The following is a 178642-nucleotide window of genomic DNA, read 5'->3' as shown; positions in this document are numbered from 1 at the left end:
CTATTTTCCTAAATAGCCTTTATTAAAAACGGATACTGTTAAATTATAGTCAATTGTGTGTTCTTCTACATTGATAGTTTAGAAGTTTTGAATTTGAATGAGTATTTTTGTGTTCAAATTATTATTTAAACATGAGAAAAAAGTATTTTACTGTTGGCTCTTTTTGTTATCACAAATTTAAGTGCACAACAACGTCCTAAATTAGTTGTAGGTATAGTAGTTGATCAAATGAAAATGGAATATTTATATCGTTTTTCAGATGATTTTTCCCCAAACGGTTTTAAGAAGTTAATGAATAATGGATATGTTTTTCAAAATATGCATTATAATTACATGCCAACATATACTGCGCCAGGACATGCTTCGATTTATACAGGAACTACCCCAGCTACACACGGAATTGTTGGTAACGAATGGTTCAGCAGAACTCTTGGTAAAGAAATGTATTGTACGGATGATGCTGGTGTGAAAACTATTGGAGATGGAACCGCAGAAGAAGGAGCAATGTCTCCTAAAAATCTTCAAAGTACTACAATTACTGATGAAGTCAGAATGGCGACAAATTTCGCTGGAAAAGTAATCGGAATGAGTCTTAAAGATCGTGGTGCAATTTTACCAGCGGGTCATTTTGCAAATTGGGCATTTTGGTACAGCAAAACAGGTTCATTCATTTCTAGTACTTTTTACGGAGAAAAATTACCAGGATGGGTATCTGAATTCAATAATGAGAAAAATTATCTAACATATATCAATAAAGGCTGGGATTTATACAAACCAGCTTCAGTATATAATGAAAGTCTTCCAGATAATAATCCTTATGAAGGCAAATTATACGGAAGTGCTCGCACCTGTTTTTCCATATGATTTAAAATCTATGTATGAGAAAAATGATGCAGGAATTATTCGTGCAACTCCTTATGGAAACGATCTTTTAGCAGACTTTGCAAAAAGAGCAATAGAAAAAGAAGAACTAGGAAAAGATAATATTACAGATTTCTTAACAGTTAGTTTTTCATCTACTGACTATGTTGGACACCTTCTTGGACCAAGATCAATGGAGCTTCAAGATACTTACTTAAGACTAGATCAAACTATTGCTGATTTCTTAGCGTACTTAGATAAAACTGTTGGTAAAGGTAATTATTTATTATTCTTAACTGCAGATCACGCAGGAGCAGAGAATGTAATTTACTTAAAAGACCGTAAATACAATGTAGACAACTATCCGTCAAAAGAAGTAAAGAAAAGCATGCAGGACTTCTCAGTAAAAACTTTTGGAGTAGATTTAGTTTTAAACTATTCAAACTTTAATGTTTTTCTTAATAAGCAAATCATTAAAGATAAAGGTTTAGAATTAGCAAAAGTTAAAAAAGCTTTTAAAGACTTTTTAATGACGCGACCACAAGTTAAAAAGGTTTATACAGAAGAAGAAATTTTGGCTAATGGTGGTAACGACTATTCACTTAATTTTGTAGCTAAAGGATATGATGTTACACAAAACGGTGATTTAGTTATCGTTGATAAACCGGGTGATATTGAATACAGTACTACTGGAACATCTCACGGAACAATTTATAGTTATGATACTCATGTACCGGCTATTTTTTATGGATGGCATATTAAAAAAGGAGAGTCTTATGATAAAAAAGCGATTACTGAAATTGCGCCAACAATAGCTCAGAAAATTAAAGTTACTTTCCCTAATGGAACTGAAGCAAAAGTATTGCAGGAAATTTTAGATGAAAAGAAATAGTCTCTAATATATCAGTTTTTAAAACCTGTCTTTTAAAGGCAGGTTTTTTTATGCCATAAAAAAAGGCTTTTCAATTAAGAAAAGCCTTTATAATAGTGACTTAGTAAGCACTTATTTAAGTAGTAGCACTATGCGTTTGCTAATACTATTTCTTCGTTAAAAGGAAGATTCCAAGCTTCAGCAACTCCTTTGTAAAGGATTTTTCCGTTAGCAACATTTAATCCTTTTTTCAATTCTTCATTTTCAGCACATGCTTTTTCCCATCCTTTGTTAGCTAATTGTACAGCATAAGGTAAAGTTGCATTTGTTAAAGCCAATGTAGATGTGTAAGGAACAGCACCTGGCATATTAGCTACACAATAGTGAACAATATCATCTATAATGAAAGTTGGGTTTTCGTGAGTTGTAGGAGTACAAGTTTCGATACATCCACCTTGGTCAACTGCAACGTCAACAACAACTGCTCCCGGACGCATTAATTTCAACATATCACGAGTAATTAAGTGTGGTGCTTTTGCTCCTGGAATTAAAACTGCTCCAACAACTAAGTCAGCATCTTTAATTGCTCTAGTGATGTTATAATGGTTAGACATTTCTGTGTTTACATTTGCTGGCATAATGTCATCTAACTGACGTAAACGAGGTAAGCTTAAATCCATGATAGTAACTTGAGCTCCTAAACCTGTCGCCATTTTTGTTGCTTAGGTTCCTACGATTCCTCCACCTAAAACTAAAACCTTTGCTGGTGGAACTCCTGGAACACCTCCTAAAAGAATTCCTCTTCCTTTTAATGGTTTTTCAAGATATTTTGCTCCTTGTTGAATTGCCATACGACCTGCAACTTCTGACATTGGAACTAATAAAGGTAAACTGCGGTCTGTTTTTTCAACAGTTTCGTAAGCTAAACAAACTGCACCCTTTTCGAGCATTGCATGAGTTAACTCTTCTGATGAAGCAAAGTGGAAGTAAGTAAATAATAATTGATCTTTCTTAATCAATGGATATTCAGAAGCAATTGGCTCTTTAACTTTAATAATCATTTCTGCAATTGCATAAACTTCTTCAATAGTTGGTAAAACTACTGCTCCAGCTTGTGCATATTCATCATCGCTAAAACCACTTCCTAAACCAGCATTAGATTGAACATATACTGTATGTCCGTGTTTTTTCATTTCTGAAACACCAGCAGGAGTCAAAGCAACTCTGTTTTCGTTATTTTTTATTTCTTTTGGAACACCTATTATCATGTTGTTATATTTTTTTGTTTTTATTGAAATTGTTTTACAAAGCTACAGAGAGCGAATAAATTATGGTTTAATGAATGTTAAATAAGAAAATATTATTTTATTTTTTACTTTTACAGAAAAATATTCTTTTTTTGATCTGATTTTATTCATCAAAAAGAAAAAAAGACTAAAAAGTATGAATCTAATAAAACGTTTTCGTTATGGCTTTAGATGAAATTGACAAAAAAATCTTACGTCTTCTGCAGGAAGATGCACATTACACTTTAAAAGACATCGCAAATAAAATAAACCTGTCTTTAACTCCAGTTCATGATAGAGTGAAACGTCTTGAGAAAGACGGGATTATAGAAAAATATGTGACTATTTTAGATAAGAAAAAACTCGGAAATAATCTCACGGTTTATTGTCAAGTAACATTGACAAAACAAACCTATGATACTTCTGAAGGGTTTAATCAATCGATTTTGAATTTACCAGAAGTTGTTGAGTGTAATTATGTATCTGGAAATTTCGATTACATGCTTAAAATTATAATTCCAGATATGGAAAGTTACCATCATTTTCATCAAAAAAAATTATCTGTTTTACCTGAAGTTTCTTTGATCAATACTGTTTTTGTGATTTCAGAAGTAAAAAGTACTACAGTTTTACCTATTTAATGAAATGAAAAAACCACCAAGAAATCTTGATGGTTTTAGCAAAATAGTTAGTTTGGTCGAATTAATAATAAGTATAACGTCTTACTTTGGCAATATATTTTGCTAAACGAATAACTTGATGACTATATCCGTATTCGTTATCATACCATATATATAAGACTATGTTTTTTCCATCTTTTGATACAATCGTTGCATTACTGTCATAAATGGAAGGAGCCGAAGTTCCAACAATGTCAGATGATACTAGTTCATTGTTTAAAGAATATTTAATTTGCTCTACCAATTCTCCTTCAAGAGCATATTTCTTCATGATTTTATTAATGCCGGCAATCGAAGTTGCCTTTTTAACTTCTAAATTCAAAACTACTAGAGAACCATTTGGAACTGGAACTCGAATTGCATTTGAAGTTAATTTTCCTTCTAATAATGGAAGTGCTTTTGCAACGGCATTTCCTGCGCCCGTCTCTGTAATCACCATGTTTAAAGCATTGCTTCTTCCACGACGGTATTTTTTGTGCATATTATCAACCAGATTTTGATCGTTTGTGTATGCGTGAATGGTTTCTAAATGGCCTTTTGTAACACCTAATGTATCTTCAATAACTTTCAAAATTGGTGTAATAGCATTTGTTGTGCATGAAGCAGCAGAAAATATGGCAATTTCATCGGGGTTGTATTCGTTTTGATTGACCCCGTAAACAATATTTGGAACCCCTTTTCCTGGAGCTGTTAATAGCACTTTTTCTATTCCATTAGATTTTAAATGCCTTTTTAAAGCTTCTTCTGTAGTAAAAGCTCCGGTATTGTCTATAAGTAATGCATCATTTATTTCGTAATGCGTATAATCGATTTCTTCGGGAGAATTTGCTGTTATGATATGAACAGTAGTTCCATTAATGATTAAAGCATTGTTTTTTGGATCGGCAATTACAGATCCGTGAAAATCTCCATGAATAGAATCATAGCGAAGTAAAGAAGCACGCTTTTCTAAACTAGACACATCATTTTTGTCTCGAGTTACAATTGCTCTTAAACGTAATTGATTTCCCTTTCCAGTTTTAGACATTAATTCTCTCGCTAATAAACGCCCAATTCTTCCAAAGCCATAAAGTACAACATCTTTAGGTTGAATCTCTTTAGATGATTTTGCTTTCTTCAATTTATCCATAACAAAATATCTTGCATCTGGATATTTTTCATCTTCTAAACGATATTCGTAAGTTAATTTTCCAAGATCTATTTTAGATGGCGGAAGATCTAACGACAAAACGACTTTTGCGATTTCTACAGAATCAAAGATTGTGATTGGTTTTCCAACAAATTCACCTGCATATTGATGAAGGTTGATAATGTCGCTGACATTTTTATCGAGCAGACTGGTTTTTAAATAAAACCATTTCTATCGATTTGTCATACCATAAATCACTTATGATTTTAATTAATTCGACACCAGCTCTTCTTCGGTCGACTTGTAATGATACCTCTTTTTGGTACAATGATTTGTTGTTCATAATTTACTTTAATTGAAATAATAAAACGCTCACTTATTTTATAATTTGGCGCAAAAGTATCTATTTCAATCGATTTCGTAAACTATTTAGGCATTTATTTTTGAAAATAAAAAAGCCATCTTAATTTTTTTAAGATGGCTTTTTTTAGTTCTCAGTCGCAATTCCAATTTTCAGTTTGAACTGAGACTGTCAATGAATACTGTGACTGAATACTGTGACTGAATACTGTGACTGAATACTGTGACTGAATAATTGGACTTAAATAATGATTCTAAAAATTTCTCCGTTTTTATTGATCATTTCAATTCGAACACTTTGTCCTTCATCTTTTTTACTTAAAAGTTTTGAAACGGTTTCAACGTTTGTTGCTTTTACATTATCAATGCTTAAGATAATATTTCCTTGCAATTCATTTTGGTATTGCATTAAATTTTCATTGGTAATATTTTTAATTTTTACACCATAATCAATTCTGAATTTTTTCTTGTCTGTCGCATCGATATTTTCTAACTCGATTCCTTTAAATTCAGCGCTGTAAAATTCATTTTTACTCAAAGTTACAGGAACCGTTTTAGTTTTTCCGTCTTTAACATAAGTTACTTTCACTACATCATTTGGACGTTTGGTATTAATATAACCTGATAAATCTGCATAAGTAGAAATATTTTGTTCATCCAATTTTATAATAATATCACCTTTACCCAAACCTGCTTTTTCTGCACCAGAATTTTTAGTAACTCTATTAATATAAAATCCTTGGGTTTCTGTAATTCCTAATTCTTTGGAAGCAGTGCTGTTCAATTCCCCTCCTTCAACTCCTAAAATTCCTCTTTGGACATTTCCAAATTCCATAATATCCTCGATAATTTTGCGAGCAATATTAGAAGGAACGGCAAAAGAATAACCCACATAAGAACCAGTCATGGATGAAATCATCGTATTAATACCAATTAATTCTCCTCTGGTATTGACTAACGCACCACCACTATTTCCTGGATTTACGGCAAGCATCGGTTTGAATAAATGACTGAATTCCGCTTTGATCTAAATTTCTGGCTTTCGCCGAAACAATTCCGGCTGTTACAGTAGAAGTTAAGTTATACGGATTTCCAACTGCCAATACCCATTCGCCAACTTTTACGCTGTCAGAATTTGCAAAAGCGGTGTAAGGAAGTTTTACATCTGCATCTATTTTTAAAAGCGCGATATCCATTTTAGAATCGGTACCAATTAACTTCGCTTTATACGATTTTTTATTGTTTAAAGTAATTTCAATTTCTGTAGCATCTTTAATTACGTGATTATTGGTAACAATATATCCGTCTTCAGAAATAATTACACCAGAACCAGTTCCTACTTGTTCTTGTTGCCGCTGTCCGCCATAACCATAGAAAAACTCAAGCATTGGGTTGCTTACAGTTCTTCTCGAAACATTTTTTACGTGAACAACGGTATGGATAGTTTTGTCTGCGACTTCGGTAAAATCGACTGTTTCAGCCGCTAAACCAACATTTTTTCCAAATGAATTGGGGGCAAGAGTAACAACAGAATTTCCTTTTCCAAAAAAAGAATTGTTGCTTTCAAATAATAACTTGTAAGCACCAAGAGTAATAGCGCCACTCAATAAAGACACTAAAAATAAGGCTGAAAATCTTTTCATATTAGAATTTGTAATTAAGTTATTAGAATTTATGTTCATGTTATTTAACGTAAAATTACTTCAAAAAATTATTTGTAAAAACGGTTTAACTCTCTTTAACAATGATTAACATTTCATTAATTAATAGTTCGTACTTTTGTACTTCTAATGACTAAAAAATGCAAATAGAATTTTATAAATATCAAGGAACTGGGAACGATTTTGTAATGATTGATAATCGTTCAAACTTCTTTCCAAAAGAAGATGTTAAACTTATTGAACGCTTGTGCGACAGACGTTTCGGAATTGGAGCAGACGGATTAATTCTGCTGGAAAATGACACTGAAACCGATTTTAGAATGGTCTACTATAATTCAGACGGAAATCAAAGTTCAATGTGTGGAAACGGCGTACCGCTGTCTGGTTGCTTTTGCCAATCAATTGGGAGTAATTGATGATAAAACTACATTTATTGCTACTGACGGATTACACCATGCTTCTGTTAATGATGATTCAATTATTTCCTTGCAAATGATTGATGTTAATGAAATACAGAAAAAAGATTCTTATACGTTCTTAAACACTGGATCGCCTCACCATGTTCAAATTGTAGATGATTTGGAACATTATAATGTAAAAGAAAATGGCGCCGCAATTCGTTATGGAGAATTGTATGGAGAAAAAGGCAGTAATATCAATTTTGTAAAAAAAGTAGATAATGATACTTTTTCTTTGAGAACGTATGAAAGAGGTGTTGAAGACGAAACATTAGCATGTGGAACTGGAGCGACTGCAGTCGCAATCGCCATGAATGCAATTGGTGAAACAGATAAATCAGCCATCAATTTGAATGTTGAAGGAGGAAAACTAGTTGTTTCTTTTGATAAAGAAAATGATCAGTTTACAAATGTTTTTTTAACTGGACCTGCAAAATTTGTTTTTAAAGGAACAATAGAAATTTAAGAGTTAAATCCCAAAATTTTGAATCCCAAATACCAATCGAGATTCTAAAATCTAAAATCTAAAATCTAAAATCTAAAATTGTAAATGATAACACTAAAAGGCGATTCGATTTATCTGCGTGCACTAGAACCTGAAGATTTAGAGTTTATCTATGCTGTAGAAAATGATCAGAATATATGGGAAGTGAGCAACACACAAACCCCTTATAGTCGTTTTTTAATTAAACAATATTTAGAAAATGCCCACCAAGATATTTATGAAGCAAAACAGCTTAGGTTGGTGATTTGTCAAGACGATGATTTTCCAGCCGTCGGATTAATTGATTTATTTGATTTTGATCCTAGAAATAATAGGGCGGGAATTGGTATTGTTATTCAAAAAAACGAAAATAAAGGACAGAATATTGGTTCTGAGGCTTTAGAGCTTTTGATAAAGTATGCTTTTTATAATTTAAATCTTCATCAATTATACGCAAATATAGGTGTAGAAAATGCGACAAGTATCGCACTTTTTACTAAATTTGGTTTTGAGAAAATTGGAATAAAGAAAGATTGGATTCTGCATCATAACCACTATCAAGATGAAGCAGTTTTTCAACTAATTAATAAACAAATTTAAATTTTAAGCTTTGACTCTAAAAAAAATTATCACAATAAGCGCCGTAGCCGTAATTTCAGTTTTAATGATTTATGGTTTTATTTTAATCAGTAAAATTTTTAGTTCTAATACTAAGTTTGAAGAAAAAGAATTATATGTTTATGTACCGACAGACGCTAGTTACGCCGATGTAAAAAAGATATTAACGCCTTACATCAAAAATTTCGACAATTTTGAAATGGTTGCCGAAAAAAGAGATTATCCGCAAAATGTAAAATCTGGACGCTTTCTTTTAAAGAAAGATATGAATAATATTGATTTAGTTAGAGCAATGCGTTCTAATATTCCAGTTAAATTGGTATTTAATAATCAAGAACGTTTAGAAAATTTTGCAGGAAGAATTGGTGCCGAAATAGAAGCAGACAGTTTATCATTATTAAAAGCGATAAAAGATTCTACTTTCATGGCGGCAAACGGTTTCAACGAAGAAAATGTTTTTGCTATGTTTATTCCGAACACCTATGAAATCTATTGGAATACTTCTGCAGAGAAGTTTCGTGACAAAATGATTAAGGAGTACAATAATTTCTGGACAGCAGAAAGAATTGAAAAAGCAAAAAAACAAGGATTAACTCCTGTTCAAGCGACTATTTTAGCTTCAATCGTACATAAAGAATCAGTTAAAAAGGATGAAAGACCGCGTATTGCTGGGGTTTATTTAAATCGTCTTCGTTTAGAAATGCCATTGCAGGCAGATCCAACTGTTATTTATTCTTTGAAGTTAAGAGACAATAATTTTGATCAAGTAATTAAAAGAGTTTTTTATAATGATTTGGTAATGAAATCGCCATATAATACTTATGTAAATAAAGGACTTCCGCCAGGGCCAATTGCGATGCCTGATATTACAGCTTTAGAGGCAGTTTTAAACCCGGAAAAGAACGATTATATCTATTTCTGTGCAAGTGTAGAGCGTTTTGGATACCATGAATTTGCAAGCAACATTGGCAGAACATAATGTAAATGCAAAAAAATATTCTGACTGGATCGCTAGTCAAGGAGTTACAAGATAATTTATTTTTAAAAAGAGAAAGAACCGAAGTCATTTGCTTCGGTTTTTTTTATGTCTAATTTTAATTGAAAATGAATTTCCTGTCGAAAAATTATTGAATTATTATTTTGAGTGTTTTTTGACTATTCTTAATGAAAAAATAAACATTTTTTAATGGTAAATTTTATAAAATTCAAAAAGTACTTTTCAAGATTTGCATAAAAATGAGTGATTTTTTGTAATCTATTTCTTTCTTTTTAGTGTATTTTCCTTAAAATTAATATAAAATTTGATTTTTTTTGCTCCTAAATTTCAATTTTTGAAGGTAAAAAAGGAGACTCAAAATCTTTTGGAATCCATTATTATAACTGGGATCAAAGCGATTTCTACTTTTCTAATAAAAATGGTAAAGCGTTGATTTTTAGCATATTTTTAAAATGTCTTATCTTTGCACCGTAGAAATTTCAAGAGGGTGACAGCGTTTTGAAGAAAAACAATTTATGATAAAGAAATGGTATTTTTATGCGAGTTTAGTCGTTATTATTACATTTTTAAGTTTGGGATTTATTCCCTCTAACAAAGAAACCAAACCTTGGTTTTTAATTGAAAAAACAGATGGATCAGAATATATTTTTCCATCAAAAGAAAAGGATGATTACCCGAATACCAACGTCCCATACACAGGGAATCATCTAATAGGTTTTAAAGAAGCAGTTGCTTTTAAAGAATCTCAAGGGAAATACAGACTAGTAAATTCTCTTGGTTATATGGGTAAATATCAATTTGGTTCTAAAGCTTTAAGAGCTATCGGAATTAATGATAACAAAGCCTTTTTAAAAGATCCTGCCTTACAAGAAAAAGCATTTATGGCTTTATTGGCCAAAAACAAATGGATTTTACGTCACGAAATCACAAAGTACGAAGGCAAAATCATCAGTGGTATTGAAATTACCGAATCTGGAATTTTAGTCGCGGCACATTTAGGTGGTGCAGGTTCTGTAAAGAATTTTTTCAAAAACAAAGGAAGCAGACATTTTAGAGATGCATTCGGAACGTCTTTGAAAAGCTATATGAGAGATTTTGCAGGTTACGATCTTTCTTTTATAGAAGCAGATAGTAACGCAACCGTTAACGACTAAATTAAAAGAGGTTGTTTCGCAATTGTGAAACAACCTCTTTTTCTATTTTTTATTTTCTTCAGAAAGTCTGAAAACCGAGACTGAGACTATAAAACTTAATCTATCAAGGCTTCTAGAATTTTTATAGCCGCTTCACTTATTTTAGTTCCTGGTCCAAAAACCGCATACTGCTCCGGCATCAAACAAAAATTGATAGTCCTGAGACGGAATAACGCCTCCTACAATTACCATAATATCATCACGGCCATGTTTTTTTAGTTCTTCTATAACTTGAGGAACCAATGTTTTATGACCCGCCGCAAGCGATGAAACGCCTAAAATATGTACATCATTTTCAACTGCTTGTTTTGTCGCTTCGGCGGGAGTTTGAAATAGGGGACCAATATCAACATCAAAACCTACATCTGCATAACCTGTAGCGACAACTTTTGCGCCGCGGTCATGACCATCTTGTCCCATTTTGGCAATCATAATTCTTGGGCGTCTTCCTTCTTGTTTTGCAAAAACATCTGCTAGTTGTTTTGCACGCTCAAAATTCTCGTCATTTTTAATTGCCGCACTATACACACCGCTAAAAGATTTGATTTGTGCTTTAAAACGACCAAAAACGGTTTCCAATGCAGTACTAATTTCGCCTAATGTTGCTCTGTTTCTGGCGACTTCAATTGCAATTTCTAATAAGTTTCCTTGTCCAGTTTTTGCACAAACGATTAATTTTTCTAGTGAATTATTTACTTGTTCTGTATTTCTTGTTCGGTTTATTTCTTCCAGACGTTCAATTTGCTGTTTACGCACCAATTGATTGTCAACATCTAAAATATCTAGAGGGTCTTCTTTTTCTAAACGGTATTTATTTACGCCGACAATAATATCCTGTCCGCTGTCTATGCGTGCTTGTTTTTCTTGCTGCGGCTTCTTCAATTCGGAGTTTCGGAATTCCGGCTTCGATTGCTTTTGTCATACCGCCTAATTCTTCGACCTCTTCAATTAATTTCCAAGTTTTTTCGACTAAATCATTTGTCAAACTTTCTACATAATAGCTTCCAGCCCACGGATCAACTGTTTTGGTGATCTTAGTTTCTTCCTGAAGAAAGATTTGTGTATTACGAGCTATTCTCGCCGAGAAATCTGTAGGAAGTGCAATTGCCTCATCAAGAGCATTGGTGTGAAGTGATTGCGTACCACCAAAAACGGTCGCAGAAGCTTCAATGCAAGTTCTGGCAACATTATTAAACGGATCTTGTTCTGTTAAACTCCATCCGCTGGTTTGGCAGTGTGTTCTTAAAGCTAGAGATTTATCACTCTTTGGGTTGAACTGTTGTAATAATTTTGCCCAGATCATACGACCGGCTCTCATTTTAGCAATTTCCATAAAATGATTCATGCCAATTGCCCAAAAGAAAGATAATCTTGGTGCAAATTCGTCAATTGTCATTCCTGTTGATAAGCCAGTTCTAATATATTCTAAACCATCGGCTAAAGTGTAGGCCAATTCAATATCCGCAGTCGCTCCAGCTTCCTGCATGTGATATCCAGAAATAGAGATAGAATTGAACTTTGGCATTTTTTTACTTGTAAATTCAAATATATCAGCGATTATTTTCATTGAAGGAGCTGGCGGATAGATATATGTATTTCGCACCATAAACTCTTTCAAAATGTCATTCTGAATCGTACCAGCAAGTTTTTCAGGACTAATGCCTTGTTCTTCTGCCGCAACAATATAAAAAGCCATAATAGGAAGTACGGCTCCATTCATAGTCATAGAAACGGACATTTCATCCAGAGGAATCTGATCGAAGAGCACTTTCATGTCTTCAACAGAGTCAATTGCAACTCCAGCTTTTCCGACATCGCCAACTACTCGTTCGTGATCTGAATCGTAACCGCGGTGTGTTGGTAAATCAAATGCAATTGAAAGTCCTTTTTGGCCTGCGACTAAATTTTTTCTATAAAAAGCATTACTTTCTTCTGCTGTAGAAAATCCCGCATATTGTCGAATGGTCCACGGACGTCTTACATACATTGTAGCGTACGGTCCGCGTAAATTTGGTGCAAAACCAGCTCCAAAATCAAGAAACTCTAAATCTTCGATATCTTTATCGGAATAGTTTTTTTTAATCTCAATTCCTTCAGCAGTTAAAAAGTTTTGAGTTACAGGTTCTGAGTTATGCGTCAGTTCGTCTAACTTATCACTTTTAAAATTAAGCTTAATATGTTTTAGGTCTTTTCTCAATGTAAAATATTGTTGTTTAGAATAACTATTTTATAATTCATCTTCAATTTCTTTTAAAAAATCATCAATGTCAATAACATTCGTAGGATTCTTTAAATAGTTCTCCGTCCTTTTTTTAATTTCATCAACTTGCCATTGTGGGATTTTAGATTCCAAATTTTGCAATGATAAAATAGTTGTAGAATCATTTTCGATTGATGTTTTTTTTCTAAATGTTTCCATACTAATTATTAATCTATTCCAATTCCAATCTTTCCTGCTCCATTTTTTCAGCCAGTCTTTTTTCGATTATGGGCGTAATTAATGTTTTTCTTGGTTTTATTTTTACAAAAGGAAACAATTCTAAATCATGTTTCATTCGGTCTTCTTTGTTTGGATATTTATTTGTGCCTAATAAAATTTCTTTTTTGGAGTCAAATAATTCCTGCTCTTTATTAGCACTTTCTTGAATTTTCTTTTTGATTGTTCCATCGTTCAAAAGTTTCAAGAAACCGCCATTAGCTTCAATATCTTTAAATAAGGCTAAACTTTTTTCAGCGAGCTGTATGGTTAGACTTTCGATATAGTAACTTCCGTCTGCGGGATTGTTTACTTTGTCAAAATAGCTTTCGTGTTTTAAAATCAAAAGCTGGTTTCTTGCAATACGATCTCCAAATTCATTGTCTTTATGATATAATGCGTCGTAGGGCAGATTGGCGATAGCATCTGCACCTCCTAAAATTGCCGACATACATTCGGTTGTTGTGCGGAGCATATTGACATTATAATCGTAAATAGTTTTGTTTCGTTTTGTTGGCATGACCAAAAAATGACATTTTATTTTTTGAATTATATTCTGCAGCGATTAAATCGAAAAGCATTCGTAACGCACGAAGTTTTGCAATTTCGAAGAAATAATTAGTTCCAACGGATATTTGAAAAACAATCGGTTTAGAAAAGTCAGAGAAACGATTGAAGTATTCGTTTGCATGTGCCAGGCTGTAAGCAATTTGCTGTGTTATATTGGCACCAGAATTTTGATACAAACCTAAATCTACACTTAGAAGATTCAAATTTGTTGTGTTTTTAAATAGTAAATCTAAAGTTTCAAAATTATTTTTTTCTGAAGTGCTAAACCAATTTCCATCTCGTGCCAACTGCCCAATTGGATCAAAATTACAGTAAAAAACAGCCTTTTTCTGAATAGAAATAGTATCTAATTTTTTAACGAAATCGATTGAGATAAAACTCAAATTAAAGTAAACGATTTTATTTTCTAAAGGAAGATTCTCTAGTAATTTTTGAATATCAATTTTATCATTTTCGATAGTAAAACGTATACTTTCTGCACCTCTTTCTAAGGTGTTCAAAGCTCTTTCTACAGATTTATCTAGATCGTAAACAAATATATTCTGGCAGATTTTAAAATCGGATGCTTGGGTATTTACGTTTGCTGTTTTAGAAAATTCATCACTATGATAAAAGGGTTTAACCTGAATATCTTCTGGAGAGTTCCAAATAACAGTTTGATTGTAATCGGCTCCATCTAATTCAAACTGAATTTTTTGTTTCCATTGTTTGGATGAAATCGGATTAAAATCGTCGAATAGGTTAGTAGCCATTTTATTTTTTTTGATTATTCTTTTTCTTGAATAGTGTCTCCCTCAAATTGAATGATGTAGATGTCTTCGCTGTCTTTTTTCATGAAATACTTTTCGCGGGCGTATTTCTCAATTTGTTCTGGATTTTTTAATTGTTTGATCTGTTCCTGATCTTTTTTTATTTCTTCCTGATAGTACTTTTTATTGTCATGAAGTTCATTTATTTGCTCATCTAGAAAGCGGTGATCAAAATAAGAGTAGTTATCTAAAAATAACATCCAAACAATAAAAAACAGCAAAACCCAAACGTATTTGTTGCCCAGGTATTTAAACCATTTTTTGCCTTTGTATGGATTTTTTAATTTCATTTTTAAACGAATATTTCTTTTGAATATGCTTGGTGTTTTTTAGCCCCGATGGAGCCGGTATCCTTTTTATGGTCTCGTTTCTTTAACGAGACCATAAAAAGATAAAGGCGAGAGCGGGAAACAGCTCCTAATTATTATGGTTTAAATTTACAATAAAAATTATGAAATTCGCTGATTAATTACGGCGCGAACTACATCAATCGCTACAGTATTGTATTTGTCATTTGGAATAATGATGTCTGCAAATGCCTTAGATGGTTCGATAAATTGCTCGTGCATAGGCTTTAAAGTCGTTTGATAACGGTTTAAAACTTCATCGATATCACGGCCGCGTTCTGAAATATCTCTTTTCAAACGACGAATTAATCTTTCGTCAGAATCGGCATGAACGAAGATTTTGATATCGAACATTTCACGTAATTCTGGATTTGTTAAAATTAGAATTCCTTCTACAATCATCACTTTTCTTGGATGAGTCGAAACCGTATCATCTGTTCTGTTATGCTGTACAAAAGAATAAACAGGCTGATCGATTGTCTCTCCCGCTTTTAAAGCTTTTAAATGTTTCTCTAACAATTCAAAATCAATCGCACGAGGATGATCAAAATTAATTAATGCTCTTTCATCAAAAGACAAATTGGTTGTTTCTTTATAGTACGAATCCTGAGAAATTACACCAACTTCTGTGTGTGGCAATTCATTCATAATCTGGTGTACTACTGTAGTTTTTCCACTTCCTGTTCCTCCTGCAATTCCAATAATGAGCATAAAATTTTTGTTTGATATTTGTTTGGCAAAAATAATAATTTAAGTGAATTTTTTAAGCATATTAATTATTTAAACCATATAAGTAATGTAAGTAAATTTAAGCAAACAGATGTTTAGATAAAGCTAGACATAATTGAACTTATATCACTTATATAGTAAAAATTATAAAAAAAATCCCGACAGCAGAGCCGTCGGGATTTCGTGCAATCAGTATAGTTTTAAAAAAATATTCTGAATTTAGTAAGCACTTGTAATTATTTATTCTTTTTTGCTTTTATCATCATTTCCAGCTGATCCCAAAGTTCTTCTGGAATTGCTTCTAATAAATTGAATTGTCCTGCGCCTTTCAGCCATTCTCCGCCATCGATGGTAATTACATCTCCATTGATGTACGATGAAAAATCGGAAACCAAATAAGTCGCTAAATTGGCTAATTCCTGATGATCACCAACTCTCTTTAACGGCACTTTTTTGGCCATGTCAAATTTCTCTGCCAAATCTCCTGGCAATAATCTGTCCCAAGCTCCTTTTGTTGGAAAAGGTCCCGGCGCGATTGCGTTAGAACGGATTCCGTATTTTGCCCATTCTACAGCAAGACTTCTTGTCATTGCCAAAACTCCCGCTTTTGCAGTTGCACTAGGAACAACATAAGCCGATCCTGTCCAAGCGTAAGTAGTTACTATATTTAAAATCGTTGCCGAAGTTTGTTTGGTATCGATCCAGTGTTTTCCAAAAGCTAACGTACAGTTTTTTGAACCTTTTAATACAATATCAATAACGGTATCAAAAGCATTTGCTGACAATCTTTCGGTTGGTGAAATAAAATTTCCCGCCGCATTATTTAAAAGAACATCGACTTTACCGAAAACTTTTAAAGTTTCCTGAAGCATGTTTTCTACTTCCTCATAATGACGAACATCGCATTGTAAAGGAAGGCATTTGCCTCCAGTCTGGCTTTCCAGTTCAGCAACTGTAGTTTTTAACTTTTCCAGATCTCTAGAAGTTATCGCTACTTGAGCTCCCAATTCGAGAAAATATTTGGTCATAGCTTTACCTAAACCACTTCCGCCGCCTGTAACGACAATGACTTTGCCTTGTAAAGCATCATCACGTAACATTTTGTCTGTATAGCTCATACTTTTTCTTTTTTTGCAATATTAGTTAAATAAAATAGGATGCACGCATAATAATGTTATAAAATTTCAAAAAACTTTATATTTTGCATAATTTTTTTGTCGCAGATTCTAACGTAAAGTCATCTTTGGCAAAGCAGAAACGGATTAACTTTTGGTCTTTATGATCAGAATAAAAAGTAGAAATTGGAATAGTCGCAACACCATGATTTATAATTAAGTTTTTGCAGAAAGTAACGTCATCTTCATTTGAAATATTGGCGTAAGAGGCAACTTGAAAATAAGTTCCTTCACAAGGTTTTAGTTCAAATTGGCTGTTTTGCATCAGTTGCCTAAAATAATCTCTTTTTTCCTGATAGAATTTTCCCAGCTGGTTGACATCAATAACATCTAAATATTCGCTGATAGCAAATTGCGAAATACTGTTTACACTGAAAACCAAAAATTGATGAACTTTTTTGATTTCTTTCATTAAATGTTCTGGCGCAATGGTGTAGCCAATTTTCCAGCCGGTGATGTGAAATGATTTCCCAAAAGAAGAAACCATTATACAGCGATCTAAAAGAAAGCTTTTGGTATGTGCTGAAATATGTTTTTCTTCAAAAGTGATGTATTCGTAAACTTCGTCAGATAAAACTATAATGTCAGGATATTTGGAAAGGATTTTTTCTAGTTGAATAAAGTCAGCCTCGGTTAATATTTTTCCCGTCGGATTATGCGGATTATTGATGATAATCATTTTGCTTTTGTCCGAACAAGCGCTTTCTATCGTTTCCCAATTTGGTTTATAATCGTCATTTAGCGGTACTCGAACTGGTTTTGCTTTGCAAAGTAAAACAGGAGATTCGTAAGAATCATAACTTGGATCGAGAATAATTACTTCATCATTTTCTTTTACCAAAGCTAAAATAGAAGTGAATATTCCTTGTGTTGCGCCCGCTGTAACTAACAATTCTAAATCCGGATTAATTATTCTATTATAAGAACTCTGAGTTAGTTTCGCAATTTGGTTCATCAATGGCGGATAACCTGCCATTGGTGTATACTGGTGAACATTTTCTTTTGCTAATTTTGCCACAATATCAGTTAATCTTTCATCAACAGGAAAATTTGGAAATCCCTGCGAAAGATTAATCGCATTGTATTCGGTTGCCATTTTTGACATTACCGTAAAAATGCTTGTGGTTATGTTTGGAAGTTTACTCATGATAAAGTTTGATTTGGGGAAAACTTGTGAGTGAATAAAATAAACTTAATTTATTAGCATTGGAATGGAGTAAAGGACTCTAATAGTTTTATTGTTTTGTTTTCCCGGGCTCCATTTTGGGAATAGTTTTAAAACTCTTATTGCTTCTGCGCCTGTTTCATATCCAATATCTCTTAAAATTTTAATATCGCTTAATGATCCATCTTTTTCAATAATAAAAGTGGCGTATATTTTTCCTTTTAAGTTTTCTTTTGGGCTTTTGAAGTTTTGTTTTATAAAGCCATTCATTGCTTCAACTCCTCCAGGGAATTCCGGTCTGACGTCTATTCCTGCTGTATTGTAAATTTGATTGTCTTCCTCAGTAACAGCTTGTGCATTTGACGAAACGTTTCCAACTGGAGCCTCTGTTTTATATTGCGTTGAATTGCCTTTTGGGATAGTTTGAGAAAAAATATTTTGAACGCAACAAATAGCAATAAGGATTATAAATTTTTTCATAGATAATATTTTTAAATTTTAGCTTACATTTTATGAATAATAAAAATTGTCGGTCGATTATGTAAATCTACTTTCAATTTTTTCCAATCAGCAATTTTCATTGTTTTAATGAATTCTGTCGGCGCTGTAATATCTGTTGCAATACACAAATGTGTGGACGGACTTACAATCTGTAAAATGTCTTCAACTAATTTATTGTTTCTATAAGGTGTTTCAATAAAAATCTGCGATTGATTTTTATCGTGAGATAATTTTTCAAAATGTCTCAAAGCTGATTTTTTCTCGTCCTTATCAATTGGTAAATAACCATTAAAGGTAAAACTTTGACCGTTCATTCCAGAAGCCATCATTGCCAAAAGGATAGAAGAAGGCCCAACTAAAGGAACAACTTGAATTCCTTTTTCATGCGCCAGTTTTACAATTACCGCCCCAGGATCTGCAACACCTGGACAACCGGCTTCGCTCATTAATCCCATGTTTTTTCCTTCCAATAAAGGTTTGATAAAGTCTAAATGTTCGCTTGGTTCTGTACGTTTGTTAAGGGTAAAAAGCACCAATTCGGACTGTTTTTTTTCGGGATAAACTGCTTTTATTGATTTTCTAGCCGTTTTGTCGTTTTCAACGATATAGTGATCTATAAGTTCGATACTTCTTTTTACTGTCTGTGGTAAAACGTCCATCGGATCGCTTTCGCCCATTGTAGTTGGAATTAAATATAGTTTTCCTAGAAGTTTCATGTGTATGTGTTTAAATTAAAAAATTCAATTATCTCATTTTTTGAAACAATTGAATTAAGTTAAGCGTGTTTTTTGATTAGTTTTTCAGCGATAAGATCTGTCACTTCGTCAAGCATTTGATAGACATTCTCAAATCCGTTGGAAGCTCCAAAATAAGGATCTGGCACATCTACATTTTCGTCTGGAAATAATTCATTTAGAATTAAATAAACTTTGCTTTTTTGCTCTGGACTTTTGGCAAGATTATTTACATCATTGAAATTGGAATTGTCCATTACAAAGATGTAATCAAATTCGTCAAAATCACTGGTTTTAATCTGTCTTCCTTTTTGTTCGCTGATATTAATTCCGTTTTTTCGGGCAACTTCTATCGAGCGTTTGTCTGGACAATGTCCTACATGCCAAGAACCTGTTCCTGCAGAATCAACAAAGAATTTATCTTTAGGTAATTTAGAAGCTAAAATTCCTTCTGCCAGGGGAGATCTACAGATATTCCCTAAACAAACCATTAGGATTTTTACAGGCATGATGCGTCTTAAAGCGTTAGTTTTTTATTGATGTCTTCAACAAACTTTTTAAATTGTTTGTCTGTAGAAACTAAGTTGTCAACTGTTTTGCAAGCGTGAAGAACAGTTGCATGATCACGATCTCCAATTTGTGAACCGATATTTGCCAAAGAAGCTTTGGTGAATTTTTTAGCAAAAAACATGGCTAATTGTCGTGCTTGCACAACATGCCTCTTTCTGGTTTTAGATTGAAGTGTTTCAATATCTAATTGGAAATAATCTGAAACGATTTTTTGTATATAATCGATCGAGATTTCTCTTTTTACATTTTTAACAAATTTCTCTACAACACTTTTTGCTAGTTCAATCGTAACTTCTTTTTTGTTGAAAGATGACTGCGCGATCAACGAAATAATAGCACCTTCAAGCTCTCTAACATTAGTTTTAATATTACGAGCTACATATTCTAAAATATCTTCCGGCATTTCTACACCATCACGATATAAAATATTTTTTAAGATCGATACACGGGTTTCGTAATCAGGCTGATGCAATTCTGCAGACAATCCCCATTTGAAACGAGACAATAATCTTTGTTCGATATCCTGCATATCAACAGGTGCTTTATCTGAAGTTAAGATTACTTGTTTTCCGTTTTGATGTAAATAATTGAAAATATGGAAGAATACATCTTGTGTTCCTGATTTTCCAGATAAAAACTGTACATCATCAATAATTAAAACATCGATCAATTGGTAAAAATGAATGAAATCATTACGATTATTCTTTTTTACAGAATCAATATATTGTTGTGTGAAAATCTCAGCAGAAATATATAAAACGGTTTTTTCCGGATACTTATCTTTTACTTCTACGCCTATAGCATGCGCTAAGTGTGTTTTTCCTAAACCAACCCCTCCAAAAATCAATAACGGATTAAATGAAGTTCCTCCAGGTTTATTGGCAACAGCCATACCTGCAGAACGAGCCAGACGGTTGGAATCTCCTTCTAAGAAATTGTCAAAACTGTAGTTCGGATTTAACTGAGACTCAATTTTTAAATTTCTAATTCCAGGAATTACAAACGGATTTTTTAGTTCAGGATTTAAGTTTTTAAACGGAGCATCAACCTCTTGCGGTTTCATTGGCACTCTGTTGGAACTTGGCGACTGTTCGGTAAACGGCTGTTTGTTTCCATAAGTGTTCTCCATTTTGATTTTATAGAGTAACTTTGCGTTTTTTCCTAGTTCTTTGGTAAGCGCAACTTTCAATAATTTTACATAGTGCTCTTCGAGCCATTCGTAGAAAAATTTACTTGGAACTTGAATGTATAATGCGTTATCGGTTAGCTCAACTGATTTGATTGGTTCAAACCAAGTTTTGTATGCTTGATCTTGAATATTATCCTTTATAAAGGACAAACAGTTTTCCCATACCGATTGAGCAGTTTTAGTCATAGATTCAGATAAATTTTTATTATTGTTGATAAAGATTCTCCTAATAAAATAGGAGCAATTTTATTCCGTATTTCGGGATAACAAATATGTGAACAAATTTCTGTAAAAAAAAATATTTTGTCATCTAATTTTATAAAAAAAAGTTGTAAGTAGGCTTTTTTAATTTGAATTTTTTTAATCTCTAAATAATGAAAAATCACCAGACTCAAGTAAGAGTTCGTTACTCAGAAACCGACCAGATGGGAGTCGTTTATCACGGAAATTATGTTCCTTATTTTGAAATCGGACGCGTGGAATGGCTTAGAAACAAAGGGGTTTCGTATAAAAGCATGGAAGAAAGCGGTATTGGTCTGCCAATTGTAAACATGAATATAAGTTACAAAAAATCGGCGAGATACGACGAGCTTTTAACAATTCATACGACTTTCAAAAGTCACTCTTCTGTGAAGATTGAATTTGACTGCGAGATCTATAATGAGTCAAATGAGTTATTAACAACTGCGACGTTTATTTTGGTATTTATTTCGTTAAAAACGGGTCGTCCGACAGCTCCTCCAGATTATATTTTAGAAATATTTAAATCGCTAGAATAATTGTTAAATCGTTTAAAGATTTTATACTAATTTAGATAATTTTAATATCGATTTCGAACATTAAGTCAAAAATGCTGAACACTGTTTCGGCATTTTTTTTTCGTGTTTTGATCGTAATTTTGCCAATTGGCAGTCCTGAAATTTCATCCATTTCCATTTCCTGAGATATTATTTCTAATTTTTTCTCTTTGATCACGCGCATTACTTTATTCATGTTTTTATAATCAAATGAAATTAAAAATGATTCGTCAATTGTTTTTTCGACAATTTCACAAATTTCCAAAGTCATTTGAGCTGTTGTTCGGTAAGCACTGATTAAGCCGCCTACGCCTAATTTTACTCCTCCAAAAATCCGAACAGCCACAACAAGAACGTTAGTTAATCCAAAAGATTGTATTTGCCCGTAAATTGGCGCTCCTGCAGTGTTGCTTGGTTCGCCGTCATCGTTTGCCCGGTATGAAATTTTATTTCCAACGCCTAATTGGTAAGCATAACAATAATGTACCGCGTGCGGATGTTGTTTTTTTAGATCTTCAATAATTGGTTTTACTTCGTCTTCATGATCTATCGGAAATGCGTAGCCAAAGAATTTACTGCCTTTTTCTTTAAACAGTATTTCTTCAGATGCAAAAGCTATAGTTTGATAAGTGTCGTTAATTTCCAAATGTTAAACTTTAAAATGGTTTTTAGCCAAAGATTAAAAGATTTAAAGGATTTTTTGTTTTGTGAAATCTGTGGAACTTATAATAATCCTTTTGTAAATAAATCTACCACATCTTCTTTTCCAACTTGAAGATTCCATACTTTAATTCCTAAAGTCGTCGCGCTGTCTGTGTTTTCTTTTTTATCGTCAACAAATAAAGTGTGCTCTGGAACTAAATTGTGTTTGTCGATTAAGAATTGATAAATTTTCGGATCTGGTTTTCTCAATCCCATATCAAATGAAAAATAAACTTTTTCAAAACAGTTGTAGAAATCTTTGTAAAAGCCCGCTCCGTTTTGTGTCTCAAATGTGTTGATATGGATAGAATCTGTATTGCTTAATAAAAACAAACGATATTTTTTGGATAATTCTTTAAGGAAATCTAAACGGTACAAAGGAAAATCTGCCAGTACAGCATTCCAGGATTTTAGAATATCTTCTTTAGAAGCATTGGGCAGTTGTTTTTGAAAACCTCCAATAAAATCTTCTGGTGAAATATCGCCAGTTTCAAACGAAAAATTCAGCTCGTTCAATTCTGCATTCCATTCTGTCATTCCTAATTTCTGTAAACCAGAAATTGTGGCAGGTTTATCTAAATTGATAAAAATATCTCCAAAGTCAAAAATTATAGTATCAATCATAATTTCTAATCTGTGTTAGTTCGTCGTTTATAATAGTGGTTTTAATGCTGTTTTTTCTAGAAATCATTGGAGCCTTTGTTCCGCTTCCAAAACTGGGTTTTCCAATAAAAACTCGGGCTTCATCCCAAATGTTTTCGTCTATAAAAGATTGGAGCGTTTGTCTTCCACCTTCAATTATTATAGATTGAATTTGATTTTGGTATAAAACATCTAAAATCTGTGGAATGGTATTTTTGGAGAAATCAATTACTTCAAATTGTGTGTTTTCGGTTGATGATTTTATTTTCTCATTAGAAAAAACAATAGTTTTTACAGAGTCGTCAAAAACAAAACTGTTTGTCTCTATTTTATTTTCGCGATCGATTATAACTCTAACGGGATTCGTACCGCTCCAATCTCTGGCATTCAATTTCGGATTGTCATCAACAACAGTTTGTGTCCCGACTAAAATAGCCTGTTCCTCAGTTCTCCATTTGTGAACCAATTGTCGGGAATATTGATTGGTAATCCAAATTGGTTTTCGATCTTGATCGGGTGTTTTTTCAGGCGCTAAATATCCATCCTGACTTTCTGCCCATTTTAGTATAATGTACGGTCTCTTCTTTTGGTGAAAAGTAAAAAAGCGTTTGTTTAATTCGTGGCATTCTTTTTCTAGAACTCCAACCGTAACATTTGCTCCGGCTTCAATTAATTTCAGAATTCCTCTCCCTGCTACTTTTTCATTAGGGTCAACCGTTCCAACAACTACATTCGGAATTTCATTAGCAATAATCAAATCACAGCAAGGAGGTGTTTTTCCAAAATGACTGCAGGGTTCTAGACTTACATATATTGTTGCTTTCTTTAACAGTGATTTATCCTTTACAGATTTCACTGCATTTACCTCTGCATGCGGTTCTCCAGCCTTTTTATGCCAGCCTTCGCCAATAATTTGATCTTCGTAAACAATTACACTTCCGACCATTGGGTTCGGATATGTAGTTCCGAGCCCATTTTGTGCCAGCTCGATACAGCGTTTTATGTATTTTTCTTGTATATTCACAGTGCAAAAGTAGTTAATTTTTGAGTTTATGACTAAGTTAAGAAACTATCAAAAAAGTATATTTACTTTTGTGTTTATAATGTTTTAGATTAAAAAAAATGGTAAATTGGCTAATACGAGCAATTGAAAAAGAAGACAATCAGGCAGTTGCCAATTTAATAAGGTCTGTTTTTGATGAATTGGAAATACCAAAAGTCGGAACTGCTTACGAAGATCCATATTTGGATTTAATGTTTGAAGAATATAGTAAAGCAAAATCTATGTATTTTGTTGTAGAAAATGAAGGAGAAATTGTGGGTCGCGCCGGAATTGCGCCTTTAGAAAATGGTGATCCAGAAATCTGTGAATTACAGAAAATGTATTTTTTGCCTAAAACCCGCGGATTAGGAATAGGGGCAAAAATGATGGAAAAATGTTTGGAACAAGCAAGGGACTTTGGTTTTGAGAAATGTTATATCGAAACTATGCCTTTTATGCATGCGACTCAAAAGTTGTATAAAAAATCTGGTTTTGAATATCTCGATGCGCCGTTAGGATCAACAGGACATTGTTCCTGTCCTGTATGGATGCTGAAAGTTTTGTAATTAGAAATTGTAACAAATTTGTTTTAGAGAGACTTATTGAATTGTAAAATCAGTTTTAAACTGATGCCATAATGTTCAAAAAATTGAAATGAAAATTAAACAATACCGCACTCAATTTATTAAAGAATTATCGCCTTTTTACGATGCGTATGAAGCGGAGAGTTTTTTTTATTTAATTCTGGAAGAGAAACATAAACTTCGTCAGATTGATTTAGCCTTAAATCATGAATTAACTTTTGAAGACAATGATTTTGTTATATGGGACGAGCTTGTAAGACAGTTAAAAAAAGAGGTTCCCATTCAATATTTACTTGGAAAAACAAATTTCTACGGTTTGGATTTTGAAGTAAATGAAAATGTTTTGATTCCAAGACCAGAAACAGAAGAATTGGTAGAATGGATAATTAATGAAAATTCAAATCCAGATAAATCAAAAAAAATAAAAATTTTAGATATCGGAACAGGAAGCGACTGTATTGCTGTTTCCCTGGCAAAAAACCTGCCTAATGCGGAAGTTTTTGGAATTGATGTTTCTAAAAAAGCTATTGAAACTGCAAAAAGAAATGCGGTCAAAAATAATGTCGATGTAACTTTTGTTCTCTTGGATATTTTGGAGACAGAGGAATTAAGATGCAATTTTGATATAATTGTTTCTAATCCGCCTTATGTTCGAAATTTAGAAAAAGAAGAAATTAAAAAAAATGTCTTGGATTACGAGCCTCATCTGGCACTTTTTGTAGAAGACAACGATGCTTTAATTTTTTATAGAAAAATTGCTTTACTGGCACAAAAACGTCTTTTTGAAAAAGGGAAATTATATTTTGAAATCAATCAATATCTAGGAAAAGAAATGATCGATTTACTTGAAAATATGAGTTTTAAAAATATTGAATTGCGAAAAGATATTTATGATAATGACAGGATGTTGAAAGGGAATATTTAAGCGTTCAGTCGCAGTCTCAGTTTTCAGTCTCAGTTAACTTTATGCTATAGACTCTTTGTCAAATTTAAAATTTGGCAAAGCTTAATGTTTAGTTCAGACGATGACCGCGACTGAAAACTGAGACTGAATACTAAAAAAAAACTACTCATAACGAAGCGCCTCAATAGGATCTAATTTCGATGCTTTAATAGCTGGATATAAACCAGAAACCAGTGCTACACAAAAACTTGTTGCAAAAGCGGCAAAAATCGCCATCCATGGAATCACAAATGCAAAATTCATTATCGCCGCAAAACCTGAACCTACCAAAATTCCCAATACAATTCCGACCAAACCGCCAATTTGTCCAATTAATAAAGTCTCTATAAAAAATTGAAATGCAACCGTTGATCTTTTGGCGCCCAAAGCTTTGCGGACACCAATTTCGCGAGTACGCTCTGTAACCGAAACAATCATAATATTCATTAATGCTATCGATGATCCTAAAATGGTAATAACACTAATGATCCAAGTGACCCATCCTAAATATTGAGTAATTCCAAGAATTCTGTTAATTAAATCGTCGCTTCTGCCAATTCCAAAATTGTTGTCACGAACGGGACTTAATTTACGCACTCTTCGCATTGTACTTGTGGCATTGTCTACAGCTTCATCTAATAGTTCTTTTTTCGAAACCATTACACTCATGGTATAATTAATATTTGGAGCAGTAAATAAAGAACGCGCGACTTGAATTGGAATAAGAACTCGTAAATCCTGACTGTTTCCAAATGTTGATCCTTTTTCTTTTAAAACACCTATAACTTTAAAACGCGCGCCGCGAATTGAAATAACTTTATCAATTGGATTCACATCTTTCAGTAAGCCTTTTTCAAAATCAGAACCAACGATACACGAATATGTATTGTTTTCAATATCAAATTGATTGAAAGAGCGTCCCGAAGTTGTTTCTAAACCGGAGTTCGAAATAAAATGTTCGTCGACTCCAACAATTTTAATTTCAGGATCTGTTTTTTTATCCAGATATTTTACTTCAGCCGTTGCAGTTGCGGTAAAAGATAATGAAGTTTCTGTAAAAGGATATTTGTATTTGTTTTTAAAAGCGACAGCTTCAGGATATGAGATAATTGGGTTCACAATTTCACGCTCATTTCCACCACGATTTTTAACATTGTTTTCGTATTGGTTGATGTTGAAAGTGTTAGAGCCCATCGATGCAAAATTAGTCGAAACCGTATTTTCAAGTGCCGTAACAACTGTTAATATTCCAACCAAAGCTGTAATACCAATAGCGATAATTAAAACGGTAAGAATAGTACGCAGTAATTGTGTTTTGATAGAACCAAAAGCAATTCGGATATTTTCTTTAAATAATTTTAGCATCATGACCAATTTGTCACGAAAATACGTTTTTTGTTACAAGTTTGTTTTCGAACTGCCAATATTTATTTTAAAAAATAAGATATTTGCACACGATTTTAAATTAAGTCGAAAGTTGGAAAGTCATAAAGTCGAAAGTCTAAAAAGCCAACAATCAAAAAAAACTAAAAATAAATTAATTTTAAAGGTCTTAGATTTTAGGTTTCAAAAAAATCTAAAATCTAAAATCAGAAATCTAAAATAAACAGCAAGATGGCTTCAAAACTAAGCATTCCACAAGGTACAAGAGATTTTTCGCCTGCAGAGGTGTCAAAACGTCAATATATTATTCAGACGATAAAAACTAATTTTGAGAAATTTGGTTTTCAGCCGATAGAAACCCCTTCGTTTGAAAATTCAGATACCTTGATGGGAAAATATGGAGAAGAAGGCGATCGTTTGATTTTTAAAATCCTGAATTCGGGTAATTTTTTCTTCAATAAAAATAAAATTGAATTACCAGAATCTATAGAGGCACTTCAATCAAATTCTGCCGAAACAATTGATTTGAGTCAAAGAATTGAACTGAACAAGTTTACAGGAAGAATTTCAGAAAAAGCATTGCGATACGACTTGACAGTTCCGTTTGCAAGATACGTGGTACAGCACCAAAACGAAATTGAATTTCCGTTTAAAAGATATCAGATTCAGCCGGTGTGGAGAGCTGACAGACCGCAGAGAGGACGCTATAGAGAATTCTACCAATGTGATGCCGACGTTGTTGGTTCAAAATCACTTTGGCAGGAAGTAGAATTGGTTCAGTTGTACGATACCGTTTTTACTTCTTTAGGATTAGAAGGTGTAACGATCAAGATTAACAACAGAAAAATATTGTCTGGAATCGCAGAGGTAATCGGCGCTTCAGATAAATTAATAGATTTTACGGTCGCTCTTGATAAATTAGATAAAATTGGAGAAGACGGCGTAAAAAAAGAAATGATTGAAAAAGGAATTGCAGAGGAAGCCTTAGTAAAAGTACAGCCGCTTTTCAGTTTTTCAGGAACTTTCTCAGATAAAATTAAGCAACTTTTCGGAATTATTATCTTCTTCAGAAGAAGGGATGAAAGGAGTTGAAGAATTGAAATTTATATGTGACAATGTTGCCGTTTTAGGTTTGGCAACTGCGTCTTTAGATTTGGATGTGACTTTGGCACGTGGTTTAAATTATTATACTGGAGCTATTTTTGAAGTAGCGCGCCAAAAACTGTTTCGATGGGTTCTATCGGCGGTGACGGAAGATACGACGATTTGACGGGTATTTTCGGTTTGAAAAATATGAGCGGTGTCGGTATTTCTTTCGGTTTGGATAGAATTTATTTGGTTTTGGAAGAACTACAATTGTTTCCGGAAACTGTTGCGCTGACTTCAAAAGCAATCTTTATCAATTATGGAGACAAAGAAGCGTTGTATGCCTCAAAAGCAATTCAACAATTAAGACAAGAAAATATAAAAGTTGAGTTATATCCTGATAATGTAAAAGTTGGGAAACAATTTCAATATGCAGACAAACGATTGATTCCGTTTGCGGTAATTGCTGGTGATCAGGAAATTGAGTCAAATTCTTATGCGCTTAAAAACTTAGTGACAGGAGAACAAATTTCAGTTGATCTTGAAGGATTGAAAAATGCTTTACTGGCATAATTTGATTCTAAAGTTTTCTACAACAGAGTAAAGCAGATTTAATTTGATTTTGTAAAAAGTAAATCTGCTTTAATCTGCCTAAATCTTTTTCAAATCTGCGTGAAATAAAAATTTAGTTCACAAGAACGGATTTCTGTAGAAATATTTAAAAACACTTTGATAGGTTAACTATTTGGAGTGTAGGTTTTTGTCGCAGATTGCTCGGATTTAAAGGAATTTCTTTTTAAATCTCTGCTTAAAATAGTTGCCGATAAAGAAAAAAAACTTTTAATTTGCCCACCTTAAGTTACGGGCGTAGTTCAAGGGTAGAATAGCGGTCTCCAAAACCGTTGATGGGGGTTCGAATCCCTCCGCCCGTGCAAAAAAAAATCTTTTACAGCAGGGAACGCAAAGTTTTTTGTTCTAGATATTAAAAAAATAAAGTTCGCAAAGCTGTATCAATATAAAGCTTTGCGTTTTTTTTTTTTACTGCAAAGACTTCAAAGTTATAATAATGCATAGCTTGTGTTTTTTTACCGCAAAGGGCGCAAAGATATTTATATCTACGAATACTTTTAGAATTATAAAGTTCGCAAAGCTATAGCAATACAAAGCTTTGCGAACTTTATTTTTATAAATCTTAAGAGTAAAAAAAAACCTTGCGTTAAAAACAAAAACAAACAAAAAAAAGCTTCGTCTAAATAAGGCGAAGCTTTTTTTAATATAAGGTAAATTTGAATTAATAATTATTTTTGAGGCCGAGGCCAACCCTTAAATTCAATTTTGATAGGTAATGATTTAGTTTTTACGTCTCAAAGATAAAATAAACTATAACGTAATAGTCTTAAAATTATACTAAATTTTAATTGCTGTATTTCGTTTTTTAAAAGTCTCATAATTAATAAAGTGACAATTTGACATTTTATAAGATTTGGCAGTACTTTTGCAATCCAACAGAAAGAAATAAAAATGAAGTTTAAAAATATTTTTAAAAATAAAAGTAATATGACTACGGAAAATACAGAATTCGATCAGGAATTAGACGACGTAACGTTAGAGAACAATGCCAACGGAGAACAGTTAATTGTTGAAGAATTAAGTGTTGAAGAGCAATTGGCTCAAGACTTGGCTAAAGAAAAAGATAAGTTTTTGAGATTATTTGCCGAATTTGAAAATTACAAAAAAAGAACTTCAAAAGAGCGTATCGATTTATTTAAAACCGCAAACCAAGAAGTTTTATTGGCAATGCTTCCAGTTTTAGATGATTTTGATAGAGCGATGGTAGAAATCAATAAATCTGAAGATGAGAATTTAACTAAAGGTGTTGAATTAATTCACGAAAAATTAAAAAGCACTTTAGTAACTAAAGGTTTAGAACAAGTTGAAGTAAGAGCAGGTGATGCTTTTAATGCTGATTTTGCTGAGGCAATTACCCAAATTCCAGCTCCGTCTGAAAAATTAAAAGGGAAAATTGTTGATGTTATTGAAAAAGGATACAAATTAGGAGACAAAATTATTCGTTTCCCTAAAGTGGTGATCGGAAACTAAAAATAAAAATAGAAGTTTCAAATGCCAATATAATATTGGATTTTGGAATTTTTAGATTTGGAATTTAATTCTAATTATGAAAAAAGATTTTTACGAAATACTAGGCATTTCAAAAAATGCCGACGCCGCTGAAATAAAAAAAGCATATAGAAAAAGTGCGCTAAAATACCACCCTGATAAAAACCCAGGCGACAAAGAGGCAGAAGAAAACTTCAAATTGGCAAGCAGAAGCTTATGAAGTTTTGAGCGACCCAAATAAAAAAGCGAAATACGATCAATACGGACATCAAGCATTTGATGGTTCAGGCGGATTTGGCGGCATACTACGGCGGCATGAATATGGATGACATTTTCAGCCAGTTTGGTGATATTTTTGAGCATGGATTTGGCGGTTTCGGAGGCGGAGGCGGTGGTCCTCGCCGTGCGAAAGGAAGCAATCTTCGAATTAAAGTGAAATTAACTTTAGAAGAAATTGCAAATGGAGTGGAGAAAAAAGTAAAAGTAAAACGTAAAGTTCAGGCAAAAGGCGTAACGTATAAAACTTGTACAACTTGTAACGGTCAAGGTCAGGTAATGCGTGTAACCAATACCATCTTAGGAAGAATGCAGTCTGCATCTACTTGTCCTGCTTGTGGTGGTTCTGGACAGATTTTAGATAAAAGACCTTCTGAGGCAGATGCACAAGGAATGGTTCAAGAAGACGAAACGGTATCAATCAAAATTCCTGCGGGAGTTGTTGACGGAATGCAGTTGAAAGTTTCTAATAAAGGTAACGATGCGCCAGGAAACAGTATTCCAGGTGATTTAATTGTTGCTATTGAGGAAATTGAGCACGAATTCCTAAAACGTGAAGGTGAAAACGTTCACTACGATTTATATATTAGTTTCCCAGAAGCTGTTTTAGGATCTTCAAAAGATATTGAAGCTATCAACGGAAAAGTTCGTATTAAACTTGAAGAAGGAATTCAATCTGGAAAAATCTTAAGATTAAAAGGAAAAGGAATCCCAAGCTTAAATGGGTACGGAAATGGAGATTTATTAGTTCACGTCAATGTTTGGACTCCTAAAACTTTAAATAAAGAACAAAAACAATTCTTTGAAAATGCTCTAAACGACGAACATTTTGTTCCAAGTCCAGAGAAATCAGAGAAATCATTTTTCGAAAAAGTAAAAGATATGTTTTCATAATTGAAAGTTTTTCTAAAATAATATACTATCAAAAACCCATTCTAGTGCAAATTAGAATGGGTTTTTTGCTTAATATAATGCAAGTTCGCTTCGAATTATTTACTTTTACAGTCGCTGAGCCATAATAGGTAAAGTGACGCAGAAAATCTAAAAAACAGCATGAGTAACTTACTTGAAGTACATAAAGTCGTAAAACAATATGGCGATTATGTAGCGCTTAACGAGGTTTCATTAAATGTACCAAAAGGCAGTATATACGGACTTTTAGGTCCAAATGGAGCTGGAAAAACTTCCCTTATTAGAATCATCAATCAAATTACTATGCCAGACAGCGGTGAAGTTATTTTGGATGGAGAAAGACTACAGCCCAAACATGTGCAGACAATTGGCTATCTTCCAGAAGAAAGAGGTTTGTATAGTTCTATGAAAGTAGGCGAGCAGTGTTTGTATCTGGCACAAATGAAAGGACTTTCTAAAGCCGAAGCCAAAAAACAATTGGATTATTGGTTTGATCGTTTAGGAATTCAAGGCTGGTGGAATAAGAAAATTCAAGAGCTTTCTAAAGGAATGGCGCAGAAAATTCAGTTTGTAGTTTGTGTTTTGCACAAGCCAAAATTATTAATTTTTGATGAGCCTTTTTCTGGTTTTGATCCTGTAAATGCAAATGTGATTAAAGATGAAATTTTGGCTTTAAAAGAACAAGGTTCTACTATTATTTTCTCTACACATAGAATGGAAAGCGTTGAAGAACTCTGCGATCATATTGCTTTAATTCACAAATCAAATAAACTGATTGAAGGAAAAGTGAGTGATGTAAAACGCCAGTTTAAAACCAATAGTTTTGAAGTTGGAATCCTGACCAGTAATGTAGAAGGTTTGATGTATGACATTACACAAAAATTCACCGTTTCGCCAGCTAGTTTTAAATCTTTAAATGACGATTTAAAATTAAACATTCAAATAGGAGATGTCGCGCCAAATGAATTATTGAATATTTTAACCCAACGCGGACAGGTAACGCATTTTGTAGAAAAAATTCCAAGTGTAAACGATATTTTTATTCAAACTGTTACTGAGAATAAATTTTAAAATTCCAAAAAATAAATTCCAAATTCCAATTTTACAGCGTTTTAAATTGGAATTTGGAATTTGAAAATTAAAATATTTATGAGCATCATTTCGTTGATTATAAAAAGAGAGTTTATTGCAAAAGTCCGCAATAAGTCTTTTGTTGTTATGACTTTTTTGAGTCCGCTTTTATTTGTGGCGATAGCTGTATTTATTGGCTATTTGAGTTCCATGAAAGCCGAAACAAAACGTATTGCTATTCACGACGAAACTGGACTTTTTTCGCCGATTTTTTAAAGGAGAATAAAAAAGGAGCCGAATTTAAATACATTAATTTATCTGAAATTGATGTAAAAGCTTTAAAAGACAGCATTACAAAAGAAAATTTCAGCGGATTAATTGTAATCCCAAAACAAATAACACAAAAGATTTAGAAAGTAAAATCGAATTTATTTCCAATAATAGTCCAAGTATTTCTTTTGTAGAAAGTACACAGGATATCATCGGAACAAAAATTACAAAACTAAATCTGGAAGAAGCAAATTTAGATACTCTTGCTATCCAAAAAGCACAGTCAAAAGTAAACATTCATTTGGTTAAAGCATCTGGAGAAGAGAGTTTAAAAGGTTTAAACGAAATAAAAATCGGAATTGGCGGTGCTTTTGGTTATTTGATTATGATGTTTATTATCATTTACGGCAATATGGTAATGCGAAGTGTAATCGAAGAAAAAACAAACCGTATTATCGAAATCATTATTTCATCGGTAAAACCATTTCAATTAATGATTGGAAAAATTGTGGGAACATCGCTTGCAGGAATTTTACAATTTATGATTTGGGCGATTATTGGTTTGGGATTAATGTTTGTCGCGTCGGCATTTTTTGGTGTCAACATTGGGCCAACTGCCAGGATTTCACCAGAATTAATGCAGTCGGCACAACATGAATTTGCAGGATCAGCGCAGATGTATATTGCTGAATTATGGAATCTTCCAATTGCAAGTATTATAATTGGATTTGTAGTCTATTTTATAGGAGGTTATTTTCTATACAGTTCATTTTATGCAAGCAATTGGAGCATGCGGTTGACAATCAAACCGATTCGCGACAATTTTTACTGCCCATTATAATGCCTCTAATTTTAAGTGTTTACATCGGATTTTTCACCGTAGTAAATGATCCTCACGGAACAGTTGCGGTTGTGTTTTCGATGATTCCGTTAACGTCGCCAATTGTAATGTTAATGCGTATTCCGTTTGGCGTGCCGTGGTGGCAAATCGCAATTTCGGTATCATTATTGTTTGCTACCTTTTTCTTCGTTGTTTGGTTCGTCGCAAAAATTTACCGCGTAGGTATTTTAATGTATGGTAAAAAGCCAACATGGAAGGAATTGTATAGATGGCTTAAATATTAATTTTTTTAAAGTTGCTAAGGTTCTGAGATTCTAAGATGCTAAGTTTTCTTAACTTCATCAATAAAAAAAAACTCAGAACCTTAGCACCTTAGAATCTCAGAACCTTTTAAAAAAATGAGTAAAATACTAATTGTCGAAGACGAAGCAGACAATCAGAAGAGTTTTGGTAAAAATTTTATCAGAAGAAAATGATTCATATCAGGTTGATGAAGCCGAGGATGGTGTGGCAGGTCTTGAAAAAATAAAAAACAACGATTACGATTTGGTTTTGTGTGATATCAAAATGCCAAAAATGGACGGTGTTGAGGTTTTGGAAGAAGTAAAAAAGATAAAACCAGAGATTCCGATGGTAATGATTTCGGGTCATGGAGATATGGAAACGGCAATTCATACGATGCGTTTAGGAGCTTTTGATTATATCTCAAAACCGCCGGATTTAAATCGTTTGTTGAATACCGTTCGTAATGCTTTGGACAAAAAACAATTAGTTGTTGAGAATAAAATCCTAAAGAAAAAAGTCAGTAAAAATTACGAAATGATAGGCGAGAGCGAATCAATTAATCATATAAAATTGATGATTGATAAAGTTGCTCAAACCGAAGCCAGAGTTTTAATTACTGGTCCAAACGGAACTGGAAAAGAATTGGTGGCGCATCAATTACATGAAAAAAGCGAACGTGCTAATTTCCCTTTGATTGAAGTAAACTGTGCCGCTATTCCGAGCGAGCTGATCGAGAGTGAATTATTCGGACACGTAAAAGGTGCTTTTACATCGGCTGTTAAAGATCGTGCTGGGAAATTTGAAGCAAGCAGATAAAGGGACTATTTTTCTGGATGAAATTGGAGATATGAGTCTTTCGGCGCAAGCTAAAGTTTTACGCGCGCTTCAGGAGAGTATGATTACGAGAGTTGGTGCCGATAAAGATATTAAAGTTGATGTTCGTGTAGTCGCGACAACAAACAAAGATTTAAAAACAGAAATTGCAGAAGGACGTTTCCGTGAAGATTTGTACCACCGTCTGGCTGTTATTTTGATAAAAGTACCGCCATTGAATGAAAGACGTGATGATATTCCGGCTTTGATTAGACATTTTGCAGAAAAAATTGCTTCTGAGCAAGGAAATGTTGTAAAGGTGTTTTCGGCACAAGCCGTAAAATTGTTACAAGAATACGATTGGACAGGAAATATTCGTGAACTTCGAAATGTAGTCGAAAGATTAATCATTTTGGGAGGAAACGAAATCTCTGAAACTGATGTGAAATTGTTCGCAAGCAAGTAGGTGCTTTGCGCAACGAGGCTTTAAGCAATAGGCTTTAGGCTTTTTAAATAGTACAAATTTTTGCTTAAGGCTTATAGCCTAAAGCTTAAAGCATAAAAAAAAATGAAACTAAAAAAAATAAACGAGAAATTACAAGACGGATTAATAGAGAATGGTTTGACAGAAGCTAATGCGCCGCAACTCGAAACGTTTTCGACCATAAAAAGTGGTGCCGATTGTATCATTATTTCTCCAACAGGAAGCGGAAAAACAACTACGATTGTTTTGAATGTGATTCAGCAATTGGCTGGAAAAACGGAGGAATCACCGCGTGCTTTAATTATTGTAGAAGACAAAGCGAAAGTTTTGGAAATGGTATCGCTTTTTGAAAAATATGGAAAATACACCAATTTAGAAGTTTATGGTGTAAATGAAAAGGGCGACATGGATTATGATAAAAATTATATTTCAACAGGAATCGACGTTTTAATTGGTACGCCGGTAAAGCTAAACGATATGTTTAGTACAGCAGGCTACAATGTTAACCGATTAAAAATGCTGATTCTTGACGATGCAGATCCTATTTTGAAATTGCGTAACGAAACAAAAATTATGCGTATTTCGGGTAGTATTGCAAAAACACAGCGTTTGATTTTTGCTGAAGCTTTGACAGAACGTATTGAAATTTTGGCTGACAAAATGTTAGTCGAACCTTTTTTGTTTGATATGGATGAAGAGGGAGAAGAGCTTGACGAAGAGGAAGACGATATTCAAGAAGAAGAATAAGTAAGCAGTCCCGGTTTTCAGTCATAGTGTTCTGAAAATCGGGATTTTTGATTTAAATCGGAAAATATTTAAACATTAAAAAAGGATAATAAAAGCTGAATAGAATAAATGGAGATATTTAAAACATTTAAATTTTTGATAATTGTGCTTTTATGCTTTTTCCTCGTTATCTATTTTTTAATAATTTCTTACGTTTATTTTAATCAAGTAGGATTGGTTTTTCATAGTTCGAAATTATCAAAAGACTACAAATTTGATTACGAAAATAAATTTGAAGAAATAAACATAAAATCATTTGATGGAACTATTCTAAATGGATTGTTATTTAAGGCCGAAAAATCAAAAGGTTTAATTTTCTATCTTCATGGAAATGCTGGAACATTAGAAACTTGGGGAAAGATTGCGAAAATATATACTTCATTAGGTTACGACATTTTTATTTTGGATTATCGAAGTTTTGGTAAAAGTGAAGGCAAAATTGAAAACGAGGAACAGTTGAGTAAAGATATTTCTATTGTTTATCAATCATTATCAAAGAAATATTCTGAAGATGAAATTGTAATTACGGGATATTCGATAGGGTCTGGTTTTGTCGCAAAATTGGCTTTAGAAAATAAACCTAAAGCATTGATTCTTCAAGCACCATATTATAATTTTTTAGAACTATCAAGTTCCAGAGTTCCATTATTTCCAGATTTTATGAAGAAGTTTAGTTTAGAAACGAACCTTTATCTTCCAAAAATCACAACTCCAATTTATATTTTTCACGGAACAGATGATCAGTTAATTCCTTGTGAAAATTCGGTTAGGTTGAAAAAGCTTTTGAAATCAAATGCCTATTTTTATCCTTTGAAAAATCAAGGACATCTTGGGGTAAATGAAAACGAAGATTTCCAAAATCAATTAAAAATAATATTAGAATAAAAATAAAGAGTATCATGGGATTAATGAAGGTGTTTTCGGGTAGTGAAGTATTAGCAATTGCTTTGCAGGAAAGATTAGAACAAGCGGGTGTAGAAACCGTGAAAAAAGATAATATTCAATCGGCTCGTTTAGGAGGCTTTGGGCAATCTGATTTGGCTGTTGAGGTTTTCATTCAGGAAACTGATTTCGCAAAAGCAAATCCAGTTATTGAAGATTTTAGAATGAGTATTTAAAAAAAGTTCTCAGTCGCAGTTTTCAGTTTACATTAGAAACTGAAAACTGCGACTGTGGCTGAAAACTAAAAAACATGCAATACAAAATGTTGGTGCTTGACATGGATGATACCTTGTTGACAGACGATCATAAAATTTCAGATTTAAACAAAAAAGTAATTTTAGAAGCGCAGGCTAAGGGTGTTTATGTAGTCTTGGCTTCGGGCAGGCCTACAATCGCGATGTTGTCTTATGCTAAAGAATTAGAATTAGATAGTAACGATTCTTATATCATTTCATTTAACGGTGCTATTATCAGCAGAGCTAAAGATGATTTGATTTTTTTGAACAAAAGCTTACCGTAGAACAAATTCATGAGTTATACGATTACAGTGTTAAAATGAAAACGGATATTATCACTTATTTAGATAATGAAATTATAAGCGAAACCGATTCTGAATACATTGAAGTAGAAAAAGAAATTACGGGAATGGTGCATCGTAAGGTTGCTAATTTCAAAGAGTATGTAGACAGACCAGCGGTAAAATGTATTTTATTACAAGATCCTGCTTACTTAAAAACTGTTGAAAATGATTTAATTGAAGCCATGCCCCATTTGAGTGTTTCTATGTCGAAACCTTTTTTCTTAGAAGCAGCGCAAGCAAGGGATTGATAAAGCAACTGAGTTTGAAACTTTTGGCAGATAAGTTAGGAATTCACCAAAGTGAAATTATCGCTGTAGGAAACGCTGGAAATGACTTAACAATGATTGAATATGCCGGTCTTGGAGTGTGGGTTGATAATGTAACGCCAGAATTGCGAGATAAAGCCGATTTAATTGTCGCTTCAAATAATAATGATGGTGTTGCCGAAGTGGTAATGCGATATATTTTAAATTAAATAAAGATGAAAAATCCAATTGAAACAGAACGTTTGATTTTACGAGAGCTTGCACTTTCTGATGCAGAAGGAATGTTCGAATTGGATTCGAATCCGAATGTGCATTTGTTTTTAGGAAATAATCCAGTAAAACATATTGAAGAAAGTATTGATATGATTCAGAATATTCAGAAACAATACAAAGATTTTGGAATAGGGCGCTGGGCTGTTGTTCTCAAAGAAACCAATGAATTTATTGGATGGTCAGGAATAAAATATATTACTAACGAAATCAATAATCATAAAAACTTTTACGAATTAGGATATCGTTTTATTGAAAAACATTGGGGAAAAGGATATGCGTCTGAATCAGGAAAAGCTTTTGTTGATTATGCTTTTAAGGATATGAAAGTGGAAGCGCTTTATGCATATGCCGATGCAGGAAACGAAAATTCTAGAAAGATTTTAGAAAAATTAGGTTTCCATTTTGTTAATTCTTTCGAATATGAAGGAGAAATTGAAGTTTGGTACGAACTCAAAAATCCAAACTCAAACTAAGAAATGCATTCCAAATCTTTACATACTTAAAAGTCAGTAAAGATTTGGAAACAATTCAGAGTTATACTATTATTTTTTGGCTACAGAAACAAAATATTTATTTCCGTCACCCATAGTTAATTTTACACGTTCGTCGCAAAGATCGATTGCAAAATTAGCACTTTCGTAGCAAATTGCAAGTTGTATTTTTGTCTTTAGACATTTCTGTTTTACAGTTGTTGTTTTTAAAAGTACTCAATTGTGGTGTATATAAACTAACTAAGTCAGTAGAAGCAGTTACTAATGAGATAATACTTGCTGAATTATTATTAGTAATTCTATACACAATTCTATCAGTATAATTTACTTCGTTAACCGTTACTTTACGAATATAAGTGTAAGCTGTAGATCCTTCACCTGGTTCTTTAACTTCAAACTTAAACCCAACTGCACGAATAGCAACATCAAATTGCTGTTGTGAATTTAAGCTCGCCCAAGTCGTTAATGTACTAATAGAAGGAAATGGATTTGCGTACTGGGGCATTAGTTTGCGCTTGCGAACTAAAAATGGTTAAGAACATCAAGCAGATTGTGGGTAAAAATGCTTTCATAAAGTGGTATTTGTTATTATATTTTGCCTACTCTCTTTGGTTTTCGGCTTTCCCATTTCATTTTGTAACACAAAACAACAACATAACGAGTAAAATTCAAAATTGTTATGCCCGAATTATTATTAAATTAATTAAAGCTTGTTAAAATTCTTAATTATGGATTATTTTAAGACGGAATTATAACAAAAGTAAATGTAAGAAATTTTCAATTTAAACCAATAAAAAATGTATTTAATCGATAAAAAGTGCATTTGATCGATTATTTTGTCATTTTATTCTTATTAGAACCTTAAAAAAGGTCTGTTTTCATGACTTTGTTTTTCAAAAGAAAAATAACCAAAATATGTTTTGAATGTTTCTAAATTAACATTCCATGCAAATTATTGATTCGAAGTAAATTAATCCCTTTCTTTTGATGAATATTGTTTGTAAATTTGCGACCTTTAAATTTTTTGACAACGATTTCATTAATTTAAGACAGATTATGGAAAATAGAAAGAAAGTTGCCTTTTATACGCTGGGTTGTAAACTGAATTTTTCAGAGACTTCTACAATTGCCAGAAATTTTAATGACGAAGGTTTTGACCGCGTCGATTTTGAAGAAATAGCAGATATTTATGTCATTAATACTTGCTCTGTAACAGAAAATGCAGATAAGCAGTTTAAGCAGGTAGTTAAAAAAGCAATGAAGCTGAATGAAAAAGCATTTGTTGCCGCTGTTGGCTGTTATGCACAATTAAAACCAGAAGAATTAGCGGCAGTAGACGGCGTTGATTTGGTTTTGGGAGCGACAGAAAAATTCAAAATCACGGACTATATTCATGATTTGAGTAAAAATGACATGGGAGAAGTGCATTCCTGTGAAATTGCCGAGGCTGATTTCTATGTTGGAAGTTATTCTATTGGTGATCGTACCAGAGCATTTTTAAAAGTGCAGGACGGTCGCGATTATAAATGTACGTATTGTACAATTCCATTGGCGAGAGGAATTTCGAGAAGTGATGCCTTGGAGAATGTACTTAAAAATGCCAAAGAAATTTCGGCTCAAAATATCCGTGAAATTGTTTTAACGGGTGTAAATATCGGTGATTACGGAAAAGGGGAGTTTGGAAATAAAAAACACGAACATACTTTTCTAGATTTAGTTAAGGCTTTAGACGAAGTAGAAGGTATTGAGCGTTTAAGAATTTCGTCAATCGAACCAAATTTGCTAAAAAATGAAACAATTGAATTCGTTTCTAAAAAGTCGCACTTTTGTACCGCATTTCCATATTCCGTTGCAATCTGGAAGCAACGATATTTTAAAATTAATGAAGCGTCGTTACCTACGTGAAGTGTATATTGATCGTGTCAATAAAATTCGCGAAGTAATGCCTCACGCTTGTATTGGTGTCGATGTAATTGTTGGTTTCCCTGGAGAGACTGATGAACACTTTTTAGAAACCTATCATTTCTTAAATGACTTGGATATTTCATACCTGCACGTATTTACGTATTCAGAAAGAGATAATACAGAAGCGACCGATATGGAAGGCGTTGTTCCCTCAAATGTAAGAGCAAAACGCAGTAAAATGCTTCGCGGTTTATCAGTTAAAAAACGCCGTGCTTTTTACGAAAGTCAATTGGGAACAAAAAGAACTGTTCTTTTTGAAAGTGAAAACAAAGAAGGATACATTCACGGATTTACAGAAAATTACGTAAAAGTAAAAACACCTTGGAATCCTGAATTGGTGAATACATTACAAGAAATCAACTTAACAAAAATTGACGAAGACGGAAGTGTTCGTTTGGAGTTTTTGAATAAGTTGGCGGAAGCTTAATTTGATGATTTTTTAACTTTGTCAAAGTTTCAAACTTTGACAAAGTTTTTACATAACTAGTGTGATTCTTCGTTCAGAATGACAAAAAAAGCCCTTTTTTGCAGAGGGCTTTGTTGCTTTAAAACATCTTATTTCTGTTCCTCTGCAACTATCAATTTCAAAGAATTAATATAATCTGTATCAAACTCAATAACACGAATTTTTTCTGGATTAAAACTCAATTCTCCTCCAAACTGGCCTTTGGTATCTAAAAAATTAATTGTCAATTCTTCCTCATTCAATTCTATTAATTTCCCTAAATAAGCAGATTTAGATGATTTTTTGGCAATCTGAAAAACGCCATATTTCTTGGAAACGTAATTGATAATTGAAGCTAAATCTTTAATCGGGATAATATCGTCAGAATTAATTTTTAGTCCTTTCATACGAATTACCTTTTCTGTAAAAGCCAGATCATAGTCTCGGTTTACTGCTTCAATATTTTTATTTCTCAAAATAACAAAACCGTCCAAGATAAAATCTACAGGATTATTTCGAAGTAAAATCCAATCATCAGAATAATCAATTAAAAATCCGCTGAAGATTTCTTTCTTATCCTGAAATTCTATTTCGACTAATTGTCTTAAATATTGTTCCATCATATTTATTTTAAATTCCAATATCTGAAATTCCAAATGCCGCTTGTTATAAGTTGGAATTTGGAATTTAATTTTTTGGATTTTCAATTTGTTAAGGATTAGTAGACCAGATACTACTGTTTTTAATAAATACTCTTCGGTTTAATTTTAACTGCGCAATAATCAAATCTGCCATATCTTCAGACTGCATTACTTTTTCTGGATTTCCGTCAGTCAGGTTTAAGTCTTTTGCCATATCAGTCGCAACAGTACTTGGTGTTAAAGCCGTAACACGAATATTGTGTTTTCTCATTTCCTGCATTAAAGAATCGGTTAAACCTAAAACAGCAAATTTTGAAGCGCTGTAGGCACTTGTTAAAGCATTTCCGTTTAATCCAGCAGTCGAAGAAATATTGATAATATCGCCGGTTTGTCTTTCGATCATATTTGGAATAATGGCGCGTGTTGTGTAATATGTTCCCATTAAATTCACCTGAATAATTCTTTCCCAAGCTTCTGGCTCCAATTCTAAGAATTTTCCAAAAGAAGCAATTCCGGCACTGTTGATTAAGATATCAATGCTTTTAAATTCTGAAATAGCTTTTTCAATAGCCGTATTTATAGAATGAATATCAGAAACGTCAGCAGACAAAGCCAAAGTTTTTACGCCAAATTTTGCAGTTTCTTCTGCCAATTGATCAATATCGCTTTTAGTTCTAGAAACTAAAATCAGGTTTACACCTTCTTTTGCCAAAGCAATTGCTACAGCTTTTCCAATTCCTTTTCCAGCACCTGTAATAAGTGCATTTTTATTTTTTAAGTCGGTCATGATTGTATTTTTAGAAATGCAGAAAGCATCATTTTAAGTACTACAAAAATAAGCTTTTGCAAACTAAAATGATGCTTTAAAATATATTCTTAATCTAAGTTTAACAACTTTTATTATTCCTTCAAAACCATATCGATACACATTACAGCTCCTAAGATTAATTGTCTCAACGGACTGTCGGCGACAACATTTTCTTCAATTTGAAGCACATAATTATCGGCGCTTGTGAAAAATTCTTTTCCTAGGCCCGCCCATTTTTTACTTACTTGAGCCAATTGTCTGTTTTCGTGTGAGAATTTAAAATCCCAGCCAGTCCATTTTCCTTGTAAAGTTGCAACGGGTCTTTCATTTTTGTCTAGAATATCAAATTTTCCTCCAATAGAAAAGAATTTTTGTTTGAAAGTTCCAAGCAGACGATCTTTTTCATCTAAGACTTCAACTGTCGATCTGAATATGGCAACACCTCTTCTTACGGTAATTAGCTTTTCGCCAGAAGCAGTTGTGATTTCAATATTAAACGGAGTTGCTCTTTTGTAATCTGTAAAACGAAGTATTTTAGTGAAAAAACCAAGATTATTTTCTCGGCAGTTCATAATTATCTGATTCGTTTCTGGATTGTATATGTCATAATTATTAGCGACTTTTAAACATTCCAACATGTTCTTTTACTAAAAATAGATTTTGGCTTAAAATAGGGTTCATACGAGTATAAAAAATTAATGTTTTAAAAAAGCCAAATGTAATACAATATTTATTAATTATACTGTTTTGAAGTTTCAACAAGTCGAATAAACTCAGCTTTATACCCTTCGCCATCATTTGAGTTTCCTCGTTTTGCCAGTTTTACAATTTCTTCAGAAGATTTGTCGGCGATTAGTTTTGAATCTCTTAATTTCAAACCAAACCAAGCTACGGCAAGCACTAAATTTCATGTCATCACTCGCTTTATCCATAGCGACCGATTTGTTCTCAATTACCTGAACCATTTCGATACTTTTTTCGCCGTCAGGTTTTTTGTAACGGAATTTTATCGTTGCCAATTCATTACTGTAATTCGTTGAACTGGTTTCTGTTTTGGTATATTTTAAATCATCAGGCTGTCCGTCTAAATAATTACTTTTTACACCTGCAGGAATAATTTCATATAAAGCCGTAACGGTATGATTGCTTCCTAATTCTCCAGCATCAATAGCATCATTTTTAAAATCTTCTGGGCGCAATTTTCTGTTTTCATAACCAATCAAACGATACGATTGAACTTGTTTTGGATTGAATTCAATCTGAATTTTTACATCTTTCGCGATAGCAAACATAGAACCTTTAAATTCTTTTCCTAAAAAACGATTCGCTTCTTGGATATTATCGATATAAGCGTAGTTTCCGTTTCCTTTATCGGCAAGAATTTCCATTTTACTGTCTTTGTAGTTTCCCATTCCGTAACCAAGGCAAGTCAGGAAAACGCCTGTTTTTCTTTTTTCTTCAATTAATTTTTCCATGTCAGAGTTAGAAGTGCTTCCCACGTTAAAGTCGCCGTCAGTTGCTAGAATGACACGATTGTTGCCGTCTTTAATAAAATTTTCTGCCGCAGTTTTATAAGCCAATTCAATTCCTGCTCCGCCTGCCGTACTGCCGCCAGATTGCAATTTATCCAAAGCATCAATAATTGTTTTTTTCTCATCGCCAGAAGTTGGAGGTAAAACCATTCCTCTTGCGCCTGCATAAACTACAATTGCCACTTTGTCTTTTGATCTTAATTCGTTTACCAATATTTTTAAAGATTGTTTTAGCAAAGGCAGTTTGTTCATATCGCTCATAGAACCCGAAACATCAATTAAGAAAACAAGATTCGAAGCTGGTAAATCATTTGTTGGAATGTTTTTTCCCTGTAAACCAATTTTCAAAATTTTATTATTGGGGTTCCAAGGCGAATCACTTACTTCTGTATTAATAGAAAACGGATTCTGATCTTTTGGCTGTGGATAAGTATATTTGAAAAAGTTCACCATTTCTTCTACACGCACTGCGTCTTTTGGAACCTGCTGTCCGTTATTTAAAAAACGTCTGATGTTGGTATAAGAAGCATTATCAACATCAATAGAAAATGTAGAAAGCGGTGCTGTTTTTGGACTTTCAAAAGCGTTTTCAACAAAAGTATCGTAATCTTCCTGAGTTGGTTCGGCAGGAATTGGCGTAATGATATTTAATTTTTTGTTTAATTCTTTTTCTGAAAGATTTTTATAAAGTTCATTTTTTGTTGAAATAACCACCACACCATTTGAAGCTTTACTTCCATAAACCGAAGTTGCGGCAATATCTTTTAAAAAAGAAACATTGTCAATGTCATTTGGGTTAATTTTAGCTATTTGATTTGATTTTGCAGGAACTCCGTCAATAATATACATAGGTTCGTCTTTTAGAGAAGGTGATGCTATTCCTCGTATTACAATAGTCGGACTTGGACTTGCAACATATCCCATATTGTTTTGAACTGGCATTCCTGTCGCTTTTCCTGCTAACACATATAACTCGTCTCTTTTTTCTTTTTTTCTTTCGGCGCGTGCATAACTGCGGTCTTCATATTCTGAATTACTGGTACCATAACCAACTACAACAACTTCATTTAAAGTCTGATTATCTGGAAGAAGCTTAATGTTCATAATATTAGAATTTTGAACCTTTTGGCTTTGTTTTTTGTATCCAAGGTAGGTAAAAACCAACATATCTCCTGTTTTGGCCTTAATGCTATATTGGCCATCAAAATTGGTTGCAGTATTTATTTTAGAAGTTTGATTGATGACGGTTACGCCGGGAATAGGCTGTTTGTTTTCATCTGAGACGATTCCTGTAATAATTCTTTCTTGCGCCGCGCTTACGAAACATATAAGCATAGCAATGGCTGATGAAATAAGTTTTAGACTTTTCATGATAATAAGTTTTTAGATTAATGTTCGGATGTTTTTCTGTGTCAAGGTTTTAAACTTTGACACAGATTTTTTTGTCTGGCTATTTTTTTAAAGCCGGTTTTCCTGTTTTAGTAGTAATAATAACAACGCCTTTTTTTCCTCTTTCGCCATATTTAGAAGTGGCTTCAAGATCTTGTAAAATCGTTATGGTTTTAATGTCTTGTTTGTCTAACGGTGCATAAGGACTTGTTGGATTATTGCCGAATAAATCATTTTCAGAATAATAAATACCGTCGATTATGTATAATGGTTCATCTAGAACTACGAGTGAATCAACATTTTCTGGATTTAGATTCGGAAGTTCGTTCTGCATCATTTTATCTTTTTTCACGGCATCGCTGTGTGCCATAGCGTTTCCGTTAAGAATTACTAAAGGCGCACTTTTCTTAGCTCTTTGGGCACTTTTATCTGCAAAGGCAACTTTAGCAGATTCTCTTTGCGGGTCGCTAGGATAACCCATGTCTGGAGTTACTTTTTTGGAAACAATATTGTTGTCTTCTTCTTCAAAAACATCTTCTTTTACAGATACGGGTGCAATAACTGCTTCAGCTGCAATTCTTGGCGCAGGCGCGGCTTGGACTAACTCTGTATTTGGTGCGATAGATTCCTGAATGGCAACGCGCTCTTTACTTTTAGTTTGATTTTCTAAAATTTTAACCCCTTCTTCGTTTGAAACAATTCCAGTAGAAGTGTTTTTTTCGTCTAAAACTGGTTTTGGAGAATTCTCTTTTTCAGTTTCCTGAATAACGACCTTTGGAGTTTCAGTTACGGTATTTTTATCGGTATGTAAAAACTGAGAACCTAAAGAAATCAGTAAAAGAAGAGAAGCAAGAATGGCAATTTTTTTCCATAAAGCAATTGTTTTTTTATCTTCCTTTTTGTCTAATTTGTCTTCCACACGCGACCAGACTTTTTCCATTCCGGGAAAGTCCTTAAACTCGGCATTTTGCGAAGCTTGTTTTATTTTATTGAATAATTTATCTTGATTGTCCATGACTATTTTGCTTTTTGATAATACAGTTTATTAACCAGTTCTTTCAATTTGGTCTTTGCGGCATTCAATTGTGATTTTGAGGTGCCTTCGGAGATCTTCAGCATTTCGGCTATTTCTTTGTGTCCGAAACCTTCAATAACAAAAAGGTTAAAGACTGTTTTACAGCCGTCTGGAATATGGTTTAATAAATTGAGTAAATCTTCTTCTTCCAATGTTGTCAATTCGTCTGTTGAAGGCTGAGAAATCAGCTTAACATCGTCAAGGTACATATTGAAGTTTGTTTCTTTTCGAATCCTCGCCAAACAATGGTTTACAGTAATTCTTCTGGCCCAGGCTTCAAAAGCGTATGCTTCTTTTAATTGATCCAGTTTGGTAAAAATGGTGAAGAAAGAATCGGCCAGCGCTTCTTCAATTTCTTCTTCCTTTTTTAAATATCGTTTACAGAGGCGGTACAATCTGGGCGCCATGTATTCGTACACCTCGCGCTGGGCATCGCGGTGCATTTTTTTACAGTTTGCTATTTGAGTCTCGTTTATCACAATTGTTGTCTTTCTTATATAGAGAGATAAAAAGATAAAAAGGTTGGGAGAGGTATGAAAAAAATATTAAAATATTTTTTTTAGGTTCAAAGTTACAAAGTTACAAAGCTACAAAGGTTCAAAGTTTTTACTGTAGAGACGCACTGCAGTGCGTCTAACGTCAGAGAATCGATGATGTTTTTTTATATATACTTTAGTAAACGTACCGCAGTGCGTCTTTCGTGATATGTTGACAGTTTGCAGTTTTTTATTCTCCTAAACAAATATCATTATAAAATTCCACAATTTCTTTAATGTCTTCGAAAACCCATTTATCGCCTTTTAATTTTTTAACGATGAAATCACAGTCAGCGAAAAATTTGGAAGTGTTTTTTCTCCACGCGTTTATAACACCGCAGTTTAAACAAGTTGGGTATTTATCTTTTGGCTTTTTGATATAATAGAATGTAGAAGGTTCGCTTACATTAGAATTTGACAATTGTTGTTGAGCCTGCGATCCTAATTGTGTTTTTAAAGTTGGGCTTAAGGTATTATCAGGGCGATCATCGTACGGATTATAAATCATGTCTGTAAGACTAAAATCGGATCCTATTTTTTTATATAAAGTCGCTTCACCTTGGGTAATTATTTCAACCAATTTTGGTTTGTCTAAAGAGTTTAACTTTACATATTCGAAAGTTCTAGTAACGCCAAAATCAAGGAATGTAATTTTTTTAACAAATTCTTCGTCCCAAGTATCTGGTTTATCCTCGGGCGTAACCTTAAATTTTATTTTATTGAATTTTAAAGAAGCAAAACCTTCAATAGAATCTCCGTCTTTAAAATGAATTATGGCTTCTCGTGTTTGAGAATAGCTTTTAAGGCTTACAAAAAACAGAATAATTGTAATGGTTTGTAGAGTTGCTTCATTAAAATGGATGTTCTTTAAATTTGGGTGAATATGACATTCTTTGCGAAGACGCATTGCAGGACTTCTCTACGTTTAATATGGTCATCGAAATACATTTTTGTTTCTCTGCGTTTATTCTTTGTGAATCTTTGAGGTAAAATTATTAGACAGAGATTCACAAAGAATTATACAAAGTAAAAGGTGAATTTAATTTATGCTAATTGCTTATTTCGCAATTTGAAATTTTGAATTTCCAACCTGCCACAATGCAAAAGCAAACATATCTGCACTATCATTATAAGTTACGTCTAGATCATTAGAAAAATGTCCGTTTGCGTAATTTACATGCAATAAGATTGGTCTTTCTGAACTATTGTAATTTTGTAAAATTGCGACAAACTTACCTGGAATCCAAGAATCTACTCTTGCATCGTTGATTCCAGTATGAACTAATACAGCAGGATATTTTTCTCCTTTTTTAACCTTGCTTTGCGCATCCATTTCTAGAAGATATTTAGTGTCTGTTTCGTTTTTTAAAGTACCAATTTCCGGTATTTGATTTGGACCATTCGGAGTAATTTCACTTCGTATAATATTGGTGTCGCCAACTTCAATAAGTGCCACTCTAAAAAGATCGGGGCGTTCTGTAATTGCTCTTCCAATTAATACACCTCCCATGCTGGCACCATTTCCAATAAGTTTAGCAGGTGAAGTATATTTTTCTTTTATCAAATATTCAGAACAAGCAATAAAATCTTTCCAAGTATTTGGTTTAGTTGCTTTTTGACCTCCTTTATGCCAATTTGCTCCTTTTTCCCCGCCGCCTCTAACGTGTGCGAAAGCAATTACAGTGTTTTGCTCCAGCAATGCCATAAAATCATCGCCAATATAATATGGCGTTCTGCTTGATCCGTATGCGCCATAACCACTAATATAACAAGGAGCAGAACCGTCTATTTTAATATTTTTAGGATAAATAATAGATAAAGGAACCATAACGCCGTCATGACTTGGTACTTCAATTTCTTTTACAACATATTGTTTTGAAAAGTCGGGATAATTTCCGCTCGAAATAAATTGTTTTGACTTTTCTAAGCTACCAGAACCACCATCAAAATAATAAGTCGTAGAAGGCGTGATCCAGCCATTGTTAAAAAACAATAAATTATCATTTTCACGAGAGTTTAAAGCATAACCTCCATTTGAACCTTTTGGAAGAGCTATTGTTTTACTTTCTAATGTTTTTGGGTTAATCTGATATTTGTCCTGAACGATTCCGTCACTTAAAGTATAATAAATGAAATTTTTAGTTTTCTGAATTCTGCGTAATATTTTATTGCCTTCCGGAATTACAATTTTAGCATTGTTAATAGTAGGATTTTTAATATCCGTTAATCCTATTTTATAATTTGGTGCGTTTTTGTGTGAAAGAAAAAAGAATTGATCTCCAATTATTTGATAGCTTGTAATTTCGTCTTCATATTTAATAAGCGGTTTCCAATTTATTTTAGGATTGCTAAGTTCTGAGTAAGGAGCATAAAAAGCCAATATTTCGCTTTTTGTAGATCCGATTTCTAAAATTATGTATGTATAATTGTCAGAGAAAGTGATGTCAGGAAACTGCTCCGACAGAAGGTTTAAATTTGGATTATTCTCTTTTGAAGCCAGAATTTTATCTGTTTCAGGATTCCTGCCAATAGTGTGAAGCAAAGATTTCATGTTTTTTAGAAAATTATCACTTTTACTATCATTAGTACTCATTTTTGTATAAGTAATCCCTTTACTGTCTGGGGTAAATGTGAAACTAAATTCGCTCCATACCGGCGTTAAATTATCCTCGAGAAAAGTTTTAGACTCAAGATCCATAATTCGCAGATCACAAACTTCTGCACCGTCTTGAGATAAGGTAACCGCTAATTTTTTCTGATCCGGGCTTATTGTAAAATTGGTAATCGTTGCATCTTTTTTATAAGTATTAGGATCTAAGATTAAAACTTCGGTTCCATTTAAGCCTTTACGAATGTAGAGTTTATCAATACTTTCTTCTTTTTTCTTTTTGGTGTAGTAATAATTCTCTCCGTATTGTCGCACATAACTATAAGTATCTCCCCCTAAAGTCTGCATTTCTTTCATTCTATTGAAAAGAGCATCACGGCCAGAGATTTTTTTAATAACAGAATTGGTATAATCGCCTTGATCTTTAAACCATTTTTGCACTTCTGGGTTTTTCATGTCTTCCATCCAGCGGTAAGAATCTGTGATTTTTGTTCCAAAATAATCATCTACAACTGGATGTTCAGGTGTTGAAGGATATTGAAATTGTGCGTGTGATATTTGACTTGTAATAAAAACTAAAAGAGCGAAAGTGGTTTTTCTGATCATTATTTTTTTATGGTTTATAATTATTACTTATGATATTCTGATATAGACAAAGACTGTCTAAATAAAAAAATGTCGCATTATTTTACAGGAATCGTCAATTTATAAATCTTAGTTTCTAAAAGATCCGTGTCATTATCTTCACAAAGTAAAAACTCGATTTTATTGTTTTCTTTTTTATAGAAAGTCAAACCTTCAAATTTATTGGTTGCCGTTATTTTTTGGGTAAAATCGATTTTCATGGTTTTAAGATCGATTCTTCCGATGAAACTTCCTAATATTTCGCCGTCGTCATAAGTTGATTTAGTGTCTTCTGCGGTTGAAAGGAAATAGATTTTATCATCGACTAAAACGGCGTCTGTAAAACTTGAACGAACGCCTTTTATTTTTGGAAGTTTGTAATTGACAGCAATCAACGCAAATTCATCTTCAAGACTTTTTGCATGAATGGTAAAAATGGTGTTTTTGTTTGAAATTCCGTTGCCTCGATTGAATAAATACCAGTTTTCGCCATCGAAAATGGCGCCTTCCAAATTGAAATCTTCCGGTTTTATTTCGCCAAAACTTTGCATTAAACCGTATATATCTGCCAAATTATTTTTCTTTAAAACGGTTTTGGACTTCAAATCGAATTCGATCATTTTGTTTCGGTTTTCGGTAGAACCAGAACCAAAAACATAAAGCGTGTCGTTATGATGTGTTAATGATTCGAAATCGGGTTTTAAATTTTTTGGGATATTTTGTGTCGGATTTTCAATTAAAGCGTGTTGATTTAATTGCTGTTTCTGCATATTGTACTCGTACAAGAATCCGCTGTTGTCGCCAATGATGTAAAGTGCATCGTTATTATAAAATAATCCTGATGCCGAACCGATTCCGATGATTTGAAATAGTATTTCTAATGTGAATTTTTCCATGAATTGTTGTTTTGAAAGACAAAATGTTTTTGTCTTATTTTATATTGATTAGTCTTAATGTATGTTGATTTACAGTATCTTTAATTTTTTCTAATGAGTTAGAGGTAATACAATCGGCAATAGCGATATAGACTAAATTGTTATCATCTGTCAAGCTTTTGTTTTCCATTATTTCCGTACCAGAACTGTTAATTCCGCTTAATAAATATATAGGAGTTTCTTGTTTATAGAGAAGAGTTGTTATTTCGACAGCTCTTTTTAAAATTGCTTCCTGAATATTTTTGTTGCCTTCTGTATATTCAATTCGCGATACACATTGATATAAAGAGTAAAATGAAACATCTTTTTTTGGTGGGAGTATATCTTTTGTTCCTTCAATTGGTTTTAAATCTTTAAAACATTTTCCATAAACTTCGATATAAGCTTTTTTTGAATTTTCGTGATTTATATCCTGACAAAAACTTTGGTATAGATTAAAGAGAAAAAGTATAATAAATATTTTTTTCATTACAAGTTAAAAGTTTATATGTAAAATGAATGTCTATTTTGAAAATAACTGCCTAGCCCTGATAGCAATGAAAATACTTTGAAAAGAAATTGAATTTTTTCTTGACAGAACAAAGCGACCAACGGAAGCTCTTGTTATGGCTTAGAAAAAAGCAATTTATTGAAAAGTATTGCAATGAATAGCAGGAATATGCTTCGTAAAATTAGTATATTTATGAGACAAAAAATTAAAAATATGAAATCAATAGACCCGAAAGATTTTAAAGTTGTAGATAAAATAAAATTAAAGAAGCTTCCGACTTTATTAAATGTTGATGCAGATGATGATGAAAAAGAAGAAAAACTAGATAAGGTTCAGTCAAAATTGAGTGATTTGCAGGATGTCATGTATGCGCATAATAAATATTCGGTTTTAATCTGCCTTCAAGGAATGGATACTTCTGGAAAAGACAGTTTGATTCGGGAAGTTTTTAAAGAATTTAATCCGCGTGGGGTTGTGGTTCATAGTTTTAAGACACCAAATTCGACTGAATTGGAACACGATTATTTATGGCGTCATTATATTGCTTTGCCGGAAAAAGGGAAATTTGCGATTTTTAATAGAACACATTATGAGAATGTTTTGGTGACAAGAGTGCATCCTGAGTATATTTTGGCAGAGAATCTACCAGATATTAAGTCGGTTGATGATATTAAACCAAAATTTTGGAAAAACAGAATTGAACAAATCAATAATTTTGAAAAGCACATTGCCGAAAACGGAACGATTGTGATGAAGTTTTTTCTGCATTTAAGCAAAGATGAACAGAAATCTCGTTTATTACGCCGTTTAGAAGAAGGAAAGCACAATTGGAAATTTTCGCCGGGAGATCTTAAGGAACGCGAACATTGGGATGAATATCAGGAATATTATGAAGAAGCAATAAATCAGACTTCTAAAGAGCATGCGCCTTGGTACGTGGTTCCTGCTGATGATAAAGATATGGCGCGCTATATTGTAGCTAAAATTATTTGGGAGGAAATGAAACAATATACGGATATTCAGGTTCCCGACTTAGCTAAGGAAATTAAAGACAATTTTGAAATGTATAAGAAAACTTTGGAAAAGAGTTAGTATTGGATAATTTGCGAATGTGTCAATAGATATTTTTTTTGACAAAGAAACCCGACAGGTTTAAAATCTGTCGGGTTTACTTTATACTATAAACTGGAAAATGTTAGAAATAAAAAACCCGACAGACTATGCGAGCTGTCGGGTTTTTACCAAAAACAAAATAATAAATTAAACCTATTTTTTAAAGTTTAAAACCATATGCAACACGAAGTGCTACTTGGTTGGTTTTAAAATCATGATAATCTTCGTAACGAACACTTAAATCGATGTATTTATTAGCGTATCCAATTCCTGGCGCCCATAAAAAAGTAGTGTTGTTGTAACCGTTTGTTACTGCAAAACCAGCACCTAGTTCTCCTAGAACATAAAATTGATCTTTTAAAACGAAGGCTTTAAAACCTGCTTTAGCGGGAATAAATCCAAGATCTTTAATGTCATTTCCTACGGCATCTTTTTTGCCATTAAATAAATTAGTAAAACCTGTTGTTAAGGTTAACGATGTTTTTTTAGAAAGATCGTATTGTAAACGAACGTCTCCACCAAGAGCCCAGTCATAATCGTTGTCGGTTGGAAGTCCTCCGTTAACTCCAAATCCTAATCTAAATCCTTGATCGTAATTTGTTGCTTCTGTTTCTTGAGCGAATGTTGTGTTAGAGAATAAAAAAGCAAAAGCGACTAGGCAAATAATCTGTAATTTTTTCATGGCTTATAATTTTGAATTATTAATGATGTAAAAGTAAAACGGAGGTATTTCGAGATTGTTATACAATTTTTAAAAATCGTTATATAATATTATTGTAAAATGATTTTAGTCTTAATATTGGCTTATATTTTTATTAATAGGATAGAATTCGCGACTTCTGATTATCTTTGCCGACTAAAATTGATTACAAGTGAATTCAAAGCAGTATACTAAGAGTTACTCTACATTCGCTTTTTATTACTAATTAGAAGAGCAATAACAAAATCGGTTTCAAATAACTAAATTTGAACAGAAAATAAGGCACAGATTATAAAGGTTTTTGAACTGTGACAAAATAATATAAACACTAAAAAAATAAATAAAAGATGGAATTACCTAAATTTTTACTTGGAGACAATACTGATTTTCCAGATGATATTTTTATCATTCACCTTGATTATCCAAGATTTATTATCAATCTAAAAGATGATGAGGTAGAATTTTTAGAAGAAGCAGAAGATCTTGACGAAGCAGAATTAAATGCAGAAATGGAAGGTTTGATTGAAAAAGCAAATGCTTTTTACGACCGCGAATTAAACCGTTACGAAGAATAAAGACCGCGCTCTGTGTGCGTCTTTATGACTGCACGGTAAAAACATTTACATTATCTAATGAAAAAATTAAGTTTTTTAAAACCTATATTTAATTTTATAGCAATCGGTTTATTGATAACTACTTTAAGCCGAATCTTTTTATTTTTCCTTTTTAAAGAAAGGGTAGCAGAAACACCTAATTTCTGGTATATTTTTCCAATTGGTCTAAGAATGGATTTGATATTACTTTGTTATTTATCTTTTCTTCCAGCTTTATTGATTACATTTTTACCCAATAAAAGGATAAAATTCACCAATAAATTTCTTGTAATCTATAGTTTTTTATTCCTGTTTTTTATTCTTTTTGTAGAATTGGCTTCGCCGGATTTTATAAAACAATACGATACAAGACCCAATAAGATTTTCTTGGATTATCTTATTTATCCAAAAGAAGTTGTTGGAATGCTTTTAAAAAGTTACCTGACTTCTATAATCATTACTTTTCTGATTTTAGGAATTGTACTTTATTTTGCATTTAAAAAAGGGCAGAAATATTTTTGCACCACAAATACCGACTATAAGTTCAAATTGATGGTATTTCCAATACTTGCTTTTCTATTATTTTTTGGTGCACGTTCGAGTCTAACTTCAAAACGTCCTATAAATGCTAGTAATGCTGTTTTTTCAACAGATCAATTAACCAATACGCTAGGGTTAAATTCATTTTATACAGTTGCTTTTGCAAGCATATTCTATAAAAAATGAAGGAAACACCAAAATGTACGGTAAAATGGATGAAGCCGAAGCGATTGCACGCGTAAAAAAATATATGATCGCGGGAGCAAGTGACTTTACAGATGCTGAAATTCCGTTTCTGCATGTACAGCGACCAGACTCTGTTTTGAAAAAACCTTATAATTTGGTGATTTTTTTACAAGAAAGTTTAGGTGCAGAATACGTGGGGATTCTTGGAGGGAAACCATTAACGCCAGAATTTGATAAATTATCTAAAGAAGGAACATTATTCACCAATTTGTATTGTACAGGAACCAGAAGTGTTCGTGGCATTGAAGCAGTTGTAACTGGTTTTTTACCTTCACCTTCAGAAAGTGTGGTTCGATTAGGAAACTCACAACAAGGATTTTTTACACTTGCTGATGCTTTAAAACACAAAGGTTACGATACAAGTTTTATTTATGGCGGCATGGCAAATTTTGATAATATGGCTTCGTTCTTTAACGGAAACGGCTTTAGTGATATTATCGATCAATCCGATTTTGAGTCTGATGGAAATAAATATGCTTTTAAAGGAACTTGGGGATATTCTGATGAAGATTTAGTAACCAAAGCCAACCAATATTTTAAATCAAAAGGCGATAAACCATTTTTCTCCCTGATGTTCTCAACTTCAAATCATGAACCATTTGAATATCCAGCGGGAAGAATTAAACCTTATGATAAAAAAGAAGCGACTGTAAACAACGCAATGAAATATGCCGATTTCTCTATTGGAAAATTCTTCGAATTGGCTAAAAAAGAGGATTACTTCAAGAATACTATTTTTATCGTAATAGCAGATCATAATACCAGAACATACGGAAAGAATTTAGTACCCATAAACAAATTCCATATTCCGGCATTTATAATAGGACCAGGAGTTTCACGAGGAGCCGTTTACGATAGATTGGCAAGTCAGATTGATATTCCGCCAACATTATTAAGCTATTTAGGAATTCCGTTTGAAACACCAATGGTGGGAAGAAATTTAAATAAATTAGATCCAAAGGTGCAGGGGAGATCGATTATGCAGTTTAACGACATTAATGCTTTCAGAGTTGAAAATCAGGTTGTGATTATGCGACCAAATTTAAAACCTTTGCAATTTGAAGTTAAAAATGATACGACTTTAATTCCTGTAAAATTAAATGAAGAATTAGCAAAAGATGCTTTGGCACATGTAATTACAGCGGGGAATTTGTATAAGGAGAGTAAGTATAAGCTTAGAGCTAAATAAAGGTTCAAAGGCTCAGAGTTACAAAGGAACAAAGGTTCAAAGAAACAGAGAAAAAACTTTGTTCCTTTGAACCTTTGCTACTTTGCACCTTTATTAAAATACAATTTTAATAATTCAGAAGCAACTGCAAAAGGTGAAATTTCATCATTTTGCACTGCTTTTTTATTTTCTTCTAAAAGTGAAATGATTTCTGGCTGATTGTAAAAGTTTTGTTTTAACTGCTCATTAATGGCTTCCATCATCCAGAACTGATTTTGTTCTTTTCTTTTTTCTTGAAAGACTCCAGTTTCTTGAGTCATTTCAAAGTAGTCAGAAATTGTATTCCATACTTCAGAAATACCTTCTTTTGTTACAGAACTGCAAGTCGTAACTTTTGGTCGCCAGTTTGATTTTTTTGGTGGAAATAAATGTAAAGCGCGATTAAATTCTACTTTCGCCTGATTGGCTTTTTTGATATTATCACCATCCGCTTTATTAATGACAATTGCGTCAGCCATTTCCATAATACCGCGTTTAATGCCTTGAAGTTCATCTCCGGCGCCTGATATTTTTAAAAGTAAAAAGAAATCGACCATACTGTGTACCGCAGTTTCGCTTTGACCAACACCAACAGTTTCAATAATTATAGTGTCAAATCCTGTCGCTTCACAAAGAATAATGGTTTCTCTGGTTTTGCGTGCCACACCGCCCAAAGTTTCTCCAGAAGCGCTGGGTCTTATAAAAGCATTTTGATCTTTAACCAATTCTTCCATTCGGGTTTTGTCGCCAAGAATGCTTCCGTGTGTAAGTGAACTGCTGGGATCAACTGCTAGAACTGCAATTTTTTTGCCTAATGCTGTAAGTTGTTTTCCAAAAGCTTCAATAAAAGTACTTTTTCCAACGCCGGGAACGCCCGTAATTCCTATACGAATTGACTTATTTGCATGAGACAAACAGCCCTGAACTACTTCGCCCGCTTTTTCAAAATGATCTGAATTAGTGCTTTCGATTAAAGTTATGGCACGGCTTAAAGAAGTTCTATTCCCTTCTAAAATACCATTAATTAATTCTTCTGACGAAGGCTGTTGTCTGCGTTTGTGCTTAATTTGATTAATAGCTGAAACATTGGTGATTTCAGGAGGTGAAATTCCAGCTTTTTCACTTAAGTCGCCAGCTTGTTTATTGAGATTTGACAAAACGCATTTTTTAGAAATGTAAAAGTACAGAAAACAAAAAGAGTTTCAAAAAGTTAGTTTGCCACGAATTATATGTATTTACACTAATTTGTTACATTTTTTTGTCATCTTGAGCGAAGTCGAAAGACACGCAAGTAACTCGACAAGGATTGTTTAACTACAAAGAGACCCGACAGGTTTTCGAAACCTGTCGGGTCTGAGTAGTATTGCAGAATTACTTTGTGTGTCCTTCGACTTCGCTCACGATGACACATCATTTTGTTTAAAAAATAATGCGCGAAAAATCGTGGCATGAAAAAAACTTAGCGACTTAGAATCTCAGAACCTTAGCATCTTTTTAGTAACCAGCTGTAAAGCGTACTTGATGATGTTTTGGAGTTTCTACTTCATCAGCAATTACAACCGCTAAATCTTCTACAGATAAAATACTTCTTTGCTCGTCATTGAAAACAGGATTTTCTAATCCTAAACGGTAATTTCCAGTTCTTCCTGTTTTAATTCCAGCGTGCATTTCGAACGCAGGGCTAAAAAATGCCCAGTCTAGATCTTTTTCTTCTTTGATGATGTTTAAATAATGTCTTGCAAGCATTTGCTCCTGGATAAATTTCTTTTGGGAAATCTGGCGTATCAACAGCTTGTAAATCTGGTGCAACAAATAAACTTCCAGCTCCTCCGATAGTGATAAAACGTTTTACACCCGATTTTTTAACTGCTTCCTGAATCGCTTTTGAACCTGCTAAAAAGTCATCGTAAATGTTTGGGTTTGTCCATCCTGGATTGTAAGCGTTGATAATAGTATCGTGTCCTTTTAAAATTTCTGCCAAAGCGTCAACATTAAAAATGTCTGCGACTGACCCAAGTTGCATTTGCATTATCTTTTGGAGTTCTTGCGATTGCAGTAATTTCATGTTTTCTGTCTGCTAATTCGTTTAAGATTGCTGAGCCAACAAATCCTGTAGCTCCAATAATTGCGATTTTCATAATATATAAATTTATTTAGTAATAAAAAATGTTACAGTTTTAGTCAAAAAAATAGTTTTTAAAATTGATTCGAAAAATCTTCTAAAGAAATGTTTTCAAGTCGCGCGCTAACTTTCTGATTCATTTCGCTGTATAAAGCTTCCAGATTCTGATTGATTTTCTTCCCAACGGGACAATCAGGATTTGGCTGATTTTTGGCGAAGCCCAGACCAATAGTTTCAAAAGTCATTTCGAATATTTCTTTTAAAGTCAATTTAGAAGCATTTACGGCTAATTTTGTTCCTCCATTTTTTCCTTCTTTACTTTCTACAATATGATGTGCTTTTAAATTGGCAATTTCTTTTCGAACCAAAACCGGATTTAAATTGATACTCCCCGCAATAAACTCCGAAGACAAATAATCGTTTGGAAATTTATTGAGTAAAGTAAGAATGTGAATCGTTATGGCAAATTTACCTGAAATCATACTGTAATAAAATATGTTACAAATTTACATCTTTTTGTAACACAAAATACTAATTTAACTTTTTTTTTATTCCTTAACGATTAGTAACTAGTCCTTAGTAATTAGTCTTGAGCTTTAATGCTTTGTAATTATTACTTTTGCATAGTAATTAGTAATAACTATTATTGTATAAAATGTTTAGTAAAAAAATGTGAGCTTTAATTCAGCCTAACAATTTGATCTTAAAAATAAGTACTAATAACTAATTGCTAAGGACTAGTTACTAATTACTAACAACCAATTAATGAACAACTTCCTTTTAATATTTCTCTTTCTTTCAATCGGTTTAATTTTACAGCGGGTAAAACAATTTCCTGTACACATTTATAAGACACTCAATAAAATTGTTATTTATTTTTGCCTTCCTGCGATTACTTTATATCACATTCCGAAAATAAAGTGGAGCACTGATTTGCTTTTTCCAATAGGTGCGGGCTGGATTACCTACATATTTGCTTTTATATTTTTTCATTTTTTGGGAAGAAGAAACGGCTGGTCCAATAAATTAATTGGCTGTCTGATTTTAACAGCAGGTTTGAGTAATAGTTCTTTTCTCGGTTATCCTATTATTGAAGCTTTATTTGGGAAGAAAGGATTAGAAACCGCTGTTTTGGTAGATCAGCCGGGGACTTTCGTAGTGGTGTCTACACTTGGTGTTTTTACTGCGGCTTTTTATTCCAAAGGAAGTCCAAATGCTTTAGGGATTTTAAAAAAGATAATCTTGTTTCCGCCTTTTATAATGTTTGTTTTGGCTTGTTTGATGAATATTTTTCAAGTTGATTTAAATGAAAACTTTCAATCTATATTATTAGCAATTGGAAGTTTGGTCACACCTTTGGCTTTACTATCAGTTGGATTGCAGTTAAGTTTTGATCGAAAAAGCCAGCATTGGAAATTCTTAAGATTGGGACTTTTCTTTAAACTGATTTTAGTTCCTTTCGTAATTTTTGTTCTTTATGTTTTTATTTTCAATCAACGTTCCGAAGTGATCAAAATTACTTTAATGGAAACTGCTATGGCACCCATGATTACTGGAGCAATTTTAGCTTCGACTTACGGATTAAAGCCAAAATTAAGCAGTATGATGATTGGTTACGGAATTCCAATTTCTTTTGTAACCCTTGCCTTCTGGTACTTTATCCTAAGTTTTATTTAGTTTAAAATAGTAATTATATCGATAAAGTAGAATTTTAACTTTTTTTTACGTTTTGAATGTTTTTCTAAATGCATTTTTTAGTTAATTTTAAAGGAACTAAAAAATTGAAATTATGTCAACATTAAGATTAGGCGATATAGCTCCAGATTTCCACGCAGAAACCACGCAGGGACCAATTGATTTTCATGAATGGTTGGGAGATTCATGGGGTGTGTTATTTTCGCATCCAGCAGATTTTACTCCTGTTTGTACTACTGAATTGGGAACTGTAGCTAACTATGTTCCTGAATTTACCAAAAGGAATACGAAAGTTATTGCTTTGAGTGTAGATGGTTTAGACTCACACAAAGAGTGGATTAAAGATATTAACGAAACTCAAAATACAGAAGTTACTTTTCCAATTATTGCAGATGAAAATAAAGAAGTAGCGAATTTATACGATATGCTTCATCCAAATGCGAGCGACAAATTTACAGTTCGTTCTGTTTTTGTGATCGGACCAGATAAAAAAATAAAATTGACTTTGACGTATCCAGCTTCGACAGGAAGAAATTTTGACGAATTACTTCGTGTTATTGACAGTTTGCAATTGACAGCAAATTACAGCGTTGCAACGCCCGCAAACTGGAAAGACGGTGAAGATGTTGTAATTGCACCTGCAATTCCAGACAGCGACATTCCAGCAAAATTCCCAAAAGGACATACGCCAATTAAACCTTATTTACGTTTGACACCACAGCCAAATAAGTAAGTTTTTTTTAGGTTCAAAGGCTCAAAGGGGCAGAGGTTCAAAGGCTCATAAAATAAAAAGCACTACAATTTTCATTTTGAAAATTGTAGTGCTTTTATATAAGAAAATGATATGCTCGCAGAAAAACCTTTGCATCTTTGAGCCTCTGTCCCTTTGAACCTAAAAAAACTTACTTAACCGCCAATAAAGCAGTCATTCTTTTTTTGTCGCCCACGACCCAAAGAATATCGTTTTTCTCTAAGATTAAACTAGATTCTGGATTTAGGATACGATTTCCGTTTCTTTCTATTCCAACAACCATTCCGTCTGTTTTCGCTCTAAATTGTCCGATACTTTTCTGAATAAATTCTTCCTGAGAAACTTCAAGCTGACGTAGTACAATATTAGTTTCTTCTACTTTTCCGGGAGCTTCAGTTTCATTTTGAGTTAAAAATTTAGTGAATTCAACAATCTGGGCATCGGTACCAATTACGCAGATTTCATCTCCAGGAAATAAACGTTCAATTTTGGTTGGAATTGGTATCGTAACTTCACCTCTTTTAATATAGGCAATATTAATTCCCAATTCTTCCCGAATCTTTAATTCTTGTAATGTCTTACCAACTAAATTAGATTCTTTTTTTATTTCAAAAAATGACATGTGACCATCCCACGGCATTAGATTAGCATATCTTCTGTCGATTTTTTTGTTTTCACGATCATTAAGATTTTTCAAAAAGTGATTTTCGATTCTATGGTATTGTTCGTTCAGTTTTTTAGGGAAAATTTGATAGGCGGCAATCGCAATAATCAGCGCCACAAATGCTACTAAAGGCGAGAAGAAAATATTCAATAGAAATCCAACAAAGAATAATCCAAGGCTCATTCTGATTAAAATCAGCATTAAAAGTGCTCCTCGATATTTGCGCTCTTCCCAAAGTATTTCTACTTCTTCCACTTTAACACGACGAAGCGAAAGCGCCCATAAAAATGGCGCAATTATTACCAGTGTTAATAAAGCGACTAAAGTATTTCCAAAACGTGTATCGGCTACTAATGGCGCTACAAATCGGGACGACAGTAAAATAATAGCCGCAATAATAATGGTGTGAAGAATAATTTGAGTGACTGAAGAACGCAGTACCACCTGCCAAGTACTGACAGACTTAATGGCCTGTGCATTTACACTGTAGCGGTTAATATTTTTAACCCATTTTTTAGGCATTTTTGATTCTAAAAATTGAGCAAATGTTTCAGAATATTTGATTAAGAACGGAGTTGTAAAAGTTGTTACTGCAGATACTGCCACAATAATTGGATACAAGAAATCGCTGGTTACTTTTAAAGTCATTCCGAGTGTTGCAATAATAAAGGAGAACTCTCCAATTTGCGCCAGACTCATTCCCGTTTGAACAGATTGTTTAAGAGGCTGACCAGAAATTAAGGCTCCAATAGAAGAACTAAATGCTTTTCCGAAAATAGTTAAAAGCGTAATCAATGCAACAGGAAGTGCATAAGTCACTAAAGTTCCCGGATTGATCAACATTCCTACCGATACAAAGAAAACAGCGCCAAATAAGTCTTTTACCGGCTGAATCAAATGTTCGATTTTTTCAGCCATTGTAGTTTCAGCGATAATAGAACCCATAATAAAAGCTCCTAAAGCTGGTGAAAAACCAACATTTGCGACAAAAATTACCATCATTAAACATAATGCTAATGAAATAATCAAAAGCATCTCATCTGTCATAAGATGTTTGGCTTTTTTAAAGATTGTCGGAATTATAAAAATACCGCCTAAAAACCATATAATTAAAAAGAAAACCAATTTTAAAACAGATTGAAGCAATTCACCCCCAGATACCTGATCGCTGACCGCAATTGTCGATAATAGCACAAGCATTAAAATAGCTACAATATCTTCAACAATTAAAGCTCCGAATACAATTCCAACGAACTTTTTTCCTTTGACCCCAAGTTCGTCAAAAGCTCTAATTATAATAGTAGTGGACGAGATGGAAAGAGTGGCACCCAAAAAGATGCTGTCCATTTTTCCCCAGCCCATCCATTGGCCGACACAATACCCAATCAGTGTCATAAACAAAATCTGAGTTATGGCGGTGATCGATGAGGTGCCTCCAACTTTCATTAGTTTTTTAAAACTGAATTCGAGTCCCAAACTAAAAAGCAAAAAGATTACCCCGATTTCGGCCCATACTTCAACACTTTTCATGTCGGTTATAGATGGGAAAAAATCAAAATGGTTTCCAGCTAAGAATCCTGCAATTAGGTATCCTAGAACCAGAGGCTGTTTCATTTTTTTAAATAATAAAACGGCAATTCCAGCAGTCATAAGGATTAATCCCAAATCACTAATTAAAGGTTGTAGGTGATGTGTACTTTCGGTCATGCAGCATTTAAGGCAATCATATAATAAGTGGTATTTTTTTTAGGAGCTGATCCAGCTTTACATTACAAGCTTTTGTTCAAAAATGCCTATTTTTTAAGCAGTTCCAGGAGCTTCCGTTGGTCGCTCTGTACCTGCAAAAAAAATATGGCTTTTTTCTCAAAAGGCTTTTCATTTTAATCTGGGCTAACTCTCGATTTAAATAAAAAAAGCTATCTCGATAAAGATAGCTTTTTTTGGTAAAATATTTGGTGTTTTCTTTAAATTCCTGTGTAGTTACTAGGAGTTATTTGCATTAATTCTGCTCTAACAGCATCAGAAACTTCTAAAGTTGCAATAAAATTATGAATTGCATTTTTGTCAATAGCTTCGTTTGTTCTAGTAAGTCCTTTTAAGGCTTCATATGGATTTGGATAAGCTTCGTGACGTAAAATTGTCTGAATAGCCTCTGCAACAACTGCCCAGTTTCTTTCTAAATCTTCAGCAAATTTACTTTCATTTAAAAGTAATTTGTTTAAACCTTTTAAAGTGGCTTCAAAAGCAATAATAGTATGTCCAAACGGAACACCAACATTACGTAAAACAGTACTGTCAGTTAAATCGCGCTGTAATCTCGAAATTGGTAATTTTGCTGACAAATGTTCAAAAATAGCATTTGCAATTCCTAAATTTCCTTCAGAGTTTTCAAAGTCAATTGGATTTACTTTGTGCGGCATTGCAGAAGAACCAATTTCTCCCGCTTTGATTTTTTGTTTGAAATAATCCATCGAAACATACGTCCAAATGTCACGGTCTAGATCTATAATAATAGTGTTGATTCTTTTTAAAGCATCAAAGAAAGCGGCAAAATGGTCGTAATGCTCAATTTGAGTTGTTGGAAAAGAATGCTTGCAAACCAAGATTAGTTTCAACAAATTTATTTCCAAATTGTTTCCAGTCAATTTGCGGATATGCTACATGATGTGCATTGAAGTTTCCTGTAGCGCCGCCAAATTTAGCGAACAAACGGAACATTGAATAACAAACGCATCTGCTCTTCTAAACGCTCTACAAAAACCAAAAGTTCTTTACCCAAACGAGTAGGAGAGGCAGGCTGTCCGTGTGTACGTGCCAGCATCGGAATGTCTTTCCATTCAACGCTCAATTCTTTTAATTTAGAAATTACGGCGATTAAAGTCGGCATATAAACTTGCTCAAACGCTTCTTTAGTAGAAAGCGGAATAGCAGTATTATTAATATCTTGAGATGTTAATCCGAAATGAATGAATTCTTTATACTGAGATAAACCTAATTTTTCAAAAGCATCTTTTATAAAGTACTCCACTGCTTTTACGTCGTGGTTAGTTACTTTTTCTGTTTCTTTAATCCAAAGTGCATCTTCTGTCGAAAAGTTTTTGTAGATATTTCTTAAACTTTCAAATAAACCAGAATCAATACCTTGTAATTGTGGTAATGGAATTTCGCATAAAGAAATAAAATATTCCACTTCAACCAAAACACGGTATTTTATTAAAGCTTCTTCAGAGAAAAAAGGGGCTAAATTTTGGGTTTTATTTCTATATCTTCCGTCAATTGGTGATATAGCATTCAGTTCGTTTAGAGTAGTCATTGTTATGTTGTTTTTCGAAAGGTGCAAATATAAACAGAATTTGCGGATTTAAGTAATCCTAAATCCAATTGAATACATTAAAAAGAAGACAAAACACAAATTTCACGAATTAGCACTAATTTTTTTGCCTTTATAGATTAGCAGAAGGTTCGTGATAATTCGTGAAATTTGTGTTTAATGATTATACTCTAAATTGATTTTAATTTTTCTCTTAAATCGGCAACTCCTTCCGAAGCAAATTTGGCAATCGTTTCAACCTTATTTCTAAGATTGGGAATTGCAATAGGTTTTGGATCAATATAAAAAACAGGAGTTGTACTTGGAACATACGAAATTAAGCCTGCGACTGGATAAACTTGCAATGAAGTTCCTATTACGGCAAAATAATCTGCTGTTTCAGTAATATCAATGGCTTCTTCTAAGGCTGGAACTTCTTCGCCAAACCAAACAATGTGAGGACGTAATTGATTTCCGTTCACATCAAAATCTCCGGTAAATAAATCTTCTGTCCAATCTAAAATTAGATTTTTATTTTGAACACTTCGAACTTTTAATAATTCTCCATGCAAATGCAGAACTTTTGTACTTCCGGCACGTTCGTGTAAATCGTCCACATTTTGAGTGATAACATGAACATCAAAATCTTTTTCTAGTTCAGCCAGAATAATATGTCCGAGATTGGGATTGACATCTTTTAACTGCTGACGGCGTTTGTTGTAAAAATCCAAAACTAATTCTTGATTTTTATACCAGCCTTCAGGTGTTGCAACTTCCATTACATCATGTCCTTCCCACAAACCGTCGCTGTCACGAAATGTTTTGATACCACTTTCTGCACTGATTCCGGCTCCGGTTAAGACTACAAGTTTCTTTTTCATGTTTTCCAATTTTGAATCTCAAATATATAAAATAATCAATAGTCGTTTTGTGTGATCTATTTAATTTTTTATAAGTTAAATCTTATATATTTGATATTTTTAATGAAGTTGTAAAAGGAGAGGTTTAATTTTATAAAACAACAAAGTTCGGTTTTAATAAGAACTTTTGTATATTGCAATGCTTTATGAGAATTATTGGAAAGAAAATAATTTTAAAAATTAAGAGTAAAAATATTGGGAATAAGAAATTGTGTACTGAAATCGATAGGCTAATTTTTGACCTAGAGAATTTTGATACTGATAAAGAAAAAATCGAAGATTTACGAGGCGATGCCGATTGTGTTCATAATGATGGTTTTTACTTTTTTGATATCAATATTCATCGAACATTAATTTTAATTGAGTTTGATTCTGAAGGAGAAGCTACTATAATTTGGGCTGGAACTCACCAAGAATATGAAACGATTTTTAAAAACAATAAGAAGACCGTTGAAAAATGGTTGAGAAAAAATGGTTATATAGAATAATGAAAACATACTTAGATATTGAGAAATTAGTTAGTGATGGATTAATTTCAAATGAGTTAGATTATGAAAGAGCTCTTATTGCCGAACGCAAACTTAGATTACTAGCGAAAGAAAGTGTGCATTTTAAGAATTTAAGATTTAAACTTAGAGACTTAATAGAGAACTATGAAAAATCAGAATGGAATGATGTAGACCAAATTGATGATCATAAACTTTTGGAAATTGAAAAATCTGAACGTATTGCAGAACTAGAACGACTATTTATGGAAAACCGCAAGTTTGTAATTCGTAAAAGATTAAAAGAGTTTGACTTAACTCAAGAAAATCTAGTCGCAATTTTAGGGCATAAAAGCAAAACACATATGTCAGAACTTATAAATGGTATTAAGCCTTTTACTTTGAAAGATTTAGTAATTATTAATAGGATCTTGAAAATTGAAATGGGCTTGTTGATTCCTGTCTTCCTTTCTAAAGCAGATCAAATCAGACTAAACGATGTTGTAAAAGCACTTGGGAAACCAAAAGTAAAAATTAGTGCCGAAGATTTAGTTGTTTCATAAATAAGATTTCAATATAAAATATCTTTTAACAGCTTAAAAAAGTAATATTTTTGCAAAGAAACAGAATTAAAATGATTGATTTAGATTACCTCGCATTTTTAGAAAATATATTAACAGACAACCGAAAAGAAAAATTCCTAAAAGTACTAGGAAATCGCACCAAGCATTTTACAATTGCAGTAGAAGATGTTTTTCAGATGCACAATACAAGTGCTGTTATGAGAAGCTGTGAGGTTTTTGGAATTCAGGAATTGAATGTAATCGAACAACGTTACGGAAAAAAAATTGACAAAGAAATTGCGATGGGGGCTCAAAAGTGGGTGGACATTAATCAGTTCGATTCGGTAACTACTTGTATTTCGACTTTAAAAGAAAAAGGTTATCAAATCATCGCTACTACACCTCATGAAAATGATTGCTTATTGGAAGATTTCGATATTACAAAACCAAGTGCCTTATTTTTTGGAACTGAGAGAGATGGATTGTCGGAAGAAATTCTTCAAAAAGCCGATGGATTTCTTAAAATTCCAATGGTTGGTTTTACAGAGAGTTTAAATATCTCAGTTTCGGTCGCTATCATCATTCAGAATTTAACAAACAGATTGCAAAATTCAGATATCGACTGGCATTTATCAGAAGAGGAAATTCTAGAAAAACGTCTGGCTTGGGCTAAAAATTCAATTAAAGATATAAAGAGAATTGAAGCACGATATTACGAGGAGAATCGTAGATAGTCTCAGTATTCAGTCTCAGTTTTCAGTTTTCGGTCTCAGTCAGTCTCAATCAGTCTCAGTCTCAAGTATGCGTCACAGTTCGAAAAGATAAATAACTAATTAAGCTAAAAAAAAAACCCCGACAATTTTAAAAATTGTCGGGGTTTTATATTTAATTCCTATCAGCCTGAAAACTGAAAACTGAGACTGAATACTGAGAATACTATTTAACAAGAACCCATTCGCCAGAAGCGATTAAAGTTTCTGCTTTTTTAAATTTCATTATTTCTGTATTACCAGTTGCAACTTCTTGAACAGTTACAGTATCGTTACGATTGATTTTTGGCATATCTCTGACGATAGTTTCTGTAACTTGACGTCGCTGTGTTTCTCCAGCTTCACGGTTGATGCTTTCGCTGTTTGGAATTTCGTCTTTGCTTAATTGTAAATTTTCTTTTGGACGAACTTCTCTTGCTTCGTGAATTTCAGGAACGTTTTGAGCAGGTAAATCACCTTTAAATAAGAATGAAATAACTTCTTTATTAACGTTGTCTAACATTCCTCTAAACAAGTTGAAAGCTTCTAATTTGTAAATAAGCAACGGATCTTTTTGCTCGTGAACAGCTAATTGAACAGATTGTTTCAATTCGTCCATTTTGCGTAAGTGTTTTTTCCAAGCTTCATCAACGATAGAAAGCGTGATGTTCTTTTCAAAATCAGCAATTAATTGAGAACCTTCGCTGTCATAAGCTTTTTTCAAGTCCGTAACAACATTCAAAGTTTTGATTCCATCTGTAAACGGAACAACAATTCTTTCAAAGTGGTTATTTGGTTCTTCGTAAACACCTTTAATAATTGGGAAAGCTTCTCTGGCGCTTCTTTCTGTTTTTTCAGTATAAAATGCCAATGCTTCTTTGTATACTTTTCCTGTGATTTCAATATCAGATAATTTTAAGAAATCTGCTTCTGAAAGCGGAGATGTAATTCCGAAATAACGAATTAAATCAAAATCAAATGCTTTGAAATCATTTGTTACTTTATTATTGCTTACAATTAATTCGCAAGTATCATAAAGCATATTAGCGATATCTAGTTTCAAACGCTCACCAAACAAAGCGTGGCGGCGACGTTTGTAAACTACTTCACGCTGTGAGTTCATAACATCATCATATTCTAATAAACGTTTACGAACACCAAAGTTGTTTTCTTCTACTTTTTTCTGAGCACGTTCGATAGATTTAGTCATCATAGAATGCTGAATAACTTCACCTTCTTTTAATCCCATTCTGTCCATTACTTTTGCAACTCTTTCAGAACCAAATAAACGCATTAAGTTGTCCTCAAGAGAAACATAGAATTGAGAGCTTCCTGGATCTCCCTGACGTCCTGCACGACCACGTAACTGTCTGTCAACACGACGAGAATCATGGCGCTCTGTACCAACGATTGCTAAACCTCCGGCGACCTTTACTTCTGGAGATAATTTAATATCGGTACCACGACCAGCCATGTTTGTAGCAATAGTTACAACTCCAGCCTTACCAGCTTCTTCTACAATTTGTGCTTCTTGTTTGTGCATTTTAGCATTCAAGACATTGTGTGTAACGCCTCTCATTTTCAACATTCGGCTTAATAATTCTGAAATCTCTACAGAAGTTGTTCCAATCAATACTGGTCTTCCAGCGTTTGATAATTCGGTAACGTCTTCAATAACAGCGTTGAATTTTTCACGTGTTGTTTTGTAGATATAATCTTCTTTGTCAATTCTTGCAATTCCTCTGTTGGTTGGAATTTCAACAACATCCAATTTATAAATCTGCCATAACTCGCCAGCTTCTGTAACCGCTGTACCTGTCATACCACCTAATTTGCTGTACATTCTGAAATAATTCTGTAATGTTACAGTAGCAAAAGTTTGTGTCGCGACTTCAATTTTTACATTTTCTTTTGCTTCGATCGCTTGGTGTAAACCGTCAGAATAACGACGACCATCCATGATACGACCTGTTTGCTCATCGACAATCATAATTTTGTTGTCCATGATCACATATTCTACATCTTTTTCAAATAAAGCGTAAGCTTTTAAAAGTTGTGTAAGAGTATGGATACGCTCGCTTTTTACACCAAAATCTTGGAATAATCTTTCTTTAGCTTCAGCTTCAGAATCTTTATCCAGTTTTTGCTTTTCGATAGCAAGCAATTTCTGTTCCGATGTCTGGTAAAACGAAGAAATCGGCATCAGTATCTCCAGAAAGGTATTTGATACCATTATCTGTTAATTCAACCTGATTGTTTTTTTCTTCAATCACAAAATACAAAGCTTCGTCAACTTTATGCATGTCGCGATTGTTATCCTGCATATATTGATTTTCAGTTTTTTGAAGTAATTGTTTAATTCCTTCTTCACTTAAAAATTTAATTAATGCTTTATTTTTAGGTAAACTTCTGTAAGCTCTTAATAATAAGAAACCACCTTCTTTAGTATTTCCTTCTTTGATTAATTTTTTAGCTTCTGCCAAGAAACCATTTGCTAACTGACGTTGTTGTGCAACTAAGTTTTCGATTTTTGGTTTCAATTCATTAAATTCATGACGATCTCCCTGTGGAACTGGTCCTGAAATAATAAGTGGTGTTCTAGCATCATCAATTAATACAGAATCGACCTCATCGACAATTGCATAATTGTGTTTTCTCTGTACTAAGTCGCTAGGCGAGTGCGCCATGTTATCTCTTAAGTAGTCAAAACCAAATTCGTTGTTGGTTCCGTAAGTGATATCTGCGTCGTATGCTTTTTTTCTTTGCTCTGTACTTGGCTGGTGATTATCAATACAATCAACAGTTAAACCGTGAAATTCGAATAAAGGTGCTTTCCATGTACTATCACGTTTTGCCAAGTAGTCATTCACAGTTACTAAGTGAACACCGTTTCCTGTCAAAGCATTTAAGTAAAGAGGTAGTGTAGCAACCAAAGTTTTCCCTTCACCCGTTTGCATTTCGGCAACTTTACCTTCGTGCAAAACCATACCGCCAATTAGCTGAACATCATAGTGAATCATGTCCCAAGTAATGTCTTTTCCGGCGACATTCCATTTGTTAGCCCAAACCGCTTTGTCACCATCAATAGTAATATAAGGTTTTGTAGCTGAAAATTCGCGGTCTCTTGGAGTTGCGCTCACTTCGATATGAGAATTGTCTTTAAAACGACGAGCTGTTTCTTTAACAACAGAAAATGCTTCTGGAAGAATTTCCAATAAAGTTTTTTCTGAAATTTCATAAGCCTCTTTTTCAAGAGAATCAATAGCATCATAAAGATCTTCTCTTTTGTCAATGTCTTCGATGTTTTCTACTTCCGCTTTAAGCGCGGCAATTTTAGCATCTTTATCAGCTCTAGCTTCTTTGATTCTATCTTTAAAATATACAGTTCTCCCTCTTAATTCGTCGTTTGAAAGACTCATTAAAGTAGTTTCGAATGTTTTAATTTTGTTTAAGTAAGGTTGTAAAGCTTTGACATCTTTCTGTGATTTATCACCTACAAAGACTTTAATAATACTGTTTATGAAACTCATGATTTATTGTATTTCTTTATTATTATATGTATTTGAACCAAAAAAAAAGCCTCTGTGATGAGACTTTTTCCTTTGGTTTATTTTTTAATATTCATCCTCATTCCAAAGATAATCTTCGTCTGTTGGATAATCAGGCCAAATTTCTTCCATTGATTCATATATCTCGCCTTCATCTTCGATTGATTGAAGGTTCTCAACTACTTCTAATGGAGCACCAGCTCTAATTGCGTAGTCTATAAGTTCATCTTTGTTAGCAGGCCATGGCGCATCACTTAAATAAGATGCTAATTCTAATGTCCAATACATCTGTTATCTGTTTAGTTTGTGCAAAAATAAATTTTTTACTGAAAAAGACAAGTAAATTTTGATTTATTTTAATAAAATTTAAGAACGTCTTCTCGAAATTCCAAAAATTAAATTCCAAATTCCAAAAAAAGAACCTGAAATTGCCACTATTTGGAGATTTCTATATTATTTAAATTCGCAGAATTTTTAATTTTTAATTTTTTCTTTGGAATTTGAGATTTTCAAAAATTGGGATTTTAAGAAAATTTATTTTCTCGGAATCCATTTCACTTCCTCCGCTTTTAAGTCAAACGACAACTTCCGTGCCAAGACAAAAAGGTAGTCAGAAAGTCGGTTTAAGTACTGAATTGCTATTTCTGGAACGGGTTCGTTATGACTTAAATGTACCGCTAAACGCTCCGCTCGACGGCAAATACAGCGCGCAATATGACAATGTGACACTGTTGGATGACCTCCTGGTAAAACAAAATGGGTCATTGGAGGAAGGCTTTCGTCCATTTTATCGATCTCGTTTTCTAATAATTCAATATCTGAATCAATTATACCAAGATTTTTCAAACGAAGTTCACCGTTTTTTAAAACCTCTTTTTCTTGTGGCGTTGCCAAAATGGCACCAACAGTAAAAAGACGATCCTGAATTTCGATTAAAATAGTTTTATACTGAGAATCGATTTCCTGATCGCGAATTAATCCTATATAGGAGTTCAACTCGTCTACAGTTCCGTAGCTGTCAATTCTAATATGATCTTTTGGTACACGAGTTCCTCCAAAAAGAGCCGTTGTTCCTTTGTCGCCTGTTTTGGTGTATACTTTCATTTTTTTTGAGGTGCTAAGGTTCTGAGATTCTAAGATGCTAAGATTTTAAAAATTTTAGCTTTTTGGATAGCGAAAAGCGGCTACGTATTTTTTGTCGTTAATCTTAATAAGTATGGCAATATTTTCTATTTTTTTGTCTTCTGTTGGTATTTCAGATGAAAAAACATTTTTCTTTTTATTTTTTGAGCCTTTTAGAAATTTGTTCGTATTGTCAGAAAATTTAAACATAACTGATGCCTCAATTTTTTTGATAGAAACAGGTTTGTTTAAGGAATCTTCAACATAATAATCAATTGTTTTGTCGTACTTAATTATACCCACTGTATATCCGTCATCAACAATAACCTTTCCTTTTAAGGGTGCACTTGTCTGTGCGTTGACACAGTTAAGTATAAATAAAAATATAGGTAAAAGTTTTTTGCTTTTTAATGTCATTATTATAGTATTTAGGACTAAAACTATTTAGTTACATCACTTTCAATTAATCCATCGCGTAAACGAATTACACGATGTGCGTAAGCGACGATGTCTTCTTCGTGAGTTACTAGAATTACAGTATTTCCTTGTGCATGAATATCTCCAAAAAGTTTCATAATCTCTACAGAAGTTTTACTGTCTAAGTTTCCTGTAGGCTCATCGGCTAGAATAATGGACGGTTTGTTTACTAAAGCTCGGGCAACAGCAACACGCTGGCGTTGTCCTCCAGAAAGCTGATTGGGCTGGTGATCCATTCTGTCGGCAAGGTTTACTTGTTTCAGTACTTCAGTTGCTCTTGCAATTCGGTCAGATTTTCCGTAACCAGCATAAATCATTGGAAGTGCAACGTTATCAAGTGCAGTTGTTCTTGGCAGTAAATTAAAAGTTTGAAAAACGAAACCAATTTCTTTATTTCTAATTTCGGCTAGTTCATCATCTCTCATTTGGCTGACATCCTTTCCGTTTAAAACATAATGTCCAGACGTTGGCGTGTCTAAACAGCCTAATAAATTCATTAATGTAGATTTTCCAGATCCAGAAGGTCCCATTAAAGCAACATATTCGCCTTTTTTTATTTCTAAATCTATTCCTTTTAATACATACACAATTTCGTTACCTAAAACAAAATTTCGTTTGATGTCAGTTATTTTAATTAATGGTTCAGCCATTCGTTTTTATAATTTGGATTTAAAAGTACAAAACACTTTTGAATAAATTGATTAGTAGCTGGTATTTGGTTTTTGTTACAAAGACCTCTTTTATAATCAAATGTTAATTTCAGCATGTGAAATTTTGAAAGATGTTATATTGTTTTTACTGTGTTTTGTATAATTTTCATTATTTTTTAATTTTTATAGTATTAATATGTTTTAAATATTAAAAAAGTGGTAATAATGTAATTTAAGGTATGATGTTTTAAGTAAATTTGATATTATTAATTATAACAATCAAGATTATGAAAAATATTAAAATAACTGCAGTAATTGCATTATTGGCGTTAAGTTTTACGTCGTGTAAAGATGAAAAACAAGAAAAGGCACAGCGAACAATTGATTCTTATGTAACCTACGTAGATTCGGTTAAAAATGTTAAAGCCGAAGATTTAAAAGAAAATTGGAATGCTGTTGAAGCAGAATATGACAGAAGAGTCTGCTGAAGCTAGTTTAGCACTTGCTGACATTAAAGATAATGCTCGCTCAAACTGAAAAAATAAATACGAGTAAAGCGAAATATGAGGATTTTAAAAACGAAATGACCACCCTTATTGCCCCGCCAGTCGCGAGTCCTAAACAACAGTTGAGAAATGCTTTGTTTGGTGAAGGAAAAATTGGAGACGATATGAGTTTTAGCTGGGTTAACGCTCAAAATATTCATAGTGTTTACCAACAATTTGTTCATACAGTAGAAAATAATAAAGACAGTTATTCTAGAGAAGACTGGGATGAAATTAAATTATTGTATGAAGCATTAGACAGTAGAAAAAACACTGTTGAAAAAGAAGGACTTTCATCTGAAGATAATAGAAAGATTGCAGGTTTGAAAGTGAAATTTGCACCAATGTATACTGTTAACAGAATGGGTGCAAAATCTGAAGAAAACAAAGAAGCAAAAAAATAAAATTATTTTGAATTAGTAAAAAAATGGCAATCAGAAATGATTGCCATTTTTTTATGCTCTTATTGTAAAATGTTCTTTTTCCTGCTCTCTCCTAAAAAACACGAATCCCCATTGAAAAGTATCGATTGTAACTTTTACTTTGGGATGCTTTTTTATAATTTCCCAAGCTTCTTCCATTTCTTCTGACCAATGAATATCATCAAAAATCCAAACCGAATCGTTATTGATTGTTGGCAGTAAAAGCTCAAAATAAGCTAAAGTTGCTTTTTTAGAGTGGTTGCCGTCGAAATATATTAAATCAAATTCTTCAGTCTCAGTTTTTAGTTTCAGTTTAATGTCCTGCAGATAACTCTCGAATTCAGTTATAACCGAATCTACATTATTGAAATTGAATTTTTGCAATTGTAATTGACATTGATTTGCCGTTTGCGGACAACCTTCTAAAGTGACAACTTTTGCGTTTGTGTTTCCAAGAGCAAGGGCAGAAGTCGCCAAGCCTAATGATGTTCCTATTTCTAAAATATTTTTTGGTTGAAAATAGTTTGTTACTCGGAACAGTAATTCGGCACGTTTGGGTGAAATTCCTGCTGTCTGCGCAATTTTACAAATTTGTCTTTTATTTGATTTAAAGACTTTTGAACCTGCTCCAAAATCAGTTACTTCAATGAAGTTTTTGTTCTCTAAAAGTGTTTTTCTGTACTTTTTAAGAATTGCATATTCTGGTTTTGGCTTCCTATCATAAAAACATTTCGTCAATAAATTAAAAACGAAGGGCGAATGAACGGCATGTTCGTTTTTAGATTTCCAGAGAAATTTAAGACAAGATTCTATTTGAAACAGCATTTAGAAAACAAATAATTAATTTACTTTGATCAATTTTACATCAAATATAAGTACAGAACCTCCTGGTATGCCAGGTCTGCTCGTGCTTCCATAACCCAAGTGTGACGGGATTAATAGTACGTGCACGCCACCTTCTTTGAATAAAGGAATTCCCTCTGTCCATCCTTGAATTACTTCGTTTAAAGGAAAAGTAATTCCAGCACTACTACTTTGATCGAATGTTTTTCCGCTGGTAAAAGATCCGGTATATGCAACAGTCACAGATGATGTTGCGGTAGGCTGTTTACCAGTTCCAGGTTCATTAATAATATAATATAAGCCAGAATCTGTTCGCTGAGCAGTTAGATTATTTTTAGTAATATAATCTTTAATCTCCTGTTCGTTTTGCTCTTTGTAATCAGTTTGTGCGTCTTTCTCAGAATTTGAGCAAGAAACAAATAACGTTAAACTAAATAATGCGGCTAATAATTTTTTCATGTGGTATTTAAAATTTAAAATTCTAATATAATAAAATTGTTTTTTTTATCTCAGTTTAAAACTCGAAACCTGAAACCTGAAACCTGAAACCTGAAACCTGAAACAAAAATACTATCCCTCAATCTTTGCAGAAAGCTCAAACCAACGTTCTTCTTTTGAGTCGATTTTGTTTATGATGTTTTGCAATTCGTTTGCTTTCTTCTCAATATCAGCATCGGCTACTTTTCCGTCAGAGAATAATTGTTCGATTTTAGTTTTTTCAATTTCTAAATCTTTAATTTCTCTTTCCAGTTTTTGATATTCCTTTTGCTCGTTAAAACTTAGATTTCCCGTTGGATTATTTTGTTTCCAATCTTTCTTTTCAGCTTTGTTTTCTTCTTTTTGAGCAACGTCGGCGCTGTCTTCATAAGCACGGAAATCAGAATAGTTTCCTGGGAAATTCTCGATTTCTCCATTTCCTCTAAACACAAATAAATGATCCACAATTTTGTCCATAAAGTAGCGGTCGTGCGAAACCACTAATAAACATCCTGGATAATCTAAAAGAAAGCTTTCTAAAACATTAAGCGTTACGATATCCAAATCGTTTGTTGGCTCATCAAGAATTAAAAAGTTAGGATTCTGAATTAAAACCGTACATAAATACAGACGTTTTAACTCTCCACCGCTTAATTTCTCAACATAATCGTATTGTTTTTTCGCATCAAAAAGAAAACGCTCCAGTAATTGAGAAGCCGAAATGATTTTTCCTTTTGCCAGCGGAATATATTCTCCGTATTCTTTAATAATGTCAATTACACGCTGATTTGGTTTCGGGTTGATTCCGCTTTGTGTGTAATAACCAATTTTAATCGTATCACCTTTTACAACGCGTACGCTATCAAGCGGAATTGTTCCCGTAAGAAGATTTAAGAAAGTAGATTTTCCGGTTCCGTTTTTACCAATGATTCCGATACGTGCTCCACGTTGGAAATCAAAACTAAAATCATCCAAAATAACGTGATCCTTAAATTTTTTAGAAATTTTGTGAAGCTCTATAATCTTGCTTCCCATACGTTCCATATTGATTTCAAGCTCGACCTTGTTTTCCTGGCGTGACTTTGTGCTTTTTCTTTAATTACGTAAAAGTCATCCTGACGCGATTTCGATTTAGTCGTTCTCGCTTTTGGCTGACGGCGCATCCATTCTAATTCTTTTACGAATAAGTTTTTGGCTTTGTCAACACTCGCATTTTCAGAGGTAATTCGTTCTTCTTTTTTCTCTAAATAATAAGAATAATTTCCTTTATATTGGTAAAGTTTTCCATTATCCAATTCGATGATTTCGTTACATACACGCTCCAAAAAGAAACGGTCGTGCGTAACCATAAATAAGGTAATATTTTCTTTGGCAAAATAACTTTCAAGCCATTCGATCATTTCAAGATCCAAATGATTGGTTGGCTCATCCAAAATCAATAAATCAGGACGATTGATTAATATGATAGCCAATGAAAGACGTTTTTTTTGCCCTCCTGAAAGATTTTTTACCTTAAGTTTAAAATCTTCTAGTTTTAATTTGAATAAAATCTGCTTGTATTGTGTCTCAAAATCCCAAGCATTATGCTGATCCATTCCGTCAAAAGCTTTTTGGTAAGCTTCTTCGTCGTTTGGATTTTCAAGTGCTTTTTCGTAAGCTTCGATAATTTTTAAAGTTTCATTATCTGAAGCAAAAATGCTTTCTTCAATAGTAAGCTCATCCTGTAGATTATTATCCTGCGATAAAAATGCCATTCTAATTCCCTTTCGCAAAACAACTTGTCCGGTATCTGGTTCATCCAAACCATTGATAATGCTCATAATGGTTGTTTTTCCAGAACCATTTTTAGCAATAAAAGCGATTTTTTGGTCTTTATTGATTCCAAAAGAAATGTTGTCAAAAAGGACTCTTTCGCCAAATGACTTCGATATATTTTCTACAGATAAGTAATTCACAAGAATAAAATTTTTTGCAAAAGTAAACTATTATCTTACGATTTGCGAATTATTTCTAAGATCGGTTTAATTGTTAATAAAAGTCTTACTCTTTTATTTTTCCTGTTAATTTTCTAATCGTCAAAACAGTATTTTTGCTTTCTTTTTCTGGATTTTGATTCAATAAGAGCAGAAAAAAAATACCACATAATCATTATTTAAAGAATTAAAAATCATTAAAAAAAAACAAATGAAACAACAAATTTTAGCGCTAAGTTTTGTCATAATTTTATTTTATTCGTGCGCTGACGATTCTGAGAGTGCTCCTGAGGCAATTAAGGGTGAAGTAAAGGTAGATTATAGAGTAGATACAGGTGTAATTGAAGATTTCGTTGTAAATACAGACAATACGGTTTATTATACAGGACAATTAAATAGTGCGTCTCAAAATTTAATGGTTTTTAATAAAATAGATTTAGATGGCAAAAAAAGCTCTTTGCTAAATCTTGACAAGTCTATTTTCTTCAATAATAGGTTGTCGTATAATAGTGCAGGGCAGGTATTGATGTTTACTTTTGATAATGCGCATAGTGATGAATTGTTTCGTTTTGAGAATAATTTTTCTGAAGTAAAATCTTTTTACACCGTAAAACCAGATATCAATGCTCGCATCAATTGGAGCAATTGCAAAAAATGATGATGATACTTATTTTATTTTTGATTACGGGAATATGGCAATTAGAAAAATAGCTCCAGGAATTAATGCGGCTATTCCAGTTGCTGGCTCAGGCTTAAAAGAAGTAAAAGATGGATTTAATACTGAGGCAGGATTTTCAGATATTTATTTGATGGTAGCTAAAAATAATGTATTATATGTTGTAGACGGCTTAGCTATTGAAGGGAAACAAAATAACATTAGAAAAGTTGAACTTTTGGATGCGGGATGGAAAGTTTCTACGTTAATTTCTACTACAACAGATATTTATTCTAGTATTGCTGTTGATTCTAATGGTGATTTGTTTGTTTTGGTTCAGAAGAAAGGAATATATAAATTAAACCAGCAAAGCAGTACGCTTTCCTTATATAAAGGAGGTGAGTTAAAAGTGCAAATAGGAAAAGACCATTCAACACTTAATTTGAATGATGCTGATAAGATGAAAATTAAGGGTAATGACCTGTATTTGACAGGAAATATGTTTGCATTTACCAAAATTTCAGATTTTCAGGCAAAATTCTTAGAAGCTGGCAAATAAGATTTTTACATAAGCGTTGCAATATTGTAACGCTTATTTTTTTAAATGAAGGTTCAAAACAGGACTCAAATCCAAATAATGAATCTCTCTGCGGTACATTTATAATAGGTTTTCGAACAAGAGCTTCATTAGTCAAAAAATAATGCAGACCATCTGTAGTTGCAATTCCTTCAATTTGATGAAATGGAAGTTTCAACTTTATTCTTCTTTTATTTCCAGACAAAAAATCTTGATTTGTAAAATCGTAAAGCAGATACAAAAATGGTTTTCCTACTTTGGTATAACCGCACAAAACAATTAGATTTTTATTTTCTAAGTAGGTCGCACCAGTTACTAAACCTTTTGTGTCTAATATTGATTTTAGTTTTGCTGTCTGCGTTCCTGTTTGATTTGGTAAAACATAAATACTGGTTTTAGAAGATTTCCATTCTTTGGTAAACAAATAAATGCTGTCTTTAGAGACAATAAAAGCTTCGCAGTCAAAATTTGTTTTGTTTGGTTTTGAAGCAGAAAAATCAGTTTGTTCAGAATAGGAAAACGAAATTGTCTCAATTCTTGGTTTTTCTTCTAAAAATGATTTTTTGTCAATCTTATAAATCTTTAAATCAGATCGGTTTCCAGAATAATTATTTCCGAAATCACCTATATAAATATGTGAACTGTCTTGAGCAATTTCTTCCCAATCATGATTAATAAGATCATTTAGAACAATTTTTCTTTTAATTTTCCCTAAAGAATCCAATCCGTAAATTGTTTTGTCGTGGTCATCATTATGTGTCCAAAGTAAATTATCGAACGCAATTAATCCAGAAGTCTCTTTTATAGAATCGCTTAAATCTTTCGAAAACTCTGGTTTTAATTTTACTTTTTTATAACTGCGAGCTTCCATCGTTTTCTGTTGCTTTTGGATTATAATTATTCGCCAAAGGATCTGTGCAACCTGAAGTTTGCGAGTAAACCGAGGTTGTAATTACAAGAAAGCAGAAAAAATATTTTATCATGATTGCAATATTAAATTTGCATAGGTTAAAAGTAAAGTTTTAATAATTAGAATAAAATAACTACAAAAAATATAATTAAAATGTTACTTTGCGAGCAATTAAATTTTATTCTTCAGAATAGAATTATCCCCCGTTATGAAGATTTTACAAGAACTGTCTCATTACCGAATCTCGCGTTACTTCAAACTTTTGTTTGTTGTAGTAGATATTGTATTGTTAAACTTAGCAACAGTACTTTCTGCATTTGCAAGATTTGGCGGTTTAGAGCACTTGTTGTCTAAAGAGGAACGAACAATTGCTCTTTTGGCGATTTTAATCTGGATTACATTGCTTCTTCAAAATGATTCAAATAGAAGTGTTCGTGTTGAACCTATAGAATCTATTTTATGGAGGACAATGAAGAAAGTATTAATTCACGCGACGATAGTTTCCATATTTGTTGTTTATCTAAAGTATGCCGATATATCAAGACTTCGAATGGTATATTTTTATCTCATCTTCTTCGGGCTTTTAATGGTTTCCAGATTTTTATCGATGAAACTTTTAAAATATATTCGAGCGCAGGGATACAATTTTAAAACATTTATAATTGTCGGTGCAAATGAAGCCGGTGAGGGAATTAGAAAAGTACTTGCAAAAGATCTAACGTACGGATATCGTTTCTTAGGTTTTTTTGATAAAAGAGAAAATGTAAAAGTTGTTGATCCAGCTTTTATTGTTGGGCAGTTTGAAAACATTGAAAATTTTGTAATTGATAAGAAAATCGATGAAATGTATGTAGCATTACACATCGATAACATCGAAATAATTACAGAATTAATTAGAATCTGCGAACAAAACATGGTTCGAATTAAATTTATTCCAGACTTCCAATTGTATACAAAAGCGAGTAAAGTCGAAGTTGCTTTTTATGAAAATACTCCTGTATTAATGTTCCGTACAGAACCTTTAGAGTTTGCATCTAACAGACTTTTAAAAAAGATTTTTGATATTTGTTTTTCTAGTCTTGTAATCCTCCTTATTTTTCCTTGGCTGTTTCCTATAATTATGATTATTATAAAATTAGAATCTCCAGGCCCTATTTTTTTTAAGCAGGAAAGATCAGGAAGAGACAATAGGTCTTTTATGTGCTTCAAATTTAGAAGTATGCATGTCAATGGCTTAGCACATAATAAGCAGGCCGAAAAAGGCGACAGTCGTATTACTAAATTTGGGGCTTTTATTCGTAAAACCAGTATAGACGAATTACCGCAGTTTTTTAATGTTTTCTATGGAGACATGTCTGTGGTTGGGCCAAGACCGCATATGGTTAATCTTGCCAAAGAATACAGCGATTTGATCGATAATTACTTTGTACGCCAATATGCCAAACCAGGAATTACCGGCTGGGCTCAAGTAAATGGTTTTAGAGGAGAAACGAAAGTTTTAAGCGATATGGAAAATAGAGTAGAATACGATATTTGGTATATCGAAAACTGGAGCTTTCTGCTTGATATAAAAATTATTGTAAAAACGGTAATTAATATTCTTAAAGGAGAAGAAAATGCATATTAACCACTATTTCTAGAATTTGAAAAATTGATTGTTGGCAACAACTTTTTTTAAAGTATCAATATTTGCGACTTTTATTTTTTCATTAAACGATGCAATATGTTTTCGATGGTGCACGTCAGTTCCGCAAAAATCGTACATTCCCTTTTTTAGCGACTCATCTGCTGTTTTGGCAACTTTTGAACCATAATATCCAACAACAGAAAGAAGATTTAATTGAAAAAAACATCCTGCGTTTTTTAGTTTTTCATATTCACTAAAATTTTCATGATAAAATAGATATCGTTCAGGATGCGCTAAAACAGGCGTGTAACCAGCAACTTGTATATCAAAAATTGTTTTGTAAAGATTTAAGGGAGCACTTAAATAAGATATTTCGACAAGAACATAATTTTCTTTTAAAGTCAATAGTTTTTCTTCTTTTAAATGATTGTCAAACCAATTATCCATAAAATATTCGGCAGATGCCTTAAATGGAATCTCAATTTTGTTTTCTTCTAATGCATTTTTTGTTTCCTGAAGTTTTGACTCTATAATTTCAGGAGTATTATTCCAAATGAAATGACTTATATGCGGTGTTGTGATAATTTGGCTGATTCCTAATTCTTGAAAAGATTTAGTAAGCTCAACAGATTTTTCAAGAGTATTGGCGCCATCATCAATTCCTGGTAAAAGGTGAGAATGAATATCGACAAAGTCGCCGTCAAACAGATCTTTTAATACAGGTTTTGATTTGAAGAATGTAAACATGGGGCAGATGTGTTTAACTCAGTTTATAAATGCAAAATTAACATAGAAATCGTAACAAGACATTTTAGAATTATACTATATTTGATTTTTAGTAAAATAGTAAAAAATTATGAAAATAAAAGAGAATTTGTTTAATCAAAGGATTATTTCTATTGATGCTCTACGTGGAATTACGATTTTTGTAATGATTTTTGTTAATGAACTGGCCAGTATTAAAAATGTCCCGCAATGGATGAAACACATGCCTGCAGATGCAGATGCAATGACTTTTGTAGATTTAGTTTTTCCTGCTTTTTTATTTATTGTCGGAATGTCTGTTCCATTTGCTTTTAATGCCAGACTGCTAAAAGGCGACTCTGCAAAAACAATTTGGACACATACTTTCAAACGAGCTTTAGCCTTAATAATAATCGGCGTTTTTATGGTCAATGCCGAATATGGTTATGACGTCGCTAAAATGATTATAGCACCAGCTTTTTGGGGACTTTTGGCTTATTCAATGCCAATTCCCATTTGGAATAAATATCCTAAAGATTTTCCTCTGTGGTTAAAAAATGTACTTCAATATGGCGGAATCTTGGTTTTAATTGCACTTTACTTTTTATACATTCAAGATACTGGAGAAAGGGGAATGACTCCAAAATGGTGGGGGATTTTAGGACTTATAGGCTGGGCGTATCTTTTTACGGTTGTTTATTATTGGCTGGTTTCCGGAAATCTTTGGGCAATGATTGGATTCTTAGTTTTTTGTGTAGTTATGAATTCGCTAAACCTAACCGAAAATTCATTTGTTCAAACTATTTCCTGGCTTAGTTTTATTGCGGGACATCTTACACATGCTTGCTTTAGTAGCCTGCTGGAATTGTTATTTCGTTATTGTTTTTTGATAGAAAAATCGAAAGTAAAATCAATTGGCCGGTTATTGGTTTTATAGTTTTGTTTTTTGCCGTTGGATTTTTTCTTAGACCGTATTTCGGAATTTCAAAAATACAAGGAACTCCATCTTGGACAATGTTATCGGCAGGAATTTGCACCATTTTGTTCTATTTTTTGTATTGGCTTATGGAAGTTAAAAAACAAACAAAATGGAGTGATTTTTTCATGCCTGTCATACGCAAATCCGTTATTGATTTATATTTTGCCGGGTGTTATTTATTATTTCTGTGATGCATTTAATATTCATTTTATACCAGAATATTTCAGAGAAGGAATTCTTGGAATTGTTTGGTCTTTAGTGTTTTCTACGATTATGCTTTTAGTTATGAAAATCCTTAACAGATATAAAATACAGATGCGACTTTAATGTTCGGTTTTAGTCGCAGTCATAGTTTTTAATTAACAGACTGTGACTGAAAACTGTGACTGAAGACTAAAAAATAATAACTGACTTTATCTTCAATACAGATCCAGAAACAGGATTGTAATTCACAAAGTTGAATTTACATAAATTATGAATATTTAAAACCTTTCCGTCCGGCAGTTCATCTTGTTTAAAATTGGACCAAGGAATTTTGATGGTTTTAAATTGATTTGGAGACGCAGGGAGACTAACTCTTGGGTGTGATCCTCCGTGAACGCGACCTGTTCCTTCTTGATTTCCCTCTCTCGCTTGCAGTTTTATAATTTGAGTAGACTGATAGGTAATTTCAACATATTTTGATTCGTCGGAAAGATTCGTCGGAATTCCATCATTGGTTTCAGATGAAGTAATTAGTACATTCAATTCTATTTCCCCCTTCGGATTATTTTTTGTGGTAACAGCAATAATTCCTTTTTGTTTACGGATGCGATTGATCTCTTCTTCATTTTCTTTAGCTGGTCCGGCAATAAACCATTTGTTAGACTTCACAAGATCTGTTTGTTTTTCTTGAGATTTTGCAGAAAATCCTAAAAGGAAGAAAAGAAAAAAGTAAAGAGTAAAATAGCGCACAAGTTTTTTCAAAATCAATGATTAGTTCAAGCCAAATTTAGTTTTTTTACCTCATTTAAAAATCTTTTTTATTCCCTTACAATTTTTGATTGTTATTCTTAATAAAATTTTAAATTTGTAAGAGATGGTTTTTAAAATGTTGTAAGTGAATAGTTTAAAAATTACATATATTTTATTGCTTTTTTTTACAGCCTCGTTTTGCAACGCTCAAAACGACAGTATAAGTATGGGTACTCGAGATATTTTAGATGTTATTCATAAAGTTTTTCACAAAAATGATACGGTCAAAAAAGACAATCAAAAGAAATTAGCTTTCTCTTTATTGCCAGTTCCTGTAGATGTAAATTCTAGTACGGGTTTGGTGGTTTCTTTTTTAACGACATTTTATTTAGGCGAAGACCATCAAAAAACAAAAATGTCTCAAGTTACATTTTCGCCCTATTTTAGTTTTACCAAACAATATGTTTTTCCTATTCAATCCTACATTTATACCAGTGAAGACAAATGGAATTTTATGGGAGATTACCGGTATATGATTTATCCGCTGACTTACTTACGGTTTGGGAGAACACGATTCTAAAGAAGAAATGTCGACTCTCGATTATCAGCAATGGCGTTTTTATCAGTTTGTAACCCGAAAGATTGTTGGCAATTATCGTTTAGGAGTTGGTTTTCTTTTTGATAATTATCAGAATATTTCTGAAGAATCTTATATAGATGGTGAAACCGACTATTTTCAATATATGAATGGCGATTATTCTAATGAAAGTTCGTTCGGATTTGCAATTCAAGGTCTTTATGATTCAAGAAAAAATAGTATCAATCCAGACCAAGGTTTATACGTAGAAGCCGATTTAAGGATTAATACCAGCGGAGTAGAAGGCGATAAGTGGCAGTCCTTATATATTGATGCCCGAAAATACCACTCTTTTAGTACAACCAAACACAAAGTCTGGGCTTCAAGAGCTTTTTATTGGTCTACTTTTGGTGGGAAACCACATTATTTAGATCTTCCGAGTATTGGCTGGGACCGCGAAGGAAAAACGGGACGAGGTTTTACAAAAAACCGTTATAGAAGCAACGCCTTAATTTATTTTGAAACCGAATATAGAACCGATATTAGTCGGAACGGATTTTTTGGCGCCGTATTTTTCACCAATATTTCTTCGGTTTCTAAATTGGAAACTTACGATTTTAAAAAATGGAATCCAGCTGTTGGAACAGGAATTCGCATTAAATGGAACAAACGAAACGGCAGTAATTTAGCACTCGATTACGGAATTAGTAAAAACGATTGGTCTTTGCGTTTGGGGTTATCAGAAAATTTCTAACTTTCGACCCGAATTTACAGATCAAATATTCATGCAGTTATCCATTATTATCCTCAATTATAATGTCCGTTACTTTCTGGAACAATGCGTTTTAAGTGTTAAGGAAGCAATAACTGGCATTGATGCAGAAATTATCGTAGTCGATAATAATTCATCAGATGATAGTGTTTTGATGATGCAGGAAAAATTTCCAGAAGTACAATTAATTCAAAACAAAGAAAATTTTGGTTTTCCAAAGGGAAATAATATTGGTTTTCGTCAAGCGAAAGGAAAGTACATCTGTATTTTAAATCCTGATACTGTCGTTGCCGAAGATACTTTTGTAAAAATTCTGGCTTTCGCCGAAAGGCAGACTAATCTCGGAATTATAGGCTGTAAATTGGTAGACGGAACGGGGGACTTTCTTCCAGAAAGCAAACGCGGCATTCCAACGCCATGGGTTGCATTTACTAAGATTTTCGGTTTGTATAAAATCTTTCCTAAAACAAAACTTTTTAATCGATATTACGCCCAGCATTTAAATGAAAATGAAACAGGAAAAGTTGATATTCTGGTTGGTGCTTTTATGTTTTTGGAAAGTAAATTATACCAAGAATTAAATGGTTTTGATGAAAACTGTTTTATGTATGCTGACGATATTGATTTGTCTTACCGTATTTTACAAAAGCAAAAAGCTAATTTTTATTTTCACGAAACAACGGTTTTGCATTATAAAGGTGAAAGTACTGTGAAAGATGAAAAATATATGATGCATTTTCAGGAAGCCATGAATTTTTTCTACAAAAAGCATTTTAAAAAATCATTGTTTTTTAGTTTCTTCATTCAAATTGGAACTTGGTTTTTCTCTTTTGTAAAAATGTTTCAAGGAAAAACGAAAACAAAGACCAGTCCTGAATCGTATGTTTTTTACTCTTTAAATAAAGATTTGTCTGAAAAATTAGCCTTAACTTTAAAAAATAAAGTCAGCTTTTTAGAAATCCCCGCGGAAAAAATGGTAAATTCGTGCCTTGTTTTTAAGGGTAAAAAGGTGGAGATAATTTTGGATAATCAGTATGTTTCATTCAAAAAATGTATCAAAATCATAGAATCTCTTAAAGATAAGAGTATTACTTTTAAAATTTTACCCAAAAACACCAATTTTATTATTGGAAGTGATTCTCGAAATGACAGAGGTCAAATTATAAAAATGGAGTAAAAAATTATATTAAATGTAATTTATATTTAAAATATTCAGTAATTTCGCAATCTGAAAATCAAAAACATCTTTTAGATTAACAATATGGCAAGATTTGAATTAAAGCTTCCAAAAATGGGAGAAAGTGTCGCTGAAGCAACTATTACAAATTGGTTGAAAGAAGTTGGAGACAAAATTGAAGCTGATGAAGCAGTACTTGAAATTGCAACAGATAAAGTTGACAGCGAAGTGCCTAGCGAAGTATCAGGAATTTTAGTTGAGCAGTTGTTTGGTAAAGATGATTTAGTACAAGTAGGGCAGACGATTGCCATTATTGAAACTGAAGGTGGTGATGCAGTGATTACAGAAACAAATGCAGTAGAAGAATCTGCTGTTCCTGCAGAAGCAGTTGAGATTGAAAACACAATTGAAGCGGTTAAAGAAACTGTTACAGGTGAAGATTTCTCAGGATCAGAAAAATTCTTTTCTCCATTAGTAAAAAACATCGCAAAAGAAGAAAATATCTCTTTGAGTGAATTGGAAAACATGGCAGGTTCTGGAAAAGACGGCCGAGTTACCAAAGAAGATATTTTAAAATATATAGAAGATCGTAAGTCTGGAATTGTAACTCCTAAAAGTGCACCAATTGAGACTGCGACTGCAACTCCAGTTGCTCCAAAAACGCCGGAACCAGTTGTTCAAAAAAGCCAGCAGGCAGTTCCAGTTTCTGTAAATGGAGGAGACGAAATTATAGAAATGGACAGAATGCGTAAACTGATTTCGGGCTATATGACGGCTTCAGTGCAGACTTCTGCGCACGTACAGTCGTTTATTGAAGTTGACGTGACGAACATTGTGAAATGGAGAGAGAAAGTAAAAGCTGCTTTTGAAAAAAGAGAAGGAGAGAAACTTACTTTCACCCCAATTATGATGGAAGCGGTTGCAAAAGCATTAAAAGATTTCCCTGGAATGAATATTTCTGTTGATGGTGATTATATCATTAAAAAGAAAAACATCAATTTAGGAATGGCGCAGCGTTGCCAAACGGAAATTTAATTGTTCCTGTTATTAAAAATGCAGACCAATTGAATCTTGTTGGAATGGCTAAAGCGGTTAACGATTTAGGAAACCGTGCAAAAGCTGGAAAACTAAAACCAGACGATACACAAGGCGGAACTTATACAGTAACAAACGTGGGGACTTTCGGCGACGTTTTCGGTACGCCGATTATCAATCAGCCTCAAGTTGGAATTCTTGCACTTGGAGCGATTCGTAAAGTGCCAGCAGTAATAGAAACTCCAGAAGGAGATTTTATTGGAATTCGCCAAAAAATGTTCTTATCACACTCTTACGATCATAGAGTAGTAGATGGTGCATTAGGAGGAAGTTTTGTAAAAAGGGTAGCAGAATATTTAGAAGCTTTTGATGTAGATAGAGATTTCTAAATAATATTCTAAAAATAAATTTAAATCCGGTAAGTATTAAGAACTTACCGGATTTTTCTTTTGTAAGAAAAGGTTAGAAGTCAAAACCAGATCTTTATTAAGACTCATTTTTGAAAAGTTAAAATTGCGAATTGAAAGCTTTTTTCGACAAAAAAAATAAGAATAAACGAGGAAATTCGGCTTTAAAAATTACATTTGTAAACTTATAAAAATTAGAAATGGAACTCAAACTAAACAAACCAATTTGCTTTTTTGATCTCGAAACAACGGGAATTGATATCGGTAAAGATAGAATCGTAGAAATTTCAATATTTAAAGTTTTTCCTAACGGAAATAAAGAAAGTAAAACCTGGCTGGTTAATCCAACTATTCCAATTCCTCCGCAGACAACTGCAGTTCATGGTATTACTAATGAAAAAGTAGCCAACGAACCTACTTTTGCAGAATTAGCGCACGCAGGTTCATAATATGATTAAAGATAGTGATTTGGGAGGTTTTAACTCAGATCGTTTTGATATTCCGCTTCTTGCCGAAGAATTACTTCGTGCAGGAGTTGATTTTGATATGAAAAATAAAGTATCTGTAGATGTGCAGACTATTTTTCATAAAATGGAAGAACGTACATTAAGTGCGGCTTTAAAATTTTATTGCGGAAAAAGTCTGGAAAATGCCCATTCGGCAGAAGCAGATACAATGGCAACGTATGAAATTTTAAAAGCACAGTTAGATCGTTATCCAGAATTGGAAAATGATATGAAATCATTGTCTGAATTTACAACTCGTAAAAAGATAGCAGATTTTGCTGGAATGATTGCATTTGATGCTGATAATGAAGAAATTTTTACTTTCGGAAAACATAAAGGCGCTAAAGTGGATAAAGTTTTGGAAACGGAACCAGGATATTTCAGCTGGATTCAAAACGCCGATTTTCCTTTGTATACCAAAAAAGTTTTGACGGCAATTAAATTGAGAAAATTAAACACGAAGTAAGGTGCTGAGTCGCTTAGGTTCTAAGATGCTAAGTTTTTGCGTAGTATTCTTAGAGCCTTAGAATCTTAGAGCCTTAGAATCTTATAAAAAATGAAAATTATCTGTGTCGGCAGGAATTATGCCAATCATATAGAGGAATTAAAAAACGAGCGTCCAAGTGAGCCTGTGGTTTTTATGAAGCCTGATTCGGCGGTTTTGTTGAAGCGACATCCATTTGTAATTCCAGAATTTTCGGAAGATGTTCATCATGAACTTGAAATAATCGTAAAGATTAATAAAGTTGGGAAATACATCGAACCAAAATTTGCTCATAAATATTATGATGAAATTAGTGTTGGAATAGATTTTACAGCGCGAGATCTTCAGAGTAAGTTAAAAGAAAAAGGACTTCCGTGGGAAAAAGCCAAAGCATTTGACGGCTCGGCAGTTATTGGTGATTTTTTGCCAAAAACTGATTTTGTTTCTATGGAAAACCTTAATTTTGAGTTGAAAAAAAATGCAGAAACAGTTCAAAAAGGAAATTCAAACATGATGCTTTGGAAAATTGATGAATTAGTTTCTTATGTATCTCAGTTTTTTACGTTAAAAATTGGAGATATTATTTTTACAGGAACGCCGGAAGGTGTTGCGGCTGTAAAACCAAATGATGTTTTAGAAGGCTTTTTAGAAGATAAAAAATTATTCAGAATACAAGTAAAATAATGGCTTTAAAATACAACCTTTCGAAAGTGTATGCGCTTTCAGACAACGACCCTGAATTTGTAAACGAAATTTTAAATTTATTTGTTACAGAAGTTCCCGAAGATTTAAAACAAATTAAAGAAGGAATAAAGAAAAAGGATCATAAATACGCCTATTCATATGCACACAAGATAAAGCCTACTTTAGATTTAATGGGGTTAAATGTGGCTTTTGAAGAGATTCTTCAAGTTGAAGCTTGGACAAAAGCAGAAGGCAAGAAAAAAGATATTATTGAAACCTTTAAAAGTATTAGGATACAAGTTAAAGATGCGATCAAAGAGATTAAAAAAGACTTTGATTTGTAAAATATAAAATACCCAATTCTTGTTTTGTTAAAAGAGAATTGGGTTTTCTTTATCCAATTTGTAGAGAAATTAGTTCTTTATGGTTTTGGGTAAAATGTGGTAGAAATATATAGTACCACTAACAATCTTCATATAATAAACCTGTGAATGATAGGCAGGTAAAAATTTCCTTATAGACATATGAAAGCAACAATCATAACAATTGGAGATGAAATCTTAATTGGTCAAATCGTAGATACAAATTCAGCTTTTATCGCTAAATCACTGGATAGAATTGGAGTTGAGGTGATAGAAATGCTTTCGATCAGCGATGATAAAAAACATATTTTAGATACTTTTGCTCTATTGCAAAATAAAGTGGATGTTGTAATTGTGACGGGCGGATTAGGTCCGACAAAAGATGATGTTACTAAAAAAACTTTCTGCGACTATTTTAACGACGAACTTGTTGTAAATCCAGAAGTTTTAGCACACGTAACGCAATTAATCGAAGGATTTTATAAGAGACCAATTTCACAGCTTAATAAAGATCAGGCTTTGGTTCCGTCAACTTGTACGGTCTTACACAATCAAGTAGGAACTGCGCCGGGAATGTGGATTAAGAAAGAAAACACCGTGTTTATTTCGCTTCCGGGAGTTCCTTATGAAATGAAATATTTAGTAGAAGAAGAAATAATTCCAAAAATAGTTCGTGAATACAAACGTCCGTATATTATTCATAAAACCATTTTGACTTATGGTCAGGGCGAAAGTTTAGTTGCAGAACGTATTGAACATTGGGAAAACAATCTTCCAGAGTTTATAAAACTCGCTTATCTGCCAAATCCAGGTCGCGTTCGCTTAAGATTAACGGCAAGAGGAACTGATAAAGAGCTTTTAGAAGCCGCAATCGAAGAAAATGTGCGTTCGTTAGACTTGATCATCCATGATATTATTGTGGGTTATGAGGAGAATGAAACCATAGAATCTGTGGTTGGTAAGATTTTGACGAAACAAAATAAAACAGTTTCGACTGCAGAAAGTTTTACGGGCGGTCGCGTAGCGTCGCTTTTGTCTGCCGTTCCGGGAGCTTCTAGTTATTTTAAAGGAAGTATTGTGTCTTACGCGACAGAAGCTAAAATAAATGTCTTAGGAGTGCCGGAAGAAATTGTGAAGGAACATTCTGTCGTGAGCGCGACTGTAGCTTCGGCTATGGCTTTGAATGTGAAAAACTTACTAAAAACGGACTATGGTATTGCTACGACTGGGAATGCCGGACCCTCAAAAGGTGATTCAGATGCGGAAATAGGCACAGTTTTTATTGCTTTGGCAACCCCAACGGAGGTAATTGTAGAAGAATTTAACTTCGGACAACCTCGTGAAAAAGTGGTAGATAGGGCAACAGTTAAGAGTTTAGAAATATTACAGAAAGAAATTTTAAAATTTGTGCAATAATTTTTTGCTACAATGGTTTATTTTTCTTTTCTTTGCACCCTGATTTTGAATAACGATAAAAGATAAGTATAATGTCAAGAGTTTGTGACCTTACAGGTAAAAGAGCGATGGTAGGAAATAACGTTTCTCACGCTATGAACAAAACTAAGAGAAAGTTTTCTGTAAACTTAGTTAAAAAGCGTTTTTATCTTCCAGAAGAAGATAGATGGATTACTCTTAGAGTAGCAAGCATCTACGATAAAAACAATTAATAAAAATGGAATCACTGCTGTTTTGAAAAAAGCACAGTCAGAAGGATTTATCAAATAATCTTTTCCTAAATAAATATATAGCAAGATGGCAAAGAAAGGTAATAGAATCCAGGTAATTTTAGAATGTACTGAACACAAAGCTTCTGGTGTTGCAGGAACTTCTAGATACATTACAACTAAGAACAAAAAAAATACTCCAGACAGATTAGAGATTAAAAAATTTAATCCAGTTTTGAAAAGAGTAACTGTTCACAAAGAAATTAAGTAATAATTAGAGATTTTTGTAAATCTCGAATGGTTTTGCCATGCGAGTTTTATAAAAGCTTCAAATAACATTTGAATCATGGCAAAGAAAACCGTAGCATCGTTACAAACATCTTCTAAGAGATTATCAAAAGCCATCAAAATGGTAAAATCTCCTAAAACTGGTGCATATACATTCGTAGAATCTATTATGGCTCCTGAAGAAGTTGATGAATTCTTGAAAAAGAAATAATTACAATTACATTATATAGAAAAGCTACTTTCTTTCGGAAGTAGCTTTTTTATTACCTATATTTGTCTATAAATTTAAAGAAAAACAGTAATTGACTTTTTTTAATATGGATTTCTGTTTAAATCAAGGTTAATTGAAAAACAATTGCACTTTCTTTAAAGATTTGGATTTCTGATCTGAAAATCAAGAGATCTAATAAATCTAAAAATCTACAAAAAATGAGTTTTTTTAAAAAATTATTCTCTACCGAAAAAAAAGAGACTTTAGACAAAGGTCTCGAAAAAACAAAAACTACTTTTTTCTCTAAATTAAGTAAAGCCGTTGCAGGAAAATCTAAAGTTGATGATGACGTTTTAGATAATCTGGAAGAAATTCTTGTGGCTTCGGATGTTGGTGTAAATACAACTCTAAAAGTAATTTCAAGAATAGAAAAACGTGTTGCCGAAGATAAATATTTAGGAACAGATGAATTGAATCAGATTCTGAGAGAAGAAATAGGAGCTTTATTATCTGAAACTAATTCGGGTGAAGCTACAGAATTTGAAATTCCGAAAGATAAAAAACCTTACGTTTTAATGGTTGTTGGAGTTAACGGTGTTGGAAAAACTACAACAATCGGTAAATTGGCTTATCAATTTAAGAAAGCAGGTCATAAAGTGGTTTTAGGTGCGACTGATACTTTTCGTGCGGCAGCTATTGACCAATTGCAAGTTTGGGCAGATCGTGTTGATGTGCCAATCGTAAGACAAAATATGGGAAGCGATCCTGCTTCTGTAGCTTTTGATACTTTGCAGTCTGCAGTTGCCCAAAACGCAGATGTCGTTATTATTGATACCGCTGGACGTCTTCATAATAAAATCAATTTGATGAACGAATTGACGAAAGTAAAACGTGTAATGCAGAAAGTTGTTGCTGATGCACCTCATGATGTACTTTTAGTTTTAGATGGTTCAACTGGTCAAAATGCTTTTGAGCAGGCAAAACAATTTACAGCGACGACAGAAGTAACTTCATTAGCTGTAACTAAATTGGACGGAACTGCAAAAGGCGGAGTTGTTATTGGTATTTCAGATCAATTTCAAATTCCGGTAAAATATATTGGTGTTGGCGAAGGAATTGAAGACTTACAGGTCTTTAATAAATATGAATTCGTTGATAGTTTCTTTAAATAATTTATAATGAGTTTTGAATCTTTAAAAAATATATCAGCCGTTGCTTTTTATTTTGCAAGTGTGATATGTTTTGTTTTAGCAAATGTATTGAAAGATAGTAATCTTTCTGTTTATTATGTCTTGTTGGTTGTTGGGGTTATTTTATTCTTTTTAGGTGTTCTTAAAAGAATGCGAACTAATCGATAATTTCGCAATTAATAATTGATTATAAAAATATTGAGCTTTTAAATAAAGGTGAATCACATTTGTTTAAAAGCTCATTTTTTATTGATACAAAGCATTAATTTTTTCCCATAAGGTTTTGTCAAAATCAGATAGGGCTAGATTTACGTTATCTGCGGCATCTCCCATTCTAATTACAACCATTTTCGTGCTTGGAATGATATAGATTTTTTGATCATTTTTTCCTAAAGCCATAAACATGTCGCTTGGAGCATTTGGAATTACGCTTCCTTGAAATTTTAGCTGGGATTGCGGTAAATGATACGAGCTTTTTCCGTTTAACCACCACAAATAGCCATATCCTAAATTGATGTCTTGCGAAGTTGTTGTTGCTTCGTTAAAAAATGATTCATTTAAAATTACGTTGCTTTCCCATTTTCCTTTATTCAGCATTAATAAGCCAAATCGCGCCATGCTTCTTGTATTGCTAGTATAAACGCTGTTTGCGCCAATCTGTACCCAATTGCCATTCATTCCGATTTTATCTCTTAATTTGGTGTTGAAATAACTTTCCCAACTTTGTCCGCTGGCTTTAGCAACAACATCTTGTAGTTTTACATAAACATTATGATAAGCCCACCTTTTGCCAGCATCTGCTTTGTATTTTAGATTTGCTGGATCAACTTCGTCAGTGCTGTCATCCAGTCCAGAAGTCATAGATAATAGATGTTTGCAGGTAATCTGGTTTTCTTGTGCTAGAGCTTCGATTGTCCAGCCGGTTCCGATATAATCTGATACTTTATTATTTATGTTTAATAATCCTTCCTGCTGTGCAATTCCAGTTGTGGTTGAAGTTAGTGTTTTTCCCGCACTGGCCCAGTACCAGTTTGTGGCGACTGTATGATTATTGAAATAGTTCTCTAAAACAATTCGTCCGTTTACTAAAATAATAAACGATTTAGAATTTTTTAGTTCTAAGTAATCTAAAAGTGGCTGTATTGCATTTTGATTCCATTTTAGATCAGAGATGGATTTTGTTTCCCATGTTGTTCCAGTTAAAGGGGGAAAATAAATGCTTTCTGCTGGAATTGAATCTGTGTCTGTTGAATCTTTACTACACGCTGTAAGTAGTAAGATTGTCAGGAGTGTACAAATGGTTTTGGTCATGTTTTTTAGTTTTGGTTTTGGGGTTTGACCAAAAATATGTAAAATAGTTTAATGTGTTTTATGATTTTTTATTTCTTTTGAATTTATAAGTTTATCTTTGTAGTTCGTCGCAATTTCTTTTGAAAACTTAAGCCCTAGCCCTGATGGAAGCAGCATCCTTTTTCTTTTTTCTTTAAAAAGGAAAAGATACAGCGGACAGCAGGTTTCTGCTCCTTATTAATATTATAATAGTTATGAAAAACACTTTTTTTATTTTGGTTTTGTCTCTTTTGTTTGTTAGCTGCAAGCAAGATGTTAAACCAGCAGACATTGCTAAATTAAATGGTTATTGGGAAATTGAAAAAGTAGTTTTTGACAAAGGAGAAGAGAAAGACTATAAAATGAATGAAACTTTTGATTTTTTTCAAATTAAAAAGAATAAAGGAGTTCGAACGAAAGTGATGCCGCAGTTTGACGGTACATTTTTATCCACAGATACTTTTGAAAATGTCTCAGTTCGTTTTGCTGGTGAACAGGTTTTTTTGGATTATAAAACGGATTATGCAAAATGGAGTGAAGAAATCATTTCGCTTTCTGATGAGCAATTAGTGGTTAAAAATCCACAAAAAATAGAATATCATTATAAAAAAGCGGGACCAATTAATTTATTAAACGATGGCGAAAAGACTAAATAGCGAATCCACAATTAGTGCTGTTTTACAGCAGATTATTCAGGTAAATAAATTACAGCCTGGAATGGATCAAATCGATGTTCGTGATGCCTGGAAACAGCTTATGGGCGACGGTGTAAATACATATACCAAAAATGTTGTTTTAAAAGGAAGTACACTTTATGTGGAATTGGCTTCTGCTGTTCTTCGCGAAGAATTAAGCCACGGAAAATCGAAAATCGTTAAAATGATTAATGAGGAACTTGGTCGTGAGGTTGTAAGGGATGTGGTTTTGAGATAATATTTTGTAGTTGATACCGACTTTATTGTGATGAATATAAAATCTAAATTTAAAATTTTTCCAGTTTTATTGGTTGTCTATGTAAGTGTTTTGCCTGTTATGGTAGTTTATCTATCGGCTACATCTCCAGTAGCTGGCTTGATTTTACCAGTTTTATTCTTGGTTTTTATTGTCTTTTTTTGGATGACAGTTTTTAGGACCAGAGCATGTAAGGTTGAAATTAGGGATAATGTTATAATTATAAAACGTTATTTTGGAATAGGAAAATCTATCGATTATGATTTTGATTCATTAGATGGTTTTATAACTTTATTTGAATCGAGTAAGGGAAATGTTTCGGAATCTATTTTTATTCTTAAAAATGGAAAAAGAGTAGGTAGTATTTCTAGTTTTTACCACATCAATTTTAATCGGTTAAAGTCAGTTTTTAAAGATAAACTGATCGATCTCGGAGAAAGAGAATCTTCTTTTGTAAAAGAAAGTGCGGAGTTATTTAGATAAATAAAAAAATCCTATTTGTTTTTACAAACAGGATTTTTTTATGAATTGCAATTACAGAAAACTGTAACTGCGATTGAAAACCAATTCTTAGAACTGCTCTCTTCCAGCAAAATGGAATGCACTTTCGATAGCGGCGTTTTCGTCACTGTCAGATCCGTGAACTGCATTTTCTCCGATAGAAGTAGCGTATGCTTTACGAATAGTTCCTTCAGCAGACTTCAGCTGGATTTGTAGCTCCAATTAAAGTTCTGAAATCTTCTACTGCGTTATCTTTTTCTAAAATAGCGACAACAATTGGTCCGCGTGACATGAATTCAACTAATTCTCCGTAGAAAGGTCTTTCTGCGTGAACTGCGTAAAATGCTTTTGCATCTGCTACAGTTAATTGAGTTAATTTTAATGAAACGATTTTGAAACCACCATTAGTAATCATTGCTAAGATATTCCCGATGTGTCCGTTTGCAACAGCATCTGGCTTAATCATTGTAAAAGTTCTATTTGTTGCCATTTTATATTTTATTAAATTTTGTGCAAAAGTATACTTTTTTTGTGAATTGATTTTAATAAATTCATAATTAAAACGTAGCAGAACGATGTTTTGATTAAGATAGATGTGAAATACAAAATATAAGTAAATTAAAAGACGCACAAATGTGCGTCTTAAAATGAGTTTTATTGAAATTTTATACTTTAAAGATTTGTTTGTTTCTGTAGAAAATCCAAAGAATAAATGTCCAGATTGCTACATAAGTTAAAGCACCTGCCAAGGAAGTCGCCATAGGATTACTAAAAAATGGAGCGATTCCAAAACGGTATAAATAATCTAAAAGATTGGTTTGTTCTTCTGGATTGTGCGGATTTTGAAATCGAATCATTGTCAATGCCTGCGGGATTATCTGAGAAGCAAAGAAAACGATCATTGGATTTACTCCCCAAATAACAAAAAGTTTAAAACCTTTTTTATATTCAGCAATATCGATAATATAATATAGTAACGCAAGGCAAGTTGTAGCTAAACCTGTTGTGTACAAAACATAACTGTCTGCTCCAAAGTGATTTGTTGATTGGAAAAACGAAATTCCAGATTAACCCGCCGATAATTAAAGCGATTCCGGCAATTGCCATTTTTTTTGCTTTCTCGGTTTTCAAAATATTTTGCAGTAGTAATTGTCCAATTAATAAACCGATAATTCCGTTTACAATTGATGGAATCGTGCTCAAAATTCCTTCAGGATCCCAAGTATTTGTTTCACGGTACATATGTCCTTTTAGTAGAACACTGTCTACCCAAGCGACTAAATTTGTTCCTCGTTCTAAATTGGCTTCACCAAATCCAGGAACAGGAATCAATGTCATAACTGCCCAATATCCTAAAAGCAAAATGATTCCCGTAATAATCTGCATTTTCTTAGTTGTTTTTAAATACAAAAGAGAAACAACAAAATAAACTACTGCAATACGTTGTAGGACTCCTGGAAGTCTCACATCTGCATAATTTTCAAAGCCGCCGTAAGCTAAAATGAGATAAATGAATAATATAGAAAAGGCTAAAATGTTTTTTATTTTAATGCTGAAATTTCCCATTAATGCATAGCCAACAGCAATTGTAATGGCTAATCGCGCTATTAGTAACGAAATGCCTTCCAGACCAAATAATTGAATTTTGCCAAAAAAGTTAAAAAATATTCCGAGACATAACATTCTTAACGAACGTACGAGAATTTTATTAAACGTAGTGTCGTCGTAAATTTTGTCTGGCATTGCAAGCGGTACCGCAACTCCCATTATGAAAACAAAAAAAGGAAATACAAGATCCGTTGGTGTGCGACCATTCCAGTGTGCGTGTAAAAGCGGCGGATAAACATTGCCCCAGTCTCCTGGATTGTTTACGATAGTCATTAATAGAATAGTCAGTCCGCGAAAGACATCAAGCGAAATTAGGCGTTCTCTTACCATTTGGTTAGTTAGTTAATAGGTTATAAAATATAATTCTATTTGGTTTGAGAGAAGCAATAATCTCGGAAATGAGCTGGTTATTTGTTCCGAAATAATTACTTTAATTTTTTAAAGATAATTATTTTAGGTGATTATGATGTTAAAATTATTTTCCAGCGGTTTTAATTTCTGAATTAACAGCGGAATTAATTGTTCTCCGTTTTCTAGATAAAATTCAGAGAAATTACTCTGACGTTCTTGAAGACTGTAATTTGGAAACAATTCGCATTGCAAATCGGTAACGTAGCTGCAATTGATCCTGCAATTTTCTTTTTTGCGCTTTCAATAAACGTTTTTCTAGATTTTCTAATCCTTTTTTCTGTTTCAATTCTTGTGCTTTAACGGCACCAGAAAAAGATTTGTCGGTTTTTTCGGCCAATTCAAAAAGATATTCAAACTGTTTTTCCAGCACTTCTTTTTGCTCTGTTAAATCAATTGGAAATGGAGAAAGTTTGTGTGTAATAGTATTGATTAAAGTTTCAGATTTACTAAATAAATCTTTCCAGCTTAAATCTAAATTATCGGCTTTTTTAGCTTGCTTTTCGGTAGCTAAAAGAACCGAATTACGAACTAATAATATCGGGAAAGTAATATTTACAGCGTCAAAAAATCCTTTTAATTCTAACCAATACGCAATTTCGTCGCCTCCGCCAATGTAACAAAGATTAGGAAGAATAATTTCCTGATACAGCGGACGCATAATTACATTTGGGCTGAATTTTTCTGGATTGCTTTCTGCTAAATTTAAAATTTCTTCTTTGGAAAATGATATTTTGGTATTGTTTACAAGATACTTGTTATCCTCAAAAATGATTCTTTCGCGAAGTTTATCTTCAATATAAAACAAATTAATTTCTCGCGGATTTACCTGAACAGTATAAGCTTCAAGATCTTCAATTGATTTTTGAACTTCTTTAAATGAAGTTTGATTTTCGAGCTCTTCTTTTACAAATGGAATAAAAGCACGTTTCAAATCGGCATTATCAGCATCGATAATTACTAAACCATAATTTGCAAAAAGACTGTTGGCTAAAAAACGTGTGGCATCCGCTAGATTTTCATGTTTTAAATAGGCCTCTTCAAAAAGTTTTTTTAACGTATTCGCGTTTGTGCTTGCGCCCAATTCTTTAGAATAAATTTCAAATAGATCTTCTAATCCTTTTGTAGATAATCTTCCAACGGGACCAGTGCTTTCGGCATTCCAGCGTATTTTTTTTCCTTTAAAATTAAAATAATTAATTTCTTCAAAATCATGATCTTCAGTTGCCATCCAGTAAACGGGAACAAAATTAGAAGAAGGGTATTTCGATTTTAATTCCTTAGTTAAATTAATCGTAGAAATTATTTTATATAAAAAATACAGCGGACCAGTAAATAAATTTAATTGATGCCCAGTTGTAATTGTAAACGTATTTTCTAATGCTAAAAGTGCAATATTATGCTGTGTTGACTCAGAAATTTCAATATTTTCATATTGTTTTTTTAAAGTTTCAACTAATGCAATTCGGTTATTGTTATCAAAATTAGTCGCTTTTTCGGCAATTTGTTTTTCGAAATTTTCTATTGTAGGAAAGTGGTTGTACAGCGGTTTTAATTCTGTTTTTTGATCTAAATAATCTTGCATCAATTTAGAAAAATATCCAGAAGATTGAAAGCTGATACAGTCGGTAGGCATAATTTTAAATTTATTTTTGACAGCTGTAAATTTAATGAAAATATACAGTTAAAAATGCTTTTAACTATTGCTTAAGATTTGATTTTTAATTTTTGTTTTAAAGTTCCAGTAATCAGGTTTTTAAAATGAGATGAAATAATGGTTTTTAAAATATAAATCACATGTAATTTGTTAAAAAACCATAACTGTTCTAAAACTAATTCTTTTAAAGATGAATTATTAATAACGAAACTATATTTTTGTAATCAAAAAAAAAGTTATATCTATTTTACATGAAAACGAACCCGAATCAAAAGAACTCCTTAAAACATGTTCTTTTTGGAAGCCTTATTGGCACGACAATCGAATTTTTTGATTTTTATATTTATGCCAATGCGAGCAGTATTGGTTTTCCCGCGACTGTTTTTTCCTAGTTCAGATGCGACAATGGCAACACTAGAATCGTTAGCTACTTTTTCAATTGCATTTTTGTCACGTCCGCTAGGTTCTGCTTTTTTTGGACATTATGGAGACAAAATTGGTCGAAAATTCACATTGGTAGCGGCTTTGCTAACAATGGGTATTTCGACAGTTACCATAGGATTTTTGCCAAGTTATGCCAGTATTGGTGTTCTTTGCGCCCTTATTATTAATGCTTTGTCGTTTCGGGCAGGGTGTAGGTTTAGGAGGCGAATGGGGTGGAGCCGTTTTATTAGCGATAGAAAATGCACCACCAAATAAACGTGCCTGGTACGGAATGTTTCCGCAATTAGGCGCGCCAATAGGATTCTCGCTTTCTGGAGGCACTTTTTTGTTCTTAACAGATTCTATGAGTAATGAAGATTTTATGGATTATGGTTGGAGAATTCCGTTTATTGCCAGTTCACTTTTGGTAATCGTTGGGTTTTACATTCGAACAAAAATTACAGAAACGCCTTCTTTTGAAAATTCTAGAAATGCACATGAAGAAGTTAAAGTTCCATTTTTAGAGCTTGTAAGATCTTATAAAAACCAGCTGATTTTCGGAACGTTTGCGGCAATTACAACATTCTTAGTTTTTTATTTAATGACAGTTTTTACATTAAGCTGGGCTACTTCAGACTTAGGAATTGTTAAAAGAGATGGATTGCTGATTCAGTTATTTTCGGTACTGTTTTTTGTCGCTTTTATCCCAGTTTCGGCTGTAGTTGCAGATAAAATTGGGCGCCGTAAAATGCTTATTATAGCTACAGCAGGTATTGCCGTTTTCGGATTTTTCTTTTCTTATTTTTTAAGTTCGGGAAACATTGTTTTAGTTACCACTTTTGCCTGTATCGGAATGAGTTTGATGGGATTTACGTACGGTCCGTTAGGAACTTTTCTATCTGAGTTATTTCCAACAAATGTTCGTTATTCCGGTGCTTCTTTAACGTTTAATATGGCAGGAATCTTGGGAGCTTGCGTTTGCGCCTATGATTGCAATTTGGCTGGCTTCTACATATAGTGTAAGTTACGTTGGATTTTATTTAATTGCGGCGGCACTAATTTCCTTAATTTCATTTTTGTTAATTAGTAAAGAAGAACATAAGTTTTAAAGACTTTTTTAAACACTAATATTTACACAAAGTCCGCAAAGTTTACTTTACTTTGCGGACTTTTTTTTATTTACCTTTTTAAACTAAAATGACCTGTAAATTCAGTTCCGTTTAATCTGGTGACAATAAACCAATAATCGGATGCAGGTTCTTGGCTTCCTAAATAATTTCCATCCCAAGTAGTGCCTGGAGCTAATTCTTTTATGAATTTTCCATAACGATCAAATATTCTTATTCCTTTATTTGGTGCTAAATAAGCCGAATCAATTGTCCAGAGATCATTAAAACCATCACCGTTTGGAGTAAAGAATTTTGGAAAAGGAAGCTCTTCAACTAAATTAATACAATCTCTATCTGTTGCTTCAAGAATATTGATCGTAACTGGTATTCTGTCACTTTCACAATTACTTATGGTTTGCGAAGCATAATAAGTAATTCCGTTTTCAAGAAGAGTAGACTCAGATAAAGTATTATTAGAAGAAATACTTTCAAACCATTTTACATTCTGCCCGCTAATAGCAATATTGCTTATTTGGGCATTTTTTTGAACACAAAATGTCTGTGGCGAATTTGCATTTGGAATTTGAGTGTCTTGAATTTTTACGGTTACAGCATATCTTTCGCTTTCGCAATTGTTTAAAGTTTGTGTGGCGTAATAAATACCATTTTGTAATGCTGTTGTTTCAGGCAAAATATTGTCGCTTGTTGGCGCATCATACCATTTTATGTTTGTTGCTGTTACATTTAAATCTGTAATTAATGCATTTTCATCTCTACAAAATGGCTGAATGTTATTTCCAACTGGTAAAGCAGTATCATGAACTTGAACTAAAAACGGAGATCTGTCGCTTTCACATCCTATTGTCTGCGATGCATAATAGGTTCTATTGTTTTCTAACAAAGTTGTACTTGGAAGGGAAGTCTGCAGAAAAACTGGTATCGTACCATTTTATGTTTTGCCCAGAGACTTGAATATTATTCAAAGTTGCATTTTCTTTTTTACAAAAAGCTTGATTTCCATTTCCTGTAGGTGGAGAAGGAGTGTTTACAATTGAAACCGTAACTTCAAATCTAGGACTTTCACAACTTCCAATAGTTTGAGAAGCATAATAAGTTTTTCCATCTTCAAGATTTGCTGTTTCCGTTACTAAAGAACCATTAGTTAATGAGTCATACCATTTTATGGCAGTTCCTATAATCTGAATGTCAGCGATTGTTGCATTTTGTCCTGTACAAAAAGATTGATTTGCATTTCCAGTTGGTTTTAAGACATCCAGAATTTGTGAAGTAACTACTGCCCTCGCACTTTCACAGCCATTTATAGTCTGTGAGGCAAAATAATTTTTGTTTGTTTGAAGTGAAGTTGTAATAGGCAAAGGTATTCCTCCCATTTGTTCATCGTACCATTTGATATTTTGACCGGTAATTTGTATGTCATTTAAAGTTGCATTTTGTTGCGTACAAAAAATTTGCAAGCCATACAATGCGGGCAAAGGCTGGCTGGTTATAACAACAGTTTGATTCTGTGTTGATGTATTTCCGTTTCCGTCATTATACTTCCATACAATTGTGTAAGTTCCAGGTAAGCTATAAGATAAAGAATTTGTTGTAGTACCGAGAATTGCTCCAGCACAAGCGTCGGTAGCTGTTGGTATTGTGGTAATAACAGTATTACAGTCCCCTGTGAAAGTTGGAAGAGTTGCTAGATTAGGAATTGGAGCTTCTATATCACCAATAACAACATTGATTTTTTTGGTATCATCGCAACCGCCAGTTCCAGTAATTAAGCAACTGTATTCACCAGTATAAGCTGTAGTCACATTTGGAATTGTCGGATTTTGATCTGTTGATGTAAATCCGTTTGGACCTGTCCAAGAGTAATTTGTACCTCCTGATGCTTTAAGTTCTAATGTTTTTCCAATGCAAACTGGGGAATTGCTTGAGATTAAAGAATTTGAATCACAGTCCTTGAATTTTATAAGAAAGGCATCTCCAGTATTAGGCTGATAATTGCTTTTGTCAGGATAGAGATTTTCTTGGTGTGTTCCTAATGTCGAAATATTAGTTTTACTATTAGTAGATCCAGCTAAATAAATATTGGAATTATCATCAACACATGTCTGGAATGCATTATCTGCCATTTCTCCTCCAAAATATGTCGCCCATTCTCTTTGTCCATAGGTATTGAATTTTACTAAATAGGATTCAGTTCCAGAATTTTTAGTTTCTTGAAAAACATTCTCAGTTGGTTGAAAGCCATTTTCAAATCGACCAGTAAAGTAGATTGAACCATTTTTAGAAACTGATCCTCCTAAAGTTTCTGGAAAAAAATAGCAACCCCATAATTTTTGCCCATTATTGTTAAATTTAAATATGCATCCACTACTATAACTTATTGAGTTTTGAATATAAAATTCTTGAAAAACTCCCGCACTACTAATATTATTTAAACTATTAGTTTTTCCGAAGCAATAAATATTGTAATCTGAATCTAAACCTAAATTGTAAAAATAATCATTGTTTTCTCCACCAAAATATGTTCCCCAAAGGCGATTTCCATCGGGAGTGAACTTTACTAAAAAACCATCATCTCTCATGTTTGTTTCTTGATGAGAATTTTCGGTCGAGATATTATTATTGCTTCTTGAATATCCAAGAAAAATGATATTCCCATCTGAATCGAATCCACAATCAGTTATAGCGTCTAAATTACTGCCTCCATAATATGATGCCCACTGGCGTATACCATCATAATTAAATTTTGCGATAAAACCATCATTTGTGTTATCTGTTAAATTTCCTGCCACAGTTTGATACGCTCCAGCTGTGCTGATACTCTCCCTGCTATTGGTTTCTCCACAAATATAAAAATTCTCGTTAGGGTCAATTACAATGCTGTTTATAGACTCATTTACTAAACCTCCATAATAAGTTCCCCACTTTCTAGCTCCGTCCGAATCAAATTTAGCTATGAAACCATCAAAATAACCACTTTTTACGGGTTGATGACTCATTGGGGTAGTAATATTTGTGGGACTCAAACTTCTACCTGCAATAAAAATATTATTGCTATCCGAAACTTTAATTTTTAGAATTTCATCTGTACTATTACCGCCGTAATAGGTACCCCAAACTCTTGTTCCATCAGAATTGAATTTGGCAAAAAAAGCATCATAATCAGTACCTGCCATAAATGATGTTTGAAAAGCGCCGGATGAAGTAATATTATTTTTACTGTAAGTTACTCCAGCCATGTAAGCAAAATCATCTTTGGTAAAAAGTGAAGTTGCATAATCAAATTCTTCGCCACCATAATAAGTTCCCCAAAGCCTAGTTGGCACAGGATCAATAACAATAGTTTTTCCTTGTGGGTAAAGGGCTGAGTCAAATCCATAAAGATCTTTCCTTATTTTTTTATATGTTACAGCAATCTCTATTTTGCCGTGATCGTCTTCAATCCAGCTTGCAGGTAACGTTTCCTCCATTTTTCCAAAACGAACATTCATCTGGATTTTATTCTCAACCAAATCAGTTTCTGCGCCATTAAATTTTAATTGTATATCAGAAATCTTTCCTTTTGGATGAATTACAAAATTGTATTCAACCGTTTTTTGAGGATCGTTTGGAACTGTAAAAACAACATCAATATTGGGGTAAATATTCTTGTATGTAATTTGTTTGTATTGATAAACTCCAATTATACCTTCTGGTTTGTTTGGGATATTGTAATAATTATCAAAATCTGTTGATTTCTGTTCTGTAATTAATTCAACTTTCGGATTGCTGTTTACAAAATCAATATCTATTCGATGAAAAATATATTCTAAGTTGAATTCTTCTTTTCCTTCATTATCTCTTTCTGGAATTAGATATGGAAGTGTTTTTGCTGTTGACGAACGAACAATTGGCGTTTTTTTTACTTCATAAATATCATAAGAAAATCCATTTTTCTTTAACTGAACATTTAAACCTCCCGAATTCATTAAATACTTAACGTCGGTATTAGGTTTGCCATTCTGATCAATAATCTGTCCTTTATTTTCTTTAAATCCAATAGATTGTTTTTTATTCTGAGAAAATAATTGAGTTGAAATTACTAAAAGAAATAAAAGTAAAGTTTGTTTCATTTGATTATTTTGGATAGCGACAAATGTAATTAAATATCCTACAACACAAAATCAAAAAGGCAAAACAGCGGTCAATAAAATCTTTAGCTTAAAAGTCTCCAAATATCTCGTATTTTTGCAAAAAAAAATCTTTTGAAAACGAAACTTTTTGTAATTACGCTGCCATTTACGCAACTGAATACACCGTATCCGGCAACGGCGTATATAAAAGGTTTTTTAAATACAAAAAATATCGAATCGGTTCAGGCAGATTTGGGTATTGATGTAATTTTAGAATTGTTTTCGAAGAAAGGTCTTATTAGTTTGTTTCAAGTTTCAAGTTCAAAGTTTCAAGTTGTTCGAAACGATATATCTGATAATTCAAAACGAATTTTTGCTTTACAAGACGAATATATAAAAACGATCGATTCTGTAATTCAGTTTTTGCAGGGAAAAATCCAACATTGGCATTACAGATTTGTCAGGAAGATTTTCTGCCCGAAGCTTCTCGTTTTGCACAATTAGAAGAACTCGATTGGGCTTTTGGAACAATGGGAACACAGGATAAAGCAAAACACTTGGCAACTTTATATCTGGAAGATATTTCGGATTTTATTATGGAATGTGTTGATGAAAATTTTGGCTTTAGCCGATATGCCGAACGTTTGGGAAGAAGTGCCAATTCTTTTGATGAATTATACGAAGCGCTTCAGCAAGAGCCAACTTATATTGATTCGATTTTAATTTCACTTTTAAAAGCGAAAATTGAAACGGTAAAACCCACTTTCTTTTTAATTTCTGTTCCCTTTCCTGGCAATTTATACAGTGCATTTCGTTGCGCACAATGGGTAAAGCAAAATCATCCCGAAATAAAAATTTCAATGGGGGGCGGTTTCCCAAATACCGAATTGCGTTCTATTTCGGATAAACGTGTTTTTGAGTTTTTCGATTTTATCACTTTAGATGACGGCGAAGTTCCAATTGAAGAACTTGTTGATAATTTGTCATCCCGAGCGGAGACGAGGGACGAGAAGCGATATAAGCGAACTTTTTTATTAGAAAATGGAGAAGTTGTTTACAAAAATAATTCTTTAAAACACGATTATAAACAAGCCTACGTCGGAACTCCAGATTATTCAGATCTGCCTTTGGATAAATATATTTCGGTAATCGAAATTGTAAATCCGATGCACCGAATGTGGAGTGACGGACGCTGGAACAAACTCACAATGGCGCATGGCTGTTATTGGGGAAAATGTACTTTCTGTGACATTTCTTTAGATTATATAAAAGTTTACGAGCCCGTTGTCGCAAGTCTGCTTTGTGATCGTATGGAAGAATTGATTGAGCAGACTGGACAAAACGGATTCCATTTTGTTGATGAAGCCGCACCGCCGGCATTGATGCGTGCTTTAGCGCTTGAAATTTTAAAACGAAAACTGGCAGTCACGTGGTGGACAAACATTCGATTTGAAAAAAGCTTTTCCAAAGATTTGTGTTTATTGCTAAAAGCTTCTGGATGTATTGCTGTTTCTGGTGGTCTAGAAGTAGCTTCAGACCGACTGTTAAAACTAATTGATAAAGGCGTTACGGTGGAACAAGTTGCCAAAGTGACCCGCAATTTTACCGAGGCAGGAATTATGGTTCATGCCTATTTAATGTACGGATATCCAACGCAGACTATTCAGGAAACTATTGACAGTCTCGAGATGGTTCGGCAATTATTTGAAGCTGGGGTTTTGCAATCTGGATTTTGGCATCAATTTGCACTTACGGCACATAGTCCTGTTGGGTTATATCCAGAGAAATTTGGCGTGACCAAAAAAACAGAAACAATTGGGACTTTTGCCAACAACGATATTGAATACAGCGATTCAACAGGAATTAATCATGATAAATTTAGTTTTGGACTAAAAAAATCACTTTTTAATTTCATGCACGGAATCTGTTTCGATTATGAACTTCAGGATTGGTTCGATTTTAAAATTCCGAAAACCAAAATTCACCCAGACTTTATTTTTAATGCATTAGAAGAACAAAATGATTTCAATACTAAACCAAATGCAAAAGTGGTTTGGCTTGGAGGAAAACCTGCGACAGAAATCTTCGCAAAATCAAAAAAGGGAAGAAGTTGGGAAATGATGTCGCTAACTTTTCATGATAAAAAAGAAAGTTTCAATATTCAAACCGGAAAAGAAGAAGGCGAGTGGCTGACTTCAATTTTGTCTAAAATCTCAATTTCAAACGCTAAAAATTACACTTTTCAAGAAGTAAAAAATGACTTTGAAACTTCATTGGAAGATTTTGAATTGTTTTGGTATTCTAAACCTGTAAATACCTTGCGTGAATTTGGATTATTGGTGCTTTAAATCAATATTCAATACATTCTCCATCATTTGGCACAACGGTTTTACCCAAAAGACCGTGATCTGAAAGCGCATTTTTTAATTGTAATCTGGTCGTTGGACAATGGTTTAAAGCTTCTAGATGATTGGCAAAAACTTTTCCAGGTGCAAGTGTCGTAAATTTTAAAATATCATCCATTCGCATTAATAAAGGCTGACCAAAATCTAATCTTGCAGTACCACAGGCAACAACTGAAATATCGGGTTTGAATTGCGTTAAAACTTTTTCGACATGTTCTGTAAAAACAGTATCGGAACTAATATAAATTGATTTTTGATCTTCCAGTTCAATATGAAACCCCATTACATTTCCCATCAATTTGGCGATAAAACCATAACCATGAATGGCAGGAATTCCGGTTATTTTCCCATCTAAAAATTTTTGAGGTTCCCAATATTCTAAAGTTTGAATAACGCTGAGTCCTCTCTGAAGAAGTGCTTTTTCGTCTTTTGCACTGCAGATTACAGGAACGCTTTTTCGGCGCAAAAATACCTCGCCAGCTTTATCGATATGATCTGGATGCAAATGTGTAATTAAACAATGCGTGACACGGCTTAATATTTCACGGCTGTTTTTTGGCAGCGCTACCAGCGGATTTCGTTTTGGCTTATATCTGAAAATGGTAAAAGGCGGAATCGTTTTTCTTTTGCCTAACATTGGATCCACTAAAATAACATGCTTTTCTGTTTCAATCACCAAAGTGGCATTTCGCAAATGATGTAATTTCATATCGAGGAAATTTAGATATTAAAAATACAAAGTTTTTTGAAATTCTATTTACAGATTTTTCTTTATTTTTAGCAGAATTTTTATTCTATCCAATAGAAAATCTAAAACCAATTCCGTGAAGGTTTTCTATCGAAATTCCTTCTTCATTTGCCAATATTTTGCGGAGGCGTGAAATAAAAACATCCAAACTTCTTCCCATAAAATAGTCGTCTGTTCCCCATAAAGAGGTTAAGATTTGTTCACGCTTTAAAACCGAATTTTTATGATCTAGAAAAAGTTTTAATAATTCGGCTTCGCGTCTGCGTAAGTCCGACCTTTTCTTCATCATTAAAAAGAATAAAGTTTTTGGTGTCAAATTGGTATTTTCCAACTTCGTAAATCGTTTTTAACGCTGGAATATTTTTCTGCGAACGTTTTAAGAAAATTTCAATTTTCAAAAGTAATTCCTCTATGCTAAAAGGTTTTACCAAATAATCATCAGCTCCTAAACGAAGCCCTTTAATTCGGTCTTCTTTTAAAGTTTTGGCCGAAAGAAAAATAATAGGAATATCAAGATCGATTTTTCTCACAGTCATGACCAAATCAAAACCATCCATCTTTGGCATCATAATATCAAAAATGCAGATATCGAAATCTTCTTCTTCAAAAATTTCCAATGCCGATTTCCCGTCAGAACAATGAATTACTTCATAGTTATTCTGTTCCAAATTGTCTTTGGTTAGAAACGCAAGAGTTTCATCATCTTCGGCATATAATATTTTAAAAGTTTTCATTTTTTTAAAGGAATTGATAAGGTTATTGTTATGCCTTTTTCAACATTATTTTCGGCTTTTATTTTCCAGTTCTGCAGTGAGCAGATTTCCTTTACATAATATAAACCGAGACCAAAACCGTTTACTTCGTTGCTTTTTTCATTTTGAACTCTGTAAAACTTATCAAAGATAAAAGATATTTTTTTAGGAGTAATCCCAATTCCATTATCAATAAACTCAAGTTTTAAACAATTTTTTTCTTCCGAAATTTTAATCTTGATATCTGGTTTTTCATTGCAGTATTTTACAGCATTATCCAATAAATTATAAACTAGATTGGCAAAATGGAAAGCATCAGTTTCTACTAAATAATCATTAGATAAAGTTTCAATTGTAAAAACGGCTTCGGGATATTTTAATTTGATATTTGAAATAGCTTCTTCAATTATCGGAACAATCACAATACTTTCCTTTTTAAGCTCTAACGGAGTATAATCTGACTTTGCAATATTTAGAATTTTCTCGATATGACCGTTTAACTTATTTCCTTGATTAATAATAATATCGGTATAAGTAAAGAGCTTTTTATCTTCTTTAATCGGTTTTTGCTCAATTAAATATTTAGAAGCAATTAAAATGGAAGCCAACGGCGTTTTAAATTCATGCGTCATATTGTTAATGAAATCACGCTGTAATTCTGAATATTTTTTTTGCTGTAAAAGTTTAAAAATAGAATAAACGTAAATCAGCAAAATCAGAATCAATGCGGTTGAAAGGATAAACCAAAAACGCATGGAACTGAATAAATAAGTAGTTTCATTGGGGAAACGAACCGCGAAATAATAAACCAGATTTTTATGTTTCGGAAAGTAAACGCTTTTTTTACATTTCTCTTTTTTAGAAAGCGAAATATAGTCACCGTAAATCATTTCGTCGCTTTGGCAATTGTACATTGCGTATTCGAAATCGGTCGTAATATTCATTTTTTTGAATTCCGTTTTTAGATAAAATTCTAAAATATCGGGTTCAAATTCATTATCTATATTAACGATATAATAATCGTCTGATACTTTCTGAACTGGATTTTGAACAGGCAGTTCGTGATTTGTTCCTTCGTATAATTTTTTAGCAACCTCCAATAAAGCAAAGTGTGCTTTCTGGCTTAGTTTTTTTTGTTCGATTGTAAAAGCCTCTTTTGTCCATAACAATTGCGCCACCAAAATACTGATAATGGCGACCAATCCTAAGAGAATGATGCTGTTGAGTTTATTAATTTTCAAGAATAACGAATTTTAAAAGTGTAATATTAAGCAATTTTACCCTGAAAATAAGCGATTAACAAGTCATTAACAAACATTTGAAAGCGGTTAACAGCCATTTCATTTTGTCTGAAATACCTTTGTAATATCAAAATTGAACTATAAACCATTTTAAATATATCCGTTATGAAAATGATCAAAATTTCGATGTTAGCTTTGGCTTTAGGCCTTATGTCTTTTTCGGCAATTGCTCCAGTACAATCTTTAGTTTCAGAAACTAAAATTTCAGAAATTGCGGCGTCTGCAATTGTTTGGAAAGCAGAAACAATTGATGTAGGACAAATTCCGCAGGGAACTCCAAAAGCAATCGTTTACGAATTTAAAAATACAGGAAAAACTGCTGTAGTTATTACAAACGTGCAAGGATCTTGCGGTTGTACTGCAACAGATTATACAAAAGAACCAATTCAGCCAGGGAAATCTGCAAAAGTTACTGCAACATATAATGTCGCTAACAAAGGTGCTTTTACAAAAACAGTTACTGTAACAACAAGTGCAGAAACAACACCAAAAATCCTTACTTTAAAAGGTACAGTTATCTAAGAATTTTAATAGGTTGGTTATATGGCAAGCTCCAGACAAGAAATTGTTTGGAGCTTTTTTTTTGATGTTAATTACTTTTGAATCACCAAAAAAATAGAAATAAGATTTGTTTTTGAAGATTTTGATTTAACAGAATTTTTTCTACTTTTAATAAAAAATTCTACGTATGAAAATTTGGTATTCGCCTTTAATTGCAGTGGTTCTTTTTACAATTTTTTCGTGTAATTCTAAAGCCGATAAAAAAGAGGAAAATTCAATAAAAACAGTTGAAAAAATTCCAGAATTAAAATTAACGATCGACAGCTCCCGTGTTTCTAAATTTTATGAAAGTTATCCTAAACTTTCTAAGTTTAAAAACGACGTAACTTCTTTATATCAAAAAAATAAATCAACTCAGTTGTGGCAGGACAATAAAGGAGTTGTAGAATTTGGAAATACTTTATTCAACCAATACAAAAATTTAGAGCAGGAAGGTTTAAAAGCCAATTATCCTTATAAAGAAGAATTGAATGCTGTTTTTGAAAATAATCCAGCCAAAAAGCTTTCTAAAGAAGATACCGATTTACTGCTTTCTAATTTATATTACTATTACGCAGAAAAAGTTTATGCAGGTTTTGATGAAAAAACAAGCATTTCCTTAGAATGGCTTTTACCTCGCAAAAAATTTAATTACCAAGTGCTTTCAGATTCTATTTTTAAAAAGTCAACGATTCTTGATGATAAAAAAGAAAAATGTTCAGCCAGTATTATAAATTGCGCGACGCCTTAAAAGAATATAGAGAAATAGAGAAAAAAGGCGGCTGGAAAACAATTGAAGCAGGCGAAGATTATAAAAGTTTAAAAGTTGGTGATTCATCAAATGTTGTCGCTCAAATTAGAGAAAGACTCTTTGTTACAAAAGATTTAAAGGAAGATACTAAAAGTGCAGTTTGTGATACGGTTTTAATTAAAGCCATGAAAAACTACGAATTACGTCATGGTTATGCTCCAAAAAACATCATTTTGTTAGAACATATTACCGACTTGAATATTCCGGTTTCAGAAAGAATAAAAACAATTATAGCCAATATGGAACGCCGCAGATGGATCGATCCTGAATTGGAAAAAGGAAAAAAATACATCGAAGTTAATATTCCAGAATTTAAATTGTATTTAATTGAAGATGGAAAAATTGCTTTTACATCGGCAGTTGTTGTGGGAAGAGCAATGACCAAAACAGTTATTTTCAGCGGGATGATGAACAATATTGTTTTTAGTCCGTATTGGAATGTGCCGCCAAGTATTATCAAATCTGAGATAAAACCTGGAATGGCAAAAGATAAAAACTATCTGCAAAAGAAAAATTTAGAATGGAATAACGGCGCGGTTCGTCAGCTTCCTGGAAAGAATAATTCGTTAGGATTAGTGAAGTTTTTATTTCCAAATTCAAGTAATATTTACTTACACGATACGCCTTCTAAAAGTTTGTTTGAAAGAGAAAGCAGGGCTTTCAGCCACGGTTGTGTACGTGTAGCGAAACCTCGTGAATTAGCGATCGAATTACTAAAACCAGATCCATCTTGGACACCCGCGCGTATCGATAAAGCCATGCATGCAGGCAAAGAAAGCTGGTATACGCTGAAGAAAAAAGTTCCAGTTTATATTGGCTATTTTACGGCTTGGGTAGACCGTGAAGGAAATGTAAATTTCTATAAAGACATTTACGGAAGAGATGAAAGTCTTATCAAATTATTGACTGAAGAATAGAAAATGAATTTCACGCAGATTTGGCAGATTAAAGCAGATTTAATTAGATTTTTTACACTTTGAAAATATATAAATCTGCGTGTATCTGCTTAAATCTTTTTAAATCTGCGTGAAAATAAATTTAATGGAAACGGCAAAAAAAAACTATTTAGACAAAACATCAATACATTTATAAAAACGTTTGGTATAATGTTCCGTATCAAGCGCTGTAATGGTAACTTGCTGCGCTTTTCCAGATGATGCATGAATGAATTTAGAATGCATTCCGTTGGCTTCGCAAATAATTCCGAGGTGGCCAATAACCGTTCTGTCTTTATAACCGTAAAAGACCAAAATATCTCCCACTTTAAAATCTTCAGGTTTAAGAGCAGTTCCTAAATTCTTATAACCGCTTGAACTTCTAGGTAAAGTCAGTCCAAAATTACTGTATACATAACTCACAAAACCAGAACAGTCAAAACCTTTTTTGGGATTACTGCTGGCGTAGACGTAAGGCGTTCCCAAATATTTTTTAGCATAAACAATAATCGAATCACGGTTAATTTCGGCGCTGATTTCGGTGCGAGTTTTATTAATTGTGACTTTGTTTTGTTTTTCTTCTTTTTTACAAGTAAAAGAAAAAAGTAAAACAACAGAAAGCAGTAATGTATAGCGGAATGATTTCATTTTTTTGTAGGTAAGAAAATGTTTAAACGATAAAGATAGGTGGTAAATTGCAGATTCAAGATATTAATTTTTTATAAAATGTAAGAATTAACATCTGTAAGACTTCCAATGATGTGTTTATGTGGTGTTTTTTTATTGCTTTTTGATATTTTAGTATCTTTCTGTCTACTTCATTTCAAATATATTTGTGAATCGTATTTATATTTAACAAATAAATTATGTTTCTCAAAAAAATAGCTCTTTTAATTTCGTTTTTGTCGCTTTCGATTGTTTCGACTGCACAAACTCAGAATTCAAGTAAAACTTTTTTATATCAAGGCCGAATCGATAAACTTCAAAATGAAAATGTCATCTTGATCGGAACGGCCTCTTCTGTTTCTTTCAATTTTACAGGAAATGAATGTTCAATTTCGCTTCAAAGCGTTGATTCTTATGAACATCATAATTATGTGTCTTTAGTTTTGGATGGGAAATATCTTGGGAAAATCAAAATAGAAAAAGGAGTCGCACAATCGTTTCCAATAAAAGTTGCTTCAAATAAAAGAGAACATCGTTTAGATATTTATAAAAATACAGAAGCGCAAAGCGGTAATATTTTGTTTGCAGGAACAACGGCAAAACTCACTTCCATTTCTTTCAAGAAGAAAAGGAAAATAGAATTCATTGGCGATTCTATTACTTGCATGCGCGACCAGTGATTCTGTGGATTGCGATAAAGGCGAATACCACGATCATCATAACGGATATTATGCCTACGGACCTGTACTTTCAAGAGAAATTGATGTGAATTATTTAGTAAGCTCGGTTTCAGGAATAGGAATGTATCGCAATTGGAATGATGAAAATAAAGAGGAAGCCATAATGCCGGATGTTTATCAAAATTTATATTTGACAAAAGATACTTCAAAACCAAAATATGATTTTGCTTTTCAGCCCGACATTATCAGTATTGCTTTAGGAACCAATGATTTTTCTGGTGGAGACGGAAAAAAAGAACGTCTGCCTTTTAATCCTGAAAAGTATATTTCGAATTACATCAACTTCATAAAAATGCTGTACGAACATAATCCGAATGCGCAGATTGTAATCACAAACAGTCCGATGGTTGGCGGCGATAGAGGAGTTGTTTTTGAAGACTGTTTAAATAAAGTGAAAGCAGTATTTGATACTGATAAAACACACAAAACAATTCAGATTTTCAAATTTAAGCCGATGACTCCAAAAGGTTGTTTAGGACATCCAGACGTTGCAGATCAAAAAGTTATGGCTGATCAGTATGCTCCGTTTTTAAAAAAGTCGCTAAATGAAAAATAATATTTTTAAGTTTGTTTTCTTTCTATTGATTTCCAGTACTATGATGGCAAACGTTTCGCTTCCGAATATTTTTAGTGACAATATGGTTTTACAGCGCAACTCTGAAGTGAAAATTTGGGGTTGGGCCAATCCGAAAGAAGAAATTAAATTGGTTTCTGGATGGAACAGTCAGGAATATAAAACCGTAGCCAATAATCAGGCGAAATGGGAAATCACTGTTAAAACTCCAGAAGCTGGAGGACCTTTTACCATTTCTATAAAGGGATATAATGAAGTGGTTTTAAAAAATATTTTGATTGGAGAAGTCTGGATTTGTGCTGGACAATCGAACATGGAAATGTCTGCAAGCTGGGGAATTGATGATGGAGAAGAGGAAGCAAAAAATGCGACAAATCCGAATATTCGTTTTTTTACGGTTCCGAAATTAACAGCTGAAAGTCCGCAGAATAATTTACTCGGAAATTGGACAGAATCTACTCCCGAAACCATGAAAAATTTCAGCGCTGTTGGTTATTTTTTTGCTAAACGCCTGCGCGAAGAATTAAAAAATGTTCCAATAGGATTGATTTCTTCTAATTGGGGCGGTACTCCAGCCGAAATCTGGGTGCCTGAAAAAGTTGTTAATGATGATCCTATTTTATTAGAAAATGCTAAAAAACTAAACGAGCAAGAATACGGGCCAAGACAGCCGGGTCGTGCTTACAACGCGATGATTTATCCAATTGTTGGATTTAAAATTGCAGGAACGCTTTGGTATCAAGGAGAATCCAATGTCGGTTCTCTAGTTTATGATAAAACTTTAGGTGCCTTAATTACGTCGTGGAGAAAAGAATGGAAAGATGATTTTCCGTTTTACTATGTTCAGATTGCGCCTTTTAAAACGGGAACAAACAATTTTTCAAATGTAACGGTTAGAGATTCTCAAAGAAAATTATTAAAAGAAGTTTCAAAAACGGGAATGGTTGTTATCAGCGATATTTCGGATACGATTGATATTCATCCTAAAAATAAAAAATCGGTTGGAATTCGTCTGGCTAATTTGGCTTTGGCAGAAACCTATCCCGAAGCGTCGGGATTAAATTCTAATTTGGTTAACGGACCGCTTTTTAAAGCAATTAAAGTAGAGAAAAATAAAGTGGTAGTTTCTTTTGATTATGCTGACGGATTGTATTTTAAAGACAAAAAATCAAATCAATTTCAAGTGGCAGGAGCCGATGGCATTTTCTATCCGGCAGAAGCTTCGATTAAAAATAATGAAGTGATTTTGACCAGTAAAAAAGTTGTAAATCCAGCAAAAGTGAGGTTTGCCTGGGGAAATACAACGCAGGCAGATTTGTTTAATAAAGCGAATTTGCCAGCTTCTTGTTTTGCTACCGAGTAGTTTCTTTGTCATCCTGAGCGAAGTCGAAGCTAAGAAATTAAGACCCAAAGTTTGTCATCCTGAGGAACGAAGGATCACACTCGGGATTCGCCAAAGATTGGAGAATTTCTTTGTAAAAATTTCTTTGTAAAAATTACTGTGTGGAGCTTCTTGTGTGATCCTTCGTTCCTCAGGATGACAAGATTGTGTTGAAATTGAAAAGATCTCGTTACCGTAAATCGCGTGAGGGATAGAAGTGGAAAGCCCACAGCCTGACGAAGGAAGTGCGAGGACTTGAAGCGGATAGCCCGACCCGCTTTTTCAGCGGGACACGCCCAAAAAAATTTAGTAACTCAGTCCTGAAGCTTCGGGATAGCATCTTTTTTTAAAAAACTAACTAAACCACACATATGAAAAATAAAAAAATAATAACTATTGGGGTTTTCGCCCTTTTTACTGTTGGAAATATGAATGCACAAAAAAAGCCGTATCTGGATAAAAATAAAACTGTTGAGCGGCGTATAGATTTGCTTTTACCGTTAATGACGCTGGAAGAAAAGGTAGGACAGATGAACCAATACAACGGTTTTTGGGATGTAACGGGGCCGGCTCCAAAAGGCGGATCAGCTGAATTAAAATACGAACATTTAAGAAAAGGACTAGTTGGTTCGATGCTGACGGTTCGTGGTGTGAAAGAAGTTCGTGCTGTACAGAAAATTGCGGTGGAAGAAACGCGTTTGGGAATTCCGTTAATTATTGGCTTTGACGTAATACATGGTTATAAAACGTTAAGTCCGATTCCGTTGGCAGAAGCGACGAGCTGGGATTTGGAAGCGATAAAAAAATCGGTCGCTATTGCTTGCTGATGAAGCTTCGGCATCTGGAATTAACTGGACTTTCGGCCCGAATGTCGATGTGGCAAATGATGCGCGCTGGGGACGTGTGATGGAGGGTGCGGGTGAAGATCCGTATTTGGGAAGTAAAGTGGGATATGCAAGAGTAAAAGGTTTTCAGGGAGAAACTGTTGCAGATCTTCAAAAAGTAAATACGATTGCGGCTTGCGCGAAACATTTTGCGACTTACGGTTATGTGGAGGCTGGATTGGAATATAATATTGTAGATATCAGTAATTCTAAACTGTATAATTCGGTTTTACCGCCTTTTGAAGCAACGGTAGAAGCCGGAGTTCGTACGTTTATGAATTCGTTTAATACGCTGAACGGTGTTCCGGCAACTGGAAATGCTTTTTTACAAAGAGATATTTTAAAAGGAAAATGGAAGTTTGACGGATTTGTAATTTCTGATTATGCTTCGGTTCGCGAAATGATTGCACACGGTTACGCAAAAGACGAAGCTGATGCCACGGCAAAAGCGGTAATTGCAGGTTCTGATATGGATATGGAATCGTATTTGTATGTAGCTAAATTGGTTGATTTAGTAAAAACCGGAAAAGTAAAAGAAGCCTTGGTTGATGATGCTGTTCGTAGAATTCTTCGTGTGAAATTTGAACTAGGATTATTTGATGATCCGTACCGATATTGTGATGAAAAACGTGAAAAAGAAGTTGTGGGAAGTAAAGCCAACAATGAAGGCGTTTTGGACATGGCAAAAAAAATCAATCGTTTTATTGAAAAACGAAAAGAATTTATTGCCGTTAAAAAAATCTGGACAAAAAATTGCTTTGATTGGTGCTTTGGCAAATGATAAAAACAGTCCGTTGGGAAGCTGGAGAATTGCGGCTTCTGATGATACTGCGGTTTCTGTTTTAGAGGGAATGCGAGCAATATAAAGACAATCAGCTGACGTTTGAAAAAGGAGTTGATTTATTGAAACAAAAAGCAACGTTTTTAACTGAGACAGTTTTTAATACTACAGATAAAAGCGGATTTGAAGCGACAAAAAAAGCGACCAAAAATGCCGATGTTGTGGTAATGGTTTTAGGTGAATATGGTTTTCAAAGCGGTGAGGGAAGAAGCAGAACGGATCTGAATCTGCCAGGATTGCGAGCAGGAATTATTAGAGGAAATTTACAAAGTGAATCCGAATGTAGTTTTGGTTTTAAATAACGGTCGTCCGTTGAGTATTCCGTGGGCGACAGAAAATATTCCGGCAATTGTAGAAGCTTGGCATTTGGGAACGCAGACTGGAAATGCAGTAGCTCAGGTTTTATACGGTGATTATAACCCAAGTGGAAAACTGCCTATGTCATTTCCTAGAAATGTGGGTCAGGTGCCGATTTATTATAACAAATACAGTACAGGAAGACCAATTGACAGTGATAAAAACGTTTTTTGGTCGCATTATATGGATGTGGAAAAAACGCCTCAGTTTCCGTTTGGTTTTGGTTTGAGTTATACCAAATTTGATTATAAAGACTTGAAGATAAATAAAACTGCTTTTGCAAAAGGAGAAAAAGTTCAGGTTACTATTGACGTTACAAACTCTGGAAACTACGACGGGAAAGAAGTTGTACAATTGTATATTCACGATGAATTTGCAAGTATTATTCGCCCAATAAAAGAGTTAAAAGGTTTTGAGTTGGTGAATTTGAAGAAAGGGGAAACTAAAACTGTTTCTTTTACATTGACTGACAAGGAACTTGGTTTTTATGACAACGATGGAAATTATTTAGTTGAACCAGGAACTTTCAAAATCATGGTTGGAGGAAGCTCTGATAAAGGTTTGGAAAGTGGTTTTGAAATAAAAGAATAGATTTTTTTGAGGTGCAAAGTTGCAGAGGTTCAAAGAAGCAAAGGTTTTTTTTGCCACGAATTCACGAATTGATTGTTTAAAAAATTGTGAATTGCTTCGCTAGTTTGCTATCGCTTGGGTCGTGGTGATTTCTAATTTATGCATAGCCCCTAGCTTTAGCTAGGGAATACGATTGGATCAAAAAAGGGCTTTAGCCAAACTTTACAGGTTTGGCTAAAGCCCTTTGGTTTGCGTTTATATCTCCATCCAGCTAAAGCTGGACGCTATTCATTTTAAAACTTAAATAACTTTGCTCCCGAAGGCTCGGGACTGCGCATTTGCGAGATTAAAAAAAAGCGACTTTATTTATTACTTTTTTTTACCTTTAAAACCTATTAAACTATAACCTTAAACTAAAACAATGAAATATAACAGATGTGGAAAAAGCGGGTTATTGTTACCTGAAATTTCTTTAGGATTATGGCATAACTTCGGATCTGTAGATAATTTTGATAATGCCGAAAGTATTGCTGTAGAGGCTTTTGATAAAGGAATCACCCATTTTGATTTAGCTAATAATTACGGTCCGGTTCCGGGATCTGCTGAAACCAATTTTGGTAAAATTCTCTGGCATAATTTTCAGGGAAATCTGCGTGATGAAATCATCATTTCGACAAAAGCCGGCTACACCATGTGGGACGGACCTTATGGCGATTGGGGTTCAAGAAAATATTTATTGTCAAGTTTAGACCAGAGTTTAAAGAGAATGAAAGTCGATTATGTTGATATTTTTTATTCGCATCGACCAGATCCTGAAACGCCTATTGAAGAAACTATGATGGCGCTGGATCACGCTGTTAGAAGCGGCAAAGCGTTGTACGTCGGCATCAGTAATTATTCGGCTGAGCAGACTCGTGTTGCGGTTGATGTTTTAAAACAATTAGGAACGCCATGTTTAATTCATCAAGCAAAATATTCGATGCTGGAACGCTGGGTTGAAAATGGTTTGTTAGATGTTTTGGAAGAAAAAGGAGTAGGCTGTATTGCATTTTCGCCTTTGGCACAAGGACTTTTAACGGATAAATATTTAAAGGGAATTCCAGAAAACTCCAGAGCGCATAATCCGAACGGACATTTGAAAGAAGATGAGGTAACGGCAGAAAGAATTCAGAAATTAATGCGACTGAATGAAATTGCTCAGAATAGAAACCAATCTTTGGCACAAATGGCTTTGGCTTGGTCGCAAAAAGACAAACGAATTACATCGGTTTTAATTGGGGCGAGTTCGGTAAAACAATTGTGTAATAATATTGATTGTTTGGAGAATACTGAATTTTTGCATGATGAATTGAATGCGATTGAAAAGATTTTAGCATAATTTTTTTCCCCCTTATATTTTAAACCCGACAGGTTTTTAAAACCTGTCGGGTTTGGAAACGTAAAGAGTACGGATATATCTTTTTATTTTATAATCATCGCCAATCCACCGTCGCTCGCCAAGCGATATTTCAATTTCGTTGTAGAATCAACGGTTACGATTTCTTTTTTATAATCAGTTGCGGCTTTGTCTGCGTTTAAACCATCTGAGAAAATCTCAGCTTGGAATTTTTTGCCTTTTTCAAGGAAAGAAAAGTCAATTGTAATGTCTCTAGAATCCCAATTGGTGATGGCGCCCAAATACCAAATAATTCCCTTTCTTCTGGCAATAGAAACAAATTTTCCAACTTCACCATCCAAAGCATTAGTTTCATCAAAAGTAGTCGGAAATTTAGCAATAAAATCGGTGCTTTCTTGTGCCGCCATAAAAGCTGTCGGACTGTCGGCCATCATTTGCAAAGGCGCTTCAAAAATAGTGTAAAGTGCCAATTGATGACATCTTGTTCCCTGACTCATCGGATTAGAATGACTTGGTTTGAATTCGCTTTTTGTTGCATTTCGCATCGCACCGGGCGTGTAATCCATCGGACCTGCCATCATTCTGATAAACGGAATTGTAGTATCGTAAAGCGGAACATCATCATTTGGTGTCCATTTATTGTTTTCTAATCCTTTTACGCCTTCAAAATTTAAAATATTGGGATACGTTCGCTGAATTCCAGTTGGTTTGTACATACCGTGAAAATCAATAATCAATTTATGATTGGCCGCTTTTTGTGCAATATCATAAACCGAATTCACCATTTTAGCATCGTCACGATCTATAAAATCCACTTTAAAACCTTTCACTCCCAATTGGGCATAATTAGCAAAAACAGCTTCGGTATTGTCGTGTATAGCCATCCACGAGGCCCACAAAATAATACCAACGTTTCGTTCTTTCGCGTAGGCGATTAAAACTTCTAAATCAACATTAGGATTGTGTTTCATGATGTCGGTTTCAACACTCCAGCCTTCATCCAAAACTACATATTCGACTTTATTTTTTGAGGCAAAATCAATATAATATTTATAGGTCTGTGTATTAATTCCGGCTTTAAAATCAACATTGTAAATATTCCAGTCGTTCCACCAATCCCAAGCTACTTTTCCTGGTTTTATCCAAGAAACATCTTTTATTTTTGAAGGCGAAGCCAATTTCTGAACCATATCGTTATTAGCCAAAGCAAGCATCATTTTCAGAAATCACAATTGCTCGCCACGGAAAAGTTCTGGTACCTTTTGTTTTAACCAAATAATCGGCTCTTTCTGTAATCAATTTGTTGAGGTAATTAAATCCGCCGTTGGTTTCCTGAAGAGGATATTTAGAAAAACGAGATTCAAAACCCGTTTTATTTTTAGTATTGGTGACAAACAATCCCGGATAATCTTCTAAATCAGCTTCCAGAAAAACAGCTTTTTTGTGGTTTTTATAATCAATTAAAAAAGGTGAAAAAGCTAAAGTATCTTTAGAAAACTCACTTATTTTCTTGTTTTCATAATGCGACTCAAACGATGAAATAAATTGGTCTTTCGGATTTCTTAAATCACGAACATAAGGCATTAAAGTATTGTAATCGTGATCAAAATTTAAAACTACTTCTTCATTTTTAACCGTGATATTCTTTTTCTTTTTTGTTATAAAACGGTAAGCGCGCCGTCATCAAAAACACGATATTCAATGCTGAAGTCATTTTTAAAATTAATAGTCAATTGGTTGTAATGGTTTTGAACCGATTTCTTTTTGTACAAAGGGGTTTCAAACGAATTATTTACAGTTTCTTTTTTTGAATTTAAAACAACCGCGTTTTTTCCTAAAACAATATTTCCGTCTAAAATCAAGGCCATTTCTGATGGTGCTAAAATCACATCTTTTTCATGCGAAATTGTCCAGCTGATCTTATCATTCACAGCAATTTTGACTTCAATTTTTCCGTTTGGAGAATTCATTGTAAAGTCTTGTTTTTTCTGTGCAAAACAGAGGTTTACGAATACCAAACAAAAAAGAATAAATGTATTTTTCATGTTGTGTTTTTTCATCAAGTTTTGATTTTGGTTATTCTGTAGAGACGCACTGCAGTGCGTCTACGCCCAGTTTACGTTGCGTATATTCGTTACGCATAAGACGCACTGCGGTGCGTCTTATGCTACAAAAAACAGGGATGAATAATTTTTTTATTTCTTCAATTCTAAATTGTACTTTTTTACAATTTCAAGAGTCGATTTATCACCATTAAAAACAGAATTTAAACCTTGTGGTTCTTGCGGAGGATCTGTAGTAAGCGGTTCTCCGGGATTCCATTTTCCAGTTTCGTTAACGGCTTTTCCTTCTCCGCCGTATCCCCAGAAATTCGGCGCTTGCAACGGGCCGCCATTTTTATGACTTTCTAAAACTCTTCCAAAAATGTAGCTGTAAAACTGATCGCGATAAACAGAAGAAGCGCCTGCATTTAAATTTTCATTTTCTCTCGGCAGGCCAAATTCTTCAATAATAATTGGTCTTTTCAAGTTATTGGCCACCTTAATATGATCGTCAATATATTTTCCTGCATTTTCGATTGTTTTTGGCATAGTAGCTTCAGCATTGTCAGCTTTAAACCAGTTCCAGTTTTTTGGCCAGATGTGCATCGTCAAATAATCGATATTCGGATTTTTGTGCGTTCTTTCGAAAATTTCCATGCTGTCGTTCGAACTATTTTTTCCTTCAGAACCTGTCGAAACCAAATGATTTTTGTCTAAGCTGGCTATTAAATCGACAATGTTGTTCAGCCATTTTGTAAATTTAACTTCATTTTCTACCGTAAAAAGTCTTGGCTCATTTCCAACCTGCCATGACATAATCGTGTTGTCTTCGTTGTATTTCTTTTTAGAATATGCATTTGTTCTTCCAATAATAAATTTTACATGATTATTCAAAGCTTCTATACAAGGTTCACAGCTGTGAAATTGTTCTGTATACGACATGAACTGCGGCCAAGTATTTGGAGCAATATTCGGAACCGGAATCGCACCTTTGCCGTTCCATTCCAGATATTGCGACATTCCACCAGACCATTCCCAGTTATTCGTTAAATACAAAACCGCATACATATTACGTTTGCTCATTTCGCTGATCAAAAAATCCAAACCATCCAAAAGATCTTCGTCATATTTTCCCTGCTCATACTGCAGAGCGGGACGAACGGTAAAATCGTATTTTCCGCCATCGGCACCTACTAAAACACGAAGATTATCGATTCCGTTTTTCTTCATAAAGTCTAGCTCACGCAAAAGTCTTTTTCGGTCACCAACTTTTTTAGAAGCCAATAAACTTCCGTACCAATAATTGGTTCCGATATAAGAATACGGTTTGTCACCTTTATAAAATTGCGTTCCTTTTACGGTTATTTTTTCCTGCGCCTGACAAGCAATTGCAGCAAAAATTAAGGCCAGAGAAAGAGTTTTAAAAAATCTGTTTTTCATAATTTATATTTTAAGGACTAAACCTAACAGGTTATTAAAACCTGTTAGGTTTGTTTATTTTGTATTACTATTCAACTTTGAAAATTCTTCTTCAGAAAGCGTTGTTATTTTTACATCATCAAAAAAAACGGTTCCGTTCGTTTGGGCTAATGCAAGCATTATCCTGATTTTTTTGGCATCAGCCGGAACTTTTACGGCTTTTTTATAATTAAACCAATTCGTTGTTCCTTTGGCGAAAGCAATTGTTTCGGTGCTTATTTGTTTTTCGGCACTATTTAAAAATTCTAAAATTATGGATGTTGCTTTGTATTCTTCTTTCTGAATTTCAACACCATCTGTTTTCATCCAGACATTACATTCCACAGCAAAAGTATTTCTCGGAATTATAGCAATTTGATCAAAAGCTCGCCATTCTGCACCAGTATATTGATTGATCAGCGCAAGCATTTTTTCCTGATTTTTTATCATAAATAGAAAGCGCACCATTTTCTTCGCCTCTCCAATTTACAAATTCGTATTCAAAACCTCCGTTTTTGATAAGATTCGTTTGCGCATGTATTGTTGTCATCACAAATACTAAACTCAGAAGTAAAAATTGTTTCATTGGCTAGAAAAAATTAGCGTTAAAAGTGATTAAAATTAATCTTGAATTCTACTGATCAGCTCAAGACAGGCGCGTCCGTTATGGTAGGGACATTTCCAAAATCCGGCTTTGTCTTTTTTCATTACAGAATAATCGTCGTAAATTCCCCAATACCATTCTCCGTTTTGCTGGTCGATCATATATTTTTTTATGAATTTCCAGTTTTTGTAAACAATATCCAGATATTCTTCTTTTCCAGTTAATTGATATGCATTGTAAAAACCAATTAAAGCTTCTGCCTGAGGCCACCAATGTTTTTCGGCGATTAATTCATTTTTCTTTGGATCAAATTCATACCATAATCCGCCGTCAGAATCAAAACCTTCTTTTGTAGCTTCGGCAATTTGGAGGGCGTGTTTTTTATAATTTTCAATCAACGTTTCATTTCCAGAAATTTCAGCACATTGTTGTAAAAGCCATGTCGCTTCAATATCATGTCCGTATGAAATAACGTCGATCTTTTCGTTCCAATTTTCATCAAAAAACAAGCGTAAATGACCTGTTTCGGTATTAATGAAATGTTCTTCAATTGTTTCTAATAATTCAACAATATCTTTGAGCAGTTTTTCGTCTTTCCAAACTTTATATAAATTCACATAACCTTCAATAATATGAAGATGTGTATTCATCGTTTTCTTTTCGTTTGCATCTTTTGCACTCAGACGTAAATCTTCAATTGGTCGCCAATCTCTGGTAAAAGCTTCAAAGTATCCTTTGTTTATAGGATCATAGCTGTATTCCTGAATTTTGAAATATAAATTTTTAGCTATTTCTAACGCTTTTTCTTCTTTTGAAATCGCATAATATTCAGATAAGCCATAAATCGCAAATGCCAATGCATAAATCTGATTTTTGGTGTCTTTTGGAGTTTTATCCTCATTTATACTCCAAAAAAGACCTCCAAATTTAGTGTCATAAAAATTAGAAGAAAGAAATTCAAATGCTCGCTCTGCCAGTTTTTTGTGGTTTTCGTTTTTTGTGGTCTGATAACTGGCAGAGAAAGTCCAGAGAATCCGTGCATTTAAAACCGATCCTTTTTCTGCATTTCCAATGATATGATCTTCAAAATCGATTTGCCCGACAAATCCACCATTTTTATCGTCAACAGTGTGTTCTGACCAATAGTTTAAAATGGAATCGAGTTCTGCGGATAACTCAGATTTTAATAGCTTTCTTTGTAATGACACGATATCTTAAATTGCGTTATTTCTTTCGACTTGATCAATAATTGTTTGTACAGAACCTGCAGAAATAAAAGTATCTGCTGGAGCATTGGTTACATAATCAACAAGTTTTTCAACAGTTGAAACGGCAACATGCATTCTGGTGTCTGATGAGGCGTAATACACATAAACAGTTCCGTTTTCATCTTCAATCCATCCGTTTGAGAATAAAACGTTCGATACATCACCAACTCTTTCGATTCCTTCTGGTCCCATAAAATGTCCTGCCGGAACGTGTGTCACTTTCGAAATATCATTTAGATCGGTCATAAACATATATAGCGTATAACGCAATCCTGCGACCGTATTACGAACGCCGTGTGCTAAATGTAACCAGCCTTTTGAAGTTTTGATTGGAGCAGGTCCCAAACCATTTTTCAATTCGTAAATGGTATGATATTGCTTGCCAAAAATGATTTTTTCTTCTTTTACAACAGGATTTGTCATGTCTTCCACGTAACCTAAACCAATTCCGCCGCACTTCCTACATCAATAAAACCGTCTTGCGGGCGTGTGTATAGAGCATATTTTCCGTTTACAAATTCAGGATGTAAAACTACATTTCGCTGTTGTCCCGTGTTTGAGATTAAATCTGGAAGTCTTTCCCAGTTTATCAGATCTTTGGAGCGTACAATTCCGGCATTGGCTACAGCCGAACTCGTATCACCTTTTGGAGCTTTCGGGTCTTTTCTTTCTGTACAGAAAATACCGTAAACATAACCGTCTTCGTGGTTGATCAAACGCATGTCATATACATTTGTATCTGGTTCTTCGGTTTGAGGAATCACGCATGGTTTATCCCAAAACTTGAAATTATCCACTCCGTTTGGACTTTCGGCAATGGCAAAAAATGATTTTCTGTCGATTCCTTCTACACGAACTGCCAATAAATATTTGCTGTTCCATTTCATTGCGCCAGCGTTGAAAGCGGCATTTATTCCGATTCGTTCTTGTAAAAAAGGATTTGTACTTTCGTTAAAGTCAAAACGCCAGTTTAAAGGAATGTGCGCTCGCTGTTACTACAGGATTTTTGTAACGGTCATAAATTCCGTTGCCTGCCACTTCTTGTGGTCCGTTTTTTTGTTCAAGAAGTCCTTTATGTTCTTTTTCTAATGCCGATTTTCTTTCTTGAAAAATGGCTGAAGATGTTATCGTTGTCATATCAATTGGTTTCTGTATCCGTACTATTTTTAGTGATTTTGATCTCTTTTTTGGTTTAAATCCTGTTCTATTATTTGTAATTTTTCTTCAGATAATGGATAAAATGCAATAAACGCTACTGATATTGCCGTCGCTATTGCAGGAAGTATACTCAACATTAACTGAATTCCGTTTTGTGCTGTTGCAGTCTGTTCTACATTTGCCTGAAAACCGTAATAACCTAAAAGCCATCCAGCTCCGGCGCCTCCAATTGTCCAGCCAAATTTTTGCGACATTGAGGAAGCAGAAAAAACTAAACCTGTCGCTCTGCGTCCTTGTTTCCATTCTGAATAATCGGCACTGTCTGCGTACATCGACCAGATTAATGGGAAAATACAGCCTGCACAAATACTGATTAAAACTTGGAAAATGAGAATTAATAAAATGTCTTCTTTTCCAAATAAATAGAAAACTAAACTTAGAATTGCGACCAAAGCCATTGCTCCAAAGAAGGTTTTCTTTTTTCCAATTTTATTAGCAATTGGTGTTGCAATGATTACTCCGATGATGTTTGCCGCTTGCCCTAAAACCAAATAGATTGACGTTGGCGTCATATGAAAATCGGTTCCAAAAAGCGAAAAATCAAAGTTTACGGCACTGCTTACATAATATTTGAAATAATAAACCGCGACTCCGTCGCGTATTGAATTAAAGACTAAAGCTCCAATTCCTGCTCCCAATAAAATCCACCAAGGTTTATTTTTTAAAAGATCGTTTAAATCTTCTTTTAAATTATTCTGCTCATCTGCAATTGGTTTTATTCTTTCTTTTGTGAATAAGAAACAAGCCCAGAAAAATACTGTTGTGATTAGTCCAAAAACGGCAATTGTTGCCAGCCATCCTGTTTTAGAATTTAAGTTTCCGCCGAAATAATTTACCAAAGGTTCAATAAGCCAAAGTGCCAAAAGACTCCCGCCGAAAGCAAAAACCATACGGTAAGAAGAAAGTGTATTTCTTTCTTTTCTATCAGAAGACATTACGCCCAAAAGTGATGCATAAGGAACATTGATTAAAGAATAAATCATCATCATTAAGGAATACGTAACGTAGGCATAAATGATTTTACCTTTTTCGTCAAAATCTGGAGTATAAAAAGTCAAAACCCCAATCACGGCAAACGGAATTGCTACCCAAAGTAAATACGGTCTAAATTTTCCCCATTTACTTTTGGTTCTGTCTGCTATAATTCCAACAATAGGGTCAAAGCAGGAATCCCAGATTCGGGTAATTAAAAACATGGTTCCAACTACAGCAGGCGCTAATCCGAAAACATCGGTGTAAAAAAACAACAAATACATGCTGAAAATTTTCCAGAACATAGATGAAGCAGCGTCTCCGAGACCGTAACCTATTTTTTCTTTTAAACTAATTTTGTCGTGCATTAGATTTTTTTTAAAGATTGTAATTATTTTTGGGGGATTATTTTAATTTTTTTGGAATGTCTTTTTCAAAGATAGTTTGATCCAGATTATAAAAATCGACAAAATCTTTTTCGCTCACTTGTCCAGAGAAAGGTGCGTAATAATGCATTTTTTGTTCTTTTTCCTGCCAGCCGTGGTTTCTCCATAGTAAAACATATGAAATTTTATAATCTCCAATAGCTTTCAATAAAGTGCCTGTCCACCATTTTGGATCTGGAACGGCTTCGTAGCCAGCTTCTGCTAAAGCTATTAATTTATGTTTTTTGGCATTAATTTCGTTTAAGATTTTAAACTGCTTTTGAACTTCATTGATAAATTTCTCACCGTTTGGATCATTGCTGTTTTGGTAGCTGTCAAAACTTAAAACATCTGCATATTCATCTCCAGGATAATTGGCTAAGAAATCTGCTTCACTGCCAAAACCGCCTGTATTGTAAACATATATTAAATTGTGAACGCCTTTTTTTTGAAGATAATCGAAGGTAAATTTCCACGCTGTTTTAAACTCTTCTGGAGTACAATTGCCTTTTCCCCACCAAAACCATCCGCCGGTAAGTTCATGAAAAGGTCTAAAGAGTATTGGAATGTTTTTGCCGTTTTTATCTTTTAGAGATAAGAAGAAAGTGGTCGCTTTATCTAACCAAGAAGTAAATTTTTTATGATTTTCTGCGCCTGGTAAAATTGTTTTTAACGAATTTGGAGTATGATCCCAAGCATCTTTCCCTGTTGCTGGATTGTCAAAATGCCAGCTCACGGTAGAAATACCGCCTCTTGCATTGGCTTCAATAATATATTGTTTCATTTTAGCAAAAGGAACGCCATCGATATTATTTGGGCTGTCCTTTTCCAAACCTGCAATATCCCACCCATAAACTGCGGGATAATCGCCTGCGAGCATCTTTTACGTCGCTTCGGCCGTTCTCGTATTTCCATTTTACACCATATGCCAAATCATCTTGATGCCCAAATAAAAAACCTTTTTTAGATAATGTATTGAGGTTTTTGTACAAAGTTTTAGTTTCGGTGGTTGCTTTTTTATCTGAAAGTGACAAATTAGTATTATCCATACTTTTTTGGGATATGCAGGAACTGCTTATAAATGTTACGGTTAAAAGCGTTAAAATGTATTTTTTCATTACGAAATGGTTAGTTAGTTTTTTGCTAAAAGTAAAATAAACAATAGATTACGATTTAAAAAACATGTTATTTTATTGTTCGAAAAATCATTACGAAATTATTGTTAAAATTATTAAAACTATAAAAAGTTATTCAATTAAAAATGATTAATGTTTATTATTAATGTTCTTTTTAAAGAAATGATAATTTGTTTTTTCAAAGATAAACGGATGAATATCGTCTAATTAATATTATTTTATCAATTATATATCATATTATTGCAGTCAAAAAACAAAATATTAAGTTACTGATATAATTTTCAACATGGGTACAACAAAAAATTTTTATAGAGAAATTGCGCCATTAGTCGCGAGTGATAGTTTTTTGGTTTTCGATCGAGTAAAAGACAGTTTTGATTTTCCTGTTCATTATCATCCAGAGTTTGAGATCAATTTTATTTTAAATGGAAAAGGTGTTAAAAGAGTTGTTGGCGATAATATTGAGGAAATAGATAATGTCGAGCTGGTTTTGATTGGTCCCAATTTATATCACGGCTGGGAATTGAGTAAATGTACAAGTAAAAAAATTCATGAAATAACAATTCAGTTTCATAATGATTTATTTCATGAGTCTTTATTATCAAGACGGATTATGAATCCGATACGTGATATGTTTAACCGATCAATTCATGGAATTCTTTTTTCAAAAAAAACGGCCGAAGAATTAACCCCAAGACTTGTAAGGCTTTCTAAATTAGACGGAATGGACTATTTTTTGGAAATTACTTCCTTATTATATGATTTGGCCAATTCTAGAAATCAGCGTCTTCTTTCGACTTATACAGTAGACTATGATACTTTTGATGATTATGATAAAATGAAATTGGTTTACGAATATGTGCAGAAACATTTTGCTGAAAAAATTACTTTAGAAGATGTTGCAAATGTGGCGAGTATGTCTATTATTTCTTTTAATAGATTTATTAAAAAACGTACTGGTAAAACGTTTGTTAATTATATAAATGATATCCGAATTGGTTATGCGGCGCGCTGGCTAGTAGAGAAAGATATGAGTGTTTCTGAGGTTGCATTTAAATCTGGGTTTAATAATATTGCCAATTTTAATCGCAGTTTTAAAGCGACAAAAAATTGTACGCCTAGTCAATACAGAGAAGATTTTTCTGGCTTGAAACGTATTTTGTAGTGATACTTTTTTATCACCTATAAACATTATTTTTAACGAAAACGTTTGATTTTGGCGTTTTTGTTGATTTTTATGTTGGTGTTTGGTTCATTTTGAGGATTGTCATTGAGAATAATTTAAAATTTATATGGTTTTATTTTCATATGTGTTTTTTTAAACGCTTAAAGTAAAAATATTATCATTAAATGATATAATATTATCGATTTGATAATTCTCTCTGTTATAGATTTGTTAAATATTTTAAGAGTAAAATATATACCAGGCTTTTTTACTCTCTTAAGATTAGCAATAAAAAATTTAAACTAACCAAACACTTATTATGAAAAAACTAATGACTAGCTTCATTCATTGGAAGGCTGACCACACAGCAGTTCCTCTGATATTATTTTTGTTATTGACCTGTAATTTTATTACGGCTCAGGTAAAGGTTTCAGGAACGGTATCTGATGAAAAGGGATTATCTATTCCAGGAGCGAACGTATCAGTTGCGGGTTCTAAAGCAACTGTTTCCACAGATTTTGACGGTAAATATTCTATCGATGTTGCAAGCAAATTCAACTTTATTATTCTCTTTCATCGGCTTTACTACTCAGAAGGTTGCCGTAGATGGTAAATCGACTATTAATGTAATTTTAAAATCAAATGCAGAAGATCTAAAAGATGTAGTTGTAATTGGTTACGGTACTCAAAAGAGAAAAGATATTAATAGTGCTATTTCTAGTATTGGCTCAAAAGATATCGAAAATCTAAAAGTGGCTTCATTTGATCAAATGATGCAGGGAAAAGTCACGGGGGTAGTCGTAAATAGTAACTCTGGTGAACCGGGGAGTAATGTATCGGTAAAAATTAGAGGCGTTTCTTCTTTAACAGGTACAAACGAACCTTTGTACGTAATTGATGGAGTGCCTATTTCTGGAGATGCTAGAAATTCTTCTACTTCAGGAAGAAATCTTGCTGGAGATTCTAACTTTTCTAACAACGGAAACATTACTGTAAGTCCGTTGGCGCTTATTAACCCGAATGATATTGAGTCTATCGATATTTTAAAAGACGCTTCTGCTACAGCAATTTATGGTTCTCGAGGTGCGAATGGAGTTATCATTGTAACTACTAAATCTGGTAAAAAAGGAACAGGAAAATTATCTTTCGAAAATTCTTATTCTATTAGCAATTTGCCAAAGAAATTGCATTCTATGGATTTGCGAGCAATATGCAACGCATCAAAATGCACTATCAGATGTTTATGATCCTTCGTCAAAACGTCCAGAATTTGCCCATCCAGAACTTTTAGGAAAAGGTACAGACTGGCAGGATGCTATTTATGAAACAGGAATTATGACCTCTAATCAGTTGTCTTTTTCTGGTGGAAAAGAAGGAATTAGCTATTATATCTCTGGAGGTCTTTTAAATCAAGAAGGTATTGTTATCGAATCTGGTTTCAAAAGATACAATGTAAGAGCTAATATTGATGCAAAAGTAAATAGTTTTATTAAAGTTGGTATTAACGTAAGTGGGGCAATTACAGATGAAAAACTTACACTAAACGGACAATTTAATGGTGTTGTAGGTACGTCTTTACTGGCTACTCCAGATGTGGCAGTAAGAGAATTAGATGGCGCATTTGCTGGTCCTACAAGTGGTCTTTCATTTGTTAATCCAGTTGCAACTTCTTTATTAGGTTCTAATACATTGGTAAGAAAAAATTATTCTGGAAGTTTTTATACGCAAGTAGATATTCTTAAAGGTTTAGAATACCGTTTTGAAGCGGGTGGATATATTTATGACAATTTAGGACAGCGATTTGATCCTATGTATTCTTTAGGAAATGCTGTAAAGAGTTTTGCTAACCTTTATTATAATCCGTCTTCTGGTAATTCGTGGAACTTAAAAAACATGCTTACTTATAGAAAAACTATAGACAAGCACAGTTTTACAATTTTGGCAGTACAAGAATCTAATAGATCGCACTGGGAAGGATATTCTATGATAGGTAATGGTTATAAAGATAATAGTGATCAAACCCTTGCGGGATCAGATTTGACAAAAGCAGAACTTAAAAGTACATATGCAGGAACACAAACTTTAGCTTCTTATTTAGGAAGGGTAGTTTATGATTATGGAGATAAATATGGTGTTTCGGTTGCAATAAGAACAGATGGTTCTTCTAAATTTTTCATTGGAAATAAATGGGGCGTCTTTAGTTCTGTTGGTGGTTCTTGGAAACTTTCGAATGAATCTTTTATGGAAGGAACAAAAAAGTATATTGATGGTATTAAATTGAGATTTGGCTGGGGACAAACAGGAAACAATCAGATTGGGAATAATTTATATGATTCTAATCTTCACGTAGTAGTGAGTTCTATGGGAACTTCTTACCTTCCTTCAAATACTCCAAACAAAGATTTGAAATGGGAAACTCAGGATCAAACGAACTTAGGTTTAGATTTTAATTTGTTTCAATCTAAATTTAATGCTTCTATAGATGTGTATAAAAAAGTTTCTAAAAATTTCTTATACCAAGTTCCGTTGCCAAACTATCTTTCTGGAGGCGGTGATTATGAAGGTGGTGTAAATCCTCCGTATTTTAACCTTGGAAGCATGGAAAATAAAGGTATTGAGGTTACGCTTGGTTACAGCAATAAATTCACAGAAAACTTCTCATGGGATTCTAGTCTGAACTTCACTAAATATGAAAATAAAGTAACAGATATGGCTGGGTTAAATATTATAAAAACAACAGGTACGCTTTCTTACAACACTGTTAGTGTTTCAAGAACACAAGAAGGTCTGCCAATAGGTTCGTTTTTAGGATATGAAGCTGTAGGGATTTACAGAACAGATGAAGATCTATTGACATACGGACACGTTGATGGCGCAGGAAACAGAGTTGTGTTGAAAAACGGAACAAATTCATTGTTGCCGAATTTTGTAAAAGGAGATGTTATTTATAAAGATTTAAATAATGATGGTAAAATCGATCAAAGTGATTTAACGAATATTGGAAATCCAAATCCGAAATTTACTTATGGTTTTACGAATAACTTTAAATATAAAAATGTCGATTTATCTATTTTTCTTCAAGGAACTGCAGGAAATAAGTTAATGAATTTAACTCGCGCATCTGGAACAATGAATAGTAATTTAGGAACTAACTATTTAACAGAAGCAACTGATTTTTACTCAGCTAATAATTTGGATGGTTCTCTGCCAACACCTTCTAGTTACGATCATATTAATAATGCAGTTTCTACCCGCATGATTGAAAATGGTTCTTATTTAAGAGTTCAGAATGTAACTTTAGGATACTCTTTACCATTGGATATTATTTCGAAAATCAAATTAACAAGATTGAGAATTTATGCTTCTGGACAAAACTTATTCACTTTTACGAAATATACAGGATATGATCCTGAGGTAGGTTCTTATAATCAAGATGCATTAATGTCAGGAATTGATAACGGTCGTTATCCGGTGCCAAGACTAATTTCTTTTGGTTTTAATGTTGAATTTTAATAAAAAATAATATGAAAAATATATATAAAAGAGGCGACGTAGGTCTTATGGCGTTATTGATGTTGTTCTCATCCTCTTGCTCTCAAGATTTTATAGATGTTCCTGCAGAAGGAAACCCTACAATAGGAAGCTATTATGATTCTGATGAAAAATTAGACAATGCAACAAACGGACTTTATGGTTTAGTTTGGTTTAATATGAATAAAGAAGGTTTTTATGGTATTACCGATGTAATTTCGGGTAATATGTATGCTGATATATATAACGATTTTGGTGATTTTACAGATTTGAGTTTCACTAATACATCACGATATATTTCTGATTCTTGGAGATCTTGTTTTGGTGCTATTGCAAATTCTAATGCTTACATTAGCAATCTGCTGCAGAGTGTTGGTCCAAATGTGAGTAAAGAAGCTTTGAATAATACATTAGGAGAATGTCATTTTATTAGAGCATTTTCTTATTTCTTTTTGGTAAGATTATGGGGGAATGTGCCTATTATCGAAAATAATGCAGACTATTCTAAAAACTTTGTCATTCCAAGTAACCCAACTGAAGATGTTTACAAATTCATAGAAAATGATTTAAAATTCGCTATAGCTAATTTAAGAACAAAAAACAGAGGTTCAGATTATGCTTCAAATGCTCACGTATCAAGCGGTTCTGCAAAGGCGATGCTGGCAAAAGTTTATTTATATCAAAAGAAATATGATCTGGCGAGACAAATGGCTCAGGAAGTTATCAATAGCGGTGAGTTTAAATTATTAGGAGGAGAGCAATTACCAGCAAAATCTTTCGCTGATTTGTTTTTACAAAAAAACAACAATAACGAGGAATCTATTTTTGCTTGGCAGTGGACAGGAACTGGAGGTTATTTTGATGGGAATTTTACCAATACATTATTTGCTCCAGAAAACAGATTGGTTGAAACTACTTATTCTGGACAGATTGCTCCATCTCAAGATTTAATTAAAAATGTTTTTGAAAACGGGGACAGAAGAAGAATTGAAACTTTTATGCTTCCTGGAGATTTTTATCCAAACCTAACATATGCAAAAACACTTGATTTAGGTGCACCAAAAATTTTAGGATACACTTTTGAAATTGAATATGAAGCACAAAAATCTGGTGCTGGATTGAAAAAATATGTAATCGGAAAAGAAAATCTTCCAATAACAGGAGCATTTAATCCTGTAAATAATGGAGAAAGCAGTATGAACAGTTATATGATGCGTTATGCAGAATTGCTGTTAATTCATGCCGAAGCTATTTTAGGCGGACAAACAGGAAGTACTTCAGATGCACAAGCGCTTCAATCGTATAATGCAGTTCGCAGAAGAGCAGGATTAGCACCAAAATCAGTAATAACATTTGATGATATTTTTAAAGAAAGACGTGCGGAACTAGCGTGCGAAGGAGATTATTATTTTGATTTAGGCCGTTTGCCTTTTGAAAGAGCAAAAGCGATTCTAGAAGCACAAAATAGAGGGAATAGAGAAGTTGAAAAACACATTACAATTTCAGCAACAAATCTTTTACTTCCTTATCCAGCAGATGACTTGACAAAAAATCCAAAATTGACAGAAGTAGTACCATATACTTTTAAATAATTTTAAAAATATACAACATGAAAAATTTAAAAATTGTTTCATTAGCGACATGTCTGGCATTAATAATCTCTTTATTGCTTTTTACATCATGCTCTAGCGATGATAGCGCCGAAGCGTACAGCGGAGGACCTGTAATAGAATCTGTAATGCCTTCTGGCTATAATCTTGATGGCACTGTTAAGCCATTGGTTCCAGTAACATTAGTAGATCCAAAAAACTATTATATCATTCACGGAAAAGGACTTTTGACGACTACAAAAGTGTATTTTAATGATTTTGACACCTATTTTAGGCCAACATTTGTAACAGATACAGATATAATTATTTTGGTAGATGAAGCTACGCCTTTTGCAGATGCACCAAACAAATTAAGAGTAGTAACAGGAAGAGGTACAGCAGAGTTTGACTTACAAGTTGCTCCTCCAGTACCAACATTTAGTGGTTTTAACTTTATAAACTGTGAAGAAGGTGACGAAGTAACTATAAAAGGTAAATATTTTCTAGATCCTATTGTAACACTGGCCGAAACTCCAACACAACCTGCGGTTCCTGTTCAAGTAATTTCTTCAACATTAGAACAGGTAGTGGTAAAAATTCCTGCTAATGCGAATCATAGATATCTGGCAGTAACAAATATTTCTGGAACAGCCGTTTCAAAAGAAGCAATTGGTACAGCATTGTATGATGATAAATTATACGAAATGCAATGGGGCGGACCTTGGGCTGGTAAAGGAGTTAATTTTGATTTTGGCGGAGATTCCTATCAAGGCGAAAAATCTTGGCAGTGGGAATTTAGCGCTTGGGACGGAGGAAACTGGGGCTTTAATTTTGATATGACTCCGTACAAAGCATTACGAATGGCAGTAAAAGGAAGTAAAAATGGTCAGGTAAACTTTAGTGTAAATGGAGGGCCAAACTATGTAATTCCAGTTACAACAACTTGGGTTTATATGGAAATTCCACTAGATAAATTAGGGAATCCTTCAAGTGTTACAATGCTTACATTCCAAGAATCAAATAGTGACGGCGGTAATACGGTGTTGTTTGATGATATAGGATTTGTATTAAAATAAACATTTTGTTTTTTGAGTTAGTTTGAGATATTCCCTGATTGAAAAATTAGGGAATATCTTTTTTTGTAATATCTTTTAAATATATTTTGGATGAAAAAAATTGCTTTACTACTTGCTTTTAGTATAACCAGTATGGGTTTCAGTCAGGGAAATACTCACAAACAGCAGGGCGGAAAATTTGAAGGACTGGCTATGACACCGCCAATGGGTTGGAATTCATGGAATACTTTTGCAACCAATATCGACGAAAAATTAGTAAAAGAAACAGCAGATATCATGGTTTCCTCAGGTTTAGCGGTACGCGGGTTACAATTATATTGTATTAGATGATGGCTGGATGACGCACGAACGTGATGCAAATGGTGATTTAGTACCAGATCCGGCAAAATTTCCCAGCGGAATGAAATCGGTTATTGATTATGTGCACAACAAAGGTTTAAAATTCGGATTGTACAATTGTGCCGGAACCAAAACTTGTGCAGGTTATCCTGGAACAAGAGGATATGAATATCAAGATGCGAGATTTTATGCGAAACTCGGAATTGATTTCTTAAAATACGACTGGTGTAATACAGAAGGAATCACTGCTAAAGAAGCTTATGCAACAATGAGTAACGCTTTAAAAACTGCCGGCAGGCCAATTGTGTTTAGTCTTTGCGAATGGGGAGATAATCAGCCGTGGGAATGGGGAAAACCAATTGGAAATCTTTGGAGAATTTCGGGAGATATTTATCCTTGTTTCGACTGCGAATTCAAACATCCTGAAAACTGGTCGTCTTGGGGATTTATGAAAATCGCCGATATGCGAAAAGATATTCGTAAATATTCTGGTCCAGATCATTGGAATGATTTTGATATGATGGAAGTTGGGAACGAAATGAATGATACCGAAGATAAAACACATTTTGCAATGTGGTGCATGCTGTCTTCGCCTTTGTTTACAGGAAATGATTATAGAAAAATGTCTAAAGAAACACTGGACATTTTAACGAATAAAGAATTACTGGCTGTAAATCAAGATAAACTAGGAATTCAAGGATTTAAATATGCTGTTTTAGATGGAGTAGAAGTGTGGGTAAAACCACTATCTGACGGAGCCTGGGCAGTTAGTTTTATCAATAGAACTGAAACTGCTAAAAAAGTTAATTTTGATTGGAAGAAAAATAATTTCAAAGATTCGGATTTCGGATATGAAGCTGATTTCTCTAAAGCAGACTTCAAAATAAAGGATCTTTGGAAAAACAAAGAAGCGGGAAATACCAAGAAAGCATTTAGCGCCGCAATCGCTTCGCATGATGTTATTACTTTAAAATTAAATCCTTAAAGAATTATATATGAAATCGAAGCTTTGGTATTTAGTTTTATTTCTTGTAATGTCTGTTACGATTTCAAACGCACAATTCGTAAAAAAGCACGGACAGTTGAGTGTGCAGGGAACACAGCTCGTAGATAAAAATAACAATCCGATCGTCCTCCGCGGATTAAGTTTTGGCTGGCATAGCTTATGGCCAAGATTTTACAATGAAAAAGCGGTGGGCTGGTTGAAAAAAGATTTCAATTGTAATATAGTTCGTGTTGCAATGGGGATTGAACTTGGAGATCTTTCGTATATAAACAATCCGCAGTTTTCTAAAGAGAAAATAGAAGCCGTTGTAAATGGTGCTATAAAATCAGATATCTATGTAATTATAGATTGGCACAGTCATAATGTAAATCTGAAAGAAGCAAAAGAATTCTTTACAGAGATGTCAAAAAAATATGCCAAGTATCCTAATATTATATATGAGGTGTTTAATGAGCCAGATTATGAAACCTGGTGGGAAGTTAAAAATTATTCCGAAGAAATAATTCGAGTAATCCGAGAGAACGATCCCAATAATATTATTTTGGTTGGCTGTCCGCGCTGGGATCAGGATATTAATCTTCCTGCAGAAGATCCTATAGTAGGTTATACTAATATAATGTATACGATGCATTTTTACGCCGCTACACACGGAAAAGAATTAAGAGATAGAACAGATGCCGCAATCAAAAGTGGTCTGCCTGTTTTCGTTTCAGAATCTGCCGGTATGGAAGCTTCTGGAGACGGACCTCTAAATTATCAGGCTTGGCAGGAATATATTGATTGGATGGAAGATAGAAAAATAAGCTGGATCACATGGTCTGTATCAGATAAAGACGAAACTTGTTCGATGTTAAAAAAATCGGCTAAATCGGAAGGAAAATGGAAAGATGAAGATTTAAAAGATTCAGGACTTAAAGTTCGTGAATATTTAAGGAAGTATAATAAAGACAAATAAAATATATTCTGTCGATTTCTAAAAAAGCCTGCTCAAAATTAGAGCAGGTTTTTTTTTAGTCATATAAAGTCTTTTTTTGGAGAATTGAGCTTTCTATAGAAAGTTCATTTTACTTTTTAAATTATTTTTTTTTGTAAGAATAACTCTCACTAAAGTAAAAGTTGTTTTTTGTTGTCTAAAATTTTTTGGTTTTTGGTTTATAAATATTTTTTATTCACTACCCCTATTTTTTTATGGGTGTTTTTGTTTTTAAGCTTATTTTTAATTTAAATGTGTCTATTTTTTAACTCATTTTGTTTGTTAACCCTTGTTTTTTGGTAAAATATCTTAAAATTTTGTTATTGAATTTTCAAAAAGAATTAATTATAAATGTCAAATCACGATTATTGTCAATTTAATTTTTGTAATCCGTAATTCTTTACCTAAAACGTCAAAAAAGTAGATTTGAATTATTCTACTCATACAAAAGTTAATAAATTCGCTAATGAAAATGATGATGTTTTAGGGACGTACAAAGGGTTTTAGAAATGACTTATACTATTAAAATAGATATATAAAAGATTAACTAACCAGAATCAATTAATAACTAAAAACCAATTTAAAACATGAAAAAAGTATTTCACATTTTAGCCGCGATGTTAACCAGTTCTTTCGCCTTTGCCCAAGATGATGAAGCCGCGAGCTTCGCCAGCAACCACCTGGGGAGGCTCTGCAGATGCGTACTATAAATATGATTTTTCAAAACAAATGAATGGATTGACGAGCTTCACCAACTCACAAAATTCATTCGAGCTAGGAATGGCGTCGATCGAGGCAGGTCATACTTTTGGAAAAGCTTCTGTTTTTGTAGACTTAGGTTTCGGAAAAAGAGCGACGAGAGTTTTCATATAATGAAACGCCAGATAAAGATGTAAGTGCAAAATTTTTAATTAAACAATTATTTTTTACATACAATTTAACAGACGAATTTAAAGTAGTGGCAGGTAGTTTCGGGACTCATATTGGGTATGAGGTATTAGATGCTGTAGATAATAAAAACTATAGTATGTCATATGCTTTCTCTTATGGTCCATTTTTTAACACAGGGGTTAAAGCTCAATATACAGCTGGCAAATTTACAGCGATGTTAGGAGTAACAAACCCAACTGATTTTAAATCGGCAATGGATGCGGGTTCATATCAAAAAACGTTCATAGGACAATTAGGGTATATTGGTGATACAGGAAGTGCTTATTTGAATTTTACAACAGGAAGCAGTAACCCAATCCCAGGAAGTATAATTCCAGTTTCTGACGAAAACAAAACGCAATTTGACTTGACTGCTTCTAAAACAATCAGTGATAGTTTTGGACTTGGTTTAAACGCAACTTATGCTAAAACTACAAATGATTTTGACAGCACGCTAGACGGCGAATGGTTTTCAGTAGTTGGATACGCAAATTATACATTCAGTCCATCATTGCTTTTAGCTTACAGAATAGAATATTTTGATGCTAAAGATGCAGCACCAAGTATGGGAACATTAACAGGATCTAGTGTATTTGCTAACACGGTTTCTTTAAATTACAAAGTTGGAAAACTTACAATTATTCCTGAGCTAAGATACGATGCAGCTTCTGAAGATATATTTTTAGATAAAGATGCACTGCCAACAGGAGGAAGCTTTTACGCTTTAATTGCAACAACATACTCTTTCTAGAGATAAAGATTGATATTTTTTTTTTTTTTGGAGCTGTCGAAACATACTAATGTTTTGGCGGCTTTTTTATTGGGATTGAGTCTTTATTGTTTATTGTTTGTTGTTTGTTGTTTGTTGTTTGTTGTTTGTTGTTTGTTGTGAGATGGATTGGCCTAACTATTTTTTTACCGCAGAGTTCGCAAAGGTTTTTTTTCAGTTGGCTAAAGAATTGAGTAGTGTTACGCAAATTAAGTTCGCAAAGCTTTGTGAATTTTGTGTATTAAACTTAATTAACTTAAAAAAAAACCGCAGGGTTTTCGGTGTTAAATTTTCCTTTTACACTGATTTTCGTGCTGTTATTAATAAAAAAAAACGCATTTCTAGTTTTTAGAAATGCGTTTTTATATTGTTAAAACTAACTAATTCATTTATTGAACTTGTTTTTTGTAAATCGAATAAATAGTATCAATTGTTTTTCTGTCTAAAGTTGAGGTTGCATCAGTTTGAATATAATGCAATTTAAAAGCTTGAATTGCGACGAGATAAATTTTTGGTATTGTATCCAATTATTCGCAATGCAGGTTCAATTTTAAAATCAAATGGTGCTGGCTCTAAAACTTCGTCCGGCCAGATTCCGAAACCTTTTTCTGCAAGTGTTTTCCAAGGGAATAGTGCGCTTGGATCTTGTTTTCTTCCAGGAGCGATATCCGCATGACCTAAAAAGTTCTGGGTTGGAATGTTGTAATCTTTTTTCAATTTTGAAAGTAACGCAACTAAACTGCTGATTTGAGCTTCTGTAAAAGGTTTAAAACCGTTATTGTCCAGCTCAATTCCAATAGAACAAGAGTTTAAATCTGTTGTTTTTCCCCAAGTCGAATTTCCAGCGTGCCATGCTCTTAGATAATCATTAAGCATTTGAACTACTTTTCCATTTTCAGAAATTACATAGTGCGCACTAACTTGTGTTTTCGTTTTTGTAAATGTGCTGATTGTCTGTTGAAGAGAATCTTGCGCAGTATGATGAATGATAACGAAACTTGGTTTTCTTAAATTGAAATTTACTGTACCAATCCATTCCGTATTGATTCCGTTTACTAAGTAGGTAGAACCCGTTTTAGATAAAGTATCTTTTATAATTCCTAACTGCTGTGCATAAGAAGTATCAATTACAACTGGAGTCGCTGGAATTGGTTTTGCATCTTTATTGGTAATCTGGTTTTCTAATGTCTTAAGCTGTTGATCATAAGCTTTTTCCGTGTTTTTGTACGGATTTGTAGAGCATGAACTGATTATAACAGCTAAAATCAGATAACAAAAATGTTTTTTTGCCATAATTCGTTGTTTATAGGTTTAAACGATTATTCTTTAATTTTCGTATCTGTATCTTCCTTTAATTCCTTAGAATCTTCTTTGTCTTTATCTTTTTTCTTTTTAGACTTTCCTTTTTTTCACCTCTTTAAAGGATTCCATAAAAGTTTTGTATTTGTCAACTTGATCTGGATTTAAAAAAGCTCCAATTTTTTTATCAGTACTTTCTCTTAAGGCTTTTATTTGCTCAATTTTTTGCTCTTGGTCTGCTGCTTTCATTTTTCAATAAAATACCTTGTTCTCTCAAACTGTCAGCTAAAACATTTGTAATAGCAATTGCCTGCAGGTCATCTAACTTAACTTCTGGTCGCATCGATTCAACAATTTTCGCTGCAGTTTCTTCTGCAGGAACTTCTTTAGGTTTGCTTGGTGTACCTTGTTGCTGTCCACCCATCATACTTCTGTCCATTCCCATTCCATGCCGCCTCTGTTGTAACCATTTCCGTAACCATTCCCATAGCCATTATTGTAACCGTTTCCATATTGTGCAGACACAGTAGAGAAACAGAATAAGCTTAAACCTAAAATAAATAAAGTTTGAATTGGTTTCATAAAAGTATTTTATCTAATGTTAACAATTGTTCAGCGTAAATTTAAGCAGGTTCTCCGTATAAATCAAATTCTGTAGCTTCAATTATCTTGATATTAACAAATTCTCCTGTTTTTACATAATGCTTAGAAGCGTCAATTAAGACTTCATTGTCAACATCAGGACTGTCAAATTCAGTACGGCCAACAAAATGTGCGCCTTCTTTTCTGTCAATAATACATTTGAAAGTTTTGCCTACTTTTTCCTGATTTAAATCCCAAGAAATTTGAGACTGCAACTCCATGATTTCATTTGCTCTCGCTTGTTTTACATCGTCCGGAACATTGTCCTCTAATAAATAAGCATGAGTATTTTCTTCATGAGAATAAGCAAAACATCCCATTCTGTCAAATTTCATTTCCTGAACAAAATCTTTCAAAATTTCAAAATCCTCTTGTGTTTCACCAGGGTAACCAACAATTAAAGTTGTTCTAATTGCCATTCCAGGAACTGCGGCCGTGGAAATCTTTTAATAATTGAGTTGTTTTAGCCTGAGTTGTACCACGGCGCATAGATTTCAAAATAGAATCTGAAATATGCTTTGCAACGGAATATCAATATAATTACAGATTTTTGGCTCACGTTTCATTAATTCTAAAACATCCATTGGAAAACCAGTTGGATAAGCATAATGAAGTCGAATCCATTCGATACCTTCCACTTTAGCTAGTTCTTCCAAAAGTTCGGCAAGATTTCTTTTTTTATAAAGATCAAGTCCGTAATAAGTTAAATCTTGAGCAATTAAAATTAATTCCTTAACACCGTTTTTAGCTAGGCCTTGAGCTTCTTTAACTAATTTTTCAATCGGCTGGGAAACATGTGAACCTCTCATTAATGGAATTGCACAGAAACTACAAGGTCTGTCACAACCTTCTGCAATTTTTAAATAAGCATAATTTTTTGGAGTTGTCGTTAAACGCTCTCCAAGTAATTCATGTTTATAGTCAGCTCCTAAAGCTTTTAATAATTGAGGTAATTCTGTAGTTCCAAAATATTGATCAACATTCGGAATTTCTTTTTCTAAATCAGGTCTGTAACGTTCAGATAAGCAACCTGTAACGAATACTTTGTCAACAAGACCTCTGTCTTTTTTATCAGCATATTCCAAAATCATATTTACTGATTCTGCTTTTGCATTATCAATAAAACCACAAGTGTTAATTACAATAATGTTTCCTTCTTTTTCTGCTGGAGCTTCGTGTTCAACTTCTTTTCCATTAGCACGCAGCTGTCCCATAAGGACTTCACTGTCATAAACATTTTTTGAACACCCAAGAGTGATTACGTTAATTTTGTTCTTTTTTAAAGACTTGGTTCTCATACTTTTATAAATTGGAGTGCAAAATTACACTTTTTTTATTCAAACGCACTAGTTTCAAGTGCTTTTAGATGTTTTTTATGAAGCTAATTTAGGTTCTTGGTGATTTATGGACGTGTAAAGTTTAGATAAGAATAAAAAAAATCCGTTTAGTAAAGACCAAACGGAAATTTTCAATCATCTATTTTGATTTTTAATTACAATTCAAATAATAAAGTAAGTGTTACATTGTTCAGTTTTGAGTTGATGTTAGCTCCATCTGTAAAACCTGTAGCAAAAAATCCTTGATTTGATTTTCTTTCTAAATAAGAATATGCTAAATCTAATTTGGTACCTCCAAAATTGTATCCTAAACCTCCAGAATAACTAGTTAAGTCTCCAACTGTAGAGCCGTTTTTGTATGGGCTTCCTTCAAAACGATATCCAGCTCGCAGGCTTAACTGATTAATTTTATATTCACCACCAATGCGAAGTTCTCCAGTGCTTGTCAAAGTATTGCTGATGTCTGTGTTTACGCCTCTAAAACTAACGTCATTTGTAGGTTTGAATTTTGCATTCCCATAGTTTTTTACTGCATAGTCAATACTTAATAAACCTGATTTTCCAAAAACATAAGTCGCACTAAAAGTCCATTTGTCTGGGGTTTGTAAAGTATAAGATTCGTATACGTTTACTATATTTGGATTTACATTTGCATTTAAAGGTTGTCCGCCGTCTGCTTGTCTTGTAGTGCTAAGGCTTTGTGAGGTTTCATCATAAAGTTCGTACCAAGTATTTGACTCATAAGCTACACCAAGTCTAAAAGCTTCAGTTACTTTGCCTATTGCTCCTAATTGGAATGAAAAACCGTTTCCGTAAGTATATAATTCATTATTGAAACGTAAGTTTGAAATCGTTTCGTATGGTTGCAATGGATTGCTGTTGTCTTCGTAAAAGCTTGAAGATCTTCTGAAATCAGTAACGTGAACATTTAAATTAGCTCCGAAATAAAGCTTGTCTCTATAAGAAGTTGCGATATTGAAACCTACTTTACTGTTGTATCCTCTAGTGTAAACTTCATTCTCTTGGTAGTAATTTCCGCCTTCTGGTACATTACTTATATATTGACTGTTTCCTGGTGTATTTGTTACAGGGTCAATAACGTACCCATTATATCCCATGAAAGCTTGCTGTTCTCTGTATCCTAAATCTCTATAATCTTGATTATCGATGTTTTGAAATGGAATTCCGTTTGCAAAAGCTAAAAAATAACCATCAATAGAATTAGTTGGGTTTGTTCCAGCAGAGAAAGTGCTGTTATTGAAATTATTTGTATTCTCGTATGTTGCTCCAATTGCAATTTTATTCCACCCGTTATTAGGGTTTCTGTCTTTAAAAACAAAAACACCTCCTGCTTGGTTTAGGATAAAAGAATTCTCTTTATCTGAAGTTTGGGTTCCAAAATAATCAGAATTATTTTTAATATTTTGATTACTAAAAGATATACCAACTTGATTGGTGTTGAAAACTGCAGATCCAGCAGGATTGACACTTAAAGAAGATAAATCTCCTCCAACGGCTCCAAAAGCACCGCTCATGGCTCTAAATCTTGCAGTACCTGTTAAATTGTCTTGAGAGTAACGCAAAGCATCTGAAACTTCTTGTGAATATGACGCGCTGACAGTTAGTCCTGTTATAAGTAGGAAAAATATTTTTTTCATTTGGATAAGTTTTAGTTTGAATTTAGTTTGCTAAGAAAAAAATTATCTTCTTCCTCCGCCACCGCCAGATCTCATACCGCCGCCACCGTCGCCACCAGACGATCTCATGCTTCCGCCGCCATCGCTGTTCATAGAACGTGATGGGCTACTAGGAGTATAGCTTCTTGATGAGTTGCTATTCGTCGCTAGGAGTGTAGCTTCTGTTTGTTGTGGTGTTGCCACTATTGTTGTAAGATCTTCTGCCAGAATTATAATCTGTACTATTTGTGTTAGCTCTTCTATTGGTGAAAGTTGGGCTTGTTGTACCTCTGTTTACAGTTGAACTTCTTCTGTAATCACTATAGCTGTTAGATCTATTCGTGGTATAATTTCTGTTTGTAGTATAACTTCCTCTGTTAGTAGTGTAGTTTCTATTTGATGTATATCCTCTGTTGGTAGTGTAATTTCTGTTAGAAGCATAGTTTCTGTTTCCATAATATGCTTGCAGAACCTCTTCTTCCATAAGAATAGTTGTAATTGTTGTAGCCGTAGTAACCGTCGCCCCAATATCCTGGATAGCCCCATCCTGGTCCCCAATAGCTTGGATAACCCCAGCCGCCCCAGTAACCTGGATATCCCCAGCCCCAGCCGCCTCCATATCCCCATCCGTAATAAGGATATCCCATTCCGAATCCGAATGACCATGTTGGGTCAGAGTAAACATTTACAGAAACGTCAGAGTTGTTGCTTCCCCATGCAGGATAACCTACAGAAGCAGTTTGTGTGCTGTCATTTTCTGCATAATTTGTATAATTGTCAACGTCAGTAAATATTTCAGTTGGCTGATTGTCTTCTTGCAAAGATCTAAAATAATCTTTGTATTGATTGTTTGTGCCGTTGTTAGACTGCACGTAGCTGTTTGATGAGCCACCGTATACTCCATCATTGTCGTGGTAAGACGAATTTTGGTAAGAACCACACGACGCTAGTAATAAACTAACTAATCCGAGTAGGTAAAAATGATTAGAGTTTTGGCGAAGAGAAATGTTAGTTTTCATATCTGTGGTGTTTTTTATTGTTGCACATTACAAAAATAGTTAGTTTTGTCAAACTATTTAGTTAAAATTATTAAAACAAAATTTGTGCCAAACTATATAATATGAGTAAGAACCTCACTACAAGATCAGAAGATTATTCGAAATGGTATAACGAGCTGGTTGTGAAAGCAGATCTAGCTGAAAATTCAGGAGTTAGAGGCTGTATGGTAATTAAACCGTACGGATATGCTATTTGGGAAAAAAATGCAGGCTGAGTTAGATCGTATGTTCAAAGAAACGGGACATCAAAATGCGTATTTTCCTTTATTTGTGCCGAAGAGCATGTTTGAGGCTGAAGAGAAAAATGCAGAAGGATTTGCAAAAGAATGTGCTGTTGTGACACATTATAGATTAAAAAACGATCCAGACAAACCTGGAAAATTAATGGTTGATCCGAATGCAAAACTAGAGGAGGAGCTTATTGTTCGTCCGACAAGTGAAGCTATTATTTGGTCTACCTATAAAGGATGGGTGCAATCTTATAGAGATTTGCCTCTATTAATTAATCAATGGGCTAATGTGGTTCGATGGGAAATGCGTACGCGTTTATTTTTGAGAACTGCTGAATTTTTATGGCAGGAAGGGCATACTGCTCACGCTACAAAGGCAGAAGCTATTGAAGAGTCTGAAAAAATGATGAATGTTTATGCAGAGTTTGCAGAAAACTTCATGGCAATTCCGGTAGTAAAAGGTTTTAAAACCGAAACAGAGCGTTTTGCTGGGGCAGATGAAACGTACTGTATTGAAGCATTAATGCAGGACGGAAAAGCTTTGCAGGCAGGAACATCTCACTTTTTAGGTCAGAACTTTGCAAAAGCTTTTGATGTTAAGTTTGCTAATGCAGAAGGAAAACAAGAACACGTTTGGGGAACATCATGGGGAGTTTCAACTCGTTTGATGGGGGCTTTGATTATGACACATTCTGATGATCAAGGATTAGTGCTTCCTCCAAATTTGGCTCCAATTCAAGTTGTTATTGTACCGATTTATAAAACGGATGAACAATTGGCTCAAATTACAGAAGCGGTTAATGAGTTGACAGCTAAATTGAGAAAATTGAAAATCACAGTTAAGTTTGATGACAGAACGACACAAAAACCAGGGTTTAAATTTGCGGAATGGGAATTAAAAGGAGTTCCTGTTCGAATTGCTGTTGGTCCAAAAGATTTAGAAAACGGTACTTTTGAAGTTGCTAGACGTGATAACTTAACAAAAGAGGTAGTTGAAGCTGGAAAAATCGTTGAATATGTGAATGATTTATTGGAGCAGGTTCAAAGCGATTTATTTAAAAAAGCGTTAGATTATAGAAATAGTCATATTACCGAAGTAAATAGTTTTGAAGAGTTTAAAGAAGTTCTGGAAGGTAAAACAGGTTTTTTGTCTGCTCACTGGGATGGAACTGCAGAGACGGAAGAAAAGATAAAAGAATTGACAAAAGCGACAATTAGATGTATTCCTTTGGATGCTGTTGAAGAGGCGGGAGTCTGTGTGTTTACTGGGAAACCTTCGTCTAAAAGAGTGCTTTTTGCTAAGGCATATTAAAAAAAATGTATTTTTTTTGTGTTAGGTATTGTACATCTTAAAAATAGTTGTATTTTTGCATCCGCATTAGAGAAGCAGGCCCGTTCGTCTATCGGTTAGGACGCATGGTTTTCATCCATGTAAGAGCGGTTCGATTCCGCTACGGGCTACTACTTTTTTTTGCGAAATAAGTTATTAAACTTGATGTTAATGGCCCGTTCGTCTATCGGTTAGGACGCATGGTTTTCATCCATGTAAGAGCGGTTCGATTCCGCTACGGGCTACAATTTCAATTTTGTTTAAATTGAAGAAAACTTAGAAGAATTTGGTCTGTTCGTCTAGGGGTTAGGACTCCAGGCTTTCGTCCTGGTAACAGGGGTTCGATTCCCTTACAGACTACAAAAATTAGTTGTGAATAAGTTTTGTGAAATAAAAATTGGTGTCTCGGTTTTTATTTTATTAGTTAAAACCAAAGTGATTGTTTTTGCAATTGTGGGAGGTTTTTCTTTTTTAACTAGTATTTATAATTATTATTACATCTAAAATTAAAAAGAAATGGCAAATCATAAGTCAGCATTAAAAAGAATCAGAAGTAACGAAAAAAGAAGAGTTCTTAACAGATATCAACACAAAACTACTCGTAATGCTATTAAAGCATTAAGATTAGCTACTGATAAATCTGATGCGTACTGCAAAATTATCAACTGTAATCTCTATGATTGATAAGTTAGCTAAAAAGAACATCATTCATGATAATAAAGCTTCTAACTTGAAGTCTAAATTAACAAAACATGTTGCTAAATTGTAATTAAAATACAATTTGAAATATACAAAAGTCCTCTTTTTAAGAGGACTTTTTTTTGTTTATACCTAAATGGTGAATTTAAATATTTTTAAATTCCAAAAAATAAATTCCAAATTCCAATTTTAGAAATTTGGAATTTGGAATTTTGATTTTTTTTAAAAATAAAAGATTTTTATAATTATGCGATCAAGTATCTTTTGGGATTTGGAATTTTAAAAATTGGATTTTAAAATATTAGAAATTAAACACCTATTTTCTTCTTAAGATATTCAAGCATTGGCTGTGTAATAGGTTTTGAGAGAAAGTCTATTATAATAGGATATTGTTTTGCTTTGGCAAGATCTTCTGGGTCGATTGTAGAAGATAAGACAATTACTGGCGCAGAATTAAAATCACTATAATCTGGACCAGTAAAATGATCTAAAAACTCCCAGCCGCCCATTATTGGCATATTTAAATCTAAAAAAATCAACTCCGGTTTTTTTGTGTTTTTGTCATTAGTGTATTTTAAGGTATTAAAGTGAAGGAGCGCTTCTTCACCATTTTGAGCTGTAATAACTTCGTGGGAAAATGAAGATTTAGAGATTACTTTTTTGCATAACATTAATGTGATGGGGTCGTCGTCAATGCATAAAATCTGCTCAAGCATAATAATTAATTTTTAAATGTTATTGTAAATGTGGTTCCTTTATTGACTTCGCTGTCGATAGAAATTGTTCCTCCCATGGTTTCTACTTGAGATTTTACAAGATAAAGACCTAATCCTTTGCTGTCGGGGTAATTGTGAAATCTTTGGTAAAGGCCAAAAACTTTATCGCGGTTTCTTTCTAAATCAATCCCAATTCCGTTGTCTTTGAAGGTTAATATTGTCTTGTTTTCTATTTTTTCTGCAGTTATAGAAATTTTTAGTTTTCTATTTTCAGATTTGTATTTTATAGAATTGGTAAGTAGGTTTAATAATATACTTTCGATATACGCTTTGTTTGTTATGAGCTCGGGTACTTTTTCGAACTTAAGTTTTATTATAGGTTTGTGTAATTCTATTTGAAATGACAGCTGGCTGAATACGTTTTCGAAAACTTCTTTTAAAGAGGTTTCTTCTTTCTGCATAGAAGGATTGTCTTTAATAATGATAACTTTTACTAAGTCGTTGATTGTTTCGTTTAATAAATGTGTCGATTTAGTAAAGCCTGTCAGGATTTCTTGAAGTTCTTCGTTTTCTAAAGGAATGTCTTCAATGAGGTTCAAAAGTCCGATTAAATTAGATAATGGTGCTCTTAGATTATGAGATGTTATGTAAGAGAATTGTTTTAAATCTTTATTGTTTTGAGTTAATTCTCGAATAAGATGCTCTTTTTCTGTTTCGAGTTTCTTCTCATCGGTAATATCTCTTTGAATTGAAATCCAATGCGAAATAATTCCTTCATTATTGAAAATTGGAATCATAGAAAAGCGAACCCAATATTCTTCTTTGTTTTTAGTGTAAGTGATGGTTTCTATCAGGCATTCTTCTTCGTTTTTTATGGCGCGTAAAAGTTTCTTTAATTCATCTGAATCAGATTTTGGACCTTTAAAAATGTTAGCTGACTTTCCAATTATTTCATTCGATTGATAGCCTGACATTTGAGAAAATGCTGGATTTACATAAACTATTTTTGGAATTTTTCCTTCCGGTGAATTGGCTTCGGTAATTAAAATTGAATCTCGAGATTGAGTAATTACAGTTTCTAAAAGTTTTAGTCTTTGTTCTTCCTCTTTCTGTTTTGTAATGTCTTGAATGGCTCCGATCATTCTAATTGCTCTTCCGTTTTCATCTTTTAATAAAAAACCTCTGTCCAAAACATATTTATAAGTACCGTCAGCACATCTAAAGCGGTATTGATCCTGCCATTTTTCTGTTTTTTGTTCAATAAATGAATATAATTTTATTGACATTCGGATACTGTCTTCCGGGTGAATTTTATCAAACCACCATTTCGAGGTTTTGCCCACTTCTTCGGGGTTGTAACCAAAAACACTTTCAATTCCTTTATTCCAGTTTATACTGTCCTCTTGAATTTTCCAATCCCAGATAGTATCGCTTGTCGCTTTCGCTACTATGTCATATTTCTCATTAGATTCTTTTATTTCTACGTTTGTTTTGTTTAGCTTTTCAAAAATAGTTATGCTTCTTTTTTCCTTTTTTGCAAGTATAAACCTAAAAACCAATCCAGTTATTAAAATAAATATAATGTCTTTTATAAGAGATAAATATTGATAATCTGATGAAGAAAAGTAAGTTATGAGTAATTTATGACATAAGACCGCCATAATTATCGAGATGATTGAGTAAATAAGAGTAATTTGGAGAGTTTTACTTTTCATTACCTCAAATATAGTTAAATTAACTATAACTAAACATATGTTAATATTATTTTGAGGCCTATATTTTCGCGATTTATATTAACTAATTGATTGTATATACGTAAAGTATGTTTAGAAACGTTTTTTATTAAAAAATAAAGTGTACCTTTGCGACCATTAAAAATCACAGATGGAATCTATTAGAAACATTGCAATTATTGCCCACGTCGATCACGGTAAAACCACTTTGGTTGATAAAATTATGTATCACTGTCAATTATTTCGTGACAACGAAAACACAGGTGATTTAATTCTTGATAATAACGATTTAGAGCGCGAGAGAGGTATTACTATTACTTCTAAGAACGTATCGGTTCAATATAAAGGAACAAAAATCAATATTATTGACACTCCAGGCCACGCGGATTTTGGAGGTGAAGTAGAACGTGTATTGAACATGGCCGATGGTGTATGTTTGCTAGTGGATGCTTTTGAAGGTCCAATGCCACAAACTCGTTTCGTATTACAAAAAGCGATTGACTTAGGTCTTAAGCCTTGCGTAGTTATCAATAAAGTTGATAAAGAAAACTGTACTCCTGAAGAAGTTCATGAAAAAGTTTTTGACTTAATGTTTGAATTAGGTGCTGAAGAATGGCAGTTGGATTTCCCAACAGTTTATGGTTCTGCAAAAAACAACTGGATGTCTGACCATTGGGAAAACGTAACTGATAATGTTGAAGCATTATTGGATATGGTTGTTAACAATGTGCCTGCTCCTAAAGTTTCTGAAGGAACACCTCAAATGTTAATTACTTCTTTAGATTTCTCAGCTTTTACAGGTCGTATTGCTATTGGTCGTTTAGAAAGAGGAGTTCTTAACGAAGGTATGCCAATCTCATTAGTAAAAAGAGATGGTACAGTATCTAAATCTCGTATCAAAGAACTTCATACTTTTGAAGGACTTGGCCGTAAAAAAGTACAACAAGTTATTGCTGGAGATATTTGTGCAATCATTGGAGTTGAAGGTTTTGAAATTGGTGATACTATTGCTGATTTTGAGAATCCAGAGGGTCTAAAAACGATTGATATTGATGAGCCTACTATGAGTATGTTGTTTACTATCAACGATTCACCTTTCTTTGGTAAAGAAGGTAAATTTGTAACTTCTCGTCATATTAGAGAAAGACTTACAAAAGAATTAGAGAAAAACTTAGCTATGAAGTTAGGTGAAACTGATTCTGCTGATAAATTCATGGTTTTTGGTCGTGGTGTACTTCACTTATCTGTTCTTATTGAAACAATGAGAAGAGAAGGGTATGAGTTACAAATCGGTCAGCCACAAGTTATTATCAAAGAAATTGATGGTAAAAAATGTGAGCCAATTGAAGAGTTAACAATCGACTTACCAGAAAATCTTTCAGGTAGAGCAGTTGAATTCGTTACTATGCGTAAAGGAGAAATGCTTTCTATGGAAACTAAAGGTGAACGTATGATTGTGAAATTTAATATTCCATCACGTGGAATTATTGGATTACGTAACCAATTGCTTACTGCTACTGCTGGTGAGGCTATTATGGCACACCGTTTTATTGGATATGAGCCTTACAAAGGAGAAATTGCTGGACGTAACAAAGGTTCATTAATTTCTATGGAAAAAGGAAAAGCTATTCCTTATTCTATCGATAAATTACAAGATCGTGGTAAATTCTTCGTTGAACCAAATGCTGAAATTTACGAAGGTCAGGTAATTGGAGAAAACTCTCGTGGAGATGATATGTGTGTAAACGTAACTAAAGAGAAAAAACAATCTAACGTACGTTCTTCTGGAAATGATGAAAAAGCTAGAATTATCCCTCCAATTATTTTCTCTCTTGAAGAAGCTTTAGAGTACATTCAAAAAGATGAGTATGTAGAGGTTACACCAAAATCTATTCGTTTAAGAAAGATTTATTTAACTGAAACTGACAGAAAAAGATTTAAAATCTAATACGTTTTAAATTTCAATATAAAAAATCCCAAATTCCGTAAGGAGTTTGGGATTTTTTTTTGACTATTAAATTAAAGTTTAAGTTTAATTTGGAATTTTAAAATTTGGAATTTATTATAAAAAATTATCTCTTCAAACTAAAGTGGCCTTTTACACTTTTGCCATCGATAAATTGAAGGGTAAACCAATAATCATCTGAAGGTAATTGCTGTCCGTTTAAAATTCCGTTCCAGCCCGAACTGTTTTGAGTCATTTGTTTTAACAACTTACCATAACGGTCAAAAATAGAAATAGTGTAATCTGGCATTTGATCTATATTTTTAATTACCCATAAATCATTGAATCCATCTCCATTTGGTGTAAAAAAACGTGGATAATCTAAAACGTAAACTAAAAAGGAATTGGATAGACCGTGACCATTTTTGTCTCGAGCAACTGCATTATAAATTCCAGGATTTACTTGACTAAATGTTGGATCGTCTTGAAAAACGGATCCTTCAAGAGAGAACTCATAATTTCCAACTCCAGTGTATTGAATTAATACTGTATTGTCTACGCCAGAAAAATCTTTTACTTCAGCTCCTGTAATTACGGCAGGTTCAGATAAAATAACCTTAAAAGTTTTAGTTTTTTGACAATTGTTTGTGTCCGTTACTAAAACAGAATAATCGCCAGCACTATTAACAGTTGTTGAATTTGTTGTTTCTCCATTCGACCATGTATAGCTTGTAAAACCAGTCGCGACAGATAAAGTTATTTGTTCTCCTTTGCATAAATATACTATTTCATCTTCGAAATTTGGCGGATCAAAAGTATGTACAATTAATTCGATAGGAGCGATATCATAACAGTCAGGTCCGTTTACTGCTCTAGCATAAATAGTTTGACTATTTGGAATAGTATTTTTAAAAATATTTGGCAGTGCATTTGTTTCTGTTATGGCGTCATTCGCGGTTAAATAATAACCAATAACTAATCCATCTGGAAGTCCTGTTAAGATTTGTGAAGTTACTTCGGAATTTAAATCAAATTGATACAAACCATCCTGAATTTCATCTCCGTCACATGTAGCAATTGGAGATTGATCTGGAATAACCGTATTCGAGATGTTTAGAACAATTTGCGGTATCGAATAACAACCATACGAATTTTCTATCCTTGCGTAAATTATCTGATTTGGACTTTTTATTAGTATACGCCTGTGGATTAACGATTGGATTTGATTTGTCTCGCGCATCCATTAATGTTTCATAATAACCTTGATTGGTAATTTGCGGATTATTATTCTTGACGATACTAGCGGTTTTGGTTAAATTAAAAATTGTAATTCCATCTGTATTATCATCGCATTGTAGTAAAGAAGTATTTGTTGAGGCAATTTGCGGTGTAAATTCAACTGTAATCTCACCAACAGATATGCAGGTTGTATTATTATTTAATGCCGCTTCAACTTTGTAGATTCCAGATGAAGTTACGGCATATGCAGGACCAATAGCATCAGGTATTAGAATATAATTATTTGATGCATCTTTTTTGTACCATTTAAAATCGTAGCCATTGCTAGTTAATTTAGTATCTAAAACAAAACTTTCTCCAAAACAAATAGGGTTGTTGTTGGCGACTGTTCTATCTTCTCCAAAATTTATTTTGCTTACAAAACTCCCGCCTTCAATAAAAACAGCCGAATTATATTGTCTAGTTTCATCGTCTGCTATAACTAATTTAAGATGGTATTTTTTATTAGGAACTACATCTGTATAAGCATTCATTACTACAGTTTGTCCAGCATAATTAATAGGACTGGAAGTCGTGTTGTAACCATTAAAATAAGTTTCATTTTGGGCATCGCATCCTTGTATTACTCCCTCTGTGCTAGTAATCGAATTTATTTTGGGATGCACAGTCGTCGCAGAAACTGCTGTAGTTGAATTAGGAAGAACAGCTAAATTTTTATAATCCTCAGCACTTCCAACTTCTTTAATTAAGAAAGCAAATCCATCAGAATACCTGCAAGGATAATAAGATTGATATTCATTTGAAGCAAAGAAATAATTAAAACTGATCGAATTGGTCAAAGCTGTAAAATCGAATTCTAATACAGTTGCCTGTCTGCTATTAGTAATGTTTAATGCTTCATTTAAGTCATTATCGCCATTCCATGACTGTATTTGTGTGCCTTTAGAGTCGGCTTGGATGTAAGGACCTTCAGCATTTTTACTAGGCGAAGTACTTAAAACCAAACCGCTTGAAAAAGGAAAATTTGCCCCAGCTGTAAATGAACCAAAACTTTGACCGCTTGGTGTCGGATTTCCTGAGGCACTTATATTTTGAAGATCGATGCAGGAACTATTAATTAAGATATTCTGAGCTAAATCTGTCGCTGTTACATTTGGATTAACAGAAATATTTTGAGCGCTGGTCTTATTAGAGACACAGAGCGACAGAAATAAAACAAATGAAATTCTTAAATAATTCATAGTATAGCAAATATACTATAAATCTCTACTTTTTAATAATTTGTAAGAAAAATAAACAAACAAAGCAGTCCATGCCAAAACGATTACTATCGTAAAGTAATTTACACTATAATCCATGTCGGTTTCGATTCCCATTTGAGTTCCAATATTTTTAACAACTGATAATCGAGGTCCTGGATTAACAATTAAGTTTGACATAGCTTCTAAAGGAAGGAATTGCATGATTTTCTCATCTGTATTACTTTCTGGGAAAATTTTGAAAGCCAGAATACCTTTTAAAATTCCTTCAAGAATGCTCCAAACTAAAAGAAAACCTAGTGCAAAAGCAGAACGTTTTACCAAAATTCCAAGAAATAAACAGAAAGAAAAGAAACCTGTCAGCTTTACGAAAAAAGCCAAAAGATAATCTAAGTCACTGAAAATAATACTGAATTCTGTATAAGAAGAGAAAAATAATCCTAAGATTAAGCTCATTACAAAAACAAAAACCGTTGAAGCAAATGCAAACAAAACTACCGTTAAAAACTTGGATAGAATAAATTCTTTTTTGCTTAAACCGTCAATTAAGTTTTGTTTTAAAGTGCCGTAGCTATATTCATTAGCCATCATAGAGACAATAACTATGGCTAGAAAAAATTTAAGGATTGCGGCAACATACGTATTAAAATGCCAGATAAAAGGAAAATTAAAAATTCCCATTTCTGCCAAATGAAATTTAAAAACACCTATGTCAAATTTTATTGCGAGCAATAAGTGCAATAAAAGAAAGTAATATAAAATAAGTTAATGTTAAAATACGGCTGGCTTTATTCATCCAGATTTTTTGCAATTCTATAGAGAGAAGTCTTTTCATGGTTTAGTTTTTTTGAATAGTGGCGTTTTTGGTTAATTCTAAAAATTGTGCTTCTAAACTATTTTTACGTTTTACTAAATGACTTAAAATAATGTTTTTAGAAAATAAAAATTGATTCAATTCAGTAGCTGATAAATCAGATTTGAGGTAAACCAATAATTTACCATCTTCTTCTTTAATTTGACCCACAGCATTATGTTCGCCTAAAACAGATTTTAGTGCCAAATTATCATTAGAACAAATTTCAAAGAAACCTTCATTAGATGACATTCCGTCTACAGGACCAGAGTATAAAACTTCGCCTTTTCTTAATACAATTACCTGCGAACAAACTTTTTCGACTTCATCCAGCAAATGCGATGCTAGTAAAATAGTCGTTCCCTGCGATGCAATTTTTTTAATAATATCTCGAATCTGATGAATTCCCTGCGGATCCAATCCGTTCGTTGGTTCATCTAAAATTAAAATTTCAGGATCGTTTAAAAGTGCCGATGCAATAGCCAAACGCTGTTTCATTCCGAGTGAAAAAGTACTGAACTTACTGTCTTTTCTCTCGCTTAAACCAACTAATTCCAGCTTTTCGTTTACTTTAGAATAATCGATATTTTTGATTTTACAAACCAATTTCAGGTTTTGTTCAGCTGTCATATAAGGGTAAAAGTTGGGACGCTCGATAATAGCGCCAACCTTTTTTAAAGCTTCATGCGTTTCTATATTGCCGTCGAACCAGCGATAATTACCAGAAGATTTATTAACAACATTCAGGACAATTCCCAATGTTGTCGATTTCCCGCTTCCGTTAGGGCCAAGAATGCCATACACGCGGCCTTTTTGTATTGTAAAAGATACATTTTTTAAAGCCTGAATACGGCCGTATCTTTTATTCAGATTTTCAATGGTTAAGATGGTTTCCAAATTTTTCTGGTTTTAGTTTTTAGTATGACGAGCTAAGTTGATTTTTGTTACTTTAAAATTAAACTTTAATCCTATTGATGTAAATTTGTACTAAAGATATTCAAAATGAGCGAGCCATTAATGGTTTTAAAAAAACCTTCTTATCCTTTAACACAGTCACTTTTAAACTATTTGGAGCGATACGAACGTATTTCTAAAGTTTCTGTGTTTTATGATGATCTGCTTCGCTTTTCAGGCTCGGTAAACGTTTACGATAAATATGATAATGATACACTTTGGATTCGAGTGTATTACAACGAATTTGAACGCAATGAAATTGATTTAAACCTAAAAAGAATTTACTCCCTCTGCATTCCGATGGTAACAGCGAGATTATTCAGTTTCTAAATATTGATGCCATTGATTATTGTACTTTTGGAAATTCAAAACCTTTCAGGATTAAAGTCCGAAATATCCTCAACGATAATTACGTTCATTTTTATATCAAAAAAGCCGATGCTTCTCGAATTTACGGATTAGAATTAGAAGATATTCTTTCGCCGGATAAAATCAACTTTTTGGTTTATAAAGACACTTTAATTGAAGAACATATTATTGGAATTCCCGGCGATGTTTTTATGGATACGTTGCTGGACGGCTGTTCTGAAATGGAAAAAGCACAGATTGCAAAAGAGTTCGTTAAGTTCAACGAACGCCGCATGATTCGTCTTTTAGGCGACATGCGGGCGTATAATTATGTGATTGTCCCAATTCACGATTTCGATCAGGTAGTTTATAAAATTCGCCCGATTGACTTTGACCAGCAATGTTACGAAGGTAATTTTAAAGTATATCGGCCACAGTTTTTCAAAGAGAATTCCCCAATGATTAAGCTCATTAAGGAAAAGTTAGAAGAACGTTCTATAATTCAATATAAAGATGAAGAAAGAGCGATTTTAGCAAAACGGATCCATTCGGCAGAAAACAGAATTAAAAAACTGTTGAACATAATGTGTCACGATACAATTTCTACAGAAGAACATCTGAATCAATTGAAAATGGAACTATACCGTTATACTAATGATATGAAGTTTAAAAATGCCAAATCAATGGGGCATATTATGCATGCGAGCATTCGAATTTATTACTCGTAATTTTAAAAACACTAACTTAGTTTAGAATTTTTGTCATCCTTCGTTGCTCGCGATGAAAAAAATATAATTGTATGAAAAAATCTTTTTTAGCAGTAGTTTCTATAGTTTTATTAGCTTGCCAGCGAGCAATCTGGCAGTGATTTGAAAACGCTTTATTCGCTTCCGAAAAAATTAAAAGAAGTTTCTGGGATAACTTATTTTCCTGAGACCAATATGCTTTATACTTTGGAAGACAGCGGTAACAAAAATGCGATTTATGCCATTGATTCTAAAGGTAAATTAGAAAAAACAATTACAATTTCTAATGCCGCAAATGTCGATTGGGAAGATATTACGAAAGATAAATCTGGAAATATTTACATAGGTGATTTTGGAAACAACGATAACGAACGCAGAGATTTATGTATTTATAAAGTTGCTAAAGGAGAATTAAATAAAGATTTGGCTAAAGCCGAATATAAAATCTCATTTTCATATCCAGAACAAACCGAATTTCCTCCAAAGAAAAAAGAACTGTTTTATGATGTTGAAGGTTTCTTTGAACACAGCGGTTACTTTTATCTTTTTACAAAAAACAGAAGTAAAGGTTTTGATGGGACAGCTTTTATCTACAAAATCAAAAATGCATCTGGAACTCAAAAAGCGGTGAAAATTGGGGAATTTAAAACCTGCAATAATTACAATCATTGTGTTTTAACAAGCGCCACAATAAGTCCAGACGGAAAAAAAGTTGCTTTATTGAGTCATGACAAAGTTCTTTTATTTAAAGGTTTTAAAGGCGATTTGTTTCACAAAGGAACTCACACAGAATTAAATCTTAATCATTTTTCACAAAAAGAAGCCATCGTTTTTAAAGACAATAACACTTTATTAATCGCCGATGAAAAAACAAATAAAGTAGGAGGAGATGTGTACGAATATAAGTTGAAGTAAAATTCTATCCTGAAGCTTCGGGACTAAGATTTTATTTAGAAAAAGTCAGCCACGAATTACACAAATTTTCACTAATTTTTGTTTAATAGAATTCGTGAAAATTTGTGTAATTCGTGGCTAAAAAAAACTTAGAATCTTAGCATCTCAGTACCTTAGTACCTTTTTTAAAAACTATATCTTGCTCCAAAAATCACCCGTCCAATTTCATCAGGAGATTTAAAGTAAGAGATTCTGGCAGTTAAAATATTTATAGCGTTTAACCAAAGTCCGTCGCCGTAATCATGGTGCCATTTTTTAGAATCTTCGCCGTTCAGCCAAACTCTTCCGTAGTCGAAACCGCCTAAAACGCCGTAAGTAAAAGGAGCAATCGTTTTTCTTATTCTACCCAAGCTTAAGCGTAAATCTGAACTCTGAGAGAAATAGGAACTTCCTAAAAAGCGTTCATTTCTAAAACCTCTTAAATCAGTATCACCGCCCAAAGTAGCCCCTTGATAAAATTCGTAATTATTATTTAAAATGGCTTTACCTTTAACATAAGTCGCTAAAACCAATTTGCCATTTTTATCTAATTTATGGGTAAATCCTAAGAAACTTTCCAGAGTTGGAAAATTTTTCTCCGTTTCATCCAGATTTGCAGTCCACGTTGCGGCGATCATAAAAGCCATACCTAAATTTGGTTTCGCGGCAAAATCAGAATTTTTGAAAAGATATTTCACTTTTAAACCTCCAAAATTTTGCGTATCAAAAACATTTGGATTCACAATATTCGGAGTATCGATAAATCTATTTTCTGTTTCTTCCACTGTCATTCTCTGATAAATTGGCTGTATGCTAAATTCACTTCCGTATCGACCAACATGGCGAACGGCACCCGAAGCATTAAATTTACGAATACGAACACGGTTATAATCCAAACTAACTTCGTCATCGTCATAAGTAGTTTCGTTTCCGTAACCAAAATAATTCATGGCAAAATTTGGAGTTGTATAAAGCGATTCCACATCAATAACCCATTTCCCTAGTAAACCTGGAAAATGTCTCGCATAATTAAATTCTAAACCGCCTGTTGCAAAGTAGTAGAAAGCATTTAAAACATGTCTTTGAGTATACGGATTCTGTTTGAAATTGTTAACAGTGTAATTTAAATTAATACCCACTTTTACGCCGTCATCTGGGTTAAAACCAATATTTGGAAGGCCAGAAACAACATTGTATTTCGGTTTTTCGTAATTATACAAGTTCACATCGTAATCGTCAGTTAACTGTGTCTGTGTTTTTGAATCTAAGTTATAAGTGTTTTCTTTTGATTTAAAATCGTAAACAATAACCTTTCTTCCGTTTTCAATATTATAGGTATCATTGTTCTGACCTCCAATTAAGCGGACTTTAATTCTTGATTTCTCATTTCCTTTTACCTCAAAAATATCATTATCATCTAAACCATAAATCCATAAATTTTTGGTTTTAGCGTCAGTTACTGTTTTTGTATACTGCAATTCGTCGCCCTCTTTTTTAGCTCTGAAAACTTGAATTTCAATACTTTTTTTAGCATTATGATTCAAAACAAATTTATCTTTTTTATCAGTTCCGGCAATCATAACCGTTTTACTCAGCACATCAGAATAACGTGATGCATATTTTTGAAGATCTCTTTTTCTGTTTTTTAATTTTGCTATAATTTCCTTAATCGTTCCGTCCTGAACTTCTTTTGGTAAACTTTTAAAAGCATTTTCTATATCACTGTCAGATAAATTTTCTTGAATAAATTTTGCCTGCTCGAGCCATTCTTTTTCTCCAGAAGTTCTTAAAAAAGCCAAATCCATTGGATAAGGTTCCCTGCTTAACCATTTCACATTATCAATTTTATACTTAAAAGTACGCATGTGGCGAAGTGCCGGAATGTTCATTAAAATAGAAAGTAAAGTTCCATCGTATTTCGCAAAAGCTTGATCTCTGTCTCGCGGAATTGGTTTGTAAATTACTTTACCGTCTTTTTTAAACTCTGCCCAGCGCCATTGATCGCTGTGTCTGTCCCAATCGCCAATAAGCATATCAAACAAACGGGCTTTTATATATTCTTTTTCGTCAACCGAATATTTTTCATCTTTATGAAGATTAAGCATCATATCATCTGTCCCGATAATATTGCTTGGACTTCCAAAATTTTTACCGTCTAGATGATTATCCGCAGGTCTTTCTTCTACCATATACAGTTGGTCTCCAAAACCAGAATTAAATTCACCTAAACCTTTCTGTCTCGGAATATAATATAAAACGGGATTTGTATGAAAAACTCCAATTCGATCTGACATGCTTCCAATTGCAAAAGGCGCATAAGGATGAGAAGTCGTGTAGAAATCAAACAAGAAATTTTCTGCATAAGTATCTTCAAATTCATTTACAACATATTGATCTTTAAAAGCAACAGATTGTAAAAACACAGTTGCACTTTTTTTCATGCCTCGCATTACATATTCGCGCCCCTTTGGATCAGACATTCTTAAAGAAACAGATTGGTGCCCATCGCCTTCGCGAATAGGTTTTAAACCGCCCTTTAAAGTATCTATAGTAGCAACTTTTGCCTCAATAGGCATGCTGTAATATTTTCTGTAATGCTGGCCAAATAAAAATTTATGGAACAAACTTTTATCGGTCATTTTTGCTGAATAGATAGAAGTTGTAATTTTTGAAGGGAAACTATTAGGAATATCTGTTGCCCAATTAATTTCTTTGGCTTTTATAATTTCACGCTCAAAAAGCAGTTTTTCTTTATTATTTTCATTTCCATAATAAGAAACTTTGGTATCGCCGCTTTTAAATAAAGTTAAAACAGCGTATCCATTTCCTCCGTACGAAAAATCATTTTCGTTTACGGCTCTCGCGACTTCAGATTTCGAACCAGCGCCGCTAATGATTTGCTGAATATTTTCTTTGCTGATAAATTGCAGATTATGATCGTGTCCAGAAACTACGATTACATTTTTCTGCTTTTGCAAAAGCGTTTTAATTCTTTTGGCATAAATCGTATATTGTTTATTCTGAATGTCCTGCGGACTCACTCCAGAAGTTTTTCTCAGTAAATTAATAAAAGAGCCAATTATTGGAAGCGGTATTTTTTGTTCCAAAGGAAACAATTGTTTTTCTAATGAAAACTGTCCACCGTGTGTTCCGTTGCTTAGTAAAGGGTGATGAATCGCTAAAACAACTGTTTTTTCCTGATTTTTATTTAGGATATTTTCCAGTTCGTCAAAGAAATCTTCCCGAGTTTTAATTTCGCAATTGTCATTGATAGTCGGGTGGTTGTCCCAATCTTCCAGAAACCATTCGCTGTCAATAGTTACTAACGTAGTAGTACTATCAATTTTGACATCTTCAATAGCACAAGACTTTCTCGGTAAGAAAGCTTTTTTATCATTAAGTTGTTTGGTAACAAAATCAGCCTGTAGTTCTAAACCTTTAATACCGCTGTACCAGTCGTGGTTCCCGGGAATAAAAATTGTTTTTCCTCTAAAACCTTTAGCCAGGTTTAATTGATTTGTCAGCTTTGTTTCTGCCAAAGCAACATCTGCAACATTTTTATCACTCGGAAAACCTTTAGGATATATATTATCTCCTAAAAACAGCAGAGTTGACTTTTTATTAGCCTTTTTCAGCTTTTGATGTAAAAGCTCTAGGGTTTGTTGTGCCTGTGGTTCATCGGCATTTCCAGCGTCTCCGACCAGATAAAAAGTGTGTGCAATTTTTATAGTATCAGTTGCGTTTTCATTTTCGTTTGCGCTTACATTTTTTCCGTATTGCGGTTTGTGAGTTGCGCAAGAATAAACTAGGAAAAGCAGTACGAAAGTAACTGTTCCTGTTTTAATTTTTGCAATAAAATGATTATCCAAAAACAATTTCATAATTTAGTGGTATAAAAATATTCTTTATGAATCTAATAGAACAATCCGAAGATTTCGTCAGTAATTTACTCAAAGATAAACTTTCTAATTTATATTCTTATCATAATTTCAGCCATACTTTTACAGTATTCTCAGCAGTCAAAGAGTTATGCAAAAAAGAAGATGTAGAAGGTGAGGATAAAGAGGCTCTTTTGGTTGCGGCATGGTTTCATGATACTGGATATATTGAAGGATATGAAAATCATGAAAAAGCAAGTACAAAAATAGTCGCTGATTTTTTACATCAAAAAGGAAAATCGGAAGAGTTTATAACGCTAGTTTCTAGTTTGATTTTGGCTACAGCCAAAGAATATGAGCCGAGAACACATTTAGAAAAAATAATCAAAGACGCAGATTATGCCCATTTAATGGGAGAAGAATATACGACAACCTGCGAATTACTGCGTCTAGAGCTTAAGAATACTGGAATTGTAAGTTTTTCTAATTCCGAATGGACGAGAGAAAATTTGAATTTTTTATTGAATAAACACCGTTTCTACACTGATTATGCGCTGAGAAAATGGCGACCTTTAAAGGAAAAAAACTTACTTCTTATTCAGAAAAAAATAAATAAACAGGAATTGAAAGCTACTGCAGCTGATTGAACAAGAAAATAAAAAGAAAGAAAAAGTAGAAAAACCAGATCGAGGTATTGATACTTTATTTCGTGTAACACTTGGAAACCATACTCGTTTAAGCGGCATTGCCGACAGTAAAGCCAATATTTTGTTGTCTGTAAACGCAATTATTATTTCGATTGCTTTATCTTCTATTATTCCAAAATTAGATAGCCCGAAGAATGCACATTTGGTTATTCCGACTTTTATAATGTTGATGTCGAGTGTAATTACAATCATTTTTGCCATTCTTTCGACAAGGCCAAAAGTAACTTCTGGATTTTTTACACGCGACGATGTTGAAGCAAAAAAAGTGAATTTAATGTTTTTTGGAAATTTCTATAAAATGCCTCTTGAAGATTATGACTGGGCAATGAACGAAATGATGAAAGACCGCGATTATTTGTACTCAACAATGATTAAGGACTTGTATTACCTAGGATTGGTTTTGCAACGTAAATACAACTTACTCCGAATTGCCTATAACTTTTTTATGTTCGGGTTGATTATTACAGTAATCTCTTTTGTAATTGCTTTTAAGTCAATTTAAAAGTTTAAGTATATGAGTTTAAAGCTTTGTCAAAGCAAACTTTGACAAAGCTTTAAACTCAATAATAAAAAAAGTCTAGCTTTTAGTTGAGCTCATCTAATAAATCTTGATAAGTAATCTTTTTTACTCCAGGATTTGAAATGTTATTAATGACTTTTACACGAATCGCTCTCAAACCAGAAACACCTTGAAGATCTTCTACTTCAAATTGTTCAATCGAAGGTTCAAGTATTTTCTTGTCTCGCAAGTATTTAATGTATTTTAAATATTCTGCTTCTTCGCTGTTTTGAGAATAAACGATCGTAATTTTTTCTTTTTCCGTAATTCTTTCGTTTGTTCCTTTAATGTTCGATTTGTCAATTCGTTTTTTAACAACTTCATATCTAGCATTATAAGTTCCGTCAACATCAAAGCGTTTTTCATCCATTCTAAAACGAATTGAAAGCGGAGCACTGAAAACCAGAATCAGCGAAGTAACATCCAATTCATACGGAAGCGACTCTTTCAATTCATGATGTTCCAATTCCATTTCACATAAAGTCTGTAATTGCCACAAACGAAGATTGTGCAGATACATAATATCAAATGGTTTTGTCGGCGAAATTGAAGCTCCGATATATAAATTGTGTTCTACACCATCCGTTTTAAAACGCTCGTAATAATGCGGATAAATTTGCTGTGCTTCAACTTGTTTTTTATCTAAAACGGTTGCCAGTCTTTTATTAATAATAGACATGGCATTGTCAAATTTCTTTCTTTCATGATAAAACATTCCTGTTTTTTCGTCCAGACTTTCAAAGTATAGTTTTTCTAATTTTTCGTTTTTTTCGTTACTTTTTGTATTCTTAAGTATTGGGTGAATTTCTTCTTCAATATAACGTTGAATATGTTGTTCGGTATCCGCTTTTAAAGGGAAATCCAATTCGCTTCTTAGCGATTCCAGTTCAAATTTTCTTTGTTCCAAAAGAACCAGATTTGAATTTGGATCCTGATTATCGAAAATTTCCAAAAGCGCTGTAAGCTGACTTTTCAAATCAGTTTTTACTGTTTCATTTCGATGTTCAGAAGAACTTTTAATATCGATTTGTCCATATAACGGAAATACATTTTTAAACACAATCTCTTTAAAAATATAATCCTTTGTATGATTACTATTCTGAAAGTAGTTCTGCGATTCTTTTTTGAATTTCCAATAAACACTCGGGTGAATCGTAGTATATTCTCGCTGAATAATCGCTTCAACCTGATGCTTGCATGTCTGTATTGTAGCGATCAATCGTATCCGTTAAATACGGTAAAACCAATTCTAGTTTTGTAGCATTGACACTGTTTAGATCTCTAGCATTTTCCGAAACCAATTCTACTACACCCAATAAATGGCCGTCTTTAATAACGGGAGCAAAAATGCGACTGTGAATATTTTGTTTCAATAAATGCTCGCCAAGTCTTTTATTAGTTGACTCGTCTGTGAATTTTTGAACATTAGAAATAACAAAAGGTTCTTTTTTATCCAGCAGATTTTCAAATGAGCATCCAAAAAAGGCATTTCGGCAATCTACTTCCTGATCCGAAGAAAGTAAGAAACTTTTAAGCTGGGTTTCATATTTAACAGGTCTGATAAATTTCTCTTCTTCTGGATTGTAAATAATAAATCCGACCTTTAAATTGGGAAGATTAAAAATGGACTGAAAAATATTAGAAACTTCTTGATCACTTGTAACGGTTTTTACACCAGGTTTCAATAAGTTACTTTTTAAGGTAGAAATAGCACTTTCGGTAGTAGCATCAAATAGCGAAACAATTCCGAAACCTCTTAAAATCCAGCTTCCTTTCGGGAATTTAGATTTCCATAGATTAATATCATTGTAATTATCAATCAGCTGGTCAATATCTTCCTGAGTTAAAGGAATTGAATTTTCGGTTGGAATAATTTCCATGAAATCAGCGTTGTACAAAATACGATAATGTTTTTCTACACCACTTTCGTCTGGAATATCGTAGAAAAATGGCTTGTTGAAATCAATATGCTGTTTGTAATAATTGCTCAAAATCAAACAACAGTTATTAATGTAGAATTGATGTTCATCGAAATCACGAATTTCCATGTAAAATTCATCTCCAGCATTTTTTAAAATCTTTTTGAAACGTTCAGAATAATTAAAAGAGATGTTTTGAAAGGGAATTGTAACCGCTTTTATTTCATTGTGAGTTAATGCAGTAGGAAATAAATCAGCTAAAATATTTTTGATTAAAGCTTCATTTTCTTTAATAACAGAATAATCTTGAATTCCTGTCCTTAATTCTGGAATAGATTCAATCTGTTGTAAAATGGCTTTTGCGTAATTTGATCTGTAATCAACATTTGATAAAGCAATTTCTTCAAAAGATTCAATTAGCTTATGAAATGAGATAATGGTGGTGAAAGGACTTTCTTCGTAAAAATGAATATCCATCTTAGTTTATTTTTTAATGCAAATTTAAGGATAAATTAAGAATGAACAGTATTTTACGATTTCTTTCCTTTATTATTCGATAGATAAAACCCTTGATTCTAGAGGGTTTCTAAAACAGCGCTTTTGTTTTAACAAAAAATTAACTCCAAGGTCATAAAATAATAGGTTTGATATTGCGTTTTTGAGCCTGCTAAATTATTTATATATAGAATTATAGGGCGTAAAAAAACGGCAGTTACATTTGTAACTGCCGTTTTCTGTTTTAAGTAAGTAATAGAAAATGAAAACTTCTTAGCTTTTTTCTTCTTTGTTGAAGTACACTAAGTAGTAATACATTTGTTTTTCTTCATCCCAGCCTTTTTCAACAAATTTTTCTGCACTTTCAGGGTTGATAAAATCCATTTTAATCTGAATATGAGTATCCAGATTAATAACGTTTTTAATCGATTTTCTAGCGTCAGAAACTGCTTGCGTTGGCAATTGGGAATGAGGTTACATCTTCGATGCTGTATTTTTCTCCTTTATCAACTTTATAGTTTTTGAATTCAGGAATTAAGTCTGGATTATCTAATACTTCATTCAAGAAATTCTGCTCTTCAAACTGATCATTTTTAGCGAAATAATTCACAGATCGGTTCATAAACATTACTTCCTCTTTCTTGTCTTCTGCTGGCAAAACAACATCTTTTGCGAAGTTTTGACAGAATTTTAAATATTTTTTAGTGATGAAATTTTCATCTTCAAAAGCATCAACAGATAAAAAGTGCTCTAACCAGTAACGCGCGTCATAACGGTTGCTGTCTACAGTTAAAATTTTATATCCTTCTTCTTTTTTGTAATTGAAAATTAAACATCCTTTGTCTAATTTACTCAAGTTGATACCTTGCTCGCAAGATCATTTCCAGGTTGCTGTCTTTTTCTTCAAATTGTAAAAAGTCAGCCTGCAATTCGCTTTTAAAAATTCCAATTGCATCTACTACATTATTATCAATACTTAGATTAGTCAAATAAGTTACATAAACCTCTCCGTTTTTAATATGCGGATGATTTGACTGCTCGTATAAATGCTTTGTAATGTTTTTAGAAACTTCCTGAACATTTGCCGGATTAGCAAAAATTTCAGTTGCATATTTAAACATGTCGTTGTAGTCCAAGTCCACTTCGTGTGCAAACTGATAATAGTTTTCTTCTTTTTCTCGAAAAGGCTTAAAAAAGTATTCTTTAATCAAAGGCACAATTTCATCATTTAGATTAAATGGCTGTTCTGATAAAAAAATGGCTTCGTTACGGCTTTTGTTTCCTACGCGGTGTATAGAAAGCGTCTCGATGTGGGTGTTGAATAGGTTGATCATTTTTTTTATTTAGGTTCAGAGTGGCAGAGGTTCAAAGGGACAAAGGTTATTTTCTGTCTTTTATTTTTCTGATAAAAGCACTTAACATTCGTTCTATTTCTCTGCTTTCTCCATTTATTTTAGTGAATTGATACTCGGTTATATATTTTAGATTGAAAGAAATTTCGAGCTGAGTCTGCATTTCAAATAATGATGAAATCGAGATATTTAAAAATCGTAAATAATCACTATTCCCGTCTCTTCCATATCCTTCAGCAATATTACTCGGTATTGATATAGAGCATCTTCTAATTTGGGAAGATAGTCCATAAATTTCTTCTTTTGGGAATGAATTTGTTAATTGGTAAATTTCGGTAACTAAGTTCATAGATTTTTGCCAGATTAAAAGGTCTCGAAAAGTTTTCATTTTTGATATTTAAAAAATTAAACACAAAAATAAAAATATTCCTACAATTTTAAGTCGAAGATTTAAAAGAAAAACCTCTGACCCTTTGAACCTCTGATCCTTTGAACCTGAAAAAAAATTAATTCCAATTCTCCTCAAATCCATAATCTTCAAAGCTGTCATCGCCTTCGAACATGTCAAGATCGTCTTCGTCTAAATCATCTTCAAATTCTCCGTAGATATCATCGTGCATATCCGCTTCAAAGTTTTTTTCGATAGCTTCGTCCGGCATTTCGCCGTGAGAAAATAAAGTTTCAGGATAAACAGCTCCAACGGCTTCATCTTCGATTGCGGCTAATTCTACTAAGAAAGTCCACATACTGATGAAATCGTAAACGTAGATAATTTTAGTGTTTTCGCGATCTAGGATACTAGACAAAGGATAATCATTCATGGTTCTTATTTCGCCAGGAACATCTCCAGTATCAAAAAGCGGAATTTCATCTTCTTGATTCCAAGTTTCATCACAAGTATAAAATGAAGCGACTTCTGATCCGTCAAAGCCAAAAGCGTTGAAGATAGCATTATGTAAATCCTCAAGGGTATCTTCCTCAAGAATCGCAATGTCTCTAAAAATATCTTCTTCGGCGTCTAGAATTACTCTAAATTTATAAACCATAATATTTGTTTTTATTGAGAGGTCAAAGGTAAAATATAAAAAACGAAATACGAATCTCGAATTACGATTTGTTGAAAAGATTTTTTTGTTGTCAGGCTGAGCACATTCCGATTGTCAGGCTGAGCGTCCCGAGAATTCGGGAGAAGCCCACGTTCCAATTGATAAACACGTCTTCCAACCTGCAAGGTTTCCAAAACCTTGTAGGTTTTAAGGATAATCATAGTCTACAGCAAGGTTTTCAAATCCTTTCAGGAGACTAATCTAGAATTATAATTTCCCTTTTAATCTCTTTCGTATGTTGTGATAATGTTTGTGATACGAACTATGACTTGGATAACTTCTGGTCGAAGTCATATTATTAAAAATCAAAGCCGTTAAAAGTAAAATAAGAACGCCGCTTAAAACAGGCGAAAGCACATACATATAGCCCAAAGCTTTTACTTTTTCGGTTCCAATAACAGCAATTAAAGCCGTTGCCCCACCTGGCGGATGAAGTGTTTTGGTAATCTGCATTAAAATAATAGCAATCGAAACGGCCAATGGCGCCGCGATATACATAATATCTGGAACCAGTTTGTGAACCGTTACGCCTACAAGCGCAGAGATAACGTGACCACCAACAAGATTTCGAGGTCGCGAAAATGGACTTTGAATAGTTCCATAAACCAAAACACTCGACGCTCCGAAAGAACCAATTAAATAAACGGCATCACTTCCTGAGAAATGAAGCGATTGTACGTAAGCCAAAATTCCGATTCCGACAAAAGATCCTAAAAACGACCAAAAATGTTCTTTAAAATCGATTAAAGTTTCTTTGTAAAGAATATAACGTGTTTTGCGATAGCTTCTTTTAATTTTTGGAGTGGGCATAAGTAAAATATTCGTTGTGGTATTTTTTGTCGCAAATTTCGCAGATCAAAATGATTAAAAATCTTTTCGAATCTGCGAAATTTAGGACTTAAAAATTCTTTTTATTTTGTTAAGCTTGGGGCGTAACTATATACAGTATAAGGATAAATTGTTTTCGCAGTGTATTTTGAAATCAGGCAAACCACAAGTATTGGCAGGAATAAAGTATAATCATTTGTTAAGTCGCAGACCAAAAATATTGCTGTAAAAGGTGCGTGTATGCTGGCGCTTAAAACCGCCGCCATTCCGATAATCATGAAGTTAACGGGAATTACATTTACATGGAAAAAGCTGTTTAAGATTGATGCCAATAATAATCCTAAAAAAGCTCCGATAAATAAACTTGGAGCAAATACACCGCCGTCACCACCAGAAGCCAGCGTGATAGAAGTTACAATTGGTTTTAAAATCAATATTCCGATAAAAGTCATTGCTAATGTAATGGTTAACGGAAGCTGGTTGGAACCAAAAATCCCTTTTATAGCGTGATAACCTTCTCCATATAATTGTGGGAAAATAAAAAGCGAAATACTTAATACGGCAGATCCGATAATGATTTTATAATAATGAGTGTTTATTTTTCCGAATTGAGATTTGAAAAATAAAACACATTTGGTTAAATAAACAGAATTCATTCCAGCTAAAATTCCTAATAGAATAAAATAAGGAATTGCTTTTAAATGCCAAGTTGTAATAGATACGGCAAATAAAGGTTCTTCTTTTAAAATTGTAAGTAGACCAAAAGCAATCGAAACAGCAATTACATTTGAAATGATAAATGCTCTTGTTACTTTTCTTGAAATCACCTCAAAGGCAAATAAAATTCCCGCAATCGGACTACTGAAAAGTGCTGTAACTCCCGCAACAACACCCGCACAGATTAATTCGGTTTTGTATTGGCGGAAAACATTTTCTTTTTCGTGGGCAACCGAACCAATTGTGGCTGTAGCAACAACTGTAGAAACTTCAATTCCAGTTGAACCTCCGAAAATAACAGTCAATAATCCGTTTATAAAGTGAGATGGAATTTTATAAGAAGGTAAGTTTTTAGATTTTGAACTTGTGCTTTCAAAAACTTCTTTTATTCCTTTATTTTCTTTTTTTCTTGAAAAGATACTGTCTTAGAAAATAAATAACAGATAATCCGAAAACTGGAAAAATGATATAAAATAGAGGATGAACTGATACTTCGTGGAAAAAGATTTCTTCGTAATATTCAGTAATTTTTTTTAGTGAAATTCCGAGAAAGGCAGAAAGAAAGCCAATTAAAATAGAAACAATAACTAATTTTCGGAACTTAATAAATTGATGATTTTTTTTGATTTGCGCCGTTTTGTTCATCAGAAGTAAATTTGAATTCGCATTTTTTTTTATGCGGATTACAAAATTAAGAATCAAATTCGGTTTTTTATAGGAAAATCGTAATATAGTGTGTTAAAACTAATAAAAACAGGAAAATTCTTTCAAGGTGTTTTTCTTAAGTTTATCGCTTATTTAGGAGCAAAGGTTCAAAGGTACAGAGGTGCAAAGTTTTTTTATTTTAAAATATTTAAGGAAATAAATTGCCTCCAGCTTTAGCTGGAGGTATTAAATTTATAAAAGTAAATGGCTTTAGCCTAAACTTACGTATGTTTGGCTAAAGCCTTTCCAGCTTTTCTTTTTTAATCATCCAGCTAAAGCTGGACGCAATTGAAACTCCATAAAGTTGTAATTTGTCAATCTTTGTCGATTAACTAGTGCGATTTCTCGTTCCCAGAATGGTATAATAATTCAAACCCTTGAACTTAGTGTCTTAGCGCCTTCACGGCAGAATAAAAATTATCTTTCATAAAACTCAATCGGCAGTAAATCAGGATCTGCGATAAAAGTAAAACGCTTTTCTGTAGTTTCATCAATTCTGATAGGTTCTGATTCGATGTTTTTCGAATCTAAAAAAGCAATCGTTTCTTCTAGATTAATTACTTCAAAAGCCAAATGTCTTAAACCAACGGCTTCCGGTCGAGATGGTCTTTGCGTGCGGATTTGGAAATGAAAATAACTCTACAATATAAGAACCATTTAAAGCCAAATCTAATTTGTAAGACTGGCGTTCTTCGCGGTAGATTTCTCTTATAATTGTTAAACCTAAAATTTCAGTATAAAAGGTTTTAGATTTTTGATAATCAGAGCACAAAATGGCAATGTGATGAACTTTGTTAAGGGTAAGCATTATTTTTTTGATTCAGGTTCTTGGTTTAATTTTCTAATGACTTTTGCTGGATTTCCAACAGCTAATGAATTGTCAGGAATGTCTTTTGTGACAACAGATCCAGCACCGATCACACAGCCTTTTCCAATTGTAACACCAGGGCAAATAACCGAATTCCCGCCAATCCAGCAATCGTCTCCAATAGTAACAGGATAAGCATTTTCCAGCGTTTTTCGTAATTCGGCGTCAAGCGGATGTGATGCAGTATAAATTTGAACATTGGGAGCAATAAATACATTTGAGCCAATATTTACAGGCGCGCAGTCTAGAACAACACAATTCACATTAAAGTAAACGTTGTCACCGCAAAAAATATTATAACCATAATCGCAATGAAATGGCGGTTCGATATATAAACCTGCTCCGGAATTCGGAATCAATTCTTTTAAAATCTCTTTTGCTTTTTTGGTAACTCTGTATTCTTTTACATTTAAGCTGTGCAAAAGATTTTTGGCGTATGGCTGACCTTTTAATAATTCTGGATCAAAGGCGTTGTAGTATTCGCCAGAGATCATTTTTTCTTTTTCTGTCATAATCCTATTAAAGAAGCTTTTTCAAAATAACAATTTGTCCTAAATGATAAACATCATGCTGAATAATTCCGTGAAGATGCTCGTAATATGTATGACCATTGTTGATATATATTTTAGCTAAATCCTCATCATTAAAATCTTGAAAAAAGGCATTCCATGATTCCTGCGATTTTGCCAATGTCTGCAGTGATTGTTCCCACGCGACTTCTGACTGATCTAAAACGGGTACAAAATAATTATGATCTGGTGTGATCGTTACTTCTCCCTGCATGCGCTCCAAAATATTTCTTCTCCATTGTATCAGATGATTCACAATTTCCCAAATCGTGTTAAGATTTGGATTTGCTTTTCTGTAAGCCTGATCTGCCGTTACATTTTCTAAAGTACTGGCTAAATTAACTTCAAGCCACGGATTTCCGTTATAAATGGATTGATATAAGTTTGAAATTCTTTTGCTTTCTGACATTATGATGCTTGTTTTAATTGTTTGATTTTTAAAGGTATAAAAAAATAAAATTCGTTAAATAATTTGTCTTGTAACTTTTTCTGTTTGTGTGTTAAAAATAATTATACCTTCTTCTTGATTATCTAATTGAGCCATTAACTTTCCTTCTTTATTCCAAACAGCACTAAAGCCCGCACTCACAAAATTGTCACATTCTCCAATACAATTGGACATTAAAACGGGAATCTTATAAGTTGAAGCAACTTCTGGATAATGTGCGTATGCTTTATCGATCCCATTTTTAGACTTAGCAACACTTGCAATATAAATTTGTGCTCCAAGTTCAACGGCTTTATCTGCATGATTTATTTGTAAACTTTCATAACAAATTGCGGGTGCTATTTTCTCATCTTCAATATTAACTAAAACCTGATTGTTTCCATTTACAAAATAAGGAAATTCATCCTCATGAAGCTGTTGTTTTGAATACAGAAATCTAGGTTGTTCAGGTTGAAAAATCAACATGCTGATTAAAATTCCTTCATGGCTTAAAGTTGGAATTCCAACTCCAATAGTAATCTTTTTTAAGTCACTAATTTCCTGAAATACATCAAGTCGATTGTCATTTAGATTTACAGCCAAATCTTTAGCCAGCTCTGGTTCATAGCCCGTTAAAGAAAGTTCTGGAAAAAAAATAGAAGAAGCTTTTAGCAAAGAAGCCTGATTAATAAATGCAATATGTTTTTGGATGTTAGCAGGAATATCTCCTTTGACTGATTTTATTTGTGCTATAGCAATATTCATTGACTTTTTATTAATAAGGAAACAAAAGCTAATATACGAATTAGGAATTTACAACTCATCCGCAAAATTCTACAATTGGGTTATTATATATTTTTTAACAGAATTTGTTAAAATACATTTGCTTCATCAAAAACCAATATCATGAAAACCAGAATTACTTTTATTTTATTATTACTAACTGTTCTTTCTTTTGCTCAGAATACTATTTCTGGAAAAGTAGTAGATCAAAAAGGAAAACCAGTTGTGGGCGCTAACATCTATATTGACGGAACTTACGACGGAGCAACAAGTTCTGAAGCGGGAGAATTTTCTTTTGAAACAAGTACAGAAGGAAATCAATTTATCATAATTAGTTTTTTACTTTTCGAAACCTTCAAAACAGAAATTGATGTTACTAATTATAAAAACCAAACCATAAAATTAAGAGAAAACATGAACGCTCTCGATGCGGTTGTTATTACTGCTGGAACTTTGGAATCTGGAGACAAAGCTCGAGTTTCTGTTTTAAAACCATTAGATATTGTAACAACTGCGGGCTCTGCCGGAAATATTGTAGCGGCTTTGCAGACTTTACCAGGAACGCAAAGTGTTGGTGAAGACGGACGTTTGTTTGTACGTGGAGGAGAAGCCAATGAAACACAGACTTTTGTTGACGGTATTCGTGTAGCGCGACCGTACGGAGCGACCACAAATAATTTGCCAACAAGAAGCCGTTTTTCTCCTTTCTTATTTAGCGGAATTGCTTTTTTCTACCGGAGGTTATTCGGCTGAATATGGTGAAGCTTTGTCTAGTGTTTTGCTTTTGAATACTAATGATGAAGAAGATCATGAAAAAACAGATATCGGATTAATGACAGTTGGTTTGAGTTTAGGAAATACGCAAAAATGGGAAAAAAGTACTTTGAGCGTAAATATGGCATACATCAATTTAGCGCCTTATCAAGCGGCAATTCCTCAAAATGTAGATTGGAACAATCCCTATCAATCGCTTGGAGGAGAAACGGTTTACAGATACAAATTTACAAATGGAATCTTTAAATTATATGCTTCTTTCGATTCAGAGAAATTCGATTTAAATCAGAAAAACATCAATTTTGAAAATCCGATTCGAACGGATATGAACAATAATAATTTTTATTTGAATTCTTCATACAAGGGAACTATCGGGACAGGATGGCAGTTAACGACTGGAATTAGTTACGGTTATAGTAAAAATAAATTGAAATATGATAGTAGTGATATTGACAATAATGAAAATGCTTGCGCAGTTGAAATTAAAAGTGACAAAAAAAGTTTCGAATTACTTTAAACTATCTTTCGGTACAGATTATTTTATTACAAAATTCACTGAAAATTTTGACGACAATAGTTCTATTGCTGTTACAAATGGTTACGATTCGAACATTTTTGCGGCTTACACAGAAGGAGATATTTTATTCTCTAAAAAATTAGCAATGAAAGTTGGTTTGAGATATTCGAATAATAGTTTATTAAACGAAAACAATATTGCGCCAAGAGCATCATTGGCATACAAAGTTTCAAAAAGCAGTCAGTTTTCATTTGCTTACGGAGATTTTTCGCAGACACCAGTTGTAGATTATATCAAATTTTCAAAATACCATCAATTTGAAAGTGAAAAAGCGAGACATTATATTTTGAATTACACGTTTACAAAACCTGGACAACTGCTTAGAACAGAATTATATTATAAGGATTATAGCAATTTAGTTCAATACGATACGAGAGACATTCAATACAATTCGGTTTTCAATAACAACGGATCGGGTTATGCAAAAGGTTTCGATTTACTTTGGAGAGATAGTAATTTGTACAAAAACTTAGAGTACTGGATTTCATATTCGTATATCGATTCAGAAAGACAATACAAAAACTTCCCAAATATGGCGACTCCAAGTTTTGTAGCCAATCATAATTTATCTGTTGTAACGAAATATTTTATCACAGACTGGAAATCGCAGATTGGTTTTACCAATAGCTTCAGTACAGGTCGTCCGTACAATGATCCGAACCAAACACAATTTATGAGCGGAAAAACCAAAGCATACAATAGTTTGAGCTTTAACTGGGCTTATTTACTGACAACTCAAAAAATCCTTTATTTCTCGGTTTCAAATATTTTAGGAACACAAAATGTTTTTGGATACGATTACGCCAGAACGCCAGATGCGGCCGGCGTTTATCAAAGACAAGCAGTAGTTCCAACCGCAGACCGATTTTTCTTCGTGGGCTTCTTCTGGACAATCAGCCAGAATAAAAATGAGAATCAGCTTAAAAACTTGTAGTTTTTTAGGTGCAGAGAGGCAAAGGTTCAAAGGGACAAAGGTTCAAAGGAGCAAAGGAGCAAAGGTTTAAAGGGACAAAGGTTTGGGACAAAGTTTTTAAAAAGCGAATAGAGAAAACCTCTGAACCTTTGGACCTTTGAACCTCTGCCCCTTAAAAAAAGAAACAAAGGTTCAAAGGGACAAAGTTTTTTAAAAGCGAATAGAGAAAGCCTGTGAACCTTTGCACCTGTGAACCTCTGCCCCTTAAAAAAAAAAAAAACAAAGGTTCAAAGGAACAAAGTTTTTTGAAAGCAAGTAGAGAAAACCTCTGAACCTTTGCACCTCTGAACCTCTGCCCCTTAAAAAAAAAACAATTCAGTAACAAAAATCAACAACTCAGTATCATTTAATTTTAAAAGAGTAAAAACCGTAATACTTTTGAAGTATAAATTAAAAAGAAACAAAGAAGCAAAGTGACAAAGGTTCAAAGTTTTATATCTGTCAAAAATAAAAAACTTTGTCACTTGAACCTTTGCTCCTTTGAACCTTAGAACCTTAGTAACTCAAAACCTTATAACCTTTAAAAAAAGAAATCATGACCAAAATTATCACCATTATTACGTTATTTATCTGCAGTTTATTATCTGCACAAACACAATTTGAACAAGGAATGAACAAAGCTTTCGGACTTTGGAAAGAAGGAAAAAATGCTGAAGCTTCTGCCATGTTTGAAAGAATCGCAGCGACTGAAAAAACAAGCTGGCTTCCTAATTATTATGTTGGTTTAGTAAATACATTATCGGTTTTTACTGAAAAAGATAAAACAAAAATCGATTTGCTTTTAACAAAAGCGCAAGATGCTTTGGATGTTGAATTTATTAAAGACCAAAACAATTCAGAATTGTATGTTTTACAGGCTCTAATTTATACAGGATATGTTGTTGCCGACCCAATGACAAACGGAATGAAATATTCTGGGAAGGTAATGGAAGCTTACGCGAAAGCAAAAGCAATTGATCCAAATAACCCAAGAGCAGTTTTTGGTGAAGCCGATTACCAATTAGGAGGCGCAAAATGGACAGGAGTTGATACAAAACCTTTATGTGTGCAAGTTGATAAATCTATTGAACTTTTTAATACTTTTAAACCTGCAACGCCTTTTTCTCCAAAATGGGGATTAGAAAGAGCTTTGGAAGTTCAAAAAACTTGTAAATAATAAAATAAATTAAGCTGATTATATGAAAGATGATGGAAGAACATTTTCTGATTTAAAAAACGGAACTATCGCATGTTTCAAGATTGCAATGGTATTTGCGGTAATATTTTCAGCTTGTTTAGGAGATGATTTAAATGTTACAAATGTTCTTTTAACTTTTTTTATAAGCTGTCTTTATTCTTTCGGTTTGGGTTTTGGTAACGGATTTATCAATGTTTTTCTTGATAGAAAATGGGATTGGCTTGAACAAACAAACCTGAGGGTTTATTACGGAATATTGGTAACTGTTCTTTATACAGTTCCTGTAGTTTTAGGAATAAATTATTTTATTTTTGTTGTTTTGCAAAATGTGACTTTAGAGGTGTTTTTTGGAGCAAGAATGTTATGGGTTCATCTTTTTTATATCATTTTATCTTTAGGCGTTTCGACTTTTATGCAGGCCAGAAGTTTTATGGTGAAATGGAAAAGAGCTTCAAAATTTGAAATAACGCAACAAAAAATTATCGCTGGAACAGCAAATGCAAAATTCGAAAGTTTAAAAAATCAAATCGATCCGCATTTTCTTTTTAACAGCTTAAATGTTTTAAGTTCTTTAATAGAAGAAAATCCAGATAATGCACAGCGCTTTACAACTTCTTTGTCTAAAATTTACAGATATGTTTTAGAGCAGAAAGATAAAGAATTGGTTTCTGTTGAAGATGAATTGTCATTTGCAAAAACC

146 protein-coding genes, 4 tRNA genes and 37 pseudogenes (1 of these 187 running past the window's edge) are annotated in these 178642 nt (G+C 33.3%); 90 read left to right on the top strand and 97 right to left on the bottom strand.

What is annotated here, in order from left to right; genetic code table 11:
- Positions 1 to 144: 144 nt before the first annotated feature.
- Positions 145 to 1753 (top strand): annotated as a pseudogene (gene pafA, locus ACZZ95_RS28175) (alkaline phosphatase PafA).
- Positions 1754 to 1881: 128 nt separating this feature from the next.
- On the opposite strand, the pseudogene ald reads toward pafA, so the two are convergent.
- A pseudogene (gene ald, locus ACZZ95_RS28170) lies at positions 1882 to 3000 on the bottom strand (alanine dehydrogenase).
- 200 nt (positions 3001 to 3200) lie between these two features.
- On the opposite strand from ald, the gene ACZZ95_RS28165 reads away from it, so the two are divergent.
- Complete coding sequence (locus ACZZ95_RS28165) at positions 3201 to 3659, top strand: Lrp/AsnC family transcriptional regulator (protein WP_053474073.1); 459 nt, start codon at positions 3201 to 3203, stop codon at positions 3657 to 3659.
- A 61-nt stretch (positions 3660 to 3720) separates the two neighbouring features.
- On the opposite strand, the pseudogene ACZZ95_RS28160 reads toward ACZZ95_RS28165, so the two are convergent.
- Positions 3721 to 5170, bottom strand: a pseudogene (locus ACZZ95_RS28160) (glyceraldehyde-3-phosphate dehydrogenase).
- 258 nt (positions 5171 to 5428) lie between these two features.
- A pseudogene (locus ACZZ95_RS28155) lies at positions 5429 to 6830 on the bottom strand (trypsin-like peptidase domain-containing protein).
- A gap of 158 nt (positions 6831 to 6988) precedes the next feature.
- Here ACZZ95_RS28155 and dapF point away from each other — a divergent pair.
- The 4 genes and pseudogenes from dapF to ACZZ95_RS28135 all read left to right on the top strand — a co-directional run bounded on the left by dapF (position 6989) and on the right by ACZZ95_RS28135 (position 10559).
- Positions 6989 to 7772: pseudogene (dapF, locus tag ACZZ95_RS28150) on the top strand (diaminopimelate epimerase).
- A gap of 84 nt (positions 7773 to 7856) precedes the next feature.
- Positions 7857 to 8390, top strand: coding sequence for a GNAT family N-acetyltransferase (locus ACZZ95_RS28145; protein WP_463471599.1), 534 nt, complete (start codon positions 7857 to 7859; stop codon positions 8388 to 8390).
- A 10-nt stretch (positions 8391 to 8400) separates the two neighbouring features.
- Positions 8401 to 9442 (top strand): annotated as a pseudogene (mltG, locus tag ACZZ95_RS28140) (endolytic transglycosylase MltG).
- Between the two features lie 478 nt (positions 9443 to 9920).
- A complete protein-coding gene (locus ACZZ95_RS28135; protein WP_463471598.1) occupies positions 9921 to 10559 on the top strand; it encodes a peptidoglycan-binding protein LysM in 639 nt (212 codons plus the stop codon).
- A 95-nt stretch (positions 10560 to 10654) separates the two neighbouring features.
- Here ACZZ95_RS28135 and scpA read toward each other — a convergent pair.
- The 11 genes and pseudogenes from scpA to dnaA all read right to left on the bottom strand — a co-directional run bounded on the left by scpA (position 10655) and on the right by dnaA (position 21049).
- Positions 10655 to 12795: pseudogene (gene scpA, locus ACZZ95_RS28130) on the bottom strand (methylmalonyl-CoA mutase).
- A gap of 30 nt (positions 12796 to 12825) precedes the next feature.
- The gene (locus ACZZ95_RS28125; protein ID WP_463471597.1) at positions 12826 to 13017 is read right to left on the bottom strand and encodes an addiction module protein; all 192 of its coding nucleotides are present in this window, start codon (positions 13015 to 13017) and stop codon (positions 12826 to 12828) included.
- 13 nt (positions 13018 to 13030) lie between these two features.
- Positions 13031 to 14396 (bottom strand): annotated as a pseudogene (locus tag ACZZ95_RS28120) (methylmalonyl-CoA mutase subunit beta).
- Between the two features lie 14 nt (positions 14397 to 14410).
- On the bottom strand, positions 14411 to 14743 hold the full coding sequence (locus tag ACZZ95_RS28115) for an FtsB family cell division protein (protein ID WP_095952039.1): 333 nt from the start codon (positions 14741 to 14743) through the stop codon (positions 14411 to 14413).
- A gap of 159 nt (positions 14744 to 14902) precedes the next feature.
- The gene (gene udk / locus ACZZ95_RS28110) at positions 14903 to 15511 is read right to left on the bottom strand and encodes a uridine kinase (protein ID WP_057116957.1); all 609 of its coding nucleotides are present in this window, start codon (positions 15509 to 15511) and stop codon (positions 14903 to 14905) included.
- 254 nt (positions 15512 to 15765) lie between these two features.
- Positions 15766 to 16647 carry an SDR family oxidoreductase gene (locus tag ACZZ95_RS28105; RefSeq protein WP_463471596.1) on the bottom strand — a complete coding sequence of 294 codons (882 nt, stop codon included), beginning with the start codon at positions 16645 to 16647 and terminating at the stop codon, positions 15766 to 15768.
- Positions 16648 to 16723: 76 nt separating this feature from the next.
- Complete coding sequence (locus ACZZ95_RS28100) at positions 16724 to 17851, bottom strand: methionine aminotransferase (RefSeq protein ID WP_463471595.1); 1128 nt, start codon at positions 17849 to 17851, stop codon at positions 16724 to 16726.
- Between the two features lie 45 nt (positions 17852 to 17896).
- Complete coding sequence (locus ACZZ95_RS28095; protein ID WP_133524817.1) at positions 17897 to 18349, bottom strand: energy transducer TonB; 453 nt, start codon at positions 18347 to 18349, stop codon at positions 17897 to 17899.
- A gap of 23 nt (positions 18350 to 18372) precedes the next feature.
- A complete protein-coding gene (locus ACZZ95_RS28090; protein WP_463471594.1) occupies positions 18373 to 19086 on the bottom strand; it encodes an SAM-dependent methyltransferase in 714 nt (237 codons plus the stop codon).
- A gap of 59 nt (positions 19087 to 19145) precedes the next feature.
- The gene (locus tag ACZZ95_RS28085) at positions 19146 to 19613 is read right to left on the bottom strand and encodes a low molecular weight protein-tyrosine-phosphatase (protein ID WP_095952035.1); all 468 of its coding nucleotides are present in this window, start codon (positions 19611 to 19613) and stop codon (positions 19146 to 19148) included.
- Between the two features lie 8 nt (positions 19614 to 19621).
- Complete coding sequence (gene dnaA, locus ACZZ95_RS28080) at positions 19622 to 21049, bottom strand: chromosomal replication initiator protein DnaA (protein ID WP_463471593.1); 1428 nt, start codon at positions 21047 to 21049, stop codon at positions 19622 to 19624.
- 188 nt (positions 21050 to 21237) lie between these two features.
- Here dnaA and ACZZ95_RS28075 point away from each other — a divergent pair, with 188 nt between their 5' ends.
- A complete protein-coding gene (locus ACZZ95_RS28075; protein WP_095952032.1) occupies positions 21238 to 21642 on the top strand; it encodes an acyl-CoA thioesterase in 405 nt (134 codons plus the stop codon).
- Positions 21643 to 21673: 31 nt separating this feature from the next.
- Here ACZZ95_RS28075 and ACZZ95_RS28070 read toward each other — a convergent pair whose 3' ends face one another.
- The 3 genes from ACZZ95_RS28070 to ribD all read right to left on the bottom strand — a co-directional run bounded on the left by ACZZ95_RS28070 (position 21674) and on the right by ribD (position 24028).
- Positions 21674 to 22306, bottom strand: a complete 633-nt coding sequence (locus ACZZ95_RS28070) for an IMPACT family protein (RefSeq protein ID WP_463471592.1) — start codon at positions 22304 to 22306, stop codon at positions 21674 to 21676.
- A gap of 77 nt (positions 22307 to 22383) precedes the next feature.
- Positions 22384 to 22986, bottom strand: coding sequence for an HAD family hydrolase (locus tag ACZZ95_RS28065; protein ID WP_463471591.1), 603 nt, complete (start codon positions 22984 to 22986; stop codon positions 22384 to 22386).
- Positions 22979 to 24028, bottom strand: coding sequence for a bifunctional diaminohydroxyphosphoribosylaminopyrimidine deaminase/5-amino-6-(5-phosphoribosylamino)uracil reductase RibD (gene ribD / locus ACZZ95_RS28060; RefSeq protein ID WP_463471590.1), 1050 nt, complete (start codon positions 24026 to 24028; stop codon positions 22979 to 22981). Before ribD ends, ACZZ95_RS28065 begins: the two co-directional genes overlap by 8 nt.
- 98 nt (positions 24029 to 24126) lie before the next feature.
- Between ribD and ACZZ95_RS28055 the strand changes: the two genes are divergently transcribed.
- The gene (locus tag ACZZ95_RS28055) at positions 24127 to 24612 is read left to right on the top strand and encodes a GNAT family N-acetyltransferase (protein ID WP_463471589.1); all 486 of its coding nucleotides are present in this window, start codon (positions 24127 to 24129) and stop codon (positions 24610 to 24612) included.
- Between the two features lie 88 nt (positions 24613 to 24700).
- Complete coding sequence (gene prmC, locus ACZZ95_RS28050; RefSeq protein ID WP_463471588.1) at positions 24701 to 25555, top strand: peptide chain release factor N(5)-glutamine methyltransferase; 855 nt, start codon at positions 24701 to 24703, stop codon at positions 25553 to 25555.
- A gap of 141 nt (positions 25556 to 25696) precedes the next feature.
- On the opposite strand, the gene ACZZ95_RS28045 is transcribed toward prmC, so the two are convergent.
- Positions 25697 to 26941 (bottom strand): ABC transporter permease, encoded by a 1245-nt coding sequence (locus ACZZ95_RS28045; protein WP_463471587.1) that lies wholly within the window; start codon positions 26939 to 26941, stop codon positions 25697 to 25699.
- A gap of 246 nt (positions 26942 to 27187) precedes the next feature.
- On the opposite strand from ACZZ95_RS28045, the pseudogene hisS reads away from it, so the two are divergent.
- From hisS to ACZZ95_RS27975, 14 genes and pseudogenes are all read left to right on the top strand, one after another.
- Positions 27188 to 28615, top strand: a pseudogene (gene hisS / locus ACZZ95_RS28040) (histidine--tRNA ligase).
- A 288-nt stretch (positions 28616 to 28903) separates the two neighbouring features.
- A tRNA-Trp gene (locus ACZZ95_RS28035) sits at positions 28904 to 28974 on the top strand.
- 589 nt (positions 28975 to 29563) lie between these two features.
- Positions 29564 to 30142, top strand: a complete 579-nt coding sequence (locus ACZZ95_RS28030) for a nucleotide exchange factor GrpE (protein ID WP_095952019.1) — start codon at positions 29564 to 29566, stop codon at positions 30140 to 30142.
- Between the two features lie 76 nt (positions 30143 to 30218).
- A pseudogene (gene dnaJ / locus ACZZ95_RS28025) lies at positions 30219 to 31330 on the top strand (molecular chaperone DnaJ).
- Positions 31331 to 31489: 159 nt separating this feature from the next.
- On the top strand, positions 31490 to 32419 hold the full coding sequence (locus tag ACZZ95_RS28020) for an ABC transporter ATP-binding protein (RefSeq protein WP_463471586.1): 930 nt from the start codon (positions 31490 to 31492) through the stop codon (positions 32417 to 32419).
- 78 nt (positions 32420 to 32497) lie between these two features.
- Positions 32498 to 33814 (top strand): annotated as a pseudogene (locus ACZZ95_RS28015) (ABC transporter permease).
- A 114-nt stretch (positions 33815 to 33928) separates the two neighbouring features.
- Positions 33929 to 35094: pseudogene (locus ACZZ95_RS28010) on the top strand (sigma-54-dependent transcriptional regulator).
- Positions 35095 to 35196: 102 nt separating this feature from the next.
- Positions 35197 to 35859, top strand: a complete 663-nt coding sequence (locus ACZZ95_RS28005; RefSeq protein ID WP_463471585.1) for a DEAD/DEAH box helicase — start codon at positions 35197 to 35199, stop codon at positions 35857 to 35859.
- Between the two features lie 213 nt (positions 35860 to 36072).
- Positions 36073 to 36783, top strand: coding sequence for an alpha/beta hydrolase (locus ACZZ95_RS28000; RefSeq protein WP_463471584.1), 711 nt, complete (start codon positions 36073 to 36075; stop codon positions 36781 to 36783).
- 14 nt (positions 36784 to 36797) lie between these two features.
- Positions 36798 to 37016 (top strand): putative signal transducing protein, encoded by a 219-nt coding sequence (locus ACZZ95_RS27995; protein ID WP_095952013.1) that lies wholly within the window; start codon positions 36798 to 36800, stop codon positions 37014 to 37016.
- Between the two features lie 74 nt (positions 37017 to 37090).
- Positions 37091 to 37360 (top strand): HAD hydrolase family protein, encoded by a 270-nt coding sequence (locus ACZZ95_RS27990; protein WP_463471583.1) that lies wholly within the window; start codon positions 37091 to 37093, stop codon positions 37358 to 37360.
- Positions 37361 to 37395: 35 nt separating this feature from the next.
- A complete protein-coding gene (locus tag ACZZ95_RS27985; RefSeq protein ID WP_463471582.1) occupies positions 37396 to 37668 on the top strand; it encodes a hypothetical protein in 273 nt (90 codons plus the stop codon).
- A gap of 14 nt (positions 37669 to 37682) precedes the next feature.
- On the top strand, positions 37683 to 37895 hold the full coding sequence (locus tag ACZZ95_RS27980; protein ID WP_463471581.1) for an HAD family hydrolase: 213 nt from the start codon (positions 37683 to 37685) through the stop codon (positions 37893 to 37895).
- A gap of 6 nt (positions 37896 to 37901) precedes the next feature.
- Positions 37902 to 38432 (top strand): GNAT family N-acetyltransferase, encoded by a 531-nt coding sequence (locus tag ACZZ95_RS27975; RefSeq protein ID WP_095952011.1) that lies wholly within the window; start codon positions 37902 to 37904, stop codon positions 38430 to 38432.
- 154 nt (positions 38433 to 38586) lie between these two features.
- Here the strand turns inward: ACZZ95_RS27975 and ACZZ95_RS27970 are convergent, their stop codons facing one another.
- Positions 38587 to 38955 (bottom strand): hypothetical protein, encoded by a 369-nt coding sequence (locus tag ACZZ95_RS27970; RefSeq protein ID WP_463471580.1) that lies wholly within the window; start codon positions 38953 to 38955, stop codon positions 38587 to 38589.
- Positions 38956 to 39506: 551 nt separating this feature from the next.
- Between ACZZ95_RS27970 and mtaB the strand changes: the two are divergent.
- Positions 39507 to 40842: pseudogene (gene mtaB / locus ACZZ95_RS27965) on the top strand (tRNA (N(6)-L-threonylcarbamoyladenosine(37)-C(2))-methylthiotransferase MtaB).
- A gap of 128 nt (positions 40843 to 40970) precedes the next feature.
- Here mtaB and ACZZ95_RS27960 read toward each other — a convergent pair.
- From ACZZ95_RS27960 to ACZZ95_RS27915, 10 genes and pseudogenes are all read right to left on the bottom strand, one after another.
- On the bottom strand, positions 40971 to 41480 hold the full coding sequence (locus tag ACZZ95_RS27960; RefSeq protein ID WP_463471794.1) for a hypothetical protein: 510 nt from the start codon (positions 41478 to 41480) through the stop codon (positions 40971 to 40973).
- A 91-nt stretch (positions 41481 to 41571) separates the two neighbouring features.
- Positions 41572 to 42288, bottom strand: coding sequence for a 3-ketoacyl-ACP reductase (locus ACZZ95_RS27955; RefSeq protein ID WP_463471579.1), 717 nt, complete (start codon positions 42286 to 42288; stop codon positions 41572 to 41574).
- Positions 42289 to 42401: 113 nt separating this feature from the next.
- A complete protein-coding gene (locus ACZZ95_RS27950) occupies positions 42402 to 42947 on the bottom strand; it encodes a phospholipid scramblase-related protein (RefSeq protein ID WP_463471578.1) in 546 nt (181 codons plus the stop codon).
- 95 nt (positions 42948 to 43042) lie between these two features.
- A pseudogene (locus ACZZ95_RS27945) lies at positions 43043 to 45212 on the bottom strand (vWA domain-containing protein).
- 79 nt (positions 45213 to 45291) lie between these two features.
- On the bottom strand, positions 45292 to 46245 hold the full coding sequence (locus tag ACZZ95_RS27940) for a hypothetical protein (RefSeq protein ID WP_463471577.1): 954 nt from the start codon (positions 46243 to 46245) through the stop codon (positions 45292 to 45294).
- Positions 46246 to 46247: 2 nt separating this feature from the next.
- The gene (locus ACZZ95_RS27935) at positions 46248 to 46748 is read right to left on the bottom strand and encodes an RNA polymerase sigma factor (protein ID WP_463471576.1); all 501 of its coding nucleotides are present in this window, start codon (positions 46746 to 46748) and stop codon (positions 46248 to 46250) included.
- Between the two features lie 283 nt (positions 46749 to 47031).
- Complete coding sequence (locus ACZZ95_RS27930; RefSeq protein ID WP_463471575.1) at positions 47032 to 47748, bottom strand: hypothetical protein; 717 nt, start codon at positions 47746 to 47748, stop codon at positions 47032 to 47034.
- 150 nt (positions 47749 to 47898) lie between these two features.
- Entirely contained in the window at positions 47899 to 50055 is a 2157-nt protein-coding gene (locus ACZZ95_RS27925; RefSeq protein ID WP_463471574.1) for a prolyl oligopeptidase family serine peptidase, read from the bottom strand.
- Positions 50056 to 50132: 77 nt separating this feature from the next.
- Complete coding sequence (locus ACZZ95_RS27920) at positions 50133 to 50969, bottom strand: DUF6929 family protein (RefSeq protein WP_463471573.1); 837 nt, start codon at positions 50967 to 50969, stop codon at positions 50133 to 50135.
- 34 nt (positions 50970 to 51003) lie between these two features.
- Positions 51004 to 51477 (bottom strand): hypothetical protein, encoded by a 474-nt coding sequence (locus ACZZ95_RS27915; protein ID WP_463471572.1) that lies wholly within the window; start codon positions 51475 to 51477, stop codon positions 51004 to 51006.
- A gap of 234 nt (positions 51478 to 51711) precedes the next feature.
- Here ACZZ95_RS27915 and ACZZ95_RS27910 point away from each other — a divergent pair, with 234 nt between their 5' ends.
- Positions 51712 to 52590, top strand: a complete 879-nt coding sequence (locus ACZZ95_RS27910; RefSeq protein ID WP_463471571.1) for a PPK2 family polyphosphate kinase — start codon at positions 51712 to 51714, stop codon at positions 52588 to 52590.
- Between the two features lie 181 nt (positions 52591 to 52771).
- Here ACZZ95_RS27910 and ACZZ95_RS27905 read toward each other — a convergent pair whose 3' ends face one another.
- The gene (locus ACZZ95_RS27905) at positions 52772 to 53293 is read right to left on the bottom strand and encodes a hypothetical protein (RefSeq protein ID WP_463471570.1); all 522 of its coding nucleotides are present in this window, start codon (positions 53291 to 53293) and stop codon (positions 52772 to 52774) included.
- A gap of 365 nt (positions 53294 to 53658) precedes the next feature.
- Between ACZZ95_RS27905 and ACZZ95_RS27900 the strand changes: the two genes are divergently transcribed.
- The 3 genes from ACZZ95_RS27900 to ACZZ95_RS27890 are packed head-to-tail and all read left to right on the top strand — an operon-like array spanning position 53659 to position 55879.
- Positions 53659 to 53886 (top strand): hypothetical protein, encoded by a 228-nt coding sequence (locus ACZZ95_RS27900; RefSeq protein WP_463471569.1) that lies wholly within the window; start codon positions 53659 to 53661, stop codon positions 53884 to 53886.
- Between the two features lie 57 nt (positions 53887 to 53943).
- Positions 53944 to 54630, top strand: a complete 687-nt coding sequence (locus ACZZ95_RS27895) for an LTA synthase family protein (RefSeq protein ID WP_463471568.1) — start codon at positions 53944 to 53946, stop codon at positions 54628 to 54630.
- A complete protein-coding gene (locus ACZZ95_RS27890; protein WP_463471567.1) occupies positions 54599 to 55879 on the top strand; it encodes an LTA synthase family protein in 1281 nt (426 codons plus the stop codon). The genes ACZZ95_RS27895 and ACZZ95_RS27890 overlap by 32 nt, the downstream gene beginning before the upstream one ends.
- Before the next feature lie 77 nt (positions 55880 to 55956).
- Here the strand turns inward: ACZZ95_RS27890 and meaB are convergent, their stop codons facing one another.
- The 3 genes and pseudogenes from meaB to ACZZ95_RS27875 form a co-directional block, all read right to left on the bottom strand.
- Positions 55957 to 57054, bottom strand: a complete 1098-nt coding sequence (meaB, locus tag ACZZ95_RS27885) for a methylmalonyl Co-A mutase-associated GTPase MeaB (RefSeq protein ID WP_463471566.1) — start codon at positions 57052 to 57054, stop codon at positions 55957 to 55959.
- Between the two features lie 337 nt (positions 57055 to 57391).
- Positions 57392 to 58035 (bottom strand): annotated as a pseudogene (locus tag ACZZ95_RS27880) (NAD(P)-dependent oxidoreductase).
- Between the two features lie 58 nt (positions 58036 to 58093).
- Complete coding sequence (locus ACZZ95_RS27875) at positions 58094 to 58501, bottom strand: RrF2 family transcriptional regulator (protein ID WP_463471565.1); 408 nt, start codon at positions 58499 to 58501, stop codon at positions 58094 to 58096.
- A gap of 283 nt (positions 58502 to 58784) precedes the next feature.
- On the opposite strand from ACZZ95_RS27875, the gene ACZZ95_RS27870 reads away from it, so the two are divergent.
- Both ACZZ95_RS27870 and ACZZ95_RS27865 read left to right on the top strand, forming a co-directional pair.
- Positions 58785 to 59696: an AEC family transporter gene (locus ACZZ95_RS27870; RefSeq protein ID WP_463471564.1), complete on the top strand. Its 912-nt coding sequence runs from the start codon at positions 58785 to 58787 to the stop codon at positions 59694 to 59696.
- 112 nt (positions 59697 to 59808) lie between these two features.
- On the top strand, positions 59809 to 60447 hold the full coding sequence (locus ACZZ95_RS27865) for a peroxiredoxin (RefSeq protein WP_095951991.1): 639 nt from the start codon (positions 59809 to 59811) through the stop codon (positions 60445 to 60447).
- 169 nt (positions 60448 to 60616) lie between these two features.
- Here ACZZ95_RS27865 and ACZZ95_RS27860 read toward each other — a convergent pair whose 3' ends face one another.
- The 3 genes and pseudogenes from ACZZ95_RS27860 to ACZZ95_RS27850 form a co-directional block, all read right to left on the bottom strand.
- A complete protein-coding gene (locus tag ACZZ95_RS27860; protein WP_463471563.1) occupies positions 60617 to 62836 on the bottom strand; it encodes a cation:proton antiporter in 2220 nt (739 codons plus the stop codon).
- A gap of 257 nt (positions 62837 to 63093) precedes the next feature.
- Positions 63094 to 64442, bottom strand: a pseudogene (gene purB / locus ACZZ95_RS27855) (adenylosuccinate lyase).
- Positions 64443 to 64630: 188 nt separating this feature from the next.
- Entirely contained in the window at positions 64631 to 65320 is a 690-nt protein-coding gene (locus ACZZ95_RS27850; RefSeq protein ID WP_463471562.1) for an SIR2 family NAD-dependent protein deacylase, read from the bottom strand.
- A gap of 185 nt (positions 65321 to 65505) precedes the next feature.
- On the opposite strand from ACZZ95_RS27850, the gene ACZZ95_RS27845 reads away from it, so the two are divergent.
- The 3 genes from ACZZ95_RS27845 to ACZZ95_RS27835 all read left to right on the top strand — a co-directional run bounded on the left by ACZZ95_RS27845 (position 65506) and on the right by ACZZ95_RS27835 (position 67141).
- A complete protein-coding gene (locus ACZZ95_RS27845) occupies positions 65506 to 65847 on the top strand; it encodes a type II toxin-antitoxin system HigB family toxin (RefSeq protein WP_463471561.1) in 342 nt (113 codons plus the stop codon).
- Positions 65817 to 66407, top strand: a complete 591-nt coding sequence (locus ACZZ95_RS27840; RefSeq protein WP_463471560.1) for a helix-turn-helix domain-containing protein — start codon at positions 65817 to 65819, stop codon at positions 66405 to 66407. Before ACZZ95_RS27845 ends, ACZZ95_RS27840 begins: the two co-directional genes overlap by 31 nt.
- A gap of 71 nt (positions 66408 to 66478) precedes the next feature.
- Positions 66479 to 67141: a TrmH family RNA methyltransferase gene (locus ACZZ95_RS27835; protein WP_463471793.1), complete on the top strand. Its 663-nt coding sequence runs from the start codon at positions 66479 to 66481 to the stop codon at positions 67139 to 67141.
- Between the two features lie 202 nt (positions 67142 to 67343).
- Here ACZZ95_RS27835 and ACZZ95_RS27830 read toward each other — a convergent pair whose 3' ends face one another.
- The 6 genes from ACZZ95_RS27830 to ACZZ95_RS27805 form a co-directional block, all read right to left on the bottom strand.
- The gene (locus tag ACZZ95_RS27830) at positions 67344 to 69320 is read right to left on the bottom strand and encodes a preprotein translocase subunit SecA (RefSeq protein ID WP_463471559.1); all 1977 of its coding nucleotides are present in this window, start codon (positions 69318 to 69320) and stop codon (positions 67344 to 67346) included.
- Positions 69289 to 70686, bottom strand: a complete 1398-nt coding sequence (locus ACZZ95_RS27825; RefSeq protein ID WP_463471558.1) for a DEAD/DEAH box helicase — start codon at positions 70684 to 70686, stop codon at positions 69289 to 69291. Before ACZZ95_RS27825 ends, ACZZ95_RS27830 begins: the two co-directional genes overlap by 32 nt.
- An 84-nt stretch (positions 70687 to 70770) precedes the next feature.
- Positions 70771 to 70992, bottom strand: coding sequence for a DUF2795 domain-containing protein (locus ACZZ95_RS27820; protein ID WP_007138072.1), 222 nt, complete (start codon positions 70990 to 70992; stop codon positions 70771 to 70773).
- A gap of 246 nt (positions 70993 to 71238) precedes the next feature.
- Positions 71239 to 71808 carry a cob(I)yrinic acid a,c-diamide adenosyltransferase gene (locus ACZZ95_RS27815; RefSeq protein ID WP_463471557.1) on the bottom strand — a complete coding sequence of 190 codons (570 nt, stop codon included), beginning with the start codon at positions 71806 to 71808 and terminating at the stop codon, positions 71239 to 71241.
- 54 nt (positions 71809 to 71862) lie between these two features.
- Positions 71863 to 72243: a hypothetical protein gene (locus ACZZ95_RS27810; RefSeq protein WP_463471556.1), complete on the bottom strand. Its 381-nt coding sequence runs from the start codon at positions 72241 to 72243 to the stop codon at positions 71863 to 71865.
- A 23-nt stretch (positions 72244 to 72266) separates the two neighbouring features.
- Positions 72267 to 72953 (bottom strand): ABC transporter ATP-binding protein, encoded by a 687-nt coding sequence (locus ACZZ95_RS27805; protein ID WP_463471555.1) that lies wholly within the window; start codon positions 72951 to 72953, stop codon positions 72267 to 72269.
- A 287-nt stretch (positions 72954 to 73240) separates the two neighbouring features.
- Here ACZZ95_RS27805 and ACZZ95_RS27800 point away from each other — a divergent pair, with 287 nt between their 5' ends.
- Both ACZZ95_RS27800 and ACZZ95_RS27795 read left to right on the top strand, forming a co-directional pair.
- Positions 73241 to 73441 (top strand): hypothetical protein, encoded by a 201-nt coding sequence (locus tag ACZZ95_RS27800; RefSeq protein ID WP_463471554.1) that lies wholly within the window; start codon positions 73241 to 73243, stop codon positions 73439 to 73441.
- A 32-nt stretch (positions 73442 to 73473) separates the two neighbouring features.
- Positions 73474 to 73902, top strand: a complete 429-nt coding sequence (locus ACZZ95_RS27795; protein WP_463471553.1) for a DUF6565 domain-containing protein — start codon at positions 73474 to 73476, stop codon at positions 73900 to 73902.
- Between the two features lie 51 nt (positions 73903 to 73953).
- Here ACZZ95_RS27795 and ACZZ95_RS27790 read toward each other — a convergent pair whose 3' ends face one another.
- The 3 genes and pseudogenes from ACZZ95_RS27790 to ACZZ95_RS27780 all read right to left on the bottom strand — a co-directional run bounded on the left by ACZZ95_RS27790 (position 73954) and on the right by ACZZ95_RS27780 (position 77195).
- Positions 73954 to 74745 carry an O-methyltransferase gene (locus ACZZ95_RS27790; protein ID WP_463471552.1) on the bottom strand — a complete coding sequence of 264 codons (792 nt, stop codon included), beginning with the start codon at positions 74743 to 74745 and terminating at the stop codon, positions 73954 to 73956.
- A gap of 15 nt (positions 74746 to 74760) precedes the next feature.
- The gene (locus ACZZ95_RS27785; protein WP_463471550.1) at positions 74761 to 75222 is read right to left on the bottom strand and encodes an FKBP-type peptidyl-prolyl cis-trans isomerase; all 462 of its coding nucleotides are present in this window, start codon (positions 75220 to 75222) and stop codon (positions 74761 to 74763) included.
- A gap of 111 nt (positions 75223 to 75333) precedes the next feature.
- A pseudogene (locus ACZZ95_RS27780) lies at positions 75334 to 77195 on the bottom strand (ABC-F family ATP-binding cassette domain-containing protein).
- A gap of 229 nt (positions 77196 to 77424) precedes the next feature.
- Here ACZZ95_RS27780 and ACZZ95_RS27775 point away from each other — a divergent pair.
- A complete protein-coding gene (locus tag ACZZ95_RS27775) occupies positions 77425 to 77871 on the top strand; it encodes a hypothetical protein (protein WP_463471549.1) in 447 nt (148 codons plus the stop codon).
- Positions 77837 to 78427: a hypothetical protein gene (locus ACZZ95_RS27770; RefSeq protein ID WP_463471548.1), complete on the top strand. Its 591-nt coding sequence runs from the start codon at positions 77837 to 77839 to the stop codon at positions 78425 to 78427. The genes ACZZ95_RS27775 and ACZZ95_RS27770 overlap by 35 nt, the downstream gene beginning before the upstream one ends.
- Here the strand turns inward: ACZZ95_RS27770 and ACZZ95_RS27765 are convergent.
- Positions 78378 to 79316 (bottom strand): T9SS C-terminal target domain-containing protein, encoded by a 939-nt coding sequence (locus ACZZ95_RS27765; protein WP_463471547.1) that lies wholly within the window; start codon positions 79314 to 79316, stop codon positions 78378 to 78380. The two genes, ACZZ95_RS27770 and ACZZ95_RS27765, sit on opposite strands and share 50 nt — an antisense overlap.
- A 247-nt stretch (positions 79317 to 79563) precedes the next feature.
- Between ACZZ95_RS27765 and ACZZ95_RS27760 the strand changes: the two genes are divergently transcribed.
- Complete coding sequence (locus tag ACZZ95_RS27760; protein ID WP_463471546.1) at positions 79564 to 80982, top strand: undecaprenyl-phosphate glucose phosphotransferase; 1419 nt, start codon at positions 79564 to 79566, stop codon at positions 80980 to 80982.
- Between the two features lie 9 nt (positions 80983 to 80991).
- On the opposite strand, the gene ACZZ95_RS27755 is transcribed toward ACZZ95_RS27760, so the two are convergent.
- A complete protein-coding gene (locus ACZZ95_RS27755) occupies positions 80992 to 81729 on the bottom strand; it encodes a tyrosine-protein phosphatase (RefSeq protein ID WP_463471545.1) in 738 nt (245 codons plus the stop codon).
- Between the two features lie 109 nt (positions 81730 to 81838).
- Between ACZZ95_RS27755 and ACZZ95_RS27750 the strand changes: the two genes are divergently transcribed.
- Both ACZZ95_RS27750 and ACZZ95_RS27745 read left to right on the top strand, forming a co-directional pair.
- The gene (locus tag ACZZ95_RS27750) at positions 81839 to 82663 is read left to right on the top strand and encodes a DUF5009 domain-containing protein (protein WP_463471544.1); all 825 of its coding nucleotides are present in this window, start codon (positions 81839 to 81841) and stop codon (positions 82661 to 82663) included.
- A gap of 156 nt (positions 82664 to 82819) precedes the next feature.
- Entirely contained in the window at positions 82820 to 83032 is a 213-nt protein-coding gene (locus ACZZ95_RS27745; protein ID WP_463471543.1) for a hypothetical protein, read from the top strand.
- 66 nt (positions 83033 to 83098) lie between these two features.
- On the opposite strand, the gene ACZZ95_RS27740 is transcribed toward ACZZ95_RS27745, so the two are convergent.
- A complete protein-coding gene (locus ACZZ95_RS27740; protein WP_463471542.1) occupies positions 83099 to 83578 on the bottom strand; it encodes a hypothetical protein in 480 nt (159 codons plus the stop codon).
- 307 nt (positions 83579 to 83885) lie between these two features.
- Here ACZZ95_RS27740 and ACZZ95_RS27735 point away from each other — a divergent pair, with 307 nt between their 5' ends.
- The 13 genes and pseudogenes from ACZZ95_RS27735 to ACZZ95_RS27675 all read left to right on the top strand — a co-directional run bounded on the left by ACZZ95_RS27735 (position 83886) and on the right by ACZZ95_RS27675 (position 93184).
- Positions 83886 to 84239 carry a hypothetical protein gene (locus ACZZ95_RS27735; RefSeq protein WP_463471541.1) on the top strand — a complete coding sequence of 118 codons (354 nt, stop codon included), beginning with the start codon at positions 83886 to 83888 and terminating at the stop codon, positions 84237 to 84239.
- Positions 84220 to 84990: a hypothetical protein gene (locus ACZZ95_RS27730; RefSeq protein ID WP_463471540.1), complete on the top strand. Its 771-nt coding sequence runs from the start codon at positions 84220 to 84222 to the stop codon at positions 84988 to 84990. Before ACZZ95_RS27735 ends, ACZZ95_RS27730 begins: the two co-directional genes overlap by 20 nt.
- A 31-nt stretch (positions 84991 to 85021) precedes the next feature.
- A complete protein-coding gene (locus ACZZ95_RS27725) occupies positions 85022 to 86185 on the top strand; it encodes a glycosyltransferase family 2 protein (protein WP_463471539.1) in 1164 nt (387 codons plus the stop codon).
- A gap of 84 nt (positions 86186 to 86269) precedes the next feature.
- A pseudogene (locus tag ACZZ95_RS27720) lies at positions 86270 to 87609 on the top strand (dihydrolipoamide acetyltransferase family protein).
- 218 nt (positions 87610 to 87827) lie between these two features.
- A pseudogene (locus ACZZ95_RS27715) lies at positions 87828 to 88599 on the top strand (exonuclease domain-containing protein).
- Between the two features lie 90 nt (positions 88600 to 88689).
- Positions 88690 to 89301: a fumarylacetoacetate hydrolase family protein gene (locus tag ACZZ95_RS27710; RefSeq protein WP_463471538.1), complete on the top strand. Its 612-nt coding sequence runs from the start codon at positions 88690 to 88692 to the stop codon at positions 89299 to 89301.
- Positions 89301 to 89645, top strand: a complete 345-nt coding sequence (locus tag ACZZ95_RS27705; protein WP_095951968.1) for an Hpt domain-containing protein — start codon at positions 89301 to 89303, stop codon at positions 89643 to 89645. Before ACZZ95_RS27710 ends, ACZZ95_RS27705 begins: the two co-directional genes overlap by 1 nt.
- Before the next feature lie 180 nt (positions 89646 to 89825).
- Positions 89826 to 91079 (top strand): CinA family nicotinamide mononucleotide deamidase-related protein, encoded by a 1254-nt coding sequence (locus ACZZ95_RS27700; protein ID WP_463471537.1) that lies wholly within the window; start codon positions 89826 to 89828, stop codon positions 91077 to 91079.
- Positions 91080 to 91150: 71 nt separating this feature from the next.
- Positions 91151 to 91388: pseudogene (gene rpmB, locus ACZZ95_RS27695) on the top strand (50S ribosomal protein L28).
- Between the two features lie 27 nt (positions 91389 to 91415).
- Positions 91416 to 91598: a 50S ribosomal protein L33 gene (rpmG, locus tag ACZZ95_RS27690; protein ID WP_011963553.1), complete on the top strand. Its 183-nt coding sequence runs from the start codon at positions 91416 to 91418 to the stop codon at positions 91596 to 91598.
- 75 nt (positions 91599 to 91673) lie between these two features.
- Complete coding sequence (locus ACZZ95_RS27685) at positions 91674 to 91826, top strand: DUF4295 domain-containing protein (protein ID WP_008468081.1); 153 nt, start codon at positions 91674 to 91676, stop codon at positions 91824 to 91826.
- Positions 91827 to 92044: 218 nt separating this feature from the next.
- Positions 92045 to 92998, top strand: a complete 954-nt coding sequence (ftsY, locus tag ACZZ95_RS27680) for a signal recognition particle-docking protein FtsY (protein ID WP_463471536.1) — start codon at positions 92045 to 92047, stop codon at positions 92996 to 92998.
- A 6-nt stretch (positions 92999 to 93004) separates the two neighbouring features.
- A complete protein-coding gene (locus ACZZ95_RS27675) occupies positions 93005 to 93184 on the top strand; it encodes a hypothetical protein (protein ID WP_463471535.1) in 180 nt (59 codons plus the stop codon).
- Positions 93185 to 93262: 78 nt separating this feature from the next.
- On the opposite strand, the gene ACZZ95_RS27670 is transcribed toward ACZZ95_RS27675, so the two are convergent.
- Positions 93263 to 94327 carry a serine hydrolase domain-containing protein gene (locus tag ACZZ95_RS27670; RefSeq protein WP_463471534.1) on the bottom strand — a complete coding sequence of 355 codons (1065 nt, stop codon included), beginning with the start codon at positions 94325 to 94327 and terminating at the stop codon, positions 93263 to 93265.
- Between the two features lie 233 nt (positions 94328 to 94560).
- Here ACZZ95_RS27670 and ACZZ95_RS27665 point away from each other — a divergent pair, with 233 nt between their 5' ends.
- From ACZZ95_RS27665 to ACZZ95_RS27655, 3 genes are read left to right on the top strand one after another with little or no spacing between them, the layout of a single operon-like run.
- Positions 94561 to 95001, top strand: coding sequence for a lipocalin family protein (locus ACZZ95_RS27665; protein ID WP_463471533.1), 441 nt, complete (start codon positions 94561 to 94563; stop codon positions 94999 to 95001).
- A complete protein-coding gene (locus ACZZ95_RS27660; protein ID WP_463471532.1) occupies positions 94982 to 95278 on the top strand; it encodes a DciA family protein in 297 nt (98 codons plus the stop codon). Before ACZZ95_RS27665 ends, ACZZ95_RS27660 begins: the two co-directional genes overlap by 20 nt.
- Before the next feature lie 27 nt (positions 95279 to 95305).
- A complete protein-coding gene (locus tag ACZZ95_RS27655) occupies positions 95306 to 95779 on the top strand; it encodes a hypothetical protein (RefSeq protein ID WP_463471531.1) in 474 nt (157 codons plus the stop codon).
- An 87-nt stretch (positions 95780 to 95866) separates the two neighbouring features.
- On the opposite strand, the pseudogene ACZZ95_RS27650 reads toward ACZZ95_RS27655, so the two are convergent.
- From ACZZ95_RS27650 to bshC, 4 genes and pseudogenes are all read right to left on the bottom strand, one after another.
- Positions 95867 to 96287, bottom strand: a pseudogene (locus ACZZ95_RS27650) (nucleoside-diphosphate kinase).
- 175 nt (positions 96288 to 96462) lie between these two features.
- Positions 96463 to 96699, bottom strand: a complete 237-nt coding sequence (locus ACZZ95_RS27645; protein WP_463471530.1) for a hypothetical protein — start codon at positions 96697 to 96699, stop codon at positions 96463 to 96465.
- Between the two features lie 46 nt (positions 96700 to 96745).
- Positions 96746 to 97735, bottom strand: a complete 990-nt coding sequence (locus tag ACZZ95_RS27640; protein ID WP_463471529.1) for an acyltransferase family protein — start codon at positions 97733 to 97735, stop codon at positions 96746 to 96748.
- 123 nt (positions 97736 to 97858) lie between these two features.
- Positions 97859 to 99449: pseudogene (bshC, locus tag ACZZ95_RS27635) on the bottom strand (bacillithiol biosynthesis cysteine-adding enzyme BshC).
- 318 nt (positions 99450 to 99767) lie between these two features.
- On the opposite strand from bshC, the gene ACZZ95_RS27630 reads away from it, so the two are divergent.
- Both ACZZ95_RS27630 and ACZZ95_RS27625 read left to right on the top strand, forming a co-directional pair.
- Entirely contained in the window at positions 99768 to 100169 is a 402-nt protein-coding gene (locus ACZZ95_RS27630; RefSeq protein ID WP_463471528.1) for an MFS transporter, read from the top strand.
- Positions 100081 to 100911 (top strand): MFS transporter, encoded by an 831-nt coding sequence (locus ACZZ95_RS27625; RefSeq protein ID WP_463471527.1) that lies wholly within the window; start codon positions 100081 to 100083, stop codon positions 100909 to 100911. The genes ACZZ95_RS27630 and ACZZ95_RS27625 overlap by 89 nt, the downstream gene beginning before the upstream one ends.
- A gap of 161 nt (positions 100912 to 101072) precedes the next feature.
- Here the strand turns inward: ACZZ95_RS27625 and ACZZ95_RS27620 are convergent, their stop codons facing one another.
- Entirely contained in the window at positions 101073 to 101903 is an 831-nt protein-coding gene (locus ACZZ95_RS27620; RefSeq protein WP_463471526.1) for a T9SS type B sorting domain-containing protein, read from the bottom strand.
- A complete protein-coding gene (locus ACZZ95_RS27615; RefSeq protein WP_463471525.1) occupies positions 101887 to 105129 on the bottom strand; it encodes a DUF7948 domain-containing protein in 3243 nt (1080 codons plus the stop codon). Before ACZZ95_RS27615 ends, ACZZ95_RS27620 begins: the two co-directional genes overlap by 17 nt.
- Positions 105130 to 105261: 132 nt before the next feature.
- Here ACZZ95_RS27615 and ACZZ95_RS27610 point away from each other — a divergent pair.
- Positions 105262 to 107477, top strand: a pseudogene (locus tag ACZZ95_RS27610) (B12-binding domain-containing radical SAM protein).
- A gap of 1 nt (position 107478) precedes the next feature.
- Here the strand turns inward: ACZZ95_RS27610 and ACZZ95_RS27605 are convergent.
- From ACZZ95_RS27605 to ACZZ95_RS27595, 3 genes and pseudogenes are all read right to left on the bottom strand, one after another.
- On the bottom strand, positions 107479 to 108243 hold the full coding sequence (locus tag ACZZ95_RS27605) for an MBL fold metallo-hydrolase (protein ID WP_463471524.1): 765 nt from the start codon (positions 108241 to 108243) through the stop codon (positions 107479 to 107481).
- Between the two features lie 85 nt (positions 108244 to 108328).
- Positions 108329 to 109016, bottom strand: a pseudogene (locus ACZZ95_RS27600) (response regulator transcription factor).
- Positions 109013 to 110275 carry a sensor histidine kinase gene (locus ACZZ95_RS27595; RefSeq protein ID WP_095951952.1) on the bottom strand — a complete coding sequence of 421 codons (1263 nt, stop codon included), beginning with the start codon at positions 110273 to 110275 and terminating at the stop codon, positions 109013 to 109015. The pseudogene ACZZ95_RS27600 and the gene ACZZ95_RS27595 overlap by 4 nt, the downstream one beginning before the upstream one ends.
- A gap of 165 nt (positions 110276 to 110440) precedes the next feature.
- Here ACZZ95_RS27595 and ACZZ95_RS27590 point away from each other — a divergent pair, with 165 nt between their 5' ends.
- The 3 genes from ACZZ95_RS27590 to ACZZ95_RS27580 all read left to right on the top strand — a co-directional run bounded on the left by ACZZ95_RS27590 (position 110441) and on the right by ACZZ95_RS27580 (position 112603).
- Complete coding sequence (locus tag ACZZ95_RS27590; RefSeq protein WP_463471523.1) at positions 110441 to 110857, top strand: DUF1573 domain-containing protein; 417 nt, start codon at positions 110441 to 110443, stop codon at positions 110855 to 110857.
- Positions 110858 to 111023: 166 nt separating this feature from the next.
- Positions 111024 to 111626 (top strand): L,D-transpeptidase scaffold domain-containing protein, encoded by a 603-nt coding sequence (locus ACZZ95_RS27585; RefSeq protein WP_463471522.1) that lies wholly within the window; start codon positions 111024 to 111026, stop codon positions 111624 to 111626.
- The gene (locus tag ACZZ95_RS27580) at positions 111590 to 112603 is read left to right on the top strand and encodes a L,D-transpeptidase family protein (RefSeq protein ID WP_463471521.1); all 1014 of its coding nucleotides are present in this window, start codon (positions 111590 to 111592) and stop codon (positions 112601 to 112603) included. Before ACZZ95_RS27585 ends, ACZZ95_RS27580 begins: the two co-directional genes overlap by 37 nt.
- A gap of 144 nt (positions 112604 to 112747) precedes the next feature.
- On the opposite strand, the gene ACZZ95_RS27575 is transcribed toward ACZZ95_RS27580, so the two are convergent.
- Positions 112748 to 113269, bottom strand: a complete 522-nt coding sequence (locus tag ACZZ95_RS27575; protein ID WP_463471520.1) for a C40 family peptidase — start codon at positions 113267 to 113269, stop codon at positions 112748 to 112750.
- A gap of 218 nt (positions 113270 to 113487) precedes the next feature.
- On the opposite strand from ACZZ95_RS27575, the gene ACZZ95_RS27570 reads away from it, so the two are divergent.
- The 5 genes and pseudogenes from ACZZ95_RS27570 to ACZZ95_RS27550 all read left to right on the top strand — a co-directional run bounded on the left by ACZZ95_RS27570 (position 113488) and on the right by ACZZ95_RS27550 (position 120012).
- Entirely contained in the window at positions 113488 to 113967 is a 480-nt protein-coding gene (locus ACZZ95_RS27570) for a hypothetical protein (protein ID WP_463471519.1), read from the top strand.
- The gene (locus tag ACZZ95_RS27565; protein WP_463471518.1) at positions 113933 to 114583 is read left to right on the top strand and encodes an SGNH/GDSL hydrolase family protein; all 651 of its coding nucleotides are present in this window, start codon (positions 113933 to 113935) and stop codon (positions 114581 to 114583) included. The genes ACZZ95_RS27570 and ACZZ95_RS27565 overlap by 35 nt, the downstream gene beginning before the upstream one ends.
- On the top strand, positions 114573 to 115964 hold the full coding sequence (locus tag ACZZ95_RS27560; protein WP_463471517.1) for a sialate O-acetylesterase: 1392 nt from the start codon (positions 114573 to 114575) through the stop codon (positions 115962 to 115964). Before ACZZ95_RS27565 ends, ACZZ95_RS27560 begins: the two co-directional genes overlap by 11 nt.
- Before the next feature lie 389 nt (positions 115965 to 116353).
- Positions 116354 to 118655, top strand: a pseudogene (gene bglX / locus ACZZ95_RS27555) (beta-glucosidase BglX).
- 400 nt (positions 118656 to 119055) lie between these two features.
- Positions 119056 to 120012: an aldo/keto reductase gene (locus tag ACZZ95_RS27550; protein WP_463471516.1), complete on the top strand. Its 957-nt coding sequence runs from the start codon at positions 119056 to 119058 to the stop codon at positions 120010 to 120012.
- 83 nt (positions 120013 to 120095) lie between these two features.
- Here the strand turns inward: ACZZ95_RS27550 and ACZZ95_RS27545 are convergent, their stop codons facing one another.
- From ACZZ95_RS27545 to ACZZ95_RS27485, 13 genes are all read right to left on the bottom strand, one after another.
- On the bottom strand, positions 120096 to 121247 hold the full coding sequence (locus ACZZ95_RS27545) for a glycoside hydrolase family 97 catalytic domain-containing protein (protein WP_463471515.1): 1152 nt from the start codon (positions 121245 to 121247) through the stop codon (positions 120096 to 120098).
- Positions 121228 to 121671 (bottom strand): glycoside hydrolase family 97 N-terminal domain-containing protein, encoded by a 444-nt coding sequence (locus ACZZ95_RS27540; protein ID WP_463471792.1) that lies wholly within the window; start codon positions 121669 to 121671, stop codon positions 121228 to 121230. The genes ACZZ95_RS27545 and ACZZ95_RS27540 overlap by 20 nt, the downstream gene beginning before the upstream one ends.
- 17 nt (positions 121672 to 121688) lie before the next feature.
- Positions 121689 to 122090 (bottom strand): glycoside hydrolase family 97 N-terminal domain-containing protein, encoded by a 402-nt coding sequence (locus ACZZ95_RS27535; protein WP_463471514.1) that lies wholly within the window; start codon positions 122088 to 122090, stop codon positions 121689 to 121691.
- Between the two features lie 135 nt (positions 122091 to 122225).
- Positions 122226 to 123512 (bottom strand): glycoside hydrolase 5 family protein, encoded by a 1287-nt coding sequence (locus ACZZ95_RS27530; protein ID WP_463471513.1) that lies wholly within the window; start codon positions 123510 to 123512, stop codon positions 122226 to 122228.
- Positions 123513 to 123566: 54 nt separating this feature from the next.
- Entirely contained in the window at positions 123567 to 123959 is a 393-nt protein-coding gene (locus tag ACZZ95_RS27525) for a hypothetical protein (RefSeq protein WP_463471512.1), read from the bottom strand.
- Positions 123910 to 124116, bottom strand: coding sequence for a hypothetical protein (locus ACZZ95_RS27520; RefSeq protein WP_463471511.1), 207 nt, complete (start codon positions 124114 to 124116; stop codon positions 123910 to 123912). Before ACZZ95_RS27520 ends, ACZZ95_RS27525 begins: the two co-directional genes overlap by 50 nt.
- A gap of 35 nt (positions 124117 to 124151) precedes the next feature.
- A complete protein-coding gene (locus ACZZ95_RS27515) occupies positions 124152 to 125342 on the bottom strand; it encodes an AGE family epimerase/isomerase (protein WP_463471510.1) in 1191 nt (396 codons plus the stop codon).
- Between the two features lie 6 nt (positions 125343 to 125348).
- Positions 125349 to 125825: a glycoside hydrolase family 130 protein gene (locus tag ACZZ95_RS27510; RefSeq protein WP_463471509.1), complete on the bottom strand. Its 477-nt coding sequence runs from the start codon at positions 125823 to 125825 to the stop codon at positions 125349 to 125351.
- Positions 125826 to 125839: 14 nt separating this feature from the next.
- A complete protein-coding gene (locus ACZZ95_RS27505) occupies positions 125840 to 126289 on the bottom strand; it encodes a hypothetical protein (RefSeq protein ID WP_463471508.1) in 450 nt (149 codons plus the stop codon).
- A gap of 70 nt (positions 126290 to 126359) precedes the next feature.
- On the bottom strand, positions 126360 to 126539 hold the full coding sequence (locus ACZZ95_RS27500; RefSeq protein ID WP_463471507.1) for a hypothetical protein: 180 nt from the start codon (positions 126537 to 126539) through the stop codon (positions 126360 to 126362).
- Between the two features lie 29 nt (positions 126540 to 126568).
- A complete protein-coding gene (locus ACZZ95_RS27495) occupies positions 126569 to 127960 on the bottom strand; it encodes an MFS transporter (protein WP_463471506.1) in 1392 nt (463 codons plus the stop codon).
- A 37-nt stretch (positions 127961 to 127997) separates the two neighbouring features.
- Positions 127998 to 128897: a glycoside hydrolase family 26 protein gene (locus tag ACZZ95_RS27490; protein ID WP_463471505.1), complete on the bottom strand. Its 900-nt coding sequence runs from the start codon at positions 128895 to 128897 to the stop codon at positions 127998 to 128000.
- Positions 128827 to 129135, bottom strand: coding sequence for a hypothetical protein (locus tag ACZZ95_RS27485; protein ID WP_463471504.1), 309 nt, complete (start codon positions 129133 to 129135; stop codon positions 128827 to 128829). The genes ACZZ95_RS27490 and ACZZ95_RS27485 overlap by 71 nt, the downstream gene beginning before the upstream one ends.
- 304 nt (positions 129136 to 129439) lie before the next feature.
- Here ACZZ95_RS27485 and ACZZ95_RS27480 point away from each other — a divergent pair, with 304 nt between their 5' ends.
- The 11 genes from ACZZ95_RS27480 to ACZZ95_RS27430 all read left to right on the top strand — a co-directional run bounded on the left by ACZZ95_RS27480 (position 129440) and on the right by ACZZ95_RS27430 (position 140513).
- Positions 129440 to 130318 carry a helix-turn-helix domain-containing protein gene (locus ACZZ95_RS27480; protein WP_463471503.1) on the top strand — a complete coding sequence of 293 codons (879 nt, stop codon included), beginning with the start codon at positions 129440 to 129442 and terminating at the stop codon, positions 130316 to 130318.
- 331 nt (positions 130319 to 130649) lie between these two features.
- On the top strand, positions 130650 to 130931 hold the full coding sequence (locus ACZZ95_RS27475) for a carboxypeptidase regulatory-like domain-containing protein (protein WP_463471502.1): 282 nt from the start codon (positions 130650 to 130652) through the stop codon (positions 130929 to 130931).
- Positions 130858 to 131565: a TonB-dependent receptor plug domain-containing protein gene (locus tag ACZZ95_RS27470; RefSeq protein WP_463471501.1), complete on the top strand. Its 708-nt coding sequence runs from the start codon at positions 130858 to 130860 to the stop codon at positions 131563 to 131565. Before ACZZ95_RS27475 ends, ACZZ95_RS27470 begins: the two co-directional genes overlap by 74 nt.
- Positions 131566 to 131653: 88 nt before the next feature.
- Positions 131654 to 133831, top strand: a complete 2178-nt coding sequence (locus ACZZ95_RS27465; protein WP_463471500.1) for a SusC/RagA family TonB-linked outer membrane protein — start codon at positions 131654 to 131656, stop codon at positions 133829 to 133831.
- 11 nt (positions 133832 to 133842) lie between these two features.
- On the top strand, positions 133843 to 135441 hold the full coding sequence (locus ACZZ95_RS27460) for a RagB/SusD family nutrient uptake outer membrane protein (RefSeq protein WP_463471499.1): 1599 nt from the start codon (positions 133843 to 133845) through the stop codon (positions 135439 to 135441).
- A gap of 17 nt (positions 135442 to 135458) precedes the next feature.
- Entirely contained in the window at positions 135459 to 136514 is a 1056-nt protein-coding gene (locus tag ACZZ95_RS27455; RefSeq protein ID WP_463471498.1) for an IPT/TIG domain-containing protein, read from the top strand.
- Between the two features lie 90 nt (positions 136515 to 136604).
- Complete coding sequence (locus ACZZ95_RS27450) at positions 136605 to 136844, top strand: hypothetical protein (protein WP_463471497.1); 240 nt, start codon at positions 136605 to 136607, stop codon at positions 136842 to 136844.
- A gap of 7 nt (positions 136845 to 136851) precedes the next feature.
- A complete protein-coding gene (locus ACZZ95_RS27445) occupies positions 136852 to 137838 on the top strand; it encodes a glycoside hydrolase family 27 protein (RefSeq protein ID WP_463471496.1) in 987 nt (328 codons plus the stop codon).
- Between the two features lie 10 nt (positions 137839 to 137848).
- On the top strand, positions 137849 to 138814 hold the full coding sequence (locus ACZZ95_RS27440) for a glycoside hydrolase family 5 protein (RefSeq protein WP_463471495.1): 966 nt from the start codon (positions 137849 to 137851) through the stop codon (positions 138812 to 138814).
- Between the two features lie 666 nt (positions 138815 to 139480).
- The gene (locus ACZZ95_RS27435) at positions 139481 to 139705 is read left to right on the top strand and encodes an outer membrane beta-barrel protein (RefSeq protein WP_463471494.1); all 225 of its coding nucleotides are present in this window, start codon (positions 139481 to 139483) and stop codon (positions 139703 to 139705) included.
- A 37-nt stretch (positions 139706 to 139742) separates the two neighbouring features.
- Positions 139743 to 140513, top strand: coding sequence for an outer membrane beta-barrel protein (locus ACZZ95_RS27430; protein ID WP_463471791.1), 771 nt, complete (start codon positions 139743 to 139745; stop codon positions 140511 to 140513).
- A 407-nt stretch (positions 140514 to 140920) separates the two neighbouring features.
- On the opposite strand, the pseudogene ACZZ95_RS27425 reads toward ACZZ95_RS27430, so the two are convergent.
- The 8 genes and pseudogenes from ACZZ95_RS27425 to ACZZ95_RS27390 form a co-directional block, all read right to left on the bottom strand.
- Positions 140921 to 141824, bottom strand: a pseudogene (locus tag ACZZ95_RS27425) (N-acetylmuramoyl-L-alanine amidase).
- A 99-nt stretch (positions 141825 to 141923) separates the two neighbouring features.
- The gene (locus ACZZ95_RS27420; protein WP_463471493.1) at positions 141924 to 142079 is read right to left on the bottom strand and encodes a hypothetical protein; all 156 of its coding nucleotides are present in this window, start codon (positions 142077 to 142079) and stop codon (positions 141924 to 141926) included.
- Positions 142048 to 142257: a hypothetical protein gene (locus ACZZ95_RS27415; protein ID WP_463471492.1), complete on the bottom strand. Its 210-nt coding sequence runs from the start codon at positions 142255 to 142257 to the stop codon at positions 142048 to 142050. Before ACZZ95_RS27415 ends, ACZZ95_RS27420 begins: the two co-directional genes overlap by 32 nt.
- Complete coding sequence (locus ACZZ95_RS27410; RefSeq protein ID WP_463471491.1) at positions 142254 to 142412, bottom strand: hypothetical protein; 159 nt, start codon at positions 142410 to 142412, stop codon at positions 142254 to 142256. Before ACZZ95_RS27410 ends, ACZZ95_RS27415 begins: the two co-directional genes overlap by 4 nt.
- Before the next feature lie 41 nt (positions 142413 to 142453).
- Positions 142454 to 143770, bottom strand: a pseudogene (gene rimO, locus ACZZ95_RS27405) (30S ribosomal protein S12 methylthiotransferase RimO).
- Between the two features lie 194 nt (positions 143771 to 143964).
- The gene (locus ACZZ95_RS27400; protein WP_463471490.1) at positions 143965 to 145467 is read right to left on the bottom strand and encodes an OmpP1/FadL family transporter; all 1503 of its coding nucleotides are present in this window, start codon (positions 145465 to 145467) and stop codon (positions 143965 to 143967) included.
- Positions 145468 to 145642: 175 nt separating this feature from the next.
- Entirely contained in the window at positions 145643 to 145969 is a 327-nt protein-coding gene (locus tag ACZZ95_RS27395) for a hypothetical protein (RefSeq protein ID WP_463471489.1), read from the bottom strand.
- Positions 145917 to 146504 carry a hypothetical protein gene (locus ACZZ95_RS27390; protein ID WP_463471488.1) on the bottom strand — a complete coding sequence of 196 codons (588 nt, stop codon included), beginning with the start codon at positions 146502 to 146504 and terminating at the stop codon, positions 145917 to 145919. Before ACZZ95_RS27390 ends, ACZZ95_RS27395 begins: the two co-directional genes overlap by 53 nt.
- Before the next feature lie 101 nt (positions 146505 to 146605).
- On the opposite strand from ACZZ95_RS27390, the pseudogene proS reads away from it, so the two are divergent.
- The 5 genes and pseudogenes from proS (at position 146606) to rpsT (ending at position 148872) form a co-directional block, all read left to right on the top strand.
- Positions 146606 to 148085, top strand: a pseudogene (gene proS, locus ACZZ95_RS27385) (proline--tRNA ligase).
- Between the two features lie 77 nt (positions 148086 to 148162).
- A tRNA-Glu gene (locus ACZZ95_RS27380) sits at positions 148163 to 148234 on the top strand.
- Positions 148235 to 148276: 42 nt separating this feature from the next.
- A tRNA-Glu gene (locus ACZZ95_RS27375) sits at positions 148277 to 148348 on the top strand.
- A gap of 43 nt (positions 148349 to 148391) precedes the next feature.
- A tRNA-Glu gene (locus ACZZ95_RS27370) sits at positions 148392 to 148463 on the top strand.
- A 156-nt stretch (positions 148464 to 148619) separates the two neighbouring features.
- Positions 148620 to 148872 (top strand): annotated as a pseudogene (gene rpsT / locus ACZZ95_RS27365) (30S ribosomal protein S20).
- A gap of 238 nt (positions 148873 to 149110) precedes the next feature.
- Here rpsT and ACZZ95_RS27360 read toward each other — a convergent pair.
- The gene (locus ACZZ95_RS27360; protein WP_463471487.1) at positions 149111 to 149518 is read right to left on the bottom strand and encodes a response regulator; all 408 of its coding nucleotides are present in this window, start codon (positions 149516 to 149518) and stop codon (positions 149111 to 149113) included.
- Between the two features lie 5 nt (positions 149519 to 149523).
- The gene (locus ACZZ95_RS27355) at positions 149524 to 151179 is read right to left on the bottom strand and encodes a PAS domain-containing sensor histidine kinase (RefSeq protein ID WP_463471486.1); all 1656 of its coding nucleotides are present in this window, start codon (positions 151177 to 151179) and stop codon (positions 149524 to 149526) included.
- Positions 151180 to 151402: 223 nt separating this feature from the next.
- On the opposite strand from ACZZ95_RS27355, the gene typA reads away from it, so the two are divergent.
- On the top strand, positions 151403 to 153199 hold the full coding sequence (gene typA / locus ACZZ95_RS27350; RefSeq protein ID WP_095951923.1) for a translational GTPase TypA: 1797 nt from the start codon (positions 151403 to 151405) through the stop codon (positions 153197 to 153199).
- Between the two features lie 124 nt (positions 153200 to 153323).
- Here typA and ACZZ95_RS27345 read toward each other — a convergent pair whose 3' ends face one another.
- From ACZZ95_RS27345 to ACZZ95_RS27330, 4 genes and pseudogenes are all read right to left on the bottom strand, one after another.
- Positions 153324 to 154238 carry a T9SS type B sorting domain-containing protein gene (locus ACZZ95_RS27345; protein ID WP_463471485.1) on the bottom strand — a complete coding sequence of 305 codons (915 nt, stop codon included), beginning with the start codon at positions 154236 to 154238 and terminating at the stop codon, positions 153324 to 153326.
- A gap of 22 nt (positions 154239 to 154260) precedes the next feature.
- Positions 154261 to 155676: a choice-of-anchor L domain-containing protein gene (locus ACZZ95_RS27340; protein WP_463471484.1), complete on the bottom strand. Its 1416-nt coding sequence runs from the start codon at positions 155674 to 155676 to the stop codon at positions 154261 to 154263.
- Between the two features lie 15 nt (positions 155677 to 155691).
- Positions 155692 to 156529, bottom strand: a pseudogene (locus tag ACZZ95_RS27335) (ABC transporter permease).
- Positions 156530 to 156532: 3 nt separating this feature from the next.
- Positions 156533 to 157444, bottom strand: coding sequence for an ABC transporter ATP-binding protein (locus ACZZ95_RS27330; RefSeq protein ID WP_463471483.1), 912 nt, complete (start codon positions 157442 to 157444; stop codon positions 156533 to 156535).
- 105 nt (positions 157445 to 157549) lie between these two features.
- On the opposite strand from ACZZ95_RS27330, the pseudogene ACZZ95_RS27325 reads away from it, so the two are divergent.
- Together ACZZ95_RS27325 and ACZZ95_RS27320 are read left to right on the top strand one after the other, a co-directional pair.
- Positions 157550 to 158602 (top strand): annotated as a pseudogene (locus ACZZ95_RS27325) (hypothetical protein).
- Between the two features lie 116 nt (positions 158603 to 158718).
- Positions 158719 to 159510, top strand: coding sequence for a hypothetical protein (locus ACZZ95_RS27320; RefSeq protein WP_463471482.1), 792 nt, complete (start codon positions 158719 to 158721; stop codon positions 159508 to 159510).
- Positions 159511 to 159674: 164 nt separating this feature from the next.
- Here the strand turns inward: ACZZ95_RS27320 and ACZZ95_RS27315 are convergent, their stop codons facing one another.
- Positions 159675 to 163409 carry a metallophosphoesterase gene (locus tag ACZZ95_RS27315; RefSeq protein ID WP_463471481.1) on the bottom strand — a complete coding sequence of 1245 codons (3735 nt, stop codon included), beginning with the start codon at positions 163407 to 163409 and terminating at the stop codon, positions 159675 to 159677.
- Between the two features lie 26 nt (positions 163410 to 163435).
- Between ACZZ95_RS27315 and ACZZ95_RS27310 the strand changes: the two are divergent.
- Positions 163436 to 164615: pseudogene (locus tag ACZZ95_RS27310) on the top strand (Pycsar system effector family protein).
- An 82-nt stretch (positions 164616 to 164697) separates the two neighbouring features.
- On the opposite strand, the pseudogene ACZZ95_RS27305 reads toward ACZZ95_RS27310, so the two are convergent.
- The 10 genes and pseudogenes from ACZZ95_RS27305 to ACZZ95_RS27260 form a co-directional block, all read right to left on the bottom strand.
- Positions 164698 to 167068 (bottom strand): annotated as a pseudogene (locus ACZZ95_RS27305) (GAF domain-containing protein).
- Between the two features lie 291 nt (positions 167069 to 167359).
- Positions 167360 to 168420 (bottom strand): annotated as a pseudogene (locus ACZZ95_RS27300) (nucleoid-associated protein).
- A gap of 46 nt (positions 168421 to 168466) precedes the next feature.
- Complete coding sequence (locus ACZZ95_RS27295) at positions 168467 to 168826, bottom strand: four helix bundle protein (RefSeq protein ID WP_095951914.1); 360 nt, start codon at positions 168824 to 168826, stop codon at positions 168467 to 168469.
- Between the two features lie 118 nt (positions 168827 to 168944).
- Positions 168945 to 169484, bottom strand: coding sequence for an IS1096 element passenger TnpR family protein (locus ACZZ95_RS27290; protein WP_095951913.1), 540 nt, complete (start codon positions 169482 to 169484; stop codon positions 168945 to 168947).
- A 267-nt stretch (positions 169485 to 169751) separates the two neighbouring features.
- Complete coding sequence (locus ACZZ95_RS27285; RefSeq protein ID WP_463471480.1) at positions 169752 to 170354, bottom strand: HPP family protein; 603 nt, start codon at positions 170352 to 170354, stop codon at positions 169752 to 169754.
- A 101-nt stretch (positions 170355 to 170455) separates the two neighbouring features.
- Positions 170456 to 171734, bottom strand: a pseudogene (locus ACZZ95_RS27280) (chloride channel protein).
- A gap of 477 nt (positions 171735 to 172211) precedes the next feature.
- Positions 172212 to 172602, bottom strand: a pseudogene (gene gloA2, locus ACZZ95_RS27275) (SMU1112c/YaeR family gloxylase I-like metalloprotein).
- On the bottom strand, positions 172602 to 173177 hold the full coding sequence (locus tag ACZZ95_RS27270; RefSeq protein WP_463471790.1) for a sugar O-acetyltransferase: 576 nt from the start codon (positions 173175 to 173177) through the stop codon (positions 172602 to 172604). The pseudogene gloA2 and the gene ACZZ95_RS27270 overlap by 1 nt, the downstream one beginning before the upstream one ends.
- 4 nt (positions 173178 to 173181) lie before the next feature.
- Positions 173182 to 173640 (bottom strand): DinB family protein, encoded by a 459-nt coding sequence (locus tag ACZZ95_RS27265; RefSeq protein WP_463471479.1) that lies wholly within the window; start codon positions 173638 to 173640, stop codon positions 173182 to 173184.
- 54 nt (positions 173641 to 173694) lie between these two features.
- Complete coding sequence (locus tag ACZZ95_RS27260) at positions 173695 to 174423, bottom strand: carbon-nitrogen hydrolase family protein (protein WP_463471478.1); 729 nt, start codon at positions 174421 to 174423, stop codon at positions 173695 to 173697.
- A 141-nt stretch (positions 174424 to 174564) separates the two neighbouring features.
- Between ACZZ95_RS27260 and ACZZ95_RS27255 the strand changes: the two are divergent.
- From ACZZ95_RS27255 to ACZZ95_RS27245, 3 genes and pseudogenes are all read left to right on the top strand, one after another.
- Positions 174565 to 176726 (top strand): annotated as a pseudogene (locus ACZZ95_RS27255) (TonB-dependent receptor).
- Between the two features lie 574 nt (positions 176727 to 177300).
- Complete coding sequence (locus tag ACZZ95_RS27250; protein ID WP_463471477.1) at positions 177301 to 177921, top strand: hypothetical protein; 621 nt, start codon at positions 177301 to 177303, stop codon at positions 177919 to 177921.
- 22 nt (positions 177922 to 177943) lie between these two features.
- Positions 177944 to 178642, top strand: partial view of a histidine kinase gene (locus ACZZ95_RS27245; protein WP_463471476.1) — the 5' portion only. It continues 660 nt past the right edge of the window; 699 of the gene's 1359 nt are visible here — the first part of the coding sequence; its start codon is at positions 177944 to 177946; its stop codon lies off the right edge, out of view.

The sequence above is a fragment of the Flavobacterium sp. AC267 genome, from assembly GCF_979258715.1.
Note: the sequence above shows the minus strand (reverse complement) of the source record. Positions and strands in the feature narration are given on the sequence as shown.

What these genes read in the sequence shown, in the direction of transcription:
- ACZZ95_RS28165 (WP_053474073.1), top strand. Translation starts at nt 3,201, where the DNA reads ATGGCTTTAGATGAAATTGACAAAAAAATCTTACGTCTTCTGCAGGAA.
- ACZZ95_RS28145 (WP_463471599.1), top strand. Translation starts at nt 7,857, where the DNA reads ATGATAACACTAAAAGGCGATTCGATTTATCTGCGTGCACTAGAACCT.
- ACZZ95_RS28135 (WP_463471598.1), top strand. Translation starts at nt 9,921, where the DNA reads ATGATAAAGAAATGGTATTTTTATGCGAGTTTAGTCGTTATTATTACA.
- ACZZ95_RS28125 (WP_463471597.1), bottom strand. Translation starts at nt 13,017, where the DNA reads ATGGAAACATTTAGAAAAAAAACATCAATCGAAAATGATTCTACAACT.
- ACZZ95_RS28115 (WP_095952039.1), bottom strand. Translation starts at nt 14,743, where the DNA reads ATGAAATTAAAAAATCCATACAAAGGCAAAAAATGGTTTAAATACCTG.
- udk (WP_057116957.1), bottom strand. Translation starts at nt 15,511, where the DNA reads ATGCTCATTATTGGAATTGCAGGAGGAACAGGAAGTGGAAAAACTACA.
- ACZZ95_RS28105 (WP_463471596.1), bottom strand. Translation starts at nt 16,647, where the DNA reads ATGAGCTATACAGACAAAATGTTACGTGATGATGCTTTACAAGGCAAA.
- ACZZ95_RS28100 (WP_463471595.1), bottom strand. Translation starts at nt 17,851, where the DNA reads ATGAGTAAACTTCCAAACATAACCACAAGCATTTTTACGGTAATGTCA.
- ACZZ95_RS28095 (WP_133524817.1), bottom strand. Translation starts at nt 18,349, where the DNA reads ATGAAAAAATTTATAATCCTTATTGCTATTTGTTGCGTTCAAAATATT.
- ACZZ95_RS28090 (WP_463471594.1), bottom strand. Translation starts at nt 19,086, where the DNA reads ATGAAACTTCTAGGAAAACTATATTTAATTCCAACTACAATGGGCGAA.
- ACZZ95_RS28085 (WP_095952035.1), bottom strand. Translation starts at nt 19,613, where the DNA reads ATGCCTGTAAAAATCCTAATGGTTTGTTTAGGGAATATCTGTAGATCT.
- dnaA (WP_463471593.1), bottom strand. Translation starts at nt 21,049, where the DNA reads ATGACTAAAACTGCTCAATCGGTATGGGAAAACTGTTTGTCCTTTATA.
- ACZZ95_RS28075 (WP_095952032.1), top strand. Translation starts at nt 21,238, where the DNA reads ATGAAAAATCACCAGACTCAAGTAAGAGTTCGTTACTCAGAAACCGAC.
- ACZZ95_RS28065 (WP_463471591.1), bottom strand. Translation starts at nt 22,986, where the DNA reads ATGATTGATACTATAATTTTTGACTTTGGAGATATTTTTATCAATTTA.
- ACZZ95_RS28055 (WP_463471589.1), top strand. Translation starts at nt 24,127, where the DNA reads ATGGTAAATTGGCTAATACGAGCAATTGAAAAAGAAGACAATCAGGCA.
- prmC (WP_463471588.1), top strand. Translation starts at nt 24,701, where the DNA reads ATGAAAATTAAACAATACCGCACTCAATTTATTAAAGAATTATCGCCT.
- ACZZ95_RS28045 (WP_463471587.1), bottom strand. Translation starts at nt 26,941, where the DNA reads ATGATGCTAAAATTATTTAAAGAAAATATCCGAATTGCTTTTGGTTCT.
- ACZZ95_RS28030 (WP_095952019.1), top strand. Translation starts at nt 29,564, where the DNA reads ATGAAGTTTAAAAATATTTTTAAAAATAAAAGTAATATGACTACGGAA.
- ACZZ95_RS28020 (WP_463471586.1), top strand. Translation starts at nt 31,490, where the DNA reads ATGAGTAACTTACTTGAAGTACATAAAGTCGTAAAACAATATGGCGAT.
- ACZZ95_RS28005 (WP_463471585.1), top strand. Translation starts at nt 35,197, where the DNA reads ATGAAACTAAAAAAAATAAACGAGAAATTACAAGACGGATTAATAGAG.
- ACZZ95_RS27995 (WP_095952013.1), top strand. Translation starts at nt 36,798, where the DNA reads ATGGGATTAATGAAGGTGTTTTCGGGTAGTGAAGTATTAGCAATTGCT.
- ACZZ95_RS27990 (WP_463471583.1), top strand. Translation starts at nt 37,091, where the DNA reads ATGCAATACAAAATGTTGGTGCTTGACATGGATGATACCTTGTTGACA.
- ACZZ95_RS27985 (WP_463471582.1), top strand. Translation starts at nt 37,396, where the DNA reads ATGAAAACGGATATTATCACTTATTTAGATAATGAAATTATAAGCGAA.
- ACZZ95_RS27975 (WP_095952011.1), top strand. Translation starts at nt 37,902, where the DNA reads ATGAAAAATCCAATTGAAACAGAACGTTTGATTTTACGAGAGCTTGCA.
- ACZZ95_RS27970 (WP_463471580.1), bottom strand. Translation starts at nt 38,955, where the DNA reads ATGCCCCAGTACGCAAATCCATTTCCTTCTATTAGTACATTAACGACT.
- ACZZ95_RS27960 (WP_463471794.1), bottom strand. Translation starts at nt 41,480, where the DNA reads ATGGAACAATATTTAAGACAATTAGTCGAAATAGAATTTCAGGATAAG.
- ACZZ95_RS27955 (WP_463471579.1), bottom strand. Translation starts at nt 42,288, where the DNA reads ATGACCGACTTAAAAAATAAAAATGCACTTATTACAGGTGCTGGAAAA.
- ACZZ95_RS27950 (WP_463471578.1), bottom strand. Translation starts at nt 42,947, where the DNA reads ATGTTGGAATGTTTAAAAGTCGCTAATAATTATGACATATACAATCCA.
- ACZZ95_RS27940 (WP_463471577.1), bottom strand. Translation starts at nt 46,245, where the DNA reads ATGGACAATCAAGATAAATTATTCAATAAAATAAAACAAGCTTCGCAA.
- ACZZ95_RS27935 (WP_463471576.1), bottom strand. Translation starts at nt 46,748, where the DNA reads ATGCACCGCGATGCCCAGCGCGAGGTGTACGAATACATGGCGCCCAGA.
- ACZZ95_RS27930 (WP_463471575.1), bottom strand. Translation starts at nt 47,748, where the DNA reads ATGCGTCTTCGCAAAGAATGTCATATTCACCCAAATTTAAAGAACATC.
- ACZZ95_RS27925 (WP_463471574.1), bottom strand. Translation starts at nt 50,055, where the DNA reads ATGATCAGAAAAACCACTTTCGCTCTTTTAGTTTTTATTACAAGTCAA.
- ACZZ95_RS27920 (WP_463471573.1), bottom strand. Translation starts at nt 50,969, where the DNA reads ATGGAAAAATTCACATTAGAAATACTATTTCAAATCATCGGAATCGGT.
- ACZZ95_RS27915 (WP_463471572.1), bottom strand. Translation starts at nt 51,477, where the DNA reads ATGAAAAAAATATTTATTATACTTTTTCTCTTTAATCTATACCAAAGT.
- ACZZ95_RS27910 (WP_463471571.1), top strand. Translation starts at nt 51,712, where the DNA reads ATGAAATCAATAGACCCGAAAGATTTTAAAGTTGTAGATAAAATAAAA.
- ACZZ95_RS27905 (WP_463471570.1), bottom strand. Translation starts at nt 53,293, where the DNA reads ATGAAAAAATTACAGATTATTTGCCTAGTCGCTTTTGCTTTTTTATTC.
- ACZZ95_RS27900 (WP_463471569.1), top strand. Translation starts at nt 53,659, where the DNA reads ATGGAATTACCTAAATTTTTACTTGGAGACAATACTGATTTTCCAGAT.
- ACZZ95_RS27895 (WP_463471568.1), top strand. Translation starts at nt 53,944, where the DNA reads ATGAAAAAATTAAGTTTTTTAAAACCTATATTTAATTTTATAGCAATC.
- ACZZ95_RS27875 (WP_463471565.1), bottom strand. Translation starts at nt 58,501, where the DNA reads ATGATTTCAGGTAAATTTGCCATAACGATTCACATTCTTACTTTACTC.
- ACZZ95_RS27870 (WP_463471564.1), top strand. Translation starts at nt 58,785, where the DNA reads ATGAACAACTTCCTTTTAATATTTCTCTTTCTTTCAATCGGTTTAATT.
- ACZZ95_RS27865 (WP_095951991.1), top strand. Translation starts at nt 59,809, where the DNA reads ATGTCAACATTAAGATTAGGCGATATAGCTCCAGATTTCCACGCAGAA.
- ACZZ95_RS27860 (WP_463471563.1), bottom strand. Translation starts at nt 62,836, where the DNA reads ATGACCGAAAGTACACATCACCTACAACCTTTAATTAGTGATTTGGGA.
- ACZZ95_RS27850 (WP_463471562.1), bottom strand. Translation starts at nt 65,320, where the DNA reads ATGAAAAAGAAACTTGTAGTCTTAACCGGAGCCGGAATCAGTGCAGAA.
- ACZZ95_RS27845 (WP_463471561.1), top strand. Translation starts at nt 65,506, where the DNA reads ATGAGAATTATTGGAAAGAAAATAATTTTAAAAATTAAGAGTAAAAAT.
- ACZZ95_RS27840 (WP_463471560.1), top strand. Translation starts at nt 65,817, where the DNA reads ATGGTTGAGAAAAAATGGTTATATAGAATAATGAAAACATACTTAGAT.
- ACZZ95_RS27835 (WP_463471793.1), top strand. Translation starts at nt 66,479, where the DNA reads ATGATTGATTTAGATTACCTCGCATTTTTAGAAAATATATTAACAGAC.
- ACZZ95_RS27825 (WP_463471558.1), bottom strand. Translation starts at nt 70,686, where the DNA reads ATGAGTTTCATAAACAGTATTATTAAAGTCTTTGTAGGTGATAAATCA.
- ACZZ95_RS27820 (WP_007138072.1), bottom strand. Translation starts at nt 70,992, where the DNA reads ATGTATTGGACATTAGAATTAGCATCTTATTTAAGTGATGCGCCATGG.
- ACZZ95_RS27815 (WP_463471557.1), bottom strand. Translation starts at nt 71,808, where the DNA reads ATGAAAGTATACACCAAAACAGGCGACAAAGGAACAACGGCTCTTTTT.
- ACZZ95_RS27810 (WP_463471556.1), bottom strand. Translation starts at nt 72,243, where the DNA reads ATGACATTAAAAAGCAAAAAACTTTTACCTATATTTTTATTTATACTT.
- ACZZ95_RS27805 (WP_463471555.1), bottom strand. Translation starts at nt 72,953, where the DNA reads ATGGCTGAACCATTAATTAAAATAACTGACATCAAACGAAATTTTGTT.
- ACZZ95_RS27800 (WP_463471554.1), top strand. Translation starts at nt 73,241, where the DNA reads ATGAAAAATATTAAAATAACTGCAGTAATTGCATTATTGGCGTTAAGT.
- ACZZ95_RS27795 (WP_463471553.1), top strand. Translation starts at nt 73,474, where the DNA reads ATGCTCGCTCAAACTGAAAAAATAAATACGAGTAAAGCGAAATATGAG.
- ACZZ95_RS27790 (WP_463471552.1), bottom strand. Translation starts at nt 74,745, where the DNA reads ATGCTGTTTCAAATAGAATCTTGTCTTAAATTTCTCTGGAAATCTAAA.
- ACZZ95_RS27785 (WP_463471550.1), bottom strand. Translation starts at nt 75,222, where the DNA reads ATGAAAAAATTATTAGCCGCATTATTTAGTTTAACGTTATTTGTTTCT.
- ACZZ95_RS27775 (WP_463471549.1), top strand. Translation starts at nt 77,425, where the DNA reads ATGAAACAACAAATTTTAGCGCTAAGTTTTGTCATAATTTTATTTTAT.
- ACZZ95_RS27770 (WP_463471548.1), top strand. Translation starts at nt 77,837, where the DNA reads ATGCTCGCATCAATTGGAGCAATTGCAAAAAATGATGATGATACTTAT.
- ACZZ95_RS27765 (WP_463471547.1), bottom strand. Translation starts at nt 79,316, where the DNA reads ATGGAAGCTCGCAGTTATAAAAAAGTAAAATTAAAACCAGAGTTTTCG.
- ACZZ95_RS27760 (WP_463471546.1), top strand. Translation starts at nt 79,564, where the DNA reads ATGAAGATTTTACAAGAACTGTCTCATTACCGAATCTCGCGTTACTTC.
- ACZZ95_RS27755 (WP_463471545.1), bottom strand. Translation starts at nt 81,729, where the DNA reads ATGTTTACATTCTTCAAATCAAAACCTGTATTAAAAGATCTGTTTGAC.
- ACZZ95_RS27750 (WP_463471544.1), top strand. Translation starts at nt 81,839, where the DNA reads ATGAAAATAAAAGAGAATTTGTTTAATCAAAGGATTATTTCTATTGAT.
- ACZZ95_RS27735 (WP_463471541.1), top strand. Translation starts at nt 83,886, where the DNA reads ATGGGTACTCGAGATATTTTAGATGTTATTCATAAAGTTTTTCACAAA.
- ACZZ95_RS27725 (WP_463471539.1), top strand. Translation starts at nt 85,022, where the DNA reads ATGCAGTTATCCATTATTATCCTCAATTATAATGTCCGTTACTTTCTG.
- ACZZ95_RS27710 (WP_463471538.1), top strand. Translation starts at nt 88,690, where the DNA reads ATGAAAATTATCTGTGTCGGCAGGAATTATGCCAATCATATAGAGGAA.
- ACZZ95_RS27705 (WP_095951968.1), top strand. Translation starts at nt 89,301, where the DNA reads ATGGCTTTAAAATACAACCTTTCGAAAGTGTATGCGCTTTCAGACAAC.
- ACZZ95_RS27700 (WP_463471537.1), top strand. Translation starts at nt 89,826, where the DNA reads ATGAAAGCAACAATCATAACAATTGGAGATGAAATCTTAATTGGTCAA.
- rpmG (WP_011963553.1), top strand. Translation starts at nt 91,416, where the DNA reads ATGGCAAAGAAAGGTAATAGAATCCAGGTAATTTTAGAATGTACTGAA.
- ACZZ95_RS27685 (WP_008468081.1), top strand. Translation starts at nt 91,674, where the DNA reads ATGGCAAAGAAAACCGTAGCATCGTTACAAACATCTTCTAAGAGATTA.
- ftsY (WP_463471536.1), top strand. Translation starts at nt 92,045, where the DNA reads ATGAGTTTTTTTAAAAAATTATTCTCTACCGAAAAAAAAGAGACTTTA.
- ACZZ95_RS27675 (WP_463471535.1), top strand. Translation starts at nt 93,005, where the DNA reads ATGAGTTTTGAATCTTTAAAAAATATATCAGCCGTTGCTTTTTATTTT.
- ACZZ95_RS27670 (WP_463471534.1), bottom strand. Translation starts at nt 94,327, where the DNA reads ATGACCAAAACCATTTGTACACTCCTGACAATCTTACTACTTACAGCG.
- ACZZ95_RS27665 (WP_463471533.1), top strand. Translation starts at nt 94,561, where the DNA reads ATGAAAAACACTTTTTTTATTTTGGTTTTGTCTCTTTTGTTTGTTAGC.
- ACZZ95_RS27660 (WP_463471532.1), top strand. Translation starts at nt 94,982, where the DNA reads ATGGCGAAAAGACTAAATAGCGAATCCACAATTAGTGCTGTTTTACAG.
- ACZZ95_RS27645 (WP_463471530.1), bottom strand. Translation starts at nt 96,699, where the DNA reads ATGATCGTTTTCTTTGCTTCTCAGATAATCCCGCAGGCATTGACAATG.
- ACZZ95_RS27640 (WP_463471529.1), bottom strand. Translation starts at nt 97,735, where the DNA reads ATGGTAAGAGAACGCCTAATTTCGCTTGATGTCTTTCGCGGACTGACT.
- ACZZ95_RS27625 (WP_463471527.1), top strand. Translation starts at nt 100,081, where the DNA reads ATGCTTTGTCGTTTCGGGCAGGGTGTAGGTTTAGGAGGCGAATGGGGT.
- ACZZ95_RS27615 (WP_463471525.1), bottom strand. Translation starts at nt 105,129, where the DNA reads ATGAAACAAACTTTACTTTTATTTCTTTTAGTAATTTCAACTCAATTA.
- ACZZ95_RS27605 (WP_463471524.1), bottom strand. Translation starts at nt 108,243, where the DNA reads ATGAAATTACATCATTTGCGAAATGCCACTTTGGTGATTGAAACAGAA.
- ACZZ95_RS27590 (WP_463471523.1), top strand. Translation starts at nt 110,441, where the DNA reads ATGAAAATGATCAAAATTTCGATGTTAGCTTTGGCTTTAGGCCTTATG.
- ACZZ95_RS27585 (WP_463471522.1), top strand. Translation starts at nt 111,024, where the DNA reads ATGAAAATTTGGTATTCGCCTTTAATTGCAGTGGTTCTTTTTACAATT.
- ACZZ95_RS27580 (WP_463471521.1), top strand. Translation starts at nt 111,590, where the DNA reads ATGTTCAGCCAGTATTATAAATTGCGCGACGCCTTAAAAGAATATAGA.
- ACZZ95_RS27575 (WP_463471520.1), bottom strand. Translation starts at nt 113,269, where the DNA reads ATGAAATCATTCCGCTATACATTACTGCTTTCTGTTGTTTTACTTTTT.
- ACZZ95_RS27570 (WP_463471519.1), top strand. Translation starts at nt 113,488, where the DNA reads ATGTTTCTCAAAAAAATAGCTCTTTTAATTTCGTTTTTGTCGCTTTCG.
- ACZZ95_RS27560 (WP_463471517.1), top strand. Translation starts at nt 114,573, where the DNA reads ATGAAAAATAATATTTTTAAGTTTGTTTTCTTTCTATTGATTTCCAGT.
- ACZZ95_RS27550 (WP_463471516.1), top strand. Translation starts at nt 119,056, where the DNA reads ATGAAATATAACAGATGTGGAAAAAGCGGGTTATTGTTACCTGAAATT.
- ACZZ95_RS27545 (WP_463471515.1), bottom strand. Translation starts at nt 121,247, where the DNA reads ATGATGCTTGCTTTGGCTAATAACGATATGGTTCAGAAATTGGCTTCG.
- ACZZ95_RS27535 (WP_463471514.1), bottom strand. Translation starts at nt 122,090, where the DNA reads ATGAAAAAACACAACATGAAAAATACATTTATTCTTTTTTGTTTGGTA.
- ACZZ95_RS27530 (WP_463471513.1), bottom strand. Translation starts at nt 123,512, where the DNA reads ATGAAAAACAGATTTTTTAAAACTCTTTCTCTGGCCTTAATTTTTGCT.
- ACZZ95_RS27525 (WP_463471512.1), bottom strand. Translation starts at nt 123,959, where the DNA reads ATGCTTGCGCTGATCAATCAATATACTGGTGCAGAATGGCGAGCTTTT.
- ACZZ95_RS27520 (WP_463471511.1), bottom strand. Translation starts at nt 124,116, where the DNA reads ATGAAACAATTTTTACTTCTGAGTTTAGTATTTGTGATGACAACAATA.
- ACZZ95_RS27510 (WP_463471509.1), bottom strand. Translation starts at nt 125,825, where the DNA reads ATGACAAATCCTGTTGTAAAAGAAGAAAAAATCATTTTTGGCAAGCAA.
- ACZZ95_RS27505 (WP_463471508.1), bottom strand. Translation starts at nt 126,289, where the DNA reads ATGAAATGGAACAGCAAATATTTATTGGCAGTTCGTGTAGAAGGAATC.
- ACZZ95_RS27500 (WP_463471507.1), bottom strand. Translation starts at nt 126,539, where the DNA reads ATGACAACGATAACATCTTCAGCCATTTTTCAAGAAAGAAAATCGGCA.
- ACZZ95_RS27495 (WP_463471506.1), bottom strand. Translation starts at nt 127,960, where the DNA reads ATGCACGACAAAATTAGTTTAAAAGAAAAAATAGGTTACGGTCTCGGA.
- ACZZ95_RS27490 (WP_463471505.1), bottom strand. Translation starts at nt 128,897, where the DNA reads ATGCTCGCAGGCGATTATCCCGCAGTTTATGGGTGGGATATTGCAGGT.
- ACZZ95_RS27485 (WP_463471504.1), bottom strand. Translation starts at nt 129,135, where the DNA reads ATGAAAAAATACATTTTAACGCTTTTAACCGTAACATTTATAAGCAGT.
- ACZZ95_RS27480 (WP_463471503.1), top strand. Translation starts at nt 129,440, where the DNA reads ATGGGTACAACAAAAAATTTTTATAGAGAAATTGCGCCATTAGTCGCG.
- ACZZ95_RS27475 (WP_463471502.1), top strand. Translation starts at nt 130,650, where the DNA reads ATGACTAGCTTCATTCATTGGAAGGCTGACCACACAGCAGTTCCTCTG.
- ACZZ95_RS27470 (WP_463471501.1), top strand. Translation starts at nt 130,858, where the DNA reads ATGTTGCAAGCAAATTCAACTTTATTATTCTCTTTCATCGGCTTTACT.
- ACZZ95_RS27465 (WP_463471500.1), top strand. Translation starts at nt 131,654, where the DNA reads ATGACCTCTAATCAGTTGTCTTTTTCTGGTGGAAAAGAAGGAATTAGC.
- ACZZ95_RS27460 (WP_463471499.1), top strand. Translation starts at nt 133,843, where the DNA reads ATGAAAAATATATATAAAAGAGGCGACGTAGGTCTTATGGCGTTATTG.
- ACZZ95_RS27455 (WP_463471498.1), top strand. Translation starts at nt 135,459, where the DNA reads ATGAAAAATTTAAAAATTGTTTCATTAGCGACATGTCTGGCATTAATA.
- ACZZ95_RS27450 (WP_463471497.1), top strand. Translation starts at nt 136,605, where the DNA reads ATGAAAAAAATTGCTTTACTACTTGCTTTTAGTATAACCAGTATGGGT.
- ACZZ95_RS27445 (WP_463471496.1), top strand. Translation starts at nt 136,852, where the DNA reads ATGACGCACGAACGTGATGCAAATGGTGATTTAGTACCAGATCCGGCA.
- ACZZ95_RS27440 (WP_463471495.1), top strand. Translation starts at nt 137,849, where the DNA reads ATGAAATCGAAGCTTTGGTATTTAGTTTTATTTCTTGTAATGTCTGTT.
- ACZZ95_RS27435 (WP_463471494.1), top strand. Translation starts at nt 139,481, where the DNA reads ATGATGAAGCCGCGAGCTTCGCCAGCAACCACCTGGGGAGGCTCTGCA.
- ACZZ95_RS27420 (WP_463471493.1), bottom strand. Translation starts at nt 142,079, where the DNA reads ATGAAAGCAGCAGACCAAGAGCAAAAAATTGAGCAAATAAAAGCCTTA.
- ACZZ95_RS27415 (WP_463471492.1), bottom strand. Translation starts at nt 142,257, where the DNA reads ATGATGGGTGGACAGCAACAAGGTACACCAAGCAAACCTAAAGAAGTT.
- ACZZ95_RS27410 (WP_463471491.1), bottom strand. Translation starts at nt 142,412, where the DNA reads ATGAAACCAATTCAAACTTTATTTATTTTAGGTTTAAGCTTATTCTGT.
- ACZZ95_RS27400 (WP_463471490.1), bottom strand. Translation starts at nt 145,467, where the DNA reads ATGAAAAAAATATTTTTCCTACTTATAACAGGACTAACTGTCAGCGCG.
- ACZZ95_RS27395 (WP_463471489.1), bottom strand. Translation starts at nt 145,969, where the DNA reads ATGGAAGAAGAGGTTCTGCAAGCATATTATGGAAACAGAAACTATGCT.
- ACZZ95_RS27390 (WP_463471488.1), bottom strand. Translation starts at nt 146,504, where the DNA reads ATGAAAACTAACATTTCTCTTCGCCAAAACTCTAATCATTTTTACCTA.
- ACZZ95_RS27360 (WP_463471487.1), bottom strand. Translation starts at nt 149,518, where the DNA reads ATGCTTGAGCAGATTTTATGCATTGACGACGACCCCATCACATTAATG.
- ACZZ95_RS27355 (WP_463471486.1), bottom strand. Translation starts at nt 151,179, where the DNA reads ATGGCGGTCTTATGTCATAAATTACTCATAACTTACTTTTCTTCATCA.
- typA (WP_095951923.1), top strand. Translation starts at nt 151,403, where the DNA reads ATGGAATCTATTAGAAACATTGCAATTATTGCCCACGTCGATCACGGT.
- ACZZ95_RS27340 (WP_463471484.1), bottom strand. Translation starts at nt 155,676, where the DNA reads ATGAATTATTTAAGAATTTCATTTGTTTTATTTCTGTCGCTCTGTGTC.
- ACZZ95_RS27315 (WP_463471481.1), bottom strand. Translation starts at nt 163,409, where the DNA reads ATGAAATTGTTTTTGGATAATCATTTTATTGCAAAAATTAAAACAGGA.
- ACZZ95_RS27295 (WP_095951914.1), bottom strand. Translation starts at nt 168,826, where the DNA reads ATGAAAACTTTTCGAGACCTTTTAATCTGGCAAAAATCTATGAACTTA.
- ACZZ95_RS27290 (WP_095951913.1), bottom strand. Translation starts at nt 169,484, where the DNA reads ATGGTTTATAAATTTAGAGTAATTCTAGACGCCGAAGAAGATATTTTT.
- ACZZ95_RS27285 (WP_463471480.1), bottom strand. Translation starts at nt 170,354, where the DNA reads ATGCCCACTCCAAAAATTAAAAGAAGCTATCGCAAAACACGTTATATT.
- ACZZ95_RS27265 (WP_463471479.1), bottom strand. Translation starts at nt 173,640, where the DNA reads ATGTCAGAAAGCAAAAGAATTTCAAACTTATATCAATCCATTTATAAC.
- ACZZ95_RS27260 (WP_463471478.1), bottom strand. Translation starts at nt 174,423, where the DNA reads ATGAATATTGCTATAGCACAAATAAAATCAGTCAAAGGAGATATTCCT.
- ACZZ95_RS27250 (WP_463471477.1), top strand. Translation starts at nt 177,301, where the DNA reads ATGACCAAAATTATCACCATTATTACGTTATTTATCTGCAGTTTATTA.